The following is a 224,742-nucleotide window of genomic DNA, read 5'->3' as shown; positions in this document are numbered from 1 at the left end:
GAGGCGGTGCTCGTTCACGCGTACCGCCTCGTGGACGACCAGCCGCCGCAGACCGGCGTTGAAGTGCGGGAAGGCGTCCCCGAGGGCCTGTTCGACGTCGGAGTCCTCGCCGTACAGGCCACGGACGGCGGCCGGGTCGTGGGGCGGGACCCAGCCGCGCGGCCGGCGCCGCAGCAGGGAACGCAGGGCGCCGCCGGGGAGGCCGAGGAACGGCTCCAGGAGGTCGACGGCACACAGGGACCGGGCCTTCTCCGGCTGGCTGCGGCCGCTCTGCCAGTAGCTGAGGGTGGCGACGCTGAGGGTGATTCCGTGGGCCTCGAGGTGATCGCGTACGTCCTCCAACGGCAGCCCGCGCCGTTGCAGGGCCTGTTTGAACGTCGTTGCGAACATCGTGTCCGGGTCGGTGGTGTGGGGGGTGTGCACCATGGCGTCTTCCAGCGGGTGGAGGTCTTCGGACGGGAGTCGCGGCCGGGGCGGACGGGCCCCGCCGGGGAGCAGCCGGGGCCGCTCGCCTTGTTGCGCGAGCGGCCCCGGCCTTTCCCCTTGCGGACGTGCTCAGTTGGTGTTGAGCGTCAGCCCGTAGTACTGGAGGGCGTCACCGAGCGGCTGGAAGTACGAGGAGCCGCGGGAGTTGACGCCGCCGGTGCACTGCTGATTGGTCGGGCCGCCGGAGGTCATGCCCTGGGCCTGGTTGCCGGAGATGTACGCACCACCGCTGTCACCGCCCTCGACGCAGACGCTGGAGGCGCCCAGGCCGGTGATCACCGTGTCGGGGCCGCCGTTGAGATCGACGTACGTGACGGTGTTGTTGTACGAGGTGATCGAACCGCAGGTCCAGCCGGTGGTGGCACCGGACTTGCAGATCGCGGCGCCGACGGCGGCCCGGCTGCTGCCCTTGACCGCGACCGTCTTGGTGCTGCCCTGGTTCCAGGTGCCGACGGCGGTGACGATCGAGTGACCGGAGTTGACGGTAGCAATGCCCATGTCAACACTGTTGCTGCCGAGCTTGTAGCGGGTGTGGTAGCCCTGGGCGAAGGCCGTTCCGTCGTAGCGCAGGGTGTTCACGACGCAGTGCCCGGCGCTCACCAGGTACTGCTTGCCGGAGCTGTCGTGGGCGCCGTAGCCGACGGAGCACCAGCCGGTGGTGTTGTTCAGCGTCATCTTGCTGCCGGGGTAGATCGCGGCCTTGGCCTCGAGCTGGTCCTCGCCGCGCACGATCTCGACGGCGGCGCCGTACCCGGCGGCCTTGGCGAGGAACGCCTTGGCGGCGGCACCCCGGTCGTTGTTGACCTTGACGGTCACCTTGTCGGAGGCCAGGTCCACGGACCAGGAGGCCACTCCGGAGGGGACCTTCTTCGCGGCGAGGGCGTCCAGCCGGGACTTCACCTTGTCCAGGGCCGCCTGACCTCTCGCGGGCACCCGCGCCGCGAGGCCGGCCTTCTCGACCTCGGCCGCCTCGGCCTTGTCCCCGACGTTGACGGTCAGCTTGCCGGAGCCGTCGAAGAAGGCCCCGTCGCCGGCTATGCCGCTTTTCGTGAGCGCGGCGAGCCTGGCCTGCTGGGCGTCCTGCCGGACCAGCCGTTCGGTCGCGGCCTGCTCGCTCACACCGAGCGATGCGGCCAACGCCCGGACCATCTCGGGCTGGTAGCGGGGGGCGGACTCCGTCTCCTGCGCCTGGGCCAGGGTCTGGGTTCCCAGAACGGCCGAGGCCGAGAGCGCGAGGCCCAGCGCTGCCATGCGGTACTTACGGGAGTTACGCACGTTGATCCCTTCTGATGGCAGCCAGAAACTCAAGGGGGGTGTACGCCGGAATGCGTGAACAACGCACCGGCGAAGGCGGTTTCTGGCTAACGGAAAGTCATCGACTCGCCGCGAACGGAACTATTGCCCAGCGATCGAAGGGATTTCAAGACGCAGGCATCGGGAAATTTTCTTAACAGAGGCGGCAGCATTCCTGTTGAATGCGCCTCCCTGATGTAACGACGAGCCGTCGGGCTCGCCGTTACATCAGGGAGGCGCATTCACGTATACGCAGAGAACCCGGCCCATCCCGGGGCGCGGCCGGTGGGCCGGGATACGTAGGGGTCATCGGCCGCTCCGGATACGGAGGGACGGGCGCGGCACGGCGTTTCCGACCGACCCGTTCTTTTTCTACGTATCCGTAAATCGGTGATCCGTATGGAATCGGCAGCGATCCGCACCCTACGATTCCGACGGAGCCCGAGAGACATCCACAGATGATTTCCGCGGTTCCGGCCCGGCCCGGTGCCGGCCACTCGAAGACCACCACCCGCTTCGAAGCCGCCGCCACCGATCACGCCATGGGCCGCGGCGAGAAAGCCCGCCGCGGCCCATGGTCATCGGCACCCCGAAAATCTGTCACCGGAATTCGTGGGTCACCGCGATCTCACCGACGATGTGCGCGTTGAACTCTTCCAACTCCTCTGCCGGGACCCACAGTTCCAGGATCGTCCGCCCACCCGCCTGCTGAACGGGGTACCGGCTCAGGAACTCCGTCTCGACCTCGAAGCGGGTCACGTAACCGACGCCGCTGTGCTTGACGTTCCAGTCGCGGGCAATCCGGATCGCGTAGTCCTCGTTGAGGACCGGGTAGAAGATCGGCTGCTCGGGGAGGCGAGGGGGCCAGGCGCGCCAGTTCAGCTCGCGCACCAGGGCCAGCTCCTCGGGGCCGGTGGGGCGCCACAGGGTGGTGGTCACGGGGCGCCCTCCGCCTCGTTCTTCCGGCTCGCCAGAACCTTCCGGGTCCATTGCGTATCGGTGTGGTCCTCGCCCTGCACGCGCACCATGTCGGCCAGGACCTCTTCGTACGCGGCCAGAGCTCCGGCCCTGTCTCCGGCTTCCCATAGGTGGCCGGCGTGGTTGAAGCGCGTGATGAGCACCTGCGGGTGGTCCGCGCCCAGGGCGTCCGCCCGGGCGGCCAGCAACCGTCCGTGGACCTCCAATGCGGCTGTCGCGTCCCCGAGTTCACGCAGCCGATGAGCCTCGTGCCGGAGGCCGACGGTCTCCGGGGCCTCCTCACGCAACGTCCGGTCGCGGACATCGAGCTCCCGGTACGCCCGAGCAACCCAGTCCGTCCGCCGCCCTCTGCGCACCACCTCGGCAACGCATCCGGCGGTCAGCAGGACCGCAGCGACCTTCCACCCTCGCGACATACACGCCCTCCCGGTCACACCGACGTTTACGGTATCGACGGCCCACACGGGTGCCCGGGTTCCCTCAACCACCCCACTTCTGCGGGACCTCCGCTACGCCACGAGCGGCCGCACGGCCTCGATGGCCTCGAAGATGTCGGCATCGCTCGCCTGCTGCCACTCCGGCAACGCGTCCCAGTCAGCGACGTACCCGGCCTTCGGCTCCCCGGGAAAGTGCCGCCGCACCCCGGCAATCCAACTCTCCCGAAACAACCGCCCACCTTCGGTCTGCGACATGAACACACCTTTCCTCACGCTGTGTTGAGCAAGCCGATCTGCGCCCTCAGCTCCACGACACGCTGGTCGCGGACCAAGGGGCCGAACTCGTCGCGCAGGGCACGGAGTCTACGGGCGACATCGACGGTGAAGTCGTCAACTGCGGCCCGGCCGAGGATGGCGTCCAGCTCGGCGGACCGGTCCAGGTGCCATCGCAGCGCTTCGGGCTCGTCGGCGTGGCGCTGGGCCAGGCGCTGGTGGATGACTGGGAGTTCGGCCCGCAGCCAGCACACCGTGAGATCAACACCTACGGCATCGGCCGGCTGCTTCCGCTCGTCCTGGCGCTCGACCACACCGGCCAAAACCAGGCGGGCCGCTCCCGCATCGAGATAGTTGCCGGCGGCACTCCGCAGGTTCCGCAGGAGCAAGCCGAAGTTGAAACGGTCACCAGGAGGCGCGGGCCACGACTTCCTCAGCCAGTCGAGGTCGAGCACCGCGTGAGAGACTCCGGCGTCGGCAAGAAGGTCGCCCACTGCTCGCCGCCGGGAACGTCCGGTCTGCGGTCCGGAGCCCATTGCCGGAACCCAATGCGGTGCCCCGTCACGTCACGATGATCGGATTGGTGAGTGCGGCGGCGTGTCCGTTGGGGTGGCGGACCTCGATGCGGACGAATGCCGACTGCTCCGCTGTCGTGTTCCACCGCACCGCCCCCGCGCCGTCATCGGACAGCGATGCCTCGTGGACCTTGCCCCGGTCGGTGTGGACGCTGATGGTCCCCGCCGGGACGCCTCGTACGGCCGCGCGGACCTCCACCTGCCCGCCGTGAGTCGCCAGGCGCTCTCCCAGTCCGGCGACGCGATCATCGGCGCGGGCGGTGAACGACCCCTCCACGTCCACCGATTCGGCGATCCAGCTGCGGCCGGCGCGGATTCCTGCCAGGACTGCCGCGGTGCTCAGTTCCTCGGCGAGGACCACGGTGTGAGGGATGCCGATCTGCCCCTCCAGGTGGGTGTCGCTGTTGCCCATCGCCGGCCGCCACGAACCCGTACGGATGTCCGCCGCCAGGGACCGCGCCCACTCGGTCAGGGCCGCCTCGTTGTCGGCGTTCCAGGGGCGGTCCGACGTCCACAGTCCGTTCCAGACCTCCACCACGTCGAAGCCGGGGAACGGGAACATGAAGTCGCCCGAGGGGTACGGCGCATGCGGGTGCGCGGCCACGCACACGCCCCCTGTGCGATGGACCTGGTCCAGGCACGGGCCCAGCAGTCCGCCTCCCGCCTGGTGGTTCCAGTCGACCACCTCGCCCGGGGCGAGACCCAGGGCGAGCCAGTGCCCGGTCTTGGTGGTGACCTCCTCGCCGAGCAGGATCAAGAAGTCATCGGTGGCCAGATGACCCCAGGCGCCCGGCTTCGCGGCCGCGTTGTGCTCCGTGGTCGCGATGAAGTCGAGTCCGACGGCGCGCGCCCCGGCGGCCAGCTTGTCCGGGGTGAGCTCGCCGTCCGAGTGGACGGAGTGGACGTGGCAGTCCCCTCGGTACCAGGCCGCCCCACGCCCCGCCGCCCGCACCGGCGGAAAGTCCGAACTCGACATGCGCCCCCTCCTCCGCCGAGCGGCACCCCCAACGCGGGGGCGGGGCACCTCGGTTGTGCCAGGTGCCCCGCCCGCGTCGCGCTCTTCAAGCCGCCGCGCCTACAACACCGGCAGCAGCGCCTTCAGTTCGAAGGCGGTGACCTCGCTGCGGTATTCCTCCCACTCCCGCTTCTTGTTGCGGAGGAAGAAGTCGAAGACGTGCTCGCCCAGGGTTTCCGCGACCAGTTCGCTCTTCTCCATCAGGGAGATCGCCTCGCCCAGGTTCTGCGGGAGCGGTTCGATGCCCATCGCGCGGCGTTCCGCGTCGGAGAGGGCCCAGACGTCGTCGTCGGCGCCGGCCGGGAGTTCGTAGCCCTCCTCGATGCCCTTGAGGCCGGCGGCGAGGAGGACCGCGTACGTCAGGTACGGGTTGGCGCCGGAGTCGATGGAGCGGACCTCGACGCGGGCCGAGCCAGTCTTGCCGGGCTTGTACATCGGGACGCGGATCAGCGCGGAGCGGTTGTTGTGGCCCCAGCAGATGTACGAGGGGGCCTCGCCGCCGGCGCCCGCGGCGCGGGAGGAGCCGCCCCAGATGCGCTTGTAGGAGTTGACCCACTGGTTGGTGACGGCGGAGATCTCCGCAGCGTGGCGCAGGAGGCCCGCGATGAAGGAGCGGCCGACCTTGGAGAGCTGGTACTCCGCGCCGGACTCGTAGAACGCGTTGCGGTCGCCCTCGAAGAGGGAGAGGTGGGTGTGCATGCCCGAGCCCGGGTACTCCGAGAACGGCTTCGGCATGAACGTCGCCTGCACGCCCTGCTCCAGCGCCACCTGCTTCATGACAAGGCGGAACGTCATGATGTTGTCGGCCGTCGACAGCGCGTCCGCGTACCGCAGGTCGATCTCCTGCTGGCCCGGCGCACCCTCGTGGTGGCTGAACTCGACCGAGATGCCCATGGATTCGAGCATCGTGATCGCCTGGCGGCGGAAGTCCATGCCGACGTTCTGCGGGGTGTGGTCGAAGTAGCCGGAGCTGTCGGCCGGGGTCGGCCGGGTGCCGTCGACCGGCTTGTCCTTCAGGAGGAAGAACTCGATCTCCGGGTGGGTGTAGAAGGTGAAGCCCAGGTCCGAGGTCTTGGCCAGGATGCGCTTGAGCACGAAACGCGGGTCCGCGAAGGACGGTGAACCGTCCGGCATGAGGATGTCGCAGAACATCCGGGCCGTGCCCGGTGCCTCCGCGCGCCACGGCAGGATCTGGAACGTCCCCGGGTCCGGCTTGGCGATCATGTCCGACTCGTAGACCCGCGCGAAGCCCTCGATCGCGGAGCCGTCGAAGCCGATGCCCTCGTCAAACGCCTGTTCAAGCTCGGCCGGGGCGACCGCCACGGACTTCAGATACCCGAGCACATCGGTGAACCACAGCCGTACGAACCGGATGTCGCGTTCCTCAAGGGTCCTGAGGACGAATTCCTGCTGCTTGTCCATAGCCACATCCTTGCAGTTCAGACGGTCCGTGCTCCACCTCCCGGGGCTGGGGAGAGACTCCAGTATCACGACCCCGGATTTCCCCCAGATTACGCACCCGACGTGACATGGAGCACTCGGCCACCCACTACGATCGGCGCCCGTGGTGTGCACGGGCGGGAACCGCCCCCCGACACCGCCCAGCCCGGTCCCGTCCCCCTTCGCAGAAGGACCACACGACATGAGCTACGACCGCAGGGCCCGAATAGAGCAGATGCGCAACGCGGACCGCGCGCGGGACCGGCGCAACCGGATCCTGACCGTGAGCCTCAGCGCCGTCGTCGTCGCCGGGCTCGTCGCCTTCGGTTCGTACATGATCCTCGACAAGTCGGACTCGGACGGCTCGGACAGTTCGATGACCGCCGACGGGAAGGGCGGGACGCCCTCCGCCGGCGAGAAGGACGAGAACCTGGCCACCGGGCCGATCGAGGGCGAGAAGTCCTGGGACGCGAAGAAGCTCACCCGCAACCATGTGACCGACGCCGTCGACTACCCCATGAAGCCCCCGGTCGGCGGGGACCACGACCCGGTCTGGATGAACTGCGACGGCGAGGTCTACAAGAAGCCGATCCCCGACATGAACGCCGTGCACGCCCTGGAGCACGGTTCGGTCTGGGTGACGTACACCGGCGACGCGCCCGCCGCGGACGTGGCGAAGCTCGCGGACCGGGTCGCCAAGACGCCGTACTCGCTCATGAGCCCCTACAAGGACCAGGCCGGGGCGATCATGCTGACCGCCTGGGGCAAGCAGGTCACCGTGGACGGCGCGGACGACCCGCGCGTGGCGCGGTTCTTCGCGCATTACGTGCAGGGGCCGCAGACCCCCGAGCCGGGCGCCGCCTGCACGGGCGGCCGCGACGGGGAGTGATCCGGGCCGCCGAGGCGGCGCGTCCGGAAAGTTCCCTCGTACCGCAAATGCACCCGAATGGGCTACAGCGGTCGCATCCCCCGAACGGGCCCATGACGATGGGTTCGCTCGGGATGTACGTACGGCCGCCCCCTCGGTACGCAGGAGGAATCCCCCATGACCACCGCCAAGGACATCATGCACACCGGCGCCACCTGGATTCCGGCGCACGAGACCCTGGACCGCGCCGCCCAGCTGATGCGCGAGCACCACGTCGGGGCGCTGCCCATCTCGGCCAGCGGTGAGGACGACCGGATGATCGGCATCCTCACCGACCGCGACATCGTCGTCGGCTGCGTGGCGGAGGGGCGGGACCCGGCCGCGGTCACCGCCGGCGACCTCGCCCAGGGCACACCCCGCTGGATCGACGCGGACGCGGACGTGGAAGCGGTGCTGGAGGAGATGCGGAGCCACCAGATCCGCCGGCTCCCCGTCGTCGAGGACAAGAAGCTCGTCGGCATGATCAGCGAGGCGGATCTCGCCCGGCACCTCTCCGACGACCAGATCGCGGACTGGGCGGAACAGGTCTACGCGCGGACCGCCGCCGGCTGACCGGCCGCGCGCATCGCCCTTTCGCACGGCCCGCCGGGACATCGCGTCAGTCAGACGATTAGAGTGGGGCGCGTGCCTCAACTACGCCTCGCACTGAATCAGATCGACTCGACCGTCGGCGACCTCGCCGGCAACGCCGAGGCGATCGTCCACTGGACCCGGCACTCCGCCGAACAGGGCGCCCACTTCGTGGCGTTCCCCGAGATGGTGCTGACCGGCTACCCCGTCGAGGACCTGGCCCTGCGGTCTTCCTTCGTCGAGGCGTCGCGCGCGGCGCTGCGCGCGCTCGCCGCCCGCCTCGACGCGGAGGGCTTCGGGGAGATCCCGGTCCTCGTCGGCTACCTCGACCGCTCGGAGTTCGCGGCGGAGCGCTACGGCCAGCCGGCCGGGTCGCCGCGCAACGCGGCCGCGGTGCTGCACCGCGGCGGGATCGCGCTGAACTTCGCCAAGCACCATCTGCCGAACTACGGCGTCTTCGACGAGTTCCGGTACTTCGTGCCGGGCGACTCGATGCCGGTCGTACGCGTTCACGGCATCGATGTCGCCCTCGCGATCTGCGAGGACCTGTGGCAGGACGGCGGCCGCGTCCCGGCCGCGCGCGCCGCCGGGGCCGGGCTGCTGCTGTCGGTCAACGCCTCGCCGTACGAGCGGGACAAGGACGACACCCGGCTGGAACTGGTCCGCAAGCGCGCCCGTGAGGCCGGCTGCACGACCGCCTACCTCGCGATGATCGGCGGCCAGGACGAGCTGGTCTTCGACGGCGACTCGATCGTGGTCGACCGGGAGGGCGAGGTCATCGCCCGCGCCCCGCAGTTCGCCGAGGGCAGCGTGATCCTGGATCTGGAGCTGCCCGCCGCCCCGGCCGAGGCGCCCTCGGGCGTGGTGGACGACGGGCTGCGGATCGACCACGTCGTCCTCTCCGAGGAGCCGCTGCCGCCGTACGAGGCGGAGCTGGCGGGCGGTTACGCGGACCGGCTGGACGACGACGAGGAGCTGTACACGGCCCTCGTGGTCGGCCTGCGGGCCTACGCCGCGAAGAACGGCTTCAACAGCGTGCTCATCGGGCTCTCCGGGGGCATCGACTCGGCGCTCGTCGCCGCGATCGCCTGCGACGCGCTCGGTGCGCAGCAGGTGTACGGGGTCTCGATGCCGTCGAAGTACTCCTCCGACCACTCCAAGGGCGACGCGGCCGAGCTGGCGCGGCGCACCGGGCTCAACTTCCGGACCGTGCCGATCGAGCCGATGTTCGACGCGTACATGGGTTCGCTGGGGCTCACCGGGCTCGCCGAGGAGAACCTCCAGTCGCGGCTGCGCGGCACGATGCTGATGGCCATCTCCAACCAGGAGGGCCAGATCGTCCTGGCCCCCGGCAACAAGTCGGAGCTGGCGGTCGGGTACTCGACGCTGTACGGGGACTCCGTCGGGGCGTACGGGCCGATCAAGGACGTGTACAAGACGTCGGTGTTCCGGCTGGCCAAGTGGCGCAACCGGGCCGCCGAGGAGCGCGGGCAGACCCCGCCGATCCCGGAGGCGTCCATCACGAAGCCGCCGAGCGCGGAGCTGCGGCCGGGGCAGGTGGACACGGACTCCCTGCCGGACTACGACGTGCTCGACCGCATCCTGGAGCTGTACGTGGACCGGGACCAGGGTCTCGAAGCGATCGTCGCGGCCGGGTTCGACCGGGCGCTGGTGGCGAAGACGCTGCGGATGGTCGACACGGCCGAGTACAAGCGGCGGCAGTATCCGCCGGGGACGAAGATCTCGCCGAAGGGGTTCGGGAAGGACCGGCGGCTGCCGATCACGAATCGGTGGCGCGAGGCCGGCTGACGCCGGCGGGTCCCTGATACGCGAGCCCGTCCGGGGCTGGGGCTTTGTCCTCAAGCGCCGGACGGGCTGGATGTGGCCGGTCTCGGTGGTCAGGTGCGGTCCGTCGTGGCCGAGGTCTTGTCCTCAAGCGCCGGACGGGCTGGGTTCTGGCTCGCCACCACCTTCGACGTGCCGCGCTCGTGGTCCAGCGCTCCCGCCGTCGCCGCGATCGCCAGGCCCGCCAGGGCCAGGGCCGCGCCCACTACGGCGGGGGACGTCCAGCCCCAGCCCGCCGCGATCGCCGCGCCGCCGAGCCACGCGCCGCCCGCGTTGGCCAGGTTGAAGGCGGAGTGGTTGGAGGCGGAGGCCAGGGTGGGGGCGTCCTTGGCCTTGTTCATGACCAGCATCTGGAGCGGCGTGGTCGTCATGAAGCCGACCGCGCCCAGCAGCACCACCATCACCAGCGCCGCCCACTTGATGTGCGCCGCCAGCGGGAAGACCGCCAGGACCACGGCGAGGGCGCCCAGGGAGCCGTACAGCGTCGGGCGCAGGGCCCGGTCCGTGAGCGGGCCGGCGGCCAGGGCGCCCAGGGTCATGCCGATGCCGAAGAGCGCGAGCACCGGCGTCACGGCGGATTCGCCGAAGCCCATGGCCTTCGTGGTCATCGCGGAAAGGTAGGAGTAGACCGCGAACACGCCGGCGAAGCCGAAGACCGCGGTGAGGAGGCCGAGCAGGACCTGCCGGTTGCCGAGCGCCCGCAGCTCGTGGCGCACGTTCTGCCGGGCCTCCACGGGGATCTGCGGGACGAGCCGGGCGAGGGCCGCCATCGCGCAGACGCCGATGGCCGCGACGACCAGGAAGGTGGCCCGCCAGCCGAGGTGCTGGCCGAGCAGGGTGGCCGCCGGTACGCCGACGATGTTGGCGACCGTCAGGCCGAGGAACATCGTCGCGACGGCCCGCGCCCGGCGCCCCTCGGGCACGAGGCGGGAGGCGACGACGGCCCCGACGCCGAAGAAGGCGCCGTGCGGCAGCCCGGCCAGGAGCCGGCCCGCGATCAGCCAGCCGAAGCCCGGGGCGAGCGCGGAGGCGAGGTTGCCGACGGTGAAGAGGGCCATCAGGAGCAGGAGCATCCGCTTGCGCGGGACGCGGGAGCCGACGGCGGTCAGCAGCGGGGCGCCGATCACCACACCGATCGCGTACGCCGACACGAGGTAGCCCGCGGTGGGGACGGAGGTGCCGAGGTCGTCCGCGACATCGGGCAGCAGGCCCATCATCACGAACTCGGTGGTGCCGATGCCGAAGGCGCTCACGGCCAGCGCGAGCAGGGCCAGGGGCATGAGGAGAGACCTTTCCGCTTCAGGGCCCCCCGCCGCAGCCCGGCGGGGCCCGGTCGGGGCCTGCGGACACGCGGAGAGGGCGGGAGGGGACGTGGTCGTACGCACGCCCGCGCGGTCCGCCGGTCGGCGGGGCGCACGGCGGCGGACCGGCCTCGTCGCCGGCGACCTTGTTCCCGTACGGAACAAAGTCTCTCAGAGAAGTGGGGAGATCCGGTAAACGGCTCGTTGCGTCAGAGTTTGACGCGGGCGGCGATCGGGAGGTGGTCGCTGCCGGTGGCGGGGAGCGTCCAGGAGGACATCGGCTCGACGCCCTTGACCATGATCTGGTCGATCCGGGCCATCGGGAACTTCGCGGGCCAGCTGAACCCGAAGCCGTCGCCGGCCGCGCCCTGCGTGGAGCGCATCTGCGAGGTGACCGCCTTGAGCGCGCGGTCGTTCATCGTGCCGTTGAGGTCGCCGAGCAGGGCGACGCGGGCGAGCGGTTCGCGGGAGATGGCCTTGCCGAGGGCGTCGGCGCTCTGGTCGCGCTGGTTGGCGGTGAAGCCGGCGTGGAGCTTGACGCGTACGGACGGCAGGTGCGCCACGTAGACCGCGAGGGGCCCCTCGGGCGTCGCGACGGTGGTCCGCATCGCGCGGACCCAGCCCATCTTGAGGTCCACCGGCCGGGTGTCGCTCAGCGGGTACTTGCTCCAGAGGCCCACGGTGCCCTGCACCGAGTGGTACCGGAAGCGCCCTTCGAGCGCCTTCTCGTACGCCGCCACCTTGCCGGCGGGCAGCTCCTGGAGGGCGACGACGTCCGCGCCGGAACCCGCGACCTGGTCGGCGGTGGCGGCCGGGTCGGGGTTGTCCGCGTTGACGTTGTGCGTGGCGACGGTCAGGTCGCCGCCGCTGCCGGACTTGTCCGCGAACAGGCCGCCGAACATGTTGAGCCAGACCACCACCGGCAGCACCAGCGCCACCACCGCGGTCGCCGAGCGGCGCACCAGGCCGAGGACCAGCAGCAGCGGGATGAGCACGCCGATCCAGGGCAGGAACGTCTCCGTGAGGCTGCCCAGGTTGCCGATGGTGTTGGGGATCCGGGAGTGGAAGGCCATCACGAGCGTCAGCAGGACCGCCCAGCAGGCCAGGACGATCCCGCGCCGCCAGACCCCGGGGTCCCGGAGGGTCCGGGCCAGTCTGTCGCGCAGGTCCCGGAAGCGGGAGCCGGAGCGCTGCGGTCCCACGCCGTTCCCGGTGTCCGCCCTGTACGCCTGCACCATCGCGCTGTCCTCACTGCCTTGCCGTACACATCGCCGCGTCCCCGACCCTAGGGGATGCGCGATGCCTTTCATGCCGCCTGTGGCGGTCGTACTGCCACGAGGACGTGGGAGGCGGCTCCGGCAGTTCCGCAGGAGCGGGAATCGCGGTGCTCTGTGACGTAACGATCACATCCGTCCGCGCCGGGGCGCGAGACCCTCCATCGCCAGGGCGATGATGCGGTCGGCGAGATCCTCGGGCAGCGGCGCGTCGGGCCGGTGGATGGTGCGTACGAGCATGGGGCCGAGGAACAGGTCGTCCATCAGCTCCACGTCCGTGTCGTCCCGCAGCTCGCCCGCCTCGACGGCGCGTCGGACGGCGGCGACCATGGCGAGGCGGCGGGGGGCGATCACGGTGCACTGGTACTCGTGCCAGAGCTTGGGGTGGCTCTTCATCTGCGCGAACACGTTGTGCAGCAGTACGGAGGAGCGCTGGGCGAGGCCGCGTTTGCGCATCGACTCCAGCAGGACGCGGAGGTCGCCGAGGCCGCCGGTGCCGGAGACCTCGGGTTCCGGGGGCTCGATGGCGCGGAGCACGTCGACGAAGAGCTCCTCCTTGCCCGCCCAGCGCCGGTAGATGGTGGCCTTGCCGACCCCGGCGGTGCGGGCGATGCGCTCGATGGAGAGCGCGGCGAGGGGTTCGCCGGCCTCCAGCAGCTCCACGACGGCGTCCAGGATGGCCGCCTCGGCCGCGGCGCTGCGCGGCCGTCCCCGGCGCGGCTCGGAGTCGTCCCCGGGTCCCGGAGGGCCGGGAACCTCGCCGGACCGCTCGTCCGGTGCCTGAGCCTGCACAGTGAAACCACCTTTCGCCGCCCCGATTCTCGCCGACGCGGAAGAGGGCCGGCTCCCACGGGTGAACCGGGCCGCGTGACACGGCCCGGTTCACCCGGAAGGTTCAGCCGGGCGTCATCGTTCGGCGCCCGCCGGGGCGGGGCGCTCCTCGTCGCGTGCGGCCCGGGGCGCGGCCGGTTCGCGGCCCGGCAGCCACAGGGCGACGACGAGCGTGCCGACGAGGGCGACGGCGGCCGAGCCGAGGGCCGTGACGTGCATGGCGCTCATGAAGGCGTCGTGCGCGGCGGTGACCAGCGGGGTGCCCTTGGGGCCCAGCTTCTCCGCGATGGCGAGGGTGGCCTCGATGGACTCCCCCGCCGCGTCCCGGGCCCCGGCGGGCAGGGCGCCGAGGTGGCCCTCGATGTCGCCCCGGTAGACGGTGGACAGCACCGAGCCGAGCACGGCGATCCCGAGCGCGCCGCCGACCTGGCGGAACGTGTTGTTGACGGCCGAGCCGGAGCCGGCCTTCTCGCGCGGCAGGGCCTGCATCACGGCGACGGTGACCGGCGGCATGACGTGGGCCATGCCGGTGCCTTGGACGAAGAAGACGACGCACATGATCCAGACGGGCGTGTCGGCGTCGAAGAGCGCGAAGGCGGCCAGGCCGAGGGCGACGGCCAGCATGCCCGCCGTGCAGACGGCGCGGGCGCCGAAGCGGGCGACGACGATCCGGGCGCGGGGCGCGAAGAGCATCTGGGCCACGGCCAGCGGCAGGATCAGCAGCCCGGACTGGAGGGCGCTCCAGCCGCGGACGCTCTGCATGTAGAAGGCGGAGAAGAAGGTGACGCCCATCAGCGCGAAGAAGACCAGCGCGATCGCGGCGACGGCGGCGGAGAACGCGGGCTTCTTGAAGTAGGAGACGTCGATCGCCGGGCTGGCGCTGCGCTTCTCGTGGAGGACGAAGACCGCCAGGACGGCGAGGCCGCCGATGACCGGGAGGAGGACGGAGACGTCGGTGAAGTCGGCGAGCTCGCCGCCCCGGATGATGCCGTACACCAGCAGCACCAGGCCGATGATGGAGAGCACCACACCGAGCGGGTCGAGCCGGCCCGGCTTCGGGTCCTTCGAGTCCGGCACGAGCAGGACCATGGCGACCAGCGCGATGATCACCACGGGGACGTTGACCAGGAAGATCGAGCCCCACCAGAAGTGTTCGAGGAGCAGGCCGCCGGTGATCGGGCCGATCGCGATGCCGAGGCCGACGCTGCCGGCCCAGATGCCGATCGCCTTGGGCTGCTCGTCGCGCTCGAAGACGTTCATCAGGACGGCGAGCGTGGCCGGCATGACGAAGGCGGCGCCGAAGCCCATCAGGGCGCGCCAGGTGATGAGCTGGCCGGGCGAGTCGGACATGGCGGCGAGGGCGGAGCCGATGCCGAAGAGGGTGATGCCGAAGAGCAGGACCTTCTTGCGGCCGAGGCGGTCGCCGAGCAGGCCGGCGGTGAAGAGCAGGCCGGCGAAGACGAGCGTGTAGGAGTTGATCGCCCACTCCAGCTCGCTCTGGGTGGCGCCGATGCCGGTGGGCGAAGGGGAGGCGATCGTCTTGACGGCGACGTTCAGGATCGAGTTGTCCAGCACCACGATGAGCAGGCTGAACATCAGGACCACGAGAATCGCCCAGCGGCGGCGGTGGACCGCCTCCGGTATCTGGGACACGGCGGGAGCGCCGGAGGGTGTGGACATGAGGAGCAGCCTAGACGCATTGCGATACGAGACCGTCTCGTATTGTAAAAGCTTTACCGAGGGCAGGTCCGGGGGCCCGGCCGTGCGGCCCACTTCCCGCGACAGGCTCCGGGATGCCACCATGGAAGAGATCCGGGGACGCCGTCAGGGCGCCTCGAGATGACGAAGGAGTCACCTGCCATGTCGCTTCAGGCTGCGCAGAACCAGTCCGCCACCCCCGCGGGTGCCCCCTCCGACAGCAGCAAGGCGCTGTACGGGGGCAAGAGCAACCGCCGGGTCACCGTCCACGACATCGCCGCCGCCACCGCCCGCGGCGAGAAGTGGCCCATGCTCACCGCCTACGACGCGATGACCGCGTCCGTCTTCGACGAGGCCGGCATCCCGGTCATGCTCGTCGGCGACTCCATGGGCAACTGTCACCTCGGCTACGACACCACCGTGCCCGTCACGATGGACGAGATCGCCATCCTGTCCGCCGCCGTCGTCCGGGGCACCAAGCGCGCCCTGATCGTCGCGGACCTCCCCTTCGGGGCGTACCAGGAGAGCCCGGTCCAGGCCCTGCGCAACGCCACCCGGCTCATCAAGGAGTCCGGTGTCGGCGCGGTCAAGCTGGAGGGCGGCGAGCGCAGCCACGAGCAGATCAAGCTGCTGGTCGACGCCGGAATCCCGGTCATGGCCCACATCGGCCTGACCCCGCAGTCCGTGAACGCGATGGGCTACCGGGTCCAGGGCCGGGGCGAGGAGGCCGCCCAGCAGATGCTGCGCGACGCCAAGGCCGTGCAGGACGCGGGCGCCTTCGCCGTCGTCCTGGAGCTCGTACCGGCCGAGCTGGCCGCCGAGGTCACCCGCATCCTGCACATCCCGACGATCGGGATCGGCGCGGGTCCGGAGACCGACGCGCAGGTGCTGGTCTACACCGACATGGTCGGGCTGACCGGCGGCAAGGTGCCGCGCTTCACCAAGCAGTACGCCGACCTCCGGCAGATCCTCGGCGACGCCGCGAAGGCGTACGCGGAGGAGGTCGTCGGCGGCACGTTCCCGGCCCCGGAGCACACCTTCCACTGAGGCCGTGGGGGTGCGCCCCACCGACCACCACCGGTAACGACGACAGCCCGCCGACTTCCCCCATCGGCGGGCTGTCGGCCGTTGTCGGTGGCCGCGGGCGGGCTGTCGGTCCGCTGTAGGCGGCCTGTCGGTGGCGGCTGGTCTGATAGTCGGCATGACGCGAATCGACAAGAACCCCCAGCACGGCGGGAACGCCGTAGAGGTGCGGGGACTGGTCAAGCACTACGGCGAGACCAAGGCCCTGGACGGCGTGGACCTCGATGTGCGCGAGGGCACCGTCCTCGGCGTGCTCGGCCCCAACGGCGCCGGCAAGACCACCCTCGTACGCTGCCTCTCCACGCTCATCACGCCCGACGCCGGGACCGCGGTCGTCGCCGGCTTCGACGTGGTGAAGCAGCCCCGCGCACTGCGCCGCACGATCGGCCTCACCGGCCAGTACGCCTCGGTCGACGAGAAGCTCTCCGGCTGGGAGAACCTCTACATGATCGGGCGGCTGCTCGACCTGCCCCGCAAGAAGGCGCGGGCCCGGGCCGACGAGCTGCTGGAGCGCTTCTCGCTCACCGACGCGGCGAAGAAGGCCGCGATGGAGTACTCCGGCGGGATGCGCCGCCGGCTCGACCTGGCCGCCTCCATGATCGGCAGCCCGGCCGTCCTCTACCTGGACGAGCCGACGACGGGGCTCGACCCCCGTACCCGTAACGAGGTCTGGGACGAGGTGCAGCGCATGGTCGCGGAGGGGGCGACCGTGCTCCTCACCACCCAGTACATGGAAGAGGCCGAACAGCTGGCCAACGAGCTGACCGTCATCGACAAGGGCCGGATCATCGCCCGCGGCGGTGTGAACGAGCTGAAGGCCAAGGTCGGCGGCCGCACCCTGCAGATCCGCCCCTCGGACCCGGCCGAGCTGGCCCCGATGGCGCAGGCGCTGCGGGAGACCGGCCTGGACGGTGTCGCGGGCGCGCAGGCGGTCCCGGACGAGGGCCTGCTCTACGTACCGATCCTCAGCGACGAGCAGCTGACCGCCGTCATCGGCCTGCTCGGCACCCGGGGCTTCTCGCTGGCGCACGTCGCCACCGCGCTGCCCAGCCTGGACGAGGTGTTCCTCGCCATCACCGGCGACAAGGCCACCGTCACCGACACGATCCCCGAGGAGGTCGCGGCATGAGCACGACGACTCTGACGCCCACCCCCACCGACACGCCCGTCTCCGCGCCGGCCGCCAAGCTCCACGACGAGGGCGGCATCGGACTGCGGAACAACCTGCGCCACATCGGGGCGCTGGTCCGGCGCAATCTGCTCCAGATCAAGAAGGATCCGGAGTCGATGTTCGACGCGCTGCTGATGCCCGTCATCTTCGTGCTGCTGTTCGTGTACGTCTTCGGCGGCTCGGTCGGCGGCAGCATGGGCGGCGGCCGGCAGGAATACCTGAACTACCTGATTCCCGGGCTGATGGCGATGATGGGCATGAACATCGCCATGGCCGTCGGCAGCGGTGTCAACGACGACTTCCGCAAGGGGGTCATGGACCGCTTCCGTACGATGCCGATCGCGCGCTCCTCGGTGCTGGTCGCCAAGATCGTGGTCGAACTCGGCCGGATGATGGTCGCCACGCTCATCCTGCTCGGCATGGGCTTCGCCCTCGGCATGCAGCTCCACGGCTCGGTGCTCGGCCTGATCGCGGCGATCGGTCTGTCGGCCGCGTTCGGCGCCGCGATCATGTGGATCTTCATCCTGCTCGGCCTGGCCATGAAGACGTCCCAGGCGGTTCAGGGAATGGGGATGCTGGTCATGATGCCGCTCCAGTTCGGTTCCTCGATCTTCGCCCCGCCGACGACGATGCCCGGCTGGCTCCAGACGTTCACCGACTACAACCCGCTGTCGAATCTGGCGGACGCGGCGCGCGGCCTCATGATGGGGACCTCGCTCGGCCACTCGGTCTGGCTGACGCTCGGCTGGGCCGTGGTCATCACGGCGGCCGTGGCACCGCTCGCGGTCTCCAAGTTCCGCAAGAAGTCCTGACGTCACGCGTCCCGCTCGGGAATCGTGTCCACGAGGGCGGCGGCCTCCTCCAGGGAGAGGCCGCCGCCCTCGGCGTACGCGGCCTCGTAGGCGGCGTCCCCGATCCGGCCCCGGACCAGCGCCTCGGCGCGCGCGAGGTTCTCGCGTTCCATCGCGTTCATGAAGTGGCCCTCGGGCAGGTGCGCCCGGCCGGTGCCCAGCAGCCGCGCCGCGATGCCGGCCCGCTCCTCGCCGCCGAGCCCGCCGAGCGCCCAGGCCAGGATGACCAGGTTGATCACCGCCATCTGCGGCGCGACCATCTGCGTCAGCGGGTCCTGTACGCCCTTCAGCGACTGCCGGCTCCGCTCCAGGGCGCGGGCGTACTCGCCGTCCTGGTTGTCCAGCCAGGCCAGGCCGCCGAGGACGAAGCCCTCGAAGACCGCCATGGTGTCGGACGCGAACTCCTCCTGGAGGTGGCTGAACTGTTCGCGCGCCTCGGCGGTCCGGCCGCACCGGCCGAGCCACATCGCCAGGAACAGCCGGGCCGCCGGGCGGGCCTCGTGCCCGGTCTGGCGTTCGTCGGCCAGCACCTCGCGCATGGTCGCCTCGCCCTCCTCGCCCCGGCCGAGTTCGGTGAGCACGGAGGCGTGGCGGATGCGGAGCACGGAGACCTGGGCCAGGGCGCCCAGTTGCTCGGCCGAGCGGATGGCGGCCTCGTAGTCCTCGGCGGCCCGTGCGTAATCGCCCTGCTTCTCGTTGGCCTCGCCGCGCGAGGAGAGCGCCTCGGCCATCCCCCAGACATCGCCGAGCAGGCTGAAGATCGCCAGGCTCTCGTCGGCGTCCCGGTGGGCCTCACCGGCCCAGTCGGGGCGGTTGGCCAGCACGTTGGCCCGCATCTGGAGGGCGGCGGCCAGCTCCCACTCGTAGCCGAACTCCCGCGCGCCGCGCACCGTTTCGTCCAGCAGGTGGCGCAGGTCGGAGACGCCTCCGGTGAGCATCACGGCGTAGAACCAGAGCGAGGCGGGGCTGCGGCAGGTCTGCGGCTGGCCGGCCCGGTAGGTGGCGACGATGGCGCGCAGCCGGGCCATGCTGGCCTCGTTCGTCCACTCGTCCATGGCGTGGTCCATGCTGACCAGCTGGATCAGGGTCACCTGCCGCCGCGCCTCCTCCAGCAGCTCCTGGCGCATCGGCGGGGGCGCGTCGGTGCAGCGCTCCTCGATGGACGGCGCGAGCTGTACGGGCTCCGCGAACGGGTCGGGGCCGAGGGCGGCGGCCGCGTCGGCCCAGTGCAGGGCGTCGCCGCGCAGATTGCGGATCTGCCAGTACCAGGACAGGGACAGCACCATGCACAGCGCCTCCTGCTCGTCGCGGGCGGCGACGGCGTGGCGCAGGGCGATGCGCAGGTTCTCGTACTCGCGTTGCAGGAGCCGGATGGCGTCGAGCTGTCCGGAGCCGCGCAGCAGGGGGTCGGTCGTACGGGCCAGCTCGCGGTAGAACACGAGGTGCCGGTGCTCGACGGCGTCCCGCTCGCCCGACTCCTCCAGGCGCTCCGCCGCGTACTCGCCGACGGTCTCCAGGAGCCGGTAGCGCATCCGGCCGTCGTCCGCCGGGGCGGCGACCACGAGCGACTTGTCCACGAGCGAGCCGAGGAGGAGGGCCACCTCGCCGGAGCGGCCGGCCGGGTCGGCGCAGACGGCCTCGGCGGCCTCCAGGGTGCAGCCGCCGGCGAAGACGGAGAGGCGGCGCAGGACGACGCGCTCGTCGTCGTCCAGCAGATCCCAGGACCAGTCCACGACCGCGCGCAGGGTCTGCTGGCGGGGCAGCACGGTCCGGCTGCCGCTGGTCAGCAGGCGGAAGCGGTCGTCCAGCCGGTCCGCGATCTGCTGCGGCGTGAGCATCCGCAGCCGGGCCGCGGCCAGCTCGATGGCGAGCGGCAGGCCGTCCAGGCGGCGGCAGATCTCGGCGGTGGCCGCCGCCGTCGCCTCGTCCGCGTCCACCCGGAAGCCGGGGCGGGCGGCGGCGCCGCGCTCGGCGAGCAGCCGCAGCGCGGTCGGGTCGGGCAGCGGGTCGACGGGCCGGACCGCCTCGCCCGGCACGCCGAGGGGTTCCCGGCTGGTGGCGAGGACGGTGAGCCGGGGGCAGCGGGCCAGCAGATGGTCGGCGAGGGCGGCGGCGGCCTCGATGACGTGCTCGCAGTTGTCGAGGAGGAGCAGCATGCGGCGGCGGGAGCAGTACTCGGTGAGCCGGGCCAGCGACTCACCGGCCGCGCGCTCGTCGCCGGAGGCCCGCTCGGCGGCCCGCAGCTCCCCCGAACCGGCCCCGCTGAGCACGGTCTCCCGGGCCCCGAGCGCGGCGAGCACCGCTTCCGGCACGGCCTCCGGGTCGTCCACGGGGGCCAGCTCGGCGAGCCAGACGCCGTCCGGCCAGGTACCGGCGTCGACGGTGTCCGCGACCTCCTGCGAGAGCCGGGTCTTGCCGGCGCCGCCGGGCCCGAGCAGGGTGACCAGCCGGCCCCGGGACAGGTCGTCGCGCAGGGCCTCCATCTCGCGCTCCCGGCCGACGAAGCTGGTGAGCCGGGCGCGGAGGTTGCCCAGGGGGGCCGGTGCCTTCGCGGGGGCCGGGGGCTCCTGATGCAGCAGCTCCGCGTAGAGGGTGGTCAGCTCGGGCCCCGGGTCGGTGCCGAGGCGGTCGGCGAGGAGGGTGCGGACCTCGTCGTACGCGGCCAGGGCCTGGGCGGTGCGCCCGGCGTCGCGCAGGGCGCGCAGGCGGAGCGCCTGAAGGGGCTCGTCCAAGGGGTGCTCGCCGCAGAGCGCGGTCAGCTCCGGCAGCATCTCGGCGGCCCGGCCGAGCGCCAGCTCCGCGGCGAGCCGGTCCCGGCGGGCGTCGAGCCGCCGGGCCGTCCAGCGCGCGGCGGCGGCATGCCGGTCGGGGAGGTCGGCGAGGGCGGGGCCGCGCCAGAGGGCGAGGGCGTCGCTCAGGAGGGCCGTCGCCCGGGCCGGGTCGCCCTCCGCGAGGGCCCTCGCGCCTTCGCCGGCGAGCCGTTCGAAGCGGAAGAGGTCGACGGCCTCCGGCTCGACGGCCAGCCGGTATCCGTTCTCCGCCGAGGCGACGGCGTCGTGCCCGACGGCCCGTCGCAGCCGCCCCACCAGGGCCTGGAGCGCGCCGGCCGCGTCGGCGGGCGGTTCGCCGTCCCACACCTCGTCCACGAGCACGGCGACCGGGACCGTGCGGCCGGGCCGCAGCGCCAGGACGGTGAGCAGCGCGCGCAGCCGCGCCCCGCCGACGGAGAGGGCCGTGCCGTCGTCGCGGAGTGCCTGGGTCGTACCGAGGATGCCGTAGCGCACGCGCCCATTCTCCGCGACCGGTCCCGGTGTCCGCACAGCCGCCCCGCCCCTGCTCGTCATGGCCCCAGCCTTTCCGGTCCGGGGCGGGAAGCGAACCGTTTCCCCCGTGTCGCCGTCAGCCCTCCGGGGCCTGCTCCTTCGGCTCGACCGCGTAACCGGGCACGGACGGCCAGCGGACGGTGAGCACCACGGACTCCTCCTCGGCGATCCAGGAGTGGTCGACGCCGACGCCCCAGACCACGTAGTCGCCCTGCTCCTGGAGCAGCACACTGCGCCCGGGCAGCTCCACCCGGAACCGCCCGCTGATGAGCACGAGCAAAGCGGTCCGGCTCTCCCCGCGCACCCACTGCGCCCGCTCGTCGCCGACCGGGTGGACGCCCCACTTGATCTCGACGTCCTCGCTGTGCCGGGGGTCCCCCGCGTCCTTGAAGTGCCCGAGGATCCAACCCCGGTCGAGCGCGGCATCCTTGCCGGCGTTGCCCACGTATACGTTGTCGTTCACGTCGGGGGACGCTAGCAGGGGCCTTCGAGCCCGGCGGGGACGGCTACGCTCGGGTCCCATGGCGAGCGCAGCGCAGCAGCGGATCAGTCCGGTCTTTCTAGGGATCGCCGCCGTGACGGCCGTGGCCGGGTGGGGGTGTGGTCGGGATTCGCTGAGCAGCCGGGGTTCGCGACGTTCCTGTTCGTGACCGGGGCGTGGGTCGTGTCGCTGTGTCTGCACGAGTACGCGCATGCCAGGACCGCGCTGCACAGCGGGGACATCTCGATCGGGGCCAAGGGCTATCTGACGCTGAACCCGCTGAAGTACACGCACGCGCTGCTCAGCATCGTGCTGCCGGTGCTGTTCGTGATCATGGGCGGGATCGGGCTGCCCGGTGGTGCGGTGTTCATCGAGCGGGGCCGGATTCGCGGGCGGTGGCGGCACAGTCTGATCTCGGCGGCCGGGCCGCTGACCAATGTGCTGTTCGCGGTCGTGTGCACCGCGCCGTTCTGGCTGGACGCGCTGGACGGGGTGCCGGCGGCCTTCCGGAACGCGCTGGCGTTCCTGGCGCTGCTCCAGGTGACGGCCGCCATCCTCAACTTCGTGCCCGTGCCGGGGCTCGACGGCTACGGGGTGATCGAGCCGTGGCTCTCCCACTCGGCGCGGCGCGCGGTCGAGCCGTTCGCCCCGTTCGGCCTGATCGCGGTCTTCGCCCTGCTGTGGGTGCCCGAGCTGAACCGTGCCTTCTTCGACGCGGTGTACGCGATCCTGCGGGGCCTGGGCGTGCACGGCTTCTGGACGGACTGCGGCCTGGACGCGTACCGGTTCTGGCAGGGAGCGAACCCGGTGTGCGAGGTGACCGGTTAGGCGCTCCGCTCCGTGGCGGGCGTCTCCGCGCGGCGGCGGCGGAGGTAGTACCAGGCCATGTTCGAGGAGAGGCCGACCAGCAGGATCCAGACGATGCCGATGAGCACGCTGCCCTGGACGAAGGCCGTCACGGCCGCGGCGAGGGCCAGGACGCAGACGACGAGGGCGTAGAGGGCGAGGCGGGGCATGGGTGGCTCCTGTCGGGGGTGGTGCGTGGTCCCGTCAAGTGTCCCCCATGCCCCCGGCCGGTCCGGCGCCCGGCTCAGACGTCCGTCGTACGGAGGCCGGCGTGCGCCTTGTAGCGGCGGTTGACCGAGATCAGGTTGGCGACCAGCGACTCGACCTGGTGGGCGTTGCGGAGGCGGCCCGCGAAGATGCCGCGCATCCCGGCGATGCGGCCGGCCAGCGCCTGGACGATGTCCGTGTCGGCGCGGGCCTCGCCCAGCACCAGGACGTCGGTGTCGATCTCGTCGATCGTCTCGTCCTGGAGGAGCACCGCGGAGAGGTGGTGGAAGGCGGCCGTGACGCGGGACTCCGGCAGCAGGGCGGCGGCCTGTTCGGCGGCGCTGCCCTCCTCCGGCTTCAGCGCGTAGGCGCCCTTCTTGTCGAAGCCGAGCGGGTTGACGCAGTCGACGACAATCTTCCCGGCCAGTTCCTCGCGGAGGGACTCCAGCGTCTTGGCGTGGCCGTCCCACGGCACCGCCACGATCACCACATCGCTCTCCCGCGCGCACGTCGCGTTGTCCGCGCCCCGCACGCCGTTGCCCAGCTCCTCGGCCGCCGCCTCCGCGCGGTCCGCGGCGCGCGAGCCGATGATCACCCGCTGGCCCGCACGGGCGAAGCGGTACGCGAGGCCGCGGCCCTGCGGTCCGGTGCCGCCGAGCACGCCGACGGTCAGGCCGGACACGTCCGGCAGGTCCCAGGGGTCCTTGGCGGGGGGCTTGGGCGCGCTGCCGCTGTCATTCGTAGTCATGGCCCCGACACTACTGCCCGTCCGGGGCGGAACCCGTGGACCCGGGCCGCCACCCGTAAGGATGGTGCTTGGGCCTTTCGCCGGTGCCCGGGCCCCCGCATGGTGCAGGATGCCGGGCCATGGATGCCGTACGTGTGGCGCTGCTGCGTGAAGTGCTCGCCAGGACCCAGTGGCCCGCCGCCACCCGGCGGTTCGCCGGTGCGCTCCGCTCCTCCGTGGTCCCGCACGGGGGCGGGCTGCTGCTGGTGGGGACCGAGGAGTACGAACCCTGGCACCTCGCCGCCCATCTGGTGGACGAGTCCACCTGGTCCGGGCTGCCCGAACTCCGCCCCACCCTGGTGCGCCACCGCGTGGAGCCCGGCGATCCGGCGCACCTCGCGGTCGGCCTCGGCCGGATCGAGGCGGCCGGGCGCGGCGAGACGCTGCTCGTGGTGACGCCGGACCGGCCCGGCGAGGGCCTGCTGGAGCGGGTGCACGACGCCCGGCGGGCCGGGGCGACGGTGCTCTCGCTGGACAACGGCGACCCCCAGGTGCGCGGGCTCGCCCATGAGGCGCTGTCCGTGACCGACGGCGACGACGTGGACCTGGACACCGTCCAGCACCTGGTCAGCGCCGCCGCCGGGGAGAACGGCGCGCCGGTGCCGCGCGGCGGCCGGCGCACGTTCCGCGACCGGCTGTCCCGGCTGGCCGACCAGCTGACGGCTCCCCCGCCGCCGCGCTGGTGAGCAGGCCCGGGCCCGGCGTAATCCATTTGCATCCCCCACGTATCGCGACGGACCATGTCTCCTCGTGACCTCTCGCACCTCCCTCGCCGCCAGGCTGGCCGCGCTCCTCCCCGACCTCTCCCCCTGGCGGTCATCGGCCGACTTCCGGTTGCTGTGGGTGCAGGGCCTCGTCACCTACTTCGGCAGCTTCATGGCGCTCGTCGCGCTGCCGCTCCAGATCAAGGACCTCACCGGCTCCCCGCTCGCCGTCGGCGCGATGGGCGCGGTCGAGCTGGTGCCGCTCGTCATATGCGGTCTGTACGGGGGCGCCCTCGCCGACGCCGCCGACCGGCGGAAGATCATCCTGGCCACCGAGGCCGGGCTCGGCCTGCTCGCGGTGATCCTGCTGGTGAACGCGGCCCTGCCCGACCCGCTGCTGTGGCCGCTCTATGTGGTGGCGGGCGGGGTCTCCGCGCTCGCCGGGCTCCAGCGGCCCGCGCTCGACTCGCTGATGGCCCGGATCGTGCCGCACGACCAGCTGGGGGCTGCCGCCGCGCTGAACTCGCTGCGCTGGCAGGCCGGGGCGATCATGGGCCCGTCGCTGGCCGGTCTGGTGGTGGCCTACGCCGGGCACGCCACCGCGTACTCCGTCACCGTGGTCACCTTCGCCGCCTCGGTCCTGATGTGCCGCAGGCTCGCCCCGGCACCGCCCGTGGAGGAGGGGCGGAAGCCGTCGCTGCGCGGCATCGTGGAGGGGGCCAGGTACGCCTGGAGCCGGCCGGTGCTGCTGGGAACGTACGCGATCGACATGGCCGCGATGTTCTTCGCGTTCCCCAACACGATCTTCCCGTTCCTCGCGGACGAGATGGACGCCGACTGGTCGCTGGGCCTGATGTACGCGGCGGGCTCGGTCGGCTCGCTGGTGCTCGGCCTGACCAGCGGCTGGACCTCGCGGGTGCGCCGGCACGGGCTGTTCGTCGTGTGCGGTGCCGCCGTCTGGGGGCTCTCGATCGCGGCGGCCGGCTGGTTCGGCAACGTGTGGCTGGTGCTGGTGTGCCTCGGGTTCGCCGGGGCGGGCGACATGCTCAGCGGGCTCGGCCGGTCGACCATCTGGAACCAGACGATCCCGGAGGAGCTGCGCGGCCGGCTCGCGGGCATCGAGGTGCTCTCGTACAGCGTCGGACCGCAGCTCGGCCAGGTCCGGGCGGGCGGCATGGCGGGCTGGACGGGGACCCGGCCCGCGATCTGGACCGGCGGCGTGGCCTGCGTCGCCTCGGTGGCGCTGCTCGCGGCGGCGCTGCCCAAGCTGCTCACGTACGACTCCGAGACGGACGAGGACGCGATGCGCCGGCGCGCCCAGCGCGCGGCGGGACTGGACGTGGAACCGGCGGCCTGAGCCCGGGGGCGGGCCGCCGGAAAGCCGCTACGGGGCCCGCGTCCCCGTCAGCCCGCCGCCCCGTCCTCGTCCGGGCCCTTGCGGTCGTGCCACTTCGGGTCCGTGTCCCACTCCAGGTTCCGTTCCTGGGCGGTCTCCATCGCGTGCTGCGCCTCCTGCCGGGAGGGGTACGGGCCGAAGCGGTCCTTGGCCGGGCAATCGGGGCCCTCCTCGACCTTCTTGTGCTCCAGGCAGTAGAACCACTCGCCCGGCTTGCCGACCGTGCGCTTCTTGAACAGGGCCATCATCGGATCCTTTCCTCTGTGCCATGGTGCCCCGGACACGCTGGTTAGACTCGCTGGCATGTCTGGCCAGTCGCTGCTCGTACCAGGGGAGATCACTCCCGTCCGTTCCGTGCCCGGAAACATCCGGCGCCCCGAGTATGTGGGCAAGCCGGCGCCGACGCCGTACACAGGGCCGGAGGTGCAGGACAGCGACACCATCGAGCGCATGCGGATCGCGGGGCGGATCGCCGCGCAGGCGATGGCCGAGGCCGCCAAGCACATCGCGCCGGGCGTCACGACGGACGAACTCGACCGCGTCGCGCATGAGTTCATGTGCGACCACGGGGCCTACCCGTCGACGCTGGGCTACCGCGGCTTCCCCAAGTCGCTGTGCACCTCGCTCAACGAGGTGATCTGCCACGGCATCCCGGACTCCACCGTGCTGCGCGACGGCGACATCGTGAACCTCGACGTGACCGCGTACATCAACGGGGTGCACGGCGACAACAACGCGACGTACCTCTGCGGCGACGTGGACGAGGAGTCGCGGCTGCTGGTCGAGCGCACCGAAGAGTCGCTGCGGCGCGCGATCAAGGCCGTGAAGCCGGGGCGCCAGATCAACGTCATCGGGCGGGTCATCGAGTCGTACGCGAAGCGCTTCGGGTACGGCGTGGTGCGGGACTTCACCGGGCACGGGATCAACACCTCGTTCCACTCCGGGCTCATCGTGCCGCACTACGACAGCCCGCACGCGACGACCGTGATGCAGCCCGGCATGACGTTCACCATCGAGCCGATGCTGACCCTCGGCAGCCACGACTACGACATGTGGGACGACGGCTGGACCGTGGTGACGAAGGACCGCAAGCGCACCGCGCAGTTCGAGCACACGCTCGTGGTGACGGAGACCGGCGCGGACATCCTGACCCTGCCGTAACGCTCCGACCTGCCCGCTTCCGAAACGGCCGCCCTTCGAGGGCGGCCGTTTTCGTTTCCGCGCGGTTGCCGACAAGGCGTCGGCAAGCAGTTGACTTAGGTTAGCCTAAGTAGGAGGATCACAGTACTTCCCGTCCCCCTCGGCCCCGGAGGCCCGCCTTGGACGCAACCGTCACCGCAACGCCCTTCTCGACGCTGATCCGCATCGCGTCCCACGAGCAGCACACCGAGGCCGAGACCTCGACGTTCATGGGCGACCTGCTCGGCGGGCGCCTCGGCGTCGACGCGTACACGCGGTACACCGAGCAGCTGTGGTTCGTGTACCGCGCGCTGGAGGAGGGCGCGGCGGCGCTCGCCTCGGACCCCGTGGCGGGGCCGTTCATCCAGCCCGAGCTGATGCGCACCGCCGAGCTGGAGCGCGACCTCGCCCATCTGCGGGGCGACGGCTGGCGCGAGGGCCTGGCGCCGCTGCCGGCCACCGCCGCGTACGCCGAGCGGGTCGCCGAGTGCGCCAGGACCTGGCCCGCCGGGTACATCGCGCACCACTACACGCGCTACCTGGGCGACCTGTCGGGCGGTCAGATCATCCGGGACAAGGCGGAGAAGACCTGGGGCTTCGCGCGCAAGGGCGACGGGGTGCGGTTCTACGTCTTCGAGGAGATCCCCAACCCGGCCGCCTTCAAGCGGGGTTACCGCGAGCTGCTGGACGCGGTGAACGCGGACGACCTGGAGAAGCGGCGGATCGTGGACGAGTGCAAGCGCGCCTTCGCGCTGAACACCGCCGTGTTCCGGGAGCTGGGCGAGGAGTTCCGCGCCGCCTGACCCCGCGTCACCCGTGGTGGGTCAGGACGACCCTGCCGCCGATCTCCACCGTGCCGTCCGGCGCGGGCGCCGTGAGGATCTGGGAGCCGCGGCCCTGTGTGATGTTGAGCGCGCGCCCGAGGTGCGCGCTCAACAACAGGGCCGCGGCTCCCGTCGCTTCGTCCTCGGTGATCCCGTCGTCCCGGCGCGGAAACGCCCGCGCCCGCACCCGACCCGCCGCCTCCTCCTCCCAGGCCCAGGCGTACAGCCAGCCCTCGCCGGGCGGCGGTGCCGGGAGCGCGTCGACCTCGGCGGCCGAGGCGTACCGCTTCAGCGTGCGCGGCGGCGCCCACTCCGGGCGGGCGGTGATCCAGCAGAACTCCCCGTCGTGGCGGGCGAACACCTCGCCCACCTCCAGCTCCAGGACCTCCAGGTCGAGCAGCCAGGCGGCGCCGACGACGGGGTGCCCGGCGAACGGCAGCCGCAGCCCCGGGGTGTAGATGTCGAGCCTGCCCCGCTCGGGGTCGTCCACGAACACGGTCTCGCTGAAGCCGAGCTTCCCGGCGAGCTCCTGCCGGTCCGCGCGGTCGGGGACGCGGCGCCCGTCGCGTACGACACCGAGGGCGTTGCCGTGCCGGCCGTCCGGGCCGCAGAACACGCGGAGGACGTCGGTGCCGGCGGGTACGTCGTAGTCGTTCACGCCCGCATTCAAGCACCCGCCCGGGCACCCGCCCCGCAAAAGGGCCGGTACCCGGGCGGGTGTGCGGTGCGTCAGGCGGTGGTGCGGCGGCGGCGCGCCACGACGACCGCTCCGGCCCCGGCCGCCACGATCACGCCGGAGGCGGCGAGCAGCGTGCCCGTCGGGAGGTCGGCGCCGGTGGAGGCCAGGGCGCCCGGGCCGCCGACCGTCCCGGCCCCGCCGACGGAGCCCGAACCGCCGGTGCTGCCGCCGCCGGTCGTGGAGCCGCCCGTGGAGGAGCCACCGGTGGTGGAGCCGGTCGGGAGCGTGGCGTCCTTGTCGACGGAGACCGCGACGGTCAGCGCGTCGAGCGCTTCGCCCGCCCGGTACATCCCGCCGAACGCCTTGGTCGCCCCGGCGGAGGTCAGGGTCGCCGGGATGCCGGAGAGGGTCACCACCCCGTCCTTGGCGGCGAGCTTGCCTGCGGGCAGCTTCAGGTCGGCGACGGCCAGACCGGAGTACGTGGACACCTTCTTGGTCGCGCGGTCCTTGGAGGAGACGTCGGCGAGGAGCGTGCCCTTGGAGCCGGAGACCTGGACCTTCAGGTGGGACAGCGACAGGTCGAGGGTGTAGGCGCCGTCCTCCTGGTGGCCGAGGAAGCGGACCTTCCCGCCGAACGCGGCCTTGAGGTTCTGCCCGGCGGCGTCGAAGGTGCCGGTGGCGTCGGGGAAGCGGTAGCCGCTCGCGGTGGCCTTCGCGCCGGACGCCGTCTCGACCTTGCCCTGGGCGATGGGGCCCGTGACGTAGGAGCGGAAGGACGCGCGCACACCCCAGTCCAGGGTGCCGTCCACGATCTCGCCCGCCTCGGCGGCCGGCTTGCCGGTGGCGGTGGCCGTGGGGCTGGGCTCGGCCGTCGGCTTGGTGGTGGGCTTCTCGGTCGGCTTGGTGGTGGGCTTGTCGGTCGGCTTGTCCGTCGGCTTCTCGGTGGGCTTCCCGGTCGGGGCCGCGGCCGCCGTGACGGTGAGCGTGGCCGGGTCCAGCACCTCGCCCTCCTTGTACTGCCCGTTGAACGCCGCGGAGCCCGCCTTGGTCAGCTTGGCCGGGATGTCCTTGAAGACCATCGCGCCGCCCGCGCCCTGGCCCGGCTTCACCGCGGAGAGGTCCAGGTCCGCGACGGCCACGTCGTTCTGCGTGCCCTGCGGGGTGGCCACGTCGGCGGTGATGGCGCCGCCCGTGCCGAGGGTGGAGACCTTGACGTCGGAGAGCGTGATGTCCAGGACGCCGCCGTGCGCGGAGAAGTTGACCCCGCCCTCGAACGCGGTGTCGGTGGCGTGGGTGCCGGTGTCGTAGCTGCCCTTGCCGTTGACGAACGTGAAGACGCCGTTGTTCTCGGCCTGCTTCGCGCCGTCCTTGACGGTGATCTTGCCGGCGCCGCCGATGTACCGGCGGAAGGACTCCTTGAAGCCCCAGTCCAGCGTGCCGTCCTTCAGCGCGATGGTCGGCGCGGCGGCGGTGGCGTTCGGCGCGGAGCGGTCGGCGGCGAGCGCGGGGAGGGCGAGCGCGGCGCCGAGGGTGGCCGCGGTGGCGACGGCTGCGGCAAGGGTTATGGGGCGGCGGGTGGCTGCCATGGCGGGTGGTCTCCTCAGGGATGAACAGGGTGTACGGGGGGTGGGGACGGGGTGGTGCGGGGGGTCAGGAGGCGTCCAGGGACGGCCGGTTGCGGCGTACGAGCAGCAGCACGGTGACCGCGGCGGCGGCGAGCAGTCCGGCGCCGCCGAGGGTCAGGTAGAGCCCGGTCCGGGAGCCGTCGTCCTTCTCGGCCGCCGTGGGCACCGGGGCCGCCTTCGCCGCCGGGCTGCCGGTGGGCTCCGGCGACGGCGAGGCCGAGGCGCCGCTGCCCAGGTCGGGCAGGGCGGGCAGGGCCGCCTTCGCGTCGGTGGCCACGGCGAGCGAGACCGGGTCCATCGCGGTGCCCGCCTTGTAGAGCGAGCCGAACACCTTCGCGCCGTCGACGGTCAGGGTGGCGGGTGCCTCGCTGAGGACCGCGAGGCCGTTCTTCGGTACGAAGTCCTTGGCGGCGAAGGCAACGAGCGGGACGGACTTGGTGGCCTTGCCGTCGCTCAGGACGTCGGCGCTCAGCGTGCCCCTGCCGGACTTCAGGGCGACCGCGAACCGGGACAGCTTCAGGTCGAGGCCGTCGTGCGCGGTGAAGCGGACGCTGCCCGCGAAGGTGGCCGCGAGGGTCTTCCCCTCCGGGTCGTACGTGCCCTTGCCCTTCGGGAAGCGGAAGAGCGCGCCGCCGTCCTCGGCGCCGTCGGCGAGGGTCCACTTCCCCTGGCCGATCGAGCCGGTGACGTACTCGCGGAAGGTGCGGCGCACGCCCCAGTCGACGGCGGCGTCCTCGAAGCGCCCGGCCGTGGACTTCTTCTCCGGCTCGGCGCTCCCGCCCGGTTTCGCCGGGGACTTCGAGGGCTTCGCGGCCGGGCCCGTGGTGTCCACGGAGAGGCTGAGCGGGTCCAGGGGCGTGCCGGCGGTGTAGTAGCCGGCGAAGGACTTGGCGCCCTGCGCGGTCAGCGTGGCCGGGATGTTGGTGAGGGCGACGGGGGTGGTACCGCCCCGCATGTCGATCCCGGACAGGCCGAGCGTGGCCAGCGGGACCTGGGCTGCGGTGGTGACGCGCCCGCTGCCCCGCTCCTTGCTGGTCACGTCCGCGTACAGGGTGCCGCTGCCGCCCTGGATGCGGACGGTGGGGCGGCTGATGGTGAGGTCCAGCTCGTAGGAGCCGTCGGACTTCTTGTGGCCGGTGAACCGGACACCGCCGGAGAAGCCGGCTCGGAAGGCGCCGCTCGCGGGGTCGTACGAGCCGGTCGCGGAGTGGAAGCGGAACTGGCTGCCGCCGACCGTGGCGGCGCCGCCGGTCAGCCCCCAACTCCCCTGGGCGATGGGCCCGGTGACGTAGCTCTGGAACGAGGATTTGATGCCCCAGTCCAGCCGTCCGCCCTGCACCGTGCGGCTCGCCGCCTGCGCGGCGGTGGCCGGGAGCAGCGCGCCCGGCAGGACCGCGAGCAGCGCCACGGCGAGCAGGCGGGCAGGTCTGAACGATGGCATGGAACCCCTCCGAGGGCTAGCAACTCAGGTAAGGCTAACCTAAGGTATGGACATCCTGTGTCGGTACCCCCTTCCGCCACATTCCTCGCAGAACACCACCAACTGCTCGCCGTAGTACGAGCCGTAGAACGACAGGACGGTGCCCCGTGCGCTTCAGGCAGGACTTCGCCCCACCGGGCCGTGGCGCACGGCGTACGGGCACCCTGGCGACCGCCCTCGCGCTCGCCTCGGCCGTGCTCCTGGCCGGCTGCGGCGGTACGGAGTCGCCCCCGGCGAAGTCCGCGGGCGCCGGGGCCTCCTCGGCGGCGGACGCGGACCGGATCGAACCGCTGACCGGCACCGCCGCGCCGAAGCTCCCGGTCACCGTGGACTCGGCGGACGGCAAGCGGACCACCATCACCTCGACGGACCGGATCGTCCCGCTCACCGGCAGCCTCAACGAGATCGTGTTCACGCTCGGGCTCGGCAAGCACGTCGTGGCCCGCGACATCACCGCCACCTTCGAACAGGCCGAGAAGTTGCCCGTGGTGACCCGCGCCCACGACGTGTCGGCGGAGAGCGTGCTGTCCCTCAAGCCCACCGTCGTCCTCGCGGACACCACGACCGGCCCCGCCGAGGCGATCGGCCAGATCCGCGACGCCGGGATTCCGCTCGTGGTGGTCGAACCCGCCAAGGAACTGGCCGACGTGGGCCGCCGGATCGACACGGTGGCCGCCGCGCTCGGCGTACCGAAGGCCGGCGAGACGCTGAAGAAGCGGACGCAGGACCGTATCGACGCCGTACGCGATTCGGTGCCCGCCCCGGCCAAGGGGAGCGGGAAGCCGCGCGTCGCCTTCCTCTATCTGCGCGGCTCCGCGTCCGTCTATCTGCTGGGCGGCCGGGAGTCCGGGGCGAGTTCGCTGCTGGAGGCGGCGGGCGCGGTGGACGCGGGCAAGGCGTCCGGGCTGACGAAGGACTTCACCGCCATCACCAGCGAGGCCCTGGCCAAGGCGGCCCCCGACGCGATCCTCGTCATGACGAAGGGCCTGGAATCGGTCGGCGGGATCGACGGCCTGGTGAAGATCCCGGGCGTCGCGGAGACCCCGGCCGGGATGGACCGGCGCATCGTCTCGATCGACGACGGCGTGCTGCTGAACTACGGCCCGCGCACCGACCGCGTGCTGAGCGAACTGGTCGCCCAGCTCTACCCGGAGAGCGGTGCGGGCAAGTGACGACGTCCTGCGAGGCCCCCTCGAAGACTGCCGGACCCGGGGCTCCAGCGGCCCTGCCCCGGGCCCGGCGCACCACCGCCGTCCCCCTCACCGCCGGACTCGTCGCCGCCCTGGTCGTGGGCTGTCTGCTGTCCGCCGGACTCGGCGCGTACAGCATTCCGCTCGGTGACGTGCTGGCCTCCGTGCAGCACCGGATCGGGCTCGGCGGGCACGCGCTCGACCGGGTCGGCGAGAGCGTCCTGTGGAACGTACGGCTGCCGAGGGTCGTCCTCGCCCTCCTCGTCGGCGCCTCGCTGGGCTGCGCCGGGGCCCTGATGCAGGGCGTGTTCGGCAATCCGCTCGCGGAGCCCGGCGTCATCGGGATCTCGGCCGGTGCGGCGGTCGGCGCGGTCGCCTCGATCGCGCTCGGGCTCAGCTTCTTCGGCAACTGGACGATCACCGTCTGCGCGTTCGCCGCCGGTCTGCTGACCGTGCTCCTGGTCTACGCGCTGTCGCGGTCGGGCGGCCGGACCGAGGTGGTGACCCTGATCCTCACCGGCATCGCGGTCAACGCCTTCGCGGGCGCGCTCATCGGCCTGTTCATCTTCTTCGCGGACAACGCGCAGATCACCCAGATCACCTTCTGGCAGCTCGGCTCGCTGGCCCAGGCCACCTGGCCCAAGGTGCTGGCCGTCCTGCCGTGCGCGGCGCTGGGGCTGCTGATCGCCCCCTTCTACGCGCGCAAGCTCGACCTCCTCGCACTCGGCGAGCGGCCCGCCCGCCATCTGGGCGTGGACGTGGAGCGGCTGCGGCTGGTGCTGGTGCTGGTGGTGGCGCTGCTGACGGCGGCGGCCGTGGCGGTCGCGGGGATCATCTCGTTCGTCGGGCTGCTCGTGCCGCATCTGCTGCGCATGGCGAACGGGCCCGGACACCGCTTCCTGGTGCCGGGCAGCGCGCTCGGCGGCGCCCTGGTGCTGGTCGCGGGCGATCTCGCGGCCCGGACCGTCGCGGACCCGGCGGAGCTGCCGCTCGGGGTGCTGACCGCGCTCTTCGGCAGCCCGTTCTTCTTCTGGCTGCTGCGCAGGACCCGTCGCAAGCAGGGTGGTTGGGCATGAGGACCCTCCGGAAGCTGTTCGCCCCGCACACCCGGCAGCTGCCGGTGCCCGTGCCCGCCGGAGAGCCCGCCGCCGAGGTCAGCGGCCTCCGGGTCCGGCTCGGCGGGCGGCAGGTGCTGGACTCGATCGACCTGACGGCCTACGCGGGCGAGGTGCTGGCCCTCGTCGGCCCGAACGGGGCCGGGAAGTCCACGCTGCTCGCCGCGCTCGCCGCCGACCTGCCCGCCGAGAGCGGTGCCGTGCGCATCGACGGGCGCCCGGTCACCGACTGGTCAGCGCCCGAACTGGCCCTGCGCCGGGCGGTCCTGCCGCAGACCGCGGCCCTCGCCTTCCCGTTCCCGGTGGAGGAGGTCGTCCGGATGGGCCGGGCGCCCTGGGCCGGGACGGACCGGGCCGACGAGGACGATCCGGCGGTCGCCGAGGCGATGGCGGCCACCGAGGTCACCGGGTTCGCCGGGCGCCCCTTCTCCGCGCTGTCCGGCGGTGAGCGGGCGCGGGTGGCGCTGGCCCGGGTCCTGGCGCAGCGGGCCCCGCTGCTGCTGCTCGACGAGCCGACGGCCGCGCTGGACCTGCGCCACCAGGAGCTGGTGCTGCGGATCTGCCGGGAGCGGGCCGCCGCCGGTGACGCGGTCGTGGTCGTCCTGCACGACCTGGGGCTCGCCGCCGCGTACGCGGACCGGGCGGCCGTGCTGCATGAGGGGCGCATCGCGGTGGCGGGCCCGCCGGGCGAGGTGTTCTCCGGTGAGCTGCTCGGCCGGGTCTACCGGCAGCCGGTGGAGGTGTTCCCGCACCCGCGGACCGGGGTGCCGCTGGTGGTCCCGGACCGCACCGCTTGACCTGTGCATTACCTGTGCGGGGTACGTCCATGGGTCGGCCGTGATCCGGCCGTTTCCGGGCCCGCACAGTGAGAGCTGAATCACTGCGTACGGGGGTGGCCAGCAGGTAAGCCTCGGCTAAGTTAGGTCCGCCTCACCCGGCTTTGTCCGGCCCTTCCTTCTTTCTCCTTCATCCTCAAGTGGAGCCCCGATGCGAGCCGTTCGTCTCTCCGTTGTCACCGCTGCCGCCACCGCGGCCGCTCTGACCGCCGTCACGGGCTGCGCCGAGAAGAGCGACGGCAAGGGCGACGGGGCCGTCCAGGTCGTCGCCAAGGACGACTCCTGCGAGGTCTCGAAGAAGAAGCTGCCGGCCGGGCACATCGAGCTGGCCGTGCAGAACAAGGGCTCCAAGGTCACCGAGGTCTACGTCCTCTTCCCGGACGACCGCATCGTCGCCGAGCGCGAGAACATCGGCCCCGGCACCAAGGCCACCATCACCGCCGAGATCAAGGCCGGTTCGTACGAGATCGCCTGCAAGCCCGGCATGAAGGGCCACGGCATCCGGCAGAAGATCGAGGTCAGCGGCGGCAAGGCGGCCAAGCGCAGCCCGGAGATGGACAAGGCCGTCGCCGCGTACCGCACCTATGTGCAGGCGCAGGCCGACGAGACCCTGCCGAAGGTCAAGGTCTTCACGGACGCCGTCGCCGCCGGGGACATCGAGGCCGCGAAGAAGGCGTACGCCAACTCCCGCATCGGCTGGGAGCGCACCGAGCCGGTCGCCGAGTCCTTCGGCGACATCGACCCGAAGGTCGACGTGCGGGCGGACGGCCTGGAGGACGGCCAGAAGTGGACCGGCTGGCACCGCCTGGAGAAGGCGCTGTGGCAGGACAAGAAGCTCGGCGCCGAGGAGAAGGCCCTCGCGCCGGTCCTCTACAAGGACCTGGCCGACTGGCAGAAGCGCGTCGGCACCGCCGACATCACCCCGACCTCGATGGCCAACGGCGCCAAGGAGCTGCTGGACGAGGTCGCCACCGGCAAGGTCACCGGTGAGGAGGAGCGCTACAGCCACACCGACCTGGTCGACTTCAAGGCCAACGTCGAGGGCGCCGAGCAGTCCTACCAGCTGCTGAAGCCGATCGCCTCGAAGAACGACGCCGCGCTCACCGCCACCCTGGACAAGCGGTTCGCCGAGCTGAACAAGCTGCTCGACAAGTACCGCGCGAACCCGTCCTCGTACGACTTCACCTCCTACGAGAAGGTCGGCAAGGCGGACCGCAAGGAGCTGTCGGACGCGGTCAACGCGCTGGCCGAGCCGCTGTCCAAGCTGGCCGCCGCGGTCACGAAGTAACGGGCCGGGAAGAGGCTCCGGGCATGACCGAGACCCGCACGGGAAGCGGCGACACCCCGTCGCGCCGCGCACTGCTGGGCTGGGGCGGTGCCGGGCTCGCGCTCGGCGCCGCCGCGGCCGGGGTGGGCGTCGCCGCGGCCCGCTCCGATGACGACGGCCGGGCCGCGGCCGCGGACAGCGGCGCCGCCGTGCCGTTCCACGGGGCGCACCAGACCGGAATCGCCACCGCCGTCCAGGACCGGCTGCACTTCGCCGCGTTCGACGTGACGACGAAGGACCGGACCGAACTGGTCGCGCTGCTCAAGGAGTGGACCCGGGCGGCCGAGCGGATGACCGCCGGGCACGCGGTCGGCGACGGGGCCTACGGGGGCCTGCCCGAGGCGCCGCCGGACGACACGGGCGAGGCGCTGGGGCTGAAGCCGTCCCGGCTGACGCTGACCCTCGGCTTCGGGCCCTCGCTGTTCGCGAAGGGCCGGTTCGGGCTCGAAGGGCGGCGGCCCGAGGCGCTGGTGGACCTGCCGAAGTTCCCCGGCGACAACCTCGACAGGTCCCGCAGCGGCGGCGACCTGTGCGTCCAGGCGTGCGCGGACGACCCGCAGGTGGCGGTGCACGCCATCCGCAACCTCGCCAGGATCGGCATGGGCCGCGTCGCGATCCGCTGGTCGCAGCTGGGCTTCGGCAAGACGTCCTCGACCACGCCGGACGCCCAGACCCCGCGCAACATGCTCGGCTTCAAGGACGGCACCCGGAACATCTCCGGCACCGACACGGCCGCCCTCTCCCGGCACGTCTGGGTCGGGGACGGGGACGGTCCTGAGTGGATGACCGGGGGTTCGTACCTGGTGGCCCGGCGCATCCGGATGCACATCGAGACCTGGGACCGCACCTCGCTCCAGGAGCAGGAGGACGTCTTCGGCCGCGACAAGGGCGAGGGCGCGCCGGTCGGGAAGTCGAAGGAGCGCGACGAGCCGTTCCTGAAGGCGATGCTGCCGACCGCGCATGTGCGCCTCGCCCACCCGGACAGCAACGGCGGGGCGACGATCCTGCGCCGGGGCTACTCCTTCACCGACGGCACCGACGGCCTCGGCCGGCTCGACGCGGGGCTGTTCTTCCTGGCCTACCAGCGCGACACCCGCAAGGCGTTCGTTCCCCTGCAACGGCGCCTGGCGGCACACGACGCACTCAACGAGTACATCCAGCACGTGGGTTCGGCGCACTTCGCCGTTCCGCCGGGCGTCCGCGACAAGGACGACTGGTGGGGCCGGGCGCTGTTCTCGTAACGGGACTCGAAGCGGAAAGGGAACCGAGACGTGTTCAGCAACTTCCTGATCGGGCTGCGTGAGGGCCTTGAGGCCAGCCTGGTCGTCTGCATCCTCATCGCGTACCTGGTGAAGACCGGCAACCGCGACAAGCTGCTGCCCATCTGGATCGGCGTCTCCATCGCGGTCGTCGTCAGCCTGGGCTTCGGCGCCGGTCTCGAGTTCGGCTCGCAGGAGATGACGTTCAAGGCGCAGGAGGCGCTGGGCGGTTCGCTGTCCATCGTCTCGGTGGGCCTGGTGACGTGGATGGTCTTCTGGATGCGGCGGACCGCCCGCCATCTCAAGGCGGAGCTGCACGGCAAGCTGGACGCGGCGCTCGCCATGGGCACCGGCGCGCTCGTCGCGACCGCGCTCCTGGCGGTCGGCCGGGAGGGCCTGGAGACCTCGCTGTTCGTGTGGCGGGCGGTGCACGCGGCGGACGACGGCTGGCACCCGATGATCGGCGCGGTGCTCGGCATCGTCACGGCGGTCGTGCTGGGGTGGCTGTTCTACCGGGGCGCACTGAAGATCAACCTGGCGAAGTTCTTCACCTGGACCGGCGGGATGCTGGTGGTCGTCGCCGCCGGTGTGCTGGCGTACGGCGTGCACGACCTCCAGGAGGCGGAGTTCCTGGGCGGACTCCAGAACCGGGCGTTCGACATCAGCTCCACGATCCCGCCGGACAGCTGGTACGGGACGCTGCTGAAGGGCACGTTCAACTTCCAGCCGGACCCCACCGTCCTCCAACTCACCGTCTGGGCGCTGTATCTCGTCCCGACCCTCGCGCTGTTCCTGTCCCCGGTAGGGTTCGGACGGTCAGTGGCGACGGATCAGAAGGCGCGGAAAGCAGCGGATGAGAAGTCTGGGGCCGGTGCGGCGGGCGGCGGGGCTCGCGGTGGCGACGGTGCTGAGCCTGACGGCGAGCGGGTGCGTGACGGTGCACGGCGAGCGGGAAGTCGTACCGGCGGCGACGAGGACTGAGGCCGCCCGGGCGCTGAAGGAGTTCACCGCCGCGTACAACGCCGCCGACAAGGCGTACGATCCGGCGCTGGACGCGGCCGTGGTCACCGGCCCCCTCGGCGCCGTCAACCAGGCGGGGCTCAAGGCCCGGCACCGGATAGCGCCCACCGGCAACTCCCGGCACCAGCCGCTGAAGCTGACCGATGCCCGTTTCGTCATCCCCGAGAAGGCGGGCTGGCCGCGCTGGTTCCTCGCCGACACGGACGCCAACCGCGATACGGACGAGAGCGGGCGGAACAGCCGCTGGCTGCTGGCGTTCACGAAGACCGGCCCCGACGCGGGCTGGAAGGCCGCCTATCTGTCGGTCGTCGCCAAGAACCGGCTGCCCGCCCTCGCGCCGGACGCCGCGCCGGTCGCGGCGGACGGACCGGGCCTGGCCGTGGCCCCGCGCGACCTCGGCACGCGCTACACGCAGTACCTCCAGAAGGGCGCCCCGGACGTGTTCGCGCCGGGGGCGGCCACCTCGGGGTGGCGGGAGGCCCGGCTGAACACCCGGCGGGCCGGATTCTCGTACCAGTACGCCGACCAGCCGCTGGACGCCGGTGCGTACGCCCCGCTGGGGCTGGTCACCGAGGACGGCGGGGCGCTGGTCTTCTTCAGCAGCCGGCACTTCGAGCGGCAGACCGCCGCGCGGGGGCTGCGCCCGGCGGTCGACCCCGATGTGGAGGCGCTGCTCACCGGTGAGGTGAAGAGCACGCTGACCAAGGAGCGGGTCTCCAGCCAGCTGGTGTACGTGCCGAAGAAGGGCGCCGGCACGGGCCGGGTGACCGTGCTCAGCCGACTGCCCGGGCTGACCTCGGCGGAGGGCTCGTAAGGGCCTCGACGCAAAGCCCTCGGCCCCGGCTACCGGCGCAGCGGCCAGGCCACCGATTCGTGGTCGACCTCGCTCTGGCCCTCGGAGCCGACGAACCGCGCGCAGGCGTCCGTCAGCGTCTCCAGGAGCGTCAGCGGATCCGGCAGCGGGTGCTCGGGGCCGCGCAGCCAGGCGACGTCCAGCTCACCGGGGAGCTGGGCCGGGGGCAGCAGGACGTAGCTGCCCCGGCAGTGCCAGCGCAGGCCGGGATGCTCGTCCATGGTCTCGGGGTGGCAGTCCAGCTCGCACGGCCACCACTCGTCCTCGTCCTCCGGGGTGCCGCGCGTCGCGGTGAAGAACAGCATCCGGTCGTCGCCGGAGCGGGCCACGGGGCCCACCTCGATCCCGGCGGCGAGGAGCCGTTCGAGGGCCTGCTCGCCGGCCGCCAGCGGGACGTCGAGGACGTCGTGGATCATGCCGGTCGCGGTGATGAAGTTGGCCTGCGGCTGGCTGCGGGCCCAGCGCTCGATCTGGGCGCGGTCGGTGGTGGACTGCGTCTGCCAGGCGAAGGAGAGCGGATGGCGGGCCGGGGTGGGACAGCCGATGCGTTCGCACGAACATCGGTAGCCGACCGGGTGCGCGGCGGGTGCGATCGGCATTCCGGCCTCGGCGACAGCCAGGAGCAGCGCCTCCCGTGCGGTCTCGTCGACCTCACGCTGCTGCGGCTTGGGTCGTCGCCGCAGCCACTGGGAAATCTTGCTCTCTGAGCCGCGATTACGGCCGAAATCGGCGCCCATCTATCCCCTTGCCTTTGCGTTGCCCCTGCCCATGGTCCCACCATCCTGCGCCTCAGGTGGCCAGAGTCGGGAAGCGGGGTGGGAGGGCCGATGCCGCACGGGGGGCACTATCACACGCTTTGTCATGAAAGAGCACAGGTGGTGACCGGCCACGACAGGCCCCCGGGGCCGCGTCCGCGCGAACCACCCGTTCGGACCACAGCGCCGGGGCCCCGGACGGCGCACCATGAGTGCACGCACACACCCGTGCGACGCACCGGCCGCGGCGGCCACCAGCCGCCGCGACGATCCGTGGGGAGCCTCCATGACTCGTGCAGCCACGCCCCGGCACTATCTGATGTGTGCCCCTGCCCACTTCCAGGTGACGTATTCCATCAATCCGTGGATGGATCCCACCAAGCCGGTCGACCTGCCGCTGGCGCAGACCCAGTGGGAGGACCTGCGCGACCGCTACCGCGCCCTCGGCCACACCGTCGACCTGCTGGAGCCGCGGCCGGACCTGCCGGACATGGTGTTCGCGGCGAACGGGGCCACGGTGATCGACGGCCGGGTGCTGGGCGCCCGCTTCGCGTACCAGGAGCGGTTCGAGGAGGCGGCCGCCCACCGGGACTGGTTCCTCGGCCACGGCTTCACCGAGGTCCACGAGCCGGACCACGTCAACGAGGGCGAGGGCGACTTCGCGGTGACCGCCTCCTTCGTGCTGGCGGGCCGGGGTTTCCGGTCGTCGCCGCTCTCGCACGCGGAGGCGCAGGAGTTCTTCGGGCGCCCCGTGATCGGCCTCGACCTGGTGGACCCGCGCTACTACCACCTGGACACGGCCCTGTGCGTGCTGGACGAGGCGGCCGACGAGGTCATGTACTACCCGCCCGCCTTCTCGCCGGGCAGCCGGGCGGTCCTGGCGCGGCTCTTCCCGGACGCGCTGATCGCCGGGGACGCGGACGCGGCGGCGCTCGGCCTGAACGCGGTGAGCGACGGGCTCCACGTACTGCTGCCGCAGGCCGCGACGGGGCTGTTCGATCCGCTCCGGGCGCGCGGCTTCGAGCCGGTGCCGATGGACCTGAGCGAGCTGCTGAAGGGCGGCGGCAGCGTGAAGTGCTGCACGCAGGAGTTGCGCGGCCCGGAGGCGAACGGCTAGACCGCGTCCTCCGGGGGCGGCCAGGGGTCGCCCCAGTCGGTGTCCCGGGCGGCGCGGTACAGGGCGCCGTGCCGCTTGGTGACCGTGTCCCGGCGCAGGCCCTCGTCGCGGGTGCAGAGGTCGAGGAGCACCTGCCCCTTGCGGATCTGGGGCCTGCGGACGACCCGGGCGGCTACGGGCAGGGGCGTGAACCGGGTGGCGACGACGTAGCTGAACTTCTCGTCCTCGTACGCCAGTGAGCCGCCCTTGACCTGCCGGTGCAGCGAGGAGCGGCTGACCCGGGCCGAGAAGTGGCACCAGTCGGTGCCCGGCTCGATGGGGCAGGCGCCGCTGTGCGGGCAGGGCGCGGCGACGGTGAGCCCGGCGGCGATCAGCCGGTCGCGGGCCTCGATGACGCGGGCGTAGCCGCCGGGGGTGCCGGCCTCGACGACCACGACGGCCTGGCCGGCCCGGGCGGCGGCGTCGATGAGCGCGGTGCGGGCGGGGGCGGTCAGCTCGTTGAGCACGTAGGAGATCGTGACCAGGTCCGCCGGGGCGAGGTCGAGGTCCTCGCCGATGCGGGCCCGCCGCCAGTCGGCGGTGCGCAGGGCGGGTGCTCCGGAGGCGGCGGCCAGTTCGCGGCCGAGGGCGAGCGCGGGCTCGGCCCAGTCCAGGACGGTGGTGCGGTGGCCCTCCCACTCCCCCGCGACGGCCCAGCTCGCCGCCCCGGTGCCGCCGCCGACGTCGGTGTGCGTGGCGGGCGCCCAGTCGGGGGCGGCGTCACGGAGCGCGTCGAGGGCGGACCGTACCGCCTCGAAGGTGGCGGGCATCCGGTACGCCGCGTACGCGACCACGTCCGAGCGGTCGCGGAGCACCGGGGCGTCGGTGGGGATCGTGCCCCGGTAGTGGGCGATGAGCCGGTCGACGGCCTTGCCGGCCTGCTTGGGCGGCAGCCCGTCCAGGAGCCCGGCGAGGGCCGCGCGCAGGGCGTCCGCGGTGGGGAGGGTGGCGATCACCGGTGAATTGTAGGCGGGGTGGAGGCCCGCTCAGATCGCCGAGGGACGCTGCCAGGGGCGGCACAAGCCAAGGAAGCAGAGCAGCGCGCCTGCCGCGCAGACCAGCTGGACGACCGCCATCGGGACCGCGGTCTCCTCGCCCGCGATCCCGACGAGCGGGGAGGCGACGGCGCCGATCAGGAACTGCGAGGTGCCGAGCAGCGCGGAGGCGGAGCCGGCGGCGTGCTTGGTGCGCATCAGGGCCTGGGCGTTGGTGTTGGGCATCGCGAGGCCCATCGCCGACATCAGCACGAAGAGCCCGGCGGCCACCGGCACGAGACCGACGTCGCCGAAGACGCCGGAGGTCATCAGGAGCAGCGCGGTCGCGGCGGCCACGATGACGACGAGCCCGCAGGTGAGGGCCTTGTCCAGGCTGACCCGGCCGACGAGCAGCTTGCCGTTGATCTGGCCGACCGTGATCAGCCCGATGGAGTTGATGCCGAACAGCAGGCTGAAGGTCTGCGGTGAGGCGCCGTAGATCTCCTGGATGACGAACGGCGAGGCGCTGACGTACGCGAAGAGGGCGGCGAAGGCGAGGCTGCCCGCGATCATGTAGCCGGTGAAGACGCGGTCGGCGAGCAGGGTGCGCATGGTGCGCAGCGCGTCCCCGATGCCTCCGGTGTGGCGTTCGGCGGGCGGCAGGGTCTCGCCGAGCCACTTCCAGACGACGAAGGTGAGCAGCAGGCCGACGCCGGTCAGCACGCCGAAGATGCCGCGCCAGTCGGTGAGGCGCAGGACCTGGCCGCCGATGACCGGGGCGATGACGGGGGCGACGCCGGAGATCAGCATCAGCGTGGAGAAGAACCGGGCCATCGCGACGCCGTCGTACATGTCGCGGACCACGGCGCGGGAGATGACGATGCCGGCCGCGCCCGCGAGCCCCTGGATGAGGCGGAAGGCGATGAGGAGCCCGGCGGACGGGGCGAAGATGCAGAGCGCGGTGGCCAGTACGTACACGGCCATGCCGAGGAGCAGCGGGCGGCGCCTGCCCCAGCGGTCGCTCATCGGGCCGACGACGACCTGGCCGAGCGCCATGCCGGTGAGGCAGGCGGTCAGGGTGAGCTGGACGGTGGCGGCGGGCGCGTGCAGCGAGTCCGTGACGGCGGGGAGCGCCGGGAGGTACATGTCCATCGACAGCGGCGGGAGCGCCGTGAGGCCGCCGAGGACGAGGGTGACGAGGAGGCCGGTGCGCCGGGCGGCGGTGGTGGCTCTGCCGGTGGGAGGGGTCCCTTGCGGGGTGGTGTCGGTGGTGCGTATGTGCGGGGCCCCGGTGAGGCCGCTCTCCGGCATTCTCGTCTCCATAGTCGTTGAATCCGGCTCTATGCTCTCAGCTCGGCGGGGATGGTCGACACCTTTTTGGGAGCGTGCATGAGCAGGACTGTCCGTTGGGGCGTGCTGGCGACCGGCGGGATCGCGGCGACGTTCACCGCCGATCTGCTGGCCTTGCCCGGTGCGGAGGTGGTGGCCGTGGCGTCCCGCTCGAACGCCTCGGCGCGGGCGTTCGCGGAGCGGTTCGGGATACCGAGGGCGTACGGCGACTGGGCCGGTCTGGTCGCGGACGACGAGGTCGACGTGGTGTACGTGGCCACGCCGCACTCCGCGCACCGGGAGGCCGCCGCGCTCGCGCTGGAGGCCGGGAAGCACGTGCTGTGCGAGAAGGCGTTCACGCTGAACGAGCGCGAGGCGCGGGAGCTGGTGAAGCTGGCCCGGGACCGCGGGGTCTTCCTGATGGAAGCGATGTGGACCTACTGCAACCCGGTGGTCCGGCGCCTCACCGAGCTGGTGCGGGACGGGGCGATCGGGGAGATCCGGACCGTGCAGGCCGACTTCGGCTTCGCGGCGGACCTGGCCCCGGACCACCGGCTGCGCGATCCCCGGCTGGGCGGCGGGGCGCTGCTGGACCTGGGCGTCTATCCGGTGTCGTTCGCGCAGCTGCTGCTGGGCGAGCCGGACCGGGTGCAGGCGGACGCCCTGCTGTCGCCGGAGGGCGTGGACCTGAACACCGGGATGCTGCTGGGCTGGGACTCGGGCGCCACGGCGCTGCTGTCCTGCTCGATCGTCGGGCACCACCCGACGGCCGCGACGGTGATCGGGACGGCCGGGCGCATCGACATCCCGCACAGCTTCTTCCACCCGGAGGGCTTCGTGCTGCACCGGGCGGGCGCCGAGCCCGAGGAGGTCACCTCGGGCCCGGGTCCGCGGGGCTCTCGGGGATGCAGTACGAGGCGGCCGAGGTGATGCGGGCGGTCCTGGCGGGCGAGACGGAGTCCCCGCTCGTCCCGCTGGAGGGTTCGCTCGCGGTGATGCGGACGCTCGACGCGGTCCGTGACCGCATCGGCGTCCGCTATCCCGTGGACGCGGTCTAGGCGGGCTTCAGGCCCGGGCGGCCGGCCTCGGTGACGTAGGAGCCGGCGGTGGTGACGGGGGCGCCCGGCGTGGTGACGGCCGAGACCGTACGGAAGTCGGCGCGGGCCGCCCGCTCCTGGAGGGTGACGACGGCGTAGCCGCGGCGGCCGTTGTAGAACTTCAGGTGCGGGTTGGCCGCCATCAGGTTGTTGTAGTTGGACGGCTTCTCGGAGCCGTCCTTCCCGCTGGTGATGGACGTGGTGACGATCTCGGTGCCGATCGTGCGCGACGCCGGGTCGTCGAAGTCCCGCTTGATGTCGAAGCCGTAGCTGACGTGCACATCGCCGGTGAGGACCATGAGGTTGTCCACGCCGACGCGCTCGGCGCCCTGGAGGATGCGGTCGCGGGAGGCCGGGTAGCCGTCCCAGGAGTCCATCGACAGCTTGAACGCGTCGGTGGGCACGTCGCGCCGCTGGGCGAAGGTGACCTGCTGGGGCACGACGTTCCAGGTGGCGTGCGAGTGGCGCCAGCCGTCGATGAGCCAGCGCTCCTGGGTGGCGCCGGTCAGGGTGCGCTTCGGGTCCTCGGACTCCGGTCCGGGGGTCTGCCAGCCGTCGCCGTACGCCTGGTCGCTGCGGTACTGCCGGGTGTCGAGTACGTCGAACTGGGCGAGCCGGCCGAAGCTCAGGCGGCGGTAGAGCCGCATGTCGGGGCCGGTCGGGCGCTGGGGCGCGCGCAGCGGCTGGTTCTCCCAGTACGCGCGGTAGGCGGCGGCCCGGCGGATCAGGAACTCCTCGGGCGGCACGCTGTTCTCGGGGATGTCGCCCGCGTAGTTGTTCTCGGTCTCGTGGTCGTCCCAGGTGACGACGAAGGGGTGCGCGGCGTGGGCGGCGCGCAGGTCCGGGTCGGACTTGTAGAGGGCGTACCGCAGCCGGTAGTCCTCCAGCGTCTCGGTCTCCCGGTTGAACAGCGCGGGCAGCGTGCGGTCGGTGTAGTTGCGGGCGCCGCCGGTCGCGGTGACGGCGTACTCGTAGAGGTAGTCGCCGAGGTGGAAGACGACGTCCACGTCCTCCCGGGCGAGGTGCTGGTACGCGGTGAAGTAGCCGTCGTGGTACGCCTGGCAGGAGACGGCGGCCAGGGCCAGCTCCCGCTTGCGGGCGCCGGGCGCCGGTGCCGTACGGGTGCGGCCGGCCGGGCTCGTCCACTGTCCGGCGCGGAAGCGGTAGTAGAACACCCGGTCCGGGGCGAGGCCCTGCACCTCGACGTGGACGCTGTGGTGGAACTCCGGGTGGGCGTACGTGGTGCCGCGCCGCACGACGCGGTGGAACCGCTCGTCGTACGCCACCTCCCAGCCGACCTCGACGCGGGCGTCCGGGAGGCCGCTGCCGGGTTCGAACGGGCGGGGGGCGAGCCGGGTCCAGAGCAGCACGGAGCCGGGCAGCGGGTCGCCGGACGCGACGCCGAGCGTGAACGGGTCCTCGCCGATCTCCCGGGCCCGCATCTCGCGGGCGCTCGCGGTCCCGGCGGCGGGCAGGCCGACCGAGAAGGCGAGCGCGGCGGCGGCTCCGGTGACGGTGAGGAAGCGGCGGCGGTCCGTGTGCCGGGCCGCGTCGCGCAGCTCCTGCTGTGGCGATGAGTGCGTCATCTGTCCCTCCCCTGACTGGTGGTGTGGGGGAAGTCCAGCGGCCCGGCGCATCCGGAGGCTGACGTGTTCGCGTCGCGCGGGCGTCGCCCGGATGAGGAGTGCGGCAGGATGGTGCCCCCAGGGGCAAACTCCGCGTTCGCGGCCAAATCCATGATCATCGTCCGGCTCGGTACGGGCGCGGGAATCGCCGGGGCCCCGCCCTGAATCACCCCGCCGGGGCTGCGCGTACGCTGCGGCAGCATGAGCAACAGTCTGTTGAATTCCGTGGAGGACTCCCCGTCGAGGGTGGCTGTGGTCACGGGCGCCGGCTCCGGCATCGGCCGCGCGGTGGCGCTCGCGCTGGCCGGGGCGGGCTGGTCGGTGGCGCTCGCGGGCCGCCGTCCCGAACCGCTCGCGGAGACCGCCGCGCAGGCGGGCCCCGAGGCCCGGATGATCACCGTCCCGGCCGACGTGACCCGCCCGGAGGACGTGGACGCGCTGTTCTCGTCCGTACGGGAGTGGGCCGGCCGCCTCGACCTGCTCTTCAACAACGCGGGGACGTTCGGCCCCGGCGGGCCCGTCGAGGAGCTGGCGTACGAGGACTGGCGCGGGGTGGTCGACGTCAACCTGACGGGGGCGTTCCTGTGCGCGCAGGCGGCGTACCGGCAGATGAAGGAGCAGGACCCGCGGGGCGGACGGATCATCAACAACGGTTCCATCTCCGCGCACACGCCGCGCCCGCACTCGGTGGCGTACACCGCGACAAAGCACGCGATCACCGGCCTGACGAAGTCGCTGTCGCTGGACGGGCGTCCGTACCGCATCGCCTGCGGCCAGATCGACATCGGCAACGCCGCGACGGACATGACGGAACGGATGCGGACGGGCACCCTCCAGGCCAACGGCGAACTGGCCGTGGAGCCGGTGATGGCGGCCGACGACGTGGCCCGCACGGTGCTGCACATGGCGGAGCTGCCCCTGGAGGCGAATGTCCAGTTCGCGACGGTGATGGCGACGGCGATGCCGTACGTGGGCCGGGGCTGACCCGCGCACCGGGAATGCCGTCGCCGGGCGCGCGGTTGAGGCGCACATGAGTGATCTCCCCGCGACGGGCATCCTGCGTTACACCGCGTTCTCCGCCGACCCCGAGGGCGGCAACCCCGCCGGGGTGGTGCTCGACGCCTCCGGTCTCGACGAGGCGGCCATGCTGGCCGTCGCGGCGGACCTCGGCTACAGCGAGACCGCGTTCCTGACCGGGCGCACCGAGGCGTCGGAGCCCGGTGCGCGCGGTTACGTGGTCCGCTACTTCAGCCCGAAGGCCGAGGTGCCGTTCTGCGGGCACGCGACGGTCGCCGCCGCCCTCGCGCTCGCCGAGCGGGACGGGCCGGGCGAGGTGGAGTTCGCGACGCCCGCCGGTACGGTGCCGGTCACCGTGGTCCGCGAGGGCGACGAGCTGCGGGCGACGCTGACCAGCGTGGAACCGCGCGTCGAGGACGTGGCCGCGGGCGACCTCGCGGAGGCGCTGGCGGCGCTGGACTGGCCGGCCGCCGACCTCGATCCGGCCCTGCCGCCCCGGATCGCGTACGCCGGCGCCCGCCACCTCGTGCTGGCCGCGGCCACCCGGGAGCGGCTGGCCGCGCTGGACTACGACTTCGCGCGCCTGGAAGCGCTGATGCACCGGCTGGACCTGACGACCGTTCAGCTGGTGTGGCGGGCCTCCGACGCGGTGTTCCACGTCCGCGACCCGTTCCCGGTCGGCGGCGTCGTGGAGGACCCGGCGACGGGTGCGGCGGCGGCCGCGTTCGGGGCGTATCTGCGGGAGCTGGCCCTCGTGCCGGAGGCCGCCGTGCTGACCCTGCACCAGGGCGAGGACATGGGCCGCCCCGGCACGCTCACCGTGACGCTGGGGGCGGGTGACGCGCGGGTGCGGGTGAGCGGGACGGGCACCCGGCTGCCGGACCCCGCCTGACCCCCGCTCAGTCCGGCCCGCCGAGCGCGCAGGTGAAGACCGTCTCCCCGTCCTGCACCGCCCGCACCAGCACCCCGGCCGGTGCGGTCGCCGCCTCGATCCAGCAGGGCCGGTCCAGCTCCACGTACCGGAGGAAGTCGGAGCGCAGGGTGACCGGGAGGAAGCCGGGCACGGTGGCGTTGGCCGCCTGCCGGGCCGCCTCCAGGAGCAGAATGCCGGGGACGTGGTCGTTGGGGCGGCCGAACAGCGTCGGGTGCCCGGTGTCGAGCCTCAGCTGCCAGCGCCCGGGGGCGGCGGGGGGCGCGAGGACGACGTCCCGCTCGGCGGTCCGGCCGACGGTGCGCGGCGCGAGCGCCGGGGGCGGGGGCGCGGCGGCGGTGGGCCGGTGGCCGCGCAGGCGGCGGTAGGCGGCGGCCGAGGTGCAGCTGATCCGCGAGCCGCAGACGGCGAGCACCGCCCCGTCCCGGCGCAGCACGAAGCCGACGCGCATCGAGCCGAGACCGCTGCCCCGGCGGCGGATGTCGGAGCAGTTCACCTCCACCATGACGTCCCAGGGCCCGCCGCCGAGCACGAGGTGTCCGGCGGCGGTGGTGTAGCGCAGCTCCCACATCACGAACGCGTCGCCGAGCGGCACCCCCAGCTCGGCGTGGCAGACCAGTATGGCCGCCTGCCGCATCGTTTCCGCGATCAGCAGCGGGTCCTGGTGACCGGCGACGGGGCCGAAGAAGCGGTGGGCGCGCGGCCAGTGCGCGGGCACGCGGAACCGGGTGTCGCTCAGCCGGGCCACACCGGTCGCGAAGAGGTCCCGCACGTCCGGGCGGTGGGCCATCCGCCGGAGCTCCACCCCGGTGGCGCGGGAGGGGAAATGGACCATGGGGCACCCCCGGAAGGCTGCGGTTCGATGGGCCGGGATGGCCCCGGGCCGGCTGTGACCTGGCCAGTTTGCCCCGGCGCCCGACAGTTTCCGGCCACCCTCCCATCCGCCTCTCGAGTCCCTCTGGAGCCGCGTCCTAATGTGGGGCGGGCGACCGAACGTCATCCATGTGACAGGAGTGGCTCATGTCCGTGCACCGTGTTGTCCCCAACATCCCGGTAGGAGCCGGGGCGGACGCGTCCGCCCTGCGGGACAGCAGCGCCTTTTACGGCCTGCTCGGCTTCGAGGAGGTCATGAACCATGGCTGGATCATGACCCTCGCCTCGCCCACCCAGCCGGCCGCCCAGATCAGCTTCATGACCAAGGACGAGACCGGTCCGGTCGATCCGGACCTCAGCGTGGAGGTGGCCGACGTCGACGCGGTGCACGCCGCGCTCGTCCGTGAAGGGGCCGAGATCGTGTACGGCCCGCACGACGAGGAGTGGGGCGTGCGCCGCTTCTTCGTCCGCGACCCGAACGGCCGCGTGGTCAACGTACTGACGCACCGCTGAGCCGCCGCACCGCCTCCACCGTCTCCGCCGCCCCGTCCTCCGCGGCCATCCGCTCCGCGCCCTTCGCGGCCGCCTCCCGGTGGGCCCGCTGCCGGACGACGCGGTCGAGGGCGTCGGCGAGGCGGTCGGCGGTGAGGGTGCGGAAGGGGATCGGTTCGTCGGCGGCGCCGATGGCGGCCAGGCGGCCGGCCCAGAACGGCTGGTCGGCGGTCACGGGCACGGTCACCGCGGGGACCCCGGCCCGCAGCGCGGCGGCCGAGGTGCCGGCCCCGGCGTGGTGGACCACGGCGGCGAGGTGCGGGAAGAGCGGGGCGTGCGGTACGTCCCCGATGGTGAGCACGTCGTCGCCCTCGGCGGCGAGCCCGGCGCTGCCGGACTGGAGGATGCCGCGCAGCCTGGCCCGGCGCAGGGCCCGCACGGCGAGTTCGCTGAGCCGTTCCCCCTCGCCGGCCGCCATGCTGCCGAAGCCGATGAGGACGGGCGGGGCTCCGGCCCCCAGGAAGTCCGCGAGCCTCGGGGGCAGTGGCCCGTCCGGGTCGTGGTGCGGCCACCAGGTGCCGACCACCTGGAGGCCGGGGCGCCAGTCGGCGGGCCGGGGCACCAGCGCGGAGCTGAATCCGTGCAGGACCGGCCAGTCGGCGCGCTCCCGGCGGCGGCGCGTGTCGGAGGGCTTGGCCGGGGCCAGCCCGAGCCGTTCGCGGAGCGCGGTCACCGCCGGGGCGTACAGGCGGTCGGTCATCCGGAGGGCGAGGCGGCCGGCCAGGCGGTTGCCGGGGCGGCCCAGCGAGCGGGTGCCCGTGACGACGGGCGGGAAGTCGCCGGTCGGCGCGGTGGGCTGGAGGTAGACGCCGATGCTCGGGGTGCCCGTGGCCTCGGAGAGGTGCCAGCCCAGCGGGGCGGTCGTGGTCGAGAGCAGCAGCAGATCCGTGCCGTCGGCCGTCGCGTCGGCGAACCCCTGGCCCAGGTCCGTGATGAACGCGGAGGCGGCCCGCATCAGCTCCCGCTTGTCCCCGCTCCCGCCGCCGCCCTTCGCCGGGTTGCCCGGGAGGGCGCGGAAGTCCAGCCCGGCGGCGCGGACCAGGGGCTCGAAGGTGTCGGTCGTGGCGAGGGCGACCTCGTGGCCGGCCGCGCGGAGTGCGGCGCCCAGGCCCGTGTAGGGCGCGATGTCACCGCGCGATCCGGCGGCGGCGATCAGTATTCTCATCGGTTCTCCTCGGGCTCGTCGGCCGCTCCGGCTCGTCGGCCGGTCCGGCTCGTCGGTCGTCGCCGCCGTCCACCCGCCGGGCCGCGTTGGCGTGGACGGCCTTGCACAGGTAGGCGGCCAGGCCGGGGCGCTGCCGGGTCGGCGGGACGACCAGGGCGAAGGCGCGCGGATCGGCGGCGAAGTCGTCCGCGATGCGCCGGTGCATGTCGGGCGGGCAGGCGGTGAACCAGCGGGAGACGTGCAGCCGGTGCTCCTCGGCGAGGTCCATGGCCCGTTCGCCGTCGCTCGGCTCGCCGTCGTCGAAGGCGGCCAGCAGCTCGGCGCGCCAGGCCGTGGCCTCGCCCATGAGCCGCCGCCAGTCCTCCTTGGTGTGCGCGGCGGCCCGGGCCATCGACTCCCGCTGCCCCGGTGAGTCCGCCCACTTGAGCGCCGCCTCGGTGGCGTAACTCAGATCGGCGGTGATCTCGCCGAACACCTCGAAGCGCTCCTGCGGAGTCAGCGGGACCCCGGTCCGCTGCACCTCGATCGCCCGCTGGGCCACCTCGGAGAGCCGCCGCAGTCTGGCGATCTCCGCCTCCAGCTGCTCCTGCCGGGCCCGCAGCTGGTCCAGGGCGTTGGCCTGCGGGTCCTCGAAGATCTCGGCGATCCCGTCCAGCGGGAAGCCCAGTTCGCGGTAGAAGAGGATCTGCTGAAGCCGGACCAGGTCCGCCTCGTCGTACAGCCGGTAGCCGGCCCGGCTGCGCCCGCTGGGCGACAGCAGCCCCGACCTGTCGTAGTGGTGCAGCGTGCGCACCGTCACTCCGGCGAAGGCCGCCACCTGCCCCACGGAATAACTCATCCACCTGCCCTTTCCTCGCGACCGATCATCAAGCCTGACGTAAGGGGAGGGTCAAGCCGCGCCCCGGTCCGGGGACACCGGCCCGGCAGCGGGGCTCAACACCGCAACGAAAGGTACATTTCACCCCCATGGGGGCGCCCTCCCCGGCCCCGCCCGCCCCTGCGACCGCAGCCCCCGCACCAGGAAGGGCCCAGACCATGTCCGCAGTCACCGAGGAGCAGCCGCACACGGCGAAGCTCTCGCTGATGACGCTGTCCGCGCTGGTCGTCGGCTCCATGGTCGGCGCGGGGGTGTTCTCGCTGCCCCGCCGCTTCGCGGCGGAGACCGGTGTCGCGGGGGCGCTGATCGCCTGGACCATCGCGGGCACGGGCATGCTGATGCTGGCCTTCGCCTTCCAGTTCCTCGCGGTGCGCCGCCCGGACCTGGACGCCGGGGTGTACGCGTACGCGAAGGCCGGGTTCGGCGAATACCTCGGGTTCTTCTCGGCGTTCGGCTACTGGGCGAGCGCCTGCGTCGGCAATGTGACGTACTGGGTGCTGATCATGTCGACCATCGGCACGATCTGGCCGGCGCTCGGGGACGGGGACACCGTGCTCGCCGCGGTGCTGTCCTCGATCGGCCTCTGGGGCTTCTTCCTGCTGATCCGCCGGGGCGTCAAGGAGGCCGCGGCGATCAACCGCATCGTCACCGTCGCCAAGGTCGTCCCGATCCTGGTCTTCGTCGTCCTCGCGCTCTTCTACCTGGACACCGGCGTGTTCGCCGACAACTGGGGCGGCGCCGACTACGCGGGCTCGCTGTTCGACCAGGTCCGCGGCACGATGCTGGCCACCGTCTTCGTCTTCCTCGGCGTCGAGGGCGCGAGCGTCTACTCCCGGCACGCCAAGCGCCGCAAGGACGTGGGCCGCGCCACGGTCCTCGGCTTCCTCAGCGTCTTCGCCGTCTTCGCCTCGGTCACCATCGTCTCGTACGGCATCATGCCGATGCGCGAGATCGCCGAGCTGCGCCAGCCCTCGATGGCGGGCGTCCTGGAGCACGCCGTCGGCACCTGGGGCACGGCCTTCGTCAGCGTCGGCCTGATCGTCTCGGTCCTCGGCGCCTATCTCGCCTGGACGCTGATGGCCGCCGAGGTGCTGTACGTGGCCGCGCAGGACCACGACATGCCGCGCTTCCTGCGCCGCGCCACCGCCGACGACGTGCCGGTCCCGGCCCTGGTCATGACGACCGTGCTGGTCCAGGTGGTGCTGGTCGTCACGCTGCTCTCGGACGACGCGTTCAACTTCGCGCTGGACATGACGAGCGCGCTGACCCTCATCCCGTTCCTGCTGGCCGCCGCGTTCGCGCTGAAGATCTCGCTCACCCCGGATCCGCTCGCCCAGGGGCGGACGACCGGGCGCGACCTCGTCGTCGCCGTGCTCGCCACCGTCTACACGGCGTTCCTGCTGTACGCGGCCGGGCTCCGGTTCGTCCTGCTCTCCTTCATCGTCTACGCCCCCGCCACGATCCTGTTCGTCATGGCCCGCCGCGAGCAGGGCCGGCGCCCCTTCTCCCCCCGCGAGCTGCTGATCTGCGCCGTATCGGTGGCCGGTGCGGTCATGGGCGTGATCGCCCTGGCGGCCGGCTGGATCAGCCTCTGAGCCGTACCGCACCCCGACCCGTATGCGAAGGACCGCACATGACCGGTGACAGCACTTCCCGCACCCCGCTCGGAGTCCACTCCGAGGTCGGCCGGCTCCGCAAGGTCCTGGTGTGCGCGCCGGGCCTGGCACACCGCAGGCTCACCCCGACCAACGCCGCCGACCTGCTCTTCGACGACGTGATGTGGGTGGAGAACGCCCAGCGGGACCACGCCGGCTTCGTGGCCGCGCTCACCGCGCGCGGGGTCGAGGTCGTCGAGCTCCACGACCTCCTGGCGCAGACGATGGCCGTGCCGGGCGCGCGGGACTGGCTGCTCGACCGCAAGATCACGGCCAACGAGGCGGGCCTCGGGCTGATCGACTCCACCCGCGCCTTCCTGGAGACCCTGGACCCGCGCACGCTCGCCGAGTTCCTGATCGGCGGTCTCGCCACCACGGACCTCCCCGACGACTACCGCCCGCCGTACGTCGCCCTGGCCCGCGAGTCGGCCGGGGTGCGCGAGTACGTGATGCCGCCGCTGCCCAACACGCTGTACACCCGCGACACCACCTGCTGGCTGTACGGCGGAGTGACGCTCAACCCGCTGTACTGGCCCGCCCGGCACGACGAGACCCTGCTGATGAAGGCCGTCTACCGCTTCCACCCGGACTTCGCGGACGCCACGGTGTGGTGGGGCGACCCGGAGAAGGACTGGGGCCAGGCCACGTTCGAGGGCGGCGACATCATGCCCGTCGGCAACGGCGTCGTCCTCATGGGCATGAGCGAGCGCACCTCGCGCCAGGCCATCACGCAGGTGGCCGCCGCCCTCTTCGAGCAGGGCGCCGCGGAACACGTCGTCGTCGCCGGCATGCCGAAGCTGCGGGCGGCGATGCACCTGGACACCGTGTTCACCTTCGCGGACCGGGACGTCGTGACGCTCTACCCGCGCATCGTGGACGCCGTCCACAGCTTCTCGCTGCGCCCGGGCGGGGGCGGCCCCGTGCCCGTGGACATCGTGGACGAGGGGTCCCGGCCGTTCACCGATGTGGTGGCCGGGGCGCTCGGGCTGCCGGGGCTGCGGGTGATCGAGACGGGCGGCGATGTGTACGCCTCCGAGCGCCAGCAGTGGGACAGCGGGAACAACGCGGTCGCGGTGGAGCCGGGCGTCGTCTTCACGTACGACCGGAACACCCAGACCAACGCGTTGCTGCGGCGGGCGGGCATCGAGGTGCTGGAGATCGTGGGCGCGGAGCTCGGCCGGGGCCGGGGCGGCGGGCACTGCATGACGTGCCCGCTGATCCGTGAGCCGGTGAGCTTCTGAGGTGACGGAGCCGGCCCGGCGGGGTCGCCGCCTTCGCCGCCGGGCCCGCCGGCGTTGACGTCGCTTCCACTTTTCGGCATCGAGTGGTTCGTCACTGAACCACTCGTGCCGCCGTTTTTAAGTGATCCTTAAGCCGCTGGTCACCGACGGCATCCGGCGGCCACCCGGCGACGACACGGGCTCGGCGCGCCCCACGAGCCGTCAAATTGGTCTAGTCCTAATCTCGTTGGAATCGTTGACGCGCAGGTCACGGGCCGGTTATCACTGCTCCAGCCCATCCACAGCACCACCCGCTCCCCCGCTGGAGGCCGCCCGTGCACCCCCGTAGAACTCTGATCGCCGCGCTCCTGAGCACGGCCCTCGCCACCGGCGGCCTCGCCGCGACCGTCGGCATCGGCTCGGCCCAGGCGGCCGACGCACCGGCTTCCGCTTCCTCCGGCGGCGTGCGCATCGCGTACTACGACCAGTGGAGCGTCTACGGCAACGCCTTCTATCCGAAGCAGCTCGACACCCGGGGCATCGCCGGCAAGCTGGACATCATCAACTACTCCTTCGGCAACATCCACCCGACGGACCTGACGTGCTTCGAGGCCAACAAGGCGGCGGGCGACGACAACAACCCCAACGCGGGTGACGGCGCGGGCGACTCGTACGCCGACTACCAGAAGTCCTTCAGCGCGGCGGACAGCGTCGACGGCGTGGCCGACAAGTGGGACCAGCCGATCGTGGGCGTCTTCAACCAGTTCAAGGAGCTGAAGGCGAAGTACCCCCACCTGAAGATCAACATCTCGCTGGGCGGCTGGACGTACTCCAAGTACTTCAGCGACGCGGCGAAGACGGACGCGAGCCGCAAGAAGCTGGTCTCCTCCTGCATCGACCAGTACATCAAGGGCAACCTGCCCGTCGAGGGCGGCTTCGGCGGCGCCGGTTCGGCGGCCGGCATCTTCGACGGCATCGACATCGACTGGGAGTACCCCGCCTCCGCGGGCGGCCACCTGGGCAACCACTACGCCCCCGAGGACAAGCGGAACTTCACGCTGCTGCTCGCCGAGTTCCGTAAGCAGCTCGACGCGTACGGCGCTGCCAACGGCGGCAAGAAGTACCTGCTGACCGCCGCCTTCGGGGCCGGCCAGGACAAGATCGCGAACATCGAGACCGACAAGATCGGCCAGTACCTCGACTACGCGAACCTGATGACGTACGACATGCACGGCGCCTGGGACGGCGACGGGCCGACGTACCACCAGTCCCCGCTCTACTCGGGCTCCAACGACCCGTCCGACCCGGTCGCGCCCGGCACCGAGAAGTACTCGATCGACAACGCGGTCGACTCCTGGCTCGACGGCAAGCCGGCCTACGGCATCGCCGGCGGCTTCCCCGCGAACAAGCTGACCCTGGGCTACGAGCTCTACTACCGCGGCTGGAAGGGCGTCCCGGCGGGCACCACCCACGGCCTGACCCAGTCCGCGACCGGCGGCTCCTCCGCCCGCCCGCTCAGCCAGCAGGCCGGCATCGCGCACTACAAGGAGCTCGGCGGCATCGTCGACAACCCGGCGACGACGTACTGGGACGACGAGGCCAAGGCGTCCTACTTCTACAAGGACGGCGAGTTCTTCACGGGCCTGGACCAGAAGTCCATCCAGGCCAGGGCCGACTACGCCAAGCAGCGCGGCCTGGCCGGCGCGATGATGTACTCCCTGCTCGGCCTGGACGACAAGGCCACCCTGCTGAACCAGATCAACACCGCGATCGGCGGCACCACCACGGGTCCCACGACCCCGCCGACCACCGACCCGACGGACCCGACCACCCCGCCCACCACCGACCCCACGGACCCGCCCGCCGGTGCCTGCGGCTCGGTCCCGGCGTACGTGGCCGGCACGGTCTACAACGCGGGCAACGAGGTCTCCTACAACGGCCGCAAGTACAAGGCCCAGTGGTGGACCCAGAACGAGACCCCGGGCAGCACCGGCGACTGGGGCGTCTGGAAGGACCAGGGCGCCTGCTGAACGCCCTGACCCACCGAGGGCCCCGCCGGTGTCCGCACCGGCGGGGCCCTCGACCGTACGGAGACCACCGCACGGCGGCGGAGAAACGAGTGGCGGCAGACGAGTCGGGCTGTACGCCGGGTTCTGTCGCCCGGTCGCCTCGCGGCGGCCGGGGAGACGGCCATCCATCTAGGACCGGCATTGCTGCCGGCCTCGTGCGGTCTACCCGCGAACTCGGGCGGGCAGCCCTCGAACGTTCGCGCAGGGCCGTCTTCCGACGGCCCCTCTTGACCTTGCTCCGGGTGGGGTTTACCTAGCCGCCTGGGTCGCCCCAGGCGCTGGTGGTCTCTTACACCACCGTTTCACCCTTACCCGGGACCGAGGTCCCGGGCGGTCTGTTTTCTGTGGCACTGTCCCGCGGGTCACCCCGGGTGGCCGTTAGCCATCACCCTGCCCTGTGGAGCCCGGACGTTCCTCGGGAGGATCCGAAAACCCCCACGCGACCGTCCGCCCGGCTCGTCTGCCGTGGGGCCCATGCTACCTGGCCGAGTCAGATGAACTCCGCCGTCTCCAGGTCGAACGAGAACGGCTCCGGAAGGCGGACCGCCTTGCCGAACGGAACCGTGCAGTGCTGGCGGTAGTCGTCGCCCTCCGGGTCGCTGAACAGCGTCACCGACGAGTCCTCCCGGTCGACCAGCAGGTACAGCGGGATCGGGCCCCTCGCGTAACAGTGCCGCTTGGCCTCGCGGTCGGCGGCCGGCTTGGACGATGTGACTTCCACGACCAGAGCCACCCCCTCGCACGGCATCCATGAGGCCGCGCCCCGGTACAGCCGCAGGGCCTTCGGGGCAAACGTGCCGTCGGGAATGGCATGGTTCTTCGGGCAGCGTCCGCCGCTGCTCAGTTTCAGGCCCTTGTTCCCTGCGAACTGCATCCTCGTGCGGGAATGAGCCATCACCTGCTCCAGGATGAGCCCGATGTAGTCCTCATGATCCCCGTCCGGCGGCGGTGTCACGACGATCTCCCCCTCGATCAGCTCCGCCCGGAAGCCCTCCGGCGTATCCAGCGCCAGGAAGCCCTCAAGCAGGACGTCCGCCTGCGAGAGCGATTCGTGCGGCATGGCAGACATGTCACGCCCCTTCCTCGGTCGCTCGCCAGAGTGGGCCATCGCGGAACCAGCCGTCCGTGAGATGGGAGTGTTTCCCCCGATCGTGGCACAGGAGGGCCCCGCGCGGTCAGAGGCGGCTCGACGCCAGCGCGGTGATGCCCGCCGTCCAGGCCGTGGTGACGGACTCCGGGGTCGGGAAGCGGCCGTTGAGTTCCATCATGACCATGCCGTGGGCGAAGGCCCAGGCCGCGCGGGCCAGGTGGGTGTCCGGGGCCAGGGCGCGGAAGAGGGGGCCGTGGCGCGGTCCTCCACGTCCTGGGGATGGGGGCGGGACGTGGTGAGGCGGTAGAGGTGGGGGTGGGCCAGGGCGTGGGCGCGGTAGGCCGTGGCCAGGGCGGGGAAGGAGCCCGGGGCGGCCGTCTCCGCCGCCTCCAGGGCCTCGGCGGTCTCCGTCAGCATCGCGTCGGCCAGCGCGTCCACCACCGAGGACTTGTCCGGGAAGTGCTTGTAGAGGGACGGGGCCGTGATGCCGAGCAGGCCCGCGAGCCGGCGCATGGTCAGCGCCTCCGGGCCCTCCTGCTCCAGGAGCATGCGGGCGGCGGCCAGGATCTGGTGCTGGCGGGCGCGGTCGGTCACGCCGGTCCTTCCGTCGTACGGGCGCGGGGCGCGGGGGCCGAACTCGCGATCGTACGAGACGCCGTCAGGCCGGGACGAACAGGGGCTTCGCCGTGCCCGGGGCGGCCTGGGCGAGGCGGACGCGCAGGCGCTCGCCCAGGGGAAGGGGCGCGGTGCCCTCGACGCGGGCGACGACCGCCGGGGCGTCGATGTGGACGGTGCCGGTGGCCGGTTCGTTCTCCTTCACGTCCACCACGTAGCCGTCGAAGACCTCGCCCACCTTGTCCTTGAGCAGCGCCGCCTCGACCAGGTCCACGGACTCCCGCTCCACCGTGTTGCCGCGCCGCGTGCCCTCCGCCATCTCCTTGGGCAGCGCGGGCAGGGCGGCCAGGACCCATTCGGGCGGGTCCCGGTCCTCGCAGGCCGCGACGCACAGCTCGGAGGCGTAACGGTCCACGAGGCGGCGCAGCGGTGCCGTGCAGTGGGTGTACAGGTCCGCCACCGCCGCGTGCACGGCGGGGACCGGCAGGTCGCCGCCGTCGAAGACCGTGTAGCCCGCGCCGCGCAGCAGCGTCGTGCAGTCCTGGAGGAACGCCGCGTGGTCGGTGCGGCCCGGGTCGAGCGAGCGGACCAGCCGGGCGTACGGGACATGGTGCGGCCAGTCGATGTGCAGGGCTTCGGCGCTGCGGCGGAGCCGGGCCACCGCGCCGTCCGGGGCGACCGGCAGCGTACGCAGGATGCCGGTGCCGCTCTCCGCCATGAGGTGGGCCGCCGCCGTGCCGGTGAGCAGGGAGATCTGGGCGTTCCAGCCGTCGGCGGGGAGCGGGGCGCGGTAGGCGAGGCCGTACGTGCCGTGGTGCTCGGTGATCTCCTGCTCGGGCACGTTGAGCGAGATCCCGCCCCGGGCCACCTCCTGCTCCTCGCGCAGCGTGCCGATGTCCCGGAGCAGGGCGAGCGGTTCCTCGGCGGTGCCCGCGTCGATCCGCCGCTGCACGCCCGCGTAGTCGAGCTTGGCGCGGCTGCGTACGAGGGCCCTGCGCACCCGGGTCGCGACCGCCGCGCCCTCCGGGTCGAGGTCGATCTCCCACAGGACCGCGGGGCGGACCCGGCCGGGCAGCAGGCTGGCGGCGTCCTCGGACAGGACCTCCGGGTGGAGCGGCACCCGGCCGTCCGGGAAGTAGAGCGTGGTCACCCGGCGGTGCGCCTCGGCGTCGAGCGCGCCGCCGGGGCGCACGAACGCGGCCACGTCCGCGATGGCGTAGTGCACGCGGTAGCCGTGGGCGCGGCGTTCCAGGTGCATCGCCTGGTCGAGGTCCGTGGAGGTGGGCGGGTCGATGGTGAACAGCGGGAGGTCCGTCGCGTCGGCGTGGCCGCCGAGTTCCGGGCCGCGCGCGGCGTCCGCCGCCTCGGCGAGGACATCGGGCGGGAAGTCGTCGGGGAGCGACAGCTCGGTGCGCAGGCCGCGCAGGGCCGCCCGCAACGGGGTCTCGGCTGCGCCGGTCATGTGCAGATGGCGGCGGGGCATGGTCCCGAGCGTAGGGCGGGGCGCGGTGCGCGGCATTCCGGGAGGGCTGTGCGCCCGTACGGCGTGCCGCTCGGCCCCCGTACGCTGGCCGGGGGCATCCGGGCGGTCCGCACACACCGCGCCGGCGCCCCTTTCCGTACGTATGAAGGAGATCCGCCGTGCTCGTGCTGTTGCCGCCCTCCGAAGGAAAGGCCGCCTCGGGGCGCGGGGCACCGCTGAAGCCCGAGTCCCTGTCGCTGCCCGGTCTGGCCGGGGCGCGGGCCGAGGTGCTGGACGCGCTCGTGGAGCTGTGCGTGGCCGACGAGGAGAAGGCGCGGGAGGTGCTGGGGCTCAGCGAGGGACTGCGGGGCGAGATCGCGAAGAACGCGGAGCTGCGGACGGCGGGCACGCGTCCGGCCGGGGAGCTGTACACGGGTGTCCTGTACGACGCGCTCGGCCTGGACTCGCTCGACACCGCCGCCCGACGCCTCGCCGGGAAGTCGCTGCTGGTGTTCTCCGGGCTGTGGGGCGCGGTGCGGGTGGGCGACCGGATTCCGCCGTACCGCTGCTCGATGGGCGTGAAGCTGCCGGGCCTCGGCGCTCTCGGGGCGTTCTGGCGTACGCCGATGGCGGAGGTGATGCCGGAGGCGGCGGGCGGCGGGCTGGTGCTGGACCTGCGCTCGTCCGCGTACACGGCGGCGTGGAAGCCGAAGGGCGGGGTCGCGGAGCGCACGGCGAGCGTGCGGGTGCTGCACGCGCAGCTCGTGGACGGGGTGGAGAAGCGGTCCGTGGTCAGCCACTTCAACAAGGCGACCAAGGGCCGGATGGTGCGCGACCTGCTGCTCGCGGGCGCCCGTCCGGCCGGCCCCGCCGAGCTGGTCACCGCCCTGCGGGACCTGGGGTACGCCGTCGAGGCCGAGGCGCCCGCGCGGGCGGGGCGGCCGTGGCAGCTCGATGTGGTCGTGACGGAGATCCACTGACCGTACGTTGCACCCTGCGCAACGCTCGTTGCGTACTGCGCCGCACACCGGGCAGGATGGGCGCATGACCTCCTCCGTGCTGGACCTCGCCCCCGTCGTGCCCGTCGTCGTCCTGGAGGACGCGGCCGACGCGGTGCCGCTCGCCCGCGCCCTGGTCGCGGGCGGGCTTCCGGCGATCGAGGTGACCCTGCGCACCGCCGCCGCCCTGGACGCGATCCGGGCCATCGCGGCGGAGGTCCCGGACGCGGTCGTCGGCGCGGGCACGGTGATCTCGGCGCGGAACGTGGCGGACACGGTGGCGGCGGGGGCCCGCTTCCTGGTCAGCCCCGGCTGGACGGACGCGCTGCTGGACGCGATGAAGGGGTCGGGGCTGCCGTTCCTGCCGGGCGTCTCGACCACCTCCGAGGTGGTCGCGCTGCTGGAGCGCGGGGTCACCGAGATGAAGTTCTTCCCGGCCGAGGCGGCGGGCGGCACGGCCTATCTGAAGGCCCTCTCCGCGCCGCTCCCCCAGGCCCGGTTCTGCCCGACGGGCGGCATCTCGGCCGCCTCCGCGCCCGCGTACCTGGCGCTGCCCAATGTCGGCTGCGTGGGCGGGAGCTGGATGGTCCCGGCGGACGCGGTCGCGGCCCGGGACTGGGCGCGCGTGGAGCGGCTGGCCGCCGGGGCGGCGGCGCTGCGGGGCTGAGCGGGGCGGCGGGGGAACCCGTCGCGGACCGCCGTGCATGCTCCCCGGTATTCGGGGCACGACCCTTGTAGGGGACGTAGCCCGCACGCCGGGTGACCCGGGTTCCGGCCGGTAATCCCCCGACCCGCCGGAACCGCCTCGGCCCCACCGGCCTTCCCCCCGCCGGTGGGGCCGAGTGCTGTCCCGGTGCCCTTATCGCAGGTGGGACGTGTCGTTCAGCAGGCGTACGGAGGCGTTGCCGTCGGCGTAGTACGCGACGGACGAGACGGACGCCGCCGACAGCTCCATGCGGAACAGCGCCTCCGGGGGCGCCCCCAGGGCGAGCCGGACCAGGGTCTTGATCGGGGTGACGTGCGTGACGACGAGGACCGTGCGGCCCGCGTAACGCGTGACGAGGGCGTCCCGGGCGGCCGACACGCGCTCGGCTACCTCCGTGAAGCTCTCGCCGCCGCCCGTGGGGGCCGCGTCCGGGGAGGCGAGCCAGGCGTCCAGGTCGTCCCCGTACCGCTCCCCGACCTCGCCGAACGTGAGCCCTTCCCAGGCACCGAAGTCCGTCTCGCGCAGCCCGTCCTCGATCCGGACCTCCAGGCCGAGCCGGGCCGCGACCGCCCCGGCCGTCTCGCGGCAGCGGCGCAGCGGTGAGCTGACGATCTCCTCCACGGTGCCGAGCGCCGCGAACGCCGTGGCCGCGCGCTCGGCCTGCTCCAGGCCCGCCGGGGAGAGCGCGGGGTCGGTGCCGCCGCTTCCGGAGAACCGCTTCTGCGGGGTGAGGGCCGTCTCGCCGTGCCGCAGCAGGAGGAGGGTGGCGGGCGCGCCCAGGTCGGGCGCCGAACCCCAGCCCACCTGCGGGGTGACGGGGTCGGCGGCCACCGGGGCGCGTGGGGTGTCCAGGGCGGCCGTGGAGGCCGAGGGGTCCCAGCGGTCGCCGCGGCGGCCCGCGTCCATCGCCTCGTTGGCCAGCCGGTCGGCGTGCTTGTTCCGCTCGCGCGGGATCCACTCGTAGCTGATGTCCGCGCCGGGCAGGACCGCCGCCGCCTCGGCCGCGAGCGGCTTCATGTCCGGGTGCTTGATCTTCCAGCGGCCCGACATCTGCTCCACGACGAGCTTGGAGTCCATCCGGACGCGCACCTGGACCACGGTGCCCACCGGGCCGTCCGCGAGCAGGGCGCCCACCGCGCGGAGGCCCGCGACGAGGCCCCTGTACTCGGCGACGTTGTTGGTCGCGACGCCGATGTACTCGGCGGTCTCGGCCAGCGTCTCGCCGGTGTCCGGGTCGATGACGACCGCGCCGTAGCCGGCGGGGCCCGGGTTGCCCCGGGAGCCGCCGTCGGCCTCGACAACAAACCGGCGCGGCAGGCTCACTACAGGCCCGAGTCGGCGGTGCGGACCAGGATGCGGCGGCAGTTCTCGCAGCGCAGCACCGTGTCGGGGGACGCGGCCTTCACGTCGTTGATCTCGGTGATGTTCAGCTCAAGGCGGCAGCCCTCGCAGCGGCGCTGGTAGAGGCGGGCGGCGCCCACCCCGCCCTGCTGGACGCGGAGCTTGTCGTACAGCTTCAGCAGGTCGGCGGGGACCGAACCGGCGACGACCTCGCGCTCCTTGGTGACCGAGGCGGCCTCCGTGTCGAGCTCCTGGGTGGCGGCGTCGCGGCGGGCGGTGGCGTCGTCCACCTTGGCCTGCACGGCGGCGACCCGGTCGGTCAGCTCCGCGACGCGCTCCTGCGCGGACTCGCGGCGCTCCATGACCTCCAGGACCACGTCCTCCAGGTCGCCCTGGCGCTTGGCGAGCGAGGTGATCTCGCGCTGGAGGCTCTCCAGGTCCTTCGGTGAGGTGACCGCGCCGGAGTCCAGGCGCTGCTGGTCGCGGGCGGCGCGCTGGCGGACCTGGTCGACGTCCTGCTCGGCCTTGGTCTGCTCGCGGGCGGTGTCGCTCTCCTCGGTGGTGGAGGCGACGAGCAGGTCGCGGAGCTGGGCGAGGTCGGCCGTCAGCGACTCGATCTCGGCGTGCTCGGGCAGGGACTTGCGGCGGTGCGCGAGCTGGGAGAGGCGCTGGTCGAGCGCCTGGACGTCGAGAAGTCGGATCTGGTCGGCGGGCGCGGCGTTCAGTTGGGGGCTCCAGAAGAGTGGTGGGCGGTCCAGGGGTCGGTGACCTGCTTCGAGACGTGGACCCTCAGGTCCCATCCGAGGCGGTCGGAAATCGCTTCGAGCTGCGCGGCGGCCTGCTCGCACCACGGCCACTCGGTGGCCCAGTGTGCGGCATCGACCAGGCCGAGCGGCGAGTGCTGGGTGGCCTCGGAGGCCGGGTGGTGGCGCAGGTCGGCGGTGAGGAAGGCGTCCACACCGGCGGCGCGTACCGCGTCGAAGAGGCTGTCGCCGGAACCACCGCTCACCGCGACGGTGCGCACCGGCGCCTCCGGGTCGCCGGCCAGGCGGATGCCCTGCGCGGTGGCGGGCAGCCGGGCGGCGGCGCGGGCGGCGAACGCGGCCAGGGTCTCGGGGTGGTCGAGCACGCAGATCCGGCCGAGCCCCCGGCGGCCGGCCGGGTCCGTCGCGTCCGGGACCAGGGGGCGCTCGACGCGCAGGTCGAGGGCGGCGGCCAGGGCGTCGGAGACCCCGGGGTCGGCGGTGTCGGCGTTGGTGTGGGCGACGTGCAGCGCGATGTCCTCGCGGATCAGCGTGTGCACGACGCGGCCCTTGAAGGTGTCCGCCGCGACCGTCGTCGTACCGCGCAGATAGAGCGGGTGGTGGGTCACGATCAGGTGCGCGCCCAGCTTCTTCGCCTCGTCGGCGATCTCCTGGACGGGATCGACGGCGAAGAGCACCCGGTGGATCTCGGCGTCCGGATCACCGCAGACGGTGCCGACCGCGTCCCATCCTTCGGCCCGCTCGGGCGGCCAGAGGGCGTCGAGCTCGGAGATGACTTCAGACAGACGGGGCACGGAGGAAAGGCTACCTGCCCGCCGCGCCCCGGGAAGCCCCGGGAACGGGCCGCCCGCGGCTCGGCCCCGTACAGCACACGCACCCTCGGTCGCACAGCGAAATCCGGCCATCACCACCCTTATGTGTGAAGTGGGGGAGGTCGTGTTGTTCGGCTGGAAGTGCGAAAACTAGCTTCGGTTGCCGGAGGTGATGAGTCGATGACTGCCTGTGCCATCGAGGACGGGACCATGACGGGTGACGGCGGGTCGGCGGAGCCGGAACCGGAGCCGGAGCCCGATCCGGGCGGCCGCGCGGAGGCCGTCACGGAGACCGGCCCCGCGGAGGGCGCCCCGGCGGGGAGCGCCCCGGCGGAAGACGCCCCGGCGCCGGGGGCGCTCGCACCGGCCGCCGCAGCCGAGGCGCACTCCCCCGCCGAAACGGTTCTGCCCCCCTTCACGCTCACCGCCGACGGCGCGTACGGCGCCCGGCTCACCGCCGCCCCGGTGCCCGGCGCCGACACCGCCTGGTACGCCGAGCGCTGGACGCTCGACGGGCCCGAGCCGTACGCCGTGCCGCTGCCCACCGACCAGCCGGAGGAGGCCGAGGCGCAGGTGGTGCCGCTCGCCGACGGGCGGGTGCTGATCCGGCGCCGGGTCGCCGAGCGGCACACCTTCTCGCTGCTCTATCCGACCGGCCCCGGCACCGGCGAGCTGCTGCTCGGGGCGGTCGAGCGGGACGCGCTCACGCTGCTGCCGCCGTCGCCGGACGGGGTGAGCGCGTACGCCCTGGCGGTCGGCGCGTACTCCACCGAGCTGTGGCGGGTGGCGGGCGGGGCGTCCGGGCCCGAGCACCTCGCGGACCTGCCGGGGCGGTGCTCCGGCGGCGTCTGGCTGGACCGGGCCGGCCGGCTGCTGGCCCTGGACCGCGAACCGGCCGGGGGCGGCCCCGTGAAGAGCGTCGCGGTGGACCTGGGGCGGGGCGCCGAGATGACGCCGCTGCTCCAGATCGCGCCGGAGAGCGACGACCGGCTGCTGCTCGCGGACCCGGACAGCGGTCTGCTGCTGATCCGCTCGGACGCGCCCGGCCACGACCGGCTCGGCTGGGGGGTGCTCGGCAGCTGCCTGCCCGTACGGTTCCCGGAGTGCCTGCGACTGCCGGGCTGCTCGGTGGAGCCGTTCGCCGTGCAGCCGGGGCAGATGCTGATGCCGGAGAGCTGTGCGGTGGCCCTCCGGATCGACGGGGCGGCGGGCAGCTGGATCGGCCTGTGGCGACCGTCGGGCCGCCGGCTGCACCAGCTCGCGGCGCCCGGGGGTTGGCTGGCGGGCAGCGGGGTCTGGTCGCGCGACGGGGTGCTCAAACTTCCGTACGCGGACGGGGACACGGCGTGCGCGGTGGCCCTGCTGGAGATGCCGGAGGAGGCGGAGTGCGCGGGCGACGTAAATGGTAGGCAACCTTCCGCGCCATCGATGAATCCTCCAGTGTGTACACCGGTTCCTCTGGGGCAGGCGCCACTCGTGGGGCGTACGACCCCTGACTAGGCTGGGGCCGGGCTCACGCACCGTGTGTCTTGGTCACCGACCGTGGCCTTTCCCGGGCCTGCGGCGGCGTGACGTTCCGGTCGGCACACACGTAAGCGATCACAACGGGGTGACTTCCCACATGTCTGAAGCCCGCACCGACACGACCCAGACGTTCCCGCCCGCGGCGGACGCACAGCGGGGCGACGCCGGCGGCTCCGGCAAGCACCGAGGGGGTGTGGCGACGGACGACACGGCGGCAACGCCGGCCGGCCGTCATCGCCGCCCCGCCGAGGAGAGCGGCGTCGCGGCGGCCTGACCGCCGTATCGAGGAGGGGAAAGCGGTGCCCCCGCTGCCCGGGAGACCATCCCGGGCAGCGGGGGCACCGCTCTGTCCGCCCACGGGAGCGACCGGATCCGGACCCTCCGCGTCCGCGATGACATATGTCATGGCGGACCCAGTACATACACATCTGCCGCCGCATACTCACGCTGCGTAACGTCGTAGACATGACGCAGACAAGGGACGACGAGGCCGCGGTGGTCTTCACCGGGGCGGTGAAGACGTTCGGGCGGGCCGGGCGGAGCGTGCGGGCCGTCGACGGGGTGGACGTACGGATCGGCCGCGGCGAGACCGTGGCCCTGCTGGGCCGCAACGGGGCGGGAAAGTCCACCGCCATCTCGCTGCTGCTCGGGCTGAACGCACCGGACGAGGGGGCCGTGCGGGTCCTGGGCCGCTCCCCCGAGCAGGCGGTGCGGGCGGGGCTCGTCGGCGCCATGCTCCAGGAGGGGCGGCCGATACCCAGGGTGACCGTGCGCGAGCTGGTCTCCTTCGTCGCCTCCACCTATCCGCGCCCGCTGCCGGTCGCCGAGGCGCTGGCCCTGGCGGGCGTCACGGAGTACGCGGACCGGCGCATCGACAAGCTCTCGGGCGGCCAGACCCAGCGGGTGCGGTTCGCCGTCGCGCTGGCCGGGAATCCCGAGCTGATCGTGCTGGACGAGCCGACCGCCGCCCTGGACGTGGAGGGGCGGCGCGCGTTCTGGGAGTCGATGCGGGCCTACGCCCGGCGCGGCAACACCGTGCTCTTCTCCACGCACTATCTGGAGGAGGCCGACGAGAACGCGGACCGGATCGTCGTCATCGACCGGGGCCGGGTCGTCGCGGACGGCAGCGGCGCGGCGATCAAGGACGCGGCCGGGCACAGCCAGGTCTCGTTCGACCTCGCGGGCGGCTCCACCGAGGGCCTGGACCGGCTGCCCGGTGTCGTCGCCGTCGAGGTGACCGGCGACCGCGCCCTGCTGCGTACCGACGACTCGGACGCGACGGTCGTGGAGCTGGCCCGCCTCGGCCTGGTCCGGGGCCTCCAGGTCTCCCGGGCCACGCTGGAGACCGCCTTCCTGGCGCTCACGGCACCCGGGGACGCCGTGCTCGCGACGACCGCGCCCGCCACCGAGAAGGAGACCGTCTGATGTTCCCGTACATCCTGCTCGAAATGCGCCGGACCCTGCGTGACGCCGGATTCCTGATCTTCGGCACGGGCATGCCGGTGCTGATGTATCTGATCTTCACCAACATCGGTGACGACGGCGCCGACGGCTGGAAGACTGCGTCCATGGTCGGCATGGCCGCGTACGGCGCGCTCGGCTCCGCGATGTCGATCGGTACGGGCGTCGCCTCCGACAAGTCCCTCGGCTGGCTCCAGCAGTTGAGGGTCACCCCGCTCTCCCCGTCGCACGCGGTGGTGGGCCGGGCGATCAGCGGATCGGTGACCGTGCTGCCGGTGATCCTCACCGTGCTGCTGGCCGGCGGTCTGATCAACGGGGTGCGGATGGCGGCCTGGCAGTGGGCGGTGCTGGTGCTGCTGCTGTGGCTGGGCGCGCTGCCCTTCACCCTGCTCGGCCTGGGCAACGGCTACCGGCTGACCCCGCAGGGCACCGGCGTCGTCAACGTCGCCTGCCTGATGGGCTTCGGCGTCGTCGGCGGGCTGTGGTTCCCGCTGGAGATGCTGCCCGAGTGGCTGCGCTCGGTCGGCCGGTTCACCCCGGCCAACCGGTTCGCGGACCTGGGCTGGGCGACGACCGACGGGCACGCGCCGGGCGCCATGACGACAGGCGTGCTCGCCGCGTGGCTGCTGCTGTTCGGCGCGTACGCGGTGATCTCGTACCGTCGGTCCGCCAGGACCGTGTGACGGGAGTGAACATGCCGGGGACCGGACGACCATCGTTCAGGGAGCGCCGCCGGATGCGGAAGGAGGCCCGCAGGCCGGGCCCGCCCTCGCCGTACGCGCTGCTGCCCTGGCTGCTGATGGGGCTCGGCGCCTTCTCCAACCTCTTCCAGGGCGAGACCCCCACCCCGTGGATCGCCGGAGCCGGCCTGCTGGCCTTCAACTCGCTCTACATCTCGGTGGTGTTCCGGGGCTTCAGCAAGGAGAAGCGCGAGAGCCCGGTGACGTACGTCCTGCTGGGCGCGCTGGCCGCGGTCACCTTCGCCCTGGCCATCGGTTACGGGGGCAGCTGGCTGCTGTTCTTCCCGCTGCTCTCGCTGGCCGCCGGCACGGTCCTGCGCCACCGGCTGCTCGCGGTCGGGCTGCTCGGGCTCGCGGTCGCCGCGTGCGCGGTCGCGGTCTGGCGCGACGACAGCGCCTCGCCGCCGTGGACGCTGGGGTACGGGACGTTCATCTCCGGGGCCGTGACCTCGGCGATCCTGCGGCTGGCGGAGACGGTGACGGAGCTGCGGGCCACCCGGCAGGAGCTGGCCCGGGCCGCCGTCGAGCGGGAGCGGCTGCGCTTCTCACGCGATCTGCACGACCTGCTGGGCCACACGCTCTCGGTCATCGTGGTGAAGTCGGAGGCCGCGCGCCGGCTCGCCCCGCGCGATGTGGACGCGGCGCTGTCCCAGGTCGCCGACATCGAGTCCGTCGGGCGCCAGGCGCTCACCGAGATCCGCGAGGCCGTCACCGGTTACCGCGAGGGCAGCCTCGCGACCGAGCTGGACCGGGCCAGGTCCGCGCTGGCCGCCGCCGCGATCGAGCCGGTCGTCCGGCGCTCCGGGCCGCCGTTCTCCCCGCAGACCGAGGCACTGCTGGGCTGGGTGGTGCGGGAGGCGGTCACCAACGTGGTGCGCCACTCCACGGCGACGCGCTGCGTGTTCGAGGTCACCGGGACCGGCGAGAAGGTCCGGCTCACGGTGACCGACGACGGCCGGGGCAGGACCGAGGGCCCCGCGCCCACCCCGGGCATCGGCGGCACCGGTCTGAAGGGGCTCACCGAACGGCTCGCGGCGGCGGGCGGCTCCCTGGTGGCGGGCCCGGGCCCGGACGGCGGGTTCGTGGTGACCGCGGAGCTTCCGGTGGACGCGAGCGGCGAGGAGGACGCCGACGCGACTCCGGCGCCCGGAGCCGGGGACGGTCCGGGCTGCTCGCCTAACCTGGGCCGGTGAACGAGATGCCTCAGGAGCACCCCCGGCCAAGTCCGTCCGCGTCCTGCTCGCCGAGGACCAGGGGATGATGCGCGGCGCGCTCGCCCTGCTGCTCGGGCTGGAGCCGGACATCGAGGTGGTGGCCCAGGTCGGCGCGGGCGACGAGATCGTGGCGGCCGCGCTGGCCTCCCGGCCGGATGTGGCGCTGCTGGACATCGAGCTGCCGGGGCGCAGCGGGCTCGACGCGGCGACCGACCTGCGCGAGGAGGTCCCGGACTGCCGGGTGCTGATCCTCACCACCTTCGGCCGGCCCGGTTATCTGCGCCGGGCGATGGAGGCGGGGGCGGCGGGCTTCCTGGTGAAGGACGGCCCGGTCGAGGATTTGGCCGAGGCGGTCCGCCGGGTGCTCGCCGGGGAGACGGTGGTCGATCCGGCGCTGGCCGCCGCGGCGCTCAGCTCGGGGGCGAGTCCGCTCACCGCGCGGGAGCGGGACGCGCTGGTCGCGTCGGCGGACGGGGCGACGGTCGCCGACATCGCCGCGAAACTGCATCTGTCAGAATCAACGGTCCGCAATTACCTTTCGTCGGCGATCGGCAAGACGGGCACCCGCAACCGCATGGAGGCGGTCCGCGCCGCCCGGCAGCAGGGCTGGCTCTGACCGCGTCCGCGCTCCGTCCGACCCGAGGCCCCTCCGCCATGCCCTCTCGCATACCCACGCCCCGCCGCGTCCCGCTCTGGCTCGTCCCCGCGCTCTGGACCCTGGGCCTCGGGCTCTGGGGGCTCTCGCGGCAGGACAGCCTCTGGCGGGACGAGGCGGCGACCTGGCAGGTGGCGCTGCGGTCCGCCGCCGGCATACGGGCCATGCTGGCCCATGTCGACGCGGTCCACGGGCTCTACTACCTGCTGATGCACGGGCTCTTCGACTGGTTCGGGCCGACCACGACGACCCTGCGGCTGCCCTCCGTGCTGGCCATGGCGGTGGCGGCGGGCTGTGTGGCGGTCATCGGCGAGCGGCTGGCCGGAAGGTGGGCGGGCCTGGGCGGCGGGATGGCGCTCTGCCTGCTGCCGGCGGTGCAGTTCTACTTCCAGGAGGGCCGCCCCTACGCGCTGGTCGCGGCGGGCGCCGGGGTGTCGACGCTGCTGCTCGTGACGCTGCTCGGCGGACGCGACCGGTGGGGGCGCTGGGCGGCGTACGCGGGGACGGTGCTGGTCTGCGCGCTGCTGAACTGGTTCTCGCTGCTGATCCTGCCCGCGCACGCGGCGACGCTGGCGTGGAGCGGGGCCGGGCGCCGGATGTGGGCGCGCTGGGCGGCGGCCTCGGGGGCGGCCGTGGCGGGGGCGCTGCCGCTGGTCCTGTTCACCTCGGGCCAGTCCAAGCAGGTGTCCTGGATACCGCCGTTGACCTGGCACATGATGATCGGCCCCGCGGTGCTGCTGGCGGTCGGCGGCCTCGGGGCCCTGGTGGACCGGCCGGGCGGGCGCCGGCTTTCGATCGCGTCGGTGGGGCTGCCGCTGCTGGCGGTCCCCCAGCTCGGTCTGGCCGCCGTCTCGCTGGAGAAGCCGCTCTTCCTGGACCGCTACATCCTCTTCAGCCTGCTCGGTCTGGCGCTGCTCATCGGCTCGCTGCTGGGGGCGGCGGTACGGGCGGTGGCGCCCCGGTTCCCGGCGGCGTCGCGGTGGCTCGTACCGGTGCTGCTGGCCTGCGCGGTGGCGGCGCTGCTGCCGCAGTCGCTGGCCAAGCGGTCGCCGTCGAGCCGGGTGGACGACGTGCTGGCCATGACGGCGGACGTGCGCCGGATGAAGGAGCCGGGCACCGCGGTGGTGTTCCTGCCCGGCGCCCGGCGCGACGCGAGGCTGGTCTCGCCCGAGGCGTTCACCGGTCTGCGGGACATCGCGCTGGCCCGGAGCCCGCGCGCGTCCGGGACGCTGAACGGGGTGGAGGCTTCCCCGGCCCGGATAAGGGACGCGATGCTCGCCCAGCGCCGGATACTGCTGGTCACGGACGCGCCGGGGGCGGCGCGTCCGGAGAACGGGCGGCGCGAGAGGGTGAAGGCGGCCGTCCTGAGGGACTACTTCACCGTGATCGGGGACGAGCGGGTGCGGGGGCGTCGGGTGACGCTGTACGCACGGAAGTGAGGCGTTCCGGCCGGTGGCGCGGGAGCCACAGCAGCATCAGGAGGAGGCCGCCGAGCAGGACGCAGCCCGCCGTGCGGAAGGCCAGGGCGTAGCCGGCGGTGAGGGCGGCCGGGTCGGCCCCGCCCCCGGTGCGGGCGGCGGCGACCGTGGAGAGCACGGCGAGCCCGAGGGCGCCGCCCATGGTGCGCGAGGTGTTGACGAGCCCCGAGACGAGCCCGGCCTCCCCCGGCGCCGCGCCCGAGGTGGCCAGCGAGGCGAGCGGGGTCGAGGCGAGCCCGGCACCGGCCATCATGAGCACGCCGGGCAGGCAGACCGCGGTGAGGTAGGAGCCGTGCGCGGTCATCGTGGACTGCCAGCCGAAGCCGGCCGCGGTGACGGCGGTGCCGATCAGCGCGAGGTTCTTCGCGCCGACGCGGGCCATCAGCCGGGGCGCGCTCTTGGAGCCGATGACCACGGCGAGCGAGGTCGGCATCAGGGCGAGCCCGGCCTCCAGCGCGCTGTAGTCCAGCACGTTCTGCGCGTACACCGTCATGAAGTACCACATGGAGAACGTGGCCGAGCCGATCACGAGCATCGCCGTGTTCGCCGACGCCACCGCCCGTGCCCCCAGCACCCGCAAGGGCATCAGGGGCTTGGCCGTGCGCGTCTCCACGAGGGCGAACAGGGCGAGCAGCACCGGTCCGCCGAGCAGCGGGACCAGGGTCGCGGCGGCGGTCCACCCCGCCTCCTCGGTCTGCACGATGCCGTACGCCGTGGCGGCGAGGCCCGCCGTGACGAGGACGGCGCCCAGCAGGTCGACGCGGCTGCGCCCGCGTGTGCGGCCCTCGGCGAGCCAGAGGGCGGCGCCGGTGAGCACGAGCACCCCGATGGGCACGTTGATCAGGAGCACCCAGCGCCAGGACAGCGCGTCGGTGAGCACCCCGCCGACGAGTCCGCCGGCCGCGCCGCCGCCCGCCCCGACCGCCATCCAGGTGCCGATGGCCCTCGCGCGGGCGGGGCCCTCGGGTACAGCGGCGGTGAGCAGGGTGAGGGTGGCGGGGGCGAGGACGGCGGCGCCGAGCCCCTGCGCGGCGCGGGCGGCGAGCAACTGCCAGCCCTCCTGGGCGAGTCCGCCGGCCAGTGAGGCGGCGGTGAACAGGCCGAGGCCGACGAGGAACATCCGCTTGCGGCCGTACAGGTCGGCGGCGCGCCCGCCGAGCAGCATGAAACCGGCGAAGGCGATCGAGTACGCGTTGAGCACCCATTGAAGCCCGGTGGAACTCAGCCCGAGGTCCGCCCGCATGGACGGGAGCGCGACGTTGACGACGGACACGTCGAGCACCACGAGGAACTGCCCGACGCAGGCGGCGAGGATCACCGCCCAGGTGCGGACGGGGCTCCGGTCGGTGGGCGCTGCGAGCAGGGGGGCGTCGGCCATGGGCGTCATACTCGCAGGCCCCCTGTGGCCCGTACATCGGTTTCAGGTCTCCTCGCCCTCGGTCCAGCGGCGTAGGACCGGACCGTGAACTGACGTGCCGTCACCTCGCTTGCGCACGCGCCCCGCGCGCGGCCGGTCCGGATTCGCACCCCGCACCCCGGAATACGCCGTAGCCGAGGAAGGTTCACCATGCACAGACTTGGCGGTCGGTGCTGCCCGCAGCACCGGTCGCAACCGTTCGTACACCCCGCTCCTCACCGCCGCCCGGAGGCCGCACGCATGCCACAGACGACGCACGAACAGCCCACCGCGGAGCTTCCCGATCCGCGCGCGAAGGCGGGCCGGGGGATCGTCCCCGTGCTCGCCTTCGCGGGTATCACCGTCGCCGTGATGCAGACCCTGCTCGTCCCCGTCATCAAGGATCTGCCCGCCCTTCTGCACACCGCCCCCTCCAACGCGACCTGGGTGATGACCGCCACCCTGCTCGCCGGAGCCGTCTCCACCCCGATCATGGGGCGGCTCGGAGACCTGTACGGCAAGCGCGGGATGCTGCTGGCCAGCCTCGCCGTGATGGTGGTCGGCTCGCTGATATGCGCCTTCACCGACGACCTCGTCGTCATGATCGTGGGCCGCGCCCTCCAGGGCTTCGCGATGGGCGCGATCCCGCTCGGCATCGGCATCATGCGCGACGAGCTGCCGCGCGAGAAGCTCGGCTCGGCGATGGCGCTGATGAGTTCGTCGATCGGGGTGGGCGGCGGACTCGCGCTGCCGGCCGCCGCGCTCGTCGCCCAGCACACGGACTGGCACGCCCTCTTCTTCGGCTCGGCCGGGCTCGGCGTGCTGGCCATGGCGCTGACCGTGTTCGCGGTGCCCGAGACGAAGCTGCGCGCCCCCGGCCGGTTCGACACGGTCGGCGCGCTCGGTCTCTCGCTCGGCCTGGTGCTCCTGCTGCTGCCGATCACCAAGGGCAGCGACTGGGGCTGGGGTTCGCCCACCACCCTCGGGCTGATCGCCGCCTCGCTCGTCGTGCTGGTGCTGTGGGGGCTCTTCGAGCTGCGCAGCGACGCCCCGCTGGTCGATCTGCGGACCACGGCCCGCCGTGAGGTGCTGCTCACCAACCTGACCTCGATCATGGTCGGCGTCGCGTTCTACGCCGTCTCGCTGGTCCTGCCCCAGCTGCTCCAGCTGCCCGCCTCCACCGGTTACGGCCTCGGCCAGTCGATGGTGGTCGCCGGGCTCTGCGTGGCCCCGCTCGGCCTGACGATGATGTTCGTCGCCCCGCTGTACGCGCGGATCTCGGCCCGCAGGGGCCCGAAGGTCTCGCTGATCCTCGGCATGCTGGTCATCGCCATCGGTTACGGGGCCGGGCTCGGCCTGATGAGCGCCGCCTGGCAGACCGTGATCATCGCCGTCCTCCTCGGCGCGGGCATCGGGCTCGCCTACTCCTCGCTGCCCGCCCTGATCATCGGCGCCGTCGACGCCTCGGAGACCGGCGCCGCGAACGGGCTCAACACCCTGATGCGCTCCATCGGCACCTCGGTGTCCAGCGCGGTGATCGGCATGGTCCTGGCCCACACCTCGACCCGGATGGGCCCGGTCGCGGTGCCCACGATGAAGGGCTTCCGGATCTCGTTCCTCATCGCGACGGGTGCCGTGGTCGCCGGTCTCGTCCTGGCCTCGTTCCTGCCGTCCCGGCGCACGGCCACCGCGCCGGTCCTGCTGGCGAGCAGCGAGGGCGACGAGGCGGCCCGGCGCGCCGCCGAGGACGCCGAACCGCTCCCCCTGCCGGGCCCGGAGGGCTTCCGCGGCCGGGTGCTCGACGCGGACGGGGCCCCGGTCGCCGGGGCCAATGTGACCCTGATCGACCGGCAGGGCCGGCAGGCGGGGCTGACCACCACGGACGCGCGGGGCCGCTGGGCGCTGGCCGCCCCGGAGTCCGGCACGTTCGTCCTGGCGGCGTCGGCCGCGGGCCACGCGCCGCGCGCCTGCCCGGCGAAGGGCGGCCCCGCGGTCACCGACCTCGTGCTGGGGGGCGTCAGCGCGCCGGAGCGTCGAACCGCGGTTCCGTCCTGAGCAGGTGGGACACGTCCGTCCCGGCCGGCAGCTCCCGGGGCTCGGCGCCCCGCGTGAACAGGCGGGCGGGGCGGGCCCCCTCGACGTGGGCCGCCTCGTCCTCGACGCGGAGCCAGGAGCCCTCGCGCAGGCCGAGGACCGGGACGTCGTTCTCCTCCAGGAACTCGGTGAGCCGTTCCTCGCGGGTCTCGCCCTTGTGGGTGCTGGCGGGGTCCGGGTCCAGGTAGTGCGGGTTGATCTGGAACGGCACGAGGCCCAGGGCCGCGAAGGACGGCGGCTGCACGATGGGCATGTCGTTGGTGGTGCGCAGGGTGGGCGCCGCCATGTTGGTGCCGGCGCTGGCGCCCATGTACGGCAGCCCGGCGCGCACGGCGTCCGCGACGGCCTCGCGCAGCCCGGTCCGGTAGAGCGCGCTGAGCAGCCGGAAGGAGTTGCCGCCGCCGATGAAGACGGCGTCCGCGTCCTTCAGCGCGGCGGCCGGCTCGGCGTGCTCGTGGACGCCGCGCACGGTGATCCCGGCCGGTTCCAGGGCGCCGCGGACGCGCGCGGTGTACGTGTCGTGGTCGGCGAGCGCGTACGGCACGAAGGCCAGGCGGGCACCGGCGGGCAGGAAGCCGGTGACCGTGTCCAGGGCGTGTTCCAGGTAGCCGCGGCCGTACTGGGTGGAGTTGGAGAGCAGGAGCAGGTGCACGGGGTTCCTCTCGGGGGCGGGTCGGAGCGGGTCGTTCTTCGGATCAGGCGGACGGGGTGCGGCGCGCGCGGGGCTTCGCGCGCTGCGGCGGGTGGGTGAGGCGCTTCTCCAGGAGCGCGGCGGCGTTCCGCAGCGCGTCGAGGCGGTTCTCGGGGGCGCCGTCGAACCGTTCCTCGGCGCCGCCGAGGCTGAGGCTCCCGTACGGTTCGCGGCCCAGGAAGACGGGTACGGCGAGGGTCGCGATGCCGGTGTCGTACTCGCCGACGGTCCAGGCGTAGCCCTGGGCCCGGACCTGGAGGAGCTGCTGCTCCAGCACGTCCGGGTCGGTGACGGTCCGGTCGGTGAAGCGGGCCATCGGGCGGCCCCGGAAGAGCCGGTGGCGCTGCTCGTCGGGCAGGTAGGCGTAGAACGACTTGGACGTGGCCCCGGCGTGCGCCGGGTACAGCTCGCCGACCAGCGGGTAGTAGCGCAGCGGCCCCGCCTCGCCCTCCTCGGCGGCCACGCACCGCATGTGGAAGCTGTCGGGCAGGCAGAAGAGCACGGTGTCGCCGGTGACCCGGCGCAGCTCCTCCAGGACCGGTCCGGCCAGCAGTTCCAGTGATCCCGAGCGCTCCCAGAGGCGGCCGAGGCGCAGCACGGCGGGGCCGATGCGGTAGCGCCGGGTGGCGGGGTCGGAGACCAGGAAGCCGCGCCCCGCGAGGGTGGCGAGGAGCCGCTGGGCGACGGAGGTGTCCCAGCCGAACTCGGCCGCGACCTCGGTCACCCCCCAGTCGGGCCGGGTCCGCTCGAACGCGAGCAGCACGAGCAGCGCGCGGTCGACGGTCTGGAGGGCTCCGGCGGGGGTGCGCCGGTCGACTTCGAACTCCGCCATGGCCATCTCACCATTCAGACGTGAATTGCAGATAACGGGAAATCATTGCGCTCAACGCTATCCGATCCCGAATCTGCTCTCAGCACCCCGTCCGGAGCCGCGGCTCCCTGGCCGGCTCCGGACGGGTGTGACGGATGCGCGAGAAAGGCCCCCCATGTTGAAGTACGTACTGGACCTCGTCGAGCTGCTCGACGACCCCCAGGCCAATGGCAAGACGGCCGTCGAGTACCTGGACGCCGCGGCGGGGGCCGAGGGCTCGTCCGCACAGGTCACCACGGTCGCCGGTGAGCGGGGCTCGACGGACTTCGTGTCGGTCCGCATCCCCGGCTCCCGGGGCCGTACGGCCGGGGGCGACGCCCGCACCCTGGGCGTCGTCGGCCGGCTCGGCGGGATCGGCGCCCGGCCCGAGGTGACCGGCCTGGTCTCCGACGCCGACGGCGCCATTTCGGCGCTGGCCGCCGCCGCCAAGCTGCTCGACATGCGCCGCCGGGGCGATGTGCTGCCCGGTGACGTGATCATCGCCACCCACATCTGCCCGGACGCGCCGACCGAGCCGCACGACCCGGTGCCGTTCATGGGGTCGCCGGTGGACATCGCCACGATGAACCGGCACGAGGTGACCGGCGAGATGGAGGCCGTGCTCTCCATCGACACCACCAAGGGCAACCGCATCATCAACCACAAGGGCCTCGCCCTGTCGCCCACCGTCAAGGAGGGCTGGGTGCTCCGCGTGAACGAGCAGCTGGGGGAGCTGCTGGCCGTGGTGACCGGTGAGCCGTTGGTCACGTACCCGGTGACCACCCAGGACATCACCCCGTACGGTAATGGGGCACACCACATCAATTCGATCCTCCAGCCCTCCACCGCGACGGCGGCCCCCGTGATCGGCCTCGCCATCACCTCGGCCGCGGCGGTGCCGGGCTGCGGGACGGGCGCGAGTCACGAGAGCGACATCGCGTCCGCCGCCCGCTATGCCGTCGAGGTCGCCAAGGCGTACGGCGACGGCCGGCTGGACTTCCACGACGCGGTGGAGTTCGACAACCTCGTCAGCCGCTACGGCTCGCTGACCCACCTGCAGACCTTCGGCCGTACCCCCCAGGAGTCCTGATGGCAGCCGCCCCGCAGTCCGGTGCCGTGGCGCCCGCGCCCAAGAGCATCGGCAGCGACGACTACGCGCTCTCGCGCGTCCCGCGCGACAAGCGGTTCGGCTTCTGGTCGATGCTCCTCCAGTGGCTGGCCCAGTCCGGTTCGATCTCGCAGTTCACGCTCGGCGCCACCATCGGCGTCGGGATGACCTTCGGTGACGCGTTCCTCGCGTTCACGCTGGGCGCGGTGATCCTGGAGGTGGTGATCTTCGCGATCGGCCTGGCCGGGATGCGCGAGGGCCTGGCGACGCCGATGCTGACCCGCTGGGTCGGCTTCGGCCGCAACGGCTCGGCGCTGGTCAGCTTCGTGATCGCGGTCAGCCTGGTCGGCTGGTTCGGCGTCCAGAACAAGATCTTCGGTGACAGCGTCTCGGCGCTGGTCGGCGGTCCGTCCTGGATGTGGTGCGTGCTCGCGGGCATCGCCATCACGGCCCTGGTGATCTTCGGCTTCAAGTACATGGCCAACTTCGCGAAGGTGGTCACGCCGCTGTTCTTCGCCATGGTCGCCTTCTCCGTGATCCGGACCCTGAACGACCACTCGTTCAGCGACCTGGTCCACTCGCCGCCGCCGGGCGACACCATCCCGCTGGCCGTCGCCGCCACCGCCATCGCGGGCGGCTACATGACGGGCGCGATCGTCTCCCCCGAGATGACCCGCTACAACCGCAAGGGCTCGCACGTCTTCCTGCAGAGCGCCTCGTCCATGATCCTCTCCGAGTACATCGTCGGTCTGACCGGTGTGCTCCTGGGCCACCTGGTGAAGAGCAACGAGGTCTCGCACATCGTGCTCTCCACCTCCGGCGCCTTCGGTGTGCTCGTCGTCCTGATGTCCACGGCGAAGATCAACGACTGGAACCTGTACGGCTCCTCGCTGGGCGTCGTCAACTTCTTCCAGGTGGTCTTCAACAAGCGCGTCCACCGCGGCGCGGTCACCATCGTCCTGGGCATCGCGGGCACGGTCCTGTCGGCCGTCGGGATCATGAGCCACTTCACCGAGTTCCTGACGATCCTCGGCGTCGCCATCCCGCCCATCGGCGGCATCATCGTGGCCGAGTACTGGGTCGTGAAGCGGATGCGCAAGCCGCTGGACGAGACCCGGGAGGCGCAGACCCTTCCGGCGCACTCCCCGACCTGGGTGCCGATGTCGATCGTGATCTGGATCGCCGCGTTCTGCGTCGGCAAGTTCTACGACGGCGGCATCCCGGCCCTGAACTCGCTGGCCACCGCCTTCGTCCTGTACAGCGCCCTGGGCCTGCTGGGCTGGATCAAGCCCTACGGCACCTCCGTCCTCGCCGACGAGCAGGACGGCCCGGCCCCGGCCGCCCGCACCACCACCCCTGTGGGAGCAGCATGAGCACCGCACCCGACGCCGCACTCGTCCCGGCCTCCGACGAGGCCCAGGACGAGGTCGTCACCCTCTGCGCCGAGCTGATCAGGTTCGACACCTCCAACCCGACGAGCACCGAGCGCGCGAGCGCCGAGTGGGTCGTGGCCCGCCTGGCCGAGGTGGGCATCGGCTCCGAACTGGTCGAGTCCGCGCCCGGCCGCGCCAGCGTCATCGCCCGGATCGCCGGCCGCGACCGGGACCGCGGCGCCCTGCTGGTCCACGGCCACCTGGACGTGGTCCCGGCGGACGCCTCCGAGTGGCAGGTGCCGCCCTTCTCCGGCGAGATCCGCGACGGCTACCTCTGGGGCCGGGGCGCGATCGACATGAAGGACACCGTCGCGGTGATGCTGGCCACCGCCCGGCACTTCGCCCGCACCGGAACGGCCCCCTCCCGCGACCTGGTCCTCGCCTTCCTCGCGGACGAGGAGGCGGGCGGCAAGTTCGGCGCGCACTGGCTGGTCGAGCACCGCCCGGAGCTGTTCGCCGGGGTCACCGAGGCGATCGGCGAGGGCGGCGGGTTCTCCTTCGCGATCGACGACACCCGGCGGCTGTACCCGATCGAGAACGCCCAGCGCGGCATGGCCTGGATGGAGCTGACCGCCACCGGCCGGGCCGGCCACGGCTCCTCCCCCAACGACGAGAACGCGGTCACCGACCTCGCGGAGTCGCTGACCCGGATCGGCCGCGAGACCTTCCCGATCCGCCTGATCGAGCCGGTCCGCGTGCTGCTCGAAGAGGCCGCCCGGCTCTACGGCGTCGCGTTCGACGAGGACGACATCGAGGGCAGCCTCGCCCGGCTCGGCCCGGTCGCCGACTTCATGCAGGTGGTGCTGCGCAACTCGGCGAACCCGACGATGTTCAGCGCCGGCTACCAGACCAACGTGATCCCGGGGAAGGCCACCGCCCGCGTGGACGGCCGCTTCCTGCCGGGCCACGAGCAGGAGCTGATCGACACGATCGACCGGCTGCTGCTGCCCTCGGTCAGCCGGGAGTGGGTCAACCACGACATCGCCATGGAGACCACGTTCGACGGCCCGCTGGTCGACGCCATGTGCGCGGCGGTCCGCGCCGAGGACCCGGACGGCCACCCGGTGCCGTACTGCAACCCCGGCGGCACGGACGCCAAGGCGTTCACCCACCTGGGCATCCGCTGCTTCGGCTTCAAGGGCCTGAAGCTCCCGCACGACCTGGACTACGGCCGCCTCTTCCACGGCGTGGACGAGCGCGTCCCGCTGGAGGGGCTGCGCTTCGGCGTCCGCGTCATGACCCGCCTCTGGCAGAGCTGCTGATCTTTTTACGGCTCCCCTTCGCGCCCCCGCCGGTACCTTCGGCGGGGGCGTACGGCACGATGACGCCGTACCCGTACCGACCAGGAGGAACGCCGTGGCCGCCGAGCCCAAGCCGGAGATTCTCGCCGCCTTCCAGGCCGCCAAGGGCTTCATGCCGGTGGTCGAGGGGCTCGCGCTGTACGAGGCGGCCACCGAGGCCGCCGCGCTCGGCCTGCCGCTGCTGGAGGTCGGCACCTACTGCGGGCGCTCCACGATCCTGATCGCCGACGCGGCGCGGGTGGCCGGCGTCACCGCGCTCACCGTCGACCACCACCGGGGCAGCGAGGAGCAGCAGCCCGGCTGGGAGTACCACGACCCGACCGTGGTGGACCCGGAGGTCGGCCGGATGGACACCCTGCCCACCTTCCGCAGGACGCTGCACGCGGCGGGCCTGGAGGACCAGGTGGTGGCGCTCGTGGGGCGCTCGCCGCAGGTGGCGGCGGTCTGGGGCGGCCCGCTGGGCTTCGTCTTCATCGACGGCGGCCACACCGACGAGCACGCGAACGGCGACTACGAGGGCTGGGCCCCGCATCTCGCCGAGGGCGGGCTGCTGGTGATCCACGACGTGTTCCCGGACCCGGCCCACGGCGGCCAGGCCCCGTACCGGGTGTATCTGCGGGCGCTGGAATCGGGCGCCTTCACGGAGGTCTCCGTCACGGACTCGCTGCGCGTGCTGCGCCGCACCGGACCGGGCATCTGACCGGGAGGACCCGCTTACGGGGCGTTCCCGGCCGGTCCGCGGACGCCCCGGACAGGGCAGGACCCGGCCGGTAGCATCGCCGGGTGCGTCACCACGAGAGCCTTCCCCCCACCCCGCGCCACCCGCTCCGGCTCGCCGCCGCCGCTGCCCTGCTCTGCCTGGGCCTGGCCGGCTGCGGCGACGGAGGCGGGCCCGCGCAGGCCCAGGCCGGGCCGAGCGGCGGTGCGGCCACCACCCCGGCCTCGCCGTCGGCGGCGCCCACGAAGGCCGCCCCGTCGCCGTCGAAGTCCCCGGCGAAGGCGCCGACGAAGTCCCCCTCGAAGGAGCCGGCGGCTCCCGGCGGGCCGCTGTCCGGCAAGACCGTGGTCATCGACCCCGGGCACAACCCGCGCAACCACCTGCACACCGCCGCGATCAACCGCCAGGTCGACATCGGCACCGGCCACAAGGAGTGCGACACCACCGGGACCGCCACCAACGGGGGTTACGCGGAGGCGGAGTTCACCCTCGACGTGGCGCACCGGCTGCGGGATCTGCTGCGGGCGCAGGGCGCGAGGGTGCTCCTGACGTACGACGGGGACCGGGAGTTCGGGCCGTGCGTGGACGAGCGGGCCCGTATCGGCAACGAGGCGCACGCGGACGCGGTGGTCTCGGTGCACGCGGACGGATCGGCGGTGGGGAACCGGGGGTTCCATGTGATCCTTCCCGCACTCGTGCGCGGCGGGGGTGCGGACACCTCGGAGATCGTTGAGCCTTCACGCGATCTCGGCACCCGTATCGCCGGACTGTTCGTACGCAGTACCGGAAGTTCCCCTTCCAATTACATCGGCGGCAAAACGGGTTTGGACGTCCGCGGGGATCTCGGCGGACTTAATTTGTCGACCGTGCCCAAAGTCTTCATCGAATGCGGCAATATGCGTGATCCCAAGGACGCCGCCCTGCTCACCAGCCCGGGTTGGCGCCAGAAGGCCGCCCAGGGCATCGCGGACGGTATCAGCAGCTACCTCAAGGGGTAGTCAAGGGGTGATTCTGCGATGAATTCGGGAGGATGTCCCCGCACCAACCGGGCAGGAACACAACCCGCCCGGCCAGACGATAGATTCATCCCTACGATGGGGAGCCGTTCCCGAGCTTCAAGCCGTGCCCGCCGGGTATCCGGCGGCAGCGACGACCGCCCCGACGAGACGATCGACTAAGGACCTTCACGTGAATATCCGCTCCCTCACTCGAGGCGACGGCGTGGTGATCGGAGCAGCGGTCGTGCTGTTCATCGCCTCGTTCCTGGACTACTACGACTACGGAAACGCCGCCGCCGACGCCCCCAACTCCTGGGACATGCTCGGCAACGGCATCGGTGTCTACATGGTCGGAGTGATCGGCGCAGCGCTGATCGTGCTCTCCCGTTCCCAGCCCCAGCCGCGCAAGGTCGCGGGTCTCGACCTCGGTCAGTTCGGCGTCGCCGCCACGGTGTTCACCGCGTGGAACCTGTTCTGGACGATCATCGACCTGGGCCAGATCGACGCGGGCGCCGGTCTGATCCTCGGCTTCATCGCCTCCCTGGCGCTGGCCGCGGGCGCGATCGCCTCGCCGCTGGTCCCGGCCCTCAAGGCCCCCCTCGCCGGCGCCCCGAGCCCGCAGGCCGTGCAGCCGCCGTACGGTGGCCAGCCCGGCCAGGGCTACGGCTACCCGGGCGGTCCGCAGCCGGCGTTCGGCGGCCAGCAGCCGGGCCAGCCGCAGCCGTACGGTGCGCAGCAGCCGGGCCAGCCCGAGGCGCAGAAGGCTCCGGCGGCTCCGGCGGCCGGTGGCGGCGCCGGTGACTTCACCCCGTTCTGGTTCGCGGTGCCGGTGGCCCGCCAGCTGTACAACGAGGACGGTTCGCAGGCCCCGATCGCCGAGCTGGCGCCGGGCACCTGGTACCTCGCGGTCGAGCAGCGCGGTTCGGCGCTGATCGCCCAGACGCAGGACGGCCGTCGCGGCGTCCTCCAGGACACCACGGGCATCCAGCGCGGCTGACGCGCCCCGTTCCGGCGGCGGCCCCCCACCCTTCCCGGGTGGGGGCCGCTGTCGTGTCCGCCGGGCTCAACCGGCCGCCCTCTTGGGGACCTTGCCCTTCCGCGTCCAGCGCAGCAGCTCGTCGGCCGTCCAGGTGGTGACCACGCGCTCCGGCGGGACCTCGCACTCCTCGGCGCGGGCGCAGCCGTACGCCTGCCAGTCGAGCTGGCCGGGCGCGTGCGCGTCGGTGTCGACGGCGAACAGGGTGCCCGCCGCCACGGCCCGGCGCAGCAGCCTGCGGGGCGGGTCGAGCCGTTCGGGCCGGCTGTTGATCTCGACGGCGGTGCCCGCCTCCGCGCAGGCGGCGAAGACCTCGTCGGCGTCGAAGGACGACTCGGGGCGGCCCCGGCCGGTGACGAGGCGCCCGGTGCAGTGGCCGAGGACGTTCGCCTGCGGATGGCGGACGGCGGCGACCATGCGGCGGGTCATCGGGGCGGCGTCCATGCGGAGTTTGGAGTGGACGGAGACCACGACCAGGTCGACCTGTTCGAGCAGGTCCTCCTCCTGGTCGAGGGAGCCGTCGAGGTTGATGTCGCACTCGATGCCGGTGAGCAGCCTGAACGGCGCCCAGCGCGCGTTGAGTTCGGCCACCTCGGCGAGCTGCCTGCGCAGCCGCTCCGGCGAGAGGCCGTTCGCGACCGTGAGCCGGGGCGAGTGGTCGGTGAGGACCGTCCAGTCGTGGCCCAGTTCCGCCGCCGCGCGGCCCATCTCCTCGATGGGGCTGCCGCCGTCCGACCAGTCGGAGTGCGTATGGCAGTCCCCGCGCAGCAGGGACAGCAGGTGCTCGCCGCCCTTCGTGAGGGGTCCGGCGCCCTCGGCTTCGAGCCGCTCCAGATATCCGGGGACCTCTCCGGCCAGCGCCTCGCGGATCACCTGGGCGGTGCGGGGGCCGATGCCCTTGGCCCGCTCCAGCGAGCCGTCCGCCACGCGCCGCTCCACCTCGCCGTCGTCCATCGCGGCGACGGTGCGCGCGGCGGTGCGGAACGCCTGGACACGGTAGGTGACCGCCTTGCCGCGTTCCAGCAGGAAGGCGATCCGCTCCAGGGCCCGGACGGGGTCCATCGGCACCTCCTCGCGGGACGGGACGGTTGTCGGCCGCCCGTCCAGCTTGGCCCAGCCGGGCCGGGCCCGCACACCGGCCGGGCGCTTCGCCCTCAGCCGAAGGAGGTGCGCGCCAGCCAGAAGTCCAGCAGTCCGGCGTCGCCCAGCACCTCGACCCGGTCGCTGTCCGGGGCGAGGCGGCGGTTGAAGACCAGCATGACGTCGGTGAGGGACCCGCGCAGCGCCACGTCCGCCTTGCCGTGCTCACGGCTCCAGGTGACGCCCTCCGCGCCGAGCCTGATCAGCCACTCGGCACCGGGCACGTCGGTGGCGTGCAGGTGCAGGGTGCGTCCGTCGCGGGGCAGCTCGGCGGACCCGGAGTAGCCCACCTTCTGCGCGAAGGCCACGATCTGCAGCCACTCCTCGATGGTGTCCGCCGCCGGCTCCGGCTCCATCGTGTACGGGACCTCGGCGGCGAGGGCCGCGTCGGCGAGGTGGACGACGGTCTCCAGGGCCATGCGGCGGGCCCAGAAGCCCGCGCTGTGGTCCCAGGACCAGGACCACACCTCGGTCCCGGGCCCGGCCTCCCGGAGTGCGTCGGCGGTGCCGGCGGCCCCTTCCGCCAGCCAGGCGTCGAGCGCGGCGGGGTCGTCACCGGCGGGGCTGTTGTCGGGCACCTTCTCGTCCGCCACCTCCTCGGTGGCCCGGGTGCGGACGATCTCGCCGGCCCAGCGGTGCGCGCGGCCGACGTGCTCGGCGAGTTCGCGCAGGGTCCAGTCGGGGCAGGTCGGCACCGTCGCGCCGAGGTCGGCGCCCCGGAGGGTCGCCCTCAACTCCCCGGTGAGCCGGACGATTTCATCGCAGTAGCGCTCGTGCGCGAGAAGAGCCATGCCCGCACCCTAGTGCCACCGGCACCCCTTCCACCCGCGGTTATCCGCCCAGCTGCGACGTGGACGGGACCTTGTCCTTCACCTCGGCGCCCGCGCTCTTCCCGGCGTCCTTGATGCCGCTGATGACGTCCTCGAACATGCCGATGTCGCCCGCTCCCGCCTCGCCCTTGCGGAGCTTGGTGCCGAGGCCCTTGAGGGAGGCGATGCCCGCGGTGAGCGGGGCGACGGCCTTCGACAGCAGCGGGTCGCCCTTGGCGTTCTCGGTGGCGGCCTTCAGCCGGTTGTAGGCGAAGCCGCCCGCGAGCCCCGCCTTGACGAGGGCGAAGGTGCGCCCGTCGGCGCCCTTCTTGAACTTCCCGGCCCGGTACGGCTTCACGATCCACTGGTACGTGGCGCCCGCGGCGAGCCCCGCGTTGGCGACGAACCTGGTCTTGGCCCACTTCTGCGCCTCGGCCGACGAGGTGCCGGTGGGCGAGGCCGAACTGCTCGCGCCGCTGTCCTTGTCGTCGCCGCCGCACGCGGTGGTGCCCGCCAGCACGGCGCAGGCCAGCAGCAGCGCGAGGAGCAGGCGGCGGAGCGGTACGGGTCGGGGCACGGCGGACCTCCCTGGCCGGGCGGAGCGGGTGCCGGGGCCCGGCACTCCCCGCCAGGCTCGCCGCGTCCCGGGCAACCCGCCACCGCTGCGCGGCCGTACGAGTCCGGCCGACGGGTTTCGGCCGGGCGGGAGCGGCAAAGCGGAGACCATGTCCTACAGCAGAGGCAACGGCTTCACCGCAGCACGAGTCATCGCCCTTGTGGCGGATGTCATGGCCTTCATCATCGGCCTGTGGATCCTGATGTACCTGCTCGACGCGAACCGGGGCAACGAGCTGGTCGAATTCGTGCGGGACACCGCCAGGTGGCTCGCGGGCTGGTCGTACGACCTGTTCACGTTCGACAAGGCGTGGGCCAACGTCGTCGCCGGTTACGGTCTCGCCGCCCTGGTGTACCTGTTCATCGGGCACGCCATCGCGGGCCGCGTCCGGCGCTGACGCTCCCCCGTCGAGCGCTCAGCCGCAGCAGTCCGGCTCCAGCCCCTTCGGCAGCCGGTCCCCGCTGAACACGGCGGTGGTCGCCTCGTCCCCTCCGAGCGCGGCCACCGCCAGCAGCAGCGAACCGGCCGTCCAGGAGGTGTGCTCCTCGGGCCAGAAGGCGCGGCTGCCCTCGAAGACGTAACCCGTCCAGTACATGCCGCCCTCGGCCCGCAGGTGCTGGACCGACTGGAGGATGTCGAGCGCCCGGTCGGACTCGCCCATCACCCAGAGGGCCAGGGCCAGTTCGCAGCTCTCGCCGCCGGTCACCCAAGGGTTGGGCAGCACGCAGCGCACCCCGAGACCGGGGACGACGAAGCGGTCCCAGCCCTCCTCGATGCGCTCCTTGGCCGCCGCGCCGGTGACGGCGCCGCCGAGGACCGGGTAGTACCAGTCCATCGAGTACCGGCTCTTGTCGAGGAAGCGCTCCGGGTGGCTGCGGATCGCGTGCCCCAGGGCCCCGGTCGCCAGCTCCCAGTCGGGCTGGGGCTCCTCGCGGCGTTCGGCGATGGCCAGCGCGCAGCGCAGGGCCTGGTGGATCGAGGACGAGCCGGTGAGCAGCGCGTCCGTCACCTCCGTGCCGTCGTCCTCCCGCTTCCAGCCGATCTGCCCGCCGGGCTGCTGGAGGCGCAGGACGAACTCGACGGCCGCGTAGACGGTGGGCCACATGCGGTCCACGAAGGCGTCGTCGCCGGTGGCGAGGTAGTGGTGCCAGACGCCGACGGCCACATAGGCGCAGAAGTTGGTCTCCCGGCTGCGGTCGGTCGGCTGCTCGGCGTCGCCGTCGTGGTAGGCGGCGTACCAGGAGCCGTCGCCGTTCTGGTGGCGGGCCAGCCACTCGTACGCGCGTTCCGCGGCGGCGTGCTCGCCGGCCGCGTCCAGGGCCATGGCGGCCTCGGTGTGGTCCCACGGGTCGAGGTGGTGACCGCGGAACCACGGGATGGCGCCGTCCGGGCGCTGCACGGCGCGCAGCGCGGCGACGGTCTCGGCGGCCTGCGCGGCGGTGAGGACTCCGGGCAGGACGAGGTGTTCGGTCCGCTCGGGAAGGCTCACGCCTCGGCCTCGGCGGCGACTGCGGCGACGGGCAGGTGCGGCTTGGTCGCGTAGGCCACGAAGCTCTTGCCGACGACGGGATTCAGGAGCTGCTCGGCGACCCGGGTGGCCAGCGGCTTCTTCATGATGTCCCAGACCAGGAGCTTGTGGTACGCCTTCACCGGCAGCGCCTTGTCGTTGTCGACGCCGAACGCGCACTTGAGCCACCAGTACGGGGAGTGCAGCGCGTGCGCGTGGTGGGTGCCGTACGGCTTGAGGCCGGCGCCGCGCATCTTGCCGAGGAGTTCGTCGGCCTTGTAGATGCGGATGTGGCCGCCCTCGACCTCGTGGTAGGCGTCGGAGAGGGCCCAGCAGACCTTCTCGGGGCCGTAGCGCGGGACGGTGACGGCGATCCGGCCGCCGGGCCTGAGCACCCGGACCATCTCGGCGAGGACGCCCTTGTCGTCGGGGATGTGCTCCATGACCTCGGAGATGATCACGACGTCGAAGGACTCGTCGGGGAACGGCAGGTTGAGCGCGTCGCCCTCCATCGCGGTGGCGGTGGCGCCCTCGGGGGCCTCCCCGGCCTCCTTCATCGCGGCGAACCACTTCGCGACCTCGCGGATCTCCTCGCCGTTCCGGTCGAGGGCCACCACCTGGGCGCCGCGCCGGTAGCACTCGAAGGCGTGGCGTCCGGCGCCGCACCCGAGGTCGAGCACGCGGTCGCCTGCGGCGAGCGGGAAGCGGGTGAAGTCCACGGTCAGCACGAGTGCCTGCTTTCGCGGTCGGGGGTCGGGAGGGGGACGGGGTCAGGGGCCCGGCGGGCGGTCCGGGGTCACCGCCGGCCGCCGGGGCCGGTGGCGGCGCGGGCGGCGATGGCCTGCCGGTAGAGCGCGGCGGTGCCGATCGCGGCCTGCTTCCAGGTGAACCGGGCGAGCACCCGCTCCCGTCCGGCGGCCCCGAGCCGGGCGCGCAGCTCCGCGTCGCCGAGCAGCCGGCCGAGCGCGTCGGCGAGGGCCCCCGGGTCGCCGGGCGGGACCGCGAGGCAGGTCTCCCCGTCGGGTCCGGCGACCTCCGGGATGGCGCCGCCGGTCGTCGCGACCAGCGGGGTGCCGGTGGCCATGGCCTCGGCGGCGGGCAGCGAGAAGCCCTCGTACAGCGAGGGGACGCAGGCGATCTGGGCGCCGCGCACCAGGTCGACCAGCTCACTGTCGCTGATGCCCTTGACGAACTCGACGGCGTCCGCGAGCCCGTGCCGCTCGATGGCCCGGGCGACCGGCCCGTCCTCGGCGCGCTTGCCGACGACGACGAGGTGGGCGGCGGGGTTGCCGGTACGGAGCTTGGCGAGGGCTTCCACGAGGTGGACGAGGCCCTTGAGCGGGACGTCGGCGCTGGACGTGGTGACGATGCGTCCGGGGACCTCGGGGACCGAGGGGTCGGGCGACCACAGGTCGGTGTCGGCGCCGATGTGGACGACCTGGATGCGGCGCGCGTCGACGCCGAGGTGGTCCACGATCTCCTGCTTGGAGGAGCCGGAGACGGTGAGCACGGACGGCAGCCGGCGCGCGACCCGCTTCTGCATGCGGGTGAAGCCGTACCAGCGGCGCACGGAGGCCCGGCGGCGGCGGCTCGTCGCGGCGTCCAGGTCGAGCTGCCGGTCGACGGTGATGGGGTGGTGGATCGTGGTGACCAGGGGCGCGCCGAGGTCGGCGAGGAGCCCGTAGCCGAGGGTCTGGTTGTCGTGGATGACGTCGAACTCGCCGCGCCGGGCGGCGAGGTGGCGCCGGGCCCGCAGGCTGAAGGTGAGCGGTTCGGGGAAGCCGCCGGTCCACATGGTGGCGACCTCTGCGGCGTCGATCCAGTCCCGGTACTCGCCGCGGCTCGGGGTGCGGAACGGGTCGGGCTGCCGGTACAGGTCGAGGCTGGGCAGCTCGGTGAGCGGGACGCCCTCGTCGAGGACCGGGTAGGGCTGGGCGCCGATGACCTCGACGCGGTGGCCGAGGCGGGCGAGTTCGCGGGCGAGGTGGCGTACGTAGACGCCCTGGCCGCCGCAGAAGGGGTTGCCCTTGTAGGTGAGGAGCGCGATGCGCAGGGGTCCGTCGCCGGGGCCCGTGCCCGGTGCGGCGACGCCCGTACGGGGGCCCGACTCAACGGCCTCAGCGGTCACACTCGGCCCCCTTCTCACTGCGTGTTCGCCGGAGCGTAACCGCCGACGCTAATCTAGAACAAGTTTCAGACTGGGTAGTTCAATGAGCTACGAATCTACCGGCAGGTAGCGACGGTGCAACGGCCGGATCAGGTGATTCACGCCACGGCATACACCCTGGCCACGGGACGGGACACATGACAGCGGAAGCCAGACCGGCATCGCCGCCCCTGACGGAGCGCCAGGAGGCCCGCCGCCGCCGCATCCTGCGGGCCACCGCCGAGCTGGCGGGCCGAGGCGGGTTCGAGGCCGTCCAGATGCGCGAGGTGGCGGAGGCGGCCGAGGTCGCCCTCGGCACCCTGTACCGGTACTTCCCGTCCAAGATCCACCTCCTCGTCGCCACCCTGCGCGACCGGCTCCAGCATCTGCGCACCGCCCTCCGCGAGCACCCCCCGGCCGGGGACGACGCGGCGTCCCGGGTCGCCGAGACGCTCATGCGCGCGTTCCGGGCGATGCGGCGCGAACCGCAGCTGGCGGACGCCATGGTGCGCGCCCTCACCTTCGCGGACCGGAGCGCGAGCAGCGAGGTCGACGCGGTCTCACGGCTCACGACGGCGATCATCCTGGACGCGATGGGCACCGGCCACCCGACGCCGGGGCAGCTCTCCGCCGTGCGGGTGATCGAGTACACCTGGCACTCCGCGCTGATCACCTGGCTCGCCGGCCGGGCGTCGATCGCGCAGGTGCGCACGGACATCGAGACGGTGTGCCGGCTGGTCGGCCCGGCGGCCCCCTGAAGCGGCTGCCATGTGCGGCGCCCACACGCCCCGGGGGCGAGGTGGGGTGCCCTGCACCATATCTACGGCGGCACGGTGTTCATACGGTTCGGCGACATCACAGGAACACGCCGAGGAGCCGGTCACCATGCCCCGCACCCGTACCGCCAGCAGAGCCCGCAGATCCCTCAGTGACATCCGTACCGTCGCCGTCCTGGCCGCAGCCGGTCTGCTGCTGACGGGCTGCACCGCCGCCGGGAAGGCGGGCGGTTCCGACTCCGCGAAGTCCGCCGACGACGCGGCCGTCAAGGTCGGCCTGGTGTACTCCAGGACCGGGCTCCTCGCGGACTACGGCAAGCAGTACCGCGACGGCTTCATGGCCGGTCTCGACTACGCCACCAAGGGCACCCGCAAGGTCGCCGGACACCGCATCGAGGTCACCGAGCAGGACGACGCGGGCGACCCGGGCAAGGCCGTCTCGGCGGCGAAGAACCTCATCGGCAAGGGCTACAAGGTGCTGGCCGGCACCACCGACTCCGGCGTCGCGCTCCAGATGGCCCCGCTCGCCGCGCAGAACAAGGTGCTGTACGTCAGCGGACCGGCCGCCACCGACGCGGTGACCGGGATCAACGGCTACACCTTCCGCTCCGGCCGCCAGTCCTACCAGGACATCCTGACGGCGGGCACGATGCTCGGCGACGCCAAGGGCAAGAAGGTCACGGTGCTCGCCCAGGACTCCACCTTCGGCCAGGCCAACGTGGCCGCCGTGAAGGCGGTCCTCGGCGGAAAGGGCGCCGAGGTCGGCTCGGTGCTGGCACCGCCCAGCGCGACGGACCTGACGCCGTTCGCCCGGCAGGTCAAGGCGGGCGGCCCCGACCTGGTCTTCGTCGCCTGGGCCGGCTCCACCGCCCCGGCGCTGTGGACCGCGCTCGACCAGCAGGGGGTGCTCGGCGCCAGCAAGGTCGTCACCGGCCTGGCCGGTACCGCCTCGTACCCGATCTTCGGGGCCGCCGGGTCCAAGGTGTCGTTCCTGGCGCACTACTTCCCGGGCGCGGGCGGGAACAACGCCGTGGAGAAGGCGATGCTGGACGCGGTGCAGAAGGACGGCGGCAAGCCCGACCTGTTCACGCCGGACGGCTTCACGGCCGCCCAGATGATCGTGCACGCCGTCGAGAAGGGCGGCGCCACCGACACCGCCGCGATGGTGAAGGCCCTGGAGGGCTGGAGCTTCGACGGGGTCAAGGGACAGACGCAGGTGCGCGGCGAGGACCACGCGCTGCTCCAGCCGATGTTCGTGGCCAAGCTGGAGGGCAAGGGCAAGACCGCCGCGCCGAAGCTGCTGGACACCGAGCAGCTGGACGCCGTCGCGCCGCCCGTGAAGCCCGCGGCGGGCTGAACCGTGACCGCACCCCACACCCTCGGGCAGGCGAGCCCGGCGGACCGGGAGACGCCGGTGCTCCGGCTGGAAGGACTCGGCTGGAGCGTCGGCGGCGCCACCATCGTCGAGGACGTCTCCCTCAGCGTCCGCGAGGGCGAGTTCCTGGCCTTCATCGGGCCCAACGGGGCGGGCAAGACCTCCCTGTTCAACCTGATCAGCGGGCTCAACCTGCCGACCGCGGGCCGGATCGAGCTGGACGGCGCCGAGATGACGGACCGGCCCGCGCACGTCCGGGCCCGGCGCGGCGTCGGCCGGACCTTCCAGACCTCCAGCCTGTGGCCCGCGATGACCGTCGCCGACCACGTACGCCTCGCCGCGCAGGCGGCCCGGGGCGGCTCGTACCGGCTGTGGCGGCGCGCCGACCCGTACACCGCCGACGTGGCCGGTGTCCTGGAACGCACCGGCCTCGGCCACCGGGCCGGGGCCACGGCGGGCGAGCTGTCGCACGGCGAGAAGCGGAAGCTGGAGCTGGCCGTGCTGCTGGTGGGCGAGCCCCGGCTGATGCTGCTCGACGAGCCGATGGCCGGGGTCAGCGCCGAGGAGGTCCCCGCCCTCACCGAACTCATCCGCACCCTGCACCGCGAGGAGGGGCGCACGGTCCTCATGGTCGAACACCACATGGACGTCCTGCTCGGCCTCGCGGACCGGCTCGCCGTGATGCACCACGGCCGGCTGCTCGCCCTGGACACCCCGGACGCGGTCACCGCCGACCCGGTCGTGCAGCAGGCGTACCTCGGGGAGGGGCTGTGACGGAGCAACCCCTCCTGGACGTACGGGACCTGCGGGTCCTGATCGGCGGCCGGCACATCCTGCACGGCGTCGACCTGGACGTCACCGCGCACGGCGTCACCGCGCTCCTCGGGCGCAACGGTGCCGGGAAGACCACCACGGTCCGGGGCGTCCTCGGGCTCGTCCCGCGCGCCGGGAGCGTCCGGCTCGGCGGCGAGGAGACCGCGGGCCTGCCCACGCACGCCCTGGTCCGGCGCGGCATCGGCTACGCCCCCGAGGACCGGGGCATCTTCGCCGGGCTGACCGTCGCGGAGAACCTGCGCCTCGCCGAGCGGCGCGGCGCGGGCGAGCCGGCGTACGGCCTGGTCCACGAGCTGTTCCCGGAACTCAAGCAGCGGGCGCGGCAGTTGGCCGGGACGCTGTCGGGCGGTCAGCAGCAGATGGTGGCCATCGGGCGCACCCTGCTCAACGCCAACCGGCTGATCATCGCGGACGAACCGACCAAGGGCCTGGCGCCGAAGGTCGTCACCGAGGTGGCCCAGGTGCTGGAACGGGCCGCCGAGGCGGTGCCGGTGCTCCTCGTCGAGCAGAACCTCGCCGTGGTGCGCCGGCTGGCCGGGCACTGCGTGGTCCTCGCCGACGGCCGCACCGCCCACCGGGGCCCGGCCGCCGAGCTGCTGGGCGACGCGGAGGCGGCCCGCACGCTGCTCGGTGTGGGCCACGGCCCGCTCCCCGCACACCCTTCCGTGAAGGCGGATTCCTGATGTCCACCCTCGTCCTGCTCACCATGACCGGTCTCGGTCTGGGGGCCCTCTACTTCCTCGTCGCGTCCGGACTCTCGCTGATCTTCGGCCTGATGGACGTGCTCAACTTCGCGCACGGGGCGCTGCTCTCCATCGGCGCGTACGGCACCTGGTGGGCGGCGTCCGGGAACCTCCCCGGCGCGGGCCCCGGCGGCGCCGGTTTCGTCCTTGCGGTCCTGTTCGGTACGGCGGTGGGCACCGCCGCCGCCGTGCTCCTCGAACTCGCGGTCGTCCGCCCGCTCTACACCCGGCCGCGCGAGCAGGTGCTCGCCACGGTCGGGGTGGGGCTCGCGGTGCCCGCGCTGCTCTCCGGCATCTGGGGCTCGGACGCCCACACCTTCCCCGGGCCCGAGGCGCTGTCCGGGACCTTCGGGCTGCTGGGCGCGCAGGTCCCGGTCAACCGGCTGGTCCTGGTGGGCGCGGCGGTCGTGGTGCTGGTGGCGCTCCGGCTGTTCCTCGGGCGGACCCGGCACGGCCTGGTCGTCCGGGCCGGGGTCGAGGACCGGGCGATGGTCACCGCGCTCGGCATCGACGTCCGCAAGGCGTTCACGCTGGTCTTCGCGATCGGCGGCTGCGCGGCGGCGCTGGGCGGGGCGCTCGGCGGGCTGTACTTCGGCTCGGTCGACCCGCGCCAGGGGACCTCGCTGCTCATCTTCGCGTTCGTCGTCGTGGTCACCGGCGGCATGGGTTCGGTGACGGGCGCCGCCGTGGCGTCGGTGGTCATCGGCCTGGTCCAGCAGTTCGCCAACTACTACACCGCAGCGGGACTCGGCGACCTGGCGGTCGTCGTCCTGCTCGCCGTGCTGCTGCTGATCCGGCCGCGCGGACTGACGGGGAGGCTCGCGTGAGCACCGCCACCGACACACCCGACCGCACCGCGGGCCGCACCGCCGCGGGTCCGGCCCCCGCCGGGCGCTTCCGGCCGCTGCGCTGGTGGCCCGCCGCCGTCCTGCTGGTCCTGGTGGTGGCGCCGTTCAGCGCGGTGCCGGTGCCGGGCCTGCTCGACGGGCCGCTGGGCTCGGCGGGCAGTCTGCAACTCCTGGCGACCTGCCTGCTGTTCGGCGCCCTGGCCACCGGCTACGACCTGCTGCTGGGGCGGACCGGGCTGCTCTCCTTCGGGCACGCCCTGTACTTCGCGGCGGGCAGCTACGCCACCAATCTGTTCCTCCTGGAGGCGGGGCTGCCGTTCGCGCTCGCCGCGGTCCTCGGGCTGCTCTTCGGGATCGCGCTCGCCCTGGCCCTGGGGTCGGTGAGCCTGCGCGTGACCGGGATCGGCTTCTCCATGGTGACCCTGGCGTTCGCGCAGGCGGGCTCGATCCTGGTCTCCCGCGACCCCGGCGGGGTCACGGGCGGCGAGGAGGGCCGGGCGGCCCCGTCGGACCTGCTGCCGTCCTCGCTGGTCGGCATCGACAACACCGCGAACCTGTACTGGATCGCGCTGGCCTACCTGGTCCTCACCCTCGGCGTCGTCCACTGGGCGGTCCGCTCTCCCACCGGCCGGGTCTGGGAGGGCATCAAGGAGAACGAGCGCCGGGTGGAGGTCCTGGGCCTGAAGCCGTACGGGTTCAAGCTGACGGCCTTCGTGGTCGCGGGGGCCCTCGCCGCGCTCGGCGGCATCGTCCACCTGCTGCTCACGGGCGGCTCGACCCCGCAGACCACCACCTCGGACTTCACGCTGTCGCTGCTGGTGATGGTGGTGCTCGGCGGCTCGGGCACCCGGTGGGGCCCGATGGTCGGCGGCATCCTGTACACCTGGGCCGACCACCGGCTCGGCGATCTCGCCGGGTCCGGCACGGTCGCGGACCTGCCGGCGGTGCTGCGCGTACCGCTGTCGCAGCCGTTGTTCCTGCTGGGCGTGGTCTTCGTGGCCGTGGTACATCTGCTGCCCGGTGGCCTGGCCCGCCTTCCGTCCCGGCTCAGGGGCGCGTCCAACCGTAAGGAGACCGGAGTCAGTTGAGCCCGCTCGCGGAGTACGAAGAGATCGAAGTCCCCGTGCGCGGGGGCTCCCTGGCGGCGCTGCGCTGGCCGGCCGCCGACCCGGCGGCCCCGGTCGTGGTGGCCCTGCACGGCATCACCTCCAACGCCCTGTCCTGGGCGGCGGTGGCCCGGCTGCTGGACGGCCGGGTCACGCTGGTCGCGCCGGACCTGCGCGGCCGGGCCGGGAGCGCGCGGCTGCCGGGCCCGTACGGGATCGCCGCGCACACCGACGACATCGCCGCCCTGACCGAGGCCCTGGGCCGGGACCGGGTGGTCCTCGCCGGCCACTCGATGGGCGCGTTCGTGGCGGCCCTGGCGGCGGTGCGCCACCCGGACCGCTTCGGACCGCTGCTGCTCGTGGACGGCGGCATCGGCTTCCCGGCGCCGACGCACCTGACGCCGGACGAGCTGATGACGGCGGTGATCGGCCCGGCGATGGACCGGCTGTCGATGACCTTCCCGGACCGGGCCGCCTACCGCGCGTTCTGGCAGGCGCATCCGGCGTTCGCCGGGGCGTGGTCGGACGAGGTGGACGCGTACATCCAGCGCGACCTGACGGGCGGGGAGCCGGAGCTGCGCTCGTCCTGCCGGATCGAGGCGGTCCGCACGGACGGCGTCGGGCTGTTCGACGAGGAAGTGCTGTCGGCGGTGCGGAAGCTGCCCGTCGACGCGACGCTGCTGTGGGCCGCGCGCGGGCTGATGGACGAGGAGCAGGGCCTGTACGACGAGGGCCGGCTCGCCGCCGCCGGTCTCGACGGGACCCGGGTGGAGCCGGTCGCGGTGAAGGACGTGAACCACTACACGGTCCTGACGGGCGACCGGGGCGGCCGGGAGATCGCGGACCGGCTGGTGGCGCTGGCGCGGGGCTGAGAGCGCGGACGAGCGGGGCCCGGCGTGTGTGCCGGGCCCCGCTCGTCGTGTGCGTCAGGCGGTGCAGCCGCTGTCCGCGATGACGAAGTAGCCGGCCGGGGTCTCCTTCAGGGTGTGGCTGACGAAGACGTTGTACAGGCCCATGTTCTGGTCGGAGCCGTTCGCGTAGACGTACCCGCCGGACATGTGCGCCCGACCGGCGGCGACGTGGGCGTAGTTGGTGGCGGTGTAGCACTGCGCGGGGTCGGGGTCACCCGGGTCGCCGGGGTCCCCCGGGTCGCCCGGATCACCGGGGTCGCCCGGGTCGCCCGGTTCGGTGCCGCCGTCCAGGCCCCAGAAGACGCCCGTGTAGTACGTGGAGCAGATGGTGTTCAGGAAGTACGCGGCCGTCGAGCCGCACTGCTGGGCGCCCGAGCCGGGGCTGACGGGCAGGCCGTGGCCCATGCCGGCGACCGAGTACATCTCCACGGCCGGCTGCCCGGAGGCGTCGTTGTAGACGGTGCGGGTGGTGCCGCCGGGGAGGGAGTCGGTGGCCGACGGGGTCTGGCCGATGCCCCACACGTTGGTCCACTGGTCGCGCAGGGCGGTGGCGTTGGCCGGGTAGACCGTGTAGTCCGAAGTGCCCTGCCAGATCGCCACCTTGGGCCAGGGGCCCTTGTAGCCGGGGTAGGCGGCGCGGACCTTGTCGCCCCACTGCGCGGGCGTCAGCTTCTGCGGGCCCGTCTGGCAGCCGGATGCGGCGGCCTGGCTGGTCGCGCACTGGGCGGGCAGCCCGGAGGCCACGGAGCCGCCCGCGAAGACGTCCGGGTAGGCGGCGAGCAGGTCGGCGGTCATCCCGCCGCCCGCCGAGAGCCCGGTGACGTACACCCGGCGCCCGTCGGAGCCGTAGGTCTTCTTCGCGTAGTCGACCATCTGCACGATCGACGCGGCCTCGCCCTTGCCCCGGGTGTCCTCGTTCGGGTCGAACCAGCCGAAGCAGGACAGCGCGTTGTTCGCCGACGTGGTCTGCGGGAAGACGACGGCGAAGCCCCACTCGTCGGCGTACTTCGGCCAGCCGGAGTTGGTGTAGTACGCGTTCGCGGTCTGCGTGCAGCCGTGCAGGGCGACGACCAGGGGGGCGTTCGCGGGGAGTCCTGCCGGGGTGTACGCGTACATCTGGAGGTTGCCGGGGTTGGAGCCGAAGCCGGTCACCTGCTGGAGGCCGGCGGCAGCGGCGGCGGGCTGCGTGGTGGTGACGCTCAGCGTCGCCGCGAGCAGTCCGAGGACGGCCGTCGCCGCGATGCGGCGGCAGAGGCGTTTCAGGATCGGTGGGCGCACGGGTGCTTTCTCCCTGCCGTGGGGGTACGGGTTGCTGCCGGAACCTACGAGCGGCACCGGCCCCCGCCCATGGGACCGGTGGCCACACCCCGGCCCCCGCTGTGTGCCCCGACGCCCTTGCGCGGAGGAGTCCGGCGGTGGGGCCGCCTCGACCGCCCCCGCCGGTCGCGGCGCGGCGCCCGCCCGGGGCCCCGCACCATGTACGCCCGCACCATGCCCCGGTACGCGGGTGTGTGCACCGACGCCGTGTGACGCGGGCCCGCGCGTACCTACGGTGACCGCCATGGAGACTTCCCGCAGACCGGATCACCAGCCCGCCGCCGCCCCCGCGCAGGCGCCCGCAGAACCCGTCCTGGCCGGGCGCACCGCGCTGGTGACCGGGGCGGCGAGCGGGATCGGACGGGCCTGTGCGCAGGCGCTCGCCGACGCGGGCGCCCATGTGCACGTCGTGGACCGGGCCGGTGAGGCCGCCGAGCGGCTGGCGAAGGAGATCGGCGGGACGCCCTGGGTGGTGGACCTGTCCGAGCCCGACGTCGTGGACACCCTGCCGGCCGATGTGGACGTGGTGGTCAACAACGCGGGCATCCAGCACGTCGCCCCGGTGCACGAATTCCCGCCGGACCGGTTCGCGCTGATCCAGCGCGTGATGGTGGAGACCCCGTTCCGCGTCTTGCGCCGGACCCTGCCGGGCATGTACGAACGCGGCTGGGGGCGCGTGGTCAACATCTCGTCGGTGCACGGGCTGCGCGCGAGCCCGTACAAATCGGCCTATGTGATGGCCAAGCACGCACTGGAGGGGCTGAGCAAGGTGGTCGCGCTCGAAGCGGCGGAGCACGGGGTGACGAGCAACTGCGTCTGCCCCGGATATGTGCGCACCCCGCTGGTGGAGAACCAGATCGCCGACCAGGCCCGCACGCACGGCATCTCCGAGGAGGAGGTGATCGGCCGGGTGATGCTGGAGCGCAGCGCGCTCAAGCGGCTGATCGAGCCGGCGGACGTCGCCGAGGCGGTCCTGTGGCTGTGCGGCCCGCGCACCGGGCACATCACCGGCTCCTCGCTCTCCATGGACGGCGGCTGGACCGCGAACTGACCCGCCCACCCGACCCCGAGGAACCCCGGACGCCATGCCTGAACCGCTCCCCGCCGCCGCGCCCCACCTCCGGCGCCTGTTCGACCTGCTGGCCGACGACGCCCCGGCCGAGGCGCTGGGGGCGGTCTCCTCGCAGGCGCGGGCGGACGGGGTGCCCGCCGTCGAGCTGGCGGAGGTGGAGCGGGCGACGGCGACCGCGCTGCGGATCAGGAGCGCGCTGCGCCAGCACCGGCGCCGCGAGGCCCAGCTGACCGCGCTGTTCGACACGGCGGGCGACCTGGCGGCGTCGCGCGACCTGGACGACGTGCTGAAGGCGATCGTGCGGCGGGCCAGGATGCTGCTGGGCACGGACACCGCGTATCTGACGCTCCCCGACGAGGAGGCCGGGGACACCTATATGCGGGTCACCGACGGCTCGGTCTCGGTGCTCTTCCAGCGGCTGCGCCTGGAGCTGGGCGAGGGCCTGGGCGGTCTGGTGGCGCAGACGGCGAGCCCGTACGCGACGCCGGACTACCGCACCGATGACCGCTTCCGCCACACCCGCAACATCAACGCCGGGGTCCTGGACGAGGGCCTGGTCGCGATCCTGGGCGTGCCGCTGCTGCTGGGGTCGAGCCGGGGCGGTACGGGGAAGGTGATCGGCGTCCTGTTCGCGGCGGACCGCTCGCCCCGGGTCTTCAGCCCGGACGAGGTGGCCCTGCTCTGCTCGCTGGCGGCGCACGCGGCGATCGCCATCGACACCGCCCGCGCGCTCGCCGACACCACGGCCGCGCTGGCCGAACTGGCCGAGGCGAACGCGGAGCTGGCCGAGGCCAACGCCTCCGTGCGGGCGCACTCGGCGGCCATGCGGCGGGCGGAGGAGTCGCACGACCGGCTCACCGACCTGGTGCTGCGCGGCCGGGACGTCAAGGACGTGGCGGCAGCCGTTGCCGGGCTGCTCGGCTCGCCGCTGACCATCCACGACCCGGGCGGCCGCCCGCTGGCCGCCGTCCGCCCGGACGGTACGGGCTTCGCCGCCGACAGCATGGACGCCGGCTGGCTGGCGGAGGCGGCCGAGGAGTCGCGTACGGGGGCGCGGGCCGTGCACCGCGACGGGCGGGTGGTGTGCGCGGTGCTCGCCGGGCAGGAGCTGCTGGCCGGGCTCGTCCTGCACCGGGCCCGCCCGCTGGACGACTCGGACCGGCGGCTGTTCGAGCGGTCGGCGGTGGTGACGGGGCTGCTGTTGCTGCTGCGGCGCACGGTGGCCGAGACGGAGAACCGGATACGCGGTGAGCTGGTCGCGGACCTGCTGTCGGACCCGGCCCGTGACCCGGCGGGGCTGGCCGAGCGGGGGCGCCGCCTCGGCATCGACCTGGACCGCCCGCATCTGCTGCTCGTGGCGGAGACCGGGGCGCGGGAGCGGCTGGCCCCGGCCGCGATGCGCTTCCTGTTCGGCGGCGAGCACCAGGGCGTGAGCGCCGAACACGCGGGCGCGGTCGTGCTGTTGACGGAGGACACCGGTACGGACGCGGGTGCGGCGGCCCGGGCGGCGGCGGCCCAGCTGGGGCAGCTGGCCCAGGCCCCCGTCACGGTGGCGGCCGCCGGTCCGGCCCGGGGCCCCGGCGAGCTGGCCGCCGCGTACGCGGAGGCGGCGCGCTGTCTGCGGGCGATGCGGGTGCTGGGGCGGACGGGCGAGGGCGCGTGCGTGGAGGAGCTGGGGTTCCTGGGCGTGGTGCTGGGCAACGCGCAGGACGTGGACGGCTTCGTGGCGGCGACCCTGGGGCCGCTGCTGGAGTACGACGCGCAGCGCGGCACGCACCTGGTGCGGACGCTGGGCGCGTACTTCGGCGCGGGTGGCAGCCTGATCCGGGCCAAGGACGAGCTGCACGTCCATGTGAACACGGTGGTGCAGCGCCTGGACCGCATCCAGGTGCTCCTGGGGCGCGACTGGAACGAGCCGGACCGGGCGCTGGAACTGCAACTGGCACTGCGGCTGCACCTGTTGTCGGGCGCCTCGCGGGACACACGGCGGGCCTGAGGGCAGAATCCAGAACCGTGACGATCACCGCGCGCGCCCTCAACCGGGCCACCCTCAGCCGTCAACTGCTGCTGGCCCGCGAGCCGCTGACCGCTTCCGAAGGGGTGCGGCGGGTGGTCGCGCTCCAGGCCCAGAACCCGGCATCCCCGTACATCGCCCTGTGGAACCGGCTGTCGGGCCTGACCCCCTCGGACCTCGACGCGGCCTTCGCGGACCGGTCGGTGGTCAAGGCGACGCTCATGCGGATCACGCTGCACGCGGTGCACGCCGACGACTATCCGGCGTTCCGGGCCGCGGTGCGGCCGGTGCTGTACGCCTCGCGGCTGGGCTCCCGGTTCACCGCGTCCGGGCTCACCCCGGCCGAAGGCGAGGAACTGGCGTCGGAGGTCGTGGAGTTCGCGCGTACGCCGCGCACCTCGGCGGAGATCCAGGCGTGGCTGGCCGAACGCTTCGGGGTGGAGCGGAAGGACGCGGTGTGGTGGGGCATGAAGACGTACGCCCCGCTCCATCACGTCCCGACCGGTCCGCCGTGGTCGTTCGGCGCGCGTGCCGCGTTCGTCGCGGCGGGCGAGGGGCCCGCGCCCCGGGGCCGGGAGGTGGACCGGGCGGCACTGCGCACGCTGGTCCTGCGCTATCTGGCCGGGTTCGGCCCGGCGTCGGTCGCGGACGTGGCGCAGTTCTCGATGGTGGGGCGGGCGCAGATCCGGGCGGAGCTGACAGTCCTGGCGGACGAGGTGGAGCGGCTGGAAGGGCCGGGCGGGGAGGCGCTGTTCGACCTTCCCGGCGCCTCCCGGCCGGACGCCGACACCCCGGCCCCGTCCCGGCTCATGGCGATGTGGGACTCCACGCTGCTCGCGTACGCGGACCGGAGCCGGGTGATACCGCCGGAGTACCGCCCGCTGGTGATCCGCCGCAACGGTGACGTGCTGCCGACCCTGCTGGTGGACGGCCGGGTCGCGGGCGTGTGGCGCCCGACGGCGGAGGGGGTGGAGGCCACGGCGTTCCATCCGCTGCCGGCCGCCGTCTGGGACGAACTGGGCGCGGAGGCCGAGGCGTTGGCCGCGTTCCTCGGCGCCCGCGAGCGGGTGGTCTACAACCGCTACCACCACTGGTGGACGAAGCTCCCGGACGCGGATGTGCGGATGCTCTAGGCGGAGCTGCCCGGCGGCGGGTGCGGGGCGCGGAAGGTGAAGGCGTCGGGCGTGTCGCCCTTGGCGCGGAGCAGGGCGACCCGGTCCATCGCCTCCTGGACGTCCGGGCGGTGGCCGGCCGGGACCCACCACAGGGCCATGTGGTGGTCGGCCAGGCGCTCGAACCATTCGCGGCGGCGGGCCAGGACCCTGAGGTGGTCGCTGCGGTACACGTACGCCTTCAGCGCGTCGACGGACTCCCAGACGGAGCAGTTGATCAGGAAGAGATCGTCCCCGTTCTCCGGGCGGAGGCTCGTGGCGTCGGCGCCCTCCTCGTCCACCATCCGCCATACGAAGCCGGGGGCCCGGTCGGCGAGGGCGTTGATCTCGGGGAGTTGTGCGACGAAGTCGGCGATCTGCGGGCTGTCGAGCGGGGCGAGGAGGCGCCCGACGTTGACCTGGGCAAGGTGGAAGTCGTTCACGGGCCCAAGCATGGCCGGGTGAACCTTCTAAAGTCAACGGATTCGTTTTTAGACTTCGCCGACCCCTTCGGGCCCTTCGATCGCCACGCAACAGCCTTCCGGCAGCGGGTCCATGGCGGCGCTCCAGCCCTCGGCGAGCAGTCCTTCGATGCCGGCGAGGTTCATCCCGCAGACCAGGGCCGGGAATTGCTCCGCCAGCGCGTGGAACGGGCAGTTGTTGAGGCGGAGTTTCCCGCAGTCCCAGTACGGCTCGTAACCGCGCTCCCGCAGTGCGGCGACCGGGTCCGCCGCACCCGCCGCCTGCCCGGCGGCGCGGGCCGCCGCCTGCAACTCGGCGTCGAGCCCGGCGCGTTCGACGACCTCCGCGAGCAACCGGCTGACGGTGTCGTACGAGCGCGGCGGCACGGAGACGGCGTGCTCGCCGTCCGCCCGCCGGTACAGCTTGGACGGCCGCCCGGCGCCGGGTCCGGTACGGCCGGAGAGCCGGCGGAAGGCGGTCTCCAGGAGCCCGGCGTCCACGAGCTTGTCCAGATGAAACGCGGCCACGGCCCGCGTCACGCCGACCCCGTCGGCTGCGGCGTCCCGGGTGACGTCGCCCTGGGCGGCGGCCACGTACCGGTACAGCCCGCGGCGTACGGGGTCCCCGAGAACCGCCAGCGCGTCGAGGGCGGCGTCGTCACTGCTCACGGGCCCGAGTCTAGGCGGCCCCGCCGCACCGCTTTCGGGGGCGCCGCCCCCGAACCCCCGCTCCTCAATCGCCGGAGGGGCTTGATTTTGCCCCCGCCGCCGTGAATCCGCGGCAGCGAACCAGGCCCCGGCGCGGAAACCCAGCCCGCCGGCGATTGAGGCGCGGAGCCCGGGCGGAATCCCAGCCCCGTCGGCGATTGAGGCGCGGGGTCCGGGCGGAATCCCAGCCCCTCCCGCGATTAAGGAGCGGGGCCCGGGCGGAATCCCAGCCCCTCCGGCGCTTGAGGAGCGGGTTCCGGGGCGGAATCCCAGCCCCTCCGGCGCTTGAGGAGCGGGGTCCGGGGCGGAGCCCCGAAACCAAGCCCCGCCGGCGATTGAAGCGCGGGGCCCGGGGCAGCTCCCCTCACCCAAGCCCCGCCGGCGATTGAGGCGCGGGGTCCGGGGCAGCGCCCCGGTTTCGGGAAGGGGCGGGGAGGGGAACAAACCCCGCCCGCTAGACTGGCCGCGTCGTCACTATGCCCGTTCAGGGGGAAGCCGGTGCGAATCCGGCACTGACCCGCAGCCGTAAACCGCCGCAAGGCGAAAGTCGGAATGCCCTGTCCGAGTCGTGACCGGCTCACGCCGCCGGAACCCCGGCGGCCCGCCCCGTCGAGGTATACGGAGCCGGAGCCCGGTGCCGTGTGTGCCTGCCCCGGCCCCCAGGAGAGGCACCACCCGCCATGACCGCACGCCGCAGCGCCGCCGCGCTCGCCGTCACCGCCGCCGCGTTCTGCGCGGCCGCCGCCCCGGCCGCCGTCGCCGCGCCGTCTCCGTCGCCCTCCCCCTCGGCCGCGCTGCCCTCCGGGCTCTACGGCACCGGTGACCCGACGTACGACGGGGTGTGGCGGCAGTCCCTCGCCTTCCTGGCGCAGCAGGCCACGGGCGTGACCCCGGCCGCGAAGGCCGTCGACTGGCTGACCGGCCAGCAGTGCGACAGCGGCGCGTTCCCCGCGTACCGCCCGGACGCCTCCGCGCCCTGCAACGACAAGACGATGGTCGACACCAACGCGACGGCCGCCGCCGCCCAGGCGCTGCGCGCGGTCGGCGGGCATCAGGACGCCGTCGCGAACGCGGTCAGCTGGCTCAAGTCCGTCCAGAACGAGGACGGCGGCTGGGGCTACACCGCCGGCAGCCCCAGCGACGCGAACTCCACGTCGATCGTGATCGGCACCCTCGCCCGGGCCGGCGAGAAGCTGGGCGACGTGACGACGCACGGCGGCAAGACCCCGTACGCCGCCCTGCTCACGTTCTCCATCCCCTGCGGCGGCAAGGACGGCGGCGCTTTCGCCTACCAGCCCGACAAGGCCGGCAAGCTCGCCGCCAACGGTGACGCCACCGCCGCCGGTGTCCTGGGCGCGCTCGGCAAGGGCCTGGTCGTCTCGGACAACGCGGCCGTGAAGGACCCCGCCTGCCACAAGGGCTCCCCGCTGGAGCCCGAGCAGGCCGCGCAGAACGGCGCCGCCTGGCTCGCCACCGCCCTCGCGAAGAGCGGCCACCTCGACGCCGCCCCGATGCCCGGCGCGGAGGACAGCACGCCGCAGCCCGACTTCGGCAACACCGCCGACGCGGTCGTCGCCCTGTCCGCCGCCGGGCACAAGGACAAGGCGGCCGGCTCGGTCGCCTGGCTGAAGAAGAACTCCGCCGCCTGGGCGAAGCAGGCCGGCCCGGCCGCCTACGCCCAGCTGATCCTGGCCGCCCACGCGACCGGCGCCGATGTCCACGACTTCGGCGGCGCCGACCTCGTCGCCCGGCTGAACGCGACCGGCCCCGAGCCGGCCGCCGTGAAGAAGCCGCAGCCGACGGCCACGGAGGACGAGGAGAAGAAGGACAGCGGCGACGGCGACGGCATCGGCGGCGTCTGGTGGTTCGTCGGCATCGGCCTCGCGGTCGGCGCGGGCGCCGGCTTCCTGATCAGCGGCCGCCGCAAGAACCAGCAGCTGTGAGGCGCGGGGCACGGGCGCTCGCGCTCCTCGTCGTCGGCGCCGTCCTGGCGCTGCTCGGCGCGGGCGCGGCGCAGGCGGCGGGCTACCGCTACTGGTCGTTCTGGGAGGGCTCCGCGAGCGGCTGGTCGTACGCCACCCAGGGGCCGTCGCTCGTCCGGCCCGAGGACGGCTCGGTCCAGGGCTTCCGTTTCTCGGTGAGCGCGGACTCCCAGGACGCCTCCAAGCCGCGCCGCGCCCCCGACTTCGCGAAGGTCTGCGCGGACACCCCCGCGAAGGACGGCAGCAAGCGCGTCGCGGTCGTCATCGACCCGGGCACCGCGGCCGACGCGCCGGACGGGGAGACCCCGCCCCCGCCGCGTACCGCCTGCGCCCGGGTCGCGAAGGACGCCAGCAGCGCGGAGGCCCTGGCGGCGGTCGCCAAGCCGCTGCGCTACGACGCGAGCGCGATGCTCTGCGCGATCTCCGGCTACCCGGCCACCGGCTGCGGCGAGCAGGTCTCCGAGACCGGCGGCGGCACGGACGGCGGCGCTGCGAACGGCGGCACGGACGGCGGCAGCAAGGCGCCCACCTCGGCCTCCTCCCACGGCGACGGCGGCGGCCCCTCCGCCGGCGTCCTCGTCGGGATCGGCGCCGTACTGCTCCTCGGCATCGCCGCAGTCGCGCAGGCCCGCCGCCGCCGCGGATGACCGGCTCGACGGCCGGCCGCACGGACACCGCGACGGACCGGCTCCCCGCCTGGCGCGCCCCCGCCGCGACGCGCTCCAACGCGTTGCCGGCCGGGGCGTGGTGGCTGTGGGCGCTGGGCCTGGCCACCGCCGCGTCGCGGACCACCAACCCACTGCTGCTCGGCCTGCTCGTCGGGGTCGCCGGTTACGTGGTGGCCGCGCGCCGCACGGACGCGCCCTGGGCCCGTTCGTACGGGATGTTCATCCGGATCGGGCTCTTCGTGATCGCGGTCCGGCTGCTGTTCTCCGTCTTCCTCGGCTCCCCGATCCCCGGCACGCACACCCTGTTCACGCTGCCCGAGCTGCCGCTGCCCGACTGGGCGAAGGGCGTCCGGATCGGCGGCCGGGTCACCGCCGAGCAGCTGGTGTTCGCGCTGTACGACGGGGCGAAGCTGGCGGCCCTGCTGATCTGCGTCGGCGCGGCGAACTCCCTGGCCAACCCGGCCCGGCTGCTGAAGTCGCTGCCCGGCGCGCTGTACGAGGCCGGGGTCGCCGTCGTCGTGGCGATGACCTTCGCGCCGAACATGGTCGCCGACGTGCTGCGGCTGCGCACCGCCCGTCGGCTGCGCGGCCGCCCGACCGGCGGAGTGCGGGCCGTCCTCCAGATCGGGCTGCCGGTCCTGGAGGGCGCCCTCGAACGGTCGGTCGCCGTGGCCGCCTCCATGGACGCGCGCGGTTACGGGCGTACCGCCCGCGTCCCGGCCGCCGTCCGGCACACCACGAACGTCCTCACGCTCGGCGGGCTGCTCGGCGTCTGCGCCGGTACGTACGGGCTGCTCGCCGCCGAGGGCGCCGACTATGGGATGCCGCTGCTCGTCGCCGGTCTCCTCGCGGCAATGGCGGGGCTGCGCCTCGGCGGGGCGCGTTCGGTGCGGACCCGCTACCGGCCCGACCGGTGGGGCGTAAGGGCCTGGCTGGTCGCCGGGTCCGGCGCGGTGGTCGCGGCGGCGATGATCTGGGCCGGGAACGCCGATCCTGCGGCCCTGCACCCCGGGGTCGTACCGCTGACCGCTCCCGTGCTGCCGCTGTGGCCGGCCGCCGCCGTGCTGCTGGGGCTGCTTCCGGCGGTGGTCGCGCCCGTCCCGCCCTCCCCCACAGGCTTCCAGGAGCAGGTGTGATCCGGTTCGACGCTGTTTCGGTGCGGTACGAGGGGCCGAGCGCCCCACGCTCTCGGGGGTCGACCTGACGATCCCGGAGGGTGAGCTGGTGCTGCTCGTCGGCCCCTCCGGGGTCGGCAAGTCCACGCTGCTCGGGGCTGTCTCGGGTCTGGTGCCGCACTTCACGGGCGGCCGGCTGACCGGGCGGGTCACCGTGGGCGGGCGCGACACCCGGACGCACAAGCCGCGCGAGCTGGCGGACCTGGTCGGCACGGTGGGCCAGGACCCCCTGGCGCACTTCGTCACGGACACGGTCGAGGACGAACTCGCCTACGGCATGGAGTCGCTGGGCCTGGCCCCGGACGTGATGCGGCGGCGGGTCGAGGAGACCCTCGACCTGCTGGGCCTGGCCGGGCTGCGCGACCGCCCGATCGCCACCCTGTCCGGCGGCCAGCAGCAGCGGGTCGCGATCGGCTCGGTCCTCACCCCGCACCCGCGCGTCCTGGTCCTGGACGAGCCGACGTCCGCGCTGGACCCCGCCGCCGCCGAGGAGGTCCTCGCGGTCCTCCAGCGGCTCGTCCACGACCTGGGCACCACGGTCCTGATGGCGGAGCACCGCCTTGAGCGCGTGGTGCAGTACGCGGACCAGGTCGTCCTGCTCCCCTCGCCGGGCGCCGCCCCGGTGATGGGCACGCCCGCCGAGGTGATGGCGGTCTCCCCGGTGCACCCCCCGGTCGTCGCGCTCGGCCGCCTCGCGGGCTGGGAGCCGCTGCCGTTGACGGTCCGGGACGCGCGGCGGCGGGCCGGCGAGCTGCGCGACCGGCTGGCGGAGGCGGCGCCGGGCGGACGGCCCGAGGCCGGGACCTCCGGTCCGGCGGGCGCGGGCCCGGCGCCTGCACGGACCGCTCCGGAACGGCCCGACGGCCCGCTCCCCGCCGCGCCGGACGCCCCCGGCCCGTCCCTCCCGCCGAACGCCCCCGCCCGGAGCCGGGGCGCCCTCGCCCGGCTGTTCCGGCGCGCCCCGGACGAGGCTCCCGCCGCGGCCCCCGCCGCCGACGACACCGCCGCCCCCGCCGCCCAGGCGGAACGGCTCGGCGTCCGGCGCGGCCGGGTCGAGGCGCTGCGCCGGGTCTCGCTCACCGTCCGGGCCGGGGAGACCGTGGCCCTGATGGGGCGCAACGGCGCGGGCAAGTCCACGCTGCTCGGTGCCCTCGTCGGCATGGTCGAGCCCACCTCCGGCACCGTCCTGACCGGGGGCCTGCCCCCGCACCGGACCGCGCCGCGCGAGATGGTGCGCCGCGTCGGCCTCGTACCGCAGGAGCCGCGCGATCTGCTGTACGCGGACACGGTCGCCGCCGAGTGCGCGGCGGCGGACGCGGACGCCGGGGCGGAGCCGGGCAGCTGCCGGGCGCTCGTCTCCGAACTGCTGCCGGGGGTCGAGGATGAGACGCACCCCCGCGATCTGTCCGAGGGGCAGCGCCTCGCCCTGGCCCTCGCCCTCGTGCTGACCGCCCGGCCACCCCTGCTGCTCCTGGACGAGCCGACCCGGGGTCTGGACTACGCGGCGAAGGCCCGGCTGGTCGGGGTGCTGCGCGCGCTGGCCGCCGAGGGGCACGCCATCGTGCTCGCCACCCATGACGTGGAGCTGGCCGCCGAGCTGGCGCACCGGGTGGTGATCCTCGCCGACGGGGAGGTCGTCGCGGACGGACCGACCGCCGAGGTCGTGGTGTCCTCGCCCGCGTTCGCCCCACAGACCGCCAAGATCCTCGCCCCGCAGGAATGGCTCACCGTCTCCCAGGTGCGCGCGGCCCTGGGGGGTGGCGCGTGAACGAGGTGCGCAGGCGTGGCCGCCCGGTCCGGCTGGGCCCCCGGGCGATCGTGGCGCTGGTGCTGATCAGCGCGATCGGGATCGCCGCCTTCGGGTGGCCGCTGCTCGCGGACCGGGACTCGGGGCTCGCGCACGCGCAGGACGCGCCGTGGCTGTTCGCCGCGCTGCTGCCGCTGCTCGTCGGGGTGGTGGTCGCGATGATCGCGGACGCCGGGCTCGACGCGAAGGCGGTCGCGATGCTGGGGGTGCTGGCGGCGGTCGGGGCGGCGCTGCGCCCGCTGGGGGCGGGCACGGCGGGCCTGGAACCGATGTTCTTCCTGATGGTGCTGAGCGGGCGGGTGCTCGGGCCGGGTTTCGGCTTCGTGCTGGGGTCCGTGACGATGTTCGCGTCCGCGCTGCTGACCGGCGGGGTGGGGCCGTGGATGCCGTTCCAGATGCTGTCGATGAGCTGGTTCACGATGGGCGCGGGGCTGCTGCCCGGCCCGGACCGGCTGCGCGGGCGCGGCGAGCTGCTGATGCTCGCGGCCTACGGGGCCGTCGCCTCGTTCGCGTACGGAACGATCATGAATCTGTACGGGTGGACGATCGTGCCGGGCCTCGCCTCGGGCATCTCGTTCCGGCCGGGCGACCCGCTGGGGGACAACCTGGTCCGCTTCCTTGCGTACTGCGCGACGACCTCGCTGGGCTGGGACCTGGGCCGGGCGGTGCTCACGATCGTGCTGACGCTGACGGTCGGGGCGCCGCTGCTGAAGGCGCTGCGGCGGGCGACGCGGCGGGCTTCCTTCGAGGCCCAGGTCACATTCGGCGCCCCCGGCGAGTGAGGGCACCCACAGGACCTTGGTCCTGTACGAAGCGGCTTAGGAGCCGCGCACGGGGCTGAGCAGCCCCCGCCGCGCCCCACGCGACCTGCTATGAAGCGGTTTGGGGCGGTTCGGGACCTTCGGCCCCGGGTGCGAGGCGGGGTCGTAACAGGGGTCGTTGCCACGGCCGAACGGGCTCGCTAAGACTGGATCTCGTCGCCGAGCACCGCAGGGTCCTCACCGGGATCGCGGTCAACGAGCGCCGGTCCACGCAGGATTCGGACCGCGCCGCGACTCCCCCGCCCCCGACGTTAGGTTCCCTGTGACGTTCGCCCGTAACCTCATCGCCAAGCCCCGCATCACCCGTCGCAAGGCCGCCATCGCAGGCGCCTCCGTGCTGCTGGGCGCCACCGGCATCGGCCTGGGTGTCTCCCCGGCCATGGCGGCCCCGTCCGCTGCACCGACCTCCGCCGGGAGCGCCCAGGACACGGCGAAGCAGATGATCGGCGACGACGCGCAGTTCCAGTGCTTCAGCAACATCGTCAGCCACGAGAGCGGCTGGAACCCGAGCGCGACGAACGCCTCCTCCGGCGCCTACGGCCTGGTCCAGGCACTGCCCGGTTCGAAGATGGCGTCCGCCGGCTCGGACTGGAAGACCAACGCGGGCACGCAGATCAAGTGGGGCATGGACTACATGAACTCCCGCTACGGCAGCCCCTGTGGCGCCTGGTCCTTCTGGCAGGCCCACAACTGGTACTGAGCCGGCCCGGCTTGAGCCAGTGAACCCGAAAGCCCCGACCGCCCTGTGCGGTCGGGGCTTCGGCGTGTCCGGAGCCGGACGTCAGCCGTGCGCGGCCAGCCGGTCGAACCAGCGCACGATCTGCGGGCCCGACGTCAGATACGTCTCGTTGTGGCTCAGGTCACCTTGGTCGACGACCGGCGCCTTCACGCCCCGCCGCGCCAGATCGGCCGCGCAGCTGCGGGCGTTGGCGACGGGCACGTCGGTGTCGCCCGACGAGGTGTAGAGCCGCACCGGGACGGCGGGCTTCCAGGCGCAGGTGGTGTCCTGGGCGCGGATCGCGGCCAGCAGGGCGCCGGTGGGGTGCTGGAGCTTGCGGTAGTAGGCGTCGGTGAGCAGTTCCCTCAGGTTCGCGGGAGGGCCGGGATGATCTCCTCCTCGTAGTGGTCGCCGTCGAAGAGGCCGTCCACCACATCGGCGTACGGCTCCCGGAACGCTTCGGACGGGTCCTTCCACAGCGGGTGCAACCGGTTCTGCGCGGTGAGGAAGTACGTCATGTAGAAGAGGCCGCTGGTGTCGTTGACCCGGCCGTCGAAGAGGGCAGGCGTCTCGGCGTGCTCGATGTCGTACGGGCCGGAGACCGGCGCCAGCGCGCGCAGCCGGAAGTGCCGGTCGGCGCCGCGCTGAAGGGCCCTGCCCAGGGCCATCGCGACCTGGCCGCCCTGCGAGAAGCCGCTCGCGAACACCTCGCCAGTGAGCGGGCGGTCCAGCCGGAGCGCGGCGGTGCGCGAGGCGCGGAGCATGTCCAGCGAGGCGCTGACGGCCGAGGCGGTGTCCATGTACGGGTGGCGGCCGGGGCCCTTGCCGAGCCCCAGGTAGTCCGGGGCGGCGACCGCGCGCCCGGCGGAGGCGTGGAGATAGGGGGCGTAGCGGCCGAAGTCCTCGCCGACCGAGGGCGCGTAGTCGCGGTGGGCCATCGTGCCGTGGGTGTCGGAGACGAGGTCCAGCCGGTGGGCGCCGCCGTCGGGCAGCACGAGGAGGCCGGTGGCCGTGGTGGGGCGGCCCTGCGGGGTGATCGTCGCGTAGGTGAGGCGGTAGGCGCGGACGCCGTGGCGGACGGTGTCCGTGCCCATCCCGGCCTCGGCGAGGAAGGCGGTCACCCCGGCCCGGTCGTGGCGGGCGACCGGGGTGACCGCGAGGAGGGTCCCGCGCGCCTCGTGCCGGCCGGCGACCGCCGCGTCGGGGGCGGTTCCGGGCCGGGCCGCCGCGGTGGCCGGTGCGGTGCCCAGGGCGGCGAGGACCACCACGGTGGCCGCCGCGAGAAGGCGCCGAGCGCCGTGGATCCGGGGCGAGTTGCTCGCGTCGCTGTTCATGTTCACGACCGTAGGAGCGGAATCCCCGCGTCGGCATCGGCCTGGACCCCCGGGCCGGAGTGCACTTGAGTGCACCCCGGGCCGGGGGTCAGCCACCGCACCGAACAGGCGTACGGGGATCATGGCCGCCATGCATGCCCTGCTCTCCGCCTTCGCCCCCATCTGGGTCCTGACCGGCATCGGTTACGCGGTCGGGCGCGGCGGGCTGCTAGGGCCGCAGGCGGAGGCCGTGCTCGGCCGGTTCGTCTTCCATGTGGCCATGCCCGCCGCCCTGTTCACGATGGTGTCGGGGGCGAGCCCGGACGTGTTCGGCCATCCGTCGATGGTGGCGTTCGTGGTGAGCACGGCGGTGGCGGCGGGGGCCGGTTTCGTCCTCGTCCGGCGGGTGTTCGGCCGGGGGCGGGCGGAGGCGGCGATCGGCGCCATGTCCTCGGGCCATGTGAACTCCGCGAACCTGGGCATCCCGGTGGCGGTGCAGGTGCTGGGCGACGCCTCGTTCGTCGCGCAGGTCATCCTCTTCCAGGTGCTGGTGCTCTCGCCGGTGATCCTGACGCTGCTGGACTCCGGGACGCGCGGGGCGGACGGGCGGCGCCCCGGCGGCGGGGTGCGGCGGCTGCTCACGATGCCCCTGCGCAACCCGATCATCCTGGCCTCGCTGCTCGGCGTGGCCGTCTCCGCGACCGGACTGCGGCTGCCGGCCGCCGTGACGCACCCGTGCGATGTGCTGGGCGCGGCGGCGGTGCCGACGGCCCTGATCACGCTCGGCCTGTCGCTGTGCCGGGGGCCGGGCGGCGGCGGGGGCCGGGCGCGCCGGGAGCGGGCGGAGACGGCGGTGGTCGTCGCCGTGAAGACGCTGGGGCAGCCACTGGCCGCGCTGCTCGTGGCGGGGCCGCTGCTGCACCTCCCGGCCCACCAGTTGCTCGCGGTCGTGCTGTGCGCGGCGCTGCCCACCGCCCAGAACTCCTTCATCTACGCCCGCGAGTACGGCCTCGACACCGGGCCCGCCCGCGACGCGATCGTGGCCTCCACGCTGGTGTCGATGGTCACGCTGTCGGTGGCCGCGTGGGCGCTGGGGCCGTGAGCCGTTCGGGTGGCGGGGCGGGGGCTCCGGACGGATGCTGGAGGGGCGACGATCCACCTGATGAAGGGGTGCGGGGACGCTTTACCGTCCCCGCACCCCTTTGTCCCGTCTCCGTCCCCGCGTCCCCTTGTACCGGCTGGAGCCGCCGCGGCCCCGCGAGCACGTACGCGATGAGGAACCCGAGCGCGACGACGGCCGCCCCGCCCACCGCGTCCAGCACCCAGTGGTTGGCGGTCGCGACGATCGCGGAGACCGTGAACAGCGGGTGCAGCACCCCGAGCGCCTTCATCCACACCTTCGGGGCGAGCAGCACGATGATCACCCCGCACCACAGGGACCAGCCGAAGTGCAGCGAGGGCATCGCCGCGTACTGGTTGGTCACCGCCGTCAGCGCCCCGTAGTCGGGCTTGGTGAAGTCCTGGACCCCGTGGACGGTGTCGATGAAGCCGAGCCCGGGCATGAGGCGCGGCGGGGCCAGCGGAAACAGCCAGAAGCCGACGAGCGCGAGGAGCGTGGCGAAGCCGAGGGTGGACCGGGCCCAGCGGTAATCGGCGGGGCGGCGCACGTACAGCACGGCGAGGATCGCCAGTGGCACGACGAAGTGGAACGTCGAGTAGTAGTAGTCGAAGAAGCTCCGCAGCGGGCCGATGCCCGCGGCCGCGTGGTTGATCCGGTGCTCGATGTCGATGTGCAGCCACTGTTCGAGCGAGTGGATCTGGTGCCCGTGCCGCTCGGCGGTGTCCCGCCCGGCCGTGGCGGCCAGCCTGACGTGCCCGTACGCGGAGTAGACGACGCGGATCAGGAGGAGTTCCAGGAGCAGGTTGGGCCGGCTGAGCACCCGCCGCCACACCGGCAGCAGCGGCACCCGGCTCCAGCGGGCCGGGACCGGCCGCGCGTACGCGGTGGGCACGGGCTTTCGCCAGTACGGGGAGGTGCGCGGCAGGAACGGCGTCACGCAGGCGGCCCCGAGCGCGGCGAGCAGCAGCACGTTGTCGCGTACCGGGAACACCGCCCCGATGTTCGGGAGCAGCATCGCGCCCGGCAGGGTCGTCACCAGGACCACGACGGCCGGCCACACCAGCCGGTCGGAGGCGCTGCGGCCCGCCCGGCCGACCACGGCGAGCAGCACCCACAGCAGCTGGTGCTGCCAGGCGGTCGGCGACACGGCGACGGCTACGCAGCCGGTGACGGCCACCGCGAGCAGCAGCTGCCCGTCGCGCGCGTACCGCACGGCGCGGCGCAGGCCGATGACGCCGACGGCGGCGGCCAGCGCCAGGAACAGCGCGATCTCCGGCGGTCCGGCCAGGCCCAGGCGCAGCAGCGCGCCGTGCAGGGACTGGTTGGCGAGGCTGTCCGCCTGGTCGCCGAGGCCCGCCCCGGCGACGTGGTGCACCCAGTACGTCCACGAGTCGTGCGGCATCGCGGCCCACGCCAGCGCCGTGCAGGCGGCGAAGGCACCGGCCGCGGTGAGCGCGGAGCGGCGTCTTCCGGTGAGCCACAGCAGGAGGGCGAAGAGGAGCACGGTCGGCTGGAGGGCGGCGGCCACGCCGATGAGCGCCCCGGCCGTGCGCTCCCCCGGACGGCGAACAGGCCGACGAGGACGAGGAGGACGGGCAGGATGCTGACCTGGCCGAGGTGGAAGGCGTTGCGCACCGGCAGCGAGAGCATCAGCAGGCTGATCGCGACGGGCGCGGCGAGCAGCGCGGTGCGCCGGCCGACCGGCCCGGGCAGGGCGCGGGCGGCGACGAGGCCGAGGGCGGCGACGAGCAGCAGCGAGCCGAAGGTCCAGGCGACCCCGAGGCTCTGTTCGGCGGTGCGGGTCAGCGGCTTGAGGACGAGCCCGGAGAACGGGGTGCCGGTGAACCGGTCGGTGTCGTACAGCGAACCGGTCACATGGAGCACCCCGTTGTCACCGATCCAGGTCTCCAGATCGATGAGCCGTTCGCCCGGCGGCTGCCGCAGCACCACCGCCACCTGCCGGACGGCGAGTGCGGCCACGAGCAGCCAGAGCACCGCCCGTACCGTTCCGGTTCCCGCTCCCGCCGTCGCGCCTGTGCTGCCACCGTGCTCCGCGTTCGCCACGCTGCGCCGACCCTCCAAGGTCTGATGCCGGGCGATTGTCCGGCATGTGTGAAACCTTCGCATTGTGCTCTTGGGTAGACCCAATCAACCCCCTTTACGCCTGACTGTCACTCCGCTTTCTCCGAAAGTCCGCCCGCCCGGGCGGGCGGCGGGCCCGGAACCGGCCGGGGCCCGCGCACGTCTGAGCCCGTGATCAGCAACGACGGGGAGGACGGAAGATGCGGCGCGCGGGGGGAAACGGAAGGACGGGGGGCTGGGCGGTCCGGGCGCTCTCCCTGCTCCTGATGCTGGTGTCGCTCCAGGTGGGGTCGCTGATCGCTCCGGCGTACGCCTGCGGCTGCGGGGCGATGGTGGTGCACCGGAACAGCCAGGTGGCGGTCGACCGGGAGACCTCGGCGGTCGGCTGGGACGGCCGCACCGAGCAGATCGTGATGCAGCTGAGCGTCCGGGGGAACGCGCCGGACGCGGCCTGGATCATGCCGGTGCCGCACCGCGCCACGGTCGAGCTGGGCGACGCGAAGCTCTTCGACGAGCTGAAGGCCATCACCGCTCCGGTCACCGAGGAGCGGCACTACTTCTGGCCCCGCGACAAGGACTGGCCGTTCGGCGGTTCGGGGAACTCCGCGGGCGACGGCGCCGGGGCCCCCAAGGCCGCCGCCCCGGTCGACGTGGTCGGCCGGGAACGGCTCGGCCCGTTCGACGTGGCCCGGCTCGCGGCGACCGACCCGGAGGCGCTGGAGAGCTGGCTGAAGGAGAACGGCTTCGAGCTGCCGGACCGCCTCGCCACGGCCCTCACCCCGTACGTCGAGCAGAAGTGGGAGTACGTGGCGGTGCGCCTCGCGCCGGAGCGGCAGGGGGCACGCTGAGCGGGACGCTCGACCCGCTGCGGCTGCGGTTCGCCAGCGACCGGCTGGTCTATCCGATGCGCCTGTCCAAGCTCGCCGCGACCCCGCAGTCGCTCGACCTGTACGTGCTGGCCGACCACCGCATGGAACCGCGCGGCGCGATCGGCGGACGGCCCCGAAGGTCGCGTTCGCGGGCCGCGTCGACCCGGCGAAGGAGCCGTACGAGGCGCTGGGGGCGGTCACCGGGGACAAGCCGGTGTTCGTGACGGCCATCGACCAGTACTTCCCGTCGCCGGAGCGGATCGACGGCGACCACGAGCTGCGGGCGACGGCCGCGGACACCCCGTACCGGACCGTCGTCCACCGGGACACGCTGCTGACCTGGGCCGGGATGCCGGCCTGGCTGCTCACGCTGCTCGGCGGCGCGGTGCTGGTGGTGGCCCTGCCGCTGTTCCTGGTCGTACGCGCCCGGCGGCGGCGCCCGGTGCTGCCCCCGCCGCCGGTCTTCGCGCCGCCGCCGCTGCGCTAGTCGGCGGTGTCCGAGGGGGTCTCGGCCTGCCAGCCGGCGAAGAGCGGGACCTCCTCGCCGGGGTCCAGGACGACGATGCCGAAGGGCCGGTCGAAGGCGAGGTGCAGGCGGCGCGGGGGCGGTCCCGGCTCCGCGCCCGCCGGTGCGGGCAGCACCGTCACGGCGGCGGCCGACAGGCCCTCCTCGGTCACCTTCAGCACGGCCTCCTGCACCGCCTCGGAGAGCATGAGCGGGGTGGCCGAGAGCCCGGAGAAGTCGGCGGCCGGGGTCGAGGCGAGGCGGACCCCGAGCGCCGGCAGCTGATCGGTGGCCCGGATGTGCGTACGCAGGGTGAAGCGCGGGACCGCGATGGTCACGACGTCCGCGTGCAGGGCGGTCCGCGCCTCCTTCGGTGCCCAGGCCGCCGGAAGCACTTCGGCCGCCCCCTCGCCGGGCCGCCCCAGCACGAGGCGCACCTTGACGGGCGGCGGCCCGTCCGGCCCTCGCCGGGCGCACCGCAGATCGAGGACGAACGCGCCCCCGGTCATCCAGACGTCCCAGGACGGGGGCTTCCCGAACATCGTCGGCACCTCACGGGTGACACCCGCCGCATCGGTGAACGGCCGGTCCCGGGTCGCCTCCCGGGTGAACGGAATCGCCCAGTCCGTCTTCAGCGCGAGCGCGTTGACGAGCACCAGCAGCATCTGGTCGTTCACGGCCACCGGCAGCCGCTCGATGAGCCCGCCGGTCGTCTTCCGGACCCACGCGTCCACCTCGTCCGGGTCCATGGGTCCGAAGCCGATGTCCGGCAGCGCCCTGCGGAGCCGCCGGTGCACCGGGGTCCGCGTCCACACCCGGGTCGCCACGCCCAGCCCGTCGGTGGCCGCCAGCGCCCGGGCCGTGGCCGTCGCCGCCCCGGCCGCCTCGTCCCCGGCCACCCCGAGCACCGCCCGCAGTTCGTCGGCGGTCGCCCCGCGCGCCCCGGCCGCGAGTGCGGTCAGGGCCAGCCACAGCCCGGCGGGCGAGCAGACGAAGTCACCGCCCGACCCGGCCAGCTCCCGGATCCACCGCTCGCCGAGCCCTCGGACCGCATGGGCCCCGTTCCCCTGCGCCACCACGCCGCCGCCCCCTCAAAATCGCTTGGCTCATACACATGTGCGGTAGCAAGAATGACCCAATGACCTGGACCGTGGCGCCCGAACCCTTCGACTCCCCGGACGCGGCCCTGCTCCGGCGCGACTATTACGCCGAGGTCGCCGGCCGCTACTGGGGACGCCCGGCGACGGCCGAGGAGATCGAGGACGGGCTCACCGACGACGGCGCCGCGCTGCTGACCGCCCCCACCGGTGACTTCGTCGTCGGCCGCTCCGGGGGCCGGGCGGCCGCCTGCGCGGGGCTGGTCCTCGTGGCCGCGGACACCGCTGAAGTCACCCGGGTCTACGTCCGCCCGGAGTTCCGGGGCACGGGCGGCGGCGGGCTGCTGCTCGCGGCGCTGGAGGAACGGGCCCGGGCGCTGGGGGCGGCCCTGCTCCGGCTGGACACCCGGCACGACCTGGTGGAGGCGCGCGGCCTGTACGCGAAGCACGGCTTCCGGGAGGTCCCGGCGTTCAACCGGGGGCCGTACGCGGAGCACTGGTTCGCCAAGGAGGTGGCCCCGAGAGCCGGGGCCTTCCCCGTATGACAGCAGGTCAATCCCGGTACGGGTGCCCCGCCGCGTGGTCGCGCTTCGGCTCCGGGCTGTGCGGGCGCTCCTTGCTCGACCCGCTGGTCTCCCGGGTCAGCTCGGAGACCAGCGCGACCAGGTCCGTCGGCCGGTCCGGCCCCCACCAGTCGCCCAGCAGCTCGGCGAGGGAGTCCTCGCGGGCCTGGGCGAGCTTCACCACCGCCTCGGCGCCCGGTTCGGTGAGCACCATCTGCACCCCGACCCGCCGGACGAGCCCGCGCCCCTCCAGCTGCCGGGCCGCGTCGTTGATCACCCGCAGCGGCACGGGCGCCACCTCGGCGAGCCGGGCCGGCTCCACGGTGCCGTGGCGCTTGATCCGCAGCAGCATCCAGCTGGCGGCGGGCAGCAGGTCGAAGCCCGCCTTCTCGGTGATCTTGACGTAGACCTCGCGGCGGCCCTCCCGGGTGGCCAGCACGGACAGGGCCCGCGCGCACTCGTCGTACGAGGAGCGCTCGACCGGGTTGGACGCCAGGGTCTCGCTCGGGTCCGGCGCCGTCACCGATCCGCGCAGCTTGTCCTCCTTGAGCAGCCAGGCGAAGAGGAAGGCGACCAGGACGACGGGTGCCGCGTACAGGAAGACGTCCGTGATCGACGTCGAGTACGCCTGGAGCACCGGCCCCCGCAGCGCGTCCGGCAGCTGTCCGATGGCGCGCGGGTCGGCGGCCAGGCTGTCCGCGTCGACCCCGGGCGGCAGCGGCCGTCCGTCGAGCGCATCACCGAGTTTGGCGGTGAGCCGGTTGGTGAAGATGGTGCCGAAGATCGCCACACCGAACGAAGCCCCGATGGACCGGAAGAACGTCGCCCCCGAGGTCGCCACGCCGAGGTCCCGGTACGAGACGGCGTTCTGCACGACCAGGACGAGCACCTGCATCACCAGGCCGAGGCCCGCGCCGAAGACGAAGAAGTAGGCGCTCATCTCCCAGGTGCCGCTGGACACCGTCAGCCGGTGCAGGAGCAGCAGCCCGATCGCGGTGATGCCGGTGCCGGCGACCGGAAAGACCTTCCAGCGGCCCGTACGGCTGACGATCTGCCCGGACACCGTCGAGGTGATGAGCAGCCCGAACACCATGGGCAGCATGTGGACACCGGACATCGTCGGCGTGATGCCGTGCACGACCTGGAGGAAGGTCGGCAGATAGGTCATCGCGCCGAACATCGCGAAGCCGACGACGAAGCTGATCACCGCGACGAGGCTGAAGGTCCTGATCCGGAACAGCTTCAGCGGCAGCACCGGCTCGGTGGCGCGCCGCTCCACGAACACGAACGCGATCAGGAGCACCACGGCCAGCACGGCGAGGCCGATGATCTTCCACGAGCCCCAGGGCCAGGTCGTGCCGCCGAGCGAGGCGACGAGGACGAGGCAGGTGGCGACCGAGGCGATGAGGAAGGTGCCCAGGTAGTCGATGGTGTGCTTCGTCCGGCGGACCGGGATGTGCAGCACGGCGGCGATCACCAGGAGGGCGACGACGCCGATCGGGAGGTTGATGTAGAAGACCCAGCGCCAGCTGAGGTGCTGCGTGAAGAAGCCGCCGAGCAGCGGTCCGAGGACGCTCGTCGCACCGAACACGGCACCGAAGAGCCCCTGGTACTTGCCGCGCTCGCGGGGCGGGACGATGTCGCCGACGATCGCCATCGACAGCACCATCAGACCGCCGCCGCCGAGCCCCTGGAGCGCGCGGAAGCCGATCAGCTGGGGCATGTTCTGGGCGAGACCGCAGAGCGCGGAGCCGATCAGGAAGATGACGATCGCGGTCTGGAACAGCTTCTTGCGCCCGTACTGGTCGCCCAGCTTCCCCCAGAGCGGGGTCGCGGCGGTCGACGCCAGCAGATAGGCCGTGACCACCCACGAGAGGTGTTCGAGCCCGCCGAGGTCGCTGACGATGGTGGGGAGCGCGGTGGAGACGATGGTCTGGTCGAGTGCCGCGAGCAGCATGCCGAGGAGCAGGGCGCCGATCGCCACCAGCACCGAACGCGTGGAGCGGTCCCCACCGGGGGCCTGGGCGGTCGAGCTCAGCTGCTGGGCCATGAGACATCTCCTCGGATCCGCTACACCCCCATCCTGTCTGTTCTGCCCCGTTATGGCCTGCCGGGAGGCCGGATGATTGGGCTTCTCGGCGGCGGGCTGCATAATCGCAGGCAGTTCAAGGGGAGGGGACCCACGATGGCCGGACAGATATGCCCGGAGTGCGGTACGGAGAGCAGACCGGGCGCCGCTCCCGGCTGCGCCTGCGCGGGCCGGAGCGCCGGTACGCGGGGTTACGTCACCGACCCGGAGCGGGCCGCCGAACAGCAGCGCATCGCCGACGAGCACCACGCGGGCCGGTCCGCCGAGATGGCCGCGGCGGAGGACTTCGACCCGCTGCGCATCCGCCCGTACGTGACCCTGGGCGACGGCACCGGGACGGCGCCCACGGCACCCCCGCCGGGCGCTCCGCGGGTCCACGGCCCCGAGGGCGACGCGGCGACCACGATGCCGCTCTTCCTGGACCCGGCGGCGGGCGCCGCGCCGGAGACCGGGGAGCCCGACACCGCCCTCCTCCTCACCGGCCCCGACCCGGTGGCCCCGCGCCGCCGCAAGCCGTTCGCCGCGGTGATCGCGGGGGCGGCCGTGGTCGCGGTGGTCGGCACGGCGGCCTTCGTCGGCGGGCTGTTCAACGGGGACGGCGGCGGGGAGGCCGACCTGGACCAGGCCCTGCCCTCCACGGTGACCAGCCTCCCCGAGGAGAGCGGCGAGCCCGCCCCGTCCGCCTCGGCCTCCGCCTCCGCGCCGCCCAGCCGTTCCGCCTCCCCCAGCTCGTCCGCCTCGGCCTCCGCGTCGTCGTCCGCCTCCCCCTCGGCCTCCGCCTCCCCGTCCCGCTCCGCCACGGAGTCCTCCACGGCGCCGGGCACGGGCGCCGCGTCGTCCCCGTCGGCGACCGCGAGCAGCAGCGCCCCGGTCGAGGGCGTGGCGCCGCCCCCCTCGTCGCCGGACGAGACCGGGACGCTGCGGCGGGGCGACCAGGGCGCGGAGGTCGCGGAGCTCCAGAACCGGCTGCGGGAGGTCTGGGTGTACAACGGGCCGGTCGACTCGGAGTACGGGGACCGCACGGAGAAGGCCGTGAGCGATCTCCAGACCTGGTGGAACATCGACGGCGATCCGGAGGGCGTCTACGGCCCGAACACCCGCAGCCGCCTGGAGGCCATGACGACCGGGCGCGGGCGCCGCTGACGGGCCTGACGGGTGACGGGCCTGACGGGCCGCCTCCGGGAGGGGATTCGCATTTGCGACCCCGTTTTTGTATCGTGGAGAAACAAAGTGGCCCCTGCGCGCACACCCTGACCGGCGGGCGGGGGCCGCTTGATCTCCCGCGCCGCTCACCCCCGCGGTGTTCGCTTCCCCCGTCCTGTCTCTGGAGCCCGCCCATGCCGGCCACCGCCCTCACCGCCCGCGCCCTGCTGCTCGACATGGACGGCACCCTGGTGAACTCCGACGCCGTCGTGGAGCGCTGCTGGCGCCGCTGGGCGCTGCGGAACGGGCTGGACCCGGAAGAGGCGCTGAAGGTGGTCCACGGCCGCCAGGGCTACGCCACGATGGCGGTCCTGCTGCCGGAGCGCCCGATGGAGCAGAACTACGCGGACAACAAGGTGATGCTCGCCGAGGAGACCGCCGACACCGACGGGGTCGTTCCGATCGGCGGCGCCCCCGCGTTCATGGACGCCATCGCCGCCCTTCCGCACGCCCTGGTCACCTCGGCCGACCTGGCGCTGGCGACGGCCCGGATGGGCGCCGCCGGGCTGCGGATGCCGGACCTCCGCGTCACCGCCGAGAGCGTGGGCGCCAGCAAGCCGGACCCGGAGGGCTTCCTCAAGGGCGCCGCGGCGCTGGGCTTCGCCCCGGAGGACTGCGTGGTCTTCGAGGACTCCGAGGCGGGCATCGCGGCGGGCCGGGCGGCCGGCATGCGTGTGCTCGGCGTCGGCCCGCGCGCCGGGGCCCACTCCCCGGACGCCCATGTGGCCGACCTGACGCAGCTGCGCGTCGAGGCGGCGGCGGACGGCGCGATCACGCTGCACGTCCAGGCGCGGTAGTCTCCCGACGGGGCGCCCGAAGCCCCGCGCACCGGGACCGCCGACGCCCGCACCTGGGCCGCTGACCCCACGTCAAACACCAGCACCACGAACCTCCGTACGGCCCTCGCCCACCCCGGGCGGGGGCCGTACGCATGCGCTCTGCGCAGGTCACGGACGTGAGCTCCGCACCGGCCCGGCTCACCGCGCCCGCGCGCACGGATCCGTACGCCCCCCGCACCACGAAGCCCTTTGTCAGATCCCTTGATGTGACGTGCCCATGTCGCCACCCTGTTACCTGGCGCCCACCCCACGGAAACCCGGCGCCGCCACGATGGCCGGGCCGTTCATGACAGCCCGTCCACATCCCCCCACATCAAGGGAGTTCGCATGTCAGGTGTCTACGCGCGTCGCATAGCCGTCCTCGCCGCATCCGCCGCACTCGCCGCCACCACCGGCCTGCTCACCGCCCCGAGCGCCCAGGCGGCCATGCCCACTCCGGTCTCCGCGTCCACCGCCCGCACCTATCTGAGCGAGCTGACCGTCAAGGCGGAGGGCTCGTCCAGCGGGTACAGCCGGGACAAGTTCCCGCACTGGATCACCCAGTCGGGAGCCTGCGACACCCGTGAGGTCGTCCTGAAGCGGGACGGCACGAACGTCACCCAGAACTCCAGCTGCTCGGCGACCGGCGGCAGTTGGTACTCGGAGTACGACGGTGCCACCTGGACCGCCGCCTCCGACCTGGACATCGACCACATGGTGCCGCTCGCCGAGGCGTGGCGCTCGGGCGCTTCCAGCTGGACCAACGCCCAACGGCAGGCATACGCCAACGACTTGACCCGCCCGCAGCTGATCGCGGTCACGGACAACGTCAACCAGTCCAAGGGCGACAAGGACCCGGCGTCCTGGATGCCGCCGCGCGCCGCGTACAAGTGCACCTATGTGCGCGCCTGGATCCATGTGAAGCACTACTACAACCTGTCCGTCGACTCGGCGGAGAAGTCGGCCCTGCAATCCGCACTGAGCGGCTGCTGAACCGAGGAACACCCGACCGAGACCCCGACCCCGGTGGCCCCACCGGCCGATGCCCGCACGACGGGCCGGCCGGCGGGGCCACCGACGTGTTTTCGGCCTACTACTGCTGTTCATGACAAGCCACACGCCGCCCCGAGGGCCGGCCGGCGGGCCCACAGTCCGCCAACGGGGCGCGAGGGGCCCGGAACTCCAGTGGGGCTCCGGTGAAAGTCGGGGGTGCCGTGGTGGGAGCACCCACCGCCGGAACCGGACGCCGGTGGCCGGAAAACTGCGCCGCCATTGGTTCAGGCCAAGCAAAGGAAGGAGGCTGCCCAGTTCGAGGCGGTATTGGCGCGCCGAACGGCGCACAACAGACCGTCGGGTTCCGGCCAGCTGACGAAACGTTGAACTTGCAAGTATTGGTGAGGTCTACCTAATCTTTTGCGCCCAGTCGGTTCACGTCCCCACCAGACCGAAGGAGCCTCCCCCCATGACCCCACACCTCCACCGAGCACAGCCCTACGTCCTCGCGCTCTTCCGCATCGTCGTCGGCGGGCTGTTCGCCTGCCACGGCGCCGCCTCGGTCTTCGGCGTCCTCGGCGGCGCCCACGGCGGCGGCTCCATAGCCGCCGGCACCTGGCCGGGCTGGTACGCGGCGGTGATCCAGCTCGTCGGCGGCGTCCTCGTGGCGCTGGGCCTCGGCACCCGCGCCGCCGCCCTGGTCTCCTCCGGCTCCATGGCCTACGCCTACTTCACGGTCCACCAGTCCCACGCCCTGCTCCCCCTCCAGAACGGCGGCGAACCGTCGGCCGTCTTCTGCTGGGTCTTCCTGCTCCTCGTCTTCACCGGCCCCGGCGCCCTGGCCCTGGACAACCTCCTCGCCGCCCGCACCCCGGACCGTCAGGACCGGGACCGCGCCCAGGAACAGACCTCCCCCGTCGCCGTCTGACCCTCCCTCCCCGCTCCCCCGGGCCCGCCGGACCGACCGGGCCCCGCACACCCCTCGCGTACCGCCGGGAAAACCGCTCCCCGGCGGTACGCGCTCGATGCACCCTCGACCCGGGGTGCCCAACATCACGCATATATAGGGATCACCGGGTGAACGGCAGGCGTACGCTGTACAGCTGACCCTGCCGCTCCTGCCGCTCCCCTGCGACGTCGCGGCGTTGTTACCGATCGGGGAGTAGAAGGTGCTAGAGAGTGTGGGCGCGCTGACCGGCAGCCCATGGATCTACGTAGCGGTCGCCCTCTCCGTGCTGCTGGACGTCTTCCTCCCCGTACTGCCCAGCGGTGTGCTGGTGATCACCGCCGCCACGGCCGCCGCGGCCGGCACCACCGGTGTCGCCGCCGACGCCGCAGGCGCCGCCCGTCAGGTGACCGAGGTCCCCTCCCTGCTGGCCCTCGTCCTGTGCGCCGCCACCGCCTCGGTGCTCGGCGACTTCGCCGCGTACCGGCTGGCCCGGCACGGCGGCGAGCGGCTGGACCGCGCCATCGCCCGCTCCCGCCGCCTGACCTCCGCGCAGGAGCGCCTCGGCGCCGCCCTGAGCCGGGGCGGCGGCATCCTCGTCGTCATCGCGCGCTTCGCCCCGGCCGGGCGCTCCGTCGTCTCGCTGGGCGCGGGCGCCTCGCACCGCAAGGTGAAGGAATTCCTGCCCTGGTCGGCCGTGGCCGGCGTGGCCTGGGCCGGCTACAGCGTGGGCCTCGGCTACTTCGGCGCGCAGTGGCTGGGCGCGAGCTGGCTGGGCACGGCCATCTCGGTCCTCGCCCTGTTCCTCGCGGGCTCCTTCGCCGCGCTGCTCATGCGGCGCCCGGCCGCCGCAGCGGCCGCCGCGCCCCCTATGGCGTCCTGACACCACCCCGTATCTCCAGGCCGTCGAGCAGCCGGGCGGTCGCCTCGGCGATCTCGTCCACGGCACGGTCGAAGACTTCCCTGTTGTGCGCGGCCGGCGCACGGAAGCCCGACACCTTGCGGACGAACTGCAGGGCGGCGGCACGGATGTCGTCCTCGGTGGCCTCTTCGGGCAGGACGGGCGGTCGGAGCGTCTTGATACTGCGGCACATGTGTCCAGTGTGACCCGTGCCACTGACAACGGCACGGAGTCTGCCCGGATCGGCCGGTCAGATCACCGGTTTCCGTGCCGTGCACAGGGCCCAGATGACGAAGGTGTCGATGGCGAGGGAGACCACGGCCCAGACCGGCTGGTAGGGCAGCCACATGAAGTTGGCGATCATGTTGAGCGCCGCGAGCCCGACACCGGCCCCGCGGGCCCAGGCGGAACCCTTGAGGATGCCCCAGCCGACGATCGCGATGACGATGCCGAGGATGAGGTGGATCCAGCCCCAGGCCGTCACGTTGAACTTGAAGACGTAGTCGTTGATCCGCGCGTACACCTCGTCCGACGCGATACCGGCGATGCCCTTGATCGCGTCGAGCACCCCGTCCACCATCAGCAGCACACCGGCGAACATGACCCCGCCGGACGCCCAGGGGTTCTCGTCCCCCGGGCGCGGCGGGGTGGGCGAGGAGGGGGTGCCCGGCGGGGGCGCGGTCTGTGCCATGAGGACTCCTGGGCCGGAGGGAACGTACAGGTCAGACCGACCATGCGCCGCCCTTCCCGGCACGGCTACGTGGGAACCCCCGTACGGGTGACGCTCCCGGCCTCCGCCGCCTCCCCGCTCCCCGCCTCTTCCGCCGCCCCGCGCGGCCGCCCCGACGTCCCCAGCACCACGAACACCGTGGCGACCAGGAGCACCGCCGCCACGACCCGCAGCCCGTCGGCCATCGCCGGGGCGAAGGCGGCCGCGCGGGCGGCCCCGGTACCGCCGGCCCGGGAGGCCAGCACGGTGCCGACGACGGCGACACCGAGCGCCGCCCCGATCTCGCGCGCCGCCGTGTTGAGCCCGGAGCCGAGCCCGCTGCGGTGCGCGGGCAGCCCGGCGACGACGGCCACGGTGAGCGCGGGCGCGCAGAGCCCCGTACCGGCGGAGATGACCAGGAGGTAGACGGCGTACAGGGCGTACGGGGTGCTGCCGTCGGCGGTCGAGACGAGGAGCAGCCCCAGGCCGATGACCGCGAGCCCGCCGCCCGCGACCGGGCGGATGCCGTACCGGTCCATCCAGCGCGCGCCGAACTTCGGCATGACGGCCATCCCGACGGTCAGCGGCACGATCGCCACCCCGGCGAGGCCGACCGGGAAGCCCTTCACGTACTGGAGGTACTGGGAGTTGACGTAGAACAGCGCGAACAGCCCGAAGAAGGCCGTGGCGATGCCCAGCGTCCCGGCGCGCAGCACGGGCGAGGCGAAGACCCGGGGGTCGAGCAGGGGCTTGGCCGCGCGGAGGCCGTGCACGGTGAAGACGGTGAGCAGTACGGCTCCGAGGCCGAAGGCGGTCAGCACCCGCGCCGAGCCCCAGCCCTGCGGCGGGCCCTCGATGATCCCGTACACCAGGGCGGTGAGCGCGGCGACGAGCAGGAGCGAGCCGAGCGGGTCGGGCGCGGAGTCGGTGCGTTCGGGGCTGCGGGGCGTGAGGCGGGCGACGGCGAGGGCGAGCAGCGCGGCGAGCGGCACCATTGCCCAGAACAGGGCGCGCCAGGTGGAGAACTGGCCGGCGAGGCCGCCTCCGACGTTGCCCGCGAGGCCGCCGAGGCCGGCCGCGAGCGTCCAGGTCGCCAGCGCCTGGGACCTGCGGGCGGGCGGGGTGAGGGTGATCAGGAGGGACATGGTCGCGGGCATGATCAGCGCGGCCCCGGCTCCGCACACCCCGCGTCCCGCGATGAGCACGGCGGGGACGGTGGCGAGCGCGCTGGTGGCGGCGCCCGCGGCGAAGAGGCCGAGTCCGGTGAGGAGGGCGCCCTTGCGGCCGAAGCGGTCGCCGAGCGCACCGGCCGGGATCAGCAGCCCGGCGAAGACGATGACGTACGCGTCGACCGACCAGAGCAGTTCGCTGGAGGACGGGTGCAGGGCGGAGGCGGCGAGCTGGGGGATGAGCAGGTTGACGGCGGCGACCATGCCCTGCGCGACGAGGACACAGGCGCAGAGCGCGTATCGCGCGGCCGGGGTAAGGCGCGGGGGCTTCTGGGCATACGGGGACAACGCTCCTCCTGGGAGCCGTGACGGGTGGGATGTGCTCCCACCGTAGAGTTGGCGCGACTTGCTTTCCAATGCATCTTCGACAAGGGATGTATGCGCGTGACGCAATCCGGCCTTGACCTCAACCTTCTGGTCGCCCTGGACGTTCTCCTCGACGAATGCAGCGTCTCCGGGGCCGCCGCCCGGCTGCATCTGTCCGAGCCCGCGATGAGCCGCACCCTCGGCCGCATCCGCAAGGCGCTCGGTGATCCGGTGCTGGTGCGCGCCGGGCGCACGATGGTGCCCACCCCGCACGCCCTGGCCATCCACGGCGAGGTGCGCGCGGTCGTGGAGCGGGCGCGCGGGCTGTTCCTGTCGGGCGGCAAGGTGGATCTGCGCGCCCTGTCACGGACGTTCACGGTGCTGGCCCAGGACACCCTGGCGGCGGTCTCCGGCCCCGCGCTGTTCGCCCGGATCGCCCGCGAGGCGCCGGGCGTACGGCTCCGCTTCCTGATGGAGAGCCATGTGGACGGCCCGTTCCTGCGCGAGGGCGCGGCCGACCTGGAGGTGGGGGTGCTCGACGTGCGTTCCCCGGAGGTGCACCGCGAACACCTCTACAACGACCGGATGGTGGGTGTGGTGCGCGCCGACCACCCGCTCCTGGAGGGGGAGATCACCCCGGCCCGGTTCGCCGCCGCCGACCATCTGACGGTGTCCCGGCGCGGTCGGACGACGGGCCCGGTGGACACCGCCCTCGCGGGACTCGGCCTGAGCAGGCGGGTGGTGGCCAGCGTGGGCACCCTGCCGTCTTCCCTGTTCATCCTGCTGAGCAGCGATCTGGTCGGGCTGACCTCCCTGCGGGCGCGTCCGCTGACGGAAACCCTGGGCCTGCGGACGTTCGAGATCCCCTTCCCGCTGCCGCCGCTCCCCTTCGGCATGGCCTGGCACCCGCGCCACGACGCCGATCCGGCCCACGCGTGGCTACGGGAGCGCTTCCGGCAGCTGGCCCGCGAGGAGGCTCCGGAGGACGGCGACGAAAATCCGCTGTTCCCCGTCCCGCCGGGCGGCTAACCTCCCACCGACCGACGACCCGAGGATCGACCGACGACCCGAGGAGGGGAAGTTGCCCGGTAGCCCGCGCACGCGCTGACGTCGTAGACCGACCCGTCATCGCGTGCTGCCTTCGAGCGCGGCACAGCGAGCCCTTCCCGCCGGACCGCCGACGCACACCGCTGCGTCGGGCGGCGGCGGAGCCTTGCCGTCCGCAGCCCAAGGGGCCTCCGTGCGACCCGTTTCCCGTATCCCCTCCCCCGCACTCCGGCGGGACTCCGACTTCCTGCGCCTGTGGGCCGGGCAGACCGCCTCCCAGTTCGGCGAGCAGGCGCTCCTGGTCGTCCTGCCGCTCGTCGCCGTCGTCACGCTGCACGCCGACGCGGGCGCGCTCGGCCTGCTGCGCGCGGTGGAGCAGGCGCCGATCCTGCTGCTCTCGCTGTTCGCGGGCGCGTGGGCGGACCGCCGCCGCACCCGCACGGTGATGGTCGCGGCGGACCTCGGCCGGGCACTGGCCCTGGCGGCGGTCCCCCTGGCGCTGCTGCTCGGCGTGCTCGGGCTGCCGGTCCTGCTCGTGGTGGCCGCCCTGCTCGGGGTGGGGAGCGTGTTCTTCGATGTGGCGTATCAGGCGTCGCTGGTGCGGCTGGTGGACCGCGAGCTGCTGATGCGGGGCAACAGCGCGCTGGAGGGCAGCAGGTCGGCCGCGCGGATCGGCGGCCCGGCGCTGGGCGGGGCGCTGATGTCGGTGTTCTCGCCGCTGCTCGCGGTCGTCACCGGTGCGGGCTTCTTCGTGCTGTCGGCCGTGTCGATCGGCCGCATCCGCCGCCCGGAACGCGTGCCCGCGCCCGCCGGGGCCCCCGCGCCGGTCCTGCGGCGCATCCACGAAGGGCTCCGCTTCGTGGCCCGGCACCCGGCGCTGCGTGCGGTGGGACTGGCGTCGGCCCTGTTCCAGTTCTCGCTGGCGGCCCTGATGACGGTCTACCTGCTCTTCCTCCCCCGCGAACTGGGCCTGTCCGGCGCGGAGGTGGGCCTGGCGCTGGCGGCGACCGGCCCGGGGGCGGTGCTGGGGTCGCTGCTCGCGGCACGGCTGCCGGAGCGGCTTGGGTACGGCGTGGTGCTGGTGGGGTCGGCGGTGCTCGCGGACGGCGTGATGCTCGGCGTACCGGCGCTGCACGGCTCCGGGCCCCTGGTCCTGCCCGCGCTGATGGCCGTCAACCTGGTCTTCGGTACGTTCGGCCAGCTCGTCAACGTGACGGTGATGTCCGTACGGCAGGCGGTCACGCCGGTCCGCATCCAGGCCCGCGTGGTGGCGACGATCAACTTCGCGGGGATGGGCCTCACCCCCTTCGGCTCCCTGCTCGGCGGCTTCCTGGCGGGTACGTGGGGGCTGCGCCCGAGCCTCCTCGTCACGGCGGTCGCACTCGCCCTCTCCCCGCTGTTCATGGCGCTCTCCCCCTTGGCCCGCCTGGGGAAGGTGCTTCCCGTCGCAGCTCAGGGCGGCCCGTCATATGCCGGTGAGTGACCCATGCTTCGCGTACGATACGGGCATGAGCGAACGCGCGATGCAGGAACCGACCCTCCTCCTCCTGACCGCCCTGGCGGACGAGCCCCGGCACGGTTACGCCATCGCGCGCGAGGTCGAGACGATCTCCGGCGGCCGGGTGAAGATGCGCACCGGCACGCTGTACGGGGCGCTGGAGCGCCTGCTGAACGAGGGCCTGATCGAGGTGCACGCGGAGGAGGTCGTGGACAGCCGCCTCCGCCGCACCTACACGCTCACCGCGACCGGCAGGGAGACCCTGGCCGCCGAGGCCCGCCGGATCGCCGCCACCGCGCGCGAGGCCACCCGGCGCCTCGGTGCCGCCGGGAAGCCGGCCACCGCGTGAGCACCCCGCTGCTGCGGCTCTACCCGGCCGGTTACCGCCGCGCGTTCGGGCCGGAGATCGCGGAGGCGTACCGGGAGGCGACCGAGGGCGCGGGCCGGACCGCCCGGTTCCGGGAGGCGGGCGACATCGTGGCGCACGCGCTGCGGATGCGGATGCGCCTGGGGTCCGCCCAGCGCGCCGGTCGCCTGTTCGCCGCCGCCGCGCCCTTCGCACTGGCCGCGACGGCCGCGTACGCCGCCTTCGGCCTGGTCTCGATGCTCGGCGACTGGCGGCTGAGCGGGAATCCGGACTTCCTGGTCCCGCTCAGCTTCGTCATGACCGGCTGCGACCTGGTGACGCTGGCCGGGGCGGTCCTGGCGCTGGGCGGGCGGTTCGCGGCGGGGGCGCGGTGCGCGTTCGCGGGCGCGCTGGCCCAGGAGTTGGCGCTCCTCGTGGTCCCGCTGGCGGCCGGAGTGCTGCCGCCGCCCGCCGCCGCCCCGTATCTCCTGGCCCCGGTCGCGGTGGCCGCGCTGCCGCTGGCCTGCCCGCCGGACCTGCGCCCGCCCGGGCGCGCCCTCGGCGCCGCGGCCCGGGTCGCGCTGCTGCTGTGGACCGGGCTCATGGTGGCCGCACTGGCCCTGGCGGACGCGGGCGGCCATCTCGCTTACATGCTCTGGCGGTTGGGCGTCCCGGTGGCCGCCGCCCTGCTCCTCGCGGGCCGTCCGGCGCTGGCCCGGCTGCGCACGCCCGGCCGGTTCGCGCTGGCCGGGGCGCCGTTCGTCGCGATGGGGTACTGCGCCGGGGTGGTGGACCGGGACACCCTGGTCCCGGCCCTGGCCGTCGTGGCGGCGGCGGGGGTGGCGCTGCGGCTGTGGCGGCTGCGGGGCGGGACGAGCCCGGGCTGAGGGACGGGACGAACACGGGCTGAGGGCGCGGGGGTTCAGGCGGTCACGCGGATCTTCGACTGCCCGTGCCCCAGCTTCTCCCAGTCCTCCATGAACCGCGCGCGCAGCCCGTGCTTGGCCGCGAGGGCGGTCAGGGTCTCGGTCCGGTAGTAGAAGTCCTCGCGCAGCACCTGGTGTTCGGCGCCGGTGGTCCGGTCGAAGGTGAAGTCGAAGTGCCCGCCGGGCGCGAGTACGCGCCCCACATGGGCCAGGCACTCCTCGATGATCTCGATCGGCGAGTGCGAGAAGACGCTGTGGGCGTGGACGACGTCGAAGTACGCGTCCGGCAGGAAGTCCAGCTTCAGGTCCTTGGTGATGGTCAGGTGCGGCACCTTGGCCTGGAGCCCCCGCTCGGTCAGGGTCCGCTTGGCGGCGATCAGGATGTCGGGTGAGATGTCGATGCCGTAGTAGTGCCCGGCCTCCAGGTAGTCGATGAACCGCCAGCCGGCCCGGAGGTTCCCGCACCCGATGTCGAGCATCCGGGCCCCGGGGGCGAGTCCGTGCTCGACGAGGTAGTCGAACTGCATCTGCCCCAGCGCCAGCCACCGTTCGTGCGTCTGGCTGCCGACGGCGGCCTCCGGGTTGCGCCGGGTGTCCGAGGCCATCACGGCGCGGTAGTAGTTCACATGGTCCGGGTGCTTGAACGCCAGCCAGCGGTCGCGGGCCGCCCGCTTCAGGTAGGGCGCGATGCGGTCCGGCCGGCTCGCGGCGTAACGGACCTTGTGGGCAAGGGACTCACGGTTGGCGACGAGGTTCTTCTTGGATGCCATGACGCCACTATAGGTCGGTGAACGACATATACAAACCATCGACACGTCGGTCCGGCCGGAGGAGCCTCACCTCCGCCTGATCCGGTGCACATCGCGTACGCAGGCGTTGGCCACCCCGGCAGCGAGGATGACGGCCGAGCACACCAGGAGGATGTGCCCGCTGGACCAGTACGCGGACGCGGCCGCGACCGCGAGGTAGCCGACCGGGATGGCGATCTGCTCGCCCAGCGAGTTGAAGGCGTTGAGGCGCCCCAACTCCTCGTCCGGCACTTGCTGTTGCATGACGGTGGACCAGGCGACGACGGCCACGTCCATCCCCGCTCCGGCGACGACGGCCGCCCCCAGCACCCAGGACAGCGGCAGCCCGGACCCCATCGCGGCCAACGGCAGAAAGAGCCCGGAACTCGTCACCACGGCGACCAGGACCAGGCGCTGCGGCTTCCACAGCAGACAGACGAACGTCCCCGCGAGCAGCCCCGCCGCGAACGCCCCCTGCACCAGCCCCCACGAACCGGCGCCCGCGTAGCTGCGGTCCGCCACGAGCGGCCCGAGCAGCTGGTACCCGGCCAGCCAGGCGGCCACGACCGCCGTGCCGGACAGGGTGAAACTCCACAGCCACACCCGGGACCTGAACCCGGCCCACCCGACCCGCAGATCGGCCAGCAGCCCCCGCCCGGACCCCCGGCGGACACCGTCCCCGCGAGCCGCAGCCCCGCCAGCAGGAGCGCGGCCACGACGAAGGTGACGGCGTCCCACCCGAGCGCCCAGGCGGGCCCGGTCAGCGCGACGACGAACCCGCCGGCGACGGGACCGACGACCTTGACCGCGTTCCTGGGCACCCGGACCAGCGCGTTGGCCTGCTGGAGCCGGTCCGGCGGAACGAGCCGGGGCACGACCCCTGGGCCGCCGGCGTGGTGAACGCGGCCGCCGCCCCCGAGGCACACGCGCACAGGCTCATCGCGGCGGTGGTCGCCGTCCCGGTCGCGACGAGCACGGCCACGACCGCCTGCGCGGCCCCCGCGACGAGGTTGCCGAGGAAGAGGATCCGGCTGCGCGAGACCCGGTCCGCCAGCACCCCGCCGACGAGCAGGAGGATCAGGGCCGGCACGGTGTTGGCGGTCAGCACGATCCCGAGCGACCGCGCTCCCCCGCCCTGCTCGATCACGGCGAACGCCAGCGCGACGGGGGCCATCGCGGACCCGGTCGCTGAGACCAGATGGGCGAGCAGGAACCGCCGGAAGGCGGGCACTCGCAGCGGCGAAGCGCCCTGGTCGTCGGTGGCCATCAGTCCAGCACGCGCATCACCCATCCCGGCAGGGTAGGGGCGGCGCGGCCGGAGGGTCACCCGACTTTCGGCCGCGCCCTACCGCCGCCCGTGGTCGGGGTCCGCGTCCAGGCCGGGCAGTTCCTCGTGCCCCTCCGAGTAGTGGTTGACCCACCCGCAGAGCGCACAGGCGTACCGCCCGGCCAGACCGTGCACCTCGGTGCCGCACCGCGCGCAGTCGGTGCGGGTGATCTCGGGAATCGTCGGTTCGGGCTCGCTGCTCACACGGGGACTGTACCGAGTGGAGCGCTCTCCGCGGAGTCCGCGTACGGACTGATCATGGTGTCGAGGTACACCTCGGGCGGCCCTTCCAGAAAGGCCGGCAGGTTGTCGAGGAAGGCGCGCAGCGCGGGCAGATCGTTGTGCCGGTCCAGGTCCTCCCGCGAGCGCCACACCTCGTACAGGAAGAACCGCCCGTCCTCCTGCTCGTGGAGGTGGTAGGCCAGGTTGCCGGGTTCGCTCCGGGTGGGCGCGACGAGGTCGGACAGCACGCGCCGGACCTCATCGGCGTATTCGGGACGCGGTCGCAGGAAACCGTAAAGGGAAAGGGAGTTGGCGCTCTGTCGTGTCATGCCCCCACGCTAGAATCTGACACCGATGTGAGGTTCAAGGGTCCGCGGGGCCGGGAGCATATGAGGTGCGCCACATGAAGATCGGCGAACTGGCCGCGGAGACCGACACCTCGGTCCGGCTGCTGCGGTATTACGAGGAGCAGGGCCTCCTCACCTCGCACCGCCTCCCCGGCGGCCACCGCCGCTACGACGCCGACGCCCCCGCCGTGGTTCGCCGCATCCGCTCGCTCCTCGACGCGGGCCTGCCCACCCGGACCATCCGCGACCTGCTCCCGTGCGTACGGCAGGACGGCACGGTGGCCCTGTGCAAGCTGGACACCCTGGAACAGCACCTCCAGGGCCTGGACGACCGCATCTCCGCGCTTCAGGAGACCCGCTCGTCCCTGGCCGTCCTGGTCACGGCCGCCCGGGCGGGGGAGGCGTGACGGGCAGGCCCTAAGGTGTGCCGGTGATCTTCAAGAGGAAGCCCGAGGCCGCGCGCCTCACCGCCGCCGGGCGGCCGTGCTCTCACTTCCGCCTGGCCGTCACCAGGTAGCCCGCGAAGCTCACCCCCTCCCGGGCCTTCGCCCACCCGTCCGCCGCCCCCTCGACCGGAACCAGCACGGTCGTGCCCGGAACGGGGCCGCGAACCCGGTCCGTGGCGCCGGGAAGCGCCCCGTAACGGCAGTGCACCTCCACGACGGACACCACCTCCAACGGGACCGGCGGGACCCCCTCCTCTCCGCCGTGATGCTCCTCGCGGAAGTCGATCCCCTCCGCGCGCTCCTCGCCGACGAGGTCGACGTAATCCTCGGCATCGACCTCCATCAACGCCCACGACACGACGTCCCCGGCCGCGAAGGGGTCCCCGCAGCACTGCATCTGCCAGTCATCGACCCAAATCGTCAGCGTCATCGGGCCATTGTGCGCGGTGCGGTACGGCTCAGCGCAGCCCGAAGCGTTCGGCCCAGGCGGTCACATCGGCGGTGGTCGCGTTGCCGCCGCAGACGACCAGGCCGAGCCTGGCGCCGTCCCCGACGCGCTCGAGCACCTGGCGTGCCGCGGGCAGCAGGCATCCGGCGGCGGGCTCGGCCCAGACCTTCGCGTGGTCGGCGAGGTCGAGGGTGCCCTGCACGGCCACGGCGTCGGTCACGGTGAGGACATCGGTGACCAGGGCCGATACGTGTTCGTAGGTGAGCGGCGAGGCTCTCGGGGCGCTCAACGTCGAGACGATCGAGGACAGTTCGACCGGCACCGGCCCGCCGGCGGCCAACGCCTCCGACATGGCCGGCGCCCCTTCGGTCTCCACGCCCCAGATCCGCACCCCGGGCCGGCGCGCGTGCAGCGCGGCAGCGACACCGGAGATCAGTCCCCCGCCACCGATGCTGACGAGTACGTCGGTGAGCTCGCCGGCATCCTCCGCGAACTCCAGACCGACCGTGCCCTGGCCCGCGACGACGACGGGGTCATCGAAGGGGTGGACCAACGCGAGCCCCAACTGCTGGAGTTCGTCCACGAGGGCGAAGGCGCCGCCCATCGTGTCGGCGAGGATCACCCTCGCCCCGGCCGCCTCGGCGATCTCCACGGCGCGGCCGGGGGCGGACCGGGGCATGACGACGGTCGCCTTGATGTCCAGCGCACCGGCCATCTCCGCGACCGCGATGCCGTGATTGCCACCGCTCACGGCAACGACCCCCGCGGCCCGCTCGGCCTCGGTGAGCGCAAGAAGCTTCGCCGTCGCACCACGCGCCTTGAAGGACCCGGTCCGCTGAAGCAGCTCCAGCTTCGTGGTGACCGGCGCCCCCAGAAACGCGGAGAGCCCGGGACTGGCCACGGTCGGCGTCCGCACCACATACGCGGCAATCCGCGCGGCCTCGGCTTCCACATCCGCGACGGTGATCAGCATGTTCCCCTCCACGCTCAGTAGGTCGACAGGAGCAACCTACCGACCCTCGATGAGATCGCCGTGTCGAAGGCATACCGACCGCCTTCTCTTCAGCGGGCGTACTTCGAGGAGTACGCGAGCCAACTGCGGGCTGTCCACCCGGAATGGTCCGCCCAGCAGATCCATTCGGCAGCGAGCCGGTACGTATCACCGCCCGACATCGCCCCGCACAGCGCCGGCGCGGCCGTCGACCTCACCCTGGCCGACGCCGACGGCAACGAACTGGACCTGGGCACACGGATGAACGCGAACCCCGAGGAGAGCGAAGGCGCCTGCTACACCCACGCTGCCAACATCAGCGAAGAAGCCCACGCCAACCGAAGACGGCTGGGCTCCGCACTAACGGCGGCCGGGCTGGTGAACTACCCCACAGAATGGTGGCACTGGTCCTTCGGCGACCGCTACTGGGCTCTGGCCACAGGGAATCCCGCAGCTTGCTACGGCCCGAAGGAGATCACCCCACTCGGGTAACCGTCTGCCCCGCCCCACCCGCCCGACCGGTCACGCGGCAGATGTGGATGCCGAAGGCCCCCAACAACGATCGGCTGGGGGCCTTCGTATAGGTGGGCGCGGACGGTTTCGAACCGCCGACATCTGCTTTGTAAGTTCGACCTGACGTCCTCAGAAGGCGGCTGCCGCGAGGCTTGGGCTGACATCTACGCCCGCCTGGAGTCGTTGGCGTCCGGTGCTGTTGATGTCAGCCGTGGATGTCAGGTGCCTCCCTGTTCGGCTACGGGCGACGGTAGATAGCCGGGTCGGTTCCGGGTGCCGGAGCCCGGGAGAGGTCCAGGTAGCACGGGTGGGCGGGGTCGCCTACTTCCATGACCACGAACTGATCGACGTCGTGCTTGGCGAAGCGATGGAGGTACTGCAAGAAGAGTTCCAGTTCCTCATCGGAGAGAGGTTCGTCGTGTCGGTCGTTTCGCACACCCCCACGCTACAGCCGGCCTTGGTGACAGGACCTCTTCGTCCCGAAGCGACTTGGTCGGATCCCTACGTCGGGCCGGCGGAGCCCTCAGCTGCGACGATAGTCCGTTGGTGTCTGTGCAGATCCGCAGATGTTCGTGGGCGTTGTCACGCAGATAGACACTCAGCACCGATGCGCGAGCTTCTACGAGCTTGCAGGATCAGCGCATCTCTGCGCCGCCAGCAGAGGCTTCGAGCTCGGCCCCGCCGTCTGGTCGCGTGTCGGCACTGTTGCTCTGCTTTCGTTCGTTGTGCCGTTCCTTGAGCTTCTGGAGCTTTGCAGGTCGTTGGAATACCTCGTCGTCCAAGAGCGCGTCCATGAAGTCGATGATGGCCTGAGCGTCGTCGACTGAGACCGGTTCGTTGCCGATGTCGCCGTGCGCGATGCTGTTGCCGTCCCTACGGATCTGGTGGCTCGTCTCTGCGGTCAAGGTGCTGATAACACCATCGTCCCGAAGGGTTTCGATCTTGGCGACGATGCCGTGTGCTGTGATGCCCTGGGCTTTTGCTGTCGCCTCCACAACGGAACGAGCGAGTGCTACGGCTCCACGAGCAGCGCCGATGCTAAGACATGCGTGAGCCTCGCTGGCCGTCTCAGCAATCTCGGGTGGTACTTCGGGGAACAGGGGGCGGCGGATACTCAAGGGTTCCCATTGCAGGTCGCTCTGAGGTAGGAGCTGCTTCGCGCTGGAAAGCTGGTTTACGCGGTTGAGGACCGACCACCCGATCGACAATCGGTGGCAGTTCTCACTGGAGCAGCGGAATGCTGTCATCCAGACGGGCTTGTCGTCCAACTGGCTTGGCCAAGTGGCCTCAGGAAGTCGGTAAGGGTCCAAAACCATGGTCATGTGGGTCCGATCACCGGGTCTGCGATCACCCAGCTTGATCCCCTGGCGACGCAGCGGACGAAACGACCGTAGGAAGACGCCAGCGCCCTTGCGTGACTCGGCGATGCCTTCGCTTTGCAGAACGCCGAGGGCCTGGCGCGCGGTCATGCGGGCCACGCCGTGGTCGGCCATGAGGTCGTTCTCGCCTGGAAGCCGGTCTCCTGGCTGGTACTGCCCGGACTGGATGGCGTCGCGAAGCTCATTGGCGATCCGTTGGTACTTCGGTCGCCGCTTGGTGCCCTCGGCGCCCTCCGCCAGACCTGCGCCGACTACCACGCCGCAGAACAACGAGCAGCCCTCGGCCTCCCCGACCCCGACGACCACCCTGAAGGCCACCACGCTCACCCTCGCGCACTGGGCCTACGTCGGCAACGGCCACACCCCCGGCGAATCCTGGCTCGCCGCCAACATCCACCGCGACATCCAACACAACCGCGAAACCGCCCGCGAGCACCGCGCCGAACTCATGGACCAACTCGCTCTGGAAGGAACCGACGCATGACCACCGCCACCGCCGAACTCCTTACCGTGCCCCAGGTCATGGCGCGGCTGAAGCTCGGACGCTCCACCGCAAACGCAACCCCAACGGTGCCGGCACCATCACCAAGCGCAAGCGCAAGGACGGCCGCTATCAAGCAGCGGTCTACGTCCTCCAGCCGGACGGCACCCGCGCCAGCAAGTTCGCCTACGGCAAGACTGGTCAGAGTGCGGCACCAAGCGCCGTGACCTGCTCGCCAAGGTGGACCAGGGCGCCCCCGTGCCCACGCGGTCAGCCAAGCTCTCCGAGTGGCTGCCGTATTGGCTGGAGAGCATCATCAAGCCGCGTCGCAGGCGGACGACCTACGCCAAGTACGAGACGCACATCCGCCTCTACCTCGTGCCCATGCTCGGCTCTAAGCGCCTCGAATCGTTGAGCGTCGCGGACGTCCGGCGCTTCCTCGGCCGTCTGGAACAGCAGACCGCCGCAGCAACCGCAAAGGAATCCCATCGTGTCCTGCGTACCGCGCTGACGGCAGCCTGCCGAGAAGAACTCGTCATGCGAAACGTGGCGACCCTCGTGGAGCCGCCCTCGGCCGAAGCGCGAGACCTCTCCCCATGGTCGCTGGACGAGACCCTGTCCTTCCTCACCGCGGCCCGTAAAGACCCGCTCTACGCGGCCTTCGTGCTCGCCATCGCGCTCGGCTTCCGCCGCGGCGAAATCGTCGGCCTCCGGCGGGGCAACGTGGTCCTCGACAAGCGGGAGATCCGGGTCCGCACTCAGCGGCAGCGTGTCCGCGGTGAGGCGTACGAGGACGATCCCAAGGGGCGCCGCAGGAAACAGACTCTCCCTCTCCCCGCCCTGTGCGTCGCTCCGCTCCGCTGGGAACGGCTGCGGCAGGCTGCTCAGCGTGAGGCTGCCGGTGATCAGTGGGAGGACACGGGCTACGTCTTCACCACCCGCACGGGCCGGCCGATCGAACCCCGCAACCTGTACCGCTCGTTCACCCGCGTTGCGGCGACCGCCGGACTTCGCGTAATCCGCCTGCATGGTGTCCGCCACGGCTGCGCGGCCCTGCTGACCGTTGCCGGTGTCCCGCCCCGTGTCGTGGTGGAGGTCCTTGGGCACAGTCGGATCGCGGTCACGGCGTTCCGACCGGGGGTGATCGCGCCCGTTGGTGTCGGAAGTGGATGTCAAAGACCCCCAGCCTTGATCGGCTGGGGGTCTTTGTGCTGGTGGGCGCGGACGGTTTCGAACCGCCGACATCTGCTTTGTAAGAGCAGCGCTCTACCCCTGAGCTACGCACCCGTGGATGAAGGAACAGGTTACATGGCTCCCGGGGCATGTCGACAATCGGTTCGGGGTGGGCTTACGGGGGATAGCCCCACCCCGGAGACGGTAGCCGTCCGGATCGTCCGAGTGGGGCCGCGCTGCCTACCGTAGGGGCACATCGCAGCGCCGGCCCAGGGGGACCTGATCACCATGACCATCCGTAATCGCAGCGCGTTCGTGGCCGTCGCGGGCACCGTTCTGCTCGTCGCGGCGCTCGCCGGGTGCGGGAGCGCGGACGTGGACGACGCGCCCGTCGAGCACAGGTCGTTCGCGTACGGGGGGAAGGCGCTGACCATCGACGCGGAGAACTCCACCGTGGACGTCGTTCCGGCCGATGTCGACGAGGTCGAGGTGACCCGGAGGGTCGACGGGTGGGTCGTCCTCGGGAGCGGGCCGGACCCCGTGTGGAAGCTGGAGGGGGACACGCTCACCCTCCGCGTGAAGTGCAAGGCGATGATCAGCAACTGCGAGGCCCGCCACACCGTGAAGGTGCCTCGCGGGCTCGCGCTGACCGTGGACGCGGACAACGGGAAGGTCACCGCGTCCAGGTTCACCACCCCGCTCAAGCTGTACTCCGACAACGGCGGCGTCGTCGTCCGGGACGTCAGCGGGCCCCTCGACCTGAAGAGCGACAACGGGTCCGTACGCGCCGAGCGGGTCTCCTCGCGGTCCGTGGTGGCGCGGTCGGACAACGGGTCCGTGGATCTCGATCTCACCCGCGTCCCGGACCTCGTGGACACCGTCAGCGACAACGGGCGCATCGCCATCGACCTGCCCGCCGGCAAGACCGCGTACGCCGTCTCCGCGTCGGCCGACAACGGGCACGTCGACGTGAAGGTGCCGCGCAGCGACGGCAGCCGGCACGTCGTGAAGGCCCACAGCGACAACGGCGGGGTCGCCGTCCGGCACGCCGGCTGAGAAATCGGCGCGGTCGTCGCGCCAGCCGTGAACTAACCGGCACCTGTGTTCGTCCTTACTGGTGGGAGAATGTATCCGGCAGGGCGGAACGGCACGGGAGAGGCATGTGACGGCGACAGACGCGCAGCCGCAGGCGGATATCGCCGGAGCGGTCCGGGAGCGGAGTCGGCGTCGTGCGGTGGGGGCGGATCCGGGTGCCCGGTCCGTTCCCGGCCCGGATGGTCGGCCCGCCACCGCCCACCGCGCCACCCACCTGCGCGACCTGTGCGTTCTCGTCCTCGCGCCCCTGCCCCTCCTCGCCGCCGCCCTTCCCCTCGCCGTCACCGGCGGCGGTACGCGGCGGTGGTTCGGCGGGCGCGGTGAGAGCCAGCGGGCCGAGGCGCAGGCGGCGAAGGACGCCGCCGCCGAGGCGTTCTACGAGCTGGACACCGCTCAGCGCGACCTCAAGATCTCCATCGAGACCATCACCGCGGTCGACAGTTCGCCGGCCGCCCGCAAGGCCGTGGAGGACTTCGCCGCGCTCGGCCGGCGCATCGACGAGGCGAGTCACGCGTACATCACCGCCGTCGACGCCCATGACCTCGACCGCGACGATCTCGAACCGTCCGTCGCGTCCCGGGCCCGGGCCGAGCTGACCTCCGCGAAGGAGCAGCTGATACGGGTCAAGGGGGAGCTCGACCGGTTCGGCGCCGGGCTCGGGCCGCTCCTCGGGAGCGCCGAGACGCAGCTCGCCCGGCTCGCCCCGGCCGTCGAGCGTGCGCGACAGGCGCTCCTCGGCGCGAGCAATGCTCTCGATTCGGTGCGGGCGTCCGGGTTGCGGGCGGACGATCTCGCCGCCCGGCTCGCCGCCCTCGCCCCCGAGCTGACCAAGCTCAACCAGGGCGCCGGGCGCCACGGCGTGACCGAGACCCTCCAGCGCGCCGACCGCGTGCTGCGCGACGCCGAAGCCGTACGGGCCGAGGCGGAGAAGCTGCCCGAGCGCGCCGCCGAGATCGACCGCCGGCTGGTGACGCTGCGCACCCGCGCCCAGGCGCTGACCACCCGGTCCGCGTCCGTCGAGCCCGTCCTCAGCGAGCTGCGGCGCCGGTTCTCCGCCGCCTGCTGGCAGGACCTCCAGCCGGTCCCGGAGCAGGCCGCGGTCAATGTGCGCCGGGCCGAGGAGAAGCTGAAGGAGGCGGCCCAGGCCCGCGACGAGCAGCGCTGGGCCGACGCCACGTCCCGGCTGAGCACCGTGCGGGCGCTGCTCAACGCCACCGACGAGGCGGTCTCCGCCGCCGGTGACCGTCTCCGCCGGCTCGACGGCGTCGCCAAGGACCCGCAGCAGGAGATCGAGCGCACCCGGTTCGCCATCCGCGACGCCCAGCGCCTCGCGATGGCCGGGCGCCAGACGCCCGAGCCGCGGCACGCCCGGCCGCTGGACGACGCGGTGGCCCGCCTGGACCAGGCGATCACGGCCCTGGAGCACCGACACCCCGACTACTGGCACTTCCTCACCGTGACGGAGGGCCTGCGCCGGACCGTCGCCGACGTCGTCGCCGACATCCGCGAGGAACGCGGCGCGGGGAGCCACTGACGCCGTCCGCCTCGGACGGTCCGGTGTTCTCGCGCTGTGGACAGCCCGGGGCCCGACGCCGATAACCTGGCGTCATGCCTCGTTACGAGTACCGCTGCCGCTCCTGCGGAGACACCTTCGAGCTCAGCCGCCCCATGGCCGAGTCCTCCGCTCCCGCCTCCTGCCCCGCCGGGCACGAAGACACCGTGAAGCTGCTCTCCACCGTCGCCGTTGGCGGCACGGCTGGCGGCGGTTCCCGGCCGGCGCCGTCCGCCGGTGGCGGCTGCTGCGGCGGAGGCTGCTGCGGCTGAACCCGGGGCGGTGGTCCGGGGCACCGGCGGCCCCCCGCACCCCGAACCACCGCCCCGGACCACCCCAGCCAAAAACACCGCCCCCGGGCGGCTACCGCTTGCGCGACAGCGTCAGCCCGTCCGACACCGTCAGCAGCACGCTGTCCATCCGCGCGTCCGCCGAGACATGGTCGTTGAACTCCTGGATGGCCTTCGCCGCGCCCGTCGCGTCCGGGTCCGTCACGCGGCCGTGGAACAGCACGTTGTCCGTGGTGATGACCCCGCCCGGGCGCAGCCTCGGCACCAGCTCCTCCCAGTACGCGATGTAGTTGCCCTTGTCCGCGTCCAGGTAGGCGAAGTCGATGTGGGGCTCCTCCGGCATCGCGCGCAGGGTGTCCAGGGCGGGGGCGATGCGCAGGTCGATGCGGTCGGCGACGCCCGCCTTCTGCCACGCCTCGCGGCCGTACGCCGTCCACTCCTCCGAGACGTCGCAGGCGATCAGCCGTCCGTCCGCCGGGAGCGCCTGGGCCATCGCGAGGGCGGAGAAGCCGGTGAAGGTGCCGACCTCCACGATGTGCCGGGCGCCCGTCAGCCGGACGAGGAAGGCGAGCAGCGGGCCCTGCTCCTCGGCCGACTGCATGCCCGCGTGCTCGGGCAGCCGCGCGTAGGTCGTCTCGACGAGTTCGCGCTGTACGGCGTCGAGCGGCGGGTTGTGCGCCAGCATGTACGCGTACAGCTCATCGGTGATCTTGGTGGAGTTTCCCTTGGTCATCGCCCAACTCTACGGTTCCCCGCGTGATTTACCCGGTTTCCGAGGCCCGCAGGAAGCGGCGCAGGATCTCCTCGCCCGCCGCCACGCCCCGTTCGGCGGTGGCCTCGACGTGGTCGGCGTTCCAGCCCGCGTCGGCGAGTTCGCCGTGGCCGGGGCGCCAGCCCTGGTCGGCGGCGAGCAGGAGGTCCGCGTCCAGCAGGGAGTCACCGGCGGCGAGGGTCTGCGTGGCGCCGGTGCGCCGGGCGACCTCGCGCATGGCGGCGCTCTTGGTGAGCGGGCGCGGCACGGCGTAGATCTTGCGGCCCTGGAGCGATACGGTCCAGCCGCGCGGCTCCGCCCAGGCGGCGAGTTCCTTCGTCCACTCCGGGGGCAGTTCGGCGCGGTCGACCACGAGATACGCGAACAGGTCCTCGGCGACGCGCTCCTTGAGCAGCCACGCGGGGTCGGCGGTGGCGACGAGATGCGCGCGGACCTCGGCGAGCGGGGCGCACTCGTCGGCGAGGCGGTCCGCCACGGTCCGCTGCCAGTCCGGGTCGGACTCGCCTTTCACCAGGATGTGGCCGCCGTTGGCGCAGATGGCGAACTCGGCCGGGGCGCCCGGGAGCCGGATGCGGTGGTACTGCTCGCGGGTGCGGGTGGTCGTCGGGACGAACACCGTGGAGTCGGCGGCGGTCAGGTCGGTCAGCAGCCCGGCCGCGGTCTCGGTGACGTACGAGAGGGGCTTGTGGTTGTAGACCTCGACGCACAGCAGCCGGGGCGCCCGTTCGTCGTCCATGGTGAGCTGGAGCGCGGCCGAGGAATAGATGAGGGTGCGGTCGAGGTCGCTGGCGACGAGGGTGACCGGGGAGGCCGTCACGCGGACTCCACCGCCTTGCCGTCGGCGCCGGTCGCCCCGCGCGTGTACTTGGGGTGGATGAGCCCGACGCAGGTGTACGGGAGCGAGTCGACCTCCTCGACGGGCACGCCGCGCTGCTCGGCCAGGAGCCTGATGTGGTCGAGGTCCGGGCCGGCGCCGCGCCGGGCGAGGATCTTCCAGGGGACGCGGCGCAGCAGGACCCGGGTGGTCTCGCCGACGCCCGGCTTCACGAGGTTGACGTCGTGGATGCCGTACTCCTCGCTGATGCGCTCGACGGCCGCCCAGCCCTCCCAGGTGGGGGCCCGGTCGGCGGTGAGCAGTTCCTTCACCTCGGCGTCCACGGCGTCCGCGACCTCGTCGAAGCGGGCGGCGACCGTGTCGAGGAAGAGGCCGGAGACATCGGCGCCGGCCAACTCGCGGTAGAACTTCGCGCCGTGGAAGTCGTACGGGCCGACCAGGTCGGCGCGCAGGACCGTACGGGAAATGAGGCCGGAGACCGTGGAGTTGAGGCAGGCGGAGGGGATGAGGAAGTCCTCGCGGGTGCCGTACGTCCGCACGCAGCCGCCCGGGTCCGCCAGCACCGCGATCTCCGGGTCGAAGCCCGCCACTCCCCCGGCCTTCTCGAACTCGGCGACGGCGGCGGCCAGTTCGCGGGTGATCGCGCCCTTGCCGGTCCAGCCGTCCACGAACACGACGTCGGCCGGGTTGTGGTGCTCGGCCAGCCAGCGCAGCGCGTTGGCGTCGATGCCGCGTCCGCGCACGATGGAGACGGCGTAGTGCGGCAGGTCGAGGCCGCGCCGTGCCTGGGCCCAGCGGCGCATCAGCACGCCGACCGGCGTACCGGCCCGGGCGAGCGAGACGAGGACCGGGCGCGGGCCGCGCTCGGCGAGGACCGTCTCGGTGACGGTGCCCACGGCGCGGGCGATGCGGGCGGCCGACACCGCGAGGGCGCTCTTGAACAGCTCCTGGTACGCGGCGGAGGGCTGGTACTCGACGGGGAGCGATTCCGCGTAGTGAGCGCCCCCGCTCTGTATCGCCTCCTCGCGCTCCTCCGTGGGCGCTTCGAGGCGGGTGTCCGAGAGGTCCTGGAGCAGCCAGCCGACCTCGTCCGGCGCGTACGAGGAGAACGCGGGGCCGCGCAGGGGCTCGGGCAGCTGCATGGGGGCTTCTTCCTGGCGTTCGGGGGCGGGCGCCCCCGGTACGTACGAGGGGATCACCGCGAGCAGGACCTGCGCGGTGTGCGGGGCGAGGCGGTCGAGGAGGCCGCCGGGGGCGTGCAGGGCCGGGGTGTCGGCGGTGGAGTCGATCACGAGGACGACGGCGTCGAAGCCGGCGCCGGCCACGTTGTACGCGTAGCGCTCGCCGGGGCCGTCGGCCGGGTCGTCGTGGGCCGGGAAGACGAGGCGGGTGCGTATCGCGTAGCCGGGGTCGTCCACGGCGAGGACCGGGGAGCGGGTGGTCGTGGAGTAGCGGACCTCGGCGTCGGTGCGCTCCTCCAGGGCGGTGGCCAGGCGCAGCGGCGCGTACATCAGCTCCTCGAAGCCGAGGACGAGGACGCGGCGGGGCCCGTCGCCGAGCGCCCGGGCGACGCGGTCGGCGAGGGCGGGGAGCGCGGGCTCCAGGAGGGCGCGGTGGGCCTCGGTGAAGCCGTGCCGCCCGCCGTCGGGGACGCCGGCGGGCCAGGGGAGGTCGAGGCGGATGTGGGGGCGCGGGTGCGGGGGCCCGTCCTGGGGGGCTTCCGCTCGGGCCTCCCGCTCCGCGACGAGGGCCTGGCCCTTCTCCAGGACGCCGTCCGGGAGGGTGACCGTGCCGGTGTTGCGGGCGATCAGGTCCACGCGGGCGCCTATCTCGGTCGCGAACTCGGTGAGGCGGCCCCGGTCGGCCGGTGAGCGCATGTCGACCAGGGCGACGATGACGTAGTGGTCGCGGGGGTAGCGCCGGTGCAGGTCGCGGATGGTGTTGAGGACGGTGTTGCCGGTGGAGAACTCGTCGTCCACCAGGACCAGCGCGGAGCCGGGCCCGGCCGCCGCCAGCAGCTCCGGGTCCTCGGGGAGCAGCAGGTGCGAGGTGGCGTGCGAGTGGGCCTCCTCGAAGCCGCCCGCCGTGGCGACGCCGGGCACGGGCCTGCGGGTCGAGTGGAGGTAGGGCGCCGCGCCGAGCCCGTCGGCGACCGAGTGGCCGAGGCCGGTGGCCGTCTCCGCGTAACCGACGACGACCGCGCGCCGCGCGCCGTCCTCGCCGAGGAGCGCCCGCACCCGGCGGCCCAGCTCGACGCCGGCCCCGTAGACCACGGAGGGGCGCTGCGGGACGTGCTTGCCGAGCACGTTGGACACGAGCAGATGTGCCCGCTTGGGGTTGCGGCGCAGGGCGAGGCCCAGCAGCTCGCGCAGCTCCCCGTCGCCCACCAGCCCGACGCCCAGTCGCTCCGCCACCCAGCTACCCGACCACACCACGTCCGCAGTCCCTCTTTCCACTCGTCTGTCGGACCCGGTGCCGTGCTCGGCTCCGGTGTCCCTCTCCGATCGTCCCGCCGGTCCCGCTCACTCCGCGAGGCAGGCCGCCAGCAGGTCCACGAAGCCGACGTCCTCCCGGGCCACGCCGAAGACCTCGGCGCGCAGCAGGGTGCGCTCGGCCCAGGCCCGGTGCGGCTTCACCTCGTTCATCTTGTTCGTGTACGCGGAGCGCAGCACGCCTCCGCCGTTGCTCTCGGGCCGCAGGATGTCCTGGGCGTCGCTGAACTCTTCGTGGCTGACCACGGACAGCGCGTGCACGGGGGCGACGTGCGAGGGGTGGATGCAGGTCTTGCCGAGCAGCCCGTTGGCCCGGTCCAGGTCGATCTCGCGCAGCAGTCCGTCCAGGTCGTGCGCGATGAGCGCGGTGCGCAGCGACTCGGCCCGATTTTCCTGGAAGGGGCTGTTCCGCAGCTGCGGCTTGAACATGCGCTCCTGGCGGGGGAAGTACTCCCAGACGGGGCCGGTGATCGTGAAGCCCGTCCCGTCGGCCCGGCCGAGCACGTTGACGACGTCCGCGATGACATGGGCGACGATGCGGACGTCGTACGCCGTCATGTCGGGGGAGCGCCGCAGCCCGTAGGCGGAGCAGAAGTCGGTGACGCCGAGGCGGAGCGCGAGGACCCGGTCGCGGTGCGCGGTGACGGTCTCGGCGATGCCCCGGAGGGTTTCGCGGCGGGTCTCCAGGTGAAGGAGCTCGGGCGATTCGAGGACGGGCATGGCGAAGAGGCGGCGGCCCGCGGCGGCCTCGGCCTTGGTCAGGGCCTCCATGAAGGGGACGCCCCGGGCACGCGTGAACTTGGGGAGCACGAAGCCGGACAGCAGCCGGACGGTCGCACCGAGGCGGCGCACCAGGTCGGTGATCTGTTCCGGTTCGCGGACCCGGATGAACAGCAGCGGCGGTTCGATGGAGCGGGCGTCCAGCTCGGCGAACTGCCTGACCAGGTTCTCCTCGGCCGCGACGACCTCGGAGTCGTCGATCGAGTCCTCCAGGCACAGCACCATCGAGACGACTCCGCGCCCGGCCAGCTTGACGATGTCGTCGGCGAGCCGGGGGCGGGTGGCGGGGCTGTAGAGCGTGGCGCCGAGGGCGGCGGAGAGGAGGGGGGCCGGGGAGTCGGCGTCGAACGCACAGGGTTCGTGGAAGAACAGCCCGTCCTTCGCAGCTGCTGCAATATGCCCGAAATGACGCATGCAATTCCCCCGTACTCTCTGACCGACCGGACAACGTGTGGCCGGTAATAGTACGTACGAACGGGTGTCGGCAGTTCCCGGCCTGGGTGAATTCCGGGTGTCGTGACCGTTTCGCACGAATTTCAAAAGTGACGGAGTGGGCGAATGCGCCCGCCGCCCGGGACACGGACCTCGCCCCCCGCGTTGTCCGCACGGGCCGCCAGCAGGCAGGATGACCGGCATGACGCACGCGATGGTGAAAGGCTCGAACGTCCCTCTCGACGCCATGGCCGTACGGGCCGTGCTGCGCTGGACGCCGGGCGCCGGGGTGCCCGATGTGGACGCCTCGGCCCTGCTGATCGGCGCCGGCGGGCGCGTGCGCTCGGACGAGGACTTCGTCTTCTACAACCAGCCGCGCCACCCGTCGGGCCTGGTACGCCGGCTTCCCAAGCGCAGCCTGCCCGAGGGCCTGACGGACACCATCGAGGCCGACCTGAACGCGCTCGACCCCTCGGTCGACCAGGTGGTCATCGCCGCGTCCTCGGACGGGGCCGCCTTCGGAGCCGTACGCGATCTGCGCATCCTGGTCTACGACGCCGCGGCGGCCGGCGGCGAACCGCTCGCCGTGTTCGACGTGCGCGCCGAGACCGGCGAGGAGACCGCGATCATCTGCGGCGAGCTGTACCGGCGCGGCGACGGCTGGAAGTTCCGGGCGGTGGGGCAGGGCTACCCGACGGGACTCATCGGCCTCGCGACCGCGTTCGGCATCTCGGTCGACGAGGCGGAACCGGAGCCCCAGCAGCCCGCCCCGGCGCCGCCCTCGGTCCCGCCCGCCCCGGCCCCCGTACCGGACTCGCAGGCGACCGTGCTGCACCAGCAGCCCTCGTACGGCTATCCGCAGCCCGCGGTCCCGGCGCCGCAGCCCGCGTACGGCTATCCCCAGCCGGCCTCCGCGCAGCCCGCCTACGGCTATCCGCAGCCCGCTCCGGCGGCGGCGCCCGCTCCGGACCCGAATTTCGTGCTGCCCCCGCAGGGCCCGCAGTTCATACGGCCCTGAGGACATCTAGGTGCGGGTCTTGTAGCCACGGCCCCACTGCATGCCGAAGCCGTACATCCGGTCCAGCTCGGACTGGAAGCCGTAGACGAACTTCACCTCGCGGCGCACGATCAGCTCGTCCTTGATGTTCTCCACCGTGAACACCGCGCAGGAGCGGGCCTGCGGGGCGCGCTCGTCCAGCTCGATCTCGATGCGCGGCCCGTTGCCGGGGTAGAGCGTCACCTTGGCGTGCGTACGGTCGAACGCGGGCGTCTGGTCGTAGATGTAGACGAAGAACAGCAGCCGCTTGATGTGCTCGCGCTGATCAAGGTTGACGTACAGCGTCTCGCCGGAGGGGGCGCCGAAGCGGTCGTCGCCGCTGAGCCTGATGTAGGGCGGCCCGTTCAGATCGCCGAGCAGATTACCCAGGGGCTGCACCACGCCCCGGGTGCCGTCCGCCAGCTCGTACATGCAGCCGAGGTCCAGGTCGACGTTGACCATCCCCTGGGTGTGCGCCTGGACGGCCTCCGGCTGGAAGAGCTTGAAGGGGCGCAGCAGCCGGCCGCTCTGCCGGGAGCGGCCCCCGATGTCCGAGGTGCGCATGCGCCAGGAGAGGTTGACGCGGAGGTTCCCGCTCAGCGCCCCCTGCTTGGTCAGCGAGACCGTGGCGTGCCGCCGGGTGAGCACGATGGAGTTGGTGGCCGCGCTGCCCGACTCGAACTGTGTCTCCCGCCCCGGCCACAGGCTGTTCCAGAACGCCATCCCCGACCCCGCCCCTCTCGGTCCCTCACCCGTCGCACGCGGCGCATACGACGCACGCACCACTGCGGGGCGGCTCCGGGCCGGCCTCCGGGTCTGTCCCGGAGCCGTTGCCGTACGAGCCGCCCCGCAAAGAGCGTTCCCTCAATTCCTACCGGGTCACACCCCGGCGGTCACTTCGCTCTTGCCTTCCTCGGCCTCCAGCGCCTTGTTTCGGCGGACGGAGGACCAGAAGGACCAGGCGATCAGGACGACGCCGACGAGACCGGTGATGATCTCGTTGATCTCGTACTGGATCGTGACGAGCAGGATGGCGGCGAGCGCGCCGATCGCGTAGTGCGCGCCGTGCTCCAGGTAGACGTAGTCGTCCAGGGTGCCCTGGCGGACCAGGTAGACCGTGAGCGAACGGACGTACATGGCGCCGATGCCGAGGCCGAGCGCCATGAGCACGATCTCGTTGGTGATGGCGAAGGCGCCGATCACGCCGTCGAACGAGAAGGACGCGTCGAGGACTTCCAGGTAGAGGAACATGAAGAAGGCGGCCTTGCCGGAAAGGGCGACCGCGGAGACCTTCTTGCCGCTCCGCTTGGCCTCTTCCTCGGCCTCGTGCTCGCGTTCCTCCTCCTCTTCGAGTTTGTCCTCGAAGTAGCCGGAGAGCCCGCCGACGATGAGATACGTGATCAGACCGGCGATACCGGAGAGCAGGACGGTCTCGGCCTTGTCGACATGTCCGCCGCCGTGCTGGTGGGCGTGGGTGGCGACGGTCATCGCGGAGATCAGCAGGACGATGAGCGCGATGCAGACCGACAGCATGTCGACCTTGCCGAGCTTCGCCAGCGGGCGCTCGATCCAGCGGAGCCACTGGATGTCACGGTCCTCGAAGATGAAGTCGAGGAAGATCATGAGCAGGAACATGCCACCGAACGCGGCGATCGCCGGGTGGGCGTCCGTGACCAGTTCCTTGTAGCGGTCCGGGTCGTTGAACGAGAGATCGATGGCGTCGATCGGGTTCAGGCTGGCGGTGATGGCGACGATCACGACGGGGAAGACCAGCCGCATACCGAAGACCGCGATGATCACGCCGATGGTGAGGAAGATCTTCTGCCAGAAGGCGGACATCTTCTTCAGGATCCCGGCGTTGACAACGGCGTTGTCGAAGGACAGCGAGATCTCCAGGACGGAAAGGATCGCCACCACGCCGAAGGCTTCCCACCCCCCGTAGAACCACGCGGCCACAAGGCCGATCACGGTGATCGCGAACGACCACCCGAAGGTTTTCAGAAGCACTGGCTACCCCATCATGTATGTAACGGGTCTCCCCCGATGTGCACGGGGCTCCCCCGCGCCGTGCGCGGCTTTACGAAACGTTGACCCCGAAGTCTAGAGCGATGCCCCGGAGCCCCGATGCGTACCCCTGACCAACTGCACGGAACTTCCACTCGCCGTTGTAGCGGTACAACTCACCGAAGATCATCGCGGTCTCCGTGGAGGCGTCCTCGGTGAGGTCGTAGCGCGCGAGTTCCTGGCCGTCGGCCTGATTGACGACGCGGATGAACGCATTGCTGACCTGGCCGAATGTCTGACCGCGATTGTCGGCCTCGTGAATCGAGACCGGAAAGACGATCTTGTCGCAATGGGCCGGCACCTGCGTGAGGTTCACGATGATCGACTCGTCGTCGCCCTCGCCCTCACCCGTGAGGTTGTCACCGGTGTGCTCCACGGAACCGTCGGGGCTCGTGAGGTTGTTGTAGAACACGAACCACTCGTCTCCGAGGACCCGGCCCGACTGGCACAGCAGCGCGCTGGCGTCCAGGTCGAAGTCGGCCCCCGTCGTGGATCGTGCGTCCCAGCCGAGCCCGACCAGCACCTGGGTGAGATTGGGTGCGGCCTTGGAGAGGGAGACATTGCCTCCCTTGGCGAGCGTGACGCCCATGGTGTGTCCTCCCCGAGTCTATGAACCGTCTTTGTACCGGACGGAGCGCCCGGCCGAACCCGTACGGCCGGAAGAACTGTCCGTCGAGCGACGTCCGGCGCCGCACGTCGTGCGGCGCCGGACGGAGATGCTGGTGCCGGGGCCGGGGCCCCGGGCAGGTCAGACGTTGACGCCGAAGTCCTGCGCGATGCCGCGCAGACCGGAGGCGTACCCCTGGCCGATGGCACGGAACTTCCACTCCGCGCCGTTGCGGTACAGCTCGCCGAAGACCATGGCGGTCTCGGTCGAGGCGTCCTCGGAGAGGTCGTAGCGCGCGAGCTCGCTGTTGTCGGCCTGGTTGACGACGCGGATGTACGCGTTGCGGACCTGGCCGAAGCTCTGCTGGCGGGTCTCGGCCTCGTAGATCGAGACCGGGAAGACGATCTTGTCGACGTCGGCCGGCACCGTGGCCAGGTTGACGTTGATGACCTCGTCGTCGCCCTCGCCCTCACCGGTGAGGTTGTCACCGGTGTGCTCGACGGAGCCGTCGGGGCTCTTGAGGTTGTTGAAGAAGACGAAGTTGCCGTCGTTGGCGACCTTGCCCTCGGCGTTCGTCAGCAGAGCACTGGCGTCGAGGTCGAAGTCCCCGCCGGTGGTGGTACGGGCGTCCCAGCCGAGACCCACGATGACCGCGGTCAGGTTGGGCGCGGCCTTGGTCAGCGAGACGTTGCCGCCCTTGCTGAGGCTGACTCCCACGAGTCCTCCCATTGGTTTCTTGGGGGCCGGCCGGTGCCGGCGCCTCCACGTCGTGTTGACATCCGATCAACGAGTGGATCCTAGTGACCGGTTCCCGGCCGAAACAGGCTTTCCGCCCCGGTTCGGCCCGCGATCCGCCCGGAGCCGGATCAGAGGGCGCCGAGCGCCTTGATGTACTCGTTGAGGTCGCGTGCGTCGGGCAGGCCGTTGACGACCGTCCAGCGCACCACGCCCTCCTTGTCGATGATGAAGGTGCCGCGCACCGCGCAGCCCTTCTCCTCGTCGAAGACGCCGTAGGCCCGCGAGGTCTCGCCGTGCGGCCAGAAGTCGGAGAGCAGCGGGTACTCCAGGCCCTCCTGCTCGGCGAAGACGCGCAGAGTGTGGATCGAGTCGTTGGACACGGCGAGCAGCTGCGTGTCGTCGTTCTCGAACGTGGGCAGCTCGTCACGGAGCGCGCACAGCTCACCCGTGCACACGCCGGTGAAGGCGAACGGGTAGAACAGCAGCACCACGTTCTTCTCGCCCCGGAAGTCGGAGAGCTTCACGGTCCGGCCGTGGTTGTCCTTCAGCTCGAAATCCGGGGCCTGGGTGCCGACCTCGATCGCCATGAAAACGCGTCCCTTCGCTACGTCACCGGGCTGGGCTGTCCGGGTGACCCCCACCCTACGCAGACCCCCGGGCGCCCGTGCGACACCCGGGAAAGCTTCCCGCGCGGGAGCGGATCAAGCCGGCGGGCAACCGGGATACGGATGTACGAAGCGGATGCACTGAGGCGGATGCACGAGGCGGATGTACGAAGGCCCCCGGCCGGCGCGATGCCGTCGGGGGCCTTCAGGGGTTGGTGGGGTCAGCGCTTGGCCTTGGCCGCTTTGGGCGTGACGAGACGGCTTCCCGACCAGTCCTTGCCCGCGTTGACGCTCTTGGTCTGGGCGAGCCCCGCGGTCTGGGCGGCCTCATTGATGTCGCTCGGCTCGACGTATCCGTCGCGGCCGGTCTTCGGCGTCATCAGCCAGACCACGCCGCCGTCCTCGAGCAGACCAATGGCATCCACCAGCGCGTCCGTAAGGTCGCCGTCCTCGTCGCGGAACCACAGCAGGACGACGTCAGCGATGTCGTCGTAGTCCTCGTCGACGAGATCCTGGCCGGTAATGGCCTCAATGCCCTCACGGAGCTCCAGCTCGACGTCGTCGTCGTAGCCGATCTCCTGGACCACCTGTCCGGGCTCGAACCCCAGGCGTGCCGCCGGGTTGGTCCGCTCCTCCGCGTGGTCCGCGGTCGCGCTCACGGGTTGCCTCCTGATCATGTTTCGGAAAATGCTTCAGCCACGCGCGTGCGCGGGGCGTTGGCCGTAGTCCACACGGGAGCGGCGGATCGCGCAAGTACCCAGCGTGCGAGACCGCCTAAACGGGGACGTTTCCTGTCACGTCGCCGTCCTTCAGGCAGCCTCACTGCGAGGGCCCGCGTCCTCCTCCACTCCTGTCGCGTCCTACGTCCTTGGACAGCTTATGCCGTTTCGGTCCGGCATTCGGAGCCGAGCAGCTTTTGGGAACACTTGCACGCCTTGGGCGTATGGTTGCGTTTCGTCCCCTCTCAGCCCGCCTGCCCCATCCTGTCCGACACCTTCTGCCTGCACCGATACCCATTCGGCGGCCGTCCATCCGCCCCGGCGGAACCGGGCCGGGGACGCGTTCGCGGTTACCTCTCGGTAGAGATGACGTACGCGTTTCGGCGGTACACGATGGGGATGGCGTACACAACCTCATGTCCGGGGGCAGGACTCCCGTAACAGGCCCCGAAGCGCAGCACCGAACAGCGAAGGAACAGCGTGGCTTCCGGATCCGATCGCAACCCGATCATCATTGGCGGCCTTCCGAGTCAGGTCCCGGATTTTGATCCCGAAGAGACCCAGGAATGGCTCGACTCCCTCGACGCCGCCGTCGACGAGCGAGGCCGTGAGCGGGCCCGCTATCTCATGCTCCGGCTCATCGAGCGAGCGCGCGAGAAGCGCGTCGCCGTGCCGGAGATGCGCAGCACGGACTACGTCAACACGATCGCCACGAAGGACGAGCCGTTCTTCCCCGGCGACGAGGAGATCGAGCGCAAGGTCCTCAACGCGACCCGCTGGAACGCGGCCGTGATGGTCTCGCGCGCCCAGCGTCCGGGGATCGGCGTGGGCGGTCACATCGCGACGTTCGCCTCCTCGGCCTCGTTGTACGACGTCGGCTTCAACCACTTCTTCCGCGGCAAGGACGACGGTCTCGGCGGCGACCAGATCTTCTTCCAGGGGCACGCCTCGCCGGGGATCTACGCCCGCGCCTTCCTGCTGGACCGGCTGAGCGAGGCGCAGCTCGACGCGTTCCGCCAGGAGAAGTCGAAGGCGCCGAACGGGCTGTCCAGCTATCCGCACCCGCGGCTGATGCCGGACTTCTGGGAGTTCCCGACGGTGTCGATGGGCCTCGGCCCGCTCGGCGCGATCTACCAGGCGCGGATGAACCGCTACATGGAGGCGCGCGGCCTCGCCGACACGTCGAACTCGCATGTGTGGGCGTATCTCGGTGACGGCGAGATGGACGAGCCCGAGTCGCTCGGCCAGCTGTCCATCGCCGCCCGCGAGGGCCTGGACAACCTGACCTTCGTCGTCAACTGCAACCTCCAGCGCCTCGACGGCCCGGTGCGCGGCAACGGCAAGGTCATCCAGGAGCTGGAGTCCCAGTTCCGGGGCGCCGGGTGGAACGTGATCAAGCTGGTCTGGGACCGGTCCTGGGACCCGCTGCTGGCGCAGGACCGCACGGGCATCCTGGTCAACAAGCTGAACACGACGCCGGACGGGCAGTTCCAGACGTACGCGACGGAGACCGGCGCGTACATCCGGGAGCACTTCTTCGGGGACGACCCGAGGCTGCGCGAGATGGTCAAGGACATGACCGACCAGCAGATCCTGCACCTGGGGCGCGGCGGTCACGACCACCGCAAGGTGTACGCGGCCTATGCGGCGGCCAAGGCCCACAAGGGCCAGCCGACGGTGATCCTGGCGCAGACGGTCAAGGGCTGGACCCTCGGGCCGAACTTCGAGGGCCGCAACGCGACCCACCAGATGAAGAAGCTCACCGCCGAGGACCTGAAGCGGTTCCGGGACCGGCTGCACATCCCGATCGCGGACAAGGAGCTGGAGGACGGCAACCCGCCGTACTACCACCCGGGCCGCGACTCGGAGGAGATCCAGTACATGCACGACCGCCGCAAGGGCCTGGGCGGTTACGTCCCGACCCGCGTGGTGCGCGCGAAGCCCCTGCCGCTGCCCGAGGACAAGACGTACGCGGCGGCGAAGAAGGGCTCGGGCCAGCAGTCGATCGCCACCACCATGGCGTTCGTCCGCATCCTGAAGGACCTCATGCGGGACAAGGAGATCGGCAAGCGCTTCGTGCTGATCGCGCCCGACGAGTACCGCACGTTCGGCATGGACGCCTTCTTCCCGAGCGCGAAGATCTACAACCCGCTCGGGCAGCAGTACGAGTCGGTGGACCGCGATCTGCTGCTCGCGTACAAGGAGTCGCCGACCGGGCAGATGCTGCACGACGGCATCTCGGAGGCGGGCTGCACGGCCTCGCTGGTCGCCGCGGGCTCCGCCTACGCGACGCACGGCGAGCCGCTGATCCCGGTGTACGTCTTCTACTCGATGTTCGGCTTCCAGCGCACCGGTGACCAGTTCTGGCAGATGGCCGACCAGCTGGCGCGCGGCTTCGTGCTGGGCGCGACGGCCGGCCGGACGACGCTGACCGGCGAGGGGCTCCAGCACGCCGACGGGCACTCCCAGCTGCTGGCGTCGACCAACCCGGCCTGCGTGGCCTACGACCCGGCGTTCGGGTACGAGATCGCGCACATCGTGCAGGACGGTCTGCGCCGGATGTACGGCGGGACGCCCGAGGAGAACGAGGACGTCTTCTACTACCTGACCGTCTACAACGAGCCGATCCAGCACCCGGCGGAGCCCGCCGACGTCGACGTCGAGGGCATCCTGAAGGGCGTCTACCGCTACAGCAGCGGGGAGAAGGGCGAGATCCCGGCCCAGATCCTGGCGTCCGGTGTGGCGGTGCCGTGGGCGGTCGAGGCGCAGCGCATCCTCGCGGACGAGTGGAACGTGAAGGCGGACGTCTGGTCGGCGACCTCCTGGAACGAGCTGCGGCGCGAGGCTGTGGACGTGGAGCGGTACAACCTGCTCCACCCGGAGGAGGAGCAGCGCGTGCCGTACGTGACGCGCAAGCTGTCCGGGGCGCAGGGGCCGTTCGTGGCGGTGTCGGACTGGATGCGGTCCGTGCCCGACCAGATCGCCCGCTGGGTGCCCGGCACCTACCAGTCGCTGGGCGCGGACGGTTTCGGGTTCGCGGACACCCGGGGCGCGGCGCGGCGGTACTTCCACATCGACGCGCAGTCGATCGTGCTCGGGGTGCTCACCGAGCTGGCGAAGGAGGGGAAGGTCGACCGGTCGGCGCTGAAGACGGCGGTCGACCGCTACGACCTGCTGGACGTGGCCTCGGCCGATCCGGGGGCCGCGGGCGGCGACGCGTAACGCGGGCGCGGAGACTCGCCCGGTGCGGGGCGGCGGGACCCGGGATGGGTTTCGCCGCCCCGCGGCGCGTCCGGGCCCGGTCAGTTCTCCCACACCTTGAAGGCGCGCACCTGGTACGGCGAGCGGGGCAGCCAGGTGCCCCCGCCCGGGTACGTCTCGAACTCGCCGGTCTCCTGGCACTCGGCGGACTGGTAGGTGGTGACGGGCCGGCCGGTGCGGTTGGCCAGGGCCTGGGCGGTGGTGCCGGGTGTCAGCGGGACGCAGCTCTCGATGTCGATGGTGGACAGCTCATGGGTCTGCCGGGCGCCGGTGAAGTCGGGCTTCGCCCAGAGGCAGAGCTGCCCGCTCGCGCAGTCCCCGAGCCGGACGGGCGAGGCGGCCTCGGCGGGCGCGGTGGCCCCGGTGGGCGCGAGCAGGAACAGGGCGGTGACGGCCAGGAAGGCCGCGGCGACGGTCTGGCGCATGCGAGTTGAACCCCCGTGTGACGGAACTGCCGTGATGGCACTGCTGATGTGGGTCGTCCACCGGTGCGGATCTCCCGGTGTGGATCTCCCGGCATCCACCCTGCGCCGTTACGGAGAGTAATCGGAAGGGTTGGAGGCCAGGTCCACCCCGAAAGGTGACGCCCCGCACAGAGTTGACGCGAAAGGCGCGGAGCGTGCCGCAAGGCCGTACGCAGGGTGAGGCAATCACCGTGTCCTTCCGCACAGTCGGGTGATGTACGTCACCCTGCTCCCGAACCGGCTCCACCCGTCTCCTAGGGTGGTCCGGAGTGACTTCCTTCGACTCCTCCCCCACGCTCACCGCCTGGCGCGCCCTGCTCGCCGTCGCGGTCGTCTTCGTGATGCTCGCGACGACCGGCTGGACCGCCGTGCACCACCAGCGCTCCGGCGACTCCCGCGCGCTCGCGCTGGCCGCCTGGGCCAAGGGGTCGATAGCGGGACAGCCGCTGCCGGACGCCGACACCCCGCCGTACAAGCTGGCGCACTTCTTCGCCACGCTGACACCGGCGCAGCGCGCACACCTCGCCGACCGGTACCCACTCGTCGTGGGGAACCTCAACGGCGCCCCGGTCACCACTCGTTACCGCGCGAACCGGCGGGCGATCGGGCAGGCGAGCGCGGTCGAGCGCAAACGCGTCCACGACACCAGACTCTCCGCGTCCGGCCGCGCCGAGGCCCAGCACCGCCTGGACCGGTTCCGGTCGATGCTCGCCCGGGACCGCCACTTCCTGGCCTTCGACCCGTCGGGGCGCGGGCTCGCCGCCGAGGTCTTCGGCGACCTGGACCGGGCGCGGCGCATCTCGCTCGTCGTGCCCGGCGTCGACACGAATCTGCTGACCCTGGAACGCACCGGGCCCAAGACCAACGCCGCGCCCGTCGGCATGGCCAAGTCGCTGTACGCCGCCGAGCGCGCCGCGAGCCCCGGGGTGCGCACCGCCGTCATCGCCTGGGCCGACTACACCACGCCCGTCGGCATCGGCATGGACGCCGCCCTGGGCAACCTCGCCGAGCGCGGGGCGGTCCGGCTCGACGCGCTCGTCCGGGCCCTCCCGGGACCGGCGCCCGTCTCGCTGTTCTGCCACAGCTACGGCTCCGTCCTGTGCGGGGTCGCCGCGGACACTCTGCCCCGCCGGGTCGAGGACATCGCGGTGGCCGGCAGCCCCGGGATGCGGGCGGACAACGCCGGTCAGCTGCACACCCGGGCGCGCGTGTGGGCGATGCGGGACAGCGGCGACTGGATCGCGGACGTGCCGAACCTGGAGTTCGGGGGCCTCGGGCACGGCGCGGACCCGGTGGACCACGGCTTCGGGGCCCGGGTCGTCTCGGCGGACGGCGCGGTCGGTCACAGCGGCTACTTCGAACCGGGCACCGAGAGCCTGGACAACTTCGCCGCGATCGGAGTTGGCGCATACGCATCGGTGAGCTGCGCACCGGCCGACAGCACCTGCAACGACGGGGTGTACGCCGACTCGACAGCCTGACGCGCGTAGAGACACCGCCTCCGGCCTCCGGAAGCGGTCGACTCCGAGAGGGGACGGGGCGGGCAAGTGCCGCATACGATGAGGCGCATGGGTGATGTGCTGGCCGGAATTCATGCCACCTGGGAGTTCGACGCCGACTCCGTGCTCATCCGCTACGAACGGGGTATCCGCACGCCGAGACTCCTCCAGAGCCTCCGTGAGCGCCGCGTCCCGCACGCGGCACTGTCGTCGGTGACGCTGACCCCGGGCAGGCGGGGCACGGTGGTGCTGCGTGCCGTCCCGCGCCCCGGGGCCGACCCGCTCCTCGAAGCCGCCGCCGGGCAGCTCAAGGACGGCTGCGACCCGTACCGGCTGGTGCTCCCCGCCGCCCGCGAGACCCTCGCCGAGTACTACGCGGACGAGCTGCGGGCGTGTATCGGCGCGGACGCGGGCGAGCCCGCCGACCGTTTCCTGGTCGCGGCCCCCGAGGCCCCGATGCAGTTCAAGGCGTACGACGGGCGGGCCGGCTTCGACGGTGAGCGGATCTCCTTCCGCTGGTTCTGGACGGGCGCCTCCTCGGAGAAGTGGAAGGCCGGCGACCAGACGTTCCCGGTCACGGATCTGTGCGGGGTCGAGTGGCGCTCGCCGGAGGGCCTGGAGGGCTATCTGCGGCTGCTGCCCAAGGGCGCGGACGCCGTGGGCCACGCCTCCGGAGGGCTCGCCGGTCCCGCGACGGGCGGGACGGCCACGGGCGTGCAGCCGGTGATACCCCGGCCCGCCCGGGCCGACCAGGACCCCGCGGCGGTGATCTTCGGGCTCGGCTACGGCCCGGTCCACGAGTCGCTGCCCTTCGCGGCGGCCGTCCTCGAATCCGTACGCAGGAAGCAGTCCGCGCCCCCGGCGGCCGCTTCCCTCACCGCCGCGGCCCGGCGCGATCCGGCGGACATCGCGGAGCGCATCCACCACCTCGGGGAGCTGCACCGGGCGGGCCTGGTGACCGACGAGGAGTTCAGCGCCAAGAAGGCGCAGCTCCTGGCCGAGCTGTAACCGGCGCCCGGCAGCCGCCCGAGATGAGCGAGCCGATACCCGCTTCCGCCCCCGCGCACACCACCGGTTCGCGGCGTTGGACGAGATTCCTCCCGCAGACCGCCGCCGTCCTGCTGACGGCGCTCTTCCTCCCCGTCACCCTGGCCAATCTCCTCGATCAGTACGGGCTCGGCGGTGCGGCCGCCACCACGCTCGCCGTCACCCAGACCGGGCCCCTGCTGCTGATCGCGCACCGGCCGCTGTGGGCCTGGTGGATCGTCTTCCCGGCGGACATCGCGGGCGCGCTGGTGCTGCTGGGGCAGCCGGCCCGCGAGTACGACGTGTGGCCGTGGCCGCCCGCACCGCTCATCGCCTGTCTCTTCCTGCTCCTCGCGCTGGCCCTGCGCAGGTCCCGGCGGGTGCTCGTCGCGGTCTGGCTGGCGACCGGGGCGGCGAGTCTCATCCTGCACCTGGTCCGCGCGGACCGCAGCAACGGCTCCGCGCTGCTGCTGCCCCTGTTTGCGGCCGTGGTGCTGGTGATCGGCGCGGCCGTACGGGAACGGCGCGTCGCGCAGCGCCGGCTCGCCGAGCAGGAGACCGTCAGCGAGGCGGAGCGCGCCCGGCGGACACTGCTGGAGGAGCGGGCACGGATCGCCCGGGAGCTGCACGACGTGGTCGCCCACCACATGTCCGTAATCACCGTCCAGGCGGACTCCGCGCCCTACCGGCTCGCCGAGCTGTCGGACGAGGCGCGCGAGGAGTTCGGGACGATCGCGGCGAGCGCGCGGGAGTCGCTGGCCGAGATGCGGCGGCTGCTGGTGGTGCTGCGCGGTGACGGCGTGGAGGGCGAGCGGGCCCCGCAGCCGGGGATCGACCGCTTGCAGCAGCTGGTGGAGGCGACGGTACGCGCGGGGCTTCCCGCCGAACTGTCGCTGGCCGCCGACGTGGGTGACGTACCGCCGGCCGTTGACTTGTCTGCGTACCGGATCGTTCAAGAGGCGCTGGCGAACGTGGTCCGGCACGCGCCGGGGGCACGGACGCGGGTCTCGGTCACCTCGGACGGCGGGCAGTTGACGGTGCTCGTCGTCAACGGACCGCCGGAGCAGCCGGTTTCGCCGCTGGAGTCGGCGGGAACGGGCCACGGTCTGGTCGGGATGCGGGAGCGCGTACGGTTGACGGGCGGCTCACTGGACGCCGGGCCGCTGCCGGACGGGGGGTTCCGGGTCGCCGCGCGGCTGCCGCTGTCCCCGGCCGGGCCCGATGACGCCCCCTGAGTCCGGAGGAACCGTGCCCATCCGTGTGATCATCGTCGACGACCAGGCCATGGTGCGGGCGGGTTTCGCGGCCCTGCTGGCGGCGCAGGCGGACATCGACGTGGTCGGTGAGGCGCCGGACGGGCGCCAGGGCGTCGAGGTCAGCCGCCGGGTCCACCCGGACGTGGTCCTGATGGACGTCCGGATGCCCGAGATGGACGGCCTCGCGGCGGCGCGCGAGCTGCTGGAACCGCCACCGGGCGTGGTCCATGTGCCCAGGGTGCTGATGCTGACCACGTTCGACGTGGACGACTACGTGTACGAGGCGCTGCGGGCCGGGGCGTCCGGCTTCCTGCTGAAGGACGCGCCGCCGGCCGATCTGATCGCGGCGGTCCGGGTGGTGGCGGCGGGCGACGCGCTGCTCGCGCCGTCCGTGACGCGCCGGCTGATCGCCGACTTCGCGAAGCAGGGGCCCTCGGCGACGGCCCGGGGCGGCGCAGCGCTGCGGCTCAACGGGCTGACGCCGCGCGAGACGGAGGTCCTGGAGCTGATCGCGCGCGGCCTGTCGAACCAGGAGATCGCCGGGAAGCTGGTGCTCGCCGAGCAGACGGTGAAGACGCACATCGGGCGCGTCCTGGCCAAGCTGTCCCTGCGCGACCGGGCGCAGGCCGTGATCTTCGCGTACGAGGCGGGGCTCGTCGTCCCCGGCTCCGCCTGACACACCCGGCACAGCACCCGCCACACCCCCTACCCGGGTATCACAGGGCAGTTGGCTCCCCGGTGTGACGCCCGTGCGCCCACCGCGTTCCTACCTTCCTCCCGTCGCGCCGAACGGCGTGCGGGGACCGGCCGGTTCGGCCGAGAGGGAGGGCGGGGCGGATGCGGCGTTACGCGAGGACCCTGGTCGCGGCCGCGCTGGCGGTCACCGTGGTGTCGGGGACGGCGGGCTGGGTGGTGGGCAACGCCCAGCAGGCGGTCACGGGCCCGCCGCCGGGCACGGCCTCCTGGCGGGCCGACCACACGCTGGGCCGCGAACTGCCCGATCCGGAGCGGGATTCGCCCGCCGAGGCGGCCCGGTTCTTCGCGGAGCTGAGCGGGGCACAGCAACAGGCCCTGGCAGCACGGCACCCGCTCGTCGTCGGCAACCTCGACGGCGCCCCGGTCGAACTGCGCTACCGCGCCAACGCCCTTGCCCTGAAGACCTCGCACGACCCCCGCTACGCCCACCTCGCCGATGACCCGGCCCGCCGCTTCCTGGCGTTCGACCCGCGCGGCCGGGGCCAGGTCGCGGAGGTCTTCGGCGACCTGGCGGCGGCCCGCCGGGTCGCCGTGGTGGTGCCCGGGTCCGACATCGACGCCGGCACCTTCGACCGTACGACCGATGTGTACGGCACCCCGGCCGGCATGGCGCGGTCGCTGTACGCCCGTACGGGTCCGGGCACCGCCGTGATCGCCTGGGCCGGGTACACCACCCCGGTGGGCCTCGGGCTCGACGCGGCGCGGGGGACGCTGGCGGAGGCCGGTGCCGCGCGGCTGACCCGGTTCACGGAGGGGCTGGAGGCGGCCGGGGTGCCCGTCACCGCGGTGTTCTGCCACAGCTACGGCTCGGTCGTCTGCGGCCTGGCCGCGCACCGGCTGCGCGTCGCCGACCTGGTGGTCCTGGGCTCGCCCGGGATGCGCGCGGACAGCGTGGCCGGGCTGCGCACCGGGGCGCGGGTGTGGGCCGCGAAGGACCCCGGCGACTGGATCGGCAAGGTCCCGCACGTCGAGTTCGCCGGGCTCGGCCACGGCGCGGACCCCGCGTCGCCGGGGTTCGGCGCCCGCCGGGTGCCCGCCGGCGACGCGGACGGGCACACCGGCTACTTCGCGCCGGGGACCCGGTCGCTCAGCGCCTTCGCGGCGATCGCCGAAGGCGCGTACGCCCGGGGCTGATCCGGAGCAACGCCGCTAGCTCTTCCCGCCCAGCTCCTCCGCCAGCCCGACGATCACGCCGTCCGGGCCGCGCAGGTAGCAGAGCAGGTAGGTGTCCTCGAAGCGGGCGATGGAGCCGACGAGTTCGCCGCCGAGCGGGCGCAGCCGGGCGACGGTGTCCTCGACGTCGTCCACGGCGAACATGACGCGGTGCGTGCCGAGCACGTTGTGCGGCCGGTCGCGCGGGGCATCGATCAGCGCGGGGCTGAGGTACTTCGCCAGCTCCAGGCGGCTGTGCCCGTCCGGGGTCCGGAGCATGGCGATCTCGCAGTGGGTGCCTTCGAGGCCGGTGCACTGTTCCGCGAAACCGCCCTGGACCTCGCCCTTGCCCTCCAGCTCCATGCCGAGTTCCCGGAAGAACGCGATGGCCGCGTCCAGGTCCTCGACCACGATGCCGACGTTGTCCATCCGCTGGATCGCCATGCCGGTTCCTCCTCGCTCGGTTCCCTCGTACGGACGCTACCCGGGCGCTACTCCCGTGCGAGGGAGGTCAGGCTCATGTCCTGGTAGCGGTCGCCCGCGACCTGCCCGGCGATCGGTTCGAGGAGGGCCAGTTCGTCGTCGGTGAGCGTGAGGCGGGTCGCGCCGACGTTCTCCAGGAGGCGGTGGCTCTTGCGGGTGCCCGGGATCGGGACGACGGTAATGCCGTGGACCCGGGCGCGCTGCTGGACCCAGGCGAGCGCGACCTGCCCGGCGGTCGCCCCGTGCGCGGCGGCGATCTTGTGGACGGGCTCCAGGAGCGCCGCGTTGGCCTTGGCGTTCTCGCCGGTCATGCGGGGCTGCGAGGCGCGGAAGTCGCCCGCGGCCAGCTCCTTGCCGGCGTCCGCGAAGGACCCGGTGAGGAAGCCCCGGCCGAGCGGCGAGTACGGCACGACCGTGACGCCCAGCTCGGCTGCCGCGGCCACCGCGCTGCGCTCCACGTCCCGGCTGAAGAGGGACCACTCGGACTGGAGGGCGGCGATCGGGTGCACGGCGTGGGCCTCGCGCAGTTCGGCGCCGGTGACCTCGCTGAGCCCGAGCTGCTTGACCTTGCCCTCCCGGACCAGCTCGGCCATGGCGCCGACGGACTCCGCGAACGGGACGGCGGTGTCGTGGCGGTGCATGTAGTACAGGTCGATGACGTCGGTGTTCAGACGGCGCAGGCTCGCCTCGACGGCCTTGCGGATATAGGCGGGGCTGTTGTTGACGCCCCGGTAGTCGGGGTCGTCCTCGCGCCGCTCGATGCCGAACTTGGTGGCGAGGGTGATCTCGTCGCGGTGCGCCCCGACGAACGGCGCGAGGAAGGTCTCGTTGGCGCCGCTGCCGTAGATGTCGGCGGTGTCGAAGAGGGTGACGCCCGCCGCCAGCGCCGTTTCCAGCGTCTCGCGGGCCGAAGCCTCGTCGGTGTCCCCGTAGAACTCGCTGATGCCCATGCAGCCGAGGCCCTGGACCCCGACGCGGGGGCCTCCCCGGCCGAGTTCGACGGTGGCGATCTTGTTGTCGGTCATGAGGCACTGGGCCCTTCCGGCGCCCGGCGGGCGCCCGCGTAGAAGTCGATCTTGTAGTCCAGTACGGCCAGGGTGTCCTGGAGCTCCGCGATCCGCGTCTTCACGTCGCGGCGGGTCGCCTCCAGCAGTTCCTGCCGTTCCTCGAAGGTGTGGTCGCCCTCGCGTATGAGCTCGGCGTACCGGACCATGTGGGCGACCGGCATCCCGGTCAGCCGCAGCTTGGTGACGAAGGCGAGCCAGTCGAGGTCCCGGTTGCTGAAGCGGCGCTGGCCGGTGTGCGACCGGTCGACGTGCGGCATGAGCCCGATCCGCTCGTACCAGCGCAGGGTGTGGGCGGTCAGGCCGGTGAACGCGGCGACCTCGCTGATCGTGTAGCGGTCCTGCCCGTCGGGGCGCGGGTGCGGCGACGGGGCGGTGGCGCAGAGGTCGGTCCGGCTCGTGGTGGTCTCCGTCACGGTCATGCCTCCACGCTAAGACCTTGGAGTGCACTCGAAGCAAGCGTGACCGGGTGCGGTTTCCGACAGCTGGGACCTGGAATCTACTCTCGTACGCATGCAGAGCCTGGCGATGATCGAGAACTGGCCCGTCCCCACCGCCGCGGCGGCCGTCGTACGAGCGGACGGCACGGTCGCCGGTACGCACGGTCCGACCGCGCACCGCTTCCCGCTCGCCTCCGTCACCAAACCGCTCGCGGCGTACGCGGCGCTGGTGGCGTACGAGGAGGGCGCCGTGGAGCTGGACGAACCGGCGGGCCCCGAGGGCTCGACCGTGCGCCACCTCCTCGCCCACACCAGCGGCCTCGCGTTCGACGAGCACCGGGTGATGGCCCCGCCCGGCAACCGGCGCCTCTACTCCAACGCGGGCTTCGAGGTGCTGGGCGACCACATCGCGAAGGCCACCGAGATCCCGTTCGCGGAGTACGTCCGACAGGCGGTCCTGGAACCGCTCGGGATGACCGCGACCACCCTGGACGGCTCCCCCGCCAAGGACGGCGTCTCCACGGTGGACGACCTCGCGCGCTTCGCCGCCGAGGTGCAGGCCCCCCGCCTCCTCGACCCGCGCACGGTCGCCGCCGCGCAGACCGTGGTCCACCCGGGCCTGAAGGGCGTCCTTCCCGGCTACGGCCACCAGAACCCCAACGACTGGGGCCTCGGCTTCGAGATCCGCGACTCCAAGTCCCCGCACTGGACGGGCGCCGCCTCCTCCCCCGCGACCTTCGGCCACTTCGGGCAGTCGGGCACCTTCCTCTGGGTCGACCCGGCGGCGGGCGCGGCCTGCGTCGCGCTCACCGACCGGGCCTTCGGCCCGTGGGCGGTCGAGGTGTGGCCGGCGTTCACCGACGCGGTGCTGGCGGAACTGGCCGGGTGACTCAGACCGTCGCGACCCGGCCCGCGTACCGCTGGGTCCAGCCCGTGCCGGTGTCCGCGGTGAGAACCACGTCGTAGTAGCCGTGCTCGGTGGGCCAGTCCACGACCGCGGAGTGGCCGCCGGGGACGGTGACCTTGCGGGTGCCGCCCGCGTAGTCGTTGGCCTCCAGGGTGTAGCGGACCGGGTGGCGGCCGTCGTTGTGCAGTGCCAGGCGGACCACCGGGCGCCATCCCCGGACCAGCCGCGGCTCGACGCGGGGCAGGCCGATGTGGCGGGTGTCCGCGTCCTCGGGGAGCAGCTGCCCGGCGAAGGAGCGCAGGAACCCGTCGGGGCCGTACACCGAGAAGGCGTATCCGCCGTCGGTGGCGGTGGTGTCCCAGGTGTACGAGCGCGGGGCCGCCGCGCTCACCGTGTGCGGGATGTTCTCGAACGGGAGGTACCGGTCGGGGAAGACCTGGAGGCTCACCGCCTTGCCCTCCGGACCGCCGGTGAGCGTCATGGCGGCGGTGACCGTGCCGGCGGCCCGGTCCTCGGTGAGCACGGCGTGCGTGTGGAAGGAGAGGCCGCGCGGCTCCATCCGGTCGCGGGGCGGCCTCGGCGGGGTGCCGGTGACCGGGTCCGCGATGACGACGGGGCCGGGGCGCGGGTGCGCGAAGTCGATCGCGCTGGTCAGGTCGCCGGCGATGGAGCGGCGCCACGGGGTGATGTTCGGGCAGGTGAACGGCTTGCCCAGGTGCGCGGCCCAGGTCTCCAGGAACTTCACGGTCGAGGTGTGGTCGAAGACCTCCGAGGCGACGTAGCCGCCGCGCGTCCACGGGGAGACCAGCAGCATCGGGACGCGGGGCCCGAAGCCGTACGGGGTGGTGCCGGAGAACTCGCCGGGGGTGCCGGCCTCCGGGCGGGGCGGCAGGACGTGGTCGAACTTCCCGTCGTTCTCGTCGTACGTGATGATCACCAGGGTGTGGTTCCAGATGTCCTCGTTGCTCTGGAGGGTCTTCAGTACCTTGTTCATGTACCGCTCGCCGTGCACCGTGTCGAAGCCCGGGTGCTCGCTCCAGGCGGCGGGCATGACGACCCAGGACACCTCGGGCAGCGGGTGCTCGGCGCCCGGCTCGCAGGCGGCGATCAGGTCGCGCAGGACGGCGTCGAGATTGGCGTCGGAGTCGTCGTTGGGCGTGGTGGCGCCCGCGTAGACGAAGGAGTTGGCCTTCCAGATCCGGCCGGTGCCCGGTTCGAGTTCGGCCGGGTCGGCGGTGCGGGGGTCGAAGGCGGCGAAGCTGTTGGTGACGTTGCAGCCGTACTCGCCGACGTATCCGCTCTGGAGGCTGCCGCCGACGCCGTTGCCGCTGTTGTCGGAGTAGACCCGCCAGTCGATGCCCGCCTGCTGGAGCTGTTCGGGGACGGTGGTCCAGCGGCGGGTGTAGTCGTTCTGGCCCGCGTTGGTCGTCTCGCCGCCCGCCGCGCCGCTCATCAGGTAGTAGCGGTTGGGGATGGTGGGCCCGTGCAGCGAGCAGAAGTTCATGTCGCAGACGGTGTACTGCGAGGCGAGCGAGTACATCCAGGGCATGTAGTCGGGCGTGTAGTACCACATGCAGTGGTCGCCCTTGTCCCGCACCCAGGTGTCCCAGCGCCCGCCGTTGGCACCGTAGAAGTTGTGCTTGTCGCTCCAGGTGGCGGTCGAGACGGCGGGCGTCACGATGGTGCCGGTGGCGTCGCGCTGCTGGAAGACGTTCGTGCCGTCCTGGAATCTCAGGATCTGCTTGTCGCCGTGGCCGCGTACCCCCTTCAGCTGGCCGAGGTAGTGGTCGAAGGAACGGTTTTCCTGCATCAGGATCACCACATGCTTCAGGTCGGAGATATCGCCCTTGAAGCCTTTGGGCAGGCGGTATTCGGCCGCCTCGGCCCGGGCCCCGCCGACCGCCTCGGCCACCGGCCCCGCGGCGAGTGCGCCGAGGGACACGGCGGCCGTCTGAAGCATCCGGCGGCGGCTGATGCGCATCTCATTCGTGAGCTCGCCGGTGTCGTCGGCATCGGTGTCCGGGCAGGGGTTCTCGCTGATCTGAAGGGTCATCGGGGCACCTCTGGGGGAGAGTGGTTCACAAGGGGGAAGGGACGGCTGCGCGCCTGCGAAAACTAGGCCGCCGGTGCGAACGGCGGGCGAACCGTGGACGTATTCCTGAGGCACCGGCAGATTTACATGGCCCCGACAGGTAGTCGAGATCCCGCACGGCGATAGCCGAAAGTCGTGCCCCATTGGCCGGTCGGCCGGTCTTGCCGGAACGCTGGCCGACGGTCCCGGACCGCCGCTACGCTCCCCGGCCATGACCGACGACATAGTCCGCGCCACCGCGTCCGACGTCCCCGCGCTCGCGTGCGTCCTGGCCAGCGCGTACGCCGAGGACCCGGTCTGGTCCTGGCTGATGCCCCGGGACCGGGACCGGCGGCTGCGGCTGCTGTTCACCGCGCACCTGGCGCAGCAGGTCCCGGCGGGCCGGGTGTGGACGGACCGGGACCGCACGGTGGCGGCGGTCTGGGCGGAGCCCGGCGCGTGGAAGCTCCCGGTGGCCTACCTGCTGCGCAACGCGGGCACGCTGCTACGGGCGAGCCGTACGCAACTCCCGCGCACCGCCGGGCGGTTGCTGGCCCTGGAGCACCGGCACCCGGCCCGTCCCGCGCACTGGTACGTCGAGTACATCGGCACCCGCGCCGACGCACGCGGTACCGGGCGCGGTTCGGTGGTCCTCGGCGGCCTGCTGGAACGGGCGGACGCGGACGGGCGCCCGGTCTTCCTGGAGTCGAGCAACAGCCGCAACCTCACGTTCTACCGCCGCCACGGCTTCGAGGTCCGCGAGGAGATGACGTTCCGGTCGGGGCCGCCGATGTGGTCGATGTGGCGGCGGTAGACCGCCCGTAGAGAAGAATCTCCGTCACCCATCGTGTTTACGGGCCCGATTTCCGGTTACGACAAGTAGTGACAGACCATCAGTACCGGACGAAAGGCAGGAACATGAACGTCGTCATCGTGCTGATCCTCGTCGCGGTCCTCGCCCCGCTCGCCTTCGTGGCCCTGGCCCCGAAGGTACCCGCGCGGCGCAACGCGTTCCCCGGCCGGAGCCGTCGGCGTCCGGCGCCCACGCGGCTGAGCGAGATCCCGCGGCAGCAGGTACCCCGGCACCACGCCCGCTGACGCCCGGCCGTCGGCCGGGGCGCCCGGTCAGTGACCCAGCTCCCAGACCAGCGCCTCGGCCGCGTCCGCCGCGACCAGTTCGAGCCCCGTCTCCCCGGTGACGCGGGCCGCGTCGCCCGCCCCCAGCTCCTCGGCGCCGATGCGTATCGTGCCGCGCACCGCGTGCACGTACACCCGGGGGGCGTCGGGGACCGCCGCGCGCTCGCCCTCCGCGAGGCGGCGCACATGCAGCATGGCGCCCGCCTCGGGGAGGGCGTACGGGGTGGAGTCGGCGATGCCCGGGACGGTCGTGTACGAGGGCTCGCCGCCGGGTTCCAGGGGCGCGAGCCACATCTGAAGGAACGTCAGCGGGCTTTCGCCGTCGTTGCGTTCGATGTGGCGGACGCCGGAGGCGGCGCTGAGGTGCTGGACGTCGCCGGCCCGGACGACCGTGGCGTGGCCGGCCGAGTCGCGGTGCGTCAGCTCGCCCTCGACGACCCAGGTGACGATCTCCGTATGGCTGTGCGGGTGCTCCTCGAAGCCCGCGCCGGGCGCGAGGCGCTCCTCGTTGCAGGCCAGGATCGGGCCGAACCGGAGGTTGTCGGGGTCGTAGAAGGCGCCGAAGGAGAACGCGTGCCGGGACGCGATGCCGGCCGCCGCGTCCCCGCCCTCGAACCGGTCGCCCGCGCGGTGTACGGAAATCACCCGTCCACGGTAGCCCGCCGGCCCCCGGACCCGGCCGCCACCGGCCCCGGCCATCCGGGGGCGCGTCCGGATAAGGCAGTCTTGTCTCCGTGCCCCGACCCGATCCTGAGCAGCCCGCTGCGAACGACGCCCATCTCCATGCCGCGACCCTGAAGCGGCTCGAGCAGTCCTCCGGCCGGCTGGCCGCGAACGCGATCGCCCGCATGGACGAGTCGCTGCCGTGGTACCGGGCGATGCCCCCGGAGAACCGGTCCTGGATCGGCCTGGTCGCCCAGGCCGGTATCGCCGCGTTCACCGAGTGGTTCCGGCATCCGGAGACCCCGCAGGCGATCTCGACCGACGTCTTCGGGACCGCCCCGCGCGAGCTGACCCGGGCGATCACGCTGCGGCAGACCGTCGAGATGGTGCGGACCACGATCGAGGTCATGGAGGCCGCGATCGACGAGGTCGCCGCGCCCGGCGACGAATCGGTGCTCCGGGAGGCGCTGCTCGTCTACGCCCGCGAGATCGCGTTCGCGACCGCCCAGGTGTACGCGCAGGCGGCCGAGGCCCGGGGTGCCTGGGACGCCCGCCTCGAATCGCTCGTGGTGAACGCGGTGCTGTCCGGCGAGGCCGACGAGGGCGCCGTCTCCCGGGCGGCCGCCCTCGGCTGGAACTCCCCCGAGCACGTCTGCGTACTGCTCGGCACCGCCCCGGACGGGGACAGCGAGCTGACCGTGGAGGCGATCCGGCGCGCCGCCCGGCACGCCAAGCTCCAGGTCCTCACGGGGGTGCTCGGCAACCGCCTGGTCGTCATCGCGGGCGGCAGCGACAACCCGCTCCAGGTCGCGAAGGCCCTGATCGGGCCGTACGCGGCGGGCCCGGTGGTGGCCGGCCCGGTGGTGGCGGACCTGCTGGCCGCGACCCGGTCCGCGCAGGCCGCGGCCGCCGGGCTGAAGGCGTGCGGGGCCTGGCAGGACGCGCCGAGGCCGGTGCTCGCGGACGACCTGCTGCCGGAGCGCGCGATGGCGGGTGACCCTGCCGCGCGCGAGCAATTGGTGGAGGAGATCTACAGACCGCTGGAAGAGGCGGGCTCCGCGCTCCTGGAGACGCTGAGTGTGTATCTGGAACAGGCGAGCAGCCTGGAGGGCGCGGCCAGGATGCTCTTCGTGCATCCCAACACCGTGCGCTACCGGCTTCGACGTGTGACAGACGTCACCGGCTGGTCACCTTCCGATGTGCGCTCGGCGTTCACTCTGCGAATCGCCCTGATCCTGGGGCGTCTGGCCGACCGGGATACGCAGTCCTAGACTTTTGTCGGACATCAACAATTCCCCCTACGGTTCTTCGTCCCTGTCCCCACGGGTGTTCCGGACCGTTCACAAGAGAGAGTGTGAGGGTGCTCGTACTCGTCGCTCCCGGCCAAGGCGCTCAGACGCCCGGCTTCCTGACTCCCTGGCTCGACCTCCCCGGTGCCACCGACCGCATCGCGGCCTGGTCCGACGCCATCGGGCTCGACCTCCTGCGCTACGGCACCGAGGCGGACGCGGAGGAGATCCGCGACACCGCGGTTGCCCAGCCGCTGCTGGTCGCCGCCGGCCTGCTGTCGGCCGCCGCGCTCGACGCGTCGCCGGACGTCGTCGCCGGCCACAGCGTCGGTGAGATCACCGCCGCCTCGTTCGCCGGTGTCATCGGCGAGGAGGCCGCGCTCCGCTTCGTCCGTACGCGTGGGCTCGCCATGGCCGACGCCGCGGCGGTCACCGAGACCGGGATGGCGGCGCTGCTCGGCGGCGACCCCGAGGTCACGGTTCCCCACCTGGAGAAGCTCGGGCTGACCCCGGCGAACGTCAACGGGGGCGGCCAGATCGTCGCCGCGGGCACCGCCGCGCAGATCGCCGCGCTGACCGAGGACAAGCCGGAGGGTGTGCGCCGCGTGGTGCCCCTGAAGGTGGCCGGCGCCTTCCACACGCACCACATGGCGCCCGCCGTCGAGCGGCTGCGCGCGGCGGCCGGGGACCTGGACGTCTCCGACCCCTCGGTGACGTACGTCTCGAACGCCGACGGCAAGACCGTCGCCACCGGCCACGAGGTCATCACCCGGCTCGTCGGCCAGGTCGCCAACCCGGTCCGCTGGGACCTGTGCATGGAGACCTTCAAGGCGATGGGCGTCACCGCCCTCATCGAGGTCTGCCCCGGCGGCACGCTCACCGGGCTGGCCAAGCGGGCGCTGCCCGGGGTCCCGACCCTCGCGCTCAAGACCCCCGACGACCTCGACGCGGCCCGCGCGCTCATCGCTGAGCACGCAGGCGCCTAAGGAGCCCGAGCATGTCGAAGATCAAGCCCAGCCAGGGCGCTCCGTACGCGCGGATCATGGGGGTCGGCGGCTACCGCCCGACCCGGGTGGTGCCCAACGAGGTCATCCTGGAGACGATCGACTCGTCCGACGAGTGGATCCGCTCCCGCTCCGGCATCGCCACCCGCCACTGGGCCTCCGAGGAGGAGACCGTGGCCGCGATGTCCGTCGAGGCGTCCGGCAAGGCCATCGCGGACGCCGGGATCGCCCCGGAGCAGATCGGCGCGGTCATCGTCTCCACCGTCTCGCACTTCAAGCAGACCCCGGCCATCGCGACCGAGATCGCCCACAAGGTCGGCGCCGGCAAGCCCGCCGCCTTCGACATCTCGGCCGGCTGCGCGGGCTTCGGCTACGGGCTGACCCTGGCCAAGGGCATGATCGTCGAGGGCTCGGCGGAGTACGTGCTCGTCATCGGTGTCGAGCGGCTGAGCGACCTCACCGACCTGACGGACCGCGCCACGGCCTTCCTGTTCGGCGACGGCGCCGGAGCGGTCATCGTCGGCCCCTCCAAGGTGCCCGCCATAGGCCCGACCGTCTGGGGCTCCGAGGGCGACAAGTCCGAGACGATCAAGCAGACCGTGGCGTGGAACGACTTCCAGCTCGGCGATGTCACGAAGCTGCCCCTCAACGACCGCGGCGAGGTCAAGTTCCCCGCCATCACGCAGGAGGGCCAGGCGGTCTTCCGCTGGGCCGTCTTCGAGATGGCGAAGGTCGCCCAGCAGGCGCTGGACGCGGCCGGGATCTCCGCGGAAGACCTGGACGTCTTCATTCCGCACCAGGCCAACATGCGGATCATCGACTCGATGGTGAAGACGCTGAAGCTGCCGGAGAGCGTCACGGTCGCCCGTGACGTGGAGACCACCGGCAACACCTCCGCCGCCTCGATCCCGCTCGCCATGGAGCGGCTCCTGGCGACCGGTCAGGCCAAGAGCGGCGACACCGCGCTCGTCATCGGCTTCGGGGCGGGTCTCGTCTACGCCGCGACGGTCGTTACTCTCCCCTAGGCACACCGGGCTTTTCGCCCGGACGCCCGAACCCAGCAGAAATACATCGAAGGAGCGCCGAAATGGCCGCCACGCAGGAAGAGATCGTCGAAGGTCTCGCCGAGATCGTCAACGAGATCGCCGGTATCCCCGTCGAGGACGTCCAGCTGGACAAGTCCTTCACGGACGACCTGGACGTCGACTCGCTGTCCATGGTCGAGGTCGTCGTCGCCGCCGAGGAGCGCTTCGACGTGAAGATCCCCGACGAGGACGTCAAGAACCTCAAGACCGTCGGCGACGCCGCGGACTACATCCTCAAGCACCAGGACTGATCCAGCCGGTTCGTGTGTCGCCACCCGGCGGTGGCGCCGCTGATTCACGACCCCCTACACGTGGAGAAGATTTTCCAGTGAACTCGACCAATCGCACCGTGGTCGTCACCGGTATCGGCGCAACCACTCCGCTGGGTGGCGATTCCGCATCGACCTGGGAAGGTCTGATGGCCGGGCGTTCCGGCGTCAAGCCTCTCGAGGGCGAACGTTTCGCCGAACTCCCTGTCCGGATCGCGGCCCTGGCGGCCGTCGATCCCGCTGACGTCCTGCCCCGTCCGCTCGCCCGCCGTCTGGACCGCTCGGCGCAGTTCGCGCTGATCGCGGCCCGTGAGGCGTGGGCGGACGCGGGTTTCACCGGCAAGGCCGGTGAGGACGAAACGATCCAGCCCGAGCGGCTGGGTTCGGTGATCGCCTCCGGTATCGGCGGCGTGATCACCCTGCTCGACCAGTACGACGTGCTGAAGGAGAAGGGCGTACGCCGCGTCTCCCCGCACACCGTGCCCATGCTCATGCCCAACGGTCCGGCCGCGAACGTGGGCATCGAGGTGAACGCCCAGGCGGGCGTCCACACCCCGGTCTCCGCCTGCGCCTCGGGTGCCGAGGCCATCGGGTACGCCGTCGAGATGATCCGCACCGGCCGCGCCGACGTGGTCCTCGCCGGCGGCACCGAGGCGGCGATCCACCCGCTGCCGATCGCCGCGTTCGCCAACATGATGGCGATGTCCAAGAGCAACGACGAGCCGGAGAAGGCTTCCCGCCCGTACGACGTGGGCCGCGACGGCTTCGTCCTCGGCGAGGGTGCCGGTGTCGTCGTCCTGGAGTCCGCGGAGCACGCGGCGAAGCGCGGCGCCCGGGTCTACTGCGAGGTGCTGGGCCAGGGCCTCTCGGCCGACGCCCACCACATCGCGCAGCCGGAGCCGACGGGTCGCGGTATCGCCGCGGCGATGCAGAACCTGCTGGACCAGACGGACCTGAAGCCGTCGGAGATCGCCCACCTGAACGCCCACGCGACGTCCACCCCGCAGGGCGACCTCGCGGAGGTCAAGGCGCTGCGCGCGGTGCTGGGCGACGACCTGGACCACGTCGCGATCTCCGCGACGAAGTCGATGACGGGTCATCTGCTCGGCGGCGCGGGCGGCATCGAGACCGTGGCGACGGTCCTGGCGCTGCACCACCGGATGGCTCCGCCGACGATCAACGTGGACCACCTGGACGAGGAGATCGAGGCGGACATCGTCCGGGACGCGCCGCGGGCGCTGCCGGAGGGGCCGATCGCGGCGATCAACAACTCGTTCGGCTTCGGCGGCCACAACGTGGTGCTGGCGTTCCGTAGCGTCTGACGCGCTTGCGCGTCCGCGCAGCTTTGAAGCCCGTGCCCCTCGTGTAGGGGTGCGGGCTTCGTCGTGGTGTTCGGGGGCTCTGCCCCCGGGCCCCCGCTCCTCAATCGCCGGAGGGGCTTGATTTGCCCCCGGTTACACGACCTGGTGGAGCCAGCGGACCGGGGCGCCCTCGCCCGCGTGGCGGAAGGACTCCAGCTCGTCGTCCCAGGGCTTGCCCAGGAGCTTGGCGATCTCCGCCGCCAGGTCGGTCTCACCGCCCGCGGAACGGGCCAGGGCGGCGCGGAGGCGGTCCTCGGGGACCAGGATGTCGCCGTGCATGCCGGTGACGGCGTGGAAGATGCCCAGCGCGGGCGTCGAGCTGTAGCGCTCGCCCTCCGCCGTGGGCGACGGCTCCGCCGTCACCTCGAAGCGCAGCAGGTCCCAGCCGCGCAGCGCGGACGCCAGCTTGGACGCCGTGCCGGGCCGTGCCTGCCAGGAGAATTCGGAGCGCCAGGTGCCCGGCGCGGCCGGCTGTCTGATCCAGTCGAGCTGCACTCGCCCGCCGAGGACTCCCGCCACCGCCCACTCGACGTGTGGGCAGAGCGCGCGCGGTGCGGAGTGAACGTACAGGACTCCACGGGTCGTCACCGGGACCTCCAGTGTGGGACGAGGTTCGCCTTCCCCAGCGGCCTGTCATCAGTAAACAGCATCGGGAGTTATTCTCCGGAAAAGCGACAGTATGTGACGCGGTGTGATGTTCGGATGCCACCCGAGTGGAGCCGGGCGCCGCGAAAGCCACCGGTTCGACGGGGAAAAGCTACCGCGCCCCGGTGTCGGAGGTGTGACGTACCGTCGGTCCCGGGGCCCTTCTTCGCTCAGTCTTCACCCGGCGGAGCGGCGGGGCACGAACAGGAGGAGACCAGGCAATGCCGGATCGGTCCGTACGGCACCGCTCGCGCACCGCACTGGCGGGGCTGGCCGCTCTGGCCTGCCTCGGCTCGGCGGCGCTGGCCGGCTGCGGCTCGGGGGCGGACGGGACGACGAAGGGCTCGGCGGCCGAGCGCCGTCCGTCCCCGGCGGCGGGCCCGGTCTGGGACCCGCGCCCGAAGTCGATCGCGGCGGTCGGGGACTCGATCACGCGCGGTTTCGACGCGTGCTCGGTGCTGGCCGACTGCCCGGAGGTCTCCTGGTCGACCGGCACGGACAGCTCGGTCCGCAGCCTGGCGGTACGGCTCCTGGGCGCGTCCGGCGCGGTGGACCACAGCTGGAACCACGCGGTGACGGGCGCCCGGATGGCGCAACTTCCGGAGCAGATGGCGCTGGCGGCCGACGAGGACCCGGATCTGGTGACCGTGATGATCGGCGCCAACGACGCCTGCCGGGACTCGGCGCGGTCGATGACCCCGGTGGCGGACTTCCGCAGGTCGTTCGAGACGTCGCTGCGGAAGCTGCGCGCCGGGGCGCCGAAGGCGCAGGTGTACGTGTCGAGCGTGCCGGACCTGAAGCGGCTGTGGTCGCAGGGGCGCGCCAATCCGCTGGGCAAGCAGATCTGGAAGCTGGGCATCTGCAAGTCGATGCTGTCCGACGCGGACGACATGGGCGCGGCGGCGGTGGCCCGGCGCACCGCGGTGCAGGAACGGGTCGTGGCGTACAACGAGGTGCTGCGCGAGGTGTGCGCGAAGGACCGCCGCTGCCGGTACGACGGCGGGGCGGTGTTCGACTACCGGTTCACCGGCAAGCAGCTCAGCCAGTGGGACTGGTTCCACCCCGGCCGCAACGGGCAGGCGAGGCTCGCCGAGATCGCCTACCGCAACGTCACGTCGGTCCGGCCGCCCGCGTAGAGTCGCTGATCATGCAGACGGGTTCGGGCACGGTGATCGGTACGGAGCACTTCGGCACCCTCGCGGACGGCACCGCGGTGCACCGCTGGACGCTGGAGCGGGGCGGCACGCGGGTGCGCGTCCTGACGTACGGCGGCATCGTGCAGTCGGCCGAGGTGCCGGACCGGGACGGCGTGCGGGCCGGGATCGCGCTCGGGCTGCCGGACCTGGCCTCGTACCAGGAGTACACCGGACCGTACTTCGGCGCGCTCGTCGGCCGGTACGCGAACCGGATCGGCGGGGCGTCCTTCGAGCTGGACGGCCGTACGCACCACCTCACGCGCAACGAGGGCCGCAACCACATCCACGGCGGGGCGTGCGGCTTCGACAAGCGGGTGTGGGACGCGCGGGCGATCCCGGACGGGGTGGAGCTGTCGCTCGTCTCGGCGGACGGCGAGGAGGGTTTCCCGGGGCGCGTCGAGCTGACGGCGGCGTACACGCTGGACGAGGGCGGGGCGCTGCGCATCGCGTACCGGGCGGTGACGGACGCGCCGACCGTGCTGAACCTGACGAACCACACCTACTGGAACCTCGCGGGCGCCGACAGCGGCAGCGCCCTCGGTCAGCGGCTGCGGATCGCGGCGGGGGCGGTCACCCCGGTGGACGCGGAGTCGCTGCCGACCGGGGAGTTCCTGCCGGTGGAGGGCACGCGCTTCGACTTCCGCGAGCCCCGGCCGGTGGCCAAGGAGTACGACCACAACTTCGTGCTCGACGGCACGGACCCGGCGGCGGAGCTGTACGACGAGGGGTCCGGGCGCGTGCTGACGGTGACGACGACGGAGCCCGGGCTCCAGCTGTACACGGCGGACCACTTCGACGGGCGGCCGTTCGGCCCGTGCGCCGGGATCGCCCTGGAGACCCAGCACTTCCCGGACTCGCCGAACCGTCCGGAGTTCCCGAGCACGGTGCTGCGGCCGGGCGAGGAGTTCAGGTCCACGACGGTGTACGGGTTCTCGGTGCGCTGATCAGCCCTCGGCGGCCGTCTCGCCCTTGCTCGTGTCGTCCGCGTCCGCGTCGCCCACCAGGCCCCGCGCCAGCAGGGTCGCCCCCGCGACGGCGCCGGGCATGAGGAACACGGCGACGAACGGCAGCATGAACGCCAGCCCCAGCGGTACGCCGAAGCCGAGGGTGCGCATACGGTGGCCGCGCAGCAGGGCGAGGCGGTCCTTCAGCACCATGCCCCGGCGCTGGAGCGCGACGGCGGTCAGCTCCTCGGCGAGGAAGTACCCGGTGACGCAGAAGCCGAGGACGGGGACGACGGTCTGCCCGACCACGGGCAGGAATCCGAGGGCGAAGAGCAGGATCGCGTACAGCCCGACCCGGACCAGGATGCGCACGCTGTCGCGGGCGGAGATCCACAGCTCCCGCCAGAGCGGCAGTCCGGATTCGGGGACCGTGCCGCCCTCGGTGCGCTCGACCTCCTCGGACAGCGACTCGTAGAAGGGCTGCCCGACCAGCAGGGTCACCGCGGTGAAGGTGATGACGGCCAGGAAGAGGCCGAGGACGAAGACCAGGGCGGTCAGCGCGTTGCGCAGCAGGCCGAGCCAGGGCGAGGACCAGTCGTCGGCGAACGGCGTCGCCCACTCCACCAGGTCGTCGGCGCCATAGCCGAGGCCGACGAGAGCGCCCGCGTACAGCACGAGGGTGATCAGACCGGGCAGCAGCCCTATCCCGAACCACTTGCCGTGGCCGAACACCCAGCGCTGGCCCCTGATCAGAAAACCGAGCCCCGCCCCGAGATCACGCATGGCGTCAGCCTAACGGGATCCGGGACGGGGCTCGGTTCAGTGGTGCGGGGGCGGTCAGGCGACCGCGAGCTCCACCTTGATGTTGCCGCGCGTGGCGTTCGAGTACGGGCAGACCTGGTGGGCCTTCTCGATGAGCGCCTGCGCGGTCGCCTTGTCGACGTTGGGGATGGTCGCGGTGATGGCAACCTCCAGGCCGAAGCCGCCGGCCTCGGTCTTGCCGATGGAGACCGCGGCGGTCACCGTGGAGCCGGAGATGTCGGCCTTCTCCTGGCGGGCGACGACGCCCAGCGCGCCCTGGAAGCAGGCGCTGTAGCCGGCGGCGAAGAGCTGCTCCGGGTTGGTGCCGGCGCCGCTGCCGCCCATCTCCTTCGGCGGGTTGACGACGACGTCGAGCTTGCCGTCGTCCGAGGCGACGCGGCCGTCACGGCCGTTCTCCGCGGTGGCGACGGCGGTGTACGCGACGGCGATGTTCTGAATGGTCATGCTGAGGATTCCTCCTGCTGATGCGCCGCGACTCGCGCCCACGATCGCGACGGCCTGGGGTTGAGCCTAACGGGTGCGGGGAAGGGCGGTTCAGCCGAGGGAGACGATCATCTTCCCGGTGTTCTCGCCGCGCAGCAGGCCGAGGAAGGCGTCGACGCCGTTCTCGATGCCCTCGACCACGGTCTCGCGGTACTTCAGCTCGCCGGAGTTCAGCCAGCCGGCGACGTCCTGGACGAACTGCTGCTGGAGGTCCTGGTGGTCGGCGACGAGCATGCCCTGGAGGCGCAGCCGCTTGCCGATGACGAGCGCGAGGTTGCGCGGGGCGGGGGTGGGCTCGGTGGCGTTGTACTGGGCGATCATGCCGCAGATGGTGGCGCGGCCGTGCAGGTTGAACGAGGAGATCGCGGCCTCCAGGTGCTCGCCGCCGACGTTGTCGAAGTAGACGTCGATGCCGTCAGGGGCGGCCTTGCGGAGCTGCTCGGCCACGGGGCCGTTCTTGTAGTTGAACGCGGCGTCGAAGCCGTACTCCTCGGTGAGGAGCTTGACCTTCTCGTCCGAGCCGGCGGAGCCGATGACCCGGGACGCGCCCTTGATCTTCGCCATCTGGCCGACCTGGCTGCCGACCGCACCGGCGGCGCCGGAGACGAAGACCGCGTCGCCCTCCTTGAAGGACGCCACGTCGAACAGGCCGGCGTAGGCGGTGAGCCCGGGCATGCCGAGCACGCCGAGGTAGGCGGAGAGCGGGGCGATGGAGCCGTCGACCTTCACCGCGTGCTGGGCGGGGACGCTCGCGTACTCGCGCCAGCCGAGGCCGTGCAGGACGTGGTCGCCGACCTGGAAGCCCTCGGCGTTCGACGCGACGACCTCGCCGACGGCGCCGCCGTCCATGGGGTGGTCGAGCTTGAAGGGCGGGGTGTACGACTTCACGTCGTTCATCCGGCCGCGCATGTACGGGTCCACGGAGAAGTGCAGGTTGCGCACGAGGACCCGGCCCTCGGCGGGGGCGGCGACCGGGGCCTCACGCAGCGCGAAGTCCTCGGCCTTCGGCCAGCCGTGCGGGCGGGCCGTGAGGTGCCATTCGCGGCCGGACGCGGGAAGAGCTGCAGACATGGGCTCGGGGTCTCCTCGGTGTGGGGGTGCGGGTTTCTCGGTGTTGCGGTGTTTCGGCGGCGAAAAGCTTCACTACCTGAAACAACCATGCTCCTGGATATTTCATGTTGTCAAGCAACTGGGTATCCTGGGTGTCATGGCCACCTCGCGCACAGATCCCCTGACTCTCGAAGTCATCGAGCTCATCGGCAGCGTCGTCGCGCGTTATTACGAGGAGTACGAGCAGGCCGCCGCCGCGCACAGCCTCACGGGCGCGCAGGCCCGGGTGCTGGGACTGCTGTCCGTCGAGCCGCTTCCCATGCGCCGGATCGCCCAGAAGCTGAAGTGCGAGCCGTCCAATGTGACCGGGATCGTGGACCGGCTGGAGGCGCGCGGCCTGGTGGAGCGGCGCCCGGACCCGGCCGACCGCCGGGTGAAGCTGGCCGCGCCGACGGAGCGGGGCGCGGCGACGGCCGCGCAGCTGCGGGACGCGCTGGACTTCGCGCGGGAGCCGCTGGCGGGGCTGTCCGCGGCGGACCGGACGGTGCTGCGGGATCTGCTGCGACGGATGCTGGGCTCGGCGTGAGCGGGGCCGCGCCTTCCGGGCCCTTCGGTCCCCGGGAGTTCCAGCTCGTCCTGCTGCGCCGGATGGCGGATCACCAGCCGGGGCTGGTGGAGGACGCCCGGCACGAGTTGGGCGCGACGCTCGCGGAGATGCGGGAGGCGAACCGGCGGTGGCAGGCCATGGTCCGGGCGCCGCGCGGGCGGGGTGCGCTGCGGCGCTACCGGTCGGTGCTCGGTGAGCCGGAGTCGACGGGGCGGCGGGCCATCGGTGACCTGGAGTGCGACGTGCTGCTGTGGCCGGTGCCGCTCTGGCCGGACCTGCGGTTCGAGGTGATGGTGGCGCCGGGCGGGGCGGTGTGGAACGAGTGGCTGGTACGGGCGCGGGGCGCTGCCGCGCCGGTGCTCCTCACCGTGGACGACCTGGTGCCGTGGTCGTGCACGGTGGACGAGGTCGCCCGGGCCTTCGCCCCGGCCCGGCCGATGGAGGGGAGCGCGCCTACGCGGTTCGCGCTGGGGGTGGGGGTCGGGGCGGATGCGTTTGTCGCGGAGTTCACTTGGGGGTTGTTGCAGCGGGTGGTTCCGGGGGGCTGAGGGGGCCTCAATCGCCGGCGGGCTTGTTGGCCTTGCCGTCCGGGCGTCCTCAAGCGCCGGACGGGCTGGGTTTCGCCGGGCTGGGATTTGCCGCGCGGGTGCCGGATCCTGCGGTTCCAGATGTCCTCAAGCGCCGGACGGGCTGGTTTTGCGGGCGGGCTGGGATTGGGCGCGCGGGGATCAGCAACGGCGGGTCCGTGCGGCTCCCCGCGGCCCGGGCGCTCGGCCGGGTCGTACGACTCCGCGTGCTTCGCGCGCGTGGCGCGCTCGACACGCCGTCAGGTGGTCCCTCCTCCGGACCAGTCCAGCGGGCGGCGTGGCCTCGAACGGCGCAGGCTTTCAGGTGAGCCGGCTGTTCGTCGGTCGTCCTCAACGCTCTCGGGAGGAATCCGCCGTGACCGTCAGCCTTGAGCAGTTGCGCCGTTGCCATGTCGCCGTCGACCTGGGGGCCGCCCGCACCCGGGTGTACGTCAAGGGGCCCGGCCTCGTCGTGGACGAGCCGAGTGTCGCCGCCGTCAACACCCGTACCGGCTCACTGATCGCCGTGGGCGCGCTCGCCGAGCAGATGACGGGCCGCACCCCGGACTACATCCGGGTGGCCCGGCCCGTGTCCGGCGGGACCGTCGTGGACATCGAGATGGCCCAGCGCATGCTGCGCCACCTGCTCGGCGAGAAGCTCCGGCGCCAGCTGCGCCGCAAGCCCTGGCTGCGCGCCGCAGCCTGCACCCCGCACGACAGCGACCCGCTCGCGCGGCGGGCCTCCGTGGAGACCCTGGTCGGCCTCGGCGCCCGGCGGGTGGAGCTGGTCGACACCCTGATCGCGGCGGCCGTCGGCTGCGGGCTGCCCGTCGAGCAGCCGACCGCGACCATGATCATGGTGTGCGGGGCGGCGACGACGCAGATCGCGGTGCTCTCGCTCGGCTCGATCGTGACGGCGGTCCGCCTCCCGGTCGGCGGCGACGCCATCGACCACGCGGTCATCCAGCACCTGCGCCAGCACCACGAACTGATGCTGCCGAGCCAGTCCGTGCGCCCCCTCCAGCTCGCCCTGCACGGCAACGGGCTGACCACGCAGGGCCCCTCGGTCACCGAGATCCACGGCCGCGACGTCGCCACCGGCCTCGCCCGGTCCGTCCAGGTCGACACCGCCGCGATCCGGCAGGCGATCCACCGCCCGCTCACCGCCGTCCTCGACGGCGTCGGCAAGGTGCTGCGGGACTGCCCGCCCGACCTGGTCGCCGACCTCGCCGACTGCGGGATCATGATGGTCGGCGGAAGCGCCCTGCTGCCCGGCCTCGACCAGATGCTGCGCGAGGCGACCGGCGTGCCGGTGCACATCGCGGAGCGGCCCGACACCTGCTCGATCCTCGGCCTGGGCGCCATGATGGAGGGCGAGATCAGCCCCCTGGTGCTCGACCCGCTGGCGAGCTGAACCGGGCGGAGGGAGCGGCGTGACGGACCGCGGCCTGCCCAGGTCGCCCCTGCTGCCCCGGCTCCTCGAAGCCGTGCTGAGCGTCGGCTCGGACCTGGAGCTCCGGGCCACGCTCCAGCAGATCATCGACACCGCGACCGCCCTGACCGACGCGAGATACGGGGCGCTGGGCGTACTGGACCCCGCGCGCGGCACCATCCGCGAGCTGTACGTATGCGGGATGACCGAGGACGAGCAGGCGGCGATCGGTGACTTCCCGGACGGGCACACCGGCATGCTCGGCGCGCTCGTGGACGCGCCGGGCCCGCTGCGCTCCGACGACCTGACGGCCGACCCGCGCGCCACCGGCATCCCGCCCGGGCATCCCCCGATGCGCTCGTTCCTCGGCGCCCCGATCCGGGTGCGCCGCGAGGTCTTCGGCAACATCTACCTCGCCGAGAAGCACACCGGGCACTTCACCGAGACGGACGCGGGGCTGCTGAAGGTCCTCTCCGCGCAGGCGGGCATCGCGATCGGCAACGCCCGGCTGTACGAGAGCGCCCGGCAGCGGGAACGCTGGATCGAGGGCGCGGCGGCCGTCACCAACACCCTGCTCACCGGGGCGAATCCGGCCGACGCGCTGACGACGGTGGCGGAGCGGGCGCGGCTGCTCAGTGACGCGGCGGCCGGGGTGATCCTCCAGCCCACCGACGCGGGCGGGATGGAGATCGTGGTCGCCTCGACGCACGAGGACCCGGCCGGTCTCGTGGGCACGGCGATCGCCCCCGGCTCCCCCGTCCTGGAACAGCTGCTCGGCGGCGAGGCCGTGTTCATCGAGGACTCGGCGACCGATCCCCGGATGACGACGCCGGTACGGTCGCGGTTCGGGCCGAGCATGATGCTGCCGTTGCAGAGCGGCGGCCGGCTCATCGGGACGCTCGCCCTGCCCCGGCGGCGCGGAGCGCGCGCGTACACCCACCTGGACCGGCTGCTGGCCGCCCAGTTCGCCTCGCAGGCCGCGCTGGCGCTGGTGCTGGCGGACTCGCAGCAGGACCGGGAGCGGCTGGCGGTGTACGAGGACCGCGACCGGATCGCGCGGGACCTGCACGACTTGGTCGTCCAGCGGCTGTTCGCCACCGAGATGATGCTGGAGTCGACGCGCCGCAGGGCCGGTGCCGGGGAGACGGGCGAGCTGCTCGGGACGGCCGTGGACGAGCTGGACTCGACGATCCAGGAGGTGCGGACGGCCATCTTCGCGCTCCAGCAGCCGCCCGCCGAGGCCCCGGCCACTTTCCGGGGACAGGTGCTGCGGGAGACCGGGGGCGCGGCGGCGGTGCTCGGTTTCCAGCCGTCGGTGCGGTTCGCCGGGGCGGTGGACGCGCTGGTGGCGGAGCCGGTCGGCAAGCGGCTGCTCGCGGCGCTGCGGGGCGCGCTGGCGGCGGCGCACCGGCGGGAGGTGTCGGCGATCGAGGTGGAGGTGGACGCGACGGCGACCCTGCCGGACGGGCGGGGCGCGGTCCGGCTCACGGTGGCGGACGACGGGCACGAGCCGGACGGTTCGCGGGCGGAGACGGTGACCTGGGAGGCGCCGTTGTGAGGGCGCCCCATGTCACGGGCCCGGCGCGGCGCGCAGGGCGACCCGGGTGTTGGAGTGAGCGACGCCCGCCTCGCGCTTGAGGCGGCGCAGGAGGGTGTCGAGCGAGGCGGTGTCGGCGGCGGTGGCGCGTACGAGATAGTCGTGGCCGCCCGTCACATGCACCACCTCGGTGATGCCGGGCAGGGTCAGCACCGCCCGTTCGAACGTCTCGTTGGTGGTGTCCATCCGCAGGGTCACGTCGATGAAGACGACGAGCCCGGTGCGGGTGTCGGCGGCCGGGTCCACGATCACCGTGAAGCCGCGGATGACGCCGTCCTTGCGCAGCCGCCGGACCCGGTCGGCCGCCGCGTTGGCGCTGAGTCCGACCCGTACGCCCAGGTCGCGGTACGAGATCCGGGCGTCCTCCTGGAGGACACCGAGGATTTCCCTGTCCAGACGATCCATGGTCCCCATTGTGGCAGTTTCGGCGCATACGCGAAGAACGGGGAGGCGTCCCCCGTACGGAGCAGGCCGACGGGCCCACGGCCCGTGGCCGTCCTTGACTGGCCGTGTGGACACAGCCGCGAAGCAGTCACCCGCACCCGTGGACGCCCCGGGCTCCGCCGCGTACCGGAATCTGATCATGGCGACGATCGGCTTCACGCTCACCTTCTGGGCGTGGAACCTGATCGCGCCGATGTCGGGGGACTACAAGGACCGCCTCGGTCTGAGCTCGTTCCAGCAGTCGCTGCTGGTGGCGGTGCCGGTGCTGGTCGGTTCGCTGGGCCGCATCCCGGCGGGCGCGCTGACCGACAAGTTCGGGGCGCGGCTGATGTTCCCGCTGACCTCGGCGCTGACCATTCTGCCGGTGCTGCTGCTGATCCCGGCGAAGAACTCGTACGGGGCGATGCTCGCCGTGGGGTTCCTGCTGGGGATCGGCGGCACGACGTTCGCGATCGGCATCCCGCTGGTCAACTCGTGGTTCCCCCCGCCAAACGCGGTCTGGCGCTCGGCGTCTTCGGCATGGGCATGGGCGGTGTCGCGCTGTCCGGCTACTTCACGCCGCGCATCGCCAAGCACGGCGACAACCTGCCGTTCCTCGTGGTCGCCGGTGCCCTCGTGGTCTACGCGGCGCTCTCCGGGCTGCTCATCAACGACCACCCCGGCCGGAAGGTGCCCACCGATTCGCTGGCGCACCGGCTGGGCTCGGCGGGCCGGCTGCGGGTCACCTGGGAGCTGTCCGCGCTGTACGCGATCGGCTTCGGCGGCATCGTGGCGTTCGGCGTGTACCTGCCGACGTACCTCAAGACGTGGTACGAGCTGACGCCGACCGACGCCGGTACCAAGGCGGCCGGGTTCGCCCTGGTCACGGTCATCTTCCGGCCGATCGGCGGCTGGCTCTCGGACCGGATCCACCCCGCGCTCGTCACCTCGGTGGCGCTGGGGGTGGCCGCCCTGATGGCGATCGTCCAGGCGTTCGACCCGCGCCTCGCCCCGACCGGCACGATCGCGCTGCTGGTCATGGCGGCGGGCCTGGGCACGGCGAGCGGCAGCGTCTTCGCCCTGGTCTCGCAGGTCACCCCGCAGGCGAAGGTGGGCAGCGTGACCGGCATCGTCGGCGCGATGGGCGGGCTCGGCGGGTTCGTGCCACCGCTGGTGATGGGCGCGATCTACAGCGCGAAGGACTCGTACTCGATCGGCTACATGCTCCTGTCCGACCTGGCGCTGGCGGGCTGTGTGTACGCGTATGGGCGCATGCGGAACGTACAGCGCGACGGGTGAGGGGCGCGGGCGTGCGGCGGGCGGGGCCTGAGGCGGCTGCGGCGTGAGGCGGGCGGGGCGTGAGGCGGGCCTCATCCAGCCGGTTTCCCGGGTCGGGGCGGGCGTGCCGATCTAGGGTGCGCAGGGTGATGCCACTTCTGCCCGCACTCCAGGACGTGTCCGGTCCGGCAGCCGCCCGCGAGGCCGTCCGGTTCGACGACGTCATCCTCACCTACTCCGGGCTGGCCCGGGTCACGGACGCCCTGGCGGCCCGCCTCGCCGGGGCGGGCCGGGTCGCCGTCTGGGCCACCCCGACCGCGCACACCGTCGTCGCGGTGGTCGCCGCGCTCCGGGCCGGGGTGCCGGCCGTCCCGCTGAACCCGAAGACGGGGGAACGGGAGCTGGCGCACATCGTGGCGGACAGCGCGCCCTCGCTGGTGCTCGCCGCCCCCGACGACGTGCTCCCGCCCGCCCTGGCCGGCCTGGCACGCCTGGACGTCACCACCGCGTCCCCGGACCCCGCGCCCGCCGCCGCCCTCCCGGAACCGGACCCCGAGTCCCCCGCGCTCGTCGTGTACACCTCCGGGACGACCGGCCCGCCGAAGGGTGCCGTCCTCCCCCGCCGGGCGCTCGCCGCCTCGCTGGACGCGCTGGAGGACGCCTGGGGGTGGACCGCCGACGACGTCCTGGTGCACGCGCTCCCCCTGTTCCACGTCCACGGGCTGATCCTCGGCGTCCTGGGCCCGCTGCGCCGGGGCGGCTCCGTGCGCCACCTGGGCCGGTTCTCGCCGGAGGGCGTGGCCCGGGAGCTGGGCGCGGGCGGCACGATGCTGTTCGGCGTCCCGACGATGTACCACCGGCTGGCCGAGGCGCTGGCGGACCCGGACGCGTCGGCAGGGCTGGCCAAGGCACTCGCGGGCGCCCGGCTGCTGGTCTCCGGGTCGGCCGCGCTGCCGGTCCACGACCACGAGCGCATCGCGGCGGCGACCGGGCGCCGGGTCATCGAGCGGTACGGCATGACGGAGACCCTGATGAACACGGGCGTCCGGGCCGACGGGGCCCCGCGCCCCGGCACGGTCGGACCGCCCCTGCGCGGGGTGGAGCTGCGCCTGGTCGAGGAGGACGGCACCCCGCTCACCGGCGCGGACGCGATCGGCGAGATCCAGGTGCGCGGCCCCAACCTGTTCACCGGCTATCTGAACCGGCCCGACGCGACGGCCGCCGCGCTCACCGCCGACGGCTGGTTCCGGACCGGCGACATGGCCACGCTCGACCCGGACGGCTATGTGCGCATCGTCGGCCGCAAGGCGACGGACCTGATCAAGAGCGGCGGCTACAAGATCGGCGCCGGCGAGATCGAGAACGCGCTGCTCGACCACCCCGGCGTGCGGGAGGCGGCGGTCACCGGCGAACCCGACGCGGACCTCGGCGAGCGGATCGTGGCCTGGGTCGTGCCCGCCGACCCCGCCGCCCCGCCCACCGCCGAGCAGCTGGCGGACCATGTCGCCGCCCAGCTCGCCCCGCACAAGCGCCCGCGCACCGTCCGCTACCTGGACGCGCTGCCCCGCAACGACCTGGGCAAGATCATGAAGCGGGCGCTCCATGGCTGAGAGGCTGACGGCACGCGAGGCGATCGCCGCCCTCACCGACGGCTTCACGGAGCTGCCCGCCCCCGCCGGGGACACCGACGGCGACGGCCCGCTCGGCTGGACCGGCTACGCGGACTCGCGGGCCCGGGCCGCCGCCCGTACCGGCGAGCGGGAGTCCGTCGTGCACGGCACCGCCACGGTCGGCGGGCACCCCTGCGTGCTGCTCTCCTTCGAGTTCGGCTTCCTGGGCGGGTCGCTCGGGCAGCGCACCGGGGACCGGCTCGAAGCGGCGTACGAGGAGGCGATCGCGCGGCGGCTGCCGCTCGTCTCGCTCGTCGCCACGGGCGGCAGCCGGATGCAGGAGGGCATGATCGCGCTGACCCAGCTCCAGCGGGTGGCCCGGGCCTCGGCGCGGCTGCGGGCGGCGGGCCCGGCGCAGCTCGCCGTTCTGCGCGACCCGACGACCGGCGGCGGCTGGGCCACGCTGGGCGCGGGCGCGGATGTGATCCTGGCGGTGCCCGGGGCGCAGATCGGGTTCGCCGGATCGCGGGTGCGTCCGCCCGGCGCCGACCCCGCCGCGTACACCGCCGAAGGGCAGCTCGCGGCCGGTTCGGTCGACGCGGTCGTGGCGCCCGGGGAGCTGCCGGCCGTGGTCGGCCGCTGGCTCGGCCTGCTCACACGCGGGGACACCCCGCCCTCCCCCGCCCCCGTCCCGGCGGCGCTCGCGGCGACGGACCCGCCGGAGACCGGCTGGGACGCGGTACTGCGCGCGCGGGCGGCGGACCGGCCGCGCGCCGGGTCCTATCTGGACGCCTACTTCGACGCGCGCCTGCCGCTGAGCGGCGACCGCTGCGGCGGCACGGACCCGGGGCTGCTCTGCGGATTCGGGGTGCGCGAGGGGCGTGCGGTGGCGTACGTCGCGCAGTGCGGTACGGCGACGCGCCCGGCGGGTTACCGCACGGCTGCCCGGGTGATCCGGCTCGCGGACCGGCTCGGCGTCCCGGTCCTCACGCTGGTCGACACGCCGGGCGCGGCCAACGACGCGGAGGCGGAGCGGGCGGGCGCGGGGGCGGCCATCGCGGATGCCTTCGCGGCGGTGGCGGCGGCCCGGGTCCCGGTCACGACACTGGTGATCGGCGAGGGCGGCTCCGGCGGGGCGCTGGCCCTGGCCGCGCCGGACAACACGCACGTCACCCCGGACAGCTACTTCTCGGTCATCGCCCCGGAGCTCGCGGCCGCGATCCTGAAGCGCTCCCCGGTCCGGGTCCGGGAAACGGCCGACCAGCTGCGGCTGCGCCCGCAGGACCTGGTGGAGCTGGGCGTGGCCCGCTCGGTGGCCGGTCCGCGAGCCGACGGGCGGCGGGCGTGAAGGCTGGCTAGCGTGAACAAGGGGGCATTCACCCGTACGAGGAGATGACCACGATGCCCGCAGAAGCGACCGAGGGCACACCGTGCTGGGCCGACGCGACGTTCACCGATCTGGAGGGCGCGAAACGCTTCTACGGTGAGCTGCTGGGCTGGACGTTCGGTGACTCGCTGCCGGAGTACGGCAATTACACCCAGGCCCAGGTCGACGGCAAGGCGGTCGCCGCGCTGATGCCGCCGGGGCCGGGCGGGATGCCGACCGGCTGGTGCCTGTACCTGGCCTCGCCGGACGCCGCCGCCACCGCGTCGAAGATCCGCGAGAACGGCGGCACCGTCCTGGTGGAGCCCATGAGGGTGGGCGACATCGGCACGATGGTGCTGGCCACCGACCCGGGCGGGGTGACCTTCGGCGTCTGGCAGCCCGGCAGCCACCGGGGCTTCGAGACCGATATGGTCCCCGGCGCGTTCACCTGGGCGGAGGTCTTCACCCGCACCCCGGAGAAGGCGGACACCTTCTTCCCGGCGGTCTTCGGGTACGGCGTGCAGCGCATGGTGGACGACGGGGCCGACTTCACGCTCTACGACCTGGGCGCCGACCCGGTCCTGGGCCGCATGAGGATGACGGACGACTTCCCGCCGGAGGTGCCGCCGTACATGAACGTGTACTTCGCGGTGGACGACTGCGACGCGGCGGTGGAGAAGGCGAAGTCGCTGGGCGCGACGCTGAGGTTCGGCCCGATGACCATCCCGTTCGGCAGGTTCGCCGCGCTCACGGACCCGCAGGGCGCACCGTTCTCGCTGTTCGACAGCGGCACGACGGCGGGCGAGATGCCGAAGCTGGAGCGGGAGGTGTAGGTCCTCCTACGCCTCGGGGTGGCGCGCGTCGTACCGGGCGAACGCCGGCCACCGCAGCGCGAGCAGCCCCACGGCGACGGCACACGCGATCCCGCCCCCGGTCACGGCGAGACCGGGCGAGGTCAGGTCGGCGGCGGACCCGGCGAGGAAGTCCCCCAGCCGGGGCCCGCCGGCCACCACCACGATGAAGACGCCCTGGAGCCGGCCGCGCAGCTCGTCCGGCACGGCCGCCTGGAGCATGGTGTTGCGGAAGACCATGGACGTGGTGTCGGCGGCCCCGGCGAGCGCGAGGAACAGGATCCCCAGCCAGAGCTGCCGGGTCAGCCCGAAGACGGCGACGGCGGCGCCCCAGCAGGCGACGGCGACCAGGACGGCGAGACCGTGCCGCCGTACGCTGCCGAGCCACCCGGAGAACACCCCGCCGAGAAGCGCCCCGAGCGCCGGGGCGGCGACGAGCAGTCCGGTGGTCTTCGCGTCGCCCCCGTACCAGAGGACGGCGACGACGGGGAAGAGCGCGCGCGGCTGGGCGAGCACCATGGCGCACAGGTCGCTGAGGAACGTCATCCGCAGATTGGGCCGGGTCCCGAGGAACCGCAGCCCGTCCAGGACGGAGGCCCGCTTCCGGTCCGCCGCGTCGTCCCGCTCGGGCAGCATGGAGGGCAGCCGCCACATCGCGTAGAGGGAGGCCGTGAAGGTGACGGCGTCGACCCCGTACGCGGCGCGGTAGCCCCACCAGCCGACGATCAGACCGCCGAGCATGGGCCCGACGAGCGTGCCGGTGGTGCTGGTCATCGAGTTCAGCGCGTTGGCGGCGGGCAGCTGCTCGGCCGGCAGCAGCCGGGCGATCATGGAGCTGCGGGCGGGCGAGTTGAGCGCGAAGCAGACGGCCTGGAGCGCGACGACCCCATACAGCACCCCCACCTGCTCGATCCCGGCCACGGTGACCCCGACGAGCGCCACCGACAGCAGGAACGAGCCGAACGCGCTGACCAGCCCCAGCTTCCGCCGGTCCACGGTGTCCGCGACGGCACCGCCGTACAGGCCGAACACCACGAGCGGCACCAGCGAGCACGCGCCGATGAGCCCCACGGAGAACGCCGACCCGGTCAGGTCGTACACCTGCAACGAGACCGCGAGCGCGGTCATCCCCTGCCCGATCCAGGAGACGGTGTTCCCGAACCAGAGCCGCCGATAGTCGGGCGAGGTCCGCAAAGGGGTCAGATCAGCGAATATCCGCCCCCGGGCGGCCGGCTCTGCGGCGCCGTCGGCGGATTCGGTCAGGGATTCGGTCACGCGGAATGGTATCGACCACTCACCGGACAGCGGACGGGGCGCCTGTTGCGCAATCTTGAGATCATCGAGCCGCTCCTGCGCCTCAACACCGAACAGGGCACGACCCTCGTCCGGGCCACCCACGACATGGGCATCGCCGCGCGCTGCGGACGGGTCCCCCGGGCGCCGCCACGACAGCCCCGCGCAAAAGTGTTTCCCCAGGTCAGAACGATTCTGCCTGGGGAAATGGGTGGGGCGGGTGGGACTCGAACCCACGGCCGACGGATTATGAGTCCGCTGCTCTAACCGGCTGAGCTACCGCCCCGTCTCGGCGTGGCGCGTACAAGTGTGCGCACCGTCTGCCGCAGCATAGCCGGTCATACGATCTCCCGCTGCGGCTGCCCGGCTGCTGATGACCATGAAGACGGTGCTGCTCGCCGACCGGTTCCGGGCATACGAAAAAGGACCCCGAAGGGGTCCTCTTCCGATCGCTCCCCCGACTGGACTCGAACCAGTAACCCTCCGGTTAACAGCCGAATGCTCTGCCAATTGAGCTACAGGGGATCGCGCTCCCCCGACTGGACTCGAACCAGTAACCTGCCGGTTAACAGCCGGCTGCTCTGCCAATTGAGCTACAGGGGATTGCTGCGGTGCCTCGAACGTACCTGCCTGGCGGATGCCGGGCGGCGCGCGCTCGCTGCGACACATACATTAGCGCAAGCAGGGGGGTGCTTTGCCAATCGGTATCGGCCGGGGTGATCTCGGGCGTCTGCGGGTAGGCGGGCAGCACACGTCGCACGGAGCGAAGGAAGGGTGGCAGCCATGCGGTACCGGCTCACGTTCATCGCCGGAGTGGCCCTCGGATACGTGCTCGGCACGCGGGCCGGGCGCGAGCGTTACGAGCAGCTGAAGAAGTCCGCGCGCCAGTTCGCCCAGAACCCGGCCGTGCGCAACACCTGCGAGACCGCGGCCCAGAGCGGCCGGGAGTTCGCGGGGAAGGCGTACCACGCCGTGGGCGAGAAGGTCGGCGACAAGGTGCCGGCGTCCGTGACGGACCGGGTGCGGTCCTTCCGGGGGCGCGGCACACACAACGGCGTCGAGGACGACTGGGGGACCACCAACACCTAGCCGGCCCCGCCGCCGCTTCTGCCGCACCACCGGTACGGGAAACCTCCGGGGGTGCGGCAGAATCTGTGTATGGGCATAGTCGCCGGCTTGGACAGTTCTTCCGCGTTCACACACATCGTGGTCTGCGATACGGACACGGGCGCCGTACTGCGCGAGGGGTACGCCCCGCACCCCGTCGAGGCCAAGGCCACCGAGGCCGACCCGCAGGCATGGCTGCTCTCCCTCGGTGAGGCCGCCACCGGCGGGCTGCTCGAAGGCGTGCAGGCGATCGGCGTCTCCGCTCAGCAGCACGGGCTCGTCCCCCTGGACCGCCAGGGCAATCTCGTACGCCCGGCGCTCCTCGGCAACGACAAGCGCGCACAGGCCGCCGCGGCCGATCTGATCGACGGGCTGGGCGGGCGGCAGGCGTGGGCCGAGGCGGTCGGCGCGGTGCCGCAGTCCGCGCAGCCGGTGGCGAAGCTGCGCTGGCTGGCCCGGTCCGAGCCGGAGCAGGCGCAGCGGGTGGCGGCGGTGCTCCAGCCGCACGACTGGCTGGTGTGGCAGCTGCTGGGCCGGCCGGCCCGGCGGACCACCGACCGGGGCGCCGCCTCCGGGACGGGGTACTGGTCGGCGGGGACGGAGTCCTACCGGCCGGATCTGGTGGAGCTGGCGCTCGGGCACCAGGCCGCGCTGCCGGAGGTGCTGGGTCCGTCCGACGCCGCCGGGATGACTCCGGAGGGGCTGCTGATCTCCGCGGGGACCGGCGAGACCATGGCGGCGGCCTTCGGGCTGGGCGTCGGGGTCGGGGACGCGGTCGTGTCGCTGGGGGCCTCGGGCTCCGTGATGGCCGTGCACCACGAGGCGCTGGCCGATCCGACCGGGATGATCACCTCGTTCGCCGACGCGACGGGCATGCACCTGCCGGTGGTGCACACGTCGAATGCCGTACGCGCGCTGCGCGGGACCGCCGAGATGCTGGACGTGGAGGGCCTTGAGGCGCTGTCCGCGCTGGCCCTGAAGTCGACGCCGGGCTCCTCGGGGCTCGTACTCCTGCCGTATCTGGAGGGTGAGCGCACCCCGCAGCTGCCGCACACCGCCGGGACGCTGTGCGGGCTGCGGCGCGAGTCGATGAAGCCGGAGCACCTGGCGCGGGCCGCGTTCGAGGGGATGCTCTGCTCGCTGGCGGACGCGCTCGACGTGCTGCGCGGCCGGGGCGTGGAGGTGCGGCGGGTCTTCCTGCTGGGTGCGGCGGCCGAGCTGCCCGCGGTGCAGCAGCTGGCGCCCGCGCTGCTCGGGACGCAGGTCGTCGTACCGCAGCCCGCCCAGTACGCGGCGCTGGGCGCGGCCCGGCAGGCGGCGTGGGCGCTCGGGGTCTCGCAGGGGGCGCTCGACGGGCGCACTCCCCCGGCCTGGCAGGGTGCGGCGGCGCAGGTGCTGGAGCCCGGCGAGGAACTGCCCGTGGGGCAGGCGGTGCGCCAGCAGTACATCGCGACGCGGGACCAGATCCACCCGGGGGCGTTCGACCCGCCACGGTGAGTGCGTCGCCACGGTGCGTGCGGAGGGCCGCGAAATTATGGACCGGGTCTGTTTTTTGACCTGGACTTGAATAAAAACGTTCGCGGTCCCGGCGAGCGGTGCCGGAAGATGGGTCGGCTCCCCCGACCTACGCCGACTCCGAGAGACACGCGTGCTCATAAAACTCCTGCGGGCCTATCTCGGTCCGTACAAGAAACCGATCGCGGTGCTGGTCGTCTTCCAGCTGTTGCAGACCTGCGCCACGCTCTACCTGCCGACCCTCAACGCCGACATCATCGACAACGGTGTCGTCCAGGGGGACACGGGCTACATCCTCCAGTACGGCGGCGTGATGATCGTCGTCAGCATCGCCCAGGTGGTCTGCAACATCGGGGCCGTCTACATCGGCGCCCGCACCGCGTCCGCGCTCGGGCGGGACGTGCGGGCGGCGGTCTTCGACCGGGTGCAGTCCTTCTCCTCGCGCGAGGTCGGGCGGTTCGGCGCCCCGTCGCTGATCACCCGTACGACCAATGACGTCCAGCAGATACAGATGCTGGTCCTGATGACGTTCACGCTGATGGTATCGGCGCCGATCATGTGTGTCGGCGGCATCATCATGGCGCTGGGCCAGGACGTGCCGCTCTCGGCGGTACTGCTCGCGGTGGTGCCGGTCCTCGGGATCTCGGTCAGCCTGATCGTGCGGAAGATGCGCCCGCTGTTCCGGCAGATGCAGAAGCGGCTCGACACGGTGAACCGGGTGCTGCGCGAGCAGATCACCGGCAACCGGGTCATCCGCGCGTTCGTGCGGGACGGCTACGAGGAGGGGCGCTTCCGGGGCGCCAACACCGAGCTGACGGACGTGGCGCTGTCCACGGGCCGGCTGATGGCCCTGATGTTCCCGACGGTGATGACCGTCGTGAACGTGTCGTCCATCGCCGTGGTCTGGTTCGGTGCGCACCGCATCGACAGCGGCGGGATGGAGATCGGCGCGCTCACCGCGTTCCTCGCCTATCTGATGCAGATCGTCATGTCGGTGATGATGGCGACCTTCATGTTCATGATGGTGCCGCGCGCCGAGGTGTGCGCCGAGCGCATCCAGGAGGTCCTGGAGACGGAGTCCAGCGTCGTCCCGCCGGTCGAGCCGGTGCGCGAGCTGCGCGCCCACGGGCATCTGGAGGTGCGCGGCGCGGACTTCCGCTACCCGGGCGCCGAGGAGCCGGTGCTGCGGGCGGTGGACCTGGTGGCGCGGCCGGGCGAGACGACCGCGATCATCGGGTCGACGGGCAGCGGGAAGTCGACGCTGCTCGGGCTGGTACCCCGGCTGTTCGACGTGACGGACGGCCAGGTGCTGGTGGACGGGACCGATGTGCGGACGCTGGACCCGGTGCTGCTCGCGAAGACGGTGAGCCTGGTCCCGCAGAAGCCGTACCTCTTCTCGGGGACGGTCGCGACGAACCTGCGGTACGGGAATCCGGACGCGACCGACGAGGAGCTGTGGCACGCGCTGGAGGTGGCCCAGGCGAAGGAGTTCGTCCAGGCCCTGGAGCACGGGCTCGACGCGCCGATCGCGCAGGGCGGCACCAATGTCTCCGGCGGTCAGCGCCAGCGGCTCTCCATCGCGCGGACGCTGGTGCAGCGCCCGGAGATCTACCTCTTCGACGACTCGTTCTCGGCGCTGGACTACGCGACCGACGCGGCGCTGCGGGCGGCGCTCGGGCGGGAGACGGCCGAGGCCACCGTGGTGATCGTGGCCCAGCGGGTCTCCACCATCCGGGAGGCCGACCGGATCATCGTGCTGGACGAGGGGCGGGTCGTCGGGACCGGCACCCATCACGAGCTGATGGACGGCAATGACACGTACCGGGAGATCGTGCTCTCCCAGCTGACGGAAGCGGAGGCCGCGTAATGGCCGGGCCTGGCGGACGCATGATGGCGGGCGGGGCGCCGACCGAGCGGTCCATGGACTTCAAGGGGTCCTCGAAGCGGCTGCTGAGGCGCTTCGCCGTCGAGAAGAACACCCTGTACGTGATGCTGGTCGCGGTCGCGTGCAGCGTCGGGCTCTCCGTGGTCGGCCCGAAGATCCTCGGCAAGGCGACCGACCTGGTCTTCGCCGGGGTCATCGGCCGGTCCATGGACTCCGGGACGACCAAGGAGCAGGCCGTCGAGGGCCTGCGCAGGAGCAACAGCGGCCTGGCCGACATGCTGTCCGGGGTGGACTTCACGCCGGGCCGGGGCATCGACTTCGGCGCGGTCGGCAACGTCCTGCTGGTGGCGCTGGCGGTGTACGTCGGCGCGGGGCTGCTGATGCTGGTGTCGACGCGGCTGTCGATCCGGATCATCAACCGGGTCGTGTTCCAGCTGCGTGAGGACATCCAGACGAAGCTGTCGCGGCTGCCGCTCTCGTACTTCGACCGTGCCAAGCGCGGCGAGGTGCTGAGCCGGGCGACGAACGACATCGACAACATCTCGCAGACGATGCAGCAGACGATGGGCCAGCTCATCAACTCCCTGCTGACGATCATCGGCGTGCTGGTGATGATGTTCTGGATCTCGCCGCTGCTTGCGCTGGTCGCGCTGGTGACCGTGCCGCTGTCGGTGGTCGTGGCGACGAAGGTCGGCAAGCGCTCGCAGCCGCAGTTCGTGCAGCAGTGGAAGGTCACCGGCAAGCTCAACGCCCACATCGAGGAGATGTACACCGGGCACACCCTGGTGAAGGTATTCGGCCGGCAGGAGGAGTCCGCGAAGGACTTCGCCGAGCAGAACGAGGCGCTGTACGAGGCCGGGTTCAAGGCGCAGTTCAACAGCGGGATCATGCAGCCGCTGATGATGTTCGTGTCGAACCTGAACTACGTGCTGATCGCCGTGGTCGGCGGGCTCCGGGTCGCGTCCGGTTCGCTGTCGATCGGTGATGTGCAGGCGTTCATCCAGTACTCGCGGCAGTTCTCGATGCCGCTGACCCAGGTCGCCTCGATGGCCAACCTGGTGCAGTCCGGGGTCGCGTCGGCGGAGCGGATCTTCGAGCTGCTGGACGCCGAGGAGCAGGACGCCGACCCGGCGAAGGGCGAGGGCGAGCACCCCGGCGTCCTGCGCGGCAGCGTCGCTCTGGAGCATGTCTCCTTCCGCTACGACCCGGAGAAGCCGCTCATCGAGGACCTGTCGCTGAACGTCGAACCGGGCCACACGGTCGCGATCGTCGGCCCGACGGGCGCCGGCAAGACGACGCTGGTCAACCTGCTGATGCGGTTCTACGAGGTGACGGGCGGCCGGATCACGCTGGACGGCGTGGACATCGCGAAGATGTCCCGGGCGGACCTGCGCTCCGGCATCGGCATGGTCCTCCAGGACACCTGGCTGTTCGGCGGGACCATCGCCGAGAACATCGCCTACGGGGCCTCCGGCGACGTCGGCCGGGAGCGGATCGAGGAGGCGGCGAGGGCGGCCCACGCCGACCGCTTCATCCGGACCCTGCCGGACGGTTACGACACGGTGATCGACGACGAGGGCACCGGCGTCAGCGCGGGCGAGAAGCAGCTGATCACCATCGCGCGGGCGTTCCTGTCCGACCCGGTGATACTCGTGCTGGACGAGGCGACCAGCTCCGTCGACACCCGGACCGAGGTGCTGATCCAGAAGGCGATGGCGGGTCTGGCGCACGGCCGTACCAGCTTCGTGATCGCGCACCGGCTCTCCACCATCCGGGACGCCGACGTCATCCTGGTCATGGAGAACGGCTCGATCGTGGAGCAGGGCACGCACGACGAACTGCTGGACGCGAAGGGCGCCTACGCCCGGCTGTACGCGGCGCAGTTCGCCCAGGCGGTCGCCGAGGTCGACTGAGCGGCACGGCCGCTTCCGCGGCTGCCTCGGGCGTACGCGACCGCGCGTCAGTCGAGGTAGCCGCGGAGCTGGTCGGCGGAGGCGTGGTCGCGGAGCCGGCTGAGGGTCCTGGACTCGATCTGGCGTATGCGTTCGCGGGTCACGCCGAAGATGCGGCCGATCTCCTCCAGGGTGCGGGGCCGTCCGTCGACCAGCCCGTAGCGCAGCTGGACCACCTTGCGTTCGCGCTCGCCCAGGGTGGAGAGCACATCCTCCAGGTGCCGGCGCAGCAGCAGGAAGGCCGCGGACTCCACGGGGGACGCGGCGTCCCCGTCCTCGATGAGGTCGCCGAGCGAGACGTCCTCCTCCTCGCCGACGGGGGCGTGCAGCGAGATGGGTTCCTGGGCCAGGCGCAGGATCTCGCCGACCCGTTCGGGCGTCAGGTCGAGGTGGGCGGCGACCTCTTCGGGCGTGGGTTCGTAGCCGCGTTCCTGGAGCATGCGGCGCTGGACCCGGACGACGCGGTTGATCAGCTCCACGACGTGGACCGGGACCCTTATGGTGCGCGCCTGGTCCGCGAGGGCGCGGGACATGGCCTGCCGGATCCACCAGGTCGCGTACGTGGAGAACTTGTAGCCGCGGGCGTAGTCGAACTTCTCGACGGCGCGGATCAGCCCGAGGTTCCCCTCCTGGACGAGGTCGAGCATAGTCAGGCCGCGGCCCACGTAGCGCTTCGCCACGGAGACGACGAGGCGCAGGTTGGCCTCGATGAGGCGGCGCTTGGCCGTGCGGCCCATGACGACGAGCCGGTCCAGGTCGACGGCGAGGCGGGTGTCGGGGTCGGGGGTGCGGGCGAGGCGTTCCTCGGCGAACAGGCCGGCCTCGATGCGGCGGGCGAGCTCCACCTCGTCGGCGGCGGTGAGCAGCGGGATGCGGCCGATCTCGCGGAGGTACTGGCGGAACAGGTCCGAGGTGGGCCCGGCCTCCGGTCTCCCGCGCGGCTCCGGGGGCTCGTCCGGCTCCTCCATGACCCCCTCGGGGTGGTCCGCCGCCATGGCCTGTAACGGGACGGCGGGGGCGCGCTCGGCTTCGGTGACGGTCCGGGTCTGCACGGGGGCGACCTCCAGGTGATCGCTGCCGGACCGCGGGGGTGGTGGCCGCGCTCCGATGACTCAGGGCACCGCCCTCAGTGTGGGGTACGACACACAGCTGCCACGAGGGGCGTGCGGTGACTTTCTGAGGTCGTCGCGTGACGGCCCGGTTAGGGCCTGTCGTTTGGGTCGGGCCGGATCAGGGAGCCCGCGAGCCCGGCCCGATCCGAACGACAGGCCCTGCGTCAGAGCGCGTCGGCGCCGTGGTTGCGCAGGGTCTGGGCGTACTGCTGGAGGACCCAGACCTCGTTCTGCGCGGCGGCGAGGTGGTCGGGGGCCACATTGCTGCCGAGGCGGGCCAGGCTGCTCTGGACGTCGTTGATCCGGCGGTCGACGGCGCGCAGGCGGACCTTGACCAGGTGCTCCCCGGCGTAGGTCTCGTCGATGGACTTGCCGTGGAAGACCTCGACCGCCAGCTCGGTGATCAGCTTGCGGACGGACTCGTTGGGCGTGGCGTCGAGCACCCGGACCAGGTATTCGCGGCTGTCGGCGAGGCCCTGTTCGGCGCCGCCCGCCTCCTCGATGCACTGGCGCACGGCGGCGTAGGGCGGTGCGGTGAACTCGTCGGACCCGTAGGCGTCGAAGGCCGGGGCGACCAGCTCGGGGCGCTGGAGGGCGAGCTTGAGGAGTTCGCGCTCGGTGCGGTGGGCAGGGCTGCGGAGGTTGAGCGCGGGGCCCGAGGGGGCGGGCGGGGCCTGGACCTGCTGGTGGCGGGCGCCACCGCGGGCGGCGGGGGCAGGTCCGCGCCGGTCGCCGCCCCGGCCGCGGGCCCACTGGGCGAGCTGGTTGATCCGGTGGACGACGTACTCCTGGTCCAGGATGCCGATGAAGCCGGCCAGCTGGACGGCGACCTCGCGCTGGACGCTGCCCGTCTTGATCTTGGCGACGACGGGGGCGGCCTCGTCCAGCGCGGCGGCGCGGCCGGCCGGGGTCTCCAGGTCGTACCGCCCGACGATCTGGCGCAGCGCGAACTCGAAGAGCGGGGTGCGCGGTTCGACCAGGTCGCGGACGGCGTCGTCGCCCTTCACCAGGCGCAGGTCGCACGGGTCCATGTTGTCCGGGGCGATGGCGATGTACGTCTCGGCGGCGAACTTCTGGTCGTCCTCGAAGGCGCGCAGGGCGGCCTTCTGGCCGGCCGCGTCGCCGTCGAAGGTGAAGATCACGCGGGCGCTGCCGTTGTCCATGAGGAGGCGGCGGAGGATCTTGATGTGGTCGCCGCCGAAGGCGGTGCCGCAGGTGGCGATGGCGGTGGTGACCCCGGCGAGGTGGCAGGCCATCACGTCGGTGTAGCCCTCGACCACGACGGCCCGGCTGGACTTGGCGATGTCCTTCTTGGCCAGGTCGATGCCGTACAGCACCTGGGACTTCTTGTAGATCGGGGTCTCGGGGGTGTTGAGGTACTTGGGGCCGTTGTCGTCGTCGCGGAGCTTGCGGGCGCCGAAGCCGACGACGTCCCCGGCGGTGTCGCGGATGGGCCACATCAGGCGGCCCCGGAAGCGGTCGATGGGACCGCGCCTGCCGTCCTGGGAGAGACCGGAGGTGATCAGCTCCTTGTCGCTGAAGCCCTTGCCGCGCAGGAAGCGGGTGAGGTGGTCCCAGCCGGCCGGGCTGTAGCCGACGCCGAAGTGGGCGGCGGCGGCCTGGTCGAAGCCCCGCTCGGCGAGGAACGTGCGGCCGATCTCGGCCTCGGGGCCGTTCAGCTGGTCCACGTAGAACTGGGCGGCGACCTTGTGCGCCTCGACCAGCCTGATCCGCTCGCCGCGCTGGTGGGAGGGGTTGTAGCCGCCCTCCTCGTAGCGCAGGGTGATGCCGGCCTTGGCGGCGAGCCGCTCGACCACCTCCGCGAAGGTCAGGTGGTCGATCTTCTGCACGAAGGCGATCGTGTCGCCGCCCTCCTGGCAGCCGAAGCAGTGGAAGAGGCCCTTGCTCGGACTGACCTGGAAGGAGGGGGACTTCTCGTCGTGGAAGGGGCAGAGGCCCTTGAGGTTGCCCCCGCCCGCGTTGCGCAGCTGGAGGTACTCGGAAACGACGGCGTCGATCGGGACCGCGTCCCGTACCGCCTTCACATCGTCGTCATTGATCCTGCCTGCCACGCGTCGAAGTCTACGGGGGAGCTCGGACGGGGACGGAGCGGGCGGGGTCGGTTCCGGGCCGGTGCGGGGTGCGGACGGGGAGGTCCGCGCACCGGCCCGGGTCCGCTCAGACCAGGGATTCCAGGGGCACCGAGGGGTCGGCCAGGGCGTCCGGGTCGACGGGCCGGCCGGCCCGGATCAGCTTCTGGATGGGCTCCGTGACGTCCCACACGTTGACGTTCATCCCGGCGAGCACGGTGCGGTCCTTCAGCCAGAACGCGATGAACCGGCGCTTGCCCGCGTCGCCCCGGATGACCACCTGGTCGTAGCTGCCGGGCGGGGCCCAGCCGGAGTACTCCAGGCCCAGGTCGTACTGGTCGGAGAAGAAGTAGGGCACCCGGTCGTAGGCGACGTCCTGGCCGAGCATGGCGCGGGCCGCGGCCGGGCCGCCGTTCAGCGCGTTGGCCCAGTGCTCGACCCGCAGCCGGGTCCCGAGCATCGGGTGGGCGGCGCTCGCCACGTCGCCGGCGGCGTAGATGTGCGGGTCGCTGGTGCGCAGCGAGGCGTCGACGGCGATGCCGCCGCCCTCCTCGCGCGGGGCGATCTCCAGTCCGGCGGCCTCGGCGAGCGCGGTGCGGGGGGCGGCGCCGATGGCGGCGAGGACGTCGTGGGCGGGGTGCTCCTCGCCGTCGTCGGTACGCACCGCGAGGACCATGCCGTCCTGGCCGACGATCTCGGTGAGCCGGCCGCCGAAGTGGAAGCGGACGCCGTGGTCGCTGTGGAGCTCGGTGAAGATCTGGCCCAGCTCGGGGCCGATGACGCGGAGCAGCGGGGTCGCCTCCGGTTCGACCACGGTGACCTCGGCGCCGTAGCCGCGGGCGGCCGCCGCGACCTCCAGGCCGATCCAGCCGGCCCCGGCGATGACCAGGTGGCCGTTGTCGCGGCCGAGGGCGGCGAGGACGTTGCGCAGCCGGTCGGCGTGGGCGAGGCGGCGCAGATGGTGGACACCGGCCAGATCGGTGCCGGGGACGTCGAGGCGGCGGGGTTCGGCGCCGGTGGCGAGGAGCAGCTTGTCGTAGTGGATGACGGTGCCGTCGCCCGTCTCCACGGTGCGCGCCTCGCGGTTCAGGTCGGTGACGGACTGGCCGAGGTGGAGTTCGATCTCGACGCCCGCGTACCAGGCGGTCTCGTGGACGAAGACGGTGTCGCGGTCCTCCTTACCGGTCAGGTACCCCTTGGACAGCGGCGGGCGTTCGTACGGATGGTCGCGCTCGTCGCCGATCAGGATGACCCGGCCGCTGAACCCCTCCGACCGGAGGGTCTGGGCTGCCTTCGCCCCGGCCAGCCCTCCGCCGACGATGACGAACGTCCGATGTGCGTCGACCACTGTGATGCCTCCTCGGTGCTTGCTGCGCGGCGCCAACTGCGAGCGTCCCGCACGCAGCGTAGTGGGGGAAGGGGGTGTGGCCCGATCAGGTCACTCCCGGTGGCGGGCGCCGTCCCGGGTGAGGTGGGCGTGGAGGGTGCGGGCGGAGGCGTCGGTGAGGGCGGCGATCTGGTCGACGAGGACCCGCTTGCGGGCGCGGTCGTCGGGCGCGGTCTCGTACAGCGCGCGCAGCTGCGGTTCGAGCCCTTCGGGGGCGCGGGCGGTGAGCGCGGCGGCCAGTTCGGCGATGACGATGCGCTGGTCGGCGCGGATCTCCTCCTGCTCGGCGCGCTGCATCACGTAACGGTCGGCGATGGCCTTGAGCACCGCGCACTCGTTGCGGGTGGCGCGCGGGACGACCAGCTCGGCGGCGTACCGGCTGAGGCGTCCGGTGCCGTAGCCCTGGCGGGTGGCGGTCTCGGCGGCGAGGCAGAAGCGGCCGATCAGCTGGCTGGTGGCGTCCTTCAGGCGGGCCTGGGCGACGGCGGACCCGTCGTAGCCGTGCGGCCACCACTCCTGGGCGATGAGCCGGTCGAGCGCGTCGGCCAGCTCCTGCGGGTCGGTGTCGGCGGGGACGTAGCGGCCGATGGCGACGTCCCAGATGTCGCGGCGCTCCGGCTCGGCCTCCAGGCAGTTGGGGTCGATGTGGCCCGCGTGCAGCCCGTCCTCGAAGTCGTGCACGGAGTACGCCACGTCGTCGGACCAGTCCATGACCTGGGCCTCGAAGCACTTGCGGTCGCGGGGCGCGCCCTCGCGGAACCACTGGAAGACCGGCAGGTCGTCCTCGTAGACCCCGAATTTGGGCGAGCCGGGGTCGGTGGGGTGGTCGCCCCGGGGCCAGGGGTACTTGGTGGCGGCGTCGAGGGCGGCGCGGGTGAGGTTGAGGCCGACGCTGACCAGGTCGCCGGTGCGGGTGTCGGGGACGAAGCGCTTGGGTTCGAGGCGGGTGAGCAGCCGCAGCGACTGGGCGTTGCCCTCGAAGCCGCCGCAGTCGGACGCGAAGTCGTTGAGCGCCTGTTCGCCGTTGTGGCCGAAAGGCGGGTGTCCCATGTCGTGGGAGAGGCAGGCCGCCTCCACCAGGTCGGGGTCGCAGCCGAGGGCGGCACCGAGCTCGCGGCCGACCTGGGCGCACTCCAGGGAGTGGGTGAGCCGGGTGCGCGGGCTGGCGTCCCAGGCGGGGCCCCGGGTGCCGGGGGTGACGACCTGGGTCTTCCCGGCGAGCCGGCGCAGCGCCGCGGAGTGCAGCACGCGGGCGCGGTCGCGCTGGAAGGCGGTGCGGCCGGGCCGTTTGTCCGGCTCGGGGTCCCAGCGCTCGGCGTCGAACGCGCCGTAGGGCGCCGTACCGGGGTGCTGTGTGCCGTCCGTGCCTTCCGTGCCGTTCATGCGTCCGAGGTTAGTCGGCCCCACCGACAGGACGGGTCAGGACGGGTCAGGCGGAGGCCGCGAAGCGGGTGTTCACAGGTATGTCGGACAGGGCCGTTCCGGCCGTGCGTGCCTCGTCGTACCGGTGCAGGAGCAGCCGGGCCAGCGCGGGGTGGGCGCCGAGGGGGGCCGCGGCGATCCACGGCGCGTGGGCGGCGGCGGCCGAGGCGAAGCGCCCGGGGCGGTGAAGTACGAGGCGACGGCGATCCTGCGGTGGCCCCGGGCGGCGAGCGCGCGCACGGCGGCGGGCACGGTGGGCGAGGCGGCGGAGGCGTACGCGGGCACGACGGGCACGCCGCCGAGCCGTTCCCCGAGGAGCCGTGCGGTATGCCGGGCGTCGGCGGCCGATTCGGGGTCGCGCGACCCGGCGGCGGCGAGGACGACGGCGGTGCCGCGGTCCCCCCGGTCCGAGCCGTCCCAGCCGGCCTCGGTGAGCCGGTCGTGCAGCGCCTCCACCAGCAGCGGGTGCGGCCCGAGCGGCGCGGCGACCCGGGCCCGCAGGGCGGGGGCGGCGGCCACGGAGGCGGGGATGTCGTGCTTGACGTGGTGCCCGCGCCCGAGCAGCAGCGGTACGAGGACGGCCCGGCCGGCACCGAGGGCGTCCAGGGCGTCCGGCAGGAGCGGCGCGTTCAGCTCTATGTGGCCGAGGCGGACGTCGAGCCCGGGGCGCAGTTCGCGGACCCGGTCCAGGAGCGCGGCCACGGCGTGCGGGGTGCGGGGGTCCCGGCTGCCGTGGGCGACGGCGACCAGGGCGGGGACTGCGGACGCCGGGCGGTGCGCGGGAAGGTGCCGGATGCGGTGCATGGGTCGATGGTGGCGGACGCACGTTGCCGGTGCGTTGCATGCCGGTCACGGAGGTTTTCCGCCGCCTCACGGGGGAAGCGCGGCGGCGGCCAGGAGATCCGGCGCGTCCTCAGCCCCTCCCCCGTACCGCGAACAGGTGCTCGATGACCTGGGCCACCCCGTCCTCCTCGTTGGTCCGGGCGTGCGTCTCCACGGCGGCCAGCACCGACGGGTGGGCGTTTGCCATGGCGTACCCCGTACCGGCCCAGGCGAGGACCGTGAGGTCGTTGGGCATGTCGCCGAATGCGATGACGTCCGCCGCCTCGATGCCCCGTTCCGCGCAGAGCATCGCGAGCGCGCCGGCCTTGGTGACGCCGGGCGCGCTGATCTCCAGCAGCCCGCGCCCGCCGGAGTGGGTCAGCTGGACGGTGTCGCCGGCCCCCGGCCGGGCGGCGGCGAGCAGGGTGTCCGCGTCGAGCTGTTCGGTCCAGGCGAGCAGCTTGGTGACGGGGGCTTCGGTGAGCCACAGCTCGGCGAGGGACGCGACGGGGAGTTCGGCACCCTCGTCCTCGGACAGGCGCAGCCGGTAGGCGGGTTCGTAGAAGACCTGGTTGCCGGTCTCCAGGGCGAAGCCGACGCCGGGGACGGCGGCGGCGAGCGCGGTGGCGACCTGCCGGGCGACGGACAGGGACAGCATCTGCGAGGAGACGACGCTGCGGCTCGCTATGTCGTAGACGAGGGCGCCGTTGCTGCACACGGCGGTGCCCACGAGGCCGGTGGCCTCGGCCAGCCGGTCCACGAAGCGGGGCGGCCGGGCGGTCACGATGACGATCTCCGCCCCGGCCTCCTCGGCGGTGCGCAGGGCGCGCAGGGTGCGGGGCGAGAGCGAGCCGTCGCCGCGCAGAAGGGTGCCGTCGAGATCGGAGGCGATCAACCGTGGAAGCGACATCGCCCGATGGTACGCGGACCGCCCGGGCCGGGCCGAGAACCCTTTCGGCCGCCGGATCGTCCAGTAGGGCAGGGGCTGCTGGGCCCAGGGAGCGGGGGGCGGGCGAGTGAGGGTACGGATGCGGCGGACACCGGGAGCCGAGCGGGTGCGGGGCGCCCGGCTGCTGAGAGCCCTGCGGCCCCGGCTGCCCAGGGCATGGCGTCGCCCGGCAGACGGGAATGTGACGACAGGCCCCAGGACCCGTCGCGGGCGGCGGCGGGCCGTGCAGGGGGTGATGGCCGCATGTGTGCTGGCCCTCGCGCCCGCGACCTGGCTGCACATCGTGGCCGATGCCCGGATCAGGACCGTCGAGGACGTGCCCGCGCGGCAGGTCGCGGTGGTGTTCGGGGCGGGGCTGTGGGACGGGAAGCCGTCCCCGTACCTGGCGAACCGGCTGCGGACGGCCGCCGCGCTCTACCGGGAGGGCAAGGTGAAGGTCGTCCTGGTGACCGGGGACAACAGCCGCGTGGAGTACGACGAACCGGACGCGATGCGGGCGTTCCTGGTCGGGAAGGGCGTGCCGGACGACCGGATCGTCAGCGACTTCGCGGGCTTCGACACCTGGGACTCGTGCGTGCGGGCGAAGAAGATCTTCGGCGTGGACCGGGCGGTGCTGGTGAGCCAGGGCTTCCACATCCGCCGGGCCATCGCGCTGTGCCGGGCGGCGGGGATCGACGCGTACGGGGTCGGGGTGGACGCCGAGCACGACGTCACCTGGTACTACGGCGGGACGCGGGAGGTGTTCGCGGCGGGGAAGGCGGCGCTCGACGCCCTGTTCGAGCCGGACCCGCACTTCCTGGGCCCCCGCGAACGGGGCGTGGACGACGCGCTGGCGGCGGCCTCCCGCTGACCGGGGGCGGCCTCAGACCGAGGTGACCGGGGCCGTCTCGGCGGAGACCCAGCCGAGGTAGCGGGCGCTGCCCCGGAGGATCGGGAGGGCGATGATCTCCGGGGTCTCGTAGTCGTGCGCCTCCTGGAGATGGGCCTCCAGCTCCTCGTAACGCTCGGCCGTCGTCTTGCAGAACAGCTGCCACTCCTCGGTGGCCTCGACGGCGTTCTGCCAGCGGTAGACGGAGGTGACGGGCGCGGAGATCTGTACGCACGCGGCGAGCCGCGCCTCGACCAGCCCCCGCGCCAGTGCCCTGGCCTTCTCCTCGCTGTCCGTCGTGGTCAGTACGGTCAGCCATGCGGGCGTCGTCGTCACGTCGGCCTCTCCTCGCGGTGGTGGGCGGTCCCCCACCGATTGTGGGGTCCCGCCTCCCGCCGCGCCATCAGCCGCCGTACGGGTGGGCCCTCCTCGCGTCCCGCAGCGCGCGGCCCCACCAGACGAGCTGGTCGAGCAGCGTCTTCACGGCGGCGTCCGGGGCCGCCGGGTCGCGGTGCCTGCCCGCGTCGTCGAACTGGGCGCCGGCGTTGTGGAAGGAGACGGTGTCGCGGATCGAGACGGAGTGCAGTTCGGCGAAGACCTGGCGCAGGTGCTCGACCGCGCGCAGTCCGCCGGAGACCCCGCCGTAGGAGACGAACGCGACGGGCTTGGCCTGCCACTCGTCGCGGTGCCAGTCGATGAGGTTCTTCAGGGGCGCCGGGTAGGAGTGGTTGTACTCGGGGGTGACGACGACGAAGGCGTCCGCGTCGGCCAGCCTGGCCGAGACCCCGGCCACCACCTCCCGGGCGTCGCCCTCCAGGCGGTAGGAGAGGGCGGTGGGCAGATCGAGGGCGGCGACGTCGACCACGTCCGTTTCGATCGCGGGATGGGCGTCGGCGTGGGCGAGGAACCAGTCGGCGATGACGGGGGCGAACCGGCCCTCGCGGTTGCTGGAGAGGATGACGGCCACCTTCAGCGGGGCGGTCTCGGGCAGGGCGGTGGCGGTGGATTCCGCGGTGATGAGGTCCATGGCGAAGACGTTCGACCATCAACCATGGTTGAGGTCAAGCGTGATCGGGAACGGGCCTCCCGCCGGGTGCCGGCGGCCGCATACCGTGGCCGCATGACGACTCCAGCAGCGGCGGCCCTCCCGTACGCCGAGTTCGACGGCCGGCCCGCCACCGAGGACGATCTGGGCCGGGCGCTGTTCTTCAACTACGGCCACTTCACGGCGATGCAGGTACGCGGGGGCCGGGTGCGCGGCCTGGATCTGCACCTGGCCCGGCTGGACGCGGCCAACCGCGAGCTGTTCGAACTCCCCCTGGACGGGGACCTGGTGCGCCGGCTGATCCGGCACGCCCTGGAGAGCGCGGGCACGGCGGACGCCTCGGTGCGGGTGCACGCGTATCTGCCGCCGGGGAACACCGCGACGACCGTCATGGTGGCGGTACGGGAACCGGGCGGAATGGACCCCGCGCCGAAGAGCCTGATGTCCGTCCCGTTCGCCCGGACCGCCGCGCACCTCAAACGGCCCGGCGAGTTCGGCCAGACCTACTACGCGAACCTGGCCCGCCGCGCCGGTTACGACGACGCGCTGCTGACCCTGCCCGACGGCTCGGTGACCGAGGGGGCGGTCAGCAACATCGGCTTCTGGGACGGCACGGCGGTCACCTGGCCGCAGGCCCCGGCCCTGTCCGGCGTGACCATGGGCGTCCTGGAGCGCGGACTCCCGGGCGCGGGCCTGAAGTCGCTGCGCCGGCCGGTCACCCTGGACGGGCTCGGCGCCTTCCGCTCGGCGTTCCTCACCAACTCGCTGGGCATGGCCCCGGTCGCCCGCATCGACGGCACGGCGTTCACGGTCGACGCGGAGCTGATGGGGCGCCTGGCCGAGGCGTACGAGGCGGCGCCGGGCGAGGCGGTCTGACCGTGGAGGCTCCCCTGCTGGTCCACATCGAGGGATCACGTCTGCCCGGGCGCTCCAGCCCGGCCGGGCCCGGCTTCCCCGGCTTCCCCGGCTTCCCCGGCTACGAGAACATCCACGTAGGCGTCCAGCGCAAGGACCGCCCCGGCGAACTCCTCGGCCCGACCCCGGGGGACGCGCCGGGCGCCCGCTGGACGCTGGAGTGCACGGCGGCCGAGGACGCGGACGGGGTCGCGGTCCGGGGGCCGTATGTGCAGAACCGGCTCGGCGGGCGCTTCGTCTACCTGTCCTGGGGGACGGTCGACGCGGATGGCCTCTTCACGATGTTCCGGCGGGCCAAGCTGCTCTTCGCCGACGTCGACGCGGCGGTCCTGGCGGCGGCGGTGCGCTCGGGGCATCTCACCGCCCGGCTTCCGCTCTCGGACGCCGAGGGGCGGCCGCTCTGCGGGCGGGTCCGGCCGCCGGTGGTCGTGTGGTCGGCCGCCGCACCGGGGCGCCCCTGACGCAGTCCGCCCCCTCCGGACCCAGGGGGGGGAGGTCGGGAGGGGGCGTCGGCCGGGGGCGGCAGTGCGCGCCGTCCCGTGGGGGGTTGTGATGCGTGTTCCCGCTCAGCGCCGCCTCACGCGTGTGATGTACGCCACATTGCCCGGCGGGCCCGTCACCCGAACGGCACCAGGGCGACACGGACCGTATCCCCTGCCCGCCAACACCCTCGTGACCTGCGGCGACACCGCTTGGCAAGGAGGGCGCGCCGGGCCGTACGGGTGAGAGCTGACTCGGTGTCAGCAGGCATGGGGGCCGGTCCGGCTGTTGGCTCGGAGCCAGGACACACCCGCCAGCGCCCCTTGCTCGGAGGAAACCCCATGCGCCGTCCTGCCCGACTCGTGACCGGCACCGCCGCCGCGGCCCTGGCCGCCGCCGCGCTCGGCCTCAGCGCCGCCGCCCCGTCCGCGTACGGGGACGAGACGGCACCCCTGAGGATCACCCCCGCCAGCGCCGCGCCGGGTGCCACGGTCACCGTGGACACCACCGCCTGCGGCGGCGACAGCGCCGCCACCGGTGACGCGAGCGCGCTGGACGCTCCGGAGTTCCCGCTGGCGCCCGTCTCCCTCGAAGAGGCCCTGGCCGGCTCCTTCCGGGTACCGGGCAGCGTCGCGCCCGGCTCGTACGGCATCGGTGTGGACTGCGCGAACGGCAAGAAGGCCACCGGTGAGATCGAGGTGAAGGCCGCGGGCTCCTCGCGCGACGAGGGCGCCGAGGGCACCGAGGACGCCGCGGGCACCGCCGACTCACCCGCGTACGACTTCTCCGACATCGAGGGGCTGGGCGGCGACGAGGACACGGAGGGCCTGGACGGCCTCGACGCCGAGGCCGCCGGTTCCGGCCTCGTCCCGGACGCCCCCGCCGAGGCCGGCCGCACCACGCCCACCGAGCGCCCCGCCCCCACCGGCCGCCCGACCGGATCATCCGACTGGGACGACAGCGGGTCCGGGCGCGAGACGCCTTCCGGGCACCGGACCTCGGCCGCGCCCACCGCCCCCTCGGGGCACGTGAAGACCGGAGTCGGCGGCAGCGTCGGCCCGGACACCACCCAGATCGCGGCGGGAGCCGGCGTACTCGCCGCTGCCGCCGTCGGCGGAGCCTGGCTCCTGCGTCGCCGGGCGAGCGGCACGCGGGACGCCGGCTGACGGAGGCATCCACCCCTCCGTACCGCCCGGTGTCCGTCCCGGTGGCCGCGCGCCACCGGGACGGGACCGTTTCCCGCTTCCGCACCCCGGAGGACCACCGTGTCCCAGAAGGCCAAGGGCTGGCTGCTCGTCGTGGTGGCGCTGGCCGGTGTCTGGCTGATCCAGAACGGCGCGGGCACCCGGCTCACCCCGCCGGGCCCGGCCGCGGCCCAGGCGTTCGCCGCCGGGCCCGCCCTGCTGCCCGGCTCCCCGGTCGCCGAGCCGCTGCGCCCCTCCGCGCCCGTACGCATCCGGATTCCCGCCATCCGGGTCGACGCGCCGATGATGCGGCTCGGGCTCGGGGCGGACGGCAGCCTGGACGTGCCGCCGGCCGGGAACACGGACATCGTCGGCTGGTACAAGGACGGCACGCCGCCGGGCGCCAAGGGCACCGCGATCGTCGCCGGCCATGTCGACAACGCGGAGGGCCCGTCGGTCTTCTACGACCTGGGCTCACTGAAGAAGGGCAGCACCGTCGAGGTGGACCGGCAGGACGGCCGTACCGCCGTCTTCACGCTCGACGCGATCGAGGTGTACGAGAACGACGACTTCCCCGACCAGCGGGTCTACGGCGCCTCCGCGCACGCCTCGCTGCGGCTGATCACCTGCGGCGGCGGATACTCCGAGGCGACCGGCTACCGGGGGAACGTGGTGGCGTACGCCCACCTCACGAGCGTCCGCTGACGCTCAGCTCTGCCACTGGTCGAACCCGAGCTTCGCCACCAGCGAGAACACCACCACCAGCAGCACCCCGCGCACGAACTCGCTGCCCTTGCGCAGCGCCATCCGCGCGCCCAGCAGCCCGCCCGCCAGGTTGAACACCGCCATCAGCGCCGCCAGCTGCCACAGCACGTTGCCCTGGTAGGCGAACATGGCGAGCGCCCCGGCGTTGGTGCAGACGTTGACGATCTTCGCGGTGGCCGACGCGGTCACCAGGTCGAGGTGGAGCACGGCGGTCAGGGCGAGCACCAGGAAGGTGCCCGTACCGGGTCCGAACAGCCCGTCGTACAGGCCGATCCCGCCGCCCACCAGGACGATCGCGGTGATCCTGCGGGCCCGGGTGACCTGGGGCGGGACGCCGTCCCCGGCGGCCCGGCCGAACTGGGGCCGCAGCATCACGAACGCGGCGACCGCCAGCAGCACCACCATGATCACCGGCCGCAGCACCTCGCTGCTGATCCCGGCGGCGAAGAACGCGCCGGTCATCGAACCGGCCAGGGCCGCCAGCCCGATCCGGACCGCCGTGCCCACCTTCACCGGCGCCTTGCGGGCGTAGGTGACGGCCGCGCCCGAGGTGCCGACGATGGCGACCGCCTTGTTGGTGCCGAGGATCTGCGCGGCCGGCAGGTGCGGCAGACCGAGCAGCAGCGCGGGCAGCAGGAGCAGTCCGCCGCCCCCGACCACCGCGTCGACCCAGCCCGCCGCCCCGGCGGCGAGGCACAGCACGACAAGGGTGGTCAGGGTGATGTCCGGCATGGGCACGACCCTATGGAGCAGATGCGTGCACCGTCCAACCGTTCCGGGGCCGCACCGGGAAAGTTGAGCCAACTCTGAGGTTTCCGCAGGACAAGGCCCCTTTTGCGGCCTCCGCCGGCCGCCTCACAGACCTTTTCGGCGGGTGCTGAGCGCAAGGTTCCTCCCGGGAAACAGCGGGGAACCGGCCGGGTAACACCGCCGGGACACGCTTCCGGTCATGAGCACACAGGCCCGGCGCCTGTGGCCCTGCCGAATCTGCTCACCGACGACGGAGGCCCCGAGATGCCGGTGTCCACTCCCCCGACCGCCCCCACCTCAGGCCCTGCCGCCGCGCCGACGCTCGTGGTCGTCGGGCACGGGATGGTCGGCCAGCGCTTCCTGGAGGCCCTGGCCGAGCGCGGTCTCACCGGCACCGCCGGGACCGCCCGGGTCGTCGTCCTGTGCGAGGAGCCCCGCGCCGCCTACGACCGGGTCCAGCTGACCTCGTACTTCGCGGGGAAGACCCCGGACGACCTGTCGCTGGTCGAGGACGGCTTCATGGAGCGGCACGGCTTCGACCTGCGGCTCGGGGACCCGGCGGTGGCCGTGGACCGCTCGGCCCGTACGGTCACCGCGCGGTCCGGCGAGGTCTTCGCGTACGACACGCTGGTCCTGGCGACCGGGTCCTACCCCTTCGTGCCGCCGGTCCCCGGCAAGGACAGCACCGGCTGCTTCGTCTACCGGACCATCGAGGACCTGCTCGCCATCGAGGAGTACGCGAAGAACGCGACGACCGGCGCGGTGGTCGGCGGCGGGCTGCTCGGTCTCGAGGCGGCCGGCGCGCTGAAGGGCCTCGGCCTGGAGACGCACGTCGTGGAGTTCGCGCCCCGGCTGATGCCCGTCCAGGTGGACGAGGGCGGGGGCGCGGCGCTGCTGCGCACCATCGAGGACCTGGGCCTGACCGTGCACACCGGGGTCGGCACGCAGGAGGTGACCGCGGGCGAGGACGGCACGGTGACCGGGATGGCGCTCTCCGACGGGTCCGCGCTGGCCACGGACCTGGTGGTGTTCTCGGCCGGGGTCCGCCCGCGCGACCAGCTGGCCCGGGAGTGCGGGCTCGCGGTCGGGGAGCGCGGCGGGATCGTCGTGGACGAGGAGTGCCGGACCTCCGACCCGGCGGTCTTCGCGATCGGCGAGTGCGCGCTCGCCTCGGACGGCCGGGTGTACGGGCTGGTGGCGCCGGGGTACGAGATGGCGCTGACGGCCGCCGAGGTGATCGCCGGCAGGGCGGCCGCGTTCACCGGCGCGGACCTGTCGACCAAGCTGAAGCTGCTCGGCGTGGACGTGGCCTCGTTCGGCGACGCGCACGGCACCGCCGAGGGCTGCCTCGACGTGGTGTACGCGGACGCCCGCTCCGGCGTCTACAAGAAGCTGGTGATGGCGGCGGACGGCACCCTGCTGGGCGGGGTCCTCGTGGGCGACGCCGACCAGTACGGCACGCTGCGCCCCATGACCGGGAGCGTGCTGCCGGTCGCCCCGGAGCAGCTGGTGCTCCCGGCCGGGGCGGGCGGCCCGGTGGCGCTCGGCCCGTCCGCGCTGCCGGACGAGGCGGTGATCTGCTCCTGCCACAACGTCACCAAGGGCGCGATCCGCGAGCACACCACGCTGCCCGAGGTGAAGAAGTGCACCAAGGCGGGCACCGGATGCGGCAGTTGCGTGAAGGTGATCGGCCAACTGCTCCCGCAGAGCGCGGACGCGGGCCTGTGCGGCTGCTTCGCGTACACCCGCAGCGAGCTGTACGAGATCGTGCGCACCCTGCGCATCACCTCGTACGCGGATCTCCTCGACTCCCACGGGCGGGAGGAGGCCCGGGGCGGCGACGGCTGCGAGGTCTGCAAGCCGACGGTCGGCTCGGTCATCGCCTCGCTGGCGCCCACGGTCGGCGCGAGCGGTTACGTCCTGGACGGCGAGCAGGCGGCCCTCCAGGACACCAACGACCACTTCCTGGCCAACCTCCAGCGCAACGGCTCGTACTCGATCGTGCCGCGCATACCCGGCGGCGAGATCACCCCGGAGAAGCTGATCGTGATCGGCGAGGTGGCCCGCGACTTCGGGCTCTACACCAAGATCACCGGCGGTCAGCGCATCGATCTCTTCGGCGCCCGCGTCGACCAGCTCCCGCTCATCTGGACCCGGCTCGTCGACGCCGGCTTCGAGTCCGGGCACGCCTACGGGAAGTCGCTGCGCACGGTCAAGTCCTGTGTCGGGCAGACCTGGTGCCGCTACGGCGTGCAGGACTCCGTGAAAATGGCGATCGACCTGGAGCTGCGCTACCGGGGGCTGCGCGCCCCGCACAAGCTGAAGTCGGCGGTCTCGGGGTGCGCGCGGGAGTGCGCGGAGGCCCGGGGCAAGGACTTCGGGATCATCGCCACGGCGGGCGGCTGGAACCTCTACGTGGGCGGCAACGGCGGCGCCACCCCGCGCCACGCGGACCTGCTCGCCCAGGACCTGTCCGACGCCGAACTGGTCCGGCTGATCGACCGCTTCCTGATGTTCTACATCCGCACCGCGGACCGGCTGGAGCGCACCTCGGCCTGGCTGGAGCGCATCGAGGGCGGCCTGGAGCACGTCCGGGACGTCGTCGTCCACGACAGGCTGGGGCTCTGCGAGGAGCTGGAGCGGCTGATGGCCGACCACGTCCGCGGCTACCGCGACGAGTGGGCCGAGACCATCAACGACCCCGAGCGGCTGCGCCGGTTCGTCACCTTCGTCAACGCGCCCGACGCGCCCGACCCGTCCGTCAAGTTCGTCCCGGAACGCGACCAGGTCAAGCCGGACCTGGACATCCTCGCGGGCCCGGTTCTCGCCATCCGCACTCTTGAGGGGACCGCCTCCTGATGACCACGCAGACGCTGGACACCGCGCAGGACACCCGGACCGTCCGGATCGCCGCCGGGGACGGCTGGCTCACGGTGTGCGACCGCTCGCTGCTGACCCCGGGGCGCGGGGTCGCCGCCCTCCTCCCGGACGGCCGGCAGGTCGCGCTCTTCCTGGACCGGGCGGGGCGCACGTACGCCATCGACAACCGCGACCCGTTCACCGGGGCCTATGTCCTCTCGCGCGGCCTGGTCGGCTCGGACGGCGGGCAGCCCTTCGTGGCCTCGCCCCTGCTCAAGCAGCGCTTCGACCTGGCGACGGGCGCCTGCCTGGACGACGACGAGGTCTCCGTACCGGTCTTCGAGGTACGCGCGGACTGAATCCCTCGGCTCATGCCGAGGCGGCCGGAAGTACCCCCGAACGGGTGCTTCCGGCCATCCGTGTCCCCGGTCGTACGCTTGATCCATGACCCAGGGCTGGAGCGCGCGCGACATACCCGACCAGAGCGGCCGCACGGCCGTGGTGACGGGGGCCAACAGCGGGATCGGGCTCATCACCGCCCGCGAGCTGGCCCGTTGCGGGGCCAGGGTGCTCCTCGCCTGCCGCGACGAGCGGCGCGGCGAGGAGGCGGCGGCCCGCATCCGGTACGCGGTGCGCGGCGCGGATGTGGAGTTCGCCCCGCTCGATCTGGCCGATCTGTCCTCGGTGCGCGCGTTCGCCAAGGGCCTCCGGGCGGACCGGATCGACCTGCTGGTCAACAACGCCGGGGTGATGGCCCTGCCGTACGGGCGGACCGCCGACGGCTTCGAGACCCAGTTCGGCGTCAACCACCTCGGGCACTTCGCGCTCACCGGGCTGCTGCTGCCGAAGCTGACGGCCACCGGGGGCGCCCGGGTGGTGACCGTCTCCAGCGCGCTGCACGCCCTGGGCAACATCGACATGGGCGACCTCAACAGCGAGCGGAACTACCGCCGCTGGACCGCCTACGGCCGCTCGAAGACCGCGAACCTGCTCTTCGTGCACGAGCTGGCCCGGCGGCTCGCGGCGGCCGGCAGCGGACTGGTCGCCGCCGCCGCGCACCCCGGCCTGGCCGCCACCAACCTCCACACGGCGGGGGCCCGGCTGGAGGGGCGCAGGGTGGTGGAGCGGGTCATGGACCTCACCAACCTCCTCGCCCAGCCCGCCTCGGCCGGGGCCCTGCCCACGCTGTACGCGGCCACCGCGCCGGGCGTGCGCCCCGACTCGTTCACCGGCCCGCGGCTGGGGTGGCGCGGCGCGCCCGGACCGTCCTGGCGGGCGGGCTGGACGCGCGACGACGTGGCGGGCGAGCGGCTGTGGGTGGCCTCGGAGCAGCTGACCGGCGTGACGTACCCGGGGCTGTAGCCCGGCCCTTGCGGCTCAGCCCTCGACGGCGGACGGGTCCATCCAGATGACCTCCCACATGTGGTGGTCCGGGTCCTGGAAGGAGCGGCCGTACATGAAGCCGAGGTCCTGCGTCTCGTTGGCGGGCGATCCGCCGTTGGCGAGGGCGGCGTCGGCCAGCTCGTCCACCTTCTCGCGGCTGTCGGCGCTGAGCGCGAGGATCACCTCGGTGGACGAGGCGGCGTCCGCGATGTCCTTCTTGGTGAAGTCCTTGAAGCGCTCCTCCTGGAGGAGCATGGCGAAGATCGTGTCGCTGATGACGAGGCAGGCGGTGCGCTCGTCGCTGAACTGCGGGTTGAAGGAGTAGCCCAGCTTCGCGAAGAAGTCCTTCGACGTCTCCAGGTCCTTGACCGGCAGGTTCACGAAGATCATCTGGGGCATGGCCGTCTCGCTCTCTCGGTGCTCTGGTTCCGTGTGCGTCTTCTCGACTGGTAGACGCCGGGGCCGCCGGGAACTCATCGGTGCGGGCCGCGGATCCTTTCCGTACGGGGCACCTCACGAGACCGCGACCGGCGCCCCGCCCCTCAGCAGCGAGCCGCCCAGCGGCGTCAGGGTGTGCTGGACGGAGCTGCCGTGCCGCAGGGTGTGGACGAGCCCCGCCTCCCGCAGGACGCAGGCGTGCTGGCTGGCCGAGGCGAGGGAGACCCCGGCGCGCCGGGCCAGTTCGCTGGTGGTGCAGCCGTCGCCGATGGCCCGCAGGACCGTGGAGCGGGTCTGCCCGAGGAGCCGGCCGAGCGAGGGGCCCGGGTCGGCGAAGGCGGGCGCCGCGCGATGGGCGACCGGGTAGACCAGGACGGGCGGGAGCAGGGGGTCGCGCAGGACGACGGGGGTCCCCCGGCAGAAGTAGGACGGCTGGAGGAGCAGTCCGCGCCCGTCCAGGTGGAGGTCGCGGTCCACGGGGTAGTCCGCCTCCAGGACGGGCGCCCGCCAGCGGATGACCGGGGGCAGCGAGGCGAGCAGTTCGTCGGTGCCGCCGTCCAGGAGGGCGCGGCCCCGGATCGCCCGGTCGGCCTCGACGGCGGAGCGGATGTGCGGCCAGTACGGCTCGACGGCGGCGCGGTGGTAGTCCCGTAAGGCGGCGACGAGACGGGCCAGGGGCTCGGCGCCGCCCTCGCGCAGGGGGTCGAGGCGGGCGGCGTGCCTCGCGCCGGGGTCCCCGAGGAGGGCGATCTCGGCGCGCAGGCGCTCGGGCGGAGTGGCGCGCACGGCTTCCATTCCGGCGTCGGGTCCGAGCGGTTCGGCGCTTTCCTGAGAAGGCGTCAGGAAGTCGGGGAAATATCCGCGCTGCGGGACCACCGCGGACAGCAGGCGTACTTCACCGCTCAACCGTGGGCGGGTTTCGGTGCGCCATTTCCCGAAGACCGCGGAAGCCCTCCGGTCCCTCAGCCGGTGAAAGCTGAGAATGGTCTCCCACAGCGCGTCCGGCCCGGAGGCCATCCGCACCCTGGAAAGGTCCCATCCGGAGACATGGATACGCAGCACCGAACTCCCACCCCTTGCACCTGCAATTCCCCCTCGCAAGAGTATGCGAATCGTAACAGCACGTCACCACGGGGTTTCGGCCAGAGGTGAAACGCCTCGCCCGGACCGCCCGCCGGACGAAAAGCTGTACGGCGTCGGGTGCGAATCCGGAGCCACCGGAAGAGCGAGTGAAGGCCGTGGGGGGTTTTGCTCGTTCGGCGGCGGTTGGCAATGGTGCGGCTCCGCACTCGATGGGGGTAAGCCGGGTGCGGCCCGTGGATGGGGATCCACGGGCCGCACCCCGGTCCGTTCAACTCGATTTCTTTGCGTATTAAACGAAGCAATGGGCGCTGGGCGCCTATTTACCGGAGCATGACAACGTTGTGCGGGGATGCCGTCCCACATGACAAGACGGTGGCACCCCCGCACAGGGTGCCACCGTCTCAGGAATGCCGCGTCAGCGGCTGTCGCTGGCCCGCGCCCCGGCCGCCGCCCGGCCCGCCTCCAGACGCGCCACCGGAATGCGGAACGGCGAGCAGGAGACGTAGTCGAGACCGGCCTCGTGGAAGAAGTGCACCGACTCGGGGTCGCCGCCGTGCTCCCCGCAGATGCCCAGCTTCAGGTCGGGGCGGGTGGCCCGGCCGGCCGCGACCGCGTTCTTGACCAGCGAGCCGACGCCGTCCTTGTCGATCGTCTCGAAGGGCGACACCCCGAAGATGCCCTTCTCCAGGTACGCGGTGAAGAAGGACGCCTCCACGTCGTCGCGGGAGAAGCCCCACACCGTCTGGGTCAGGTCGTTGGTGCCGAAGGAGAAGAACTCCGCCGCCTCCGCGATCTGCCCGGCGGTCAGCGCGGCGCGCGGCAGCTCGATCATGGTGCCGATCTTCAGCTTGAGGTCGGTGCCGGTGGCGGCCTGGACCTCGGCGATGACCCGGTCCGCCTCCTCGCGGACGATCTCCAGCTCCTGGACCGTGCCGACGAGCGGGATCATGATCTCGGCGCGCGGGTCGCCCTTGGCGTTCTTGCGGGCGGCGGCCGCCTCCGCGATGGCCCGCACCTGCATGGCGAACAGACCGGGGATGACCAGGCCCAGGCGCACCCCGCGCAGCCCCAGCATCGGGTTCTGCTCGTGCAGCTTGTGCACGGCCTGGAGGAGGCGCAGGTCGTTCTCGTTGGCGTCCTTGCGGGCCTCGGCGAGGGCCACGCGTACCGAGAGCTCGGTGATGTCCGGCAGGAACTCGTGCAGCGGCGGGTCCAGCAGCCGCACGGTGACCGGCAGTCCGTCCATCGCCTCGAACAGCTCGATGAAGTCCGCCTTCTGGAGCGGCAGCAGCTGCTCCAGGGCGGTCTCGCGCTCCTGGTCGGTGTCGGCCAGGATCAGCTTCTCGACCATCTCGCGGCGCTCGCCGAGGAACATGTGCTCGGTGCGGCAGAGGCCGATGCCCTGGGCGCCGAAGCGGCGGGCGCGCAGGGCGTCCTCCGCGCTGTCCGCGTTGGCCCGCACCCGCAGCCGGCGCACCCGGTCCGCGTACGCCATGATCCGGTGCACGGCGGCGACCAGCTCGTCGGCGTCGTCGGCGCCCGCGTGCATCCGGCCCTCGAAGTACTCGACCACGGGGGACGGCACGACGGGCACCTCACCGAGGTACACCTTGCCGGTGGAGCCGTCGACGGAGACGATGTCGCCCTCCTCCACGACGGTGTCGCCGACCGTCAGGCGGCGGCGCTTGGTGTCCACCTCGATCTCCTCGGCGCCGCAGACACAGGTCTTGCCCATGCCCCGGGCGACGACGGCGGCGTGCGAGGTCTTCCCGCCGCGCGAGGTGAGGATGCCCTCGGCGGCGATCATGCCGTCCAGGTCGTCCGGGTTGGTCTCGCGGCGGATCAGGATGACCTTCTCGCCGGACCGGGACCACTTGACGGCGGTGTACGAGTCGAAGACCGCCTTGCCGACCGCCGCGCCGGGCGAGGCGGCGATGCCCCGGCCGAGCCGCTGGGTCTTCGCGGTGTCGTCGAAGCGCGGGAACATCAGCTGGGCGAGCTGGGCGCCGGTGACCCGCTGAAGGGCCTCGGCCTCGTCGATGAGCCCCTGGTCCACCAGCTGGGTCGCGATGCGGAAGGCGGCACCGGCGGTGCGCTTGCCGACCCGGGTCTGGAGCATCCACAGGTGGCCGCGCTCGATGGTGAACTCGATGTCGCAGAGGTCCTTGTAGTGGGTCTCCAGCGTCTCCATGATCGTCAGCAGCTGGTCGTACGACTGCTTGTCGATCGACTCCAGCTCGGCGAGCGGCACGGTGTTGCGGATGCCCGCGACGACGTCCTCGCCCTGCGCGTTCTGGAGGTAGTCGCCGTAGACGCCCTGGTGGCCGCTGGCCGGGTCGCGCGTGAAGGCGACGCCCGTACCGGAGTCGGGGCCGAGGTTGCCGAAGACCATGGAGCAGACGTTGACGGCGGTGCCGAGGTCGCCGGGGATGCGCTCCTGGCGGCGGTAGAGCTTGGCGCGGTCGGTGTTCCACGAGTCGAAGACCGCCTTTATGGCCAGGTCCATCTGCTCGCGCGCGTCCTGCGGGAAGTCGCGGCCGGCGTCCCGCGCGACGATCTTCTTGAACTCCTCGACCAGCTTCTTCAGGTCGCCCGCGTCGAGGTCCACGTCGACCTTGACGCCCTTGGCCTCCTTCGCGGCCTCCAGCGCCTCCTCGAAGAGGTCGCCGTCCACCCCGAGCACGGTCTTGCCGAACATCTGGATCAGCCGGCGGTAGGAGTCCCACGCGAACCGCTCGTCGCCGGCCTGGGCGGCGAGGCCCACCACGGAGGCGTCGGAGAGGCCGATGTTGAGGACGGTGTCCATCATCCCGGGCATCGAGAACTTGGCGCCGGAGCGCACGGAGACCAGCAGCGGGTCGTCGGCCTGGCCGAGCTTCTTGCCCATCCGCGTCTCCAGGGCGTCGAGGTGCGCACTCACCTCGTCGCGGAGGGCGGCCGGCTCCTCACCGCTGTCCAGGTAGACCTTGCACGCCTCGGTGGTGATGGTGAAACCGGGCGGGACGGGGAGCCCGAGGTTGGTCATCTCGGCGAGGTTGGCCCCCTTCCCGCCGAGGAGATCCTTCAGATCCTTGTTGCCTTCGGTGAAGTCGTAGACGAACTTCTGCACATCTTTGTTTTCCGACACGGTCTCGACTCCTCGAAGACGCGGTGGCTGCCCTGACGGCGAGGAACATACCCAGATCGAAGGTGCCTGGGTACGTCCACTTGCGCGTCGTACGGCCGTAACCACCCGTCCGCCAGCAGATCGAAAGTCGGCCGCCCGGGAGCCATCCGGAATCGTGCATTCAGGAGTCGTACACAGGATCACGCAGCGCACATCGGAAGTCGTGATTCGGTGGCCGAAAGTGACCGAAGCGTCGATCGATCAAAGTACGGACACCTGGCACTCAGTGCCACCCTTTGAGAAGTGCAGCCCTGCTTTTTGCGCTCATCTGAGCGCCACACGTCTCAAGGTGGCGAGAATCACTCGATAGGACCACCGCTCAGATGAGCAAAAATACGTATGGGGGGCACGCAGTGCCCCCATATCGACGACCGTCGGCTCAGCCTCCGGAGGTGTCCAGCTCCGCGTCGGCGGCGACGCCCGCGCAGTCGTACGGGTCCTTCAGCCAGCCGTCCGGGAGGGCCACCCGGTTGTTGCCCGAGGTGCGCCCGCGCGGGCCGTCGGCGCCGTCCGGCCAGGGCTGGTCGAGGTCCAGCTCCTGGAGCTGGGAGCCCAGCTCCTCCAACGAGGAGGTGATCGCCAGCTTCTTGCGCATCTCGGAGCCCACCGCGAAGCCCTTGAGGTACCAGGCGACGTGCTTGCGGAAGTCGATCACGCCCCGCGCCTCGTCGCCGATCCACTCCCCCAGCAGCGTCGCGTGGCGCAGCATGACGTCGGCCACGGTGCGCAGCGTGGGCGCCTGCCTCGTCTCCGTACCCTCGAACGCGCTGACCAGGTCGCCGAAGAGCCAGGGGCGGCCCAGGCAGCCGCGCCCCACGACCACGCCGTCGCAGCCGGTCTCGCGCATCATGCGCAGGGCGTCGTCCGCGCACCAGATGTCGCCGTTGCCGAGCACCGGGATCTCCGGGACGTGCTCCTTGAGGCGGGCGATGGCGTCCCAGTCGGCGGTGCCGCCGTAGTGCTGGGCGGTGGTCCTGCCGTGCAGGGCGACCGCCGTGACGCCCTCCTCGACGGCGATCCGGCCGGCGTCGAGATAGGTCAGGTGGTCGTCGTCGATGCCCTTGCGCATCTTGATCGTGACGGGCAGGTCCCCGGCCCGGGAGACCGCCTCGTGCAGGATCGCGCGCAGCAGCGGTCGCTTGTACGGCAGGGCCGAGCCGCCGCCCTTGCGGGTGACCTTGGGGACCGGGCAGCCGAAGTTGAGGTCGATGTGGTCGGCGAGGTTCTCGTCGACGATCATGCTGACCGCCTTGCCGACCGTCTCGGGGTCCACTCCGTACAGCTGGATCGAGCGCGGGGTCTCGGTCGCGTCGAAGTGGATGAGCTGCATGGTCTTCTCGTTGCGCTCGACCAGGGCCCTCGTCGTGATCATCTCGCTGACGAAGAGGCCCTTGCCGCCCGAGAACTCCCGGCACAGCGTGCGGAAGGGGGCGTTGGTGATGCCGGCCATGGGCGCGAGGACCACCGGCGGCTGCACGGTGTGCGGGCCGATGCGGAGCAGCGGGGGCGAGGGGGCGAGCGTGGTCATGGCCCCATTGTCCCGTACGCCGATGACTGCTCCCCAGGGCGTCGCGCCCCGCCGGGGCGGGGGAAAGAGGGCGGCGTTGCCGGACCCCCGCCGTAGCGTGGGGATTCCGGCGACGGGCCGGCCCACGAAGGAGACGAAGCTCATGACGACGACCTCTGCCCGCTTAACGCTCGGCTCCCCCAGCCGTCGCGGGCTGCTCGCGCTCGGCGGCGCCGGGGCGCTGCTCCTCGGTACGGCGGGCACCGCCCGCGCGGCGGCCGGGTCCACGACGGCCCGGCTGCGCGAGCTGGAGCGGCTTCACGGCGCCCGCGTCGGCGCGTTCGCGTACAACGTGGCGACCGGGGTCGCGGTGCGGCACCGGGCGGACGAGCGCTTCCCGATGCTGTCCACGTTCAAGACGCTCGCCGCGGCGACCGTCCTGCGGGACCTGGACCGGGACGGCGAGGTCCTGGAGAAGGTGATCCATTACACGAAGGCGGACTGCGTCTCCGACTCGCCGGTCACGGACACCGCGGAGAGCATCGCGAGCGGGCTGAGCGTCGCCCGGCTCTGCGACGCCGCGATCTGCGACAGCGACAACACCGCGGGCAATCTGCTGCTGCGCGAGCTGGGCGGCCCGCAGGCGGTCACCCGCTTCGCCCGCTCGCTGGGCGACCGCGTGACCCGGCTGGACCGCTGGGAGCCCGAGCTGAACACCGCCGAGCCGGGCCGGGTCACGGACACCACGACCCCGTCCGCGCTCGCCCGCGACTACGCCCGGCTGGTCCTGGGGGACGCGCTGGAGCGCCGGGACCGCGCGCTGCTGACCCACTGGCTGCTGAACTGCCGGACGAGCGATACGCGGTTCCGGGCCGGGCTGCCGCCGGAGTGGACGGTCGCCGACAAGACGGGCGGCGGCTCGTACGGCTCGTGCAACGACGTGGGCGTCGCGTGGACGCGGGAGGGGGCTCCCGTGGTCCTCGCGGTGCTGACGTCGAAGCCGGCGGGCCCGTCCGGCGCGGCGGGGACCATCCGCTGGTGCGGGACGTGGCGAAGGCCCTGGCGGCGGCAGTCGTTAGTTAGGCGTACTATCGATGGATGCCTGAGCTCAGCCACCGACGGCGGATGCTGGTGCTGGCGATCTGCTGCATGAGCCTGCTGATCGTCAGCCTCGACACCACCGCCCTGAATGTCGCCCTGCCCGCCATGCGCCAGGACCTGGACGCGAGCGTCGCGGGGATGCAGTGGACGATCGACGCGTACACGCTCGTCCTCGCCTCCCTGCTGATGCTCGCCGGGTCCACCGCCGACCGGATCGGCCGGCGGAAGGTCTTCATGGCGGGCCTGGTGCTGTTCACGCTGGGCTCGGCGCTCTGCTCGCTGGCGCCGAGTCTGGAGGCGCTGATCGCCTTCCGGATGGTGCAGGCCGTGGGCGGCTCGATGCTCAACCCGGTCGCGATGTCGATCATCACCAACACCTTCACCGACCCCCGCGAGCGTGCCCGCGCCATCGGGGTCTGGGGCGGGGTCGTCGGCATCTCGATGGCGGCCGGTCCGGTGGTCGGCGGCGGCCTCGTCGACTCGGTCGGCTGGCGCTCGATCTTCTGGGTCAACCTCCCGGTGGGCCTCGCCGCCCTGCTGCTGACCTGGCGTTACGTCCCCGAGTCGCGCGCCCACCGGGCCCGCCGCCCGGACCCGCTGGGCCAGCTCCTGGTGATCACGCTGCTGGGCTCGCTGACGTACGCGATCATCGAGGCCCCGCAGAAGGGGTGGGCCTCCGCCGAGATCCTGCTCTTCGCGGGGCTCGCGGCGGCGGCCCTCGCGGGGCTGCTGGTGTACGAGCCCCGGCGCGCCGATCCGCTGATCGATCTGCGGTTCTTCCACAGCGTGCCGTTCAGCGGGGCCACGGTCATCGCGGTCAGCGCCTTCGCCGCGCTCGGCGGCTTCCTCTTCCTCAACACGCTCTACCTCCAGGACGTCCGGGGCCTGAGCGCGCTGGACGCCGGGCTCTACACGCTGCCCATGGCGGCCGTGGTGTGCCTGCTCTCGCCACTGTCCGGGCGGCTCGTGGCCAGCCGCGGGCCGCGCATCCCGCTGCTGATCGCGGGCGGTGCGATGGCGGTGAGCGGGCTGATGCTGGCGGCGTTCGACGCGGAGACCGGGACGGTCTCGATGTTCGCCGCGTACGTCCTGTTCGGCCTGGGCTTCGGCTCGGTGAACGCGCCCATCACCAACACCGCGGTCTCCGGCATGCCCCGCTCCCAGGCGGGCGTGGCGGCCGCGGTCGCCTCCACCAGCCGGCAGATCGGGCAGACCCTCGGGGTCGCCGTGATCGGCGCGGTCCTGGCGGCGGGCATGGCGGACCCGGGCGGCTCGGACGGCTTCGTGGCGGCGAGCCGGCCCGGCTGGTGGATCGTCACCGGCTGCGGCCTCGCCGTCCTGCTGATCGGCGCCCTGAGCAGCGGCCGCTGGGCCCGGTCCACCGCCCGCCGGACGGCGGAGCGGCTGGCGGAACCGGTGGCCGGGGGCCCGGTCGCTCAGTCCTCGGCGGCCCGCACCAGTTCCTGAAGGCGGGCCAGCCGCTCGTACGTCTCGTCGTCCCGGGGCGCGTAGCTGACCAGGCGCGGTCCGGCCGAGGGGCCGAGCCAGAGGTCGGTGGCCTCCACCCGGAGCAGCCCCACCCAGGCGTTGCGGAAGACCTTGGCCCGGCTGCCCGCCCCGACGACCTCGTGCCGGGCCCAGTTCTCGCGGAACTCCTCGGAGGCCGCCTCCAGGCGCCCCAGCAGCTCCTTCCAGGCGGGCTCGGCCAGGTGCTCCGCCATCGCCGCGCGGAACTTGGCGGTGATGTAGCGCGTCACCTCGGCGGTGTCCATGACGGAGGCCCGCCACTGCTCGTTGGTGTGGGCGAGCAGCATCACGTTGCGGTCCTCGGGCGCGACCTCCTCCAGGTCGCAGAGCAGCCGCCCGTACGTCCGGTTGTGGGCGAGGATGTCGTAGCGGCTGTTCTGCACGCAGGCGGGGATCGGCTCCAGCTGCCGCAGCATCGTCCGCAGCGCCGGGGTGACGTGCGGGCAGTCCGTGCCGGGGGCCGGGTCGATGGCCGCGGCGAGCGAGAAGAGATGGCTGCGCTCGCTGCGGTCCAGGAGCAGGGCGCGGGCGAGGGCGTCGAGGACCTGGGGCGAGACCTGGATGTCCCGGGCCTGTTCGAGCCAGGTGTACCAGGTGACGCCGACGGCGGAGAGCTGGGCGACCTCCTCGCGGCGCAGCCCCGGGGTGCGCCGGCGGCGGCCCCGGACGAGGCCGACCTGCTCGGGGGTGATCCGTTCGCGGCGGCTGCGCAGGAAGTTCGCGAGCTCGTGCCGCCGGATGTCGGGCTCGCTCCCGCCGGGAGCGGCCGGCTGCGTCAGGGGCGTCGCCATCGTCGTCATTCCTCCAGGGTGCGGGGCCGGTGCGGGCCCCGGGCGGCCGGTGCCTGGTGGTACTTGTACCAGGATAAGGACACTCTGGTACCAGGCTGCGCGCGGCGCGATCGTCGGTGGCGTGAGTGAATCCTCTGTACGGACGTCAACGGCAAGCGCCACCACCCCGCCGGTGGTGCGGCACGACCATCCCGCCCCGGTGCTCGGCACGCTGGGACTGTTCACCGTGCTGCTGGGCGCGGCCCTCCCTCTGATCGACTTCTTCATCGTCAACGTGGCCCTGCCCACCATCGACCACGATCTGGCGGCGGGCCCGGCCCTGCTGGAACTGGTCGTCGCGGGCTACGGCCTCGCCTACGCCGTACTGCTGGTCCTCGGCGGGCGGCTCGGGGACATGGCGGGGCGGCGCCGGCTCTTCCTGGCCGGCATCGCGGCCTTCGGGCTCACCTCGTTGGCCTGCGGGCTCGCCCCGACCGCCTGGACCCTGGTCGGGGCGCGGGTGGCCCAGGGGGCGGCGGCCGCGCTGATGCTGCCGCAGGTCCTCGCCACCATCCAGGCGGCCACCTCCGGCCACCGCAGGGCCCGGGCGATGAGCCTGTACGGGGCGACGGCCGGGCTCGCCATGGTCGCGGGCCAGATCCTGGGCGGGGCGCTGGTCGCCGCCGCGCCGCTCTCCTCGGTGTTCGGCGAGAGCGCGGGCTGGCGGTCGGTGTTCCTGGTCAACGTGCCCGTCGCGGCGATCGGCCTGGTGCTGGCGGCGCGCGCGGTCCCGGAGACGCGGGCGGACCGGCCGGCGCCCATCGACGTACCGGGCACGCTGCTGCTCGCGGTGTCGCTGCTGACGCTGCTGGCCCCGCTCACCGAGGGCCGGGCGGCGGGCTGGCCGCTGTGGACCTGGGTGTCCCTCGCGCTGTTCCCGTTCGCCGCGGCGG

The 224,742-nt window shown here is 72.6% G+C and carries 199 protein-coding genes, 4 tRNA genes, 1 other RNA gene, 15 pseudogenes and 1 riboswitch (2 of these 220 cut by a window edge); of the genes and pseudogenes, 118 read left to right on the top strand and 101 right to left on the bottom strand.

Annotated features, from left to right (window positions below; translation table 11 throughout):
• From NEH16_RS22940 to glnA, 8 genes are all read right to left on the bottom strand, one after another.
• Window positions 1-426 carry the 5' portion of a hypothetical protein gene (locus tag NEH16_RS22940; protein WP_265544663.1) on the bottom strand. Its footprint begins 483 nt before the window's first position, so the window shows 426 of its 909 coding nt (coding positions 1-426); it begins with the start codon at window positions 424-426; its stop codon lies off the left edge, out of view.
• A gap of 129 nt (window positions 427-555) precedes the next feature.
• Window positions 556-1,737 (bottom strand): S1 family peptidase, encoded by a 1,182-nt coding sequence (locus NEH16_RS22935; RefSeq protein ID WP_265547333.1) that lies wholly within the window; start codon window positions 1,735-1,737, stop codon window positions 556-558.
• A gap of 642 nt (window positions 1,738-2,379) precedes the next feature.
• Entirely contained in the window at window positions 2,380-2,769 is a 390-nt protein-coding gene (locus NEH16_RS22930; RefSeq protein ID WP_374215607.1) for a hypothetical protein, read from the bottom strand.
• On the bottom strand, window positions 2,715-3,173 hold the full coding sequence (locus NEH16_RS22925) for a tetratricopeptide repeat protein (RefSeq protein ID WP_265544660.1): 459 nt from the start codon (window positions 3,171-3,173) through the stop codon (window positions 2,715-2,717). Before NEH16_RS22925 ends, NEH16_RS22930 begins: the two co-directional genes overlap by 55 nt.
• 93 nt (window positions 3,174-3,266) lie before the next feature.
• Entirely contained in the window at window positions 3,267-3,449 is a 183-nt protein-coding gene (locus NEH16_RS22920; protein WP_265547505.1) for a hypothetical protein, read from the bottom strand.
• A gap of 14 nt (window positions 3,450-3,463) precedes the next feature.
• On the bottom strand, window positions 3,464-3,922 hold the full coding sequence (locus NEH16_RS22915) for a hypothetical protein (RefSeq protein ID WP_265544659.1): 459 nt from the start codon (window positions 3,920-3,922) through the stop codon (window positions 3,464-3,466).
• 106 nt (window positions 3,923-4,028) lie between these two features.
• Window positions 4,029-5,018 carry a CehA/McbA family metallohydrolase gene (locus tag NEH16_RS22910; RefSeq protein WP_265544657.1) on the bottom strand — a complete coding sequence of 330 codons (990 nt, stop codon included), beginning with the start codon at window positions 5,016-5,018 and terminating at the stop codon, window positions 4,029-4,031.
• Window positions 5,019-5,117: 99 nt separating this feature from the next.
• A complete protein-coding gene (gene glnA, locus NEH16_RS22905; protein WP_018103490.1) occupies window positions 5,118-6,479 on the bottom strand; it encodes a type I glutamate--ammonia ligase in 1,362 nt (453 codons plus the stop codon).
• Window positions 6,480-6,699: 220 nt separating this feature from the next.
• On the opposite strand from glnA, the gene NEH16_RS22900 reads away from it, so the two are divergent.
• From NEH16_RS22900 to NEH16_RS22890, 3 genes are all read left to right on the top strand, one after another.
• Window positions 6,700-7,386 (top strand): DUF3105 domain-containing protein, encoded by a 687-nt coding sequence (locus tag NEH16_RS22900; protein WP_265544656.1) that lies wholly within the window; start codon window positions 6,700-6,702, stop codon window positions 7,384-7,386.
• A gap of 156 nt (window positions 7,387-7,542) precedes the next feature.
• Window positions 7,543-7,977 (top strand): CBS domain-containing protein, encoded by a 435-nt coding sequence (locus NEH16_RS22895; RefSeq protein ID WP_073965450.1) that lies wholly within the window; start codon window positions 7,543-7,545, stop codon window positions 7,975-7,977.
• Window positions 7,978-8,049: 72 nt separating this feature from the next.
• A complete protein-coding gene (locus tag NEH16_RS22890; RefSeq protein WP_265544654.1) occupies window positions 8,050-9,804 on the top strand; it encodes an NAD+ synthase in 1,755 nt (584 codons plus the stop codon).
• Window positions 9,805-9,893: 89 nt separating this feature from the next.
• On the opposite strand, the gene NEH16_RS22885 is transcribed toward NEH16_RS22890, so the two are convergent.
• The 4 genes from NEH16_RS22885 to NEH16_RS22870 form a co-directional block, all read right to left on the bottom strand.
• Window positions 9,894-11,120, bottom strand: coding sequence for an MFS transporter (locus NEH16_RS22885; RefSeq protein ID WP_265544653.1), 1,227 nt, complete (start codon window positions 11,118-11,120; stop codon window positions 9,894-9,896).
• 230 nt (window positions 11,121-11,350) lie between these two features.
• The gene (locus NEH16_RS22880; protein WP_265544652.1) at window positions 11,351-12,379 is read right to left on the bottom strand and encodes an endonuclease/exonuclease/phosphatase family protein; all 1,029 of its coding nucleotides are present in this window, start codon (window positions 12,377-12,379) and stop codon (window positions 11,351-11,353) included.
• Window positions 12,380-12,544: 165 nt separating this feature from the next.
• On the bottom strand, window positions 12,545-13,207 hold the full coding sequence (locus NEH16_RS22875; RefSeq protein WP_073965444.1) for a TetR/AcrR family transcriptional regulator: 663 nt from the start codon (window positions 13,205-13,207) through the stop codon (window positions 12,545-12,547).
• A 114-nt stretch (window positions 13,208-13,321) separates the two neighbouring features.
• Window positions 13,322-14,926, bottom strand: coding sequence for an MFS transporter (locus NEH16_RS22870; RefSeq protein ID WP_265544651.1), 1,605 nt, complete (start codon window positions 14,924-14,926; stop codon window positions 13,322-13,324).
• Window positions 14,927-15,106: 180 nt separating this feature from the next.
• On the opposite strand from NEH16_RS22870, the gene panB reads away from it, so the two are divergent.
• The 3 genes from panB to NEH16_RS22855 all read left to right on the top strand — a co-directional run bounded on the left by panB (window position 15,107) and on the right by NEH16_RS22855 (window position 18,010).
• On the top strand, window positions 15,107-15,991 hold the full coding sequence (panB, locus tag NEH16_RS22865) for a 3-methyl-2-oxobutanoate hydroxymethyltransferase (RefSeq protein WP_073965442.1): 885 nt from the start codon (window positions 15,107-15,109) through the stop codon (window positions 15,989-15,991).
• A 154-nt stretch (window positions 15,992-16,145) separates the two neighbouring features.
• Complete coding sequence (locus NEH16_RS22860) at window positions 16,146-17,156, top strand: ATP-binding cassette domain-containing protein (protein WP_073965441.1); 1,011 nt, start codon at window positions 16,146-16,148, stop codon at window positions 17,154-17,156.
• Window positions 17,153-18,010: an ABC transporter permease gene (locus NEH16_RS22855; protein WP_073965440.1), complete on the top strand. Its 858-nt coding sequence runs from the start codon at window positions 17,153-17,155 to the stop codon at window positions 18,008-18,010. Before NEH16_RS22860 ends, NEH16_RS22855 begins: the two co-directional genes overlap by 4 nt.
• 2 nt (window positions 18,011-18,012) lie before the next feature.
• Here NEH16_RS22855 and NEH16_RS22850 read toward each other — a convergent pair whose 3' ends face one another.
• The gene (locus NEH16_RS22850; protein ID WP_265544649.1) at window positions 18,013-21,333 is read right to left on the bottom strand and encodes a BTAD domain-containing putative transcriptional regulator; all 3,321 of its coding nucleotides are present in this window, start codon (window positions 21,331-21,333) and stop codon (window positions 18,013-18,015) included.
• Between the two features lie 115 nt (window positions 21,334-21,448).
• Window positions 21,449-21,835, bottom strand: a complete 387-nt coding sequence (locus tag NEH16_RS22845) for a signal peptidase I (protein WP_073965438.1) — start codon at window positions 21,833-21,835, stop codon at window positions 21,449-21,451.
• 58 nt (window positions 21,836-21,893) lie between these two features.
• Here NEH16_RS22845 and NEH16_RS22840 point away from each other — a divergent pair.
• Window positions 21,894-22,681 (top strand): annotated as a pseudogene (locus NEH16_RS22840) (site-2 protease family protein).
• On the opposite strand, the gene NEH16_RS22835 reads toward NEH16_RS22840, so the two are convergent.
• Entirely contained in the window at window positions 22,678-22,869 is a 192-nt protein-coding gene (locus tag NEH16_RS22835; RefSeq protein WP_265544648.1) for a hypothetical protein, read from the bottom strand. The pseudogene NEH16_RS22840 and the gene NEH16_RS22835 overlap by 4 nt on opposite strands.
• Before the next feature lie 74 nt (window positions 22,870-22,943).
• Entirely contained in the window at window positions 22,944-23,654 is a 711-nt protein-coding gene (gene npdG, locus NEH16_RS22830; protein WP_265544645.1) for an NADPH-dependent F420 reductase, read from the bottom strand.
• 119 nt (window positions 23,655-23,773) lie between these two features.
• On the opposite strand from npdG, the gene NEH16_RS22825 reads away from it, so the two are divergent.
• Both NEH16_RS22825 and NEH16_RS22820 read left to right on the top strand, forming a co-directional pair.
• Window positions 23,774-24,379 carry a hypothetical protein gene (locus NEH16_RS22825; protein WP_265544643.1) on the top strand — a complete coding sequence of 202 codons (606 nt, stop codon included), beginning with the start codon at window positions 23,774-23,776 and terminating at the stop codon, window positions 24,377-24,379.
• Window positions 24,380-24,443: 64 nt separating this feature from the next.
• Window positions 24,444-25,754, top strand: coding sequence for an MFS transporter (locus tag NEH16_RS22820; protein WP_265544642.1), 1,311 nt, complete (start codon window positions 24,444-24,446; stop codon window positions 25,752-25,754).
• A gap of 47 nt (window positions 25,755-25,801) precedes the next feature.
• Here NEH16_RS22820 and NEH16_RS22815 read toward each other — a convergent pair whose 3' ends face one another.
• Window positions 25,802-26,038 (bottom strand): hypothetical protein, encoded by a 237-nt coding sequence (locus tag NEH16_RS22815; RefSeq protein WP_199879064.1) that lies wholly within the window; start codon window positions 26,036-26,038, stop codon window positions 25,802-25,804.
• 58 nt (window positions 26,039-26,096) lie between these two features.
• Between NEH16_RS22815 and map the strand changes: the two genes are divergently transcribed.
• Both map and NEH16_RS22805 read left to right on the top strand, forming a co-directional pair.
• Complete coding sequence (gene map, locus NEH16_RS22810) at window positions 26,097-26,954, top strand: type I methionyl aminopeptidase (RefSeq protein ID WP_073965431.1); 858 nt, start codon at window positions 26,097-26,099, stop codon at window positions 26,952-26,954.
• 158 nt (window positions 26,955-27,112) lie between these two features.
• Window positions 27,113-27,775 (top strand): heme oxygenase (biliverdin-producing), encoded by a 663-nt coding sequence (locus NEH16_RS22805; protein WP_265544641.1) that lies wholly within the window; start codon window positions 27,113-27,115, stop codon window positions 27,773-27,775.
• A 7-nt stretch (window positions 27,776-27,782) separates the two neighbouring features.
• Here NEH16_RS22805 and NEH16_RS22800 read toward each other — a convergent pair whose 3' ends face one another.
• From NEH16_RS22800 to NEH16_RS22790, 3 genes are all read right to left on the bottom strand, one after another.
• A complete protein-coding gene (locus tag NEH16_RS22800) occupies window positions 27,783-28,454 on the bottom strand; it encodes a PhzF family phenazine biosynthesis protein (protein ID WP_265544640.1) in 672 nt (223 codons plus the stop codon).
• Between the two features lie 71 nt (window positions 28,455-28,525).
• Entirely contained in the window at window positions 28,526-30,061 is a 1,536-nt protein-coding gene (locus NEH16_RS22795) for an HtaA domain-containing protein (protein WP_265544638.1), read from the bottom strand.
• Window positions 30,062-30,125: 64 nt separating this feature from the next.
• Complete coding sequence (locus tag NEH16_RS22790; RefSeq protein WP_265544637.1) at window positions 30,126-31,541, bottom strand: HtaA domain-containing protein; 1,416 nt, start codon at window positions 31,539-31,541, stop codon at window positions 30,126-30,128.
• A gap of 146 nt (window positions 31,542-31,687) precedes the next feature.
• Here NEH16_RS22790 and NEH16_RS22785 point away from each other — a divergent pair, with 146 nt between their 5' ends.
• From NEH16_RS22785 to NEH16_RS22755, 7 genes are all read left to right on the top strand, one after another.
• Window positions 31,688-32,752: a heme/hemin ABC transporter substrate-binding protein gene (locus NEH16_RS22785; protein WP_265544636.1), complete on the top strand. Its 1,065-nt coding sequence runs from the start codon at window positions 31,688-31,690 to the stop codon at window positions 32,750-32,752.
• Complete coding sequence (locus NEH16_RS22780; protein WP_265544634.1) at window positions 32,749-33,846, top strand: FecCD family ABC transporter permease; 1,098 nt, start codon at window positions 32,749-32,751, stop codon at window positions 33,844-33,846. The genes NEH16_RS22785 and NEH16_RS22780 overlap by 4 nt, the downstream gene beginning before the upstream one ends.
• On the top strand, window positions 33,843-34,682 hold the full coding sequence (locus NEH16_RS22775) for a heme ABC transporter ATP-binding protein (RefSeq protein WP_265544633.1): 840 nt from the start codon (window positions 33,843-33,845) through the stop codon (window positions 34,680-34,682). The genes NEH16_RS22780 and NEH16_RS22775 overlap by 4 nt, the downstream gene beginning before the upstream one ends.
• Before the next feature lie 190 nt (window positions 34,683-34,872).
• Window positions 34,873-36,009: an iron uptake system protein EfeO gene (efeO, locus tag NEH16_RS22770; protein ID WP_073965423.1), complete on the top strand. Its 1,137-nt coding sequence runs from the start codon at window positions 34,873-34,875 to the stop codon at window positions 36,007-36,009.
• A gap of 23 nt (window positions 36,010-36,032) precedes the next feature.
• Window positions 36,033-37,289, top strand: a complete 1,257-nt coding sequence (efeB, locus tag NEH16_RS22765) for an iron uptake transporter deferrochelatase/peroxidase subunit (RefSeq protein WP_265544632.1) — start codon at window positions 36,033-36,035, stop codon at window positions 37,287-37,289.
• Between the two features lie 30 nt (window positions 37,290-37,319).
• A complete protein-coding gene (gene efeU, locus NEH16_RS22760) occupies window positions 37,320-38,288 on the top strand; it encodes an iron uptake transporter permease EfeU (protein ID WP_265544631.1) in 969 nt (322 codons plus the stop codon).
• Window positions 38,239-39,141, top strand: coding sequence for a hypothetical protein (locus tag NEH16_RS22755; protein ID WP_265547331.1), 903 nt, complete (start codon window positions 38,239-38,241; stop codon window positions 39,139-39,141). Before efeU ends, NEH16_RS22755 begins: the two co-directional genes overlap by 50 nt.
• 29 nt (window positions 39,142-39,170) lie before the next feature.
• On the opposite strand, the gene NEH16_RS22750 is transcribed toward NEH16_RS22755, so the two are convergent.
• Complete coding sequence (locus NEH16_RS22750) at window positions 39,171-39,917, bottom strand: bifunctional DNA primase/polymerase (protein WP_073965420.1); 747 nt, start codon at window positions 39,915-39,917, stop codon at window positions 39,171-39,173.
• 304 nt (window positions 39,918-40,221) lie between these two features.
• Between NEH16_RS22750 and ddaH the strand changes: the two genes are divergently transcribed.
• The gene (gene ddaH, locus NEH16_RS22745; protein ID WP_265544630.1) at window positions 40,222-41,052 is read left to right on the top strand and encodes a dimethylargininase; all 831 of its coding nucleotides are present in this window, start codon (window positions 40,222-40,224) and stop codon (window positions 41,050-41,052) included.
• Here ddaH and NEH16_RS22740 read toward each other — a convergent pair.
• Together NEH16_RS22740 and NEH16_RS22735 are read right to left on the bottom strand one after the other, a co-directional pair.
• Window positions 41,049-42,047, bottom strand: coding sequence for a small ribosomal subunit Rsm22 family protein (locus NEH16_RS22740; protein ID WP_265544628.1), 999 nt, complete (start codon window positions 42,045-42,047; stop codon window positions 41,049-41,051). The two genes, ddaH and NEH16_RS22740, sit on opposite strands and share 4 nt — an antisense overlap.
• 30 nt (window positions 42,048-42,077) lie before the next feature.
• Window positions 42,078-43,376 carry a multidrug effflux MFS transporter gene (locus NEH16_RS22735; protein ID WP_073965417.1) on the bottom strand — a complete coding sequence of 433 codons (1,299 nt, stop codon included), beginning with the start codon at window positions 43,374-43,376 and terminating at the stop codon, window positions 42,078-42,080.
• Window positions 43,377-43,454: 78 nt separating this feature from the next.
• Here NEH16_RS22735 and NEH16_RS22730 point away from each other — a divergent pair.
• Window positions 43,455-44,452 (top strand): annotated as a pseudogene (locus tag NEH16_RS22730) (Gfo/Idh/MocA family protein).
• On the opposite strand, the gene NEH16_RS22725 reads toward NEH16_RS22730, so the two are convergent.
• Window positions 44,449-46,077 (bottom strand): alkaline phosphatase D family protein, encoded by a 1,629-nt coding sequence (locus NEH16_RS22725; protein WP_265544626.1) that lies wholly within the window; start codon window positions 46,075-46,077, stop codon window positions 44,449-44,451. The pseudogene NEH16_RS22730 and the gene NEH16_RS22725 overlap by 4 nt on opposite strands.
• A 240-nt stretch (window positions 46,078-46,317) precedes the next feature.
• Here NEH16_RS22725 and NEH16_RS22720 point away from each other — a divergent pair, with 240 nt between their 5' ends.
• Both NEH16_RS22720 and NEH16_RS22715 read left to right on the top strand, forming a co-directional pair.
• Window positions 46,318-47,100 (top strand): SDR family oxidoreductase, encoded by a 783-nt coding sequence (locus NEH16_RS22720; RefSeq protein WP_265544625.1) that lies wholly within the window; start codon window positions 46,318-46,320, stop codon window positions 47,098-47,100.
• Window positions 47,101-47,146: 46 nt separating this feature from the next.
• Window positions 47,147-48,025: a PhzF family phenazine biosynthesis protein gene (locus tag NEH16_RS22715; RefSeq protein ID WP_073965414.1), complete on the top strand. Its 879-nt coding sequence runs from the start codon at window positions 47,147-47,149 to the stop codon at window positions 48,023-48,025.
• Window positions 48,026-48,032: 7 nt separating this feature from the next.
• Here NEH16_RS22715 and NEH16_RS22710 read toward each other — a convergent pair whose 3' ends face one another.
• Entirely contained in the window at window positions 48,033-48,899 is an 867-nt protein-coding gene (locus NEH16_RS22710; RefSeq protein WP_265544624.1) for a ScbA/BarX family gamma-butyrolactone biosynthesis protein, read from the bottom strand.
• Between the two features lie 185 nt (window positions 48,900-49,084).
• Here NEH16_RS22710 and NEH16_RS22705 point away from each other — a divergent pair, with 185 nt between their 5' ends.
• Window positions 49,085-49,450 carry a VOC family protein gene (locus tag NEH16_RS22705; RefSeq protein WP_073965413.1) on the top strand — a complete coding sequence of 122 codons (366 nt, stop codon included), beginning with the start codon at window positions 49,085-49,087 and terminating at the stop codon, window positions 49,448-49,450.
• Here the strand turns inward: NEH16_RS22705 and NEH16_RS22700 are convergent.
• Together NEH16_RS22700 and NEH16_RS22695 are read right to left on the bottom strand one after the other, a co-directional pair.
• The gene (locus NEH16_RS22700; RefSeq protein ID WP_265544623.1) at window positions 49,428-50,654 is read right to left on the bottom strand and encodes a glycosyltransferase; all 1,227 of its coding nucleotides are present in this window, start codon (window positions 50,652-50,654) and stop codon (window positions 49,428-49,430) included. The two genes, NEH16_RS22705 and NEH16_RS22700, sit on opposite strands and share 23 nt — an antisense overlap.
• Complete coding sequence (locus NEH16_RS22695; protein ID WP_242442020.1) at window positions 50,617-51,492, bottom strand: MerR family transcriptional regulator; 876 nt, start codon at window positions 51,490-51,492, stop codon at window positions 50,617-50,619. The genes NEH16_RS22700 and NEH16_RS22695 overlap by 38 nt, the downstream gene beginning before the upstream one ends.
• 197 nt (window positions 51,493-51,689) lie before the next feature.
• Between NEH16_RS22695 and NEH16_RS22690 the strand changes: the two genes are divergently transcribed.
• From NEH16_RS22690 to NEH16_RS22680, 3 genes are all read left to right on the top strand, one after another.
• A complete protein-coding gene (locus tag NEH16_RS22690; protein ID WP_265544622.1) occupies window positions 51,690-53,126 on the top strand; it encodes a basic amino acid/polyamine antiporter in 1,437 nt (478 codons plus the stop codon).
• Window positions 53,127-53,164: 38 nt separating this feature from the next.
• On the top strand, window positions 53,165-54,427 hold the full coding sequence (locus NEH16_RS22685; protein ID WP_073965410.1) for an arginine deiminase: 1,263 nt from the start codon (window positions 53,165-53,167) through the stop codon (window positions 54,425-54,427).
• Window positions 54,428-54,741: 314 nt separating this feature from the next.
• On the top strand, window positions 54,742-56,436 hold the full coding sequence (locus NEH16_RS22680) for a glycosyl hydrolase family 18 protein (RefSeq protein WP_265544621.1): 1,695 nt from the start codon (window positions 54,742-54,744) through the stop codon (window positions 56,434-56,436).
• Window positions 56,437-56,532: 96 nt separating this feature from the next.
• Here NEH16_RS22680 and rnpB read toward each other — a convergent pair.
• The 4 genes and pseudogenes from rnpB to NEH16_RS22660 all read right to left on the bottom strand — a co-directional run bounded on the left by rnpB (window position 56,533) and on the right by NEH16_RS22660 (window position 59,642).
• Window positions 56,533-56,934, bottom strand: an RNA gene (rnpB, locus tag NEH16_RS22675) — RNase P RNA component class A.
• A gap of 31 nt (window positions 56,935-56,965) precedes the next feature.
• Complete coding sequence (locus tag NEH16_RS22670) at window positions 56,966-57,535, bottom strand: Uma2 family endonuclease (RefSeq protein ID WP_265547329.1); 570 nt, start codon at window positions 57,533-57,535, stop codon at window positions 56,966-56,968.
• Window positions 57,536-57,650: 115 nt separating this feature from the next.
• A pseudogene (locus tag NEH16_RS22665) lies at window positions 57,651-58,159 on the bottom strand (TetR/AcrR family transcriptional regulator).
• Between the two features lie 64 nt (window positions 58,160-58,223).
• Window positions 58,224-59,642, bottom strand: a complete 1,419-nt coding sequence (locus NEH16_RS22660; protein WP_265547327.1) for an RNB domain-containing ribonuclease — start codon at window positions 59,640-59,642, stop codon at window positions 58,224-58,226.
• Between the two features lie 179 nt (window positions 59,643-59,821).
• On the opposite strand from NEH16_RS22660, the gene yaaA reads away from it, so the two are divergent.
• Together yaaA and eda are read left to right on the top strand one after the other, a co-directional pair.
• A complete protein-coding gene (yaaA, locus tag NEH16_RS22655; protein WP_265544620.1) occupies window positions 59,822-60,622 on the top strand; it encodes a peroxide stress protein YaaA in 801 nt (266 codons plus the stop codon).
• A 64-nt stretch (window positions 60,623-60,686) separates the two neighbouring features.
• On the top strand, window positions 60,687-61,307 hold the full coding sequence (gene eda / locus NEH16_RS22650; protein WP_265544619.1) for a bifunctional 4-hydroxy-2-oxoglutarate aldolase/2-dehydro-3-deoxy-phosphogluconate aldolase: 621 nt from the start codon (window positions 60,687-60,689) through the stop codon (window positions 61,305-61,307).
• A 192-nt stretch (window positions 61,308-61,499) separates the two neighbouring features.
• Here the strand turns inward: eda and NEH16_RS22645 are convergent, their stop codons facing one another.
• The 3 genes from NEH16_RS22645 to NEH16_RS22635 are packed head-to-tail and all read right to left on the bottom strand — an operon-like array spanning window position 61,500 to window position 64,245.
• Window positions 61,500-62,669, bottom strand: coding sequence for a bifunctional RNase H/acid phosphatase (locus NEH16_RS22645; RefSeq protein WP_265544618.1), 1,170 nt, complete (start codon window positions 62,667-62,669; stop codon window positions 61,500-61,502).
• A complete protein-coding gene (locus tag NEH16_RS22640) occupies window positions 62,669-63,412 on the bottom strand; it encodes a zinc ribbon domain-containing protein (protein ID WP_199879076.1) in 744 nt (247 codons plus the stop codon). Before NEH16_RS22640 ends, NEH16_RS22645 begins: the two co-directional genes overlap by 1 nt.
• Window positions 63,409-64,245, bottom strand: coding sequence for a Nif3-like dinuclear metal center hexameric protein (locus NEH16_RS22635; protein WP_265544617.1), 837 nt, complete (start codon window positions 64,243-64,245; stop codon window positions 63,409-63,411). Before NEH16_RS22635 ends, NEH16_RS22640 begins: the two co-directional genes overlap by 4 nt.
• A 198-nt stretch (window positions 64,246-64,443) precedes the next feature.
• Here NEH16_RS22635 and NEH16_RS22630 point away from each other — a divergent pair, with 198 nt between their 5' ends.
• The 7 genes from NEH16_RS22630 (at window position 64,444) to NEH16_RS22600 (ending at window position 71,296) form a co-directional block, all read left to right on the top strand.
• Window positions 64,444-65,763 (top strand): hypothetical protein, encoded by a 1,320-nt coding sequence (locus NEH16_RS22630; protein ID WP_265544616.1) that lies wholly within the window; start codon window positions 64,444-64,446, stop codon window positions 65,761-65,763.
• A gap of 121 nt (window positions 65,764-65,884) precedes the next feature.
• A complete protein-coding gene (locus tag NEH16_RS22625) occupies window positions 65,885-66,061 on the top strand; it encodes a hypothetical protein (RefSeq protein ID WP_265544615.1) in 177 nt (58 codons plus the stop codon).
• Window positions 66,062-66,282: 221 nt separating this feature from the next.
• Window positions 66,283-67,212 (top strand): ABC transporter ATP-binding protein, encoded by a 930-nt coding sequence (locus NEH16_RS22620; protein WP_265547324.1) that lies wholly within the window; start codon window positions 66,283-66,285, stop codon window positions 67,210-67,212.
• Window positions 67,212-67,931 carry an ABC transporter permease gene (locus tag NEH16_RS22615; RefSeq protein WP_073965400.1) on the top strand — a complete coding sequence of 240 codons (720 nt, stop codon included), beginning with the start codon at window positions 67,212-67,214 and terminating at the stop codon, window positions 67,929-67,931. The genes NEH16_RS22620 and NEH16_RS22615 overlap by 1 nt, the downstream gene beginning before the upstream one ends.
• Before the next feature lie 53 nt (window positions 67,932-67,984).
• Window positions 67,985-69,181: a sensor histidine kinase gene (locus tag NEH16_RS22610; protein WP_265544614.1), complete on the top strand. Its 1,197-nt coding sequence runs from the start codon at window positions 67,985-67,987 to the stop codon at window positions 69,179-69,181.
• Between the two features lie 64 nt (window positions 69,182-69,245).
• Window positions 69,246-69,818, top strand: coding sequence for a DNA-binding response regulator (locus NEH16_RS22605; RefSeq protein WP_430523765.1), 573 nt, complete (start codon window positions 69,246-69,248; stop codon window positions 69,816-69,818).
• Window positions 69,819-69,856: 38 nt separating this feature from the next.
• Window positions 69,857-71,296 carry a glycosyltransferase family 39 protein gene (locus NEH16_RS22600; RefSeq protein ID WP_265544613.1) on the top strand — a complete coding sequence of 480 codons (1,440 nt, stop codon included), beginning with the start codon at window positions 69,857-69,859 and terminating at the stop codon, window positions 71,294-71,296.
• Here the strand turns inward: NEH16_RS22600 and NEH16_RS22595 are convergent.
• The gene (locus NEH16_RS22595) at window positions 71,235-72,713 is read right to left on the bottom strand and encodes an MFS transporter (RefSeq protein WP_374215608.1); all 1,479 of its coding nucleotides are present in this window, start codon (window positions 72,711-72,713) and stop codon (window positions 71,235-71,237) included. The two genes, NEH16_RS22600 and NEH16_RS22595, sit on opposite strands and share 62 nt — an antisense overlap.
• A 279-nt stretch (window positions 72,714-72,992) precedes the next feature.
• Here NEH16_RS22595 and NEH16_RS22590 point away from each other — a divergent pair, with 279 nt between their 5' ends.
• On the top strand, window positions 72,993-74,786 hold the full coding sequence (locus NEH16_RS22590; protein WP_265544608.1) for an MFS transporter: 1,794 nt from the start codon (window positions 72,993-72,995) through the stop codon (window positions 74,784-74,786).
• Here NEH16_RS22590 and pepE read toward each other — a convergent pair.
• Both pepE and NEH16_RS22580 read right to left on the bottom strand, forming a co-directional pair.
• Window positions 74,749-75,477: a dipeptidase PepE gene (gene pepE / locus NEH16_RS22585; protein ID WP_265544606.1), complete on the bottom strand. Its 729-nt coding sequence runs from the start codon at window positions 75,475-75,477 to the stop codon at window positions 74,749-74,751. The two genes, NEH16_RS22590 and pepE, sit on opposite strands and share 38 nt — an antisense overlap.
• 43 nt (window positions 75,478-75,520) lie before the next feature.
• The gene (locus NEH16_RS22580) at window positions 75,521-76,354 is read right to left on the bottom strand and encodes an IclR family transcriptional regulator (RefSeq protein ID WP_265544604.1); all 834 of its coding nucleotides are present in this window, start codon (window positions 76,352-76,354) and stop codon (window positions 75,521-75,523) included.
• Between the two features lie 148 nt (window positions 76,355-76,502).
• Between NEH16_RS22580 and NEH16_RS22575 the strand changes: the two genes are divergently transcribed.
• The 6 genes from NEH16_RS22575 (at window position 76,503) to NEH16_RS22550 (ending at window position 82,921) form a co-directional block, all read left to right on the top strand.
• Window positions 76,503-77,456, top strand: coding sequence for a DUF1177 domain-containing protein (locus NEH16_RS22575; protein ID WP_073863382.1), 954 nt, complete (start codon window positions 76,503-76,505; stop codon window positions 77,454-77,456).
• Complete coding sequence (locus NEH16_RS22570; protein WP_265544601.1) at window positions 77,456-78,847, top strand: cytosine permease; 1,392 nt, start codon at window positions 77,456-77,458, stop codon at window positions 78,845-78,847. Before NEH16_RS22575 ends, NEH16_RS22570 begins: the two co-directional genes overlap by 1 nt.
• Complete coding sequence (locus tag NEH16_RS22565) at window positions 78,844-80,169, top strand: M20/M25/M40 family metallo-hydrolase (RefSeq protein ID WP_265544600.1); 1,326 nt, start codon at window positions 78,844-78,846, stop codon at window positions 80,167-80,169. Before NEH16_RS22570 ends, NEH16_RS22565 begins: the two co-directional genes overlap by 4 nt.
• 94 nt (window positions 80,170-80,263) lie before the next feature.
• Window positions 80,264-80,908, top strand: a complete 645-nt coding sequence (locus NEH16_RS22560; RefSeq protein ID WP_374215609.1) for a class I SAM-dependent methyltransferase — start codon at window positions 80,264-80,266, stop codon at window positions 80,906-80,908.
• Between the two features lie 83 nt (window positions 80,909-80,991).
• Complete coding sequence (locus tag NEH16_RS22555) at window positions 80,992-81,924, top strand: N-acetylmuramoyl-L-alanine amidase (RefSeq protein WP_265544599.1); 933 nt, start codon at window positions 80,992-80,994, stop codon at window positions 81,922-81,924.
• A gap of 223 nt (window positions 81,925-82,147) precedes the next feature.
• On the top strand, window positions 82,148-82,921 hold the full coding sequence (locus NEH16_RS22550; RefSeq protein ID WP_073965389.1) for a hypothetical protein: 774 nt from the start codon (window positions 82,148-82,150) through the stop codon (window positions 82,919-82,921).
• A 66-nt stretch (window positions 82,922-82,987) separates the two neighbouring features.
• Here the strand turns inward: NEH16_RS22550 and NEH16_RS22545 are convergent, their stop codons facing one another.
• From NEH16_RS22545 to NEH16_RS22535, 3 genes are all read right to left on the bottom strand, one after another.
• A complete protein-coding gene (locus tag NEH16_RS22545; protein ID WP_265544597.1) occupies window positions 82,988-84,022 on the bottom strand; it encodes a PHP domain-containing protein in 1,035 nt (344 codons plus the stop codon).
• A gap of 92 nt (window positions 84,023-84,114) precedes the next feature.
• Window positions 84,115-84,891, bottom strand: a complete 777-nt coding sequence (locus NEH16_RS22540; RefSeq protein ID WP_265544595.1) for a maleylpyruvate isomerase family mycothiol-dependent enzyme — start codon at window positions 84,889-84,891, stop codon at window positions 84,115-84,117.
• A gap of 40 nt (window positions 84,892-84,931) precedes the next feature.
• A complete protein-coding gene (locus NEH16_RS22535; protein WP_073965386.1) occupies window positions 84,932-85,486 on the bottom strand; it encodes a hypothetical protein in 555 nt (184 codons plus the stop codon).
• A gap of 148 nt (window positions 85,487-85,634) precedes the next feature.
• Here NEH16_RS22535 and NEH16_RS22530 point away from each other — a divergent pair, with 148 nt between their 5' ends.
• Window positions 85,635-85,922 carry a hypothetical protein gene (locus tag NEH16_RS22530; RefSeq protein ID WP_018103415.1) on the top strand — a complete coding sequence of 96 codons (288 nt, stop codon included), beginning with the start codon at window positions 85,635-85,637 and terminating at the stop codon, window positions 85,920-85,922.
• A gap of 18 nt (window positions 85,923-85,940) precedes the next feature.
• Here NEH16_RS22530 and NEH16_RS22525 read toward each other — a convergent pair whose 3' ends face one another.
• The 3 genes from NEH16_RS22525 to NEH16_RS22515 form a co-directional block, all read right to left on the bottom strand.
• Window positions 85,941-87,014, bottom strand: a complete 1,074-nt coding sequence (locus tag NEH16_RS22525; RefSeq protein WP_073965385.1) for a prenyltransferase/squalene oxidase repeat-containing protein — start codon at window positions 87,012-87,014, stop codon at window positions 85,941-85,943.
• Entirely contained in the window at window positions 87,011-87,760 is a 750-nt protein-coding gene (locus tag NEH16_RS22520; protein WP_073965384.1) for a class I SAM-dependent methyltransferase, read from the bottom strand. The genes NEH16_RS22525 and NEH16_RS22520 overlap by 4 nt, the downstream gene beginning before the upstream one ends.
• 68 nt (window positions 87,761-87,828) lie before the next feature.
• Window positions 87,829-89,160 carry a glycosyltransferase family 4 protein gene (locus NEH16_RS22515; RefSeq protein WP_073965383.1) on the bottom strand — a complete coding sequence of 444 codons (1,332 nt, stop codon included), beginning with the start codon at window positions 89,158-89,160 and terminating at the stop codon, window positions 87,829-87,831.
• 176 nt (window positions 89,161-89,336) lie between these two features.
• Between NEH16_RS22515 and NEH16_RS22510 the strand changes: the two genes are divergently transcribed.
• From NEH16_RS22510 to NEH16_RS22480, 7 genes are all read left to right on the top strand, one after another.
• Entirely contained in the window at window positions 89,337-89,936 is a 600-nt protein-coding gene (locus NEH16_RS22510) for a TetR family transcriptional regulator (protein WP_265544592.1), read from the top strand.
• A gap of 127 nt (window positions 89,937-90,063) precedes the next feature.
• The gene (locus tag NEH16_RS22505; protein WP_265544590.1) at window positions 90,064-91,311 is read left to right on the top strand and encodes a substrate-binding domain-containing protein; all 1,248 of its coding nucleotides are present in this window, start codon (window positions 90,064-90,066) and stop codon (window positions 91,309-91,311) included.
• A gap of 3 nt (window positions 91,312-91,314) precedes the next feature.
• Window positions 91,315-92,103 carry an ABC transporter ATP-binding protein gene (locus NEH16_RS22500; RefSeq protein ID WP_265544588.1) on the top strand — a complete coding sequence of 263 codons (789 nt, stop codon included), beginning with the start codon at window positions 91,315-91,317 and terminating at the stop codon, window positions 92,101-92,103.
• A complete protein-coding gene (locus tag NEH16_RS22495; protein ID WP_265544586.1) occupies window positions 92,100-92,846 on the top strand; it encodes an ABC transporter ATP-binding protein in 747 nt (248 codons plus the stop codon). Before NEH16_RS22500 ends, NEH16_RS22495 begins: the two co-directional genes overlap by 4 nt.
• The gene (locus NEH16_RS22490; RefSeq protein WP_073965380.1) at window positions 92,846-93,733 is read left to right on the top strand and encodes a branched-chain amino acid ABC transporter permease; all 888 of its coding nucleotides are present in this window, start codon (window positions 92,846-92,848) and stop codon (window positions 93,731-93,733) included. Before NEH16_RS22495 ends, NEH16_RS22490 begins: the two co-directional genes overlap by 1 nt.
• Window positions 93,730-94,842 (top strand): branched-chain amino acid ABC transporter permease, encoded by a 1,113-nt coding sequence (locus NEH16_RS22485; protein WP_265544584.1) that lies wholly within the window; start codon window positions 93,730-93,732, stop codon window positions 94,840-94,842. Before NEH16_RS22490 ends, NEH16_RS22485 begins: the two co-directional genes overlap by 4 nt.
• A complete protein-coding gene (locus NEH16_RS22480) occupies window positions 94,839-95,732 on the top strand; it encodes an alpha/beta fold hydrolase (RefSeq protein WP_265544583.1) in 894 nt (297 codons plus the stop codon). The genes NEH16_RS22485 and NEH16_RS22480 overlap by 4 nt, the downstream gene beginning before the upstream one ends.
• A 54-nt stretch (window positions 95,733-95,786) precedes the next feature.
• Here NEH16_RS22480 and NEH16_RS22475 read toward each other — a convergent pair whose 3' ends face one another.
• Window positions 95,787-97,049 (bottom strand): extracellular catalytic domain type 1 short-chain-length polyhydroxyalkanoate depolymerase, encoded by a 1,263-nt coding sequence (locus NEH16_RS22475; RefSeq protein WP_265544581.1) that lies wholly within the window; start codon window positions 97,047-97,049, stop codon window positions 95,787-95,789.
• A 283-nt stretch (window positions 97,050-97,332) separates the two neighbouring features.
• Between NEH16_RS22475 and NEH16_RS22470 the strand changes: the two genes are divergently transcribed.
• From NEH16_RS22470 to NEH16_RS22460, 3 genes are read left to right on the top strand one after another with little or no spacing between them, the layout of a single operon-like run.
• Window positions 97,333-98,139: a 3-hydroxybutyrate dehydrogenase gene (locus tag NEH16_RS22470; RefSeq protein ID WP_265544579.1), complete on the top strand. Its 807-nt coding sequence runs from the start codon at window positions 97,333-97,335 to the stop codon at window positions 98,137-98,139.
• A gap of 34 nt (window positions 98,140-98,173) precedes the next feature.
• A complete protein-coding gene (locus NEH16_RS22465) occupies window positions 98,174-100,156 on the top strand; it encodes a helix-turn-helix domain-containing protein (protein WP_265544578.1) in 1,983 nt (660 codons plus the stop codon).
• A 17-nt stretch (window positions 100,157-100,173) separates the two neighbouring features.
• Window positions 100,174-101,307: a winged helix DNA-binding domain-containing protein gene (locus NEH16_RS22460; RefSeq protein WP_265544576.1), complete on the top strand. Its 1,134-nt coding sequence runs from the start codon at window positions 100,174-100,176 to the stop codon at window positions 101,305-101,307.
• Here the strand turns inward: NEH16_RS22460 and NEH16_RS22455 are convergent.
• Together NEH16_RS22455 and NEH16_RS22450 are read right to left on the bottom strand one after the other, a co-directional pair.
• A complete protein-coding gene (locus tag NEH16_RS22455) occupies window positions 101,304-101,768 on the bottom strand; it encodes a DUF3291 domain-containing protein (RefSeq protein ID WP_265544575.1) in 465 nt (154 codons plus the stop codon). The genes NEH16_RS22460 and NEH16_RS22455 overlap by 4 nt on opposite strands.
• 48 nt (window positions 101,769-101,816) lie before the next feature.
• Window positions 101,817-102,455 carry a helix-turn-helix transcriptional regulator gene (locus NEH16_RS22450; protein ID WP_073965372.1) on the bottom strand — a complete coding sequence of 213 codons (639 nt, stop codon included), beginning with the start codon at window positions 102,453-102,455 and terminating at the stop codon, window positions 101,817-101,819.
• 527 nt (window positions 102,456-102,982) lie between these two features.
• A riboswitch (cobalamin riboswitch) is annotated at window positions 102,983-103,052 on the top strand.
• 122 nt (window positions 103,053-103,174) lie between these two features.
• Here NEH16_RS22450 and NEH16_RS22445 point away from each other — a divergent pair.
• The 6 genes and pseudogenes from NEH16_RS22445 (at window position 103,175) to NEH16_RS22415 (ending at window position 109,647) form a co-directional block, all read left to right on the top strand.
• Window positions 103,175-104,437, top strand: coding sequence for a prenyltransferase/squalene oxidase repeat-containing protein (locus tag NEH16_RS22445; protein ID WP_265544572.1), 1,263 nt, complete (start codon window positions 103,175-103,177; stop codon window positions 104,435-104,437).
• Window positions 104,434-105,123 (top strand): SCO2322 family protein, encoded by a 690-nt coding sequence (locus NEH16_RS22440; RefSeq protein ID WP_265870496.1) that lies wholly within the window; start codon window positions 104,434-104,436, stop codon window positions 105,121-105,123. The genes NEH16_RS22445 and NEH16_RS22440 overlap by 4 nt, the downstream gene beginning before the upstream one ends.
• Window positions 105,120-106,280, top strand: a complete 1,161-nt coding sequence (locus NEH16_RS22430) for an energy-coupling factor transporter transmembrane protein EcfT (RefSeq protein WP_265544571.1) — start codon at window positions 105,120-105,122, stop codon at window positions 106,278-106,280. The genes NEH16_RS22440 and NEH16_RS22430 overlap by 4 nt, the downstream gene beginning before the upstream one ends.
• Window positions 106,277-108,087 (top strand): annotated as a pseudogene (locus NEH16_RS22425) (ABC transporter ATP-binding protein). Before NEH16_RS22430 ends, NEH16_RS22425 begins: the two are co-directional and overlap by 4 nt.
• The gene (locus NEH16_RS22420) at window positions 108,039-108,908 is read left to right on the top strand and encodes an ECF transporter S component (protein WP_430523764.1); all 870 of its coding nucleotides are present in this window, start codon (window positions 108,039-108,041) and stop codon (window positions 108,906-108,908) included. The pseudogene NEH16_RS22425 and the gene NEH16_RS22420 overlap by 49 nt, the downstream one beginning before the upstream one ends.
• Window positions 108,909-109,209: 301 nt before the next feature.
• Window positions 109,210-109,647, top strand: a complete 438-nt coding sequence (locus NEH16_RS22415) for a transglycosylase SLT domain-containing protein (RefSeq protein ID WP_265544567.1) — start codon at window positions 109,210-109,212, stop codon at window positions 109,645-109,647.
• An 81-nt stretch (window positions 109,648-109,728) separates the two neighbouring features.
• On the opposite strand, the pseudogene NEH16_RS22410 reads toward NEH16_RS22415, so the two are convergent.
• Window positions 109,729-110,999, bottom strand: a pseudogene (locus tag NEH16_RS22410) (alpha/beta hydrolase family protein).
• Window positions 111,000-111,120: 121 nt separating this feature from the next.
• On the opposite strand from NEH16_RS22410, the gene NEH16_RS22405 reads away from it, so the two are divergent.
• Window positions 111,121-112,080, top strand: a complete 960-nt coding sequence (locus NEH16_RS22405; RefSeq protein WP_265544566.1) for an AEC family transporter — start codon at window positions 111,121-111,123, stop codon at window positions 112,078-112,080.
• Here NEH16_RS22405 and NEH16_RS22400 read toward each other — a convergent pair.
• Window positions 112,043-114,093, bottom strand: a pseudogene (locus tag NEH16_RS22400) (phosphatase PAP2 family protein). The gene NEH16_RS22405 and the pseudogene NEH16_RS22400 overlap by 38 nt on opposite strands.
• A gap of 353 nt (window positions 114,094-114,446) precedes the next feature.
• On the opposite strand from NEH16_RS22400, the pseudogene NEH16_RS22395 reads away from it, so the two are divergent.
• Window positions 114,447-115,536 (top strand): annotated as a pseudogene (locus NEH16_RS22395) (DUF2330 domain-containing protein).
• Here the strand turns inward: NEH16_RS22395 and NEH16_RS22390 are convergent.
• Entirely contained in the window at window positions 115,533-116,633 is a 1,101-nt protein-coding gene (locus NEH16_RS22390; protein ID WP_265544563.1) for a serpin family protein, read from the bottom strand. The pseudogene NEH16_RS22395 and the gene NEH16_RS22390 sit on opposite strands and share 4 nt — an antisense overlap.
• Before the next feature lie 59 nt (window positions 116,634-116,692).
• On the opposite strand from NEH16_RS22390, the gene NEH16_RS22385 reads away from it, so the two are divergent.
• Window positions 116,693-117,196 (top strand): GNAT family N-acetyltransferase, encoded by a 504-nt coding sequence (locus NEH16_RS22385; protein ID WP_265544561.1) that lies wholly within the window; start codon window positions 116,693-116,695, stop codon window positions 117,194-117,196.
• A 7-nt stretch (window positions 117,197-117,203) separates the two neighbouring features.
• Here the strand turns inward: NEH16_RS22385 and NEH16_RS22380 are convergent, their stop codons facing one another.
• Window positions 117,204-119,366 carry an MDR family MFS transporter gene (locus NEH16_RS22380; RefSeq protein WP_265544560.1) on the bottom strand — a complete coding sequence of 721 codons (2,163 nt, stop codon included), beginning with the start codon at window positions 119,364-119,366 and terminating at the stop codon, window positions 117,204-117,206.
• Between the two features lie 33 nt (window positions 119,367-119,399).
• On the opposite strand from NEH16_RS22380, the gene NEH16_RS22375 reads away from it, so the two are divergent.
• From NEH16_RS22375 to NEH16_RS22355, 5 genes are all read left to right on the top strand, one after another.
• Window positions 119,400-120,446, top strand: a complete 1,047-nt coding sequence (locus NEH16_RS22375; protein ID WP_265544559.1) for a peptidoglycan-binding domain-containing protein — start codon at window positions 119,400-119,402, stop codon at window positions 120,444-120,446.
• A 194-nt stretch (window positions 120,447-120,640) separates the two neighbouring features.
• Window positions 120,641-121,303 (top strand): HAD-IA family hydrolase, encoded by a 663-nt coding sequence (locus NEH16_RS22370; RefSeq protein WP_073965359.1) that lies wholly within the window; start codon window positions 120,641-120,643, stop codon window positions 121,301-121,303.
• 369 nt (window positions 121,304-121,672) lie between these two features.
• Window positions 121,673-122,317, top strand: a complete 645-nt coding sequence (locus NEH16_RS22365) for an HNH endonuclease family protein (RefSeq protein WP_265544557.1) — start codon at window positions 121,673-121,675, stop codon at window positions 122,315-122,317.
• 469 nt (window positions 122,318-122,786) lie between these two features.
• The gene (locus NEH16_RS22360; protein ID WP_265544555.1) at window positions 122,787-123,245 is read left to right on the top strand and encodes a DoxX family protein; all 459 of its coding nucleotides are present in this window, start codon (window positions 122,787-122,789) and stop codon (window positions 123,243-123,245) included.
• 241 nt (window positions 123,246-123,486) lie between these two features.
• Complete coding sequence (locus NEH16_RS22355; RefSeq protein ID WP_073965356.1) at window positions 123,487-124,146, top strand: DedA family protein; 660 nt, start codon at window positions 123,487-123,489, stop codon at window positions 124,144-124,146.
• Here the strand turns inward: NEH16_RS22355 and NEH16_RS22350 are convergent.
• From NEH16_RS22350 to NEH16_RS22340, 3 genes are all read right to left on the bottom strand, one after another.
• A complete protein-coding gene (locus tag NEH16_RS22350) occupies window positions 124,133-124,357 on the bottom strand; it encodes a DUF2277 domain-containing protein (protein ID WP_073965355.1) in 225 nt (74 codons plus the stop codon). The genes NEH16_RS22355 and NEH16_RS22350 overlap by 14 nt on opposite strands.
• A gap of 57 nt (window positions 124,358-124,414) precedes the next feature.
• Window positions 124,415-124,855 carry a DUF7144 family membrane protein gene (locus NEH16_RS22345; protein ID WP_265544552.1) on the bottom strand — a complete coding sequence of 147 codons (441 nt, stop codon included), beginning with the start codon at window positions 124,853-124,855 and terminating at the stop codon, window positions 124,415-124,417.
• A 65-nt stretch (window positions 124,856-124,920) separates the two neighbouring features.
• A complete protein-coding gene (locus NEH16_RS22340) occupies window positions 124,921-126,390 on the bottom strand; it encodes an MFS transporter (protein WP_265544550.1) in 1,470 nt (489 codons plus the stop codon).
• 90 nt (window positions 126,391-126,480) lie between these two features.
• Between NEH16_RS22340 and NEH16_RS22335 the strand changes: the two genes are divergently transcribed.
• The 4 genes from NEH16_RS22335 to NEH16_RS22320 all read left to right on the top strand — a co-directional run bounded on the left by NEH16_RS22335 (window position 126,481) and on the right by NEH16_RS22320 (window position 130,186).
• The gene (locus NEH16_RS22335; RefSeq protein ID WP_265544549.1) at window positions 126,481-127,437 is read left to right on the top strand and encodes a LysR family transcriptional regulator; all 957 of its coding nucleotides are present in this window, start codon (window positions 126,481-126,483) and stop codon (window positions 127,435-127,437) included.
• Between the two features lie 211 nt (window positions 127,438-127,648).
• A complete protein-coding gene (locus NEH16_RS22330) occupies window positions 127,649-128,938 on the top strand; it encodes an MFS transporter (protein ID WP_265544548.1) in 1,290 nt (429 codons plus the stop codon).
• A gap of 25 nt (window positions 128,939-128,963) precedes the next feature.
• Entirely contained in the window at window positions 128,964-129,302 is a 339-nt protein-coding gene (locus NEH16_RS22325) for a PadR family transcriptional regulator (RefSeq protein ID WP_073965350.1), read from the top strand.
• Window positions 129,299-130,186 carry a hypothetical protein gene (locus tag NEH16_RS22320; protein WP_265544546.1) on the top strand — a complete coding sequence of 296 codons (888 nt, stop codon included), beginning with the start codon at window positions 129,299-129,301 and terminating at the stop codon, window positions 130,184-130,186. Before NEH16_RS22325 ends, NEH16_RS22320 begins: the two co-directional genes overlap by 4 nt.
• A gap of 35 nt (window positions 130,187-130,221) precedes the next feature.
• Here the strand turns inward: NEH16_RS22320 and NEH16_RS22315 are convergent, their stop codons facing one another.
• The 4 genes and pseudogenes from NEH16_RS22315 to NEH16_RS22300 form a co-directional block, all read right to left on the bottom strand.
• Window positions 130,222-130,995 (bottom strand): class I SAM-dependent methyltransferase, encoded by a 774-nt coding sequence (locus NEH16_RS22315; protein WP_265544545.1) that lies wholly within the window; start codon window positions 130,993-130,995, stop codon window positions 130,222-130,224.
• Window positions 130,996-131,061: 66 nt separating this feature from the next.
• Window positions 131,062-132,280, bottom strand: a pseudogene (locus NEH16_RS22310) (MFS transporter).
• A 78-nt stretch (window positions 132,281-132,358) separates the two neighbouring features.
• A complete protein-coding gene (locus tag NEH16_RS22305) occupies window positions 132,359-132,544 on the bottom strand; it encodes a hypothetical protein (protein ID WP_073965347.1) in 186 nt (61 codons plus the stop codon).
• Window positions 132,541-132,891 carry a putative quinol monooxygenase gene (locus tag NEH16_RS22300; protein ID WP_265544544.1) on the bottom strand — a complete coding sequence of 117 codons (351 nt, stop codon included), beginning with the start codon at window positions 132,889-132,891 and terminating at the stop codon, window positions 132,541-132,543. The genes NEH16_RS22305 and NEH16_RS22300 overlap by 4 nt, the downstream gene beginning before the upstream one ends.
• Window positions 132,892-132,965: 74 nt before the next feature.
• On the opposite strand from NEH16_RS22300, the gene NEH16_RS22295 reads away from it, so the two are divergent.
• A complete protein-coding gene (locus tag NEH16_RS22295) occupies window positions 132,966-133,316 on the top strand; it encodes a MerR family transcriptional regulator (protein ID WP_265544542.1) in 351 nt (116 codons plus the stop codon).
• An 82-nt stretch (window positions 133,317-133,398) separates the two neighbouring features.
• On the opposite strand, the gene NEH16_RS22290 is transcribed toward NEH16_RS22295, so the two are convergent.
• Window positions 133,399-133,785 (bottom strand): DUF6578 domain-containing protein, encoded by a 387-nt coding sequence (locus tag NEH16_RS22290; RefSeq protein WP_265544540.1) that lies wholly within the window; start codon window positions 133,783-133,785, stop codon window positions 133,399-133,401.
• A 28-nt stretch (window positions 133,786-133,813) separates the two neighbouring features.
• A complete protein-coding gene (locus tag NEH16_RS22285) occupies window positions 133,814-134,776 on the bottom strand; it encodes a threonine/serine dehydratase (protein ID WP_374215610.1) in 963 nt (320 codons plus the stop codon).
• Window positions 134,777-134,845: 69 nt separating this feature from the next.
• Here NEH16_RS22285 and NEH16_RS22280 point away from each other — a divergent pair.
• Window positions 134,846-135,286 (top strand): annotated as a pseudogene (locus tag NEH16_RS22280) (M15 family metallopeptidase); the annotation flags it as partial.
• A 656-nt stretch (window positions 135,287-135,942) separates the two neighbouring features.
• On the opposite strand, the gene NEH16_RS22275 reads toward NEH16_RS22280, so the two are convergent.
• Window positions 135,943-136,623 (bottom strand): DUF4145 domain-containing protein, encoded by a 681-nt coding sequence (locus tag NEH16_RS22275; protein WP_343299534.1) that lies wholly within the window; start codon window positions 136,621-136,623, stop codon window positions 135,943-135,945.
• Between the two features lie 42 nt (window positions 136,624-136,665).
• Window positions 136,666-136,926 (bottom strand): annotated as a pseudogene (locus NEH16_RS22270) (GntR family transcriptional regulator); the annotation flags it as partial.
• Between NEH16_RS22270 and NEH16_RS22265 the strand changes: the two are divergent.
• Both NEH16_RS22265 and NEH16_RS22260 read left to right on the top strand, forming a co-directional pair.
• A pseudogene (locus NEH16_RS22265) lies at window positions 136,909-137,170 on the top strand (replication initiation protein); the annotation flags it as partial. The pseudogenes NEH16_RS22270 and NEH16_RS22265 sit on opposite strands and share 18 nt — an antisense overlap.
• 97 nt (window positions 137,171-137,267) lie before the next feature.
• Window positions 137,268-138,292 (top strand): annotated as a pseudogene (locus tag NEH16_RS22260) (site-specific integrase); the annotation flags it as partial.
• An 87-nt stretch (window positions 138,293-138,379) separates the two neighbouring features.
• Here NEH16_RS22260 and NEH16_RS22255 read toward each other — a convergent pair.
• A tRNA-Val gene (locus NEH16_RS22255) sits at window positions 138,380-138,454 on the bottom strand.
• A gap of 174 nt (window positions 138,455-138,628) precedes the next feature.
• On the opposite strand from NEH16_RS22255, the gene NEH16_RS22250 reads away from it, so the two are divergent.
• The 3 genes from NEH16_RS22250 to NEH16_RS22240 all read left to right on the top strand — a co-directional run bounded on the left by NEH16_RS22250 (window position 138,629) and on the right by NEH16_RS22240 (window position 141,259).
• Window positions 138,629-139,396: a DUF4097 family beta strand repeat-containing protein gene (locus tag NEH16_RS22250; RefSeq protein WP_265544539.1), complete on the top strand. Its 768-nt coding sequence runs from the start codon at window positions 138,629-138,631 to the stop codon at window positions 139,394-139,396.
• 106 nt (window positions 139,397-139,502) lie between these two features.
• Window positions 139,503-140,969, top strand: coding sequence for a hypothetical protein (locus NEH16_RS22245; RefSeq protein ID WP_374215611.1), 1,467 nt, complete (start codon window positions 139,503-139,505; stop codon window positions 140,967-140,969).
• 74 nt (window positions 140,970-141,043) lie between these two features.
• Entirely contained in the window at window positions 141,044-141,259 is a 216-nt protein-coding gene (locus tag NEH16_RS22240) for an FmdB family zinc ribbon protein (RefSeq protein ID WP_265544538.1), read from the top strand.
• Between the two features lie 91 nt (window positions 141,260-141,350).
• Here the strand turns inward: NEH16_RS22240 and NEH16_RS22235 are convergent, their stop codons facing one another.
• The 4 genes from NEH16_RS22235 to NEH16_RS22220 form a co-directional block, all read right to left on the bottom strand.
• Window positions 141,351-142,010 carry an O-methyltransferase gene (locus tag NEH16_RS22235; protein WP_265544537.1) on the bottom strand — a complete coding sequence of 220 codons (660 nt, stop codon included), beginning with the start codon at window positions 142,008-142,010 and terminating at the stop codon, window positions 141,351-141,353.
• 28 nt (window positions 142,011-142,038) lie between these two features.
• Window positions 142,039-142,866, bottom strand: coding sequence for an HAD family hydrolase (locus tag NEH16_RS22230; protein ID WP_265544536.1), 828 nt, complete (start codon window positions 142,864-142,866; stop codon window positions 142,039-142,041).
• Complete coding sequence (locus tag NEH16_RS22225) at window positions 142,863-145,340, bottom strand: phosphoribosyltransferase (RefSeq protein ID WP_265544534.1); 2,478 nt, start codon at window positions 145,338-145,340, stop codon at window positions 142,863-142,865. The genes NEH16_RS22230 and NEH16_RS22225 overlap by 4 nt, the downstream gene beginning before the upstream one ends.
• A gap of 66 nt (window positions 145,341-145,406) precedes the next feature.
• Window positions 145,407-146,570: an HpcH/HpaI aldolase/citrate lyase family protein gene (locus NEH16_RS22220; protein WP_265544532.1), complete on the bottom strand. Its 1,164-nt coding sequence runs from the start codon at window positions 146,568-146,570 to the stop codon at window positions 145,407-145,409.
• A gap of 220 nt (window positions 146,571-146,790) precedes the next feature.
• Between NEH16_RS22220 and NEH16_RS22215 the strand changes: the two genes are divergently transcribed.
• Entirely contained in the window at window positions 146,791-147,606 is an 816-nt protein-coding gene (locus NEH16_RS22215) for a TerD family protein (RefSeq protein WP_073965334.1), read from the top strand.
• A 6-nt stretch (window positions 147,607-147,612) separates the two neighbouring features.
• On the opposite strand, the gene NEH16_RS22210 is transcribed toward NEH16_RS22215, so the two are convergent.
• From NEH16_RS22210 to NEH16_RS22185, 6 genes are all read right to left on the bottom strand, one after another.
• Complete coding sequence (locus tag NEH16_RS22210; RefSeq protein WP_073965333.1) at window positions 147,613-148,347, bottom strand: TerD family protein; 735 nt, start codon at window positions 148,345-148,347, stop codon at window positions 147,613-147,615.
• A 156-nt stretch (window positions 148,348-148,503) separates the two neighbouring features.
• Entirely contained in the window at window positions 148,504-149,631 is a 1,128-nt protein-coding gene (locus tag NEH16_RS22205; RefSeq protein WP_265544528.1) for a DUF475 domain-containing protein, read from the bottom strand.
• 70 nt (window positions 149,632-149,701) lie between these two features.
• The gene (locus NEH16_RS22200; RefSeq protein WP_018103347.1) at window positions 149,702-150,277 is read right to left on the bottom strand and encodes a TerD family protein; all 576 of its coding nucleotides are present in this window, start codon (window positions 150,275-150,277) and stop codon (window positions 149,702-149,704) included.
• A gap of 159 nt (window positions 150,278-150,436) precedes the next feature.
• Window positions 150,437-151,012 carry a TerD family protein gene (locus NEH16_RS22195; RefSeq protein ID WP_026171553.1) on the bottom strand — a complete coding sequence of 192 codons (576 nt, stop codon included), beginning with the start codon at window positions 151,010-151,012 and terminating at the stop codon, window positions 150,437-150,439.
• A 149-nt stretch (window positions 151,013-151,161) separates the two neighbouring features.
• A complete protein-coding gene (locus NEH16_RS22190) occupies window positions 151,162-151,620 on the bottom strand; it encodes a peroxiredoxin (RefSeq protein WP_018103345.1) in 459 nt (152 codons plus the stop codon).
• Window positions 151,621-151,859: 239 nt separating this feature from the next.
• Window positions 151,860-152,297 (bottom strand): DUF3052 domain-containing protein, encoded by a 438-nt coding sequence (locus NEH16_RS22185; protein WP_018103344.1) that lies wholly within the window; start codon window positions 152,295-152,297, stop codon window positions 151,860-151,862.
• A gap of 540 nt (window positions 152,298-152,837) precedes the next feature.
• On the opposite strand from NEH16_RS22185, the gene aceE reads away from it, so the two are divergent.
• Complete coding sequence (gene aceE, locus NEH16_RS22180) at window positions 152,838-155,579, top strand: pyruvate dehydrogenase (acetyl-transferring), homodimeric type (protein ID WP_073965331.1); 2,742 nt, start codon at window positions 152,838-152,840, stop codon at window positions 155,577-155,579.
• Window positions 155,580-155,659: 80 nt separating this feature from the next.
• Here aceE and NEH16_RS22175 read toward each other — a convergent pair whose 3' ends face one another.
• Entirely contained in the window at window positions 155,660-156,043 is a 384-nt protein-coding gene (locus NEH16_RS22175; RefSeq protein WP_265544526.1) for a peptidase inhibitor family I36 protein, read from the bottom strand.
• Between the two features lie 308 nt (window positions 156,044-156,351).
• Here NEH16_RS22175 and NEH16_RS22170 point away from each other — a divergent pair, with 308 nt between their 5' ends.
• The 5 genes from NEH16_RS22170 to NEH16_RS22150 all read left to right on the top strand — a co-directional run bounded on the left by NEH16_RS22170 (window position 156,352) and on the right by NEH16_RS22150 (window position 161,753).
• Complete coding sequence (locus tag NEH16_RS22170; RefSeq protein WP_265544524.1) at window positions 156,352-157,563, top strand: alpha/beta hydrolase; 1,212 nt, start codon at window positions 156,352-156,354, stop codon at window positions 157,561-157,563.
• Between the two features lie 87 nt (window positions 157,564-157,650).
• Window positions 157,651-158,589 (top strand): DUF4429 domain-containing protein, encoded by a 939-nt coding sequence (locus NEH16_RS22165; protein ID WP_265544523.1) that lies wholly within the window; start codon window positions 157,651-157,653, stop codon window positions 158,587-158,589.
• Window positions 158,590-158,612: 23 nt separating this feature from the next.
• Window positions 158,613-159,842, top strand: coding sequence for a sensor histidine kinase (locus tag NEH16_RS22160; protein WP_265544522.1), 1,230 nt, complete (start codon window positions 158,613-158,615; stop codon window positions 159,840-159,842).
• A 13-nt stretch (window positions 159,843-159,855) separates the two neighbouring features.
• On the top strand, window positions 159,856-160,539 hold the full coding sequence (locus NEH16_RS22155) for a response regulator (protein ID WP_265544521.1): 684 nt from the start codon (window positions 159,856-159,858) through the stop codon (window positions 160,537-160,539).
• A gap of 161 nt (window positions 160,540-160,700) precedes the next feature.
• Complete coding sequence (locus NEH16_RS22150; protein WP_265544520.1) at window positions 160,701-161,753, top strand: alpha/beta hydrolase; 1,053 nt, start codon at window positions 160,701-160,703, stop codon at window positions 161,751-161,753.
• A gap of 15 nt (window positions 161,754-161,768) precedes the next feature.
• Here the strand turns inward: NEH16_RS22150 and NEH16_RS22145 are convergent, their stop codons facing one another.
• The 3 genes from NEH16_RS22145 to NEH16_RS22135 are packed head-to-tail and all read right to left on the bottom strand — an operon-like array spanning window position 161,769 to window position 163,740.
• Entirely contained in the window at window positions 161,769-162,215 is a 447-nt protein-coding gene (locus NEH16_RS22145) for a VOC family protein (protein WP_073965324.1), read from the bottom strand.
• A gap of 47 nt (window positions 162,216-162,262) precedes the next feature.
• Window positions 162,263-163,279 (bottom strand): aldo/keto reductase, encoded by a 1,017-nt coding sequence (locus NEH16_RS22140; protein ID WP_265544519.1) that lies wholly within the window; start codon window positions 163,277-163,279, stop codon window positions 162,263-162,265.
• Window positions 163,276-163,740, bottom strand: a complete 465-nt coding sequence (locus NEH16_RS22135) for a MerR family transcriptional regulator (protein ID WP_265544517.1) — start codon at window positions 163,738-163,740, stop codon at window positions 163,276-163,278. The genes NEH16_RS22140 and NEH16_RS22135 overlap by 4 nt, the downstream gene beginning before the upstream one ends.
• A 91-nt stretch (window positions 163,741-163,831) precedes the next feature.
• Here NEH16_RS22135 and NEH16_RS22130 point away from each other — a divergent pair, with 91 nt between their 5' ends.
• Window positions 163,832-164,647 carry a serine hydrolase domain-containing protein gene (locus NEH16_RS22130; protein ID WP_265544516.1) on the top strand — a complete coding sequence of 272 codons (816 nt, stop codon included), beginning with the start codon at window positions 163,832-163,834 and terminating at the stop codon, window positions 164,645-164,647.
• Window position 164,648: 1 nt separating this feature from the next.
• Here the strand turns inward: NEH16_RS22130 and NEH16_RS22125 are convergent, their stop codons facing one another.
• A complete protein-coding gene (locus tag NEH16_RS22125; protein WP_265544514.1) occupies window positions 164,649-166,718 on the bottom strand; it encodes an alkaline phosphatase family protein in 2,070 nt (689 codons plus the stop codon).
• A 250-nt stretch (window positions 166,719-166,968) separates the two neighbouring features.
• Between NEH16_RS22125 and NEH16_RS22120 the strand changes: the two genes are divergently transcribed.
• Window positions 166,969-167,550, top strand: coding sequence for a GNAT family N-acetyltransferase (locus tag NEH16_RS22120; RefSeq protein ID WP_265544512.1), 582 nt, complete (start codon window positions 166,969-166,971; stop codon window positions 167,548-167,550).
• Between the two features lie 104 nt (window positions 167,551-167,654).
• Entirely contained in the window at window positions 167,655-167,834 is a 180-nt protein-coding gene (locus NEH16_RS22115) for a hypothetical protein (RefSeq protein WP_073965318.1), read from the top strand.
• Window positions 167,835-167,861: 27 nt separating this feature from the next.
• Here the strand turns inward: NEH16_RS22115 and NEH16_RS22110 are convergent, their stop codons facing one another.
• Window positions 167,862-168,518, bottom strand: coding sequence for a pirin family protein (locus tag NEH16_RS22110; protein ID WP_265544510.1), 657 nt, complete (start codon window positions 168,516-168,518; stop codon window positions 167,862-167,864).
• Window positions 168,519-168,607: 89 nt separating this feature from the next.
• Here NEH16_RS22110 and NEH16_RS22105 point away from each other — a divergent pair, with 89 nt between their 5' ends.
• The 5 genes from NEH16_RS22105 (at window position 168,608) to fabF (ending at window position 173,505) form a co-directional block, all read left to right on the top strand.
• On the top strand, window positions 168,608-169,807 hold the full coding sequence (locus tag NEH16_RS22105) for a PucR family transcriptional regulator (protein ID WP_026171552.1): 1,200 nt from the start codon (window positions 168,608-168,610) through the stop codon (window positions 169,805-169,807).
• Between the two features lie 89 nt (window positions 169,808-169,896).
• The gene (locus NEH16_RS22100) at window positions 169,897-170,811 is read left to right on the top strand and encodes an ACP S-malonyltransferase (RefSeq protein ID WP_073965317.1); all 915 of its coding nucleotides are present in this window, start codon (window positions 169,897-169,899) and stop codon (window positions 170,809-170,811) included.
• A gap of 11 nt (window positions 170,812-170,822) precedes the next feature.
• Complete coding sequence (locus tag NEH16_RS22095; protein WP_073965316.1) at window positions 170,823-171,854, top strand: ketoacyl-ACP synthase III; 1,032 nt, start codon at window positions 170,823-170,825, stop codon at window positions 171,852-171,854.
• 62 nt (window positions 171,855-171,916) lie between these two features.
• On the top strand, window positions 171,917-172,165 hold the full coding sequence (locus NEH16_RS22090) for an acyl carrier protein (protein WP_073965315.1): 249 nt from the start codon (window positions 171,917-171,919) through the stop codon (window positions 172,163-172,165).
• Between the two features lie 77 nt (window positions 172,166-172,242).
• On the top strand, window positions 172,243-173,505 hold the full coding sequence (gene fabF / locus NEH16_RS22085; protein WP_073965314.1) for a beta-ketoacyl-ACP synthase II: 1,263 nt from the start codon (window positions 172,243-172,245) through the stop codon (window positions 173,503-173,505).
• A gap of 132 nt (window positions 173,506-173,637) precedes the next feature.
• Here the strand turns inward: fabF and NEH16_RS22080 are convergent, their stop codons facing one another.
• A complete protein-coding gene (locus NEH16_RS22080) occupies window positions 173,638-174,132 on the bottom strand; it encodes a DUF3145 domain-containing protein (RefSeq protein WP_073965313.1) in 495 nt (164 codons plus the stop codon).
• A 278-nt stretch (window positions 174,133-174,410) separates the two neighbouring features.
• On the opposite strand from NEH16_RS22080, the gene NEH16_RS22075 reads away from it, so the two are divergent.
• Together NEH16_RS22075 and NEH16_RS22070 are read left to right on the top strand one after the other, a co-directional pair.
• Window positions 174,411-175,325 carry an SGNH/GDSL hydrolase family protein gene (locus tag NEH16_RS22075; protein WP_265544508.1) on the top strand — a complete coding sequence of 305 codons (915 nt, stop codon included), beginning with the start codon at window positions 174,411-174,413 and terminating at the stop codon, window positions 175,323-175,325.
• Window positions 175,326-175,336: 11 nt separating this feature from the next.
• Window positions 175,337-176,329 (top strand): aldose epimerase family protein, encoded by a 993-nt coding sequence (locus NEH16_RS22070; RefSeq protein ID WP_073965311.1) that lies wholly within the window; start codon window positions 175,337-175,339, stop codon window positions 176,327-176,329.
• Here NEH16_RS22070 and NEH16_RS22065 read toward each other — a convergent pair whose 3' ends face one another.
• From NEH16_RS22065 to NEH16_RS22055, 3 genes are all read right to left on the bottom strand, one after another.
• Window positions 176,330-177,112, bottom strand: a complete 783-nt coding sequence (locus NEH16_RS22065; protein WP_265544507.1) for an EI24 domain-containing protein — start codon at window positions 177,110-177,112, stop codon at window positions 176,330-176,332.
• Between the two features lie 54 nt (window positions 177,113-177,166).
• Window positions 177,167-177,595 (bottom strand): organic hydroperoxide resistance protein, encoded by a 429-nt coding sequence (locus tag NEH16_RS22060; protein ID WP_265544505.1) that lies wholly within the window; start codon window positions 177,593-177,595, stop codon window positions 177,167-177,169.
• Window positions 177,596-177,685: 90 nt separating this feature from the next.
• The gene (locus NEH16_RS22055) at window positions 177,686-178,705 is read right to left on the bottom strand and encodes an NADP-dependent oxidoreductase (RefSeq protein WP_073965308.1); all 1,020 of its coding nucleotides are present in this window, start codon (window positions 178,703-178,705) and stop codon (window positions 177,686-177,688) included.
• Between the two features lie 136 nt (window positions 178,706-178,841).
• Here NEH16_RS22055 and NEH16_RS22050 point away from each other — a divergent pair, with 136 nt between their 5' ends.
• From NEH16_RS22050 to NEH16_RS22035, 4 genes are all read left to right on the top strand, one after another.
• Window positions 178,842-179,270, top strand: a complete 429-nt coding sequence (locus NEH16_RS22050; protein ID WP_073965307.1) for a MarR family winged helix-turn-helix transcriptional regulator — start codon at window positions 178,842-178,844, stop codon at window positions 179,268-179,270.
• A 62-nt stretch (window positions 179,271-179,332) separates the two neighbouring features.
• Window positions 179,333-179,839, top strand: a complete 507-nt coding sequence (locus NEH16_RS22045; RefSeq protein ID WP_430523781.1) for a hypothetical protein — start codon at window positions 179,333-179,335, stop codon at window positions 179,837-179,839.
• 394 nt (window positions 179,840-180,233) lie between these two features.
• Window positions 180,234-181,271: a rod shape-determining protein gene (locus tag NEH16_RS22040; protein ID WP_265544500.1), complete on the top strand. Its 1,038-nt coding sequence runs from the start codon at window positions 180,234-180,236 to the stop codon at window positions 181,269-181,271.
• A 19-nt stretch (window positions 181,272-181,290) separates the two neighbouring features.
• The gene (locus tag NEH16_RS22035; RefSeq protein ID WP_265544499.1) at window positions 181,291-182,847 is read left to right on the top strand and encodes a sensor histidine kinase; all 1,557 of its coding nucleotides are present in this window, start codon (window positions 181,291-181,293) and stop codon (window positions 182,845-182,847) included.
• A gap of 12 nt (window positions 182,848-182,859) precedes the next feature.
• On the opposite strand, the gene NEH16_RS22030 is transcribed toward NEH16_RS22035, so the two are convergent.
• Entirely contained in the window at window positions 182,860-183,291 is a 432-nt protein-coding gene (locus NEH16_RS22030; RefSeq protein ID WP_073965588.1) for an Lrp/AsnC family transcriptional regulator, read from the bottom strand.
• A gap of 106 nt (window positions 183,292-183,397) precedes the next feature.
• Between NEH16_RS22030 and NEH16_RS22025 the strand changes: the two are divergent.
• The 4 genes and pseudogenes from NEH16_RS22025 to NEH16_RS22010 all read left to right on the top strand — a co-directional run bounded on the left by NEH16_RS22025 (window position 183,398) and on the right by NEH16_RS22010 (window position 188,396).
• Window positions 183,398-184,608: pseudogene (locus NEH16_RS22025) on the top strand (MFS transporter).
• A gap of 128 nt (window positions 184,609-184,736) precedes the next feature.
• On the top strand, window positions 184,737-186,197 hold the full coding sequence (locus NEH16_RS22020; protein ID WP_265547315.1) for an acyl-CoA synthetase: 1,461 nt from the start codon (window positions 184,737-184,739) through the stop codon (window positions 186,195-186,197).
• Window positions 186,190-187,545, top strand: coding sequence for a carboxyl transferase domain-containing protein (locus tag NEH16_RS22015; protein ID WP_265544498.1), 1,356 nt, complete (start codon window positions 186,190-186,192; stop codon window positions 187,543-187,545). Before NEH16_RS22020 ends, NEH16_RS22015 begins: the two co-directional genes overlap by 8 nt.
• A gap of 44 nt (window positions 187,546-187,589) precedes the next feature.
• Complete coding sequence (locus tag NEH16_RS22010) at window positions 187,590-188,396, top strand: VOC family protein (protein ID WP_374215612.1); 807 nt, start codon at window positions 187,590-187,592, stop codon at window positions 188,394-188,396.
• 6 nt (window positions 188,397-188,402) lie between these two features.
• On the opposite strand, the gene NEH16_RS22005 is transcribed toward NEH16_RS22010, so the two are convergent.
• From NEH16_RS22005 to NEH16_RS21990, 4 genes are all read right to left on the bottom strand, one after another.
• Window positions 188,403-189,677 (bottom strand): MFS transporter, encoded by a 1,275-nt coding sequence (locus NEH16_RS22005; RefSeq protein WP_265547313.1) that lies wholly within the window; start codon window positions 189,675-189,677, stop codon window positions 188,403-188,405.
• Between the two features lie 242 nt (window positions 189,678-189,919).
• Window positions 189,920-189,993, bottom strand: a tRNA-Ile gene (locus NEH16_RS22000).
• A 166-nt stretch (window positions 189,994-190,159) separates the two neighbouring features.
• Window positions 190,160-190,232: transfer RNA gene (locus NEH16_RS21995), tRNA-Asn, on the bottom strand.
• Between the two features lie 5 nt (window positions 190,233-190,237).
• Window positions 190,238-190,310 (bottom strand) — tRNA-Asn (locus tag NEH16_RS21990).
• Window positions 190,311-190,490: 180 nt separating this feature from the next.
• On the opposite strand from NEH16_RS21990, the gene NEH16_RS21985 reads away from it, so the two are divergent.
• From NEH16_RS21985 to NEH16_RS21970, 4 genes are all read left to right on the top strand, one after another.
• Window positions 190,491-190,796: a hypothetical protein gene (locus tag NEH16_RS21985; RefSeq protein WP_018518286.1), complete on the top strand. Its 306-nt coding sequence runs from the start codon at window positions 190,491-190,493 to the stop codon at window positions 190,794-190,796.
• A gap of 69 nt (window positions 190,797-190,865) precedes the next feature.
• A complete protein-coding gene (locus NEH16_RS21980; protein ID WP_265544495.1) occupies window positions 190,866-192,311 on the top strand; it encodes an FGGY family carbohydrate kinase in 1,446 nt (481 codons plus the stop codon).
• Between the two features lie 151 nt (window positions 192,312-192,462).
• Window positions 192,463-194,196, top strand: a complete 1,734-nt coding sequence (locus tag NEH16_RS21975; RefSeq protein WP_073965299.1) for an ABC transporter ATP-binding protein — start codon at window positions 192,463-192,465, stop codon at window positions 194,194-194,196.
• Window positions 194,196-196,127 (top strand): ABC transporter ATP-binding protein, encoded by a 1,932-nt coding sequence (locus NEH16_RS21970; protein ID WP_265544493.1) that lies wholly within the window; start codon window positions 194,196-194,198, stop codon window positions 196,125-196,127. Before NEH16_RS21975 ends, NEH16_RS21970 begins: the two co-directional genes overlap by 1 nt.
• 47 nt (window positions 196,128-196,174) lie before the next feature.
• Here the strand turns inward: NEH16_RS21970 and NEH16_RS21965 are convergent, their stop codons facing one another.
• From NEH16_RS21965 to NEH16_RS21940, 6 genes and pseudogenes are all read right to left on the bottom strand, one after another.
• A complete protein-coding gene (locus NEH16_RS21965; RefSeq protein WP_265544492.1) occupies window positions 196,175-197,218 on the bottom strand; it encodes an RNA polymerase sigma factor in 1,044 nt (347 codons plus the stop codon).
• A 224-nt stretch (window positions 197,219-197,442) separates the two neighbouring features.
• Window positions 197,443-199,350, bottom strand: coding sequence for a DNA primase (dnaG, locus tag NEH16_RS21960; RefSeq protein ID WP_265544491.1), 1,908 nt, complete (start codon window positions 199,348-199,350; stop codon window positions 197,443-197,445).
• 106 nt (window positions 199,351-199,456) lie between these two features.
• Window positions 199,457-200,716, bottom strand: coding sequence for an NAD(P)/FAD-dependent oxidoreductase (locus NEH16_RS21955; RefSeq protein ID WP_265544490.1), 1,260 nt, complete (start codon window positions 200,714-200,716; stop codon window positions 199,457-199,459).
• 90 nt (window positions 200,717-200,806) lie between these two features.
• Window positions 200,807-202,138: a deoxyguanosinetriphosphate triphosphohydrolase gene (locus NEH16_RS21950; RefSeq protein WP_265544489.1), complete on the bottom strand. Its 1,332-nt coding sequence runs from the start codon at window positions 202,136-202,138 to the stop codon at window positions 200,807-200,809.
• Between the two features lie 46 nt (window positions 202,139-202,184).
• Window positions 202,185-202,981: pseudogene (locus NEH16_RS21945) on the bottom strand (sirohydrochlorin chelatase).
• Between the two features lie 109 nt (window positions 202,982-203,090).
• On the bottom strand, window positions 203,091-203,894 hold the full coding sequence (locus tag NEH16_RS21940; protein ID WP_265547309.1) for a Cof-type HAD-IIB family hydrolase: 804 nt from the start codon (window positions 203,892-203,894) through the stop codon (window positions 203,091-203,093).
• 133 nt (window positions 203,895-204,027) lie between these two features.
• Here NEH16_RS21940 and NEH16_RS21935 point away from each other — a divergent pair, with 133 nt between their 5' ends.
• Complete coding sequence (locus NEH16_RS21935; protein ID WP_265544488.1) at window positions 204,028-204,798, top strand: SanA/YdcF family protein; 771 nt, start codon at window positions 204,028-204,030, stop codon at window positions 204,796-204,798.
• A 12-nt stretch (window positions 204,799-204,810) separates the two neighbouring features.
• Here the strand turns inward: NEH16_RS21935 and cutA are convergent, their stop codons facing one another.
• Together cutA and NEH16_RS21925 are read right to left on the bottom strand one after the other, a co-directional pair.
• Window positions 204,811-205,152: a divalent-cation tolerance protein CutA gene (gene cutA, locus NEH16_RS21930; protein WP_265544486.1), complete on the bottom strand. Its 342-nt coding sequence runs from the start codon at window positions 205,150-205,152 to the stop codon at window positions 204,811-204,813.
• A 67-nt stretch (window positions 205,153-205,219) separates the two neighbouring features.
• Complete coding sequence (locus NEH16_RS21925) at window positions 205,220-205,843, bottom strand: NADPH-dependent FMN reductase (RefSeq protein ID WP_265544485.1); 624 nt, start codon at window positions 205,841-205,843, stop codon at window positions 205,220-205,222.
• A gap of 93 nt (window positions 205,844-205,936) precedes the next feature.
• Here NEH16_RS21925 and NEH16_RS21920 point away from each other — a divergent pair, with 93 nt between their 5' ends.
• The 4 genes from NEH16_RS21920 (at window position 205,937) to NEH16_RS21905 (ending at window position 209,145) form a co-directional block, all read left to right on the top strand.
• Window positions 205,937-206,737: an aminotransferase class IV family protein gene (locus NEH16_RS21920; protein WP_265544484.1), complete on the top strand. Its 801-nt coding sequence runs from the start codon at window positions 205,937-205,939 to the stop codon at window positions 206,735-206,737.
• Between the two features lie 2 nt (window positions 206,738-206,739).
• The gene (locus tag NEH16_RS21915; RefSeq protein WP_265544482.1) at window positions 206,740-207,237 is read left to right on the top strand and encodes a DUF5990 family protein; all 498 of its coding nucleotides are present in this window, start codon (window positions 206,740-206,742) and stop codon (window positions 207,235-207,237) included.
• A gap of 360 nt (window positions 207,238-207,597) precedes the next feature.
• Entirely contained in the window at window positions 207,598-208,422 is an 825-nt protein-coding gene (locus NEH16_RS21910) for a hypothetical protein (protein ID WP_265544480.1), read from the top strand.
• 99 nt (window positions 208,423-208,521) lie between these two features.
• Window positions 208,522-209,145, top strand: a complete 624-nt coding sequence (locus NEH16_RS21905; RefSeq protein WP_265544478.1) for a class F sortase — start codon at window positions 208,522-208,524, stop codon at window positions 209,143-209,145.
• A 3-nt stretch (window positions 209,146-209,148) separates the two neighbouring features.
• Here the strand turns inward: NEH16_RS21905 and NEH16_RS21900 are convergent, their stop codons facing one another.
• Window positions 209,149-209,937: a sulfite exporter TauE/SafE family protein gene (locus NEH16_RS21900; RefSeq protein ID WP_073965584.1), complete on the bottom strand. Its 789-nt coding sequence runs from the start codon at window positions 209,935-209,937 to the stop codon at window positions 209,149-209,151.
• A 282-nt stretch (window positions 209,938-210,219) separates the two neighbouring features.
• Between NEH16_RS21900 and nirB the strand changes: the two genes are divergently transcribed.
• From nirB to NEH16_RS21885, 3 genes are all read left to right on the top strand, one after another.
• Window positions 210,220-212,814, top strand: coding sequence for a nitrite reductase large subunit NirB (gene nirB / locus NEH16_RS21895; protein WP_265547308.1), 2,595 nt, complete (start codon window positions 210,220-210,222; stop codon window positions 212,812-212,814).
• On the top strand, window positions 212,814-213,173 hold the full coding sequence (gene nirD / locus NEH16_RS21890) for a nitrite reductase small subunit NirD (protein ID WP_073965286.1): 360 nt from the start codon (window positions 212,814-212,816) through the stop codon (window positions 213,171-213,173). The genes nirB and nirD overlap by 1 nt, the downstream gene beginning before the upstream one ends.
• Before the next feature lie 85 nt (window positions 213,174-213,258).
• Entirely contained in the window at window positions 213,259-214,176 is a 918-nt protein-coding gene (locus NEH16_RS21885) for an oxidoreductase (protein WP_265544476.1), read from the top strand.
• Between the two features lie 15 nt (window positions 214,177-214,191).
• Here NEH16_RS21885 and NEH16_RS21880 read toward each other — a convergent pair whose 3' ends face one another.
• The 4 genes from NEH16_RS21880 to dusB form a co-directional block, all read right to left on the bottom strand.
• Window positions 214,192-214,596, bottom strand: a complete 405-nt coding sequence (locus tag NEH16_RS21880; protein ID WP_073965284.1) for a VOC family protein — start codon at window positions 214,594-214,596, stop codon at window positions 214,192-214,194.
• Between the two features lie 114 nt (window positions 214,597-214,710).
• Window positions 214,711-215,697, bottom strand: a complete 987-nt coding sequence (locus tag NEH16_RS21875) for an ArsR/SmtB family transcription factor (protein WP_199879059.1) — start codon at window positions 215,695-215,697, stop codon at window positions 214,711-214,713.
• 436 nt (window positions 215,698-216,133) lie between these two features.
• On the bottom strand, window positions 216,134-218,845 hold the full coding sequence (ppdK, locus tag NEH16_RS21870) for a pyruvate, phosphate dikinase (protein WP_265544474.1): 2,712 nt from the start codon (window positions 218,843-218,845) through the stop codon (window positions 216,134-216,136).
• A gap of 418 nt (window positions 218,846-219,263) precedes the next feature.
• The gene (gene dusB, locus NEH16_RS21865; RefSeq protein WP_265544473.1) at window positions 219,264-220,412 is read right to left on the bottom strand and encodes a tRNA dihydrouridine synthase DusB; all 1,149 of its coding nucleotides are present in this window, start codon (window positions 220,410-220,412) and stop codon (window positions 219,264-219,266) included.
• A 142-nt stretch (window positions 220,413-220,554) separates the two neighbouring features.
• Between dusB and bla the strand changes: the two are divergent.
• Together bla and NEH16_RS21855 are read left to right on the top strand one after the other, a co-directional pair.
• Window positions 220,555-221,474: pseudogene (bla, locus tag NEH16_RS21860) on the top strand (class A beta-lactamase).
• Between the two features lie 15 nt (window positions 221,475-221,489).
• Window positions 221,490-222,959 carry an MFS transporter gene (locus tag NEH16_RS21855; RefSeq protein WP_265544471.1) on the top strand — a complete coding sequence of 490 codons (1,470 nt, stop codon included), beginning with the start codon at window positions 221,490-221,492 and terminating at the stop codon, window positions 222,957-222,959.
• On the opposite strand, the gene NEH16_RS21850 is transcribed toward NEH16_RS21855, so the two are convergent.
• The gene (locus tag NEH16_RS21850; protein WP_073965278.1) at window positions 222,929-223,819 is read right to left on the bottom strand and encodes a helix-turn-helix domain-containing protein; all 891 of its coding nucleotides are present in this window, start codon (window positions 223,817-223,819) and stop codon (window positions 222,929-222,931) included. The two genes, NEH16_RS21855 and NEH16_RS21850, sit on opposite strands and share 31 nt — an antisense overlap.
• Window positions 223,820-223,982: 163 nt before the next feature.
• Between NEH16_RS21850 and NEH16_RS21845 the strand changes: the two genes are divergently transcribed.
• On the top strand, window positions 223,983-224,742 hold the 5' portion of the coding sequence (locus tag NEH16_RS21845) for an MFS transporter (protein WP_265547307.1). Its footprint extends 662 nt past the window's final position; only the first 760 of its 1,422 coding nucleotides appear in the window; the start codon lies at window positions 223,983-223,985; its stop codon lies off the right edge, out of view.

This window comes from Streptomyces drozdowiczii, assembly GCF_026167665.1.
In the GTDB taxonomy this organism is placed as follows: domain Bacteria; phylum Actinomycetota; class Actinomycetes; order Streptomycetales; family Streptomycetaceae; genus Streptomyces; species Streptomyces drozdowiczii_A.
This window is presented reverse-complemented; position numbering and strand designations above follow the sequence as displayed.

What these genes read in the sequence shown, in the direction of transcription:
- NEH16_RS22935 (WP_265547333.1), bottom strand. Translation starts at nt 1,737, where the DNA reads ATGGCAGCGCTGGGCCTCGCGCTCTCGGCCTCGGCCGTTCTGGGAACC.
- NEH16_RS22930 (WP_374215607.1), bottom strand. Translation starts at nt 2,769, where the DNA reads ATGGACCCGGAAGGTTCTGGCGAGCCGGAAGAACGAGGCGGAGGGCGC.
- NEH16_RS22925 (WP_265544660.1), bottom strand. Translation starts at nt 3,173, where the DNA reads ATGTCGCGAGGGTGGAAGGTCGCTGCGGTCCTGCTGACCGCCGGATGC.
- NEH16_RS22920 (WP_265547505.1), bottom strand. Translation starts at nt 3,449, where the DNA reads ATGTCGCAGACCGAAGGTGGGCGGTTGTTTCGGGAGAGTTGGATTGCC.
- NEH16_RS22910 (WP_265544657.1), bottom strand. Translation starts at nt 5,018, where the DNA reads ATGTCGAGTTCGGACTTTCCGCCGGTGCGGGCGGCGGGGCGTGGGGCG.
- glnA (WP_018103490.1), bottom strand. Translation starts at nt 6,479, where the DNA reads ATGGACAAGCAGCAGGAATTCGTCCTCAGGACCCTTGAGGAACGCGAC.
- NEH16_RS22900 (WP_265544656.1), top strand. Translation starts at nt 6,700, where the DNA reads ATGAGCTACGACCGCAGGGCCCGAATAGAGCAGATGCGCAACGCGGAC.
- NEH16_RS22895 (WP_073965450.1), top strand. Translation starts at nt 7,543, where the DNA reads ATGACCACCGCCAAGGACATCATGCACACCGGCGCCACCTGGATTCCG.
- NEH16_RS22885 (WP_265544653.1), bottom strand. Translation starts at nt 11,120, where the DNA reads ATGCCCCTGGCCCTGCTCGCGCTGGCCGTGAGCGCCTTCGGCATCGGC.
- NEH16_RS22880 (WP_265544652.1), bottom strand. Translation starts at nt 12,379, where the DNA reads ATGGTGCAGGCGTACAGGGCGGACACCGGGAACGGCGTGGGACCGCAG.
- NEH16_RS22870 (WP_265544651.1), bottom strand. Translation starts at nt 14,926, where the DNA reads ATGTCCACACCCTCCGGCGCTCCCGCCGTGTCCCAGATACCGGAGGCG.
- panB (WP_073965442.1), top strand. Translation starts at nt 15,107, where the DNA reads ATGTCGCTTCAGGCTGCGCAGAACCAGTCCGCCACCCCCGCGGGTGCC.
- NEH16_RS22860 (WP_073965441.1), top strand. Translation starts at nt 16,146, where the DNA reads ATGACGCGAATCGACAAGAACCCCCAGCACGGCGGGAACGCCGTAGAG.
- NEH16_RS22855 (WP_073965440.1), top strand. Translation starts at nt 17,153, where the DNA reads ATGAGCACGACGACTCTGACGCCCACCCCCACCGACACGCCCGTCTCC.
- NEH16_RS22835 (WP_265544648.1), bottom strand. Translation starts at nt 22,869, where the DNA reads ATGCCCCGCCTCGCCCTCTACGCCCTCGTCGTCTGCGTCCTGGCCCTC.
- npdG (WP_265544645.1), bottom strand. Translation starts at nt 23,654, where the DNA reads ATGACTACGAATGACAGCGGCAGCGCGCCCAAGCCCCCCGCCAAGGAC.
- NEH16_RS22825 (WP_265544643.1), top strand. Translation starts at nt 23,774, where the DNA reads ATGGATGCCGTACGTGTGGCGCTGCTGCGTGAAGTGCTCGCCAGGACC.
- NEH16_RS22815 (WP_199879064.1), bottom strand. Translation starts at nt 26,038, where the DNA reads ATGGCCCTGTTCAAGAAGCGCACGGTCGGCAAGCCGGGCGAGTGGTTC.
- map (WP_073965431.1), top strand. Translation starts at nt 26,097, where the DNA reads ATGTCTGGCCAGTCGCTGCTCGTACCAGGGGAGATCACTCCCGTCCGT.
- NEH16_RS22795 (WP_265544638.1), bottom strand. Translation starts at nt 30,061, where the DNA reads ATGGCAGCCACCCGCCGCCCCATAACCCTTGCCGCAGCCGTCGCCACC.
- NEH16_RS22790 (WP_265544637.1), bottom strand. Translation starts at nt 31,541, where the DNA reads ATGCCATCGTTCAGACCTGCCCGCCTGCTCGCCGTGGCGCTGCTCGCG.
- NEH16_RS22775 (WP_265544633.1), top strand. Translation starts at nt 33,843, where the DNA reads ATGAGGACCCTCCGGAAGCTGTTCGCCCCGCACACCCGGCAGCTGCCG.
- efeO (WP_073965423.1), top strand. Translation starts at nt 34,873, where the DNA reads ATGCGAGCCGTTCGTCTCTCCGTTGTCACCGCTGCCGCCACCGCGGCC.
- efeB (WP_265544632.1), top strand. Translation starts at nt 36,033, where the DNA reads ATGACCGAGACCCGCACGGGAAGCGGCGACACCCCGTCGCGCCGCGCA.
- NEH16_RS22750 (WP_073965420.1), bottom strand. Translation starts at nt 39,917, where the DNA reads ATGGGCGCCGATTTCGGCCGTAATCGCGGCTCAGAGAGCAAGATTTCC.
- ddaH (WP_265544630.1), top strand. Translation starts at nt 40,222, where the DNA reads ATGACTCGTGCAGCCACGCCCCGGCACTATCTGATGTGTGCCCCTGCC.
- NEH16_RS22735 (WP_073965417.1), bottom strand. Translation starts at nt 43,376, where the DNA reads ATGCCGGAGAGCGGCCTCACCGGGGCCCCGCACATACGCACCACCGAC.
- NEH16_RS22725 (WP_265544626.1), bottom strand. Translation starts at nt 46,077, where the DNA reads ATGACGCACTCATCGCCACAGCAGGAGCTGCGCGACGCGGCCCGGCAC.
- NEH16_RS22720 (WP_265544625.1), top strand. Translation starts at nt 46,318, where the DNA reads ATGAGCAACAGTCTGTTGAATTCCGTGGAGGACTCCCCGTCGAGGGTG.
- NEH16_RS22715 (WP_073965414.1), top strand. Translation starts at nt 47,147, where the DNA reads ATGAGTGATCTCCCCGCGACGGGCATCCTGCGTTACACCGCGTTCTCC.
- NEH16_RS22710 (WP_265544624.1), bottom strand. Translation starts at nt 48,899, where the DNA reads ATGGTCCATTTCCCCTCCCGCGCCACCGGGGTGGAGCTCCGGCGGATG.
- NEH16_RS22705 (WP_073965413.1), top strand. Translation starts at nt 49,085, where the DNA reads ATGTCCGTGCACCGTGTTGTCCCCAACATCCCGGTAGGAGCCGGGGCG.
- NEH16_RS22700 (WP_265544623.1), bottom strand. Translation starts at nt 50,654, where the DNA reads ATGAGAATACTGATCGCCGCCGCCGGATCGCGCGGTGACATCGCGCCC.
- NEH16_RS22695 (WP_242442020.1), bottom strand. Translation starts at nt 51,492, where the DNA reads ATGAGTTATTCCGTGGGGCAGGTGGCGGCCTTCGCCGGAGTGACGGTG.
- NEH16_RS22690 (WP_265544622.1), top strand. Translation starts at nt 51,690, where the DNA reads ATGTCCGCAGTCACCGAGGAGCAGCCGCACACGGCGAAGCTCTCGCTG.
- NEH16_RS22685 (WP_073965410.1), top strand. Translation starts at nt 53,165, where the DNA reads ATGACCGGTGACAGCACTTCCCGCACCCCGCTCGGAGTCCACTCCGAG.
- NEH16_RS22670 (WP_265547329.1), bottom strand. Translation starts at nt 57,535, where the DNA reads ATGCCGCACGAATCGCTCTCGCAGGCGGACGTCCTGCTTGAGGGCTTC.
- NEH16_RS22660 (WP_265547327.1), bottom strand. Translation starts at nt 59,642, where the DNA reads ATGACCGGCGCAGCCGAGACCCCGTTGCGGGCGGCCCTGCGCGGCCTG.
- eda (WP_265544619.1), top strand. Translation starts at nt 60,687, where the DNA reads ATGACCTCCTCCGTGCTGGACCTCGCCCCCGTCGTGCCCGTCGTCGTC.
- NEH16_RS22630 (WP_265544616.1), top strand. Translation starts at nt 64,444, where the DNA reads ATGACTGCCTGTGCCATCGAGGACGGGACCATGACGGGTGACGGCGGG.
- NEH16_RS22625 (WP_265544615.1), top strand. Translation starts at nt 65,885, where the DNA reads ATGTCTGAAGCCCGCACCGACACGACCCAGACGTTCCCGCCCGCGGCG.
- NEH16_RS22615 (WP_073965400.1), top strand. Translation starts at nt 67,212, where the DNA reads ATGTTCCCGTACATCCTGCTCGAAATGCGCCGGACCCTGCGTGACGCC.
- NEH16_RS22610 (WP_265544614.1), top strand. Translation starts at nt 67,985, where the DNA reads ATGCGGAAGGAGGCCCGCAGGCCGGGCCCGCCCTCGCCGTACGCGCTG.
- NEH16_RS22605 (WP_430523765.1), top strand. Translation starts at nt 69,246, where the DNA reads ATGATGCGCGGCGCGCTCGCCCTGCTGCTCGGGCTGGAGCCGGACATC.
- NEH16_RS22600 (WP_265544613.1), top strand. Translation starts at nt 69,857, where the DNA reads ATGCCCTCTCGCATACCCACGCCCCGCCGCGTCCCGCTCTGGCTCGTC.
- NEH16_RS22595 (WP_374215608.1), bottom strand. Translation starts at nt 72,713, where the DNA reads ATGGCCGACGCCCCCCTGCTCGCAGCGCCCACCGACCGGAGCCCCGTC.
- NEH16_RS22590 (WP_265544608.1), top strand. Translation starts at nt 72,993, where the DNA reads ATGCCACAGACGACGCACGAACAGCCCACCGCGGAGCTTCCCGATCCG.
- NEH16_RS22580 (WP_265544604.1), bottom strand. Translation starts at nt 76,354, where the DNA reads ATGGCCATGGCGGAGTTCGAAGTCGACCGGCGCACCCCCGCCGGAGCC.
- NEH16_RS22575 (WP_073863382.1), top strand. Translation starts at nt 76,503, where the DNA reads ATGTTGAAGTACGTACTGGACCTCGTCGAGCTGCTCGACGACCCCCAG.
- NEH16_RS22570 (WP_265544601.1), top strand. Translation starts at nt 77,456, where the DNA reads ATGGCAGCCGCCCCGCAGTCCGGTGCCGTGGCGCCCGCGCCCAAGAGC.
- NEH16_RS22565 (WP_265544600.1), top strand. Translation starts at nt 78,844, where the DNA reads ATGAGCACCGCACCCGACGCCGCACTCGTCCCGGCCTCCGACGAGGCC.
- NEH16_RS22545 (WP_265544597.1), bottom strand. Translation starts at nt 84,022, where the DNA reads ATGGACCCCGTCCGGGCCCTGGAGCGGATCGCCTTCCTGCTGGAACGC.
- NEH16_RS22540 (WP_265544595.1), bottom strand. Translation starts at nt 84,891, where the DNA reads ATGGCTCTTCTCGCGCACGAGCGCTACTGCGATGAAATCGTCCGGCTC.
- NEH16_RS22530 (WP_018103415.1), top strand. Translation starts at nt 85,635, where the DNA reads ATGTCCTACAGCAGAGGCAACGGCTTCACCGCAGCACGAGTCATCGCC.
- NEH16_RS22510 (WP_265544592.1), top strand. Translation starts at nt 89,337, where the DNA reads ATGACAGCGGAAGCCAGACCGGCATCGCCGCCCCTGACGGAGCGCCAG.
- NEH16_RS22505 (WP_265544590.1), top strand. Translation starts at nt 90,064, where the DNA reads ATGCCCCGCACCCGTACCGCCAGCAGAGCCCGCAGATCCCTCAGTGAC.
- NEH16_RS22490 (WP_073965380.1), top strand. Translation starts at nt 92,846, where the DNA reads ATGTCCACCCTCGTCCTGCTCACCATGACCGGTCTCGGTCTGGGGGCC.
- NEH16_RS22470 (WP_265544579.1), top strand. Translation starts at nt 97,333, where the DNA reads ATGGAGACTTCCCGCAGACCGGATCACCAGCCCGCCGCCGCCCCCGCG.
- NEH16_RS22465 (WP_265544578.1), top strand. Translation starts at nt 98,174, where the DNA reads ATGCCTGAACCGCTCCCCGCCGCCGCGCCCCACCTCCGGCGCCTGTTC.
- NEH16_RS22445 (WP_265544572.1), top strand. Translation starts at nt 103,175, where the DNA reads ATGACCGCACGCCGCAGCGCCGCCGCGCTCGCCGTCACCGCCGCCGCG.
- NEH16_RS22430 (WP_265544571.1), top strand. Translation starts at nt 105,120, where the DNA reads ATGACCGGCTCGACGGCCGGCCGCACGGACACCGCGACGGACCGGCTC.
- NEH16_RS22420 (WP_430523764.1), top strand. Translation starts at nt 108,039, where the DNA reads ATGGCTCACCGTCTCCCAGGTGCGCGCGGCCCTGGGGGGTGGCGCGTG.
- NEH16_RS22405 (WP_265544566.1), top strand. Translation starts at nt 111,121, where the DNA reads ATGGCCGCCATGCATGCCCTGCTCTCCGCCTTCGCCCCCATCTGGGTC.
- NEH16_RS22385 (WP_265544561.1), top strand. Translation starts at nt 116,693, where the DNA reads ATGACCTGGACCGTGGCGCCCGAACCCTTCGACTCCCCGGACGCGGCC.
- NEH16_RS22380 (WP_265544560.1), bottom strand. Translation starts at nt 119,366, where the DNA reads ATGCAGCCCGCCGCCGAGAAGCCCAATCATCCGGCCTCCCGGCAGGCC.
- NEH16_RS22375 (WP_265544559.1), top strand. Translation starts at nt 119,400, where the DNA reads ATGGCCGGACAGATATGCCCGGAGTGCGGTACGGAGAGCAGACCGGGC.
- NEH16_RS22370 (WP_073965359.1), top strand. Translation starts at nt 120,641, where the DNA reads ATGCCGGCCACCGCCCTCACCGCCCGCGCCCTGCTGCTCGACATGGAC.
- NEH16_RS22365 (WP_265544557.1), top strand. Translation starts at nt 121,673, where the DNA reads ATGTCAGGTGTCTACGCGCGTCGCATAGCCGTCCTCGCCGCATCCGCC.
- NEH16_RS22360 (WP_265544555.1), top strand. Translation starts at nt 122,787, where the DNA reads ATGACCCCACACCTCCACCGAGCACAGCCCTACGTCCTCGCGCTCTTC.
- NEH16_RS22350 (WP_073965355.1), bottom strand. Translation starts at nt 124,357, where the DNA reads ATGTGCCGCAGTATCAAGACGCTCCGACCGCCCGTCCTGCCCGAAGAG.
- NEH16_RS22345 (WP_265544552.1), bottom strand. Translation starts at nt 124,855, where the DNA reads ATGGCACAGACCGCGCCCCCGCCGGGCACCCCCTCCTCGCCCACCCCG.
- NEH16_RS22335 (WP_265544549.1), top strand. Translation starts at nt 126,481, where the DNA reads ATGCGCGTGACGCAATCCGGCCTTGACCTCAACCTTCTGGTCGCCCTG.
- NEH16_RS22325 (WP_073965350.1), top strand. Translation starts at nt 128,964, where the DNA reads ATGAGCGAACGCGCGATGCAGGAACCGACCCTCCTCCTCCTGACCGCC.
- NEH16_RS22315 (WP_265544545.1), bottom strand. Translation starts at nt 130,995, where the DNA reads ATGGCATCCAAGAAGAACCTCGTCGCCAACCGTGAGTCCCTTGCCCAC.
- NEH16_RS22300 (WP_265544544.1), bottom strand. Translation starts at nt 132,891, where the DNA reads ATGACACGACAGAGCGCCAACTCCCTTTCCCTTTACGGTTTCCTGCGA.
- NEH16_RS22295 (WP_265544542.1), top strand. Translation starts at nt 132,966, where the DNA reads ATGAAGATCGGCGAACTGGCCGCGGAGACCGACACCTCGGTCCGGCTG.
- NEH16_RS22290 (WP_265544540.1), bottom strand. Translation starts at nt 133,785, where the DNA reads ATGACGCTGACGATTTGGGTCGATGACTGGCAGATGCAGTGCTGCGGG.
- NEH16_RS22285 (WP_374215610.1), bottom strand. Translation starts at nt 134,776, where the DNA reads ATGCTGATCACCGTCGCGGATGTGGAAGCCGAGGCCGCGCGGATTGCC.
- NEH16_RS22275 (WP_343299534.1), bottom strand. Translation starts at nt 136,623, where the DNA reads ATGGTTTTGGACCCTTACCGACTTCCTGAGGCCACTTGGCCAAGCCAG.
- NEH16_RS22250 (WP_265544539.1), top strand. Translation starts at nt 138,629, where the DNA reads ATGACCATCCGTAATCGCAGCGCGTTCGTGGCCGTCGCGGGCACCGTT.
- NEH16_RS22240 (WP_265544538.1), top strand. Translation starts at nt 141,044, where the DNA reads ATGCCTCGTTACGAGTACCGCTGCCGCTCCTGCGGAGACACCTTCGAG.
- NEH16_RS22235 (WP_265544537.1), bottom strand. Translation starts at nt 142,010, where the DNA reads ATGACCAAGGGAAACTCCACCAAGATCACCGATGAGCTGTACGCGTAC.
- NEH16_RS22220 (WP_265544532.1), bottom strand. Translation starts at nt 146,570, where the DNA reads ATGCGTCATTTCGGGCATATTGCAGCAGCTGCGAAGGACGGGCTGTTC.
- NEH16_RS22215 (WP_073965334.1), top strand. Translation starts at nt 146,791, where the DNA reads ATGACGCACGCGATGGTGAAAGGCTCGAACGTCCCTCTCGACGCCATG.
- NEH16_RS22210 (WP_073965333.1), bottom strand. Translation starts at nt 148,347, where the DNA reads ATGGCGTTCTGGAACAGCCTGTGGCCGGGGCGGGAGACACAGTTCGAG.
- NEH16_RS22200 (WP_018103347.1), bottom strand. Translation starts at nt 150,277, where the DNA reads ATGGGCGTCACGCTCGCCAAGGGAGGCAATGTCTCCCTCTCCAAGGCC.
- NEH16_RS22190 (WP_018103345.1), bottom strand. Translation starts at nt 151,620, where the DNA reads ATGGCGATCGAGGTCGGCACCCAGGCCCCGGATTTCGAGCTGAAGGAC.
- NEH16_RS22175 (WP_265544526.1), bottom strand. Translation starts at nt 156,043, where the DNA reads ATGCGCCAGACCGTCGCCGCGGCCTTCCTGGCCGTCACCGCCCTGTTC.
- NEH16_RS22165 (WP_265544523.1), top strand. Translation starts at nt 157,651, where the DNA reads ATGGGTGATGTGCTGGCCGGAATTCATGCCACCTGGGAGTTCGACGCC.
- NEH16_RS22160 (WP_265544522.1), top strand. Translation starts at nt 158,613, where the DNA reads ATGAGCGAGCCGATACCCGCTTCCGCCCCCGCGCACACCACCGGTTCG.
- NEH16_RS22150 (WP_265544520.1), top strand. Translation starts at nt 160,701, where the DNA reads ATGCGGCGTTACGCGAGGACCCTGGTCGCGGCCGCGCTGGCGGTCACC.
- NEH16_RS22145 (WP_073965324.1), bottom strand. Translation starts at nt 162,215, where the DNA reads ATGGCGATCCAGCGGATGGACAACGTCGGCATCGTGGTCGAGGACCTG.
- NEH16_RS22140 (WP_265544519.1), bottom strand. Translation starts at nt 163,279, where the DNA reads ATGACCGACAACAAGATCGCCACCGTCGAACTCGGCCGGGGAGGCCCC.
- NEH16_RS22135 (WP_265544517.1), bottom strand. Translation starts at nt 163,740, where the DNA reads ATGACCGTGACGGAGACCACCACGAGCCGGACCGACCTCTGCGCCACC.
- NEH16_RS22130 (WP_265544516.1), top strand. Translation starts at nt 163,832, where the DNA reads ATGCAGAGCCTGGCGATGATCGAGAACTGGCCCGTCCCCACCGCCGCG.
- NEH16_RS22125 (WP_265544514.1), bottom strand. Translation starts at nt 166,718, where the DNA reads ATGACCCTTCAGATCAGCGAGAACCCCTGCCCGGACACCGATGCCGAC.
- NEH16_RS22120 (WP_265544512.1), top strand. Translation starts at nt 166,969, where the DNA reads ATGACCGACGACATAGTCCGCGCCACCGCGTCCGACGTCCCCGCGCTC.
- NEH16_RS22115 (WP_073965318.1), top strand. Translation starts at nt 167,655, where the DNA reads ATGAACGTCGTCATCGTGCTGATCCTCGTCGCGGTCCTCGCCCCGCTC.
- NEH16_RS22095 (WP_073965316.1), top strand. Translation starts at nt 170,823, where the DNA reads ATGTCGAAGATCAAGCCCAGCCAGGGCGCTCCGTACGCGCGGATCATG.
- NEH16_RS22090 (WP_073965315.1), top strand. Translation starts at nt 171,917, where the DNA reads ATGGCCGCCACGCAGGAAGAGATCGTCGAAGGTCTCGCCGAGATCGTC.
- NEH16_RS22075 (WP_265544508.1), top strand. Translation starts at nt 174,411, where the DNA reads ATGCCGGATCGGTCCGTACGGCACCGCTCGCGCACCGCACTGGCGGGG.
- NEH16_RS22070 (WP_073965311.1), top strand. Translation starts at nt 175,337, where the DNA reads ATGCAGACGGGTTCGGGCACGGTGATCGGTACGGAGCACTTCGGCACC.
- NEH16_RS22065 (WP_265544507.1), bottom strand. Translation starts at nt 177,112, where the DNA reads ATGCGTGATCTCGGGGCGGGGCTCGGTTTTCTGATCAGGGGCCAGCGC.
- NEH16_RS22060 (WP_265544505.1), bottom strand. Translation starts at nt 177,595, where the DNA reads ATGACCATTCAGAACATCGCCGTCGCGTACACCGCCGTCGCCACCGCG.
- NEH16_RS22055 (WP_073965308.1), bottom strand. Translation starts at nt 178,705, where the DNA reads ATGTCTGCAGCTCTTCCCGCGTCCGGCCGCGAATGGCACCTCACGGCC.
- NEH16_RS22050 (WP_073965307.1), top strand. Translation starts at nt 178,842, where the DNA reads ATGGCCACCTCGCGCACAGATCCCCTGACTCTCGAAGTCATCGAGCTC.
- NEH16_RS22045 (WP_430523781.1), top strand. Translation starts at nt 179,333, where the DNA reads ATGGCGGATCACCAGCCGGGGCTGGTGGAGGACGCCCGGCACGAGTTG.
- NEH16_RS22030 (WP_073965588.1), bottom strand. Translation starts at nt 183,291, where the DNA reads ATGGATCGTCTGGACAGGGAAATCCTCGGTGTCCTCCAGGAGGACGCC.
- NEH16_RS22020 (WP_265547315.1), top strand. Translation starts at nt 184,737, where the DNA reads ATGCCACTTCTGCCCGCACTCCAGGACGTGTCCGGTCCGGCAGCCGCC.
- NEH16_RS22015 (WP_265544498.1), top strand. Translation starts at nt 186,190, where the DNA reads ATGGCTGAGAGGCTGACGGCACGCGAGGCGATCGCCGCCCTCACCGAC.
- NEH16_RS22010 (WP_374215612.1), top strand. Translation starts at nt 187,590, where the DNA reads ATGACCACGATGCCCGCAGAAGCGACCGAGGGCACACCGTGCTGGGCC.
- NEH16_RS21985 (WP_018518286.1), top strand. Translation starts at nt 190,491, where the DNA reads ATGCGGTACCGGCTCACGTTCATCGCCGGAGTGGCCCTCGGATACGTG.
- NEH16_RS21980 (WP_265544495.1), top strand. Translation starts at nt 190,866, where the DNA reads ATGGGCATAGTCGCCGGCTTGGACAGTTCTTCCGCGTTCACACACATC.
- NEH16_RS21970 (WP_265544493.1), top strand. Translation starts at nt 194,196, where the DNA reads ATGGCCGGGCCTGGCGGACGCATGATGGCGGGCGGGGCGCCGACCGAG.
- NEH16_RS21950 (WP_265544489.1), bottom strand. Translation starts at nt 202,138, where the DNA reads ATGAACGGCACGGAAGGCACGGACGGCACACAGCACCCCGGTACGGCG.
- NEH16_RS21935 (WP_265544488.1), top strand. Translation starts at nt 204,028, where the DNA reads ATGCGGCGGACACCGGGAGCCGAGCGGGTGCGGGGCGCCCGGCTGCTG.
- NEH16_RS21925 (WP_265544485.1), bottom strand. Translation starts at nt 205,843, where the DNA reads ATGGACCTCATCACCGCGGAATCCACCGCCACCGCCCTGCCCGAGACC.
- NEH16_RS21920 (WP_265544484.1), top strand. Translation starts at nt 205,937, where the DNA reads ATGACGACTCCAGCAGCGGCGGCCCTCCCGTACGCCGAGTTCGACGGC.
- NEH16_RS21910 (WP_265544480.1), top strand. Translation starts at nt 207,598, where the DNA reads ATGCGCCGTCCTGCCCGACTCGTGACCGGCACCGCCGCCGCGGCCCTG.
- NEH16_RS21900 (WP_073965584.1), bottom strand. Translation starts at nt 209,937, where the DNA reads ATGCCGGACATCACCCTGACCACCCTTGTCGTGCTGTGCCTCGCCGCC.
- nirB (WP_265547308.1), top strand. Translation starts at nt 210,220, where the DNA reads ATGCCGGTGTCCACTCCCCCGACCGCCCCCACCTCAGGCCCTGCCGCC.
- nirD (WP_073965286.1), top strand. Translation starts at nt 212,814, where the DNA reads ATGACCACGCAGACGCTGGACACCGCGCAGGACACCCGGACCGTCCGG.
- NEH16_RS21885 (WP_265544476.1), top strand. Translation starts at nt 213,259, where the DNA reads ATGACCCAGGGCTGGAGCGCGCGCGACATACCCGACCAGAGCGGCCGC.
- NEH16_RS21880 (WP_073965284.1), bottom strand. Translation starts at nt 214,596, where the DNA reads ATGCCCCAGATGATCTTCGTGAACCTGCCGGTCAAGGACCTGGAGACG.
- dusB (WP_265544473.1), bottom strand. Translation starts at nt 220,412, where the DNA reads ATGACCACGCTCGCCCCCTCGCCCCCGCTGCTCCGCATCGGCCCGCAC.
- NEH16_RS21855 (WP_265544471.1), top strand. Translation starts at nt 221,490, where the DNA reads ATGCCTGAGCTCAGCCACCGACGGCGGATGCTGGTGCTGGCGATCTGC.
- NEH16_RS21850 (WP_073965278.1), bottom strand. Translation starts at nt 223,819, where the DNA reads ATGACGACGATGGCGACGCCCCTGACGCAGCCGGCCGCTCCCGGCGGG.